We start from the raw sequence: 227,225 nt of genomic DNA on the forward strand, positions 1-227,225 counted from the left end.
GTGGCGCCGATCTGATGTACCTGTCGCTGACGGACTACATCCAGCACAAGAACGCCCCGGGCACCGAGGCCGCCAACGACCTGTACGAGAAGATCGATCATTACGCGGGACGGCTCGCCGAGCTGGGTGCGACGGTCGTTCTCACCGCGGACCACGGCATGAGCGCCAAGACGGACGAGGCCGGCACAGCACGGGTGATCTACGTCGAGGAGGAGACCCGTCGCCTCCTCGGCCTCCCCGCCGATGCCGATGGCGGGGCGGACGGCTTGCGGGTCATCCTGCCGATCACCGACCCGTACACGGTGCACCACGGCGCCCTCGGCTCGTTCGCGAGCATCTATCTGCCGGAGCACGCCGATCGCGCGGCTGTCATCGCGGAGCTCCGGAAGCTGGAGGGGGTCGAGAAGGTTCACGGCCGTGAGGAGGCCGCCGAACGGTACTCCCTGCCGGCCGACCGCATCGGCGACATCGTGGTCCTCGCCGAGGCCGGTACCGCTCTGGGACGCTTCTCCGCCTGGCACGACCTCAGCGGGCTCGACGCCCCGCTGCGGTCGCACGGCGCCCTCGGGGAACTCCAGATCCCCTTCCTGATCAACCGGCCGCTGCCGGAGCCCGAGCCCCTCGACAGTCCCTTCGGTGACCCCGCCCTCATCCACAACTACGACGCCTTCTGGGTGGCCACGACGCTGGTCGGCCAGGAGGGCTCACAGTAAGCCGCCCTGACGTCCGCCGCCCGGCAGCAGCGGTCCCGGCGCCGTCCCCCAGCCGCGCCTCCTCAACCACCTCGGGTGGAAAACGTAGTCTCATCGCAGATCGTGGGAAAGCCATGTCCAACTCGGAAAAGCTCGTGTCCGTGACCGACGGTCCCCAGCCTCTGGCTGAGAAAGAGTACACACGGCTCAAGTGGCGCATGCTGCTGGCAGCCATGTTCTGCTACTTCTTCTTCTACACCGGCCGGCAGACCTTCGGGTTCGCCATCCCCGGCATCGAAGAGGACCTCGGCCTCAGCAAGGCCACGCTCGGCGCGATCAGCGGCATCCTGCTCTGGTCCTACGCGGCCGGGCAGATGATCAACGGCAACCTCGCCGACAAGTGGGGCGGGCGGCGCATGATGGCCGCCGGCGCGATCCTCTCCACCATCCTCAACTGGTTCACCAGTTTCTCGACGGGCGCCAACTCGCTCGCCCTGGGCTGGGGCCTGAACGGATACGCCCAGTCGCTGGGCTGGCCGTCCGGTGGACGCGTGATCTCCAACTGGTGGTCGCACAAGGAGCGCGGCCGCAGCTTCGGTTTCTACACCTTCGCCGCCGGCATGGCCTCCGTGCTCGCCTACGTCACCTCCACGATCGTCGTCGACACCCTCGACCTCGACTGGCAGTGGATCTTCCGCGCGCCCGTCCTGCTCATGCTCGTCGGCGGTGTGACCTTCTATCTCGTCGCCCGGGACAGCCCGGCCCAGGCGGGCGTGAGACCACCCGCCTCCCACGCACAAACCGCCGAGGAAGAGGCCGCTGACCTGGCGGCGGCCGGCGACGGTGAAGGCAGCTGGCAGAGGTACAAGGCCGTGCTGCGCAACCCGAAGATCTGGTCGGCCGGCATCGCCCTCGGCTTCCAGAACTCGGCCCGCTACGGGCTGCTGATCTGGGTGCCGGTCTACTTCCTCGGCGACAACTGGAAGAAGGCCGACACCGGCATCAACCCGCTGTGGATCTCCGTCGCGCTGCCCATCGGCATGGCCGTGGGCGCGCTGGTCAACGGACAGATCTCCGACCGTCTCTTCGGCTGCCGCCGGGACCGCCCCATCATCCTGTTCATGGTGATCGGCGCCGTGATGGCGATGACGATGTACGCCGCGCCGCTCAGCACGACCACCGGCATCGTCGTCCTGTTCCTGACCGGCTTCTTCGTCTACGGCCCCCAGTCCTCCTTCTGGGCCCTCTGCCCGGACATCGCCGGCAAGCGCTTGGCGGGCACGGCGACCGGTGCGGTCAACTGCTTCGCGTACCTCCTCGCCGGTGTGGCCGAGATCCTGATCGGTGCCCTCATGGACAGCACCGGCAACACCGCCCTCGTCTTCCCCATCGTCGCCGGAGCCTGTGCGTGCAGTGCCCTGGTCGCCCTCACCATCCGACGCTAGGCGGAAACCCACATGACTGATCCGAGCACGGCGTCGTCTCCCGACCGGAGCGACGCCACGCTTCCCCTTGCGGCCGTCTGGTCCGGTCCCGACAGCGGCTTCTCGCTCGTCTCCCAGCCCCGGCCGGAGCTGGCACCCGGTGAGGTGCTGGTCCGCGTGGAGCTGGCCACCGTCTGCGGCAGTGACGTCCACACCATCGCGGGCGACCGGCCGACCCCGCTGCCGACGGTCCTCGGGCACGAGGCGGTCGGGGTCGTCGAGGAGGTGGCCGGCACCGTCCGCCTCGTCGATGGACGCCTCGTCGAGCCGGGCCAGCGCGTCACCTGGACGATCGGTACCTCCTGCGGCTCCTGTCGGCGGTGCGTCCGCGGGGTACCCCAGAAGTGCACCGGTGTCCGCAAGTACGGGCACGAGGCCATCAACGACCACTGGCAGCTCAACGGCGGCTTCGCCACCCACTGTCACCTCGTCGAGGGCACCGGGCTGGTAGCCGTGCCCGAAGACGTTCCCGCCGCGGTGGCGGCGCCCGCGAACTGCGCCACAGCCACCGTGGTCTGCGCCGCACGGCGCGCCGGACTGTCCGCCGGTGACTCCGTGGTCGTGATCGGCTGCGGCATGCTCGGCCTCACCGCGGTCGCCTACGCCCGCGAACTCGGCGCGGAACACATCGTCGCCTGCGATCTCGACGAGGGCCGACGGCAATTGGCTCTGGTCTTCGGCGCGACCGCCGTGTGCAGCCCGGCCGAACTGCCCGAGCTCGCCCAGCAGTACGGCGCGGACATCGTCATCGAGCTCTCCGGCAACAGCCGCGCCGTTCAGACCGCGCTGGACATCGTGGGTCTGGACGGCCGCGTCGCCCTGGTGGGCTCGGTCTCTCCCGGCCCGACCGTCAGCTTCGAACCCAACACCTTCGTCCGCAATCTCTCCCACGTCATCGGCAGCCACAACTACACGGTCAACGACCTCGACGAAGCAGTCAGATTCCTGACGCGGACCCCGGCGCAGGGCCTCTTCGCCGACCTGGTGCCGAGCCCGCTGCCGCTGACCGAGATCGACGCGGCCGTCGCCGCCGCCCGCGAGGGCACCGCACCACGCATCGCGGTGCACATGGACTGACCCGCCGCTCCGCGCGCCCCGGGCTCGTGATGCCACGGCCCCTATCACCCGCACCGCACGAATATCACCCGCACCGCACGGACTTCCCTGGCTGCATCGGCCGATTCCCCTACGGAGCTCCTCATGGCAGAGCCGCGCCCTGATCATCTTCTCAATTACATCGACGGCCATTGGGTCCCGTCCTCCACCGGCGCGGTACGCGCCAATCTCAACCCGGCGAACACCGGCGACGTGATCGGCGAGTTCGCCGAGTCCGGCGGCAAGGACGCCACCGCCGCGGTCGACGCCGCGGCGGCCGCGCACGGCGCGTGGGACGCGCTCGGCCCGATCGAACGAGCCAAGGTCCTGACCGCCGCGGCCCGGCTGATCGAGCAGCGCCACGACCAGTTCGCCGAGGCCATCACCCGCGAACAGGGCAAGCGCCTGTCCGAAGGCCAGGGAGAAGTGTCCCGCTCGCTGGCCATCCTGCACTTCACCGCCGGTGAGGCCCGGCGGATCAACGGCATCACCACCCCGGCGGAGGAGCCGCGGACCATCGCGATGACCTTCCGGCGCCCACTCGGCGTCGTCGGCCTGATCACCCCGTGGAACTTCCCGGTGGCCATCCCCATGTGGAAGGTCGCCCCGGCGCTGGTCGCCGGCTGTACCGCCGTACTGAAGCCGTCCCCGCTGACACCATGGACCTCGGCCCTGCTGGTGGAGGCGTTCGCCGACGCGGGCCTGCCGCCGGGTGTGCTCAACCTGGTCCAGGGCGATCGGGAGCCAGGCGAGGCGCTCGTCGGGGACGCGCGGGTGGCGGGGATCTCCTTCACCGGCTCGCTGCCCGTGGGACAGGCGATCAACAAGGCGGGCGCGGGCCGCCTGATGCGCACCCAGCTGGAGCTGGGCGGCAAGAACGCGCTCATCGTCCTGGCCGACGCCGACCTCGACGCGGCCGTCGACGCGATCGTGCACGGCGCCTTCGGGCAGAGCGGCCAGCGCTGCAGCGCGACGAGCCGGGTGATCGTCGACCGAGCCATTCGTGAGTCGCTGCTGGAGCGGCTCGTACCGCGCGTGCGGGCCATGCGGATCGGGCGCGGTGACCAGGACTGGGCCGACATCGGTCCGGTCGTCAACGCCGAGCGGATGCAGGCTTGTCTTGACGCGGTTGAGACGGCCGTCGCCGCCGGTGCCACGGTGGCCTGCGGCGGCCGCGCAGCCGTACTCGACACTCCAGGCCACTTCGTGGAGCCGACCGTACTGACCGATGTGGCATGGGACAGCGAGATCGCCCAGGAGGAGGTCTTCGGCCCCGTTCTGTCGGTGATCGACTGCGACGGCTACGACGACGCCATGCGCATCTCCAACTCGGTGAAGTACGGCATGTCAGGGACGATCTTCACTCAGAACCCGTCCCTGATGTTCCAGGCCCTGCAGGACTTCCAGGCCGGGATGCTGCACGTCAACCGGCCCGGTGTGGGCGCCTACTCCCACCTGCCGCACATGGGGGCCAAGGCCTCCCAGCTGGGCGCGCCCGAATGCTCGCCCGACGTCTGGGACTTCTACACCGACCTCCGATCGGCCTGCATCCGGTACTGAGCACCGGGCGCAGGGCCCGTGAGACGGAAAGGGGCCCCCCGCTCCACATCCACACCCTGGGGTATCCCCTCGTGGCCCCATCCGCGCGCACCGCAGCGTACGCGCGGATGGGGCAAGGCCACGAGGCACGACGGCCATCCCCCGTGTCGCCGCCCATCCCTGCGGCCGCCGCCTTGCCCACGCAGACGTCCCCCGCGCGCGCCGGCGACTTCTTCACCATCGACAGGCTCCGAGCCGGTACGTGCCCCGACCCGCCGGACGGGCCGAGGAACGACGCCGGCAGACAGAAGGGGAACAGCAGCTTGTTCGCGAAAGGCCAGACCGTCGTACGCCGGGGCCTCTACCCGGACGGCAGGATCGCCTACGTCCAGTCCGGCCGGGTCGTCGCCGACAACGACCGAGGGCTCCTGGTGTGGACCGCAGCCGGTTCGACCACCATGCGCCGCGTCGCGCTCGACGGAACACCCACACGCCACTGGCCGAGATACCTGGCGATGAGCGTGCCGACCATGCTCGCCCCAGCCACATGGGAGTCCTACGGCACGCTGATGCTCACCCCGCCCGGCACGCAGCACTCGGTGTGGTGGTCATTCGACAGAGATGGCACCTTCGCTGGTTGGTACGTGAACTTGGAGACAGACGCGGGCAGATGGCCGACCGGAACCGACCACATCGACCACGCCCTGGACCTGCTCATCGACCCCGACCGGCGGACGTGGAGATGGAAAGACGACGACGAGTTCACCGACCTGACAGGACGCCCCGGCTTCTGGGACACCAAACAAGCCGCCGGCATCCGCGCAGAGGGCGGGCGGATGCCCGGCCTCGCCACAGCCGAGCAGTTCCCCTTCGACGGCACATGGTCCGACTTCCGCCCCGAGCCGGCGTGGCAGCCGAGCACGCTCCCTTCGTACTGGGATCAGCCTCCCACCTTCCAGGGGCAGCCGCTCTGACGAACCACCGGGCCCCAGCACGGCGGCCCCGCCCGGCCCACAGTACCCGCGGGTGATCCACACACCGAGATACGGAGCCTCAGCCTCCACCGACGCGGAAAAGCTCGACAGCCTGGCCGGCGAGCCCCGGCAGGGCTGGCGTCGACGAGCCGGGACCGCTGGCCAGCCGAGCGGCGAAAGACATAAGCTGGCTCAGACCAGGCTCACCTCACTGTCCTCGCTACTGCGTACCGAGTTCTGCTCCGTATCCCTGAACTGCTCGACACCACGGAGTACCGAGACAGCCCCAGGACTGTGGGACGCAGCGATGTTCACGGTCGTCAGCAGCCGAATGCCGAGCTGCTGGGTCGCCGAGCTGGAGGACGGCAGGCTGGCATTGGCGCCCTGATTCTCCTGGCGGTTCGCGCAGGCCAGCGCCCGGTCAGGTTTGTGGGTTGCTACGAACGCCCAGGCTCGAACGGCAGGAGGTCCGGCCTCTTCGCGGGCCTTCCGTCGCCCGAGGAGCGTCCCGTCAGCCGCCGGCCTATCCAGGGGCCCAGGTACTGCCGGGCGAACCGCAGGTCACCCTTCCGCCGCGCTGCCCAGCCGGGCGCCACCGCGGGCGGCAGCACCGCCTGCCAGTCGTCCTCGGCCTCCAGTCCCAGTGTCTGCCAGACCGCCTCGGCGACCCGCCGGTGCCCGTCGGCCGTGAGATGGAGCCGGTCCAGGTCCCACATCCGCTGGTCGGCGAGCACCTCGGCCCCGTACAGATCCACCACCAGGGCGCCGTGCCGGGCCGCGAGAACGTCCACGTACGCGAACAGCTCCTCCATACGGGGACGAAAGCGCTCCATCACCGGGCCGTTGCGACCCGGGCTGCGCATCAGGACCAGCTGCCGGCAGGAAGGGGTCAGCTTCTCCACGGCCTCTTCCAGGAGCCCGCGCACCCGCCCCATGTCGCACTTGGGGCGCAGCGTGTCATTGAGCCCGCCGACCAGCGTGACCACATCGGGCTGCATGGCGGCCGCCAGATCCACCTGCTCGTCGACGATCTGCCCGATGAGCTTTCCGCGGACGGCGAGATTGGCGTACCGGAATCCTGGTGTCCGGGCGGCGAGCCGCCCCGCGAGCAGATCCGCCCAGCCGCGGTACGAACCGTCGGGCAGGCGGTCGGACATGCCCTCGGTAAAGGAATCGCCGACCGCGACAAAGCTGGTGTAGTTGGCATTCATCTCCATGGCGGAGCGATCGTACCGCGCGGTAAGGTCCGTCGGTTCCGTACCGGGAGGGGAGCTCTGTGAGTGACGCACTGCTGAACGCCCTGGCCGAGGCGCTGGCCGATCTGGTGACCTCGATCGACACCTGCGACGACGATGTGCTCGACCCCGACACGGCGGTGAAATGGCTGGAGACCACCGCGTATCTCCTCGACCGGCTCGCTCCCTCCGACCGACGGGCGCTCTCGCGGCTGGTGGGCCGGGCGGCCGGGCGGCAGCCCGAGGGAGCCTGGCGAGCCGACCTCCTGCGCCTCCCCGAGGGCTTCGGCCTCGACGACGACCAGCACGAGCTGTACTGCGACACGGTCGAGCAGGTGGTGCGGCGTTTCGTCGAGACCGTACGGGACGTGGACCTCGCCGCGCCCGTGCCCAGCTGTCCCGGCTGGACCCTCGCCGACCTCGTCAGACACCACGGCGTCACGCACCGCTGGACGGAACATCTCGTACGCACACGGGCCTGCGAGCGCGTCCGGTCGCGGGACGTCCCCCTCGCACTCCCGGGAGACCCCGCGGCCTATCCCCAATGGCTGGCCGAGAGCGCCGAGGCCGGCCTGCGGACCCTGCGCGATGTCGACCCCGAGACGCCCATGTGGTCCCACGGAGCCGATCAGCGTGTGCGTTTCTTCCCGCGCCGGCTGCTGTTCGAGGCAGTCGTCCACCTCGCCGACGCCGAGCTCGCGCTCGGCATCGAACCGCGCATCGGTGCGGGCACGGCCGCCGACGGCATCGAGGAGTTCCTGGAGAATCTGCGGCACTACTCCTGGATCGCTGAGCCGGTCGCCGCTCTCGGCGAGGGGTCGGTCCGACTCACGGCGACGGACACCGGGGCGGCCTGGACGATCAGCTTCGGGCACGGCACCTACGCCTGGACGAAGAGCGCGGACGAGGCCGCCGCGGGCGTCGAGGGCACGGCGGGCGACCTGCTGCTGCTCGTGTACGGACGGCACCGGGTGGAGGATGCCCGCTTCCGCGTCGGCGGAGACCGGTCCGTTCTGGACGCCTGGCGGGCGGCGACCGCGCTCTAGCTCGCGTCCGCCCGGTTCCGCCGGTCCGCGACGTTCTGCACGCTCGTCCGCTCCCCAACCCTGGGGGGCGGACGCCCCAATTCGCGGACTCCCGATGGCCGTTGTTCCTCCGCCGGGGCTGTCGGTACGGCGTGTTCCGTAGTATGTCCAGATCATGTTCACTGCAGATTTCTGGAAAGCCACCGCGGAGCGCGCCGTACGCACCTTCGCCCAGTCCCTGGCCGCCGTCCTGATGGCCGGTGCCACCGACCTCTTCGACGTCGACTGGCCCGCCGCTCTCGCCACCGCAGGGCTGGCCACCCTCCTCGCCGTGCTCACCGCGATCGGCGCGGCGAAAGTCGGGCGGCCCGGCCCGGGGCTCACCGAGACCACGGAACGGGCCGCTACCGTCACTGTCACCGAGGCGAGCTAGCCGGTCCGGGCTGATGGGGCCCGGGCTCGTGGGTCCGGGCTGGTGGGACCGGACTAGTCGGGCCTGCCCACCAGCTCCCTCAGTACGTCCTCCATCGTCACGAGCCCTACCGGAATGCCATCCTCGTCGAGCACCGCGGCCAGATGCGTACGGCTGCGCCGCATCGCGGTCAGGACGTCGTCGAGGGGTGTCGCCGCCCGGACCCGTGCGATGGGACGCAGCGCGGTGACCGGGAACGGCTCGTCGCCGGGAGTGGCGTCCAGCGCGTCCTTCACATGGAGGTAGCCGAGAATGCGCCGGCCGGAGTCGATCACCGGGAAGCGTGAGAACCCGGACTCCGCTGTCAGCGCCTCCAACTGCTCGGGCGTCGTCCCGGAGGGCGCGTACACCACGCGCTCGACCGGCACCACCACATCGCGCACCGGCCGCCGCCCCAGTTCCAGGGCGTCCCGCAGCCGTTCGGCCGCACGGTCGTCGAGCAGCCCGGCCTCGCCTGCGTCCCGCACCATCCGGGCCAGCTCGTCGTCCGAGAAGGTCGCCGCCACCTCGTCCTTGGGCTCCACCCGCAGCAGCTTCAGCAGCCCGTTCGCGCAGGCGTTGACCATGAAGATCACCGGCCGCAGCGCCCGTGCCAGGGTGACCAGCGGCGGTCCGAGCAGCAGCGCGGACCTCGCGGGCTCCGCCAGCGAGATGTTCTTCGGCACCATCTCGCCCAGCAGCATGTGCAGATAGGTCGCGACCGACAGCGCGATCACGAACGAGATCGGATGGATCAGGCCGTGCGGCACGCCCACCGCGTCGAACACCGGTTCCAGCAGGTGCGCGATGGCCGGCTCGGCCACGATGCCCAGCACCAGCGTGCAGAGCGTGATGCCGAGCTGAGCGGCCGCCAGCAGTGCCGAGACATGTTCAAGGCCCCACAGGACGCTGCGGGCCCGCCGGTTCCCCGCCTCTGCCTGCGGTTCGATCTGACTGCGGCGCACGGAGATCAGGGCGAACTCCGCGCTGACGAAGAAGGCGTTCACGACCAGGGTCACCAGGCCGATGAGGAGCTGGATCGCGGTCATCGTCCGGCCTCCTCGGCGTCGTCGGCGCAGGGGAGCGGCGCATGCAGCAGCACGCGGGCCGCACGCCTGCCGGAGGCGTCCACGACATCCAGCCGCCAGCCCTCCAGGTCGATCCGGTCTCCCTCGGCCGGTATGCGCCCCAGCCGGGTGGCGGCGAGACCGGCCAGGGTCTCGTACGGCCCTTCGGGCACCCGCAGTCCGATCCGCTCCAGCTGGTCCGTGCGCGCGGCGCCGTCCGCCGACCAGAGAGTGCGTCCGTCCGCGTCCTGGCCCGCGGGCGCCAGGTCCGGGGTCTCGTGCGGATCGTGCTCGTCGCGCACCTCGCCGACGACCTCCTCGACGATGTCCTCCATCGTCACCACGCCGGCCGTGCCCCCGTACTCGTCGATGACGACGGCCATGGTGCCCTTGCCCGCCAGCCGGTCCAGGAGCCGGTCCACGGTCAGGCTCTCGGGCACGAGCAGCGGCTCGCGCAGCAGCTCGGAGACGCGGTGGCGGGGGCGGCGCTCGGCCGGGACGGCCAGCACGTCCTTGATGTGCGCGATCCCGACGACGCTGTCCAGACTGCCCCGGTAGACGGGGAAGCGGGACAGACCGGTGGCGCGCGTGGCGTTGGCGACGTCCTCGGCGGTGGCCTGCACATCGAGCGCGGTGACCTGGACGCGCGGTGTCATGACGTTCTCCGCGGTCAGCTCGGCCAGCTTCAGGGTGCGTACGAACAGCTCGGCGGTGTCCGCCTCCAGTGCGCCCGCCTTCGCCGAGTGGCGGGCCAGGGCGACCAGTTCCTGAGGGCTGCGGGCCGAGGCCAGTTCCTCCGTCGGCTCCATGCCGAGCCGGCGCAGGATGCGGTTGGCCGAGTTGTTGAGATGACTGATGAACGGCCTGAACGTGGCGGTGAAGACCCGCTGCGGGGTGGCCACCACCTTCGCCACGGCCAGCGGCGAGGAGATGGCCCAGTTCTTGGGGACCAGCTCGCCGACGACCATCAGCACCAGCGTGGACAGGGCGGTCCCGAGGACCAGGGCGATCGACGAGGCGGCCGAGGGGGAGAGCCCGAGTGCCTCGACGGGGCCGCGGAGAAGCTTGGCGATCGACGGCTCGGAGAGCATGCCGACGACCAGGTTGGTGACCGTGATGCCGAGCTGGGCGCCGGAGAGCTGGAAGGTGAGACCGCGGACGGCCTTGAGGGCACTGGCCGCTCCGCGCTCACCGCGTTCGACGGCCCGTTCGAGTTCGCCGCGTTCGACCGTGGTGAGGGAGAACTCCGCCGCGACGAAGCCACCGCACATGAGCGAGAGCAGCACCGCCACGGCGAGCAGGAGCACTTCGGTCATCGGGTCACCTCCGTCCCATGATCGTGCAGGGGCTGGAGGAATGCTCGATGTCGACTACTGGGAGGCTCGTCCATGGACGGACGCTCACACCTTTCGTAAGGGAGAGTGAATGATCCACCCATGGTAAAGGGTCGGCAAAGTGTTCTGGGACGCGGTGGCCCGGGCGTAGTCGTCCGGTGCCGTGGGCGCTGGGGAGTGTCCGCACAGTACCGGCGTCCGCCCCGAAGGCGACGCGGACCGGGCGGCACTTCGCCGGCACTCCCTAGGAGAAGGGCTTCACCCAGCGCCGCCAGTGGTCCTCGCGGTGGTACCCGGCCGCGGCCCACGCGCCGTGCGCCCCCTCGTTGGCCTCCAGCACCATGGCGTCTCCTCGCCTGCCTCCCACGGCAAGGAACCGCTGCTCCGCCGCCGCCAGCAGCGCGGCCGAGATTCCCCGCCTGCGGTGCGACGGCAGCACGGCGAGCCGGTACAGCGAGCAGCGCCACCCGTCGTACCCGGCGATCACCGAGCCCACGATCCGGCCTTCCGACTCGGTCGGAATCAGCGCCCGTGGATCCCGCTGGATCAGTCGTGTGACCCCGTCCACGTCGTCCGTGATGCCCGTACCCTCCGCCGCCTGCGCCCAGAAGCCAGTACGGACGCGGCCTCCTCGGGCCCGGCAGTGCGTATCCGCAGGTCGATCATGCTCGGGAGCCAAGCGCGCGAGGACGCGGGCACGCCAGCGGCTTTCACCGTTCGAGACGGGCCGGAGCGTGCCGGACCGGCGACCGGCAGCGGGGACCGGCGGCCGGCAGTGGGGCGCGCAGGCCTGCCGACCGCTCAGGTGCCGGCCCTGCGGCACCGGACCCCGGCCTACTCGTGGGCGATCGCCGCCAGCACATTCATGCGCGAGGCGCGCAGCGCGGGAAGCACGGCCGCCGCGAGTCCCACGATCACCGAGCCGATCACGACCGCGACCATCGTGCCCCAGGGCACCGCGAACGCCTTCAGCCCCTCCAGCGCCAGCACCTGCTGCACGGCCACACCCCACACCATGCCCAGCGCCAGCCCCAGCAGCGCGCCGAAGACCGCGATCACGACGGACTCCAGCCGGATCATGCGCCGCAGCTGGACCCTGGAGAGCCCGATGGCGCGCAGCAGCCCGATCTCGCGGGTCCGCTCCACCACCGACAGTGCGAGGGTGTTGACCACGCCGAGGACGGCGATGACGATCGCGAGCCCCAGCAGCGCGTACACGAGGTAGAGCATCACGGCGATCTGCTGGCGGATCAGTTCCTTGTAGTCGGCCTGATCGCGCACCTGCACCTGCGGATAGGGGTCGAGGGCCGTCTCCAGTGCCTTGCGCAGCTCCTTGGCGTCGCTGCCGCTCGCCGCGTTGACGTACAGCACGGCCTCCTGACCGCCCGGCAGATACCTCTCCACGGTGGAAAGCCCCATGAACAGCCCGCCCCGCATCCCCGGCCCGCCGCTCTGGTCCATCTCCGTGAGCGCGCCGACCGTGAGCCGGGCCTTTCGGCCACCCGCGAACTCGACCGGCAGCACCGAGCCGATGCGCACTTTGTGGTCCTCGGCGTACCCGCGGTTCATCGCGATGCTGTCCGGTGCCAGCGCCGCGGCCGTGTCCCCGCCGGCGTAGGTGATGTGGGCGGCCTCGTCCAGCCGCGGGTCGTATCCGGAAGCCGTCGACTCCACCCGCTTGCCGTCCGGCATGGTCAGCGCGAGCGGGGCGAATCGCTGCCGTACGACGACTCCCGCACTGTCGACGGCCTTCACCTTCTCGGTGATCTCCTTCGGGAACGGCACGAAGTTGGCGTTCTGCACGACGAAGTCGGCGCCCAGCGTCTTGTCGATCCGGTCGTCGAAGGACTTGGTCATCGAGGCGCTGGCGATCGACAGACCGCCCACGAGCGCCAGGCCGACCATCAGCGCGGCCGCGGTCGCGCCCGTACGCCGTGGATTGCGCAGCGCGTTGCGCTGGCTCATCCGGCCGACCGAACCGAACAGCCTGGGGAACGCCCCGCCCAGCACCCGGATCACCGGCCGCACCAGCAGCGGCCCCGCCACCACGGTCGCGATCAGCGTGAGCACCACGCCGAGCCCCAGCAGAGACGCAGCCGACGAGGTCTTCTCGCTCACCACGCACCCCGCGAGCGCCGCGGCCCCCGCCGCGCCCACCACGGCCCCGGCGACGGCCCGGACCTTCAACGGCCGCCCGACGCCCGCGACTTCGGCATCGGACAGGGCCGCCATGGGGGAGACACTCGCGGCCCGCCGGGCGGGCAGATACGCGGCGACGAAGGTGACGCCGAGACCGACCACGTATGCCGACACCGGCGTCGCCACACCCACCACCATCTCGGCGGCGCTCAGATTCATCCCGAGCAGTCCCATCAGCTCGATGAGCCCGGCCGCGAGCCCGATACCCGCCGCGAGTCCGAGCGTCGAGCCGACGAGTCCCAGCAGCAGGGCCTCGGCGAGCACGGAGTCGCGCACCTGGCGGCGGTCCGCACCGAGCGCCCGCAGCAGCCCCAGTTCGCGGGTGCGCTGGGCGATCAGCATCGAGAAGGTGTTGACGATCAGGAAGATCCCGACCAGCACCGCGACACCGGCGAAGCCGAGCATCACGTACTTGATGACATCGAGGAACGGGCCCAGCTGGGCGGCGGCGGACTCGGCCTGCTCGTCGGCCGTCTTCACCTCGTACGTATCACCCAGCTGAGCGACGATCCGCTGTTTGAGGGTCTCGTCGCTCACGCCCTCGGCCGCGTCCACCGACACCGAGGTGGCGGCGTCCGGCCTGCCCAGCAGCTTGGTCCGGGCGGTCGGCGGGTCCAGGAACACCAGCGCGGCGCCGGGATTGGTGGTCGTGAACGTCGCGATGCCGACGATCTTCACCTGGAACGAGCCGGGCTGTGCCTGCACGGTGAGCGTGTCCCCGATGCGCAGGTGCTTCTTGTCGGCGGTGTCCTTGTCCAGCAGCGCCTCGCCGGGGCCGTGCGGCTCGTGCCCGCTGGTGAGCTTCACCGGACTGCGGTCGGAGACCCGCCAGGTGGTCGCGATGGTGGGCGCGCCGGTCGTGGGTCCGACCGCTTCGTTCTTGTCGTCGACGACCGTGAGGTTCTGCACGGCGGCGTCGACGTGGGTGGCCTCGACACCGGGGACCGAGCCGATGCGCCCCGCGAGCGAGGCGGGCACGGTGCGTACGACTCCGGTCGGGACGGCCTCGTCGATGCCCTTCTTCGGCGAGACCGTGACATCGGCCGAGGTGGAGGCGAAGAGCCGGTCGAAGGTGCGGGCGACCGTGTCCGAGAAGATGAGGCTGCCGCTGATGAAGGCCACGGACAGCAGTACGGCGAGCGCCGACAGCATGAGCCGGCCCTTGTGTGCGAAGAAGCTCCGCAGTGTTGCCTTGAGCACCGGGTCCTCAGTTCTCGCTCAGGGTCTCGGAGTCGGAGGTCTCCTGACGACCTCCGGAGAACAGGCGCATACGCTCCAGGACGGCCTCGGCCGTCGGTTCGGGCATGACATCGACGATCTGCCCGTCCGCGAGGAACAGCACCAGATCCGAATGGGCGGCGGCGCCCGGGTCGTGGGTCACCATCACGACGGTCTGCCCCAGCCGGTCGACGGCCTCACGCAGGAAGCCCAGCACCTCCGCGCCCGCCCGCGAGTCGAGGTTGCCGGTCGGCTCGTCCGCGAAGATCAGCTCCGGGCGTGACGCCAGCGCCCGGGCACAGGCCACCCGCTGCTGCTGACCGCCAGAGAGCTGTGACGGGCGGTGCTTCAGCCGGTCGCGCAGCCCGAGCGTGTCGATGACCTGCTCCACCCATGCGCGGTCGGGCTTGCGACCGGCGATGTCCATGGGGAGCGTGATGTTCTCCGCGGCGGTCAGGGTGGGCAGCAGATTGAACGCCTGGAACATGAAGCCGATACGGTCCCTGCGCAGCCGGGTCAGTTCACGGTCCTTCAGACCAGTGATCTCCGTGTCTCCCAGCCACACCTGGCCGGCGGAGACCGTGTCGAGACCGGCGAGACAGTGCATCAGGGTGGACTTGCCCGAGCCGGACGGGCCCATGACCGCGGTGAACCGTCCGCGCAGGATGTCGACATCGACGCAGTCCAGGGCGCGTACGGCGGTCTCACCGGTGCCGTACGCCTTGGTCAGAGCCCGTGCGCGGGCGGCGAGCGGTACGCCCGTGGCCCGGTCGTGAGCAGGTGCAGTGGCAGGTGTGGACAAGGCCGCCTCCCGTGTCGTGGCCGCTCCGGCTCCCCTCCATGAGGTGAGCGTAGATCGGACACGCGCGTGCGGGCATCCCTCGCGGGTCCGGTCCCCGGGTCGGTGTAAGGGGCACTCGAAGCCCTCTTGCCGGTGCTAGCGCCTGCCCGCTAGCTTGTGAGGGTGGCGAAGACCCAGCTGAACGTGAGAGTGGACGAGACGACCGCCGAGGCCGCGCGCCAGCGGGCGACGCAGCGCGGGATGAGCGTCAACCGCTACATCGAGGAACTCGTGAAACAGGACGCGGGCGAAGTGGGACGCACCTTCGTGGAGGCGGCGTCGGACTTCATGAAGAGCTACGAGTCGGTGTTCGCCGAGGAGTTCGGCGAGCTCGGTACGGGCAAGGGCGCGGACACGGACAAGGCCGACGGCACGCGGCCGGACGCCTCGGACGAAGGCAGCCGTTGACCCTTCGGATCGACCTCGCCTGGCTGCTCATGGTCGCCGAGCACAAGACCCCGGGCGACCCGCAGGTCACCGACTGGGGTGCCCTCGTCGCCGCCGTCAGCCGCCATGATGCCGAGATATTCGGCATCCCCGTCTACAGCGACCCGCACACCCGCGCGGCCTGCCTGCTGCAACTGCTGCTGCATGTGCCGGCGCTGGAGCACTCCAACGCCATGTTCGCCTCCGCCGTCGCCTACGGCTATCTCGTCGCCAGCGGGCTCAAGGTGGTCACCTCACCCGAGCAGGTGCGGGATCTGGCACGACTGGTCAAGCACGGCAAGGCGGATGTGCGCGCCATCGCCGACGAACTGCGCCAGTGGAGCCAGTGAGCCCTTGTGTACGGGATCGGCCCTGGTGAACCAGATCGTTGGAGGGCGTCCGTCCGGGTGAAGCTCCGGCCGGGCTGCTCGGCACATGCGGCACCAGCGCATCTCACTCGACTCGTGCGGCAGACGCATGACCCCAGCCGTGGCCGGCTCCGCCGATGCCCGGGTACGGGAAGCACATCGAGCCTGGCAAGCAGGCCGATCGGCCGGCCACCGGGAGGGAACGGGCCGACGCCCTGCTGGCGTTCGCCGGCCGGCCGGACCGGGACGGCCGGGCCGCCACGCGGAAGGCCCTACGGCAGGTCCGTGCCGAACGGCCGCCGGGCCACGCCCAGCACACAGGGGGACGACGGAAGCCTCACACCCCGCTCGGGCACCCGCAGCCTGCGGTACATCCCCAGCTCGAAGCCCGCCGCCTCGATCGCGGCGATCGTGTCCCGTGCCGTGTGACAACCACCGAACATCAGCGGCCAGACCGTGCGGTCCAGAGCGCGCTGGGTCCTCGCCATGCCCTTGTCCTCGGCCAGACCGTGCTCGAAGAACCGCAGCTCACCCCCGGGACGCAGCACCCGCTTGATCTCGCCGAGAGCCCGCGGGAGATCCCGTACCGAACACAGCACCAGTGATGCCACGGCCCCGTCGAAGGCCTCGCTCTTGACGGGCAGCGCCTCCGCCGCGCCGGGTACCACGTCCACCGGGACCTCGCTGCGGCGTGCGGCCTGTGTCGCCAAGTGCCGCAGGCTGCGCTCCGGTTCCAGCGCGACGACCTCGGACACGGCCTGCGGGTAGTACGCGAAGTTCAGACCGTTGCCCGCGCCGATCTCGATCACGCGGCCGGAAAGGCCGTCGAGGAGCTCTCTGCGGTACGCGGCAATACCGGCATTCCTGTCGGCTGCCACGCTGAACCTGGCGTAGAAGCGGGCGAAGACCGGATGGTGGACGGCGTCCCGGGGCACTTTGGTGCTGCGCAGGCGCATGGCGGGCCTCCTCGGGACGGCGGTGCACTCACCGTCATTCTCCCCCTGCCTGCACAAAGCAGAACTCGTTGCCCTCCGGATCTCCCAACACTCCGTTCTAGCGGTTCTGGAGTGTGGCCATGGTGGCATCGGTGCTGGTCAAGGGCGGTAGCGGGAATTCGTTGCTCCCCAAAGAGAGCATGACGACTACCCGTGACCCCCTCGCCGGGACGGTCTACACCGAGACCCTTCGGGGTGTGCGGTGCGTCCGGCTCTCCGTACTCACTGACGAGACCACCAGCCCCGAGCGACAGCGCGAAGCCGATGACATAGCGGCAGGCGCACTCAACATCGCATTCGGCGAGGGTGACGGACTCCGCGAAGCCGTGGACCTTGACGTGTCCGCGAGCAAGATTTCCCCGTTCGACCGTCCCGCGCTCGGCTCATGGCTCGCCCGCCCGGACGAGTTCGACGCGCTGGTCTGGTGGCGCTTCGACCGTGCCATCCGGTCCATGAGCGACATGCACGACCTAGCCAAGTGGGCGAAGCAACACCGAAAGATGCTCGTCTTCGCCGAGGGCATCGGCGGGGGTCGGCTCGTGTTCGACTTCCGCAACCCCATGGACCCCATGAGTGAACTCATGATGATGATGCTCGCCTTTGCCGCTCAGGTGGAATCCCAGAGCACCAGCGACCGAGTTACCGGAGCCATGGCAGCCATGCGGAAGATGCCGCTTCGGTGGGGGGGGGTGGCGGCCAGGGCGATTGCAAAGTCCTTTGATCGGGCGTCGGTGCAGGTCAGTTGAGGCCGAGGAGGGCCAGCGGCCGCTCGTAGGGGCGGAGGGCTGTGGTGCGGAGTCCGGCGGCGATGTTGGTGTGGCCGGCGTCGCGGAGTTGGTTGATGGCGAAGCTGCGGAGGGTGGCCATGTTCTCCGGGCTGTGCCCGGTGCGGATCTTGGAGGCGTCCTCGCGGAAGGCGGTGTCCCTGACGAAGTGGAGCCTGTTTTCGATCACCCAGTGTGCTCTCAAGATCGTTGCGATCCGTTCGGGGGATGCCTGACGGCTGGTCAGGTCAGTGATCACGTAGACGGTCTCGCGGCTCTGCTTGCCGGTCCTGGTGTCGGTGCGGTGGCGGACGACCCTGGCGACCTGGGCGGCGTGGGGGAAGTCGACGCCGAGGTAGGTGACGGTCAGGGCCTGCACGACCCGGGTCTCTTTGCGGCCGTGGCCGGTGGTGCGGTCGTAGAACTTCGCCGTCGCCTCCTGCCAGGGCAGGGTCCGCAGTTGCTCGTAGAGGTTCTTCTGGTTCCGCTTCACGGTGAAGGCGTAGTGCGCCTTCTTGACGTCGACGAGGAAGCGGGCGTGTTCGCGCTGGGTGTGCAGGGCATCGCCGGTCACGGTGACGCCTTGCAGGTCATAGGGGTCCAGGAGAGCGGCGAAGCACGTGATCTCGTTCGTCTTCTCGGGGACCCTGAGCTGGGTGACGGTCATCCCGGTGCCGGTCATCGCGGCGAGCAGGTGCGCGGCCGGGGTGGCGCCGAGGCGCGAGCCGCGGGCGCTCTTGCCGTCGATCGCGAGGGTGGCGGTGCCGGCCGGGTCGTGGCCGAGGAGGTCGGCCAGGCCGCCGGGGCAGGTGTCCTTGATGACCCGGCGGACCGTCGCGCCGCTGGGCGGGATACGCACGGCCAGGGCGGTCGCGGTGCGGGCACCGAGCCTGGCCAGGACGTCCTGCGGGGCCTCGGCCGCCCACTCGCTGATCGCCACGAAACTCCTCGCGCCGGTCACCACGGCGGAGCAGGCGATCAGCAGTACTGCCACGAAGGGGTGACGCTTCCCCCGCCGGCACCGCGGATCGGCCAGTGCCCGCAGCCGTGTCGCCAGCGGGCCGATCGCACGGTGCTGACGGGTGGGCGACTTGACCAGACAGACGGTGGCAGACTGACGGCACATCGAAGCTCCGTTGTGGGACGGCGACTTGGGAAGGTCACCTCCACAACGGAGCTTCGTTGCGTCCGGTCGCGCACCCGACCAGCATCGTCATACCGCCGTGACCTGCACATCCGAGAGATCACCACGACTTTGCAATCGCCCTGGGGTGGCGGCAAGCCCCCGTACGGCTACATGCCCGCCCCCATGCCCAAGGAACACGGCGGCATCGGCTGGACGCTCGTCCCCGACCCAGACGCCGTGCTGATCATTGAGCGCATCGTGCGTGAGCTATTGGAAGGCAAGACCGCTTCCGCCGTGGCAGTCGGGCTCAATGAGGACCAGGTTCCGAGCCCGCGCGATCACTGGGCCATGAAGCAGAACCGTGCCAAGGGCGGGCGGCCCGGCGGGAGCAAGGGTCTCGTTAAGGAAGCGTTCAACTGGAACCCGATGGTTCTGACTCGGATGCTCAAGAACGCGACGTTGCTCGGCTGGAAGATGCACCTGGGCAAGCCCGTCCGGGACGACCAGGGCAGCCCAATCATGCACACCGAAACCCCGATCATGACCCGCGAGGAGTTCGACCGCATCGGCGCACTGCTGGACGCGCGGAGCATCGACAACCGCGTACGAAAGGACACCAACGCGCTTCTACTGTGGGTCATCCACTGCGCACACTGCGGGGGCCGCATGTACCAGTGTAAGCCGACCCGCAACGGGGCAGGCGTGAACGACTTCTACAAGTGCAACAGCCACGCGCGGGGCGACCTGTGCGAGCTGCCCGCCAACATCCGAGCGGACTGGACCGACGAATACGTCACCGCCGAGTTCCTGCGGCTGGTCGGCCCGATCCAGACGAAACACGTCGTCGAGATTCCGGGCTATGACCCCGAGCCCGAACTACGAGCCACTCTTGCCGAGTTCGAGGAGCACCAGAAGCAAGAGGGACGCCAGAAGTCCCGGCACGCGCAGCAGGCATGGCAGGAACGCGCGGACGCTCTCGACAACCGGATAGCCGAGCTGGAGACCCGTGAAAAGGTCGAACCGCAACGCCTCGTGACCCCCACCGGCCTCACGTTCGCGGACGAGTGGGAAGCCGCAGACACAGCGAGCCGGCGAGCCATGCTGATTGAAGCTGGGGTTCGGCTGGACGTACGGCGCGGCACCCGTGGCGGGTGGCGGAAACTGGACACGTCCCGCGTTGCCTTCACCATGACGGGTGAGCTGGACCCCGCCGCGGAAGGCGTGGCCGTAGCCGCTGCGGACACCGAAGCCGAAGCCACCGGAACGGACGTTCCCCCGGTGCCCGGTTCCATGGCACGCCTCGCGGAGACCACGGCCGAACCGGTACACACCCTCGCCGAGCCCGTTACAGATCCCGCCCTCAAGCATCCCGAGCCCGTTGCCGTGCTGGTGCCCGAGCGGATTCCGGTCCGCGGGTGACGCTCGGTTGGGGCGGGATACCCTCGCTGCTAGTCCGCACCAGAATGGAGCGTGCGGGTTAGGCACTGGTGCCCCCCTTGTGGGACGCAGTACGACCGGGGCCGCACAAGCCCCAAGACAGCCCCGGCAGTCCCTCACGGACCGCCGGGGCTCTCTGCGCACGGGCGCTCGTGGCTTCGAAGGGGCGGCGCGACCAGCGGACGGACCCATGACGGTATGACGGTTAGACCTACTTTTTTGAATGCACATAGAAAAATATAGAGAAAACCAAAACGGCATCCGAACCGTCATCCCGTCATGGTCCGGGATGGGAAGTTCAGCGGGGCGGGCTCGGCTTCGCCGCGGGTGCGGGAATTCGTTGCTCCCCATTACACAGTGAGGGAGCAAGTGCGACCCCGAGCGGCCCGAGACCGGGCACCGGGATCTTCCCGCTCTCCACAACACAGTGAGAGCGGGTTACCGCGCACCCCACCAGTCCGGAATCGGCGGTCTGTGTGCCCGACTCTCACACCAGTTCTGCCCGTGCACCACGCACCCGCTTGGGGTGGCCGCAGGGGTCGTGAGGCATAGCGCGGGGAGACTGCACCGCCCATCAGTAACCGGCTCGTCCGCGAGTCGCCGAACGGGGTTGTAAGCCCGTGTGGTCTCCCCACTGTGTCCGGATAGGCCGAGCTGGAGAGGACAATCACACCGCGCGACTGACCCAACGGATGGGGTCGGCACTAGTTCACGACGTGAGGACCTTGTGCGGGCTCGCAGTACGTAAGCCCCTCGCTGTCCACTAGTCGGGTAAGGCTGTATGCCTCCCACTGGAGACCGAGACCGCAGAGTCCGCAGTGACCAGCGAAGCGGCGGTAGCCCGGTGTGGGCTCGGGGGTGCCATCAGGTGTAGTCATCCACCCAATGTAGGGCGCATCACTGACAGGGGGCATCGTGCGCTGCATCGACTGCTCTCGACCGGCGACCCACCGAGGACGCTGCGAGAGCCACCATCAGGACTACGAACAGCGGGCTTCGGTACGTGCCCGGCGTGCCCGCCGCGCGGTGCTGGTCCAGGTGTTCTCGGGGGCCGCTCGGCTCCGTGCCCTGGTCGGTGCCCGTGGTGGTGCCCGCTGTGCCCGGTGCGGGTCCCTCGCCCTCGCGGACGTGGTGGACGTGGACCACGTGCAGCCGATCGCACTCGGGGGCGAGGACACGGACGGCAACGTTCAAGTGCTGTGCCGTCCGTGCCACCAAGGGAAGACAAGCGCAGAGTTCGGAGCCAAGAGTCAACGAGCGCAATGATCGGCCCCTAGGTCTCGCATTTGGTCGTGCCACACCGCGAGCTTTGACTGTGTGTCGCTGAGTTGACTTGACGCGTCGGCGAGCTTGCCGCTCTGGACATTCACCACAGCCGCTCCCAGCGAGTCCATCATGTAGCTTCCGGTGTCAAGGGCCTTTCGGATATCCTCCTTCATCTTTTCCGGTTGATCGATTTCGCGGAGGCTGCCTATGAAGGTCTTGAATGTTGCGGAGGCTGTTTGCGTGGCGGCCACCGCGTTAGCGGCATCAATTTGGGTGGCTTGGCTGGAAGCAAGCTGGCTCGCCCAATAGCTGATCCACTGAGCTGAGCTGATGAGTCCGGCATTTACACCAGTCAACTGCCTTTCGCAGACGCCTGATGCCTTTTGCCTCCACTCGTCCGGCGTGATTCCATCGTCTTCACACGCCTTGGGGATTCCGATGGCAAGAGCGATGATTCCGGCTATCCCGGAAAGTGCCGCAATCCACCATCCAACATGGCCCTTAAGGGTACTGCGCTCACGCGTTTCAGTGGACTCATCGTTCATCACCCACCTCCAAGCCTGGCGGACAACGCAAGCCAATTCTCCTCGTTTCTATAACACTTCGCATGTTGAGTCGATGGTGCGCAAATCAACCATCATGTCCGCGCAATGAGGTGCCCCATGCCCCGAAAACCACGCCCTCCGTGCTCGGTACCCGGGTGCCCCAAGCTGACCGCCCGTGGTGGTCGGTGTGCAGAGCATGAGCGCGAGGCCAACGCGAACCGTGCGTCCCGTGGTGGCGCTGTCTACACCACACGGTGGCAGCGCATCCGTAAGGCGTACCTGTACGCCAACCCGTGGTGTGTGCTGTGCGGTCGAACGGCGAACGTGGCCGACCACTTCCCATTGAGCCGACGTGAGTTGCTTGCCATGGGTGAGGCGAGCCCGGATGCGGCGAAGCATCTGCGCCCGCTGTGCGTCACGTGCCACAACCGCGAGACAGCCCGCAATCAGCCGGGCGGATTCGCTGCCGAAGCGAGATCACGCCGTGAATCAAACGAGCGCCCGCCGGATTGACCAGGGGGCGGCCCCGATCTCCTTCCGGAACTGAGCGTTGGGGAGCGCGGAAACACGCGGCGGTGCAGCGGGCGTTTTTGGAGAGCCTGCAAAGGGGTCGAAACCAGGAAGTGAGAATGCGTGGCTGATAGATACAGGCCAAAATCGGCAGTTCAGCGGGCACGAGAGGGGAACCCTTCAAGGACCGCTATCAAAGAAGGGGTGATCGTGCCCCGCGCGATCCTCGCTGAGCCCGATTGGGCCGAGGTGTTCAAGTCCTCGCCGCTCACCGAAATCGAAGCAGCGAACGCGCGATGCCGGGACGTGGCATCCCAAGAATGGCGGCGCGTGGTACCTGTGCTGGAAGTCGCCGCAGGAATTGGCGAAGTGGACCATGCCACCGTGAAAGACCTGTGCGTGTGCGTGGCCCGCATCGACCAGGCGGAACGCGACCTTTCCGAGCGCGGACTCATGGTGACCGCCGAGCGTGGCACGGTGAAGAACGGCGCGGCCACGATCGCAGGCCAGTACCGCTCACAGCTCGCCCGGTACATCGGAGAACTCGGGCTGTCCCCGTCCGCCCGTGGCCGCCTGACACCGCCGGATGACCGCGGGGACGACTCAGATATCTGGGACTGAACCCCGGACCGCAGTAACTCAAACAATGACCAGAGGAGCACCATGGCCCTTACCCTTGCCGAATCAGCGAAGCTCACACTTGACCAGTTGCAGCGTGGTGTAGTGGAGACGTTTGTTCAGGAGTCTCCCATTCTCGATCGTCTGCCGCTGATCCAAGTTGAAGGGAGCGCATACAAGTACAACGAGGAATCTACCCTGCCCGGCGTCGCGTTCCGTGCCGTAAACGAGGCATATCCGGAGAGCGTGGGTGCACTCAACCAGCGCGTTGAAACGCTTGCCATCCTCGGCGGAGACGCGGACTTGGACAAGTTCATCGTCCAGACACGCGGCAATCTGAATGACCAGCGAGCCGTTCAGACCCACATGAAGATCAAGGCTGCGTCGATTCACTTCTCTGACCAGTTCTTCAATGGCGATGTGATGGTGAACCCGAAGGGCTTCGACGGTCTGCGCAAGCGACTCATGGGAAGCCAGGTGATCGACGCGAAGGGCGTGGGACCCGTCGCCAACGGCTACGACTTCTTCGACACCTTGGACGCCCTGACCGCGCAGGTGCGCGGGATCAGCGGATCGAACGGCGCGCTCTACATGAACGGCGCACTGCGGGCCAAGATTGTGTCCGGGTTCCGCCGTCTGGGTGGGGGTGAACTCCTGGTCAATGAGATAGCCGGGAAGCGCTCCACCATGTGGAACGGGCTCCCGCTGCTGGATGCCGGGCAGAGGCTCGACGGCACGGACGTGCTGCCGCTCACGACGGAGACGAGTGGCAAGGTGACCGGAGATATCTACGCCGTGCGTTTCGGCTCCTCCGAGGCGGATGCCGGAGTGTCCGGTCTGACCAACGGTGGAGTGCAGGCAACCGACTTGGGTGAGGCCCACGACAAGCCCGTCTATCGGACTCGTATCGACTTCTACTGCGGTCTCGCGCTGTTCGGCGGAAGGGCCGCCGCACGGCTGACAGGTGTTGTGAACGGCTGACAGCGCTGACAGTAAAGCCCCGTACTCACTTCCCTTTCCGGGGAGTTGGGTGCGGGGCATTTTCCACTTCTGGCGGTGAGTCAGATAATCTCGCGAGCGGTCCGGCTTGACTGATCAGAGTTGCCCGGCTACGGCGGGGGCATACGCTTGACGTGAGGTGGTGCCAATGTCCACAGGGTTGCCTGACAACATCAGGAAGTTCCGGCGCACGGCCGGACTGAGCCAAGAGGGGCTGGCCGAAGCGGCTGACCTGTCGCTGAGCACCGTACGCAAAGTGGAGCAAGGCGGAGACGTCAGGGTTGAGACCCTGCACACCCTTGCCCGCGCGCTCGGGGTCTCCACATCCGCGCTGTTTGCCACTGAGGCACCCCGGTCCGTGGTGGGTCCCCAAGACGACGCCAACCGGCGTCACTTGGCGGAGCTGCGGCGGGCACTCATGCCGCCCATCGGGCTTGCCGCTCCTCTCGCTGGAGAGCCAGCGGAACCCGGGGGACTGGACGCGACGCGCCAAAAGGTCCGGGATGCGCGGGCGCTGTACGACCAAGACCGCTACTCATCCGTGGCCAAGTTGCTCCCCCCGCTGCTTCGCTCTTCTGAAGCTGCCGTCAACGTCCTTGAGGGGGAAGAGCAACAACAAGCAGTCATGGCGCGCTCTCAAGTGCTGTTGATGACAGGACAGTTCCTCACTCAGGTGAGGCAGTACGACATGGCCTACTACGCGCTGGCCGAAGCGATCCGCCTTGCGCGGGAGAGCGGGCAGACCCTCACGGCTGCCACGGGAGTGGTCGGTATGTGCTGGCTGTTGCTGCGGCAGGACCGATTCGACGAGTGTGAGCAATTGGCGGCGCAGACCGCAGCGGAGATCGAACCCCGGCTGTCTGAGGCAACTACGAACCGTCTGGCCGTGTGGGGGGAGCTGTGGCTTCGGGTCGCAGCGTCCAGCGTGCGGAACAACCGCCCGGACGTAGCCGCTGAGGCCCGACGGATGGCAGCGACGGCAGCAAGCGCCATGGGCCGTGAGGATGCCGGATTCCCTAACCACTGGGGTGGATTCGGTCCGGCAACGGTCGAGATGAAGGCCATCGAAGACCTGTCACTGACCGGAAACGCGCGCGGAGTGCTCCGGCGAGCCGACGAAGGCCCGGTGAGCGCAAGCGGTATGCGCGGTCTCGGTGTGGTCACGCCAAACAACTGGAACCGTCATCGCCTGGACGTGGCCAAGGCTTACGTTGCGACCGGCGAGCACCTGGAAGCCATGGGCGAGCTGATGCAGATTAGGCAGCGCGCGGAGGGCTGGATCACGCACCAACCCATGGCCCAGTACGTCATGACGGACATCCTGAAGACTCGTAAGCGGACGCTGACCGAAGAAATGCGGAGCATGGCGGTACATCTCGGGGTCGCCGGATAGGTACTGCGAAGCGTGGTAGTTCGGCACTCAGCATCGCTCAACTACCGCTCTGCACGCGTGGATTGAAGCTCTGACGGTTCATAGATTCCCTCCACCGGCTACGTGGCAGAGGGGACCGGAGCGATGCAGAGAACGGATAGCGACCGGCAGCGACGGCAGCACCTTGCCGACGTGTCATCGGGGCACCGGCCCCGGTTGCTGCCCTGGACGACGGAGGACGGCAAGCGGTGCTTGCTGAGCACCGACGACGAAGGCGGGTTCATGTCCCGCCTCGCCGACGACTTTGAAGCCGCGCAGCTTGCCATGGGTGAGGACGTTCTCATGCAAGCCCGCAAGGTGCTGGACGACCCCACGGCACCCAATGCGGAAGTGCGGTACTCGGCACTGCGTCTGTCGGAGTGCCTGACTGACGCATTGCGGATCGCTGAATGCCGGGGACTGCGCCTGTCTGCGCCCGATTGCACCGAGGAAGACGACGAGGACGCCGATGGCGAGAGCACCGCTGAGGCGTCGGCATGAGTACGCGTGCAGGGTACCGATTCGTAGACCACACGATCCGCCATGTGCCGGAAGGCGGCGTGATCTATGAGGCGTTCTGTGTCACCTGTGACGAAGAGTCCGGAGTGCAGGAAGTGCAGGAAGCGGCTCAGGACTGGTGTCTACGCCACACCGGCCAGACGTTGCACGACCTCTTCCGCCGTGTCGTGACTGACCATGCCCGCGTAACGCGGGAGGACTAGAGCTCCGGTCCGCTGGACGGCAAGCAACACTCAGCGGCCCGGTACTGCCCCGTCTGTGCGCCATCCCCCGTGCGCATAGGCGGGGCTTCCACGTCTCCCCTAGAAGACCCCGAACTAACGAACACCAAAACGCCCCGACAGACCGCTTAGGACCGGCCCGTCGGGGCTCCGCCGAACAGCTATATAGGAGCTGAACGACTCATGCGCGACTCTATCGCCCACATCCTCGCCCTGGTGCTCTCCGTGGTCCGCCCTCGCCGGCCCGGACGCCACTCCGCGGCATTCCTCGCAGACCAGTCCGCACCGACCCCCGAACCGGTCAACCCCTGGTCCCGTCCGTGGACCGGACCGACCAAAGGGGAAGCCCGAGAGATGCTGCGGCAGCAATCAGAAACGACTCTTGAACTCGGCGTCATCCGTGAGCGGCGACGAGCTGCCGCACTCGCAACGCTCGGCGTGGACTACCCGTACACGTATGACGGTGCCCCTTTCCCCGCTTCCGCGTTCGCCACTGCGGGGGTGTCGGCATGACCAGGGCGGAACTGTTCCCGGTCGTCGCGTTCGGTCACGTGGCGCTCTGTGTCGAGTGCAAGACGGTCACACGGGCCCCGATCCCGGTCCGGTGGATACAGAGCACCAGCGGGCCCGGAACCACGCTCTACGCATGCCCCGACCACGCCGTGAAGGTCGGGGCGGGACCAACCCCCGATGACGTGATCAGCGCACGCTAGACGGCGCGCACGAAACCCAGAGAGCCCCGCTCGGCCACGGGCGGGGCTTTCGCGTGCCCAAGTTGTGCACCTGATGTGTCGCCCACGTGATAGGCATTGACGATCTTGTTGCACCGCCAGGGGAGGGACCGCGTGAAGCGGAAAACGTGGATCATCACGGGAGTTGCAGTGCTCGCGTTCGGCGGGGTGCTGTCACTGTTCGAGGACGAGCCGGACAAGGCAACGGCCGAGCCGAAGTCGAGCGCCACAACGAAAGCCAAGCCCGCAGAAAGGCCGAACCCGAAGCCGTCCAAGCCCACGGGCATCCCCTCGCCCGATGCCGCGCAGACTGCGACGCTGATACGTGCTCTGCGGGCCGTAGATCCCGGGTTAGCAGCCAAGGAAGACCGGGCAGTTGGTCGGGCCCGGAACGTCTGCCTAGACCTCAAGGGCGGCAAGGACACGGCAACTGTCCAGAACAACGCCAAGGCTCGGTTTGAAGGGGGCACCGTGCCGAGCCTGACTGACGACCAGGCCGCAAGCATCGTGACTGCCGTCAAGACGTCGTTCTGCGACTGACAGCCCTGCACAGACAGCAAAGCGCCCCGTTCGGCCACGTGCCGGGCGGGGCTTCTGTGTTCGTTGACCAGCCGATATGCTCAGAACTGGTAGTTAGAAGTGTTGGGGTCGGCGAGAACCTGGAAGCGGCCGTGTTCGTCGGTGACGACCGCTCCCATCCGTACGGCACCCAGCGCCACCGCCTCCTCGACATCGCCCGCGTCGAGATCGAGATGGAGCCGGTTCTTGGCCGCCTTGCCCTCGGGCACGCGCTGGAAAGCCAACCGCACGAAGCCGGGCGGATCGATGTACGACCAGTCGGCGCTGCGGTCGACCAGGTCCCCGCCCAGCAGTTCCGCCCAGAAGCGCACCAGGCGGGCGGGGTCATGGCAGTCGAAGACGATCTCGTCGATCCGGGCTCGCACAGCGCTCAGCCTACGGCGGCGGTGAACGAATCGGCGTCCCAGAAACCTCCGAGCCGGGGCGCGAGCCAACTGCGCGCCTGTGCGCGGAACGCGGCGGGCGCGAGCGAGCCCGCGCCCTGCGGAACGGCACCGAGCAGGGGTGCTCCGGCCGCGTCGGACAGCTCCGCGAGATTGCACCGCGCGGCCAGATCCGGCTCGGCGGGCCAGCTTCCGACCACGACCCCGAGCTGTTCCAACCCCCGTGCGCGCAGGGCCTCTCCGGTCAGTGTGGTCGCATTGAGGGTGCCGAGCCCCGCGGCCACGACCACCAGGACGGGCGCGCCGAGCCGGAGGGCCACATCGGCGAGCGTGCCTCCGTCGTCGTCGAACCGTACGAGAAGCCCGCCGGCTCCCTCGACCAGTACGAGGTCGTGCTCGGCGGCCACTTTCTCCACGGCCTCGGCGATCTGCGACGGGGGCAGGGGCGCCATCCGGGCCCGCCGCGCGGCGGTCGCGGGGGCGAGCGGGTCGGGGAAGCGCGCCAGCTCGACCCCGGTCACGTCCCCGCCGAGGCGGATCACCTCGGCGACATCCCCGTCCTCCCCGGCCGCCATCCCGGTCTGAGCGGGCTTCACGACGGCAACGGACCGCCCCTGTGCCCGGAACGACGCGGCGAGCGCGGCGGTGACCACGGTCTTGCCGATCTCGGTTCCGGTGCCGGAGACGACGATGACGGTCATGGCTCTTCGTAGCCTTTCTCTCCGCGCCCGACACGGACGCAGCATGTACGGATCCGGTGCCTTCAGCCCGCTGCCGCCGCCGCGACGACGGCGCGGCAGATCCGGGCGAGATCCTCGTCACCGGTCACATACGGCGGCATCGTGTAGATGAGGTCGCGGAACGGCCGCAGCCACACCCCTTCGCGCACGGCGGCCGTCGTCGCCGCTGCCATGTCCACGTCGTGGTCCAGCTGGACGACGCCGATGGCGCCCAGCACGCGTACGTCCTTCACGCCCGGCAGTTCCGACGCCGGAGCGAGGCCGTCGCGCAGGCCCGCCTCCAGCCGCTTGACCTCCTGCTGCCAGTCCTGGCCCAGCAGCAGAGAGAGCGAGGCGCAGGCCACCGCCGACGCCAGCGGGTTGCCCATGAAGGTAGGCCCGTGCGCCAGGACCGGGACGTCGCCGAGCGAGATGCCCTCGGCCACCCGCGAACTGCACAGTGTCGCCGCCATCGAGAGATAGCCGCCGGTCAGCGCCTTGCCCAGGCACATCACATCGGGGGAGACGCCCGCGAGATCCGCCGCGAACAGCGCGCCCGTACGCCCGAAGCCGGTCGCGATCTCGTCGAAGACCAGCAGGACCCCGTGCTCGTCGCACGTCTCCCGCAGCACACGCAGATACTCGGGGGAGTGGAACCGCATTCCGCCCGCGCCCTGCACCACCGGCTCCACGATCACCGCGGCCAGCTCGTCGGCGTGACGTGCCACAAGATCGCGCAGACCCGCCGCGTACGACTCCTCGAACCGTGCCGGGGGAGCCTCGGCGAAGATCTGGCGCGGCAGCACCCCCGCCCACAGCTCGTGCATCCCGCCCTCGGGGTCGCAGACCGACATCGGCTGCCAGGTGTCGCCGTGATAGCCGCCGCGCCAGGTCATCAGCCGCCGCTTGGCCGGGCGGCCGACGGAACGCCAGTACTGGAGACACATCTTCACGGCGACCTCGACAGAGACCGAGCCCGAGTCGCAGAGGAAGACATGCCGCAGCGGCTCGGGCGTGATCTCGACGAGTGAGGCGGCCAGCCGGACGGCGGGCTCATGGGTGAGCCCGCCGAACATCACATGGCTCATCCGCCCCAGCTGGGCGTTGACCGCTTCGTTGAGGACCGGGTGGTTGTAGCCGTGGATCGCCGACCACCAGGACGACATACCGTCGACCAGCTCGCGCTGCCCATGGACGGGTTCGGCCAGCCGCAGCCGTACGCCGGAGGCGGACTCGACGATCAGCGGGTCCGTACGGCCCGGCATCGGGCCGTACGGGTGCCACACATGCGCCCGGTCCAGCGCCAGCAGCTCGCCGGGGGTGTACGTGGACTCAGGCATTGGGCGCGAGGTCTGTGCCGGCGCCCCTGCGCCGTACCGCGACCAGGTCCGTGCGCGCCGCCGCCGGCTCCGGCTGGGCAGGCACCTGTGACGCGTCGCCTCCGCACGGTGCGCAGCCGCCGCTCTCCGCGTGCGACCCGCAGCCGCCCGCCGCGTGCGACCCGCAGCCGCCCGAGTCCATCGCGTCGGCCCGGTGTTTCGGCAGCGTCGTCGTGTCCGTGCCCTCCACCTCGAATCCCGCGTCCGCGATCATGTCGAGGTCGGTCTTGCCTGCCTGGCCCTCACTGGTCAGATAGTCGCCGAGGAAGATCGAGTTGGCGAGGTTCAGCGCGAGGGGCTGCATCGAGCGCAGATGCACCTCGCGTCCGCCCGCGATCCGCACCTCGACGTCCGGGCAGACGAACCGCACCATCGCGAGGATGCGCAGGCAGCGCTGCGGAGTGAGGTTCCACTCCTTGGCGAGCGGAGTGCCCTCGAACGGGATCAGGAAGTTGACCGGCACCGAGTCCGGGTCCAGCTCGCGCAGCGAGTAGACGACATCGACCAGGTCCTCGTCGCTCTCGCCCATGCCCGCGATCAGCCCGGAGCAGGCGGACAGGCCCGCGGCCTGCGCCTGGTGCACGGTGTCCACCCGGTCCGCATAGGTGTGGGTGGTCGTAATCTCCCCGTATGTCCCCTCGGACGTATTGAGATTGTGGTTGTACGCGTCCGCTCCGGCGGCACGCAGCCGCTCGGCCTGTCCGCCCGAGAGCAGCCCCAGACAGGCGCACACCTCGACGCCCTCGTTCTGCTCCTTGATCGCCTCGATCGTCCTGGAGACCCGGTCGACGTCACGGTCCGTCGGTCCCCTGCCGCTGGCGACCAGGCAGACCCGCTTGGCGCCGCCCGCCACGCCAGCGGCGGCGGCCTGCGACGCCTCGTCGGGCTTCAGCCAGGTGTACTTGAGGATCTCGGCCTTGGAGCCGAGCCGCTGGGAGCAGTACGAGCAGTCCTCGGGACACAGACCGGACTTCAGGTTGACGAGATAGTTCAGCTTCACCCGCCGCCCGAACCACTGCCGGCGTACCTTGCCGGCCGCGGCCACCACCTCGAGCAGATCGTCGTCTGAGGTCGCCAGGACGGCGAGCGCTTCTTCACGGGTCGGCAGCTCGCGCCGCAGCCCCTTCTCCACCAGCGTGTTCAGCAGGTCCATGGCGCCGATCCTGACGTACGGCACACGCCCTTTCCAAGGAGGAACTGCACAACAGAGCATGTTTGAGGTGTGTGCATGGCCACATCCGCTCCTTGAGCGACCCCGGCTAGGGTCTGTGCGCTGCCTACAAAAGGACCGGACCACCATGCCCCAGGATCCTTTCGACTGGATCGACGACGAGTCGCGCCGCCGCGAGCGGGCGGGTCTCGTGCGTACGCTCCGGCCGCGCACCGCCGATTCCCAGCTGCTGGATCTTGCCAGCAACGACTATCTGGGCCTCACCCGCCGGCCGGAGATCACCGCAGCCGCGGCCGAGGCGGCCCGGCGCTGGGGCGCGGGGGCCACGGGGTCCCGGCTGGTCACCGGAAGCACTGCGCTCCACGCCGAGCTGGAGCGGGAACTGGCCGCGTTCTGCGGGTTCGAGGCAGCCCTGGTCCTGTCCTGCGGCTACGCCGCCAACCTCGCCGCCGTCACGGCGCTCAGTGGTCGCGGCTCACTGATCGTCTCCGACGCGTCCAACCATGCCTCGATCGTCGACGGCTGCCGGCTCTCACGGGCCGAGACCGCGGTCGTTCCGCACGCCGACGTCGACGCCGTGCGCAAGACCTTCGACGCCCACCCGGGCAGGCGCGCCCTCGCCGTCAGCGACTCGGTGTTCTCGGTGGACGGAGACGCGGCACCGCTGGCGAGCCTGGCGGAAGCCTGCCGCGAGCACGGAGCGGCCCTGCTCGTCGACGACGCGCACGGCCTGGGCGTCCTCGGGGAAGGGGGCCGGGGCGCACTGGACGCGGCGGGTATCGCGGGCGGCGAAGGCGTCGTGGCCACGCTGACCCTCTCCAAGTCCCTGGGCAGCCAGGGCGGCGCGGTACTCGGCCCGGCACGGGTGATCGACCATCTCGTCAACACCGCGCGTACGTTCATCTTCGACACCGGGCTGGCCCCGGCCGCCGCCGGAGCGGCCCTGGCGAGTCTGCGGCTGCTGCGCGGCGAACCCGCGCTGGCCACCCGTGCCCGTACGGTCGCAGCGACCCTGCACCGGCGCCTCAGCGACGCCGGTCTGACCGCCGCGCGACCGGACGCGGCCGTCGTCTCGGTGCGCGCGCCCTCGCCGGAGGCGGCCCTCGGCTGGGCCGCCGACTGCCGTGCGGCCGGGCTCGTCGTGGGCTGTTTCCGTCCGCCGTCGGTGCCGGACGGGATCTCGCGGATCAGGCTCACGGCGCGCGCCGACCTCACGGATCAGCAGATCGAGACGGCGATCGCCACGATCATCGAGGCCGCGCCGGCCGGCTGACTCAGCCGACGGAGTCCCTGTGCAGCGCCGTCAGGAACCGCGTCCAGGCATCCGGCGAGAAGCGCAGGGCCTCGCGCGCGATGTTCTTGGAGTCCCGGACGGCGAGTGTCTCGTCGGGCAGGCGCGCTGTCTCGACGCAGTTGTTCATCCCGGTGCTGCGGCTGCTGCGCCGCCACCGTAAGGCTTCGTTCGCGAGGCTTTCGGACATGGGGGGTTCCTCCCTATGCGCCCTCACTGATCCGGGCGATGAGTTCCATGGAGTCCGCCGGTGACAGGGCGCGCGCCTGCATGGTCCGGAAGGCGGCGCCATACACCTCAAGGTCTTCTTTCCGCTCGAGGCAGAGGCTACTCGTCAAGTGGTCTAGAACGACCACATCCAGATCGGAAGTGGTTGGAAAAGAGAAGATAACGAAAGGGCTGGTGAGGCCGACATAGCCGCCGACCGTGAACGGCAGGACCTGAAGCCGTACATGAGGCAGCTGTGCCGTCTCCGTCAGCACCCACAACTGCTCCCGCATCACCTGCCGCCCGCCCACCTCCCGCCGCAGCGCCGCCTCGTCGAGCACGGCGCTCAGCCTCAGCGGCTGCTCGGCCCTCAGGACGGACTGGCGGGCGATCCGCACATCCACCAGGGAGTTGACAGTCGCCGCCGGGAGTTCCTCCAGGGCCGAGCGGGTCACCGCGCGTGCGTAGTCCGGTGTCTGCAGCAGACCGGGCACCACCGAGGTCTCCAGCGTGCGGGCGGTGGACGCCTGCGACTCCAGACTGATGAAGTCCCGGTACTCCCCTGGGAGCAGCCCACGGTACGCGTGCCACCAGCCGTCGCCCCCGCCGTCCGCCGCGTCCGCCAAGGTCTCCAGAAGCGCGCGCAGTTGAGGATCCGCCACCTCGTACGCATCGAGCAGCCGTGTCACATCCGCGGCCCTGACCCCGCTGGCGCCCGTCTCGATCCGGCTCACCTTCGACTGGTGCCAGCCCGCCCGCAGACCGGCTTCCCGGCTGGTGAGGCCGGCGTCGAGGCGGAGCCTGCGCAACTCCTCGCCCAGCTTGCGCCTGCGCACCACGGGACCGTGACGCATTCGGGGCTCCTTTCCCTCCGCGCGCGACCAGTGTGCGAGGGTGCTGCCCAAATACGGTTTCGCGTAGCAGAGTTCACCGCTTTGGGCGACAGATATATGCATATCTTGGTGGATCCCCACCCTGAGAGGCACGATAAGTGGCACTCTGGCGCGAAGCACAATCCGTGGCCGTCCTCGCAATTCCGCTACGAGTCGGAGCGCGGCCCCGGTGGGAAAGGGACAGCGTCGCCATGGCAGACCATCAGGAAGCCTCCGTCACTCTGCCGAGCGATCCCGCCTCGGTCTCCGCGGCCCGCAGATACGTCACAAGCGTCGTCTCCGAATGGGGAATGGCGATCGGGACAGAGGCCATCGACACCGTCCGGCTGATCGTCTCCGAACTCGCCACCAACGCAGTGCAGCACACCTTCGGCCAGTCCCCGACGTTCACCGTCGACCTGAGGCTCGAACGGGAGGAGGAACTGCGCATCGGCGTCACGGACAGTCACCCCCGCTGGCCGCAGCGGCTGCCTGCCGCCGTCCGCCAGGACAACGGCCGAGGGATGGTCATCATCCGCAGCCTGACCGCGGAGTGCGGCGGGCAGCTCTCGGTCACCCCGACACCTGAGGGCGGCAAGACCGTGTGGATCGCCCTGCCGTGGACGGCGCCGGTGCAGAACTGACCGGAAAGCGCGGTGACCCGAGGGGCGGCGGGGCGGTCAGCCACCGGCGCGCCCGAATGCGCCACGCAGCAGAGCCCGCAGGGACTCGGCCGCCGGACCCGACTCCTCACCCCGGTGCGCCACCGAGATCGTCCGTCTGAAGGCCGCCGGTTCCAACTGCCGTACGCCGAGCGGTGTCGCCGCCATCGAGGCCGCCATCTCCGGCACCACCGCCACTCCGAGCCCGGAACTGACCAGCGCGCACACGAGCGCGTAGCCGGGTGACTCGCAGACCACGGCGGGAGTCATCCCGGCCGAGGCCAAGGCGGCCTCGACACCTTTGCGCGACGGATGCGAGGGAGCACTGCTGATCAGAGGCTGCCCTGCGAGATCGGCGACCGGCAGCCGCCCCGAGCCACCCGCGAGCGCATGCCCGGGGGCCGTGACCAGCACCAGCTCCTCCACGAGCAGCGGCTCCAGGAGCACCCCGGGCGGCAGCGGCGCGGGTTCCGCCGGTTCGTACGCATGCGTCAGCGCCAGATCCGCCTCACCGGCCGCCACCGCCACGACCCCGCCCGGCGGTTCGTACTCCGCGACCGCCAGTTCCACGTCCGGGTGCGCCCGGCGAAAGGCGCTCAGCACCGGCGGCAGCAGATGGACGCCCACCGTCGTGAACGTGCCGACACGCAGTCGCCCTCCGGACAGCCCAGCGAGCCGCGCCAGCTCGTGCCGGGCCCGCTCCATCTCGTCGAGCACCCGGCGGGCCCGCGCCGCGAGCAGTTCACCCGCGGCCGTCAGCCGCGCCCCGCGATGATGCCGCACGAGCAGCGTCACTCCCGCCTCGCGCTCCAATTTGGCCAGCTGCTGGGAGCGCGGGCGCGGTGTACCCCAGCCGGGCGGCGGCGCGGGTGATCGAACCGGCCTCCGCGACGGCGACAAGCGCCGCGAGCCGCGTCGGGTCGTACATGACTCCCCTTAAGCATTGCTTTAGGCAGACCCAGAAGATTGCAAGTACACCGTAAAGGCTGAATCGGCCCACGATGGGGCCATGGACGCACAACTGATCGCCTTCCTGGGAGTCGCCGCAGGCATGGTCGCCATGCCGGGCGCGGATTTCACCGTCGTCGTGCGCAATGCGCTCGCCTCGCGGCCGGAGGGTCTGGCCACCGCCGTCGGGGTCGCCGGGGGGCTGCTCGTGCACACAGCCCTGGCGGTCGCGGGACTCGCGGCCGTCCTTGTCGCGGTGCCGGCGCTGTACCGCGCGCTCCAGATCGCGGGCGGCGTCTATGTGCTCTGTCTGGGTGTGCGAGCCGTACGGGCCGCGCTGCGTCCGGCGCCCGTGACGCAGGATCCGCGGGGGGAGGCGGCCGGCGGTGTCGGCCGCGGCCTGCGCCAGGGATTCCTCACCAATGTGCTGAACCCCAAGGCGCCGATCCTCTTCCTCAGCCTGCTCCCGCAGTTCGTGCCGGACGGGGCGTCGGTCCTGCCGCGCACTCTGCTGCTCGCCGCGATCGTCGTCGCGCTGGCCCTGATCTGGTTCCCGGCGGTGGCGCTGCTGGTGGACCGGCTCGGGAACCGGCTGCGTCGGCCGCGCACGACTCGCGCGGTCGAGGGGGTCACGGGCGGGGCGCTGACCGCGCTCGGCGTGACCCTGCTGGCGGCGCCGCTGACGCACTGACGCACCGGGTGCACCACGGGGAGGGCCCGCGCCGACCACCGGTGACGAACGGTGATCGGCGCGTGACCGTCAAGGGCCCGTCAGCGCACCCGGCCGTACCAGACGCGCTTGGTCCAGATCTTCTCCAGCTTCACCCAGGATCCGGTCTTCGGCGAGTGCCAGATCTTGCCTCTGCCGGCGTAGATGCCCACGTGGTAGACGCTGCTGCCGGAGTGGAAGAAGACCAGATCTCCCTGCTGCCGGGAGGACGCCGAGATGTGGCGCGTCTTGTTGTACTGCTGCTGAGCCGTACGCGGGAGCTTCTTGCCCGCCTTCTTGTACGAATACAGCGTCAGCCCCGAGCAGTCGAAACGGGACGGACCCGCCGCGCCGTAGCGGTACGGCGCTCCCTTCTTCGAGGCGGCCACCTTGAGCGCCTTGCCCGCGTGCGTCGTTGCCGCGTGTGCCTCGGAGACGGCGCCGGGCGCCAGCAGCGTGCCGCCGACGGCGGCGAGGGTCAGGGCCGATACGGCTCCTGCCCGGGTCAGCAGAAACGGGACATGAATCTGCGCAGTCATGCGCAACCCTTCGTCAGCCGCCTGTGAAGGGTGACCTGTCGGGTTCGGACGGACGAAGATGCCCGGCCGCGGATGCGGCTTCACCCCGAGGGACGACCGGACTGCCCGGCTGTCCCGTACTGCTTGGGTCCTCCACTCCTGCCGATGCACTTCTGTCGACCAGTCATCCGATGCGGCGGCAGGACTCGGCGTCCGCTCGGACCGCCCCGCCGAGGTGGCGGGGGCTTGTCGTCCCAGGGATCTTGACCCACGGCATGCCGGATTTCCGAACCGAAACGGCGGTTTGTGACCTTTACCACCACTCACCTGTTCGGGTGGACAGGGCCATTTCGGCGACCTGTTCGCGACGCGTAAGGACCCTCGCACCAGCAGTGGAACGGGTTGTTCCGCTCGTTCGGTCGTCGTGGTGCGCAAGTTGTGCGTAGCTGTTGGGTGACCGGCAACTCCACCGAATGAGGGATGGTCATCAGTACACCGATGGCGGTTGACGGAAGGCCGATCGTCCGTCAACTCGGAGCTGCGGGCCGCAGCGTCACCCGATCGGAGCGGCGTTCGCGGTCGAGCAACCTCAGGGAGTTCGGGTGGCAGCGTCGGGCGCTCAGCCGAACCCAGGGAGCGGAGCGAGGCCTTGCGGTTCTTGACCACGTGATCGACCGGGCCGTAGGTCCTGGCGTCCTCGGCGCCGAAGATCGTCTCGCGCTCCAGATCGGCGGCGATCCGCTCCGGAGTCTGACCCGTATGGCGTACGAGCGTGCCGGTCAGCTGCTCCCGCAGCCGCAGCAGCTCCTGTGCGTGGATCTGGGCGAGCACCCGGCCTCGCCCCACCAGGAACCGGTGAGCACGCCGAGCCAGCTGTGGGCCAGGGCGGCCGAGGTGAGGCCGACGAGCGCCGAAGCGCCGATGAGTGTGGTCGCCGCGCGGGCTCCGCGCAGCCCCAGCAGCGTGACCGCGGCTCCCGCCGCGACGCCCGCGAGGGCCCGCGGCAGGATGCTCGACGCCAGCGCGCTGCCGCGCGGATCGCCCGCCGGTGTCGGTACGACGTCCGTCACCTTCACCGCGGTGCCGGCCGGTGCCTGTGCGGTGACCGCCTCCGTGAGCAACTGGGCCACGACCGGGCTGCCGGCCGAAGCGGTCATGAGCCGGGGTCCTTGGTCGCTCACCACGATCGCCCCGTATACGACCCGGTCCTCGATCGCGGTGCCGGCGGCGGCCTCGTCGTAGCGCGGCGCGTGGGGGTGTCGGCGACGGTGCCGCCCGCTGCCTTGCGCGCAATGGCTTCCACGCCACGTCGATGCAGGACATCCTGCGCGAAGCGGGCCTCTCTGCCGGTGCCGTGTACCGCTACTTCCGAAGGAGGAGCTGATCGCGGCCATCGCCGGGGAGGCCTTCGTCGGGATCTGAGCGGCTTTCGACGAAGCCGCCCGGTCCACTCCGCCGCCCATGCCGGACGCCCTCCTCGGCCGTGTCCTGCGCGGCATGCTGGCCGAGCAGGTTCCCGGCGGCGACAAGCAGGCCTTCGCCCGGCTCATCGATCAGGTGTGGACCGAGACGCTGCGCAGCGAGGAGCTCGCCGCCACGCTTGCCGAGGGGTACGCCGGTCGGCGCTCGGCCTGGGCGGAGCTGGTCGAGGCGTACCGCGCGGGCGGCCTGATGGACGCCGACGTACCCGCCGACCATGTGGCCCGCACGCTCATCGCCACCGCCCAGGGGTTCGTCGCGCAGCAGGCGCTCTTCGGTGACACGCAGGCCGAGGCCATCGAGGACGGGCTGGGGGGACTGATGTCCATGGGGCGGGCGAAGATCAGTTAACGCGCCGGAAAAACTCTCCGCCTAACGTTCAGTCCCCCGCCGGGAGAAACCCGTGGTGCGGTGAACGCCGTGCTCACGTGGGTTGACGTCCCGCTGCACCCGGGCGGGTCCGGGTCGGACGACTGTGAGGTGGACGCGTGCAACTCTCCCCGCACGAACAGGAACGACTGCTCATCCATGTGGCGGCGGACGTGGCTCAGAAGCGCCGTGCCCGAGGGGTGAGGCTCAATCATCCCGAGTCCGTCGCCCTGATCACCTCGCACATCCTCGAGGGCGCCAGGGACGGACGCACCGTCGCCGAACTCATGGCGTCGGGCCGCAAGGTCCTCACCCGCGCCGAGGTGATGGACGGCATCCCCGAGATGATCCACGACGTCCAGGTCGAAGCGACCTTCCCGGACGGCACCAAGCTCGTCACCGTCCACGACCCGATCGTCTGAGGGGCAGGCCGCCGATGATCCCCGGAGAGTTCCTCTTCGCCGAGGGCCGTGTGCCCCTCAACGAGGGTCGCGAGATCACCTCGCTCGCCGTCGTCAATGCGGCCGACCGGCCCGTCCAGGTCGGCTCCCACTATCACTTCGCGGAGGCCAACCCCGGCCTGCACTTCGACCGTGCCGCCGCCCGGGGACTGCGGCTGAACATCGCCGCCGGCACCGCCGTGCGCTTCGAGCCCGGCATCCTGATCGACATCGAACTCGTCCCGCTCGCGGGGCGGCGCGTCGTCTCGGGCCTTCGGGGCGAGATCGGGGGCGGTCTCGATGCCTGAGCTCCACCGCGCCGTCTACGCCGACCTGTACGGCCCCACCACCGGTGACCGGATCCGGCTCGCCGACACCGATCTGCTCGTCGAGATCGAGGAGGACCGCTCCGGCGGCCCGGGCCTCGCCGGCGACGAGGCCGTGTTCGGCGGCGGGAAAGTGATCCGTGAGTCGATGGGCCAGGCCCGTACGACACGGGCCGAAGGCGCACCCGACACGGTCATCACCGGCGCCGTCGTCATCGACCACTGGGGCATCGTCAAGGCCGACATCGGCATCCGTGACGGCCGTATCGCCGGCATCGGCAAGGCAGGCAATCCCGACACGATGGACGGCGTGCACCCCGATCTCGTCATCGGCCCCGAGACCGAGATCATCGCGGGCAACGGGAAGATCATGACGGCGGGCGCCATCGACGCCCATGTCCACTTCATCTCGCCGACCCTCATCGACCAGGCCCTCGCGGCCGGCGTCACCACACTCGTCGGCGGCGGAACCGGACCGGCCGAAGGAACCAAGGCCACCACCATCACCCCGGGACCCTGGCACCTTGCCCGGATGTTCGAGGCGATGGACGGCCTCCCGGTCAACATCGGACTGCTCGGCAAGGGCAACACGATGTCCCGCGAGGCCATGCACTCCCAACTGCGCGGCGGAGCGCTCGGGTTCAAGATCCACGAGGACTGGGGGTCGACCCCCGCCGTCATCGACGCCTGTCTGAGCGTCTGTGACGAGACGGGTGCCCAGCTCGCCATCCACACGGACACCCTCAACGAAGCGGGTTTCGTCGGGGACACCCTCGCCGCCATCGCGGGCCGCACCATCCACGCGTATCACACCGAGGGCGCGGGTGGCGGCCACGCGCCGGACATCATCTCCGTGGTCTCCGAGCCGTACGTCCTGCCCAGCTCCACCAATCCGACCCGGCCGCACACCGTCAACACCATCGACGAACACCTCGACATGCTGATGGTCTGCCACCACCTCAACCCTGCCGTGCCCGAGGATCTCGCCTTCGCGGAGTCCCGCATAAGGCCCTCCACCATCGCGGCCGAGGACATCCTGCACGACCTGGGAGCCATCTCGATCATCTCCTCCGACTCCCAGGCGATGGGACGGATCGGCGAGGTGGTCCTTCGTACCTGGCAGACGGCGCATGTGATGAAGCGGCGCCGCGGAGCACTGCCCGGGGACGGCCGCGCCGACAACCACCGCGCCCGTCGCTATGTCGCCAAATACACGATCAACCCCGCCGTCGCGCAAGGGCTCGACGCGCAGATCGGCTCCGTCGAGCCCGGGAAGCTCGCCGACCTGGTCCTGTGGGACCCGGCCTTCTTCGGCGTCAAGCCGCAGCTGGTCATCAAGGGCGGCCAGATCGCCTACGCGCAGATGGGGGACGCCAACGCCTCGATTCCGACCCCGCAGCCGGTGCTGCCGCGCCCGATGTTCGGAGCACTCGGCAGGGCCGCGTCGGTGGGCTCGTTCAACTTCGTCGCCGAGGCCGCGATCGAGGACCGACTGCCCGAACGGCTGTGCCTGAACAAGCAGTTCGTCCCGATCGCCAACACCCGGCGGATCACCAAGGCGGACATGCGCCACAACGACGCCCTGCCCCGCGTCGAGGTCGACCCGGACAGTTTCACGGTCACGATCGACGGGGATGTGGTCGAACCGGCGCCCGCCGCCGAACTGCCCATGGCCCAGCGTTACTTCCTCTTCTGATGAGCTGCCGTGAGTAGAGCTGCCCTGCTGGTCCTCGCCGACGGCCGGTTCCCCGCCGGTGGTCACGCCCACTCCGGCGGCGCCGAACCGGCCGTCAGGGCGGGGCGTATCCGCGACGCCGGGGACCTGTCGGAATTCTGCCGGGGCCGACTGCACACCGCCGGTCTCACCGCGGCGGCGCTCGCCGCCGCGGCCGCCCTCGGTCTCGATCCGCTGGCGCTCGACGAGGCCGCCGACGCCCGCACCCCCTCGCCCGCACTGCGCGCCACCGCCCGCAAGCTCGGTCGGCAGATGATGCGCGCCGCCCGCTCCACCTGGCCCGGCCCGGAGCTCGACGCGCTCGCCGCGGCCCGTCCGCGCGGTGCCCACCAGCCGATCGTCCTCGGGCTCGCCGCCCGCTCCGCCGGTCTGGGACCCGAGGACGCCGCGCACTGTGCCGTGTACGAGTCGGTCAGCGGACCGGCCGCCGCGGCCGTGCGCCTGCTCAGCCTCGACCCCTTCGAGGCCACCGCCGTACTGGCCCGCCTCGCACCCGACATGGACCGCGTCGCGGAGCGGGCCGCCCGCGCCGCCCGTGACGGCATCGACGCCCTGCCCGCCGCGTCCGCGCCGCTGCTCGACATCACCGCGCAGGCGCACGCCGCCTGGCCCGTACGCCTCTTCGCCTCGTAGGACATCAAGGAGCCGCACCATGCATCTCGACCACTCGCACTCCGGACCGGCAGCCGTCAGCGCCGACGCGGCACGCCCCGACGGCATCCGGCGCGCACTCCGTATCGGCCTCGGCGGGCCCGTCGGCTCCGGGAAGACCGCCACCGTCGCCGCGCTCTGCGGCGCCCTGCGCGACCAGCTGTCCATCGCCGTCGTCACCAACGACATCTACACCCGCGAGGACGCCGAGTTCCTGCTGCGCCACGCCGTGCTGCCGCCCGAGCGCATCCAGGCGGTCGAGACGGGCGCCTGCCCGCACACCGCCATCCGTGACGACATCTCCGCCAACCTCGAAGCCGTCGAGGACCTGGAGGACAGCGTCGGCCCGCTCGATCTGATCCTCGTCGAGTCCGGCGGCGACAACCTCACCGCGACCTTCTCCAAGGGCCTCGTCGACGCCCAGATCTTCGTCATCGACGTCGCGGGCGGCGACGACATCCCGCGCAAGGGCGGCCCCGGCGTCACCACCGCCGATCTGCTCGTCGTCAACAAGACCGACCTCGCGCCCCACGTCGGCTCGGACCTCGGCCGGATGGCGCGCGACGCCAAGGAGCAGCGCGGCGAACTGCCCGTGGTCTTCACCTCGTTGAAGGGCACCGACGGAGTGCGCCCGGTCGCCGACTGGGTGCGGGCCCGGCTCGCTGCCTGGACCGCATGAGCGTCCGAGCCACGGCCCGGGTCGTCGCCGCCCGCGACGGCCTGCCGGTGCTGGTGAGCGACGGCCCGCTCGCGCTCCGCCGCACGCGTGCCACCGGCCCGTTCACCCGTGTCACCGTCGTCGGCGCGATGAGCGGGCCGCTCGGCGGCGACCGTCTGGCGATCGAGGCGGAGGCGGAGGCCGGGGCGCGTCTCCATCTGGACTCCGCCGCGGCGACCGTCGCCCTGCCGGGCCGGACCCCCGAACAGGCGCACTACGACGTGCGGTTGACCGCCGGCGACGACGCCGAGCTGCGCTGGCTGCCGGAGCAGCTGATCTCGGCGCAGGGCAGCGACCTGCGGATGCGTACGCGCGTCGAACTGGCCGCGAGCGCACGGCTGGTGCTGCGCGAGGAGCTCATCCTCGGCCGCCACGGGGAACAGCCCGGAACGCTCGCGTCACGGCTCACCGTGCGCCGCGCCGGGCGCCCGCTGCTCGACCAGGAGCTCGGCTACGGACCGGGTGCGCCGGGCGGCTGGGACGGCGGCGCGGTCCTCGGCGGCCACCGGGCCGTCGGTCAACTGCTGGTAGTGGATGCGGCATTGGGCGAAAAACCGGCGTATGTGCGGCTTTTCGGTGAGCGTGCGGTCCTCGCGCCGCTCGCCGGTCCGGCATTCCTGGTCACCGCCGTTGCGTCCGACGCCCGCGAACTGCGGTCCGTGCTCGACGAGGTGCTGCACACCGAAATGCCCCACTGAGCGGCGTACCGCTCAGCGGGACGCTACTGACCGGTTATGGGTTCGGTAAAGAAACACCAGTACGGCCTGTTCCCGGCCACCTCACAGACGAAAGTCTCCCCCGGAGAGCTCGACAACTGAAGGGGGAGTTCTACGTGAGACGCACAGCAGTGCTCGGCTCGGCCGGCACTCTGATCGCGGGCACCCTCATAACGGGCGCGATCGCGGCTCCGGCAGCCAATGCCGATGGCCGCCACAGCGGCTGGTCCGAGGCACGTGGTGTTCAGGTCGCGGCGGAGCGGGCGGCCAAGAAGGGGATCAACTGGACCGACTGTCCGGCCGACTGGGGTTTCGCCAAGCCCATCCAGTGCGGCTGGGTGAGCGTTCCGCTCGACTACTCGCGCCCGAACGGCAAGCAGATCAAGATTGCCGTCGACCGAATAGGCAACACCGGCACCACGGCGGAACGCCAGGGCGCCCTGGTCTACAACCCGGGCGGTCCCGGAGGTTCGGGCATGCGCTTCCCGACCCGGGTCACCAACAAGAACCCGCTCTGGGCCAACACGGCCAAGGCGTACGACTTCGTGGGCTTCGACCCGCGCGGTGTCGGCCACTCGGCGCCGATCTCCTGTGTCGACCCGCAGGAGTTCGTGAAGGCCCCGAAGGCCGACCCCGTGCCCGGCAGCGAGGCCGACAAGCGCGCCCAGCGCAAGCTCGCCGCGGAGTACGCGGACGGGTGCGCCGAGCGCAGCGGCTGGATGCTGCCGCATATGACCACGCCCAACACCGCTCGCGACCTGGACGTCATCCGCGCCGCGCTCGGTGAGAAGAAGCTCAACTACCTGGGTGTCTCCTACGGCACCTACCTCGGCGCGGTCTACGGGACGCTGTTCCCGAAGCACGTCCGTCGGATGATCGTCGACAGTGTGGTCAACCCGGCGACGTCGAACATCTGGTATGAGGCCAACCTCGGCCAGGACGTCGCGTTCCAGATGCGCTGGGACGACTGGAAGGCGTGGGTCGCCAAGAACGACGCCACCTTCCACATCGGCGACACCCCGGCGAAGGTCGAGCAGCAGTGGGTCACGCTGCGCGCCACCGCCAAGAAGAACCCGCTCGGCGGCGTCGTCGGCCCCGCCGAGCTCCTCGGTTTCTTCCAGAGCGCTCCGTACTACGACTCCTCGTGGGTGCCGGTGGCCTCCGCGTGGAGCAAGTACATCGCCGGTGACACGCAGGCACTCGTCGACGCCGCGGCTCCCGATATGTCGGATATCAAGGGCAATATCTCCGCGGAGAACGGCAACGCCGTCTACACGGCCGTCGAATGCGCGGACGCCAAGTGGCCGACCAGCTGGAAGAAGTGGGACCGGGACAACACCCGGCTCCACGAGAAGTACCCCTTCCTCACCTGGTCGAACGCCTGGATGAACCTGCCCTGCGCGACCTGGGGCTCCAAGCAGCACACCCCGCTGGACGTGAAGACCGGCAAGGGTCTGCCGCCCGTCCTGATCGTGCAGTCCACGCGTGACGCGGCCACTCCGTTCGAGGGGGCGGTCGAGCTGCACAAGCGCTTCAAGGGCTCGCGTCTGATCACCGAAAAGGACGCCGGTTCGCACGGTGTGACCGGTCTGGTCAACCCGTGCATCAACTCGCGGGTGGAGGCCTACCTGCTCAGCGGCAAGGTCGACAGCCGCGATGTGACGTGCACCCCGCACGCCACGCCGAAGCCGTAAGGCCCAGTGGTACGGGGGAGGGGCGGCCGGTTCGGCCGCCCCTCCTCTGCTTCGCGGCTCCCCGCTCCTCATGCCCGATGATCCGCTACCGCGCACCACGCTCGTCCAGCAGGGCGATCGGCTTGGCTTGGGTGTCGTGCTGTCCGCTCACTGCGCTCCCCGTCCGTGCCGCGTGAGCCAGGCGTCCTCGTCCGCGTATCCGAAGAGGTCGCCATGGGGACTGTACTGCGCCGCCAGTTTCGGGAACGCGTCCGTCCACGCCCTGTCCTTCAGCTGCCCGGCAAGCCATTCCACGGTCGGGGGCAGGGACTCCTCGTAGGTGGTGACCGCGCGGTAGCCCAGCTCGCGTTCCGCGGCCGACATGTCGTAGACGACCGGATGCTCCGCACCCCAGGGCGTCACGCCCACCAGGCCCGTCGGCGCTCCGCCCTCGATCAGCACGGTCTCGCTCCGCCTGCCCATGATCCGGTCGACGGCCTCGCCGATCTCCGCGACCGTCGGCACGTCGGGATCACCGGCGTTCAGCACACGGGAGCCGGGCTTGCGCGCCGCAAGCCGGATCAGCTCGGCGATGTTGGACACATGCACCGGATGGAAACGGCCGCGGCCACCGTGCGCCAGGACCCGCACCGGGCGGTCGTCCAGCGCGCGCTTCACGAAGTACAGCTCGCGCGGGGTGCGGCAGTGCGGCCCGTGGACCGCGCCAGCGCGCAGCACGGTTGTCGGCAGGCTCGGCCCGACCGCCAGCAGTTCCCGCTCCAGGGCCACCTTGCGCGTGCCGTAGGTCGCCTCGCCCGGTGCGACCGTGCGCTGGGTCTCGGGCATGGGGACCGGATAGCGCGGAAAGCCGTCGGGCTCGTCCTGGGTGTCGAAATTACGGCCCTCGTCGTCCTCGTACACCGCGCCGCTGGAGATCACGACCGCCGAGCCGACGCGGCCCGCGAAGCTCCTCAACTGCCGTGCGTGGCCGCTCCCGAACGCGACCACGTCCACCAGCACGTCGCACCCGTCGCCGAGCGCCGCGGCCAGTTCGCCGTCGTCCTCCCGGTCGGCCCGGACCTCCCGCACCTCCTCGGGCCAGCTCTCGTCCCGGCCACCGCCGCGCGAGAGTGCCCTCACCTCCCAGCCGTCCGCGGCGAGCGCACGCACCGCCGCCCGCCCGATCTGTCCTGTCGCTCCCAGCACAACTGCGTTTCCCGTGGTCATACGTGGCACGTTAGGGCCGCCGCGGGCCCGGACCCAGGTCGGTTCGCCGTGCGCGGATCTGCTCTCAGCGACTGCGCCGCGGGAACTTCTTCGGCTGCTCCAGCTCCGCCTTGACCTCTGCGGCGTAGCGGTCCACGTATTCCTGGCCGGACAGTTCGAGGATCGCGTACATGATCTCGTCGGTGACCGCCCGGATCGCCGCCTTCTCGTTCTCCATTCCCGCGTACCGGGAGAAGTCCAGCGCCTCGCCGAACCGCACGGTCACCCGCTTGATCTTCGGCAGGGTCTGCCCGGGGGGCTGGATCTCGAACGTCCCGACCATGGCGCACGGCACGACCGGTACCTGCGCCCTCAGCGCCATCACGGCGACGCCGACCTTGCCCTTGTAGAGCCTGCCGTCGTGCGAGCGTGTGCCCTCCGGATAGATCCCCAGGAGCTCGCCCTTGCTCAGTACCCCGAGACCCTCGCGGATCGCCGCCTTGCCGGCCTCCTTTCCGGAGCGGTCCACCGGGATCTGCCCGGCGCTGCGGAAGAAGGCCGCGGTCAGCCGGCCTTTCAGGCCCGGTCCGCTGAAGTACTCCGCCTTCGCGAGGAAGGTGATGCGCCGTCTGATGATCGCGGGCATCAGGAAGTGGTCCGAGAACGACAGATGGTTGCCCGCGACGATGGCCGCGCCCTCCGCCGGAATGTGCTCGAGTCCCTCGATCCTGGGCCGGAACAGCAACCGCAGCAGTGGCCCCAGAATGACGTATTTGAGCACGTAGTAGAACAATTTGAGGGTGCTCCTCGCTCGGTCCGGATCGGCTTGAAGCAGCGTTGTGCCAGGTCATCGGCGCCCCAAGGGTGGTCAGTCTAAATGCAGCTCTTACTGGGCGTAAGCGTCCGCGGCCGGACAGAAGGTGACCGGACGCCGACGGCCCCGGCCATGGCGTCGACAACGACGCGGGCACGCCCCTTCCTCTCGGCCGGGGCGGACACGATCTTCCGCAAGCGCGGCGGCGGGTCTGTCCCTGGAGGTCGCGGCAAGGCCATCCGGGTGCCCAGGGCCAAGACGCCGTTCCTGGCTCTCCGGCGACGAACCACGACAGGGAGCCGGTCTTCCCGGGCCGGGGCCCGGCCGTCGGCGCCCGCCCCGAGGGACGGACGCTTGCTCCGGTCGGGCGAAGTGTTGCGGACTCGGCCGTTCGAGTTCAGTCTGGGTGGTGACCCAGAAGCGACACTTGCTCACTCTTCGCACTCGGGGGTCCGTCGTCGAAGAGGTGACCAGGTCGCGGTGAGGAGCCACGGTCATGCATCTCACGGCCGCCTGCCGCTACACCTTGGAAGTGCAGGCATCGACAGAACGGATCCCCCAGATCCGGCGGATTCTCGCAGCACATCTTCGGTACTGGAGTCTCGAGCACCACATCACCCCGGTCTGCCGCGCGGTCGACGAACTCGTCGGCAACGTCGTCCAGCACGTGGAGGGCGACAAGACGTGCGTGGTGGAGCTGCGCTGGACGGGGAGGCATCTGATCGCGTCCGTAGCGGACAAGGATCCCAGGATGCCGCGGGTGACCAGCTCCTGCCCCTCGAAGGGCGGGCTGGCCACCGTCGCCGTCCTCAGCGACAGCTGGGGCACTTGCGCGACCCCCACCGGCAAGGTGGTGTGGTTCAGCAGACGGGTGAAGGAGGTCCAGCGTGTCCTGCGGGCCGCGCAGGCCCCCATGCCGCCCACGCGTGAGTCCAAGCCCCTGCCGACGGACTGTCCACTGCCGGGCGCCGACGGCTCGCCGGTGCCGGAGACGGTCCGCGAGCCCGACCGCGTCCCCGCGGCGGTCGGCTGACGGGAGAGCTGACGGGAGAACCGTACGGGCGCACGCGCCGCCCGTACGGGATTCCCACCGGCGCACCGGTCAGTTGCTGCGTGAGGCGATCACCCCGATCGTCACCAGACCGAGCACCACCCAGCCGAACCAGAGCCAGCCATTGCTTCCGAGTGCTGCCGTGTAGGCCGTCACAACCACCAGGGTCCCGACGGTGAGCACTCCCATCGCCTTCGTGGATCCGGACATGCGCGCCCTCCTCGGACGACCGCGGCCGTCGACCTCATGGTCACCCGCGAGGAGGGCATCGCGCTACCGCCCCGCTACCGTCCGCGAGCCTGCAACGAGGCGAGATAGGCGTTGTACGCCTGGAGATCCTTGTCGCCGTCCCGGTCCGCGGCCCGGTCCAGACGCCTGGCCTGCCGCTGCTCGGATCGGTACCACTGGAAGACCAGCGCGACCAGTACCAGCACCGACGGGATCTCGCTGAACGCCCAGGCGATGCCGCCCGCCGCGTTCTGATCGGTGAGCGCGTCGATGCCGAGCGAGGCAGGCGGATTCCGGTACGCCTCGATCATCGGCTCGGTCGCCATCATCAGCGCGATGCCGAAGAAGGCATGGAACGGCATGCCGGCGAAGAGCTCCAGCATCCGCATCACATAGCCGGGCCGGTGCGGGCCGGGGTCCACGCCCATGATCGGCCAGAAGAAGAGCAGGCCGACGGCGAGGAAGTGCACCATCATCGCCACATGCCCGGTCCCGGACCCCATCAGGAAGTCGAACAGCGGCGAGAAGTAGAGCGCGTACAGGCTGGCGATGAAGAGCGGGATCGTGAACGCAGGGTGTGTGACGATCCGCATGTAGCGGCTGTGCAGCAGAGCCATCAGCAGCTCGCGGGGCCCCTTGCGGCCTCGGCCGGCGACCGGCAGCGCGCGCAGGGCCAGCGTCACGGGCGCACCCAGCAGCAGCACGATGGGCGAGAGCATGCTGATCACCATGTGCTGGACCATGTGCACGCTGAACATGACCATGCCGTAGTCATTGAGCTTGGTGCACATCACCAGCGCCACGCTCAGCACACCGAGCGTGAAGGAGACCGTGCGGCCGACGGGCCAGCTGTCGCCGCGTCCGCGCAGTCGCAGAACCCCCCAGCCGTAGAGGCCGAGGCCCGCCAGGCAACCGATGAGGAAGAACGGGTCCGGTGAGAACTCCAGCCCACGCCCCAGGGTGAACGGCGGCAGATCCATCGTCATGCCGTGCCCGCCGTGATCCATCTGTACTCCTGGAGCGTCCCGATTCGCGCTTGTTGTCCGGACCAGACTAGAACCGCCCCCGGCCGCAGCTGCGGCCGGGGGCGGTTCCAGACGTACATCCCTGCGTCACAGCACGCACTCGGCCTCTGCGTAGCGCTCGGCCGGAACGGTCTTCAGGGTCTCGACGGCCTGGGCGAGGGGCACCATGGTGATGTCCGTGCCGCGCAGTGCCGTCATCATGCCGAACTCACCGCGGTGGGCGGCCTCCACGGCATGCCAGCCGAAGCGGGTGGCGAGCACCCGGTCGTAGGCGGTCGGCGTGCCGCCGCGCTGGACGTGGCCGAGGATCACCGGACGGGCCTCCTTGCCGAGGCGCTGCTCCAGCTCGATCGAGAGCTGACGGGCCACGCCCGCGAAGCGCTCGTGGCCGTATATGTCCTTGCCGCCCTCGTCCCACTCCATGGAACCCTCGCGGGGCTTGGCGCCTTCGGCGACCACGACGATCGCGAACCGCTTGCCCGCCTCGAACCGCTCGCCGACCCGCTTGGTCAGCTCGCCGATGTCGAAGGGACGCTCGGGCACCACGATCGCGTGCGCGCCCGCCGCCATCCCGGAGTGCAGTGCGATCCAGCCGGTGTGCCGGCCCATGACCTCGACGATCAGCACACGCTGGTGCGACTCGGCCGTGGTCTTGAGGCGGTCGAGCGCCTCGGTGGCGACGCCCACCGCGGTGTCGAAACCGAAGGTCACATCGGTGGACGCGATGTCGTTGTCGATCGTCTTCGGCACGCCGACGATCGGCAGTCCGCCCTCGGAGAGAAGGTTGGCGGCCTTGAGGGTGCCCTCACCGCCGATCGGGATGATCGCGTCGAGACCCAGCTCGGCGACATGGCCCCTGGCCCGCTCCACGCCGTCGCGCAGATGCGCCGGCTGGACGCGGGAGGAGCCGAGAATCGTGCCGCCGCGGGCCAGGATGCCGCCCACCGCGTCGAGGTCGAGCTTGCGGTAGTCGCACTCGAGAAGGCCCTTCCACCCGTCGTGGAAGCCGATGACCTCGTCGCCGTGGTCGACGACGGCCCGGTGTACGACGGACCGGATGACGGCGTTCAGACCGGGACAGTCGCCGCCGGAGGTGAGCACACCAATGCGCATAGCCCGAAATACCTTTGCAACGTGGGCAGAGTCCCGGACCACGTCGTCCGGTCGGATCCCCGCCACCCTACCGGCGCTGGGCGACGGGACCGAACCAGGCGTCCGACTGATGGACGTCGGCTTTCTGTCAGCCGGGCTGTCAGCAGCCCCCCGGAGGGTTCCGGGCCCGTCAGGCGGGCTGTGTCGCGGACGCGATGCGCTCGGCGCGCAGCGCCTCGTACCACCGGTCGTCGGTCGGGGGCAGCGCGTTCACATCGAGCGCCAGCTTCAGCAGCAGGTCTGCGATCTGCGGGTTGCGGGCCATCACCGGGCCGTGCATGTAGGTGCCGAAGACGGTCTCGTTGTACGCGCCCTCGGTGCCGTCGCCGGTGCCGTTGCCACGGCCGAGGACCGTGCGGGCGAACGGACGGGCCGTCGGGCCGAGGTGCGTGATGCCCTGGTGGTTCTCGAAGCCGGTCAGCTGCGGCAGGCCCAACTGCGGGTCGATGTCCGCCAGTACGTCGCCCACGCACCGCTCGCCCTCGCCTCGGGTCGAGATCACGTCGATCAGGCCGAGGCCCGGCTCGCGCTCGCCGAGGTCGTTGATGAACTCGTGGCCGAGGATCTGGTAGCCGGCGCAGACCGAGAAGATGATCGCGCCGTTGGACGCGGCCCGGCTGAGGCCGCCGTCGCGGCGCAGCCGCTCGGCCGCGAGCCGCTGCGGCCGGTCCTCGCCACCGCCGATCAGGTAGATGTCCCCGGAGGTGGGGATCGGCTGGTCGCTGCGTACGTCGATACGCATCACGTCGAGGCCGCGCTGCCGGGCCCGGCGCTCGACGACGAGTGCGTTGCCCTGGTCGCCGTACGTGCTGAGCAGGTCCGGGTAGACCCAGACCAGACGCAGGCTGTTGTCGCTCATGCTCATATGTCCTTTTCGGGGTCCGCGGGTCAGTTGCCGACGCGGCGGCGCACGTCCTGGAAAGCGGTGTAGTTGGCGATCAGCTCGATCCGTCCGGGCGGGGCGAGCTGCACCGCCTCGTCGACCGTCTCGCAGACCCGGAAGTCCAGGCCGGCGACTTCGAGCCGGACCGCCAGGTCCAGGCGGCGGTCGCCGATCACGAAGATCGGGTGACCGGCGAGCCGGGTGTAGTCGACGTCCCAGAGCCAGGAGGTGTCCGTGCCGTCGGCGCCCCGGGCGTTGACCGAGAGGATCACCGGGGTCGGCGGCGGGTCGATCAGGGAAAACGTTTCGAGCCATCCCGCCGGGTTCTTCGCCAGCAGCAGACGCAGATCGCGGCCGAGGAAGGAGACGACGTCGTAGCGGCCGGCGACGGCCTGCACGGCGTACATGCGCTCCAGGGCGACCTGCGGCGGAACCCCGAAGCACGCGGCGACCGCGGCGGAGGTGGCGGCGTTCGCCTTGTTGGCGCGGCCGGGCAGCTGAAGGTGGATCGGCCAGGCCGAGCCGTGCGGGTCGAGAACGTGGTCGCCGCTGAGTACCCAGCTCGGCGCGGGGCGGCGGAAGCCGCACTCACCGCAGAACCAGTCGTTGCCGGGGCGCTGCATCACACCGCCGCAGGACGGGCAGGACCAGGCGTCGTCCTTCCACTCCTGGCCGGCGGCCACCCACACGACATTGGGGGACGAGGAGGCGGCCCAGACGATCAGCGGGTCGTCGGCGTTGGCGATGACCATGGCCTTCGTACCGGCAAGGCCCTCGCGCCACTTCTCGGCGAGCATCCGGGTCTCGGCCGCGCGGTCCAGCTGGTCGCGGGAGAGATTGAGCAGCGCGATCGCCTTCGGCGTCACATCGCGGGCGACGCCGGCGAGGTACTTCTCGTCGACCTCGATCACACCGAACTTGGCGTCGGAGCCACCGGCCAGCGCCGAGGTGATGCCCGCGGGCATATTGGCGCCGAGCGCGTTCGAGACCACCGGGCCGCTGGCCCGCAGCGCCTCGGCGATCAGCCTGGTCGTGGTGGTCTTGCCGTTGGTCGCCGACACGAGGACCACGTCCAGGTGCTGCGCCAGCCGCCCCAGCAGATCGGGGTCGAGCTTGAGCGCGACCCGGCCGCCGATCACCGATCCGCTGCCGCGTCCGGCGGCGCGCGACACCGCCGCAGCGGCCTTGCCTGCCGTCACGGCCAGCTTGGCGCGCGGCGTCAGGGGCTCCGAGTTGCCTGACATTGTCCTTGATCCTCCTTGCATCGGTCCGGCCCAGCCTATCGAGGTCCGTCCGCATGCCAGCACGGCGGCACCGTCGGAGAACAGGGAGGTCACCGGGGACCGTACGCTTACGCCCATGCGAAACCGGCCCATCCCCGGCAGTTCTGGACTCGTGAAGGCCATGAGCCTGTTCGGCGATCCGGTGCTGCACGCGCCCTGTGAGAGCGTCACCGACTTCTCGCCCGCGCTCAAGCAGCTCGTCCAGGACATGTTCGCCACGATGTACGCGTCCCGGGGCGTGGGTCTGGCCGCGAACCAGGTGGGCGTCCCGCTGCGGGTGTTCGTCTACGACTGCCCCGACGACGAGGACGTCCGGCACCTTGGACACATCGTCAACCCCCGCCTGGTGGAGGCGGACGGGGTCACGGTCCGCGGACCGGAGGGCTGCCTTTCGCTGCCCGGCATCGAAGCCGGTACCGAGCGCTTCGACCACGCCGTGGTGGAGGGCGTGACGTCGGACGGGGAGCCGGTGCGGGTCGAGGGGACCGGGTTCTTCGCGCGGTGTCTGCAACACGAGTGCGATCACGTGGACGGGCTGGTGTACCCGGACCGGCTCTCGGGCTGGCGCCGGGCGAAGGCGTTGCGGGCGGCGCGCCGTGCGAGGCGGGCGTGACCCGGCGCCCGCGCCGGGGGGCTCCACCCGAGGCCCCCCGCGCCTCCACCGCCCGCGAGGCCCGGGAATCACGCCCCGCAGGCCAACCGCCCGGCCCGGTTCAGAAGCCCGGCCCGCCCGCCCGGTCCGCCGCCGCGGCCAGCCGTCCCCACAGCAGATCCGCCAGGCACCGCACCAACTCCGCGCGCGAGCACGGCCGTTCGCCCAGCCACCAGTCTCCGGCCGCATGCATCATGCCGACGATGCCGTGACCCCAGACCCGAGCCAGCTGCTCGCTGTCCGGCCCCAGGTCGACCCGGTCGTAGATGACCTTCGCCAGCTCCTCGCCGAGGCGCCGCAGCAGCGGCGCCGAGTGGCGGCCGACGTCGAACGTCGCGTCCGTGCCCGCGTCCGAGGGCTGGCCGTCCTCGGAAGGATGCATCAGGAATCGGTAGACCTGCGGCCGTGCCTCGATCGCCGAGAGATAGGTGTCGAGCGTCGCCTCGACCCGCTCACGGCGCTCCGCCGGTGCGTCGACCGCCGCCCGCAGGGAGTTCAGCAGGGCGTCGGTGTGACGTTTGGCGAGCGCCCGGTACAGGCCGCCCTTGTCGCCGAAGTGCCGGTACAGAATGGGCTTGGTGATGCCCGCCTCGGCGGCGATGGCGTTCATGGACGCGTGCGGTCCGTCCCGGAGCACCACCCGGTCGGCCGCTTCGAGCAGTTCCCGGCGACGCTGGTCCGACGACCGCTGTTGTCCCGCCGCCTGCTGTGTGGTCTCCATGGTGTTTCTCCCCGCCCGAGCGATTGCGCGACGCCTGTGATTGCGTGACGCCTGCGCAACGTAACACCATGCCCGCCCGCCCAGGGGATCGGCCAGTGACCGGTTGACACGGTCTACCAACCGGTAACAGACTTTGGTTACCGCAAGTAACATGCAGGAAGTAACCGCAGTGCTGGAGGGCAACATGGCCGAGTTCGCGCTCGAACTCAACGACGACCAGAAGCAGGTCCGTGATTGGCTGAACGGCTTTGCCAAGGACGTGATGCGCCCGGCCGCCGCCGAGTGGGACGAGCGTGAGGAGACTCCCTGGCCCGTCATCCAGGAAGCTGCCAAGGTCGGTATCTACTCCCTCGACTTCTACGCCCAGCAGTTCTTCGACCCGACCGGGCTCGGTATCCCGATGGCGATGGAGGAGCTCTTCTGGGGCGACGCCGGCATCGGACTCTCCATCGTCGGCACGGGACTTGCGGCCGTCGGTGTCCTCGCCAACGGCACCGAGGAGCAGATCGGCACCTGGATCCCGCAGATGTACGGCGACGTGGACGATGTGAAGGTCGCGGCCTTCTGCTCGTCCGAGCCGGACGCGGGCTCCGACGTCGGCGCGATGCGCACGCGCGCCGTCTACGACGAGGCCACGGACGAATGGGTGCTGAACGGCACCAAGACCTGGGCGACCAACGGCGGTATCGCCAACGTCCATGTCGTGGTCGCCGTCGTCGACCCGGAGATCGGCTCCAAGGGCCACGCCTCCTTCATCGTGCCTCCCGCCACCCCTGGCCTCGCGCAGGGCCAGAAGTTCAAGAAGCACGGCATCCGCGCCTCCCACACCGCCGAGGTGGTCCTGGAGGACGTCCGCGTTCCCGGGCACTGCCTGCTCGGCGGCAAGGAGAAGCTCGACGAGCGCCTGGCCAGGGCGCGCGAGCGGGCCAAGGCCGGCGGTGAGCGGGTGAAGAACGCGGCGATGGCCACCTTCGAGGCGTCCCGTCCGGCGGTCGGCGCGATGGCGGTCGGCACCGCGCGCGCCGCGTACGAGGTCGCGCTCGACTACGCCATGACGCGCAGCCAGTTCGGCCGCCCGATCATCGACAACCAGGGCATCGCCTTCCAACTGGCCGACATGCGTACGCAGATCGACGCCGCGCGGCTCCTGGTGTGGCGCGCGTCCTGGATGGCGGCGGCGGGCAGGCCCTTCGAGTCGGCGGAGGGCTCCATGTCCAAGCTGTACGCGAGCGAGGTGGCCAAGAAGGTCACGGCGCAGGCCGTACAGATTCTCGGTGGCAACGGCTTCACCCGGGAGTACCCGGTGGAGCGGATGCACCGGGACGCGGCGATCTACACCATCTTCGAGGGCACCAGCGAGATCCAGCGCCTGGTGATCGCCCGCACGCTCTCCGGCATGCCGATCCGCTAGGGAGTCTCCGACGCCGATCGCCGGGCGGGGCCCAGGGGAGCCCGCCCGGCGATGCGTCGCGTCAGGCGGAGAGCAGCCCCTCGATGGCGGCGACGACCGCGGGGTCCTCGGGCTCGGTGCGCGGGCGGATCCGCGAGACGACCTGGCCGTCCTTGCCGATCAGAAACTTCTCGAAGTTCCACTGGATGTCGCCGGCCTCGCCGTCGGCGTCCGCGACCTTCGTCAGCTCCGCGTACAGCGGGTGGCGGTCCTCGCCGTTCACGTCCGTCTTCTCCAGCATGGGGAAGGTCACGCCGTAGGTGGCGGAGCAGAAGGACTGGATCTCCTCCGCGCTGCCGGGCTCCTGCCCCGCGAACTGGTTGCAGGGCACACCGAGCACACTGAAGCCCTGCTCGCCGTACTGCTTCTGGAGCCGCTCCAGACCGGCGTACTGGGGGGTCAGGCCACACTTGGACGCCACGTTCACCAGGAGGACGGCCGTGCCCTTGTAGTCGGCCAGGGACGTGGGCTCGCCGGCGAGCGTGCGCAGCGGGATGTCGGACAGGGTCATGAAGATCTCCTCGGAGGACGGCAATCGACTCTCATTGTGAACGCAGGGGACGGAAGAGACCTTCCTGCACGACCGAAACCCTGCACGACCGAAACGAGCAGATGGTGACCTCGATCTGCTCCAGGTCGAGCAGGTCGACCAGGCGCTCGGCCTGGTTCGTCATCGGGTTTCTCCCCACACCCTAGAGCTGGCCGACGGACGTCACCCGTACGACGGCCCTGCCCTCCTCGTCGGAGGCCGCGAGATCGACCTCCGCGCTGATACCCCAGTCATGGTCGCCGTTCGGGTCGGCGAAGATCTGCCGCACGCGCCAGAGCCCGTGCGGTGCGTCCTCCTCGATCAGCAGCAGCTTGGGCCCACGGGCGTCGGGTCCGGTGCCCAGCTCCTCGTATTCGTCCCAGTACGCGTCCATCGCCTCGCCCCAGGCGTCCTCGTCCCAGCCGGACTCGCCGTCCAGCCCTCCGAGCTCGGCGACCCTGTCCAGCGCGGCGAGCTCGACGCGGCGGAACATGGCATTGCGGACGAGCACCCGGAAGGCGCGGGCGTTCGCGGTGACCGGCTTGACCTCGTCGGCCTTCTCCTGCGCCTGCTCGGCCGTCTCGATCTCCGGGTTCGCGAGCTGTTCCCATTCGTCCAGCAGACTGGAGTCGACCTGGCGGACCATCTCGCCGAGCCAGGCGATCAGATCCTGGAGATCCTCGGTCTTGAGGTCGTCGGGGATGGTGTGGTCCAGCGCCTTGTACGCGCTCGCGAGATAGCGCAGCACGATGCCCTCGGTGCGGGCGAGCTCGTACCAGGAGGTGAACTCCGTGAAGGTGAGGGCCCGTTCGTACATGTCCCGGATGACGGACTTCGGCGAGACCGGGTGGTCACCGACCCACGGGTGCGACTTCCTGTAGACGTTGTACGCGTGCCAGAGCAGCTCCCCCAGCGGCTTCGGGTACGAGATGTCCTGGAGCCGCTCCATGCGCTCCTCGTACTCCACACCGTCCGCCTTCATCTGCCCGACCGCTTCACCGCGCGCCTTGTTCTGCATGGCGGCGAGGATCTGGCGGGGGTCGTCCAGCGTCGACTCGACGACGGAGACCATGTCCAGGGCGTACGACGGCGACTGCGGGTCGAGGAGGTCGAAGGCGGCCAGCGCGAACGTCGACAGCGGCTGATTCAGCGCGAAGTCCTGCTGGAGGTCGACCGTGAGCCGGATGGTACGGCCCTCGGCGTCGGGGGTGTCCAGCTGCTCCACGACACCGCCGTCCAGCAGCGAGCGGTAGATCGCGATGGCGCGGCGGATGTGCCGCAGCTGCGCCTTGCGTGGCTCGTGGTTGTCCTCCAGCAGACGGCGCATCGCCTCGAAGGCGTTCCCGGGACGGGCGATCACCGAGAGCAGCATGATGTTGGTGACCCGGAAGCGTGAGGTCAAAGGCTCCGGCTCGGAGCCGATCAGCTTCTCGAAGGTGGTGTCCGACCACGCGACGAAGCCCTCGGGGGCCTTCTTCCTGACCACCTTGCGGCGCTTCTTCGGGTCGTCGCCGGCCTTCGCGAGAGCCTTCTCGTTCTCGATGACGTGCTCGGGGGCCTGGGCGACCACGAAGCCGGCGGTGTCGAAACCGGCCCGTCCGGCGCGGCCGGCGATCTGATGGAACTCGCGGGCGCGAAGGGTGCGTACCCGGTTGCCGTCGTACTTGGTGAGCGCGGTGAACAGCACTGTGCGGATGGGGACGTTGACACCGACCCCGAGCGTGTCGGTGCCGCAGATCACCTTCAACAGGCCTGCCTGCGCGAGCTTTTCGACCAGCCTGCGGTACTTGGGCAGCATGCCCGCATGGTGCACGCCGATGCCATGCCGTACGTAGCGGGAGAGGTTCTGCCCGAACTTCGTGGTGAAGCGGAAGTTGCCGATGAGCTCGGCGATCTTGTCCTTCTCTTCGCGCGTGCACATGTTGATGCTCATCAGCGACTGCGCTCGCTCGACCGCCTGGGCCTGGGTGAAGTGCACGATGTAGACCGGCGCCTGCCGGGTTTCGAGCAGCTCGGTCAGGGTCTCGGTGATGGGGGTCGTGACGTACTCGTAGGAGAGTGGGACGGGCCTGGTCGCGGACCGTACGACGGTGGTCTCGCGGCCGGTGCGGCGGGTCAGGTCCTTTTCGAACATGGCGACGTCGCCGAGGGTCGCCGACATCAGGATGAACTGCGCCTGGGGCAGTTCGAGGAGCGGGATCTGCCAGGCCCAGCCGCGGTCCGGCTCCGCGTAGAAGTGGAACTCGTCCATCACGACCTGACCGATGTCCGCGTGCTTGCCGTCGCGCAGGGCGATGGAGGCCAGTACCTCGGCGGTACAGCAGATGACCGGGGCGTCGGCGTTGACGGACGCGTCGCCCGTCAGCATGCCGACGTTCTCCGTGCCGAAGAGCTTGCAGAGGTCGAAGAACTTCTCCGAGACGAGTGCCTTGATCGGCGCCGTGTAGAAGGTGACCTGGTCCCTAGCCAGCGCCGAGAAGTGCGCACCAGCGGCGACCAGGCTCTTTCCGGAGCCGGTGGGGGTCGAAAGGATCACATTCGCCCCGGACACCACCTCGATCAGCGCCTCCTCCTGAGCCGGGTAGAGCGTGATGCCCTGGCTTTCGGCCCATGAGGAGAAGGCTTCGAAGAGGGCATCTGGGTCGGCATCCGGCGGCAGCTGATCGATAAGGGTCACGCCCCCCATCTTGCCTGCCTTCACCCCGGATCAGGGAACCGGAGGGAGACGGCAAGATCATGGGCGATACGCTGCCCTGTCAACTGGGCTTCAGCACAAGAGCAAATGGGGCGGGAACGCACATGATGGGACCGGCGCACTCTCTGTCCGGGGCGGCTGCCTGGCTGGGGGTGGGCGCGGCGACCGCTGCCGCCGGCCACCCGATGCCGTGGCCGGTCCTCGTCGTCGGAGCGCTGATCTGCGCGGGCGCTGCGCTCGCGCCCGACCTCGACCACAAGGCGGCGACGATCTCACGGGCCTTCGGACCCGTTTCACGCGGACTGTGCGAGGTCGTCGACAAACTGTCGTACGCGGTCTACACGGCGACGAAGAAGCAGGGAGACAAACGCAGGACCGGAGGTCACCGCACGCTGACCCACACCTGGCTGTGGGCCGTCATGATCGGCGCGGGCACCTCGGCGCTGGCGATCACCGGCGGACGGTGGGCGGTGCTCGCGATCCTCTTCATCCACTTGGTGCTCGCCGTGGAGGGTCTGCTGTGGCGGGCGGCGCGGGTCTCCAGCGATGTGCTGGTGTGGCTGCTGGGCGCCACCAGCGCATGGATCCTGGCGGGCGTGCTCGACAAGCCGGGCAACGGCGCGGACTGGCTGTTCACCGCGCCGGGCCAGGAGTACCTCTGGCTGGGACTGCCGATCGTGCTGGGCGCTCTGGTGCACGACATCGGTGACGCGCTGACGGTTTCGGGCTGCCCGATCCTGTGGCCGATCCCGCTGGGCCGTAAGCGCTGGTACCCCGTCGGTCCGCCGAAGGCGATGCGGTTCCGGGCCGGGAGCTGGGTGGAGCTGAAGGTGCTGATGCCCGTGTTCATGCTGCTCGGCGGAGTGGGCGGAGCGGCAGCCCTGGGATACATCTAGGACCAATTCCTTCGGCGGGCGCTGGGACAGGTGCGGGGCCTGTCCCTTTCCGGGCGCGCCGGGCCCGCTCCGCCGCGTCGGCGGCCCTCCACCCGGCTTTCCGGTGCCTACCCGTGCCAGGACCGCCACAGGGCCGCGTAGGCGCCGTCCGCCGCCACCAGCGCGTCATGGCCTCCCAGCTCGCTGATCCGGCCGTCCTCCACCACCGCGATCACATCCGCGTCGTGCGCGGTGTGCAGGCGGTGGGCGATGGCCACCACCGTGCGTCCGTCCAGGACCCGCGACAGCGAACGCTCCAGATGGCGGGCCGCCCGCGGGTCCAGCAGCGAGGTCGCCTCGTCGAGGACCAGCGTGTGCGGGTCCGCGAGCACCAGGCGGGCCAGCGCGATCTGCTGGGCCTGGGCCGGGGTCAGGGCAAGGCCGCCGGAGCCGACCTCGGTGTCCAGGCCGTCGTCGAGGGCCCTGGCCCAGGAGTCCGCGTCCACCGCGCACAGCGCCGCCCACAGCTCCCCGTCCGAGGCGGTCGTACGGGCCAGCAGCAGGTTGTCGCGGAGCGAGCCCACGAACACATGGTGCTCCTGGTTGACCAGGGCGACATGCTCGCGCACCCGCTCGGCCGGCATCCGGGACAGCTCGGCGGCGCCGAGCGTGATCTGTCCCGCCCGCGGGGCGTAGATGCCCGCGAGCAGCCGCCCGAGGGTCGACTTGCCCGCGCCGGAGGGGCCGACGAGGGCGAGCCGGGTTCCCGGCGCCACCGCCAGGGACACCCGGTGCAGCACGTCCACGCCGTCCCGGTAGCCGAAGTGGACCTCGTCCGCCCGCACTTCGCGGCCGTCGGGCACGACGCCCGCGTCGCCCGCGTCCGGCTCGATGTCGCGCACGCCGACGAGCCGGGCGATCGACACCTGGGCGACCTGGAGCTCGTCGTACCAGCGCAGGATCAGATTGACCGGGTCGACCAGCATCTGCGCCAGCAGGGCGCCCGTGGTGAGCTGACCGACGCTGATCCAGTCCTGGAGGACGAACGCGCCACCGATCAGCAGCACCGAGCAGAGGATCGTCACATGCGTGACGTTGATGACCGGGAAGAGCACCGACCGCAGATAGAGGGTGTAGCGCTCCCACGCGGTCCACTCCCTGATCCGCTGCTCGGACAGCGCCACCCGGCGACCGCCGAGGCGGTGCGCCTCCACGGTCCGCCCCGCGTCCACGGTCTCGGCCAGCATCGCGGCGACCGCCGCATACCCGGCGGCCTCCGAGCGGTACGCCGAGGACGCCCGCTTGAAGTACCAGCGGCAGCCGGTCACCAGCACGGGCACGGCGACGAGGACGGCGAGCGCCAGCGGCGGCGCGGTCACGGTGAGCGCGCCGATCAGCAGGCCGGCCCAGACGACGCCGATCGCCAGCTGCGGCACGGCCTCGCGCATCGCATTGGCCAGCCGGTCGATGTCGGTGGTGATCCGCGAGAGCAGATCGCCTGTCCCGGCCCGCTCCAGCACGCCCGGCGGCAGCCCGACCGACCGCACCAGGAAGTCCTCGCGCAGATCGGCCAGCATCTCCTCGCCGAGCATCGCTCCGCGCAGCCGCATCAGCCGCACGAACACGGTCTGGACGACGAGCGCGAGCGCGAACAGCGCGGCGGTGCGCTCCAGATGGAGGTCGCCCGCGCCGTCCGCCAGATCCTCCACGAGCCCGCCCAGCAGATAGGGGCCGACCATCGAGGCGATCACGGCGACGGCGTTGACGGAGACCAGCAGGACAAAGGCCGCGCGGTGCCGCCGCAGCAGCTCGCGGACATACGCACGCACGGTCGCCGGGGTGCCGACGGGCAGGGTCGCCGCCGTCTGTGGGGCTGCCGGGTCGTATGCCGGTGGTGCCACGCCGATCATGCCGACTCCTCGATCTCTTCCAGTGCTTCCAGCGACTCGACGGCAGCGATCGTGTCGAGTCGTTCTTCCTCGGTCTCGCGGGTGACGACGGCCCGGTAGCCGTCGGTGCCGTGGAGCAGTTCGCGGTGTGTGCCCACCGCGGCCACCGTGCCGTCGTGGACGAAGACCACCCGGTCCGCCCGGTCCAGCAGGAGCGGTGAGGAGGCGAACACCACGGTCGTGCGACCGGCCCGCAGCCCCTTGACGCTCTCGGCGATCCGCGACTCCGTGTGCGAGTCCACCGCGGACGTCGGCTCGTCCAGGATCAGTACCTCGGGGTCCGTGACCAGCGAACGGGCCAGCGCGAGACGCTGGCGCTGGCCCCCGGAAAGGGAGCGCCCGCGCTCGGTGATCCGGGTCCGCATCGGGTCGCCCTGGCCGTCGTCGTCCGAAGACGCCTGGCCGAGCGCGTCCAGCACGTCGGCGCACTGGGCGGCCGCGAGGGCGTCCTCGGCGGCCACCTTCCCGGAGGCGGGGACGTCGAGCAGCTCCCGCAGGGTGCCGGAGAGCAGCACCGGATCCTTGTCCTGGACGAGGACTGCGGCACGGGCCTCGTCCAGCGCCAGTTCGTCCAGCGGCACCCCGCCGAGCAGGACGGACGGCGCGCCCTCGGCGTCCGCGGCCGGGTGCCCGCCGAGCCGTTCGGCCAGCAGTCCCGCCCCGTCCGGGTCGCCGCACACCACGGCGGTGAACTGGCCCGCGGGCGCGAGGACACCGGTGTCCGGGTCGTACAGATCCCCGCTCGGGCGGCCGTACTCCACGCCCGAGGGCTCCGTCGTGCGCCGCAGGGCGAGCACCCGGGCGGCGCGCTTCGCCGAGGGCCGCGAGAAGGAGTACGCCATGGCGATCTCCTCGAAGTGCCGCAGCGGATACATCAGCAGCGTCACCGCGCTGAAGGCGGTGACCAGTTCACCGACCTCGATCCGGCCGTCCTGGGCGAGGCCCGCTCCGTACCAGACGACCGTGATCAGCAGCAGGCCCGGCAGCAGCACCTGGATCGCCGAGATCAGCGACCACATGCGGGCGCTGCGGACGGCCGCCCTGCGTACCTCCTGCGAGGCCTGGCGGTAGCGGCCGAGGAACAGCTCCTCACCGCCGATGCCGCGCAGGACCCGAAGGCCCGCGACGGTGTCCGAGGCCAGCTCGGTGGCCCTGCCCGCCTTTTCGCGCTGGATGTCGGCGCGCCGGGTCGCCCGCGGGAGCAGCGGCAGCACGGCCAGCGCCAGCACGGGCACACCGATCGCCACCACCACCCCCAACTCCGGTTCGTACAGCGCCAGGCCGACGCAGACGAGCACCACGGTGATCGCCGCGGCGGCGAAGCGGGAGACGGCCTCCACGAACCAGCCGATCTTCTCCACATCGCCGGTGGAGACCGCGACCACCTCGCCGGCCGCGACCCTGCGGGTCAGCGCCGAACCGAGCTCCGCGGTCTTGCGGGCCAAAAGCTGCTGGACACGCGCCGCGGCGGTGATCCAGTTGGTGACGGCCGTGCGGTGCAGCATGGTGTCGCCCAGGGTGATCGCCACACCGCACCCGACGATCAGAGCGCCGGAGAGGGCGAGCGCGCTGCCGGAGCGGTCCACGACCGCCTGCACGGCCCGGCCGACGCCGAGCGGCAGCCCCGCGACTCCGCAGAAGTGGAGCAGTCCCCAGGCCAGCGCCTTGAACTGTCCGCCCAGCTGATTCCGCCCGAGCCAGAACAGGAACCGCGGCCCCGACCTGGCATCTGCCACACCAGGGTCGGGGTACGGAAGATCGCGAATCTGCATGATGTCCCAGTGCTCGAAAGTGGGGCGGAAACCGTGCAAGGTTCGCCTTTTCGAGCGCCGTTCCGCAATGGATTTTCCTGCTCCGGTGCCCACAACCCGCCAAGATCGAGCAGGTCACCCTGGCGCGCATCACCCGTGGCGCGCTTCACTCCTGGCCCATGAGACAACGAAGGATCATGTCCATGCTCACCGGGCTGGTGCTGGCGGCGGGAGCGCTTCTGGGCGCGGAGCCCGCCGCTGCCGGTGCGCAGTCGCGGGCCGCCGGTGCGGAGCCGCCCGCGGAGTTCGGCACCGACTGGCACGACCCGGTCACCGCCGCGCCTCCCGTCGCGCACCCCGGCGCCCGGTCCTGCCGGGTGACCCTGGCCGAGGCCCAGTTCCGCGACTTCACCCCGTACCGGGGGAGTTATACGCCGCCGAAGGACTGCGGACGCAGCTGGAGCAAGGTGGTGCTGCGGCAGGAGGGCAGCGTCAAGGGGCGGCAGTACGACCGGCTCGGCGATCTCACCGTCGGAGGGGTGGAGATCCTGCGCACCTCGACCCCGCAGCCCTCGCCGGACGGCATCGCCTGGTCGGTGGAGAAGGACGTCACGCGCTACAGCGACATCCTGCGCAGCGTCCAGCCGGTCGAGATGCTCATCGGCAACGTGGTCGACGGGACCTACACCGGCGTCTTCGACGTCAAGGTGACGCTCACCTTCTACGCGTCGGGCGGGGCGGCACGACCAGCGGCGACGCCCGACAAGGTGCTGGCCCTGGACGGCAGTTCGCTGACCTGGCCGCGCAACTCCGAGCGGATACTCGCCGAGGTGTACGCGACCGGATCGGGCGGCGGCTGCGAGGAGTACTGGTATCTGACCGTCCCGGACTCCGCCCCCTACTCCTGCAAGGCCACCGGAGGCCCCTACCGGGAGGTGCAGATCGCGGTGGACGGCCGGCTCGCCGGAATCGCCGCGCCGTTCCCGACCGTCTGGACGGGCGGCTGGTCCAACCCCTTCCTCTGGTACGTCATTCCGGGACCGCGCGCCTTCGACATCCAGCCGGTTCAGTACGACCTCACCCCCTTCGCCGCGCTGCTCAACGACGGACGGCCGCACCGGATCGACGTGTCCGTCGTCGGAGTCCCGGCCGGTCGGACGGGCTGGAGCACACCCACCAATGTGCTGGTGTGGCAGGACGCGGGGAGCACGGTGGTGACCGGTGCGCTGACCCGTCACGAGGAGTCCGCACCCGTCAACTCCACGACGCACACGCCCGGTTCACCGCATCGGCTCGACATGAAGGGCGCCCACCGCCTCACCGTCGCCGGGCATCTGAACACCTCGCACGGGCGGGTCGAAACGACGGTGAGCCGCGCTCTCGCGAACAGCTCCGTCCACCGCTGGACCGAGGGCGAGAGCACGGACGCGCTCAAGGGGGCCTGGACCGACGACGAGACCGTGAGAGCCGGACGCCGGGTGACCCTGACACATCGGACGTACACGATGGACGGCGTCACCACGCTCGGCGCGGGCGACCGGCTGCGCACCGTTCTCAGATTGGGGGACAGGGCGGACACCCTTGTGACGCAGGGCGGCAGGCGATCGGCATGGTCCCGTACCGACGACGCGTACAGGGGAGACGCGACCTACACCGCCGATGTGCCACGCGACCAGCGGCATGCGATCGGTACGACGGCGGAGCGCTACCGGGCATACGGCTCCGACGGCTGCTACGACCGCAGCCTGCAGACCGTCCAGGGGACCGTGACCGAGGACCGGCAGCGCTGCTGAGCCGTGTCCGGTCGCGTGCGGGGCCCGGCAGGTTGAGCGCCGGCCCCCGCATGCTCCTCAGCCCGCGGGCCTGACGGAATCCACGCCGGGACGCGACGTGCGCCAATCCCCACGGGTGAAGTCGGGGATCTGCTGCGGAGCGCCCTTCGCCCTGATGGAGGCATGGCTGAGCGGGACGGGCGCCGTCCAGGTGGCCGCGTCGTACACATCGAAGTCCGGCACCAGACCCAGTCGCATGCACTGCATCAGCCGGAAGACCATGATGTAGTCCATTCCGCCGTGGCCGCCCGGCGGATGGGCGTGCTCCTTCCACAGCCAGTGGTCCCAGTCGGCGTACGCGCCGAAGTCGCCCCACTGGTCATCGGTGTGGTCGGGCTCCAGGTAGATCCGCTCGGGATAGTCCTCGAATACGCCCTTCGTGCCGCCGAGGCTGTTGATCCTGCTGTACGGGTGAGGACCCGACACATCGTGCTCCAGCCGCACGACCCGTCCCTTGGCGGTCTGGACCAGGCTGATGGTGCGGTCGCTCTCGATGTACGTCTCCTTCCAGCTCGGGTCGCCGGGCGGCATGTGCGCCGCCCGGTACTGGGCGAGACCCAGCGCGGGCGTGCCGAAGCTGGAGATGCTGACCGCCCGGTCGCCGCGGTTGATGTCCAGGTAGTTGGAGACGGGACCGAAGCCGTGGTTCGGGTAGAGGTCGCCGCGCAGCCGGGTGTGCCACAGCCGCCGCCAGGGGCCCTCGTAGTAGTCGGGGTCGAACATCAGGCCGCGCAGATCGTGGTTGTACGCGCCGGCGGCGTGCAGCAGGTCGCCGAACTTGCCCGCGTGCGCCATGCGCAGCACCCGCATCTCGTTCTTTCCGTAGCAGCAGTTCTCCAGCTGCATGCAGTGCCGGCGGGTGCGCTCCGAGAGATCGACCAGCTTCCACAGCTCGTCCAGTCGCAGAGCGATCGGACACTCCACGCCGACGTGCTTGCCGTTCAGCATGGCTGACTTCGCCATCTCGAAGTGGACGTCCCAGGGGGTTGCCGCGTAGACGAAGTCGATGTCGCCGCGCACGCACAGCTTCTCGTAGTCGTGCTCGCCGTTGGTGTAGAGCGCGGGTGCCGGCTGACCGGCCTTGACCACTTTGGCCGCCGCGCGCTCGGCCTTGGCCCTGACGGGGTCGCAGAGGGCGACGACCCTGACCCCGGGGAGGGCGAGGAAGAGATCGATCATGCTGCCGCCGCGGTTGCCGAGGCCGATGATGGCGACCCGTACGGTGCTGCGCCCTTCGAAGGGCACCCCGATCATCGTGCGGCCCTTGCGGACGGGGGTGGGGGCCGACGGCGGCCCGCTCTCCGCCGCTGTGCCGGTCCCGGCTGCCGCGGCGGCGCCGGTGCCCAGTACGCCGAGACCGAGACCCGCGCCGGCCGCACCGGCCGTGGTCCGCAGGACCGAGCGGCGGGTGGGCGGCCCGTCGCCCTCTTCGGCTTTGTCCGGATCGTGCTGAGCTGCGTCGTTCATGGAGCCTCCAGGAGAGCGGTCCTTGAGCTGACGTGCGCTGCGGATTCATGAACGCCGGTCCTGGGAGGAGCGGTTGGGGCAACCGGTCCGGGGCGACCCGGCCGTGGGCGGCCGGGCCTGCGGCACCCGTCGAGGGCGGTCCGGCTCATGAACCTCGGTAGGGACCTTGGTAGTTGAGGCTGGTGATGCGCAAGAGCGCCGTTTGGACTCTTGGCTCCGGGTCCTTGGACTCTTCTGTACGCCGCTCGGCATGCTGAGGCCGGGTCATGGCCGGGTCATGGCCGGGTCATGGCCGGGTCGTGGCGGGTGACGGCGGGTCATGGCGGGTCATGGCGGGTCATGGCGGGTCACGGCCGGGAGTGAACTGCCGGCCCCGGCACCGACAGCGTCACGACACGTCCCCCGTTCGTTTCAGCAGCGTGGGCCCGGACCGTCGACCAGGGTCGACAGCAGTCCGCCGAGCACCTCGCGCTGGTCGGCGGTCAGCGGGGCCAGAATGTCCTCCGCCGCTGCCCGGCGCGCACCGCGGAGCGCTCTGAGGGTGGCGCGTCCCGTGTCGGTGAGCTCGATCCGGATCACCCTGCGGTTGGTCGGGTCCGGTGCGCGGCGCACGCACCCGCTCGCCTCCAGCCCGTCGACAAGGCTGGTCACCGCGCGGGGGACCACCTCCAGGCGGGCGGCGAGGTCGGCCATGCGCGGGGGCTCGTCGTAGTGCGCGAGGGTGCGCAGAAGGCGGGACTGCGCGGGGGTGATCGCGATGTCCGCCGACTCCAGCTGCCGCTTCTGGCTGCGGTGGAGCCGTCGGCTCAGCCGCAGCAGTTGCTCGGCCAGCAGGCCGTCGGGGTCGGAGTTCATGCCGGGAACAATATCAGGACCCCGTTCATTGTGAGGATAGGTAACAATGAGCTATGCTCTCAAAATCTTTGCTGTGTCACCTTTCATTCCGTCTCGTCACTGTCGAAGGAGCCCATGCGTATCCACGACGAGTCCACCTGGACACCACCGCCACATGACCAGGAACAGGCGCCCGCGCAGGTGCGGCGGATCCTCAGTCTCTTCAGCCCCTACCGCGGACGCCTCGCCGTCGTCGGCCTGCTCGTCGGCGCCGCTTCGCTCGTCGCGGTCGCCTCCCCCTTCATGCTCCGCGAGATCCTCGACACCGCGATCCCGCAGGGCCGCACCGGGCTGCTCACCCTGCTCGCCCTCGGCATGATCCTCACGGCGGTGATGACCAGCGTCTTCGGCGTGCTCCAGACCCTGATCTCCACCACCGTCGGCCAGCGCGTCATGCACGACCTGCGCACCGCGGTCTACGCCCAGTTGCAGCGCATGCCGCTCGCTTTCTTCACCAGGACCCGCACCGGAGAGGTCCAGTCGCGCATCGCCAACGACATCGGCGGGATGCAGGCGACCGTGACGTCCACGGCGACGTCCCTGGTCTCCAACCTCACGGCCGTGGTCGCCACCGTTGTCGCGATGCTCGCCCTGGACTGGCGGCTCACCGCCGTCTCGCTGCTCCTGCTGCCGGTGTTCGTGTGGATCAGCCGCCGCGTCGGACGCGAGCGCAAGAAGATCACCACGCAGCGCCAGAAGCAGATGGCCGCCATGGCCGCCACCGTCACGGAGTCGCTCTCCGTCAGCGGCATCCTGCTCGGCCGCACCATGGGCAGGGCCGACTCGCTCACCACCTCGTTCGCCGAGGAGTCCGAGCGGCTCGTCGACCTCGAAGTGCGCTCCAGCATGGCCGGGAGGTGGCGGATGTCCACCATCGGCATCGTCATGGCCGCCATGCCCGCCCTCATCTACTGGGCCGCCGGACTCGCGCTCCGTTCCGGCGGGCCCGCCATCTCGATCGGCACGCTCGTCGCCTTCGTCTCGCTCCAGCAGGGGCTGTTCCGCCCCGCCGTGAGCCTGCTCTCCACCGGCGTGCAGATGCAGACCTCGCTCGCACTCTTCCAGCGGATCTTCGAGTATCTCGATCTTCCGGTGGACATCACGGAACCGGAGAAGCCGGTCCGGCTGGAGAAGGCCCGCGGTGAAGTGCGGTTCGAGGACGTCGTCTTCGCGTACGACGACAAGCAGACCCGGCCCACCCTCGACGGCATCGACATCACTGTGCCTGCGGGCGGCAGCCTCGCCGTCGTCGGGCCCACCGGCTCCGGAAAGTCCACCCTCAGCTATCTGGTCCCCCGGCTCTACGACGTCACCGGAGGCAGGGTCACGCTCGACGGGGTCGATGTGCGCGATCTCGACTTCGACAGCCTCGCCCGGGCCGTGGGAGTCGTCTCGCAGGAGACGTATCTCTTCCATGCGTCCGTCGCCGAGAACCTGCGTTTCGCCAAGCCGGACGCGACCGACGAGGAGATCGAGGCGGCGGCCCGCGCGGCCCAGATCCACGACCACATCGCCTCCCTGCCGGACGGCTACGACACTCTGGTCGGCGAGCGCGGCTACCGCTTCTCCGGAGGCGAGAAGCAGCGCCTCGCCATCGCCCGGACGATCCTGCGCGACCCGCCCGTCCTCATCCTCGACGAAGCGACCAGCGCCCTCGACACCGGTACGGAGGCGGCGGTGCAGCAGGCGATCGACGCGCTCTCGGCGGGCCGGACCACCATCACCATCGCGCACCGGCTCTCGACGGTCAGGGACGCGGACCAGATCGTGGTCCTCGACGCGGGCCGCACGGCCGAGCGCGGCAGCCACGAGGAACTGCTCGACAGGGACGGCCGCTATGCCGCTCTGGTGCGCAGGGACGCGGAGTTGGAGCCCGTTGCCACTTGACGTACCGCCTCCGCCGCCGGTGCGGCATGATCGCCGCCCATGAGAGCTCTCCTTGGGGTGGAACTGCCCGGGTACCGACAGGACGACCAGGACGTATGGGTCAATGACGACGGCGACGTGCTGTCTCTGCACTTCTTCGGCCTGCCGCCGGACCTGCCCGGCGTCGCTCGACGACGGACCGGCCCTGCGTGCCGCGCTCACCCGCGTCACGGCCCGTGCGGGCGGCGGACTGATCGAAGCCTCGGTGAAGTCGCTCGGCGCGCTTCCCGCGCTGAAGCAGATACTGAAGCTGCCGCTGCCGGGACAGCCCAGCGGCCAGGCATTCATCGGCAGCTTCACCGTGCCGCGCGCCATGTGCAGCACGGTGGTGAAGGTGCAGGCACCCGAGCGGGGCATGACGGGGATGCGCGAGGCCATGGTGATGGCGCAGGTCGGCCACGACAAGTACTTCCGGCCGCACCCGTACGCTCCTGACGTGCAGGGAGGGCTGCCGTTCCACGCAGCCGACCACGCCCAGTGGGACGCGCAGTTCCCGGATCATCCGCTGACGCGGGTGCGGCGCACCCTGGACGCCCTCGCCGCCGCGGTGCAGGTGGTGCCGGAGTTCGCAGCGCTGCCGCCCTTCGCACCGTAGGCGCGCGCCGGGCGGATTCTGCCGGCCCGGCCTCCGCAGGTCCCGTCCGGCAGTCGTGCCGGGGGCCGGGCGTCCGGTGCCGGGAACCGCGCCCGCTCCGGGTTAGCGTGCCCGTATGAGGAACGAACCACGGTCGGCCGGGCCCGGGCGCGGGTTCCGGCCGGCCCGCCGAGGGGTGTGGCTGCTGCTGATCGTCGGGGCGGTCCTCGTCGCGACGGCCGCGGTGCTGCTCCTGCTGCTGCTCAGGCAGGGCCAGAAGGAGCTGGCGACACTGCTCGTCCCGGAGGGCCGGCGGGCCGCGCAGGTCTACACCACCGTCGACAGGGCCCTCGACGAGAAGGCCGGCACCACGGCGAAGGTGGCCCGCACGGCGGGACTGAGGCTCCCGGCCGAGGCCGGGGGCAACCCCGAGGGCTATCTCTTCCCTGCCACCTATCCCATCGACGAGGACGCGACGCCGACGAGCATGCTCGGCTACATGGTCGACACCGCCAACAAGCGGTTGGGCGCCGATCGCATGAGCGACGGGGCTCGTCACAGTGGTGTGACGGTCTATCAGGCGGTGGTCATCGCCAGCATCGTGCAGGCCGAGGCCGACACCCCCGAGGACATGGGGAAGGTCGCCCGGGTCGTCTACAACCGGCTGGCGAAGGGGATGCCGCTGCAGATGGACTCGACCCTGAACTACGCCTTGAACCGCAGCACGCTGGACACCACGGCCGCGGACACCAGGATCGACAGCCCGTACAACAGCTATCGCCGCCGGGGACTGCCGCCGACGCCCATCGGTAACCCCGGGGACCAGGCACTGCACGCGGCGATCACCCCAACGCCCGGCGACTGGCTCTACTTCGTCACCGTGGCACCGGGGGACACCCGCTTCACGGCGAGCTACGAGGAACACCGGCGCAACGTTGAGGAGTTCAACGCACGGCGCCGGGGCGCGAGCGGCGGCGGCTGAGACCTCCCTCAGATCAGCGCCGGTTCGTCGCGCTCCAGCAGCCGTTTGATCTCGCGGACCGCCGCCCGGCCTGCCCGGTTGGCGCCGATCGTCGAGGCCGAAGGCCCGTAGCCGACGAGATGGATCCGCTCGTCCCGCACCGTGCGGGTGCCCTCCACCCGGATGCCGCCGCCCGGCTCGCGCAGCTTCAGCGGGGCGAGATGGTCGATCGCCGCCCGGAAGCCGGTCGCCCAGAGAATCACATCGGCCTCCACCATCCGCCCGTCGTCCCAGGCCACGCCCGTCGGTGTGATCCGGTCGAACATCGGCAGCCGGTCCAGGACTCCTGCCTCGCGGGCACGGCGGACGGCGTCGTTGAGCGGCAGGCCGGTCACCGAGACCACGCTCCGCGGTGGCAGTCCTCGCCGTACCCGCTCCTCCACCAGGGCGACAGCGGCCCGTCCGGCGTCTTCACCGAAGGGCCCCTCACGGAAGACCGGTTCGCGGCGCGTCACCCACCAGGTCTCCGCCCCGACCTCCGCGATCTCCATCAGATGCTGGGTTCCCGAGGCCCCACCGCCGACGACGACCACCCGCTGTCCGGCGAACTCCTCGGGCCCCGGGTAGTTCACCGTGTGCAACTGGCGTCCCCCGAAGGTCTCCTGACCGGGGTAGCGCGGCCAGAACGGACGGTCCCACGTGCCGGTCGCGTTGATCAGCGCCCGCGCCGCCCAGGTCCCCCGAGAGGTCTCGACGAGCAGCCGGCCGTGCTCGCCCTCCCGCACCGCCCGGACGTCGACCGGCCGGTGGACCCGCAGGCCGAAGCGCTTCTCGTACGCGGTGAAGTAGGCGCCGATGACCTCGGACGAGGGGCGTGTCCCGTCCGCGCCGGCCAGCTCCATGCCCGGCAGCGCGTACATGCCGTGCACCTTGCCGTACGTCAGCGAGGGCCAGCGGAACTGCCAGGCGCCGCCCGCCCGTGGGGCATGGTCGAGCACAACGAAGTCGCGGTCCGGCACGAGACCGGAGCGCCGCAGATGGTAGGCGCCGGACAGTCCTGCCTGTCCGGCGCCGATCACGACCACGTCCACGTCACGCACCCCGAAGTTGTTCACCCTTCTACCAACTGTGGAGGGTGTGTGGATCTTCCCGCTCCTCGGGCGGGACGGTGTGCCGCGCTCGGTGGGCGAGCCCGGCAAGATCCACAGGAAGGCCCTAGAGGAAGTTCACGCCCTGGGCCAGCGGCAGGCTGTCGGAGTAGTTCACCGTGTTCGTCGCCCGCCTCATGTACGCCCGCCAGGCGTCCGAGCCCGACTCGCGCCCGCCACCCGTCTCCTTCTCGCCACCGAACGCCCCGCCGATCTCCGCGCCCGAGGTGCCGATATTGACGTTGGCGATCCCGCAGTCGGAGCCGTCCGCGGCCAGGAAACGCTCCGCCTCGCGCTGGTCCCGCGTGAAGATGCTGGAGGACAGCCCCTGAGGGACGCCGTTCTGCAGAGCCACGGCCTCCTCCAGCGTCCGGTACGTGAGTACGTACAGGATCGGCGCGAAAGTCTCCCGGCGCACGACGTCCGTCTGCGCGGGCATCCGTACCACCGCGGGCCGCACATACACCGCATCCGGCGCATGCTCCGCGAGCTGCCGGTCACCGCCGGTGAGGATCTTGCCGCCGTCGGCCTCGGCCGCGGCCAGCGCCTCGGACATCGCCCGGTGCGCCGTGCCGGAGATCAGCGGCCCCACCAGCGTGCTCTCCCGGAACGGGTCGCCCACCGGCAACTGGCCGTACGCATGGACGATCTTCTCCACCAGCAGGTCGGCGACGTCCTCGTGGACGATCAGCCGCCGCAGCGTGGTGCAGCGCTGGCCCGCGGTGCCCGCAGCGGAGAACACGATCCCGCGAACGGAGAGGTCCAGATCGGCCGACGGCGTGACGATCGCCGCGTTGTTGCCTCCCAGTTCGAGCAGACAGCGGCCGAAGCGGGCCGCCACGCGCGGGCCGACCTCACGCCCCATACGGACCGATCCCGTCGCGCTCACCAGCGCGACCCGCCCGTCGTCGACCAGCCGCTCACCCGTCTCCCGCCCTCCGAGCAGCAGGCGGTGCACCCCGGCGGGCGCGCCGGTGTCCTCCGCGGCGCGGGCGAGAAGCGCGTCACAGGCGAGAGCGGCCAGCGGCGTCAGCTCCGAAGGCTTCCAGACCACCGTGTCGCCACAGACCAGGGCGATCGCGGTGTTCCACGCCCAGACCGCGACCGGAAAGTTGAAGGCCGAGATCACGCCCACCACGCCCAGCGGGTGCCAGCTCTCGCAGAGCCGGTGGCCCGGGCGCTCGGAAGCCATGGTCCGTCCATAAAGCTGCCGTGAGAGGCCGACCGCGAACTCACAGATGTCGATCATTTCCTGTACTTCGCCGAGCGCCTCGGAGCGGATCTTCCCGGCTTCGATCGTGACCAGGTCGGCCAGCTGTTCCTTGTGTTCGCTCAGCAGCTCGCCCAGCCGTTTGACCAGCGCTCCGCGCTGCGGCGCGGGAACCGTGCGCCACTGGCGAAACGCCTCGGCGGCGGCGCCGATCGCCGCGTCGGTTTCGTCGGGAGAGGGGGCGGGCAGGGTGAACAGCGTCGCACCGGTCAGCGGCGTACGGGCGACGACATCGCCGCCGTCCGCAGGCAGCCGGGCGCCGCAGCCGAGCAGGCTCTCCCTGGCCCGGGCGCGCAGCGAGTCGTTGTCCGGAAGCGTGGTGCCGTTGCTGGTCACGATGTGTCCTTGGGGAGTCCGAGGGCCCGGCGGGCCTGCTGAAGAGAACGGTCCTGCTGAGCGGCGTAGAGGTCGAAGGGGTCGTGGACCGGGCGTTCGAGGACGCCGGAGAGCCACTGCTGGTCGTAGTGGGCGCCCGCGACGGAGGAGTCCCTGGTGCCCTCGTCGGTGAGGTTCGACTGGAAGATCCCGGCGGCCGACCGGGGAAGGAAGTCCTCGTAGACGATCGGTGCGGCGCTCAGCCAGCCGCCGTCGAGGAGACCCGCGAGGTCCTGCGGCGGTGTACGGCCGTCACGAGGCCGGCCGGTGGCCGGCTCGTAGCGGAAGTACGCCCGCTCCTGGACGGCCAGCTCACGTTCGGTGCGCGGGAAGCGGCTCGGCCACCTCTCGGCCGGCTCGCCGATCAGCTCGTCGTAGAGGGCACGGCCCGCCCGGGTGAGCGCGATACCGCGTGCCTCGACCTCGCCGAAGCGCACTCGCAGCGAGCCCTCGCCCACGCTGCCGTCACTCTCCCGGAAGCGGCGGGGCTCGGCCAGTGCCCTGAACGACGTCTGCCGCAGCAGCACATCCGGGCCGTCCCAGCGCGGTGGCCCCTGAATCCGGTCGATCATCGTGATGCCCAGCTCGCCCATCCGCCGATAGAGCTCGTCGATGTCGAGCACCCGAGGCGTGAGGTGGTTGACATGGGTGCTCGTGACCCCGCCGATGTCGGCCGCGACGGCGGAGACCCGCTCCAGTTCGGCGTACCAGGCACGGTCAACCGGCTCCGGGGACAGCTCGAAAGCGGCCACCGCCAGCGCGAGGAAGCGCTCGGCGTTCTCCTCGCCGAGCCCCCGCTCCCGCTCGGCGCGCTCGGCCAGCCGAAGGAGCTCGGACGGGAAGAGTTCACGCCGGCCCAGGAACGACTCCAGGCGCGCTTCGAGATCCGGGTCGAAGAACCGCCGGTCGGCCGTGGTGAGCATCGAGGTGAAGACCCGGAACGGATTGCGTTCCAGCTCCTCGGCGTCGATCGGCCGGAACGCCGTGGAGACGACCGGCACGGCGCTGGCCGCCGCCTCGCGCAGATCGTAGAAACCGACCGGCTCCATGCCCAGCGCGGCGAAGATCAGGGCGGCCCGGCGCATCTCGCGCGGTGTGCCGACGCGGATGGCGCCGTGCCGCTCTGCCGTGACCCGTGCGATCCCGCCCAGCCGCCCCGTGTCGCCCGTCCTGGCGATCACCTCGTCGTTGACCTGCGCCGAGACCTCCAGCAGCGTGGTGTACGCGGGGACCTCGTTCCCGTACATGCCGGACAGCCGCCGCGCGAACTCGGCCCGCAGGCGCCAGGTGGGGAGCATTGCGTCCTCCTTGCCGTCGGGTGGCGCCGGTCAGATGATGTGGGCCTCGGGGCGGGCGGTGGCCCGCCCCTCGAAGCGGGCGGCGGACAGCGGGCCCACATCGATGAACGGCGTCCGCTCCAGGTACAGATCGCGCACGATCTCGCCGACCGCGGGCGCCTGCAGAAACCCGTGCCCGGAGAAGCCGGTGGCATACAGAAAACCGCTCACATCGCCCGACCGGCCGATCAGGGCATTGCGGTCCGGTGTCATCTCGTACAGCCCCGCCCAGCCGCTCGCGGCCGGGAGACCGGCGAGCGCCGGCGCCCGCCGCCCGGCCGCCTCGCGGAACGGCTCCAGCCACTCCCGGCTGAACTCCCGCCCGAAGCCCGGCTCCTGGCGCGGGTCGGACAGTCCGAGGACCAGTCCGTCCGCGCCGTCGTTGTGGAAGTAGAGCGTGGACGCGAAATCCAGGGTGAAGGGGATCCGCGGCGGGGCCGGGGACATGGGTCCGGTCAGCGCGATCTGCCGGCGCAGCGGGGTGACCGGAAGGGTCACACCCGCCATCGCGCCGACGGCCCGCGACCAGGGGCCCGCGGCGCACACCACCGTCGGGGTTCGCACCGTGCCCGCGGTCGTGCGCACCGCCGTCACCCGGCCGGCCTCGACATCGACGGCTGTGACCGAGCACCGTGTACGCAGGGTCGCGCCGAGCTGCTGCGCGGCACGCAGATAGCCGTGCACCGCAGCCCTCGGCAGCGCATAGCCGTCGTCGGGGGAGTGCGCCGCGGCGAGGACGGAGCGGGGATCCACGTAGGGGCACAGCTCGTGCGCCTCCCGCGGCGTGATGATCCGGCTGCGGACCCCGAGCTCGTTCTGTACGTCCACGGCCTCCTGGAACGTCGCGACCTCGGCCTCACCGGCAAGGAGGAAGAGATAGCCGACACGGTCGACACCGACGTCCGTTCCCGGGCGCGAGGTGAACGCCTGCCAGGCCTCCAGGCTGCGCTGCCCCAGCCGGATGTTGAGCGGATCCGAGAACTGGGCGCGGATCCCGCCGATCGGCTTGCCCGACGAGCCGGACGCCGGTCGGTCGCGCTCCAGGACCAGGACGTTCCCCACTCCGGCCTCGGCCAGATGGAAGGCGACGCTGGCGCCGACAACACCTCCGCCGACGACCACGACGTCCGCCGTCCGGGGCAAGGGAGCGGAATTATTTCGCAGAGCGCTGTGAACCATGCAGGAGCCGTCCCGTCTGCTCGATACAGACATGGTGGACGCCTGTGACTCTTCGCGTCCATTGACGGTTTCAGTAGTCGATCTTTTAGATTTCTTTCATGGAACTCGGTGGTGCGCATCTGCGGGCTCTGGTGGAACTCGCCCGTTGCGGCACGATGACTGCGGCTGCCGCGACGCTCGGATACACGCCGGGCGCCATCTCGCAGCAGATCGCCCAGCTGGAGCGGACGGCCGGCGCGCAGTTGATCAGGCGGGCGGGACGCCGGGTCGAGCTCACGGACGCGGGGCACACCCTGGTCGTCCACGCCGGTCGCATCCTGCGGGCACAGGCCGAGGCGGCGGCCGCCATCGAGCGCACCCGCACGGAGATCGCGGCACGGCTGCGGCTCGGCGTGTTCGGCACGGCCGCTGCCGCGTTCCTGCCACCCGCCCTGCGCTGGCTCTCCCGGCATCACCCGGGTGTACGGGTGGTCAGCCAGGAGGTGGACGTCGACCAGGCCCATGCGGAGGTGTCCGCCGGGCGGGTCGATCTGGCCCTCGGGCTGGACTACCCCGACGCCCCGCTCGCCCGGGACGAGACCTCCGAGCTCGTACGGCTGCACTCCGAACGCTTCTCACTGGCCGTGGCCGCCAGCGACGCCCCGTCGCGGGAGACCTCATGGCGACTGACCGAACTTCGCGAGCGGGACTGGATCCTGCCCGCCGCCCACACGCACTACGGAAGGGCCGTCCGCACGGCCTGCCGCCGGGCCGGTTTCGAGCCGCGCGTCGCCCACGAGGTCACCGACACGGCCACCTCACTGGCCATGGTGGGTGCCGGTCTCGGCGTGGCGCCGCTGACCGGGCTGATGCTGAGGCTGCGCTCGGACGGGATCGTCGCCGTGCCGCTGGACGATCAGGTCGAACGCCATGTGGTGGTGGCCGTGCGCGCCGCCGCGCGGGGGCGCCCGTCGGTGGAGGTGCTGATCGAGGCGCTGCGCCGGGCGGCGACGACGGGGGCGTGATGCCAGGAGCGGGACGTCGGGCAGCGCGCCTGGAGGCCCGGTGGTGGTTCGGCGGGCAGCGCGCCTGGAGGCCAGGAGCGGGACGTCGGGCAGCCTGGAGGCCAGGAGCGGGACGTCGGGCACTCGCCTGGAGGCCCGGTGGTGGTTCGGCGGGTCCCTTCGCAGGGAAGCGGCGAGGATGGGCCCATGCCCGGACCTTTCGCCACCACGACCCTGACCCTCACCACCGGCCTCACCGAGACGGTGACCGATCTGACCCGAGCCTGCGAGGAGTTCCTCGCCGGGGCCGCCGACGGCCGGGACGGACTGCTCAATGTCTTCGTCCCGCATGCGACAGCCGGTATCGCCGTCATCGAGATGGGCGCGGGCAGCGACCACGACCTGCTGTCCGCGCTGCACGCCCTGCTGCCCGCGGACAACCGCTGGCAGCACCGGCACGGCAGCCCCGGCCACGGCAGGGACCATGTGCTGCCCGCGTTCGTTCCGCCGCACGCCACCCTGCCGGTCATCGGCGGCAGCCTGGAACTCGGTACCTGGCAGTCCGTCTGCCTCGTGGACACGAACAAGGACAACCCCGACCGACAGGTCCGGCTGAGCTTCCTCGGCTGAGGCTGATCAGGACGTACCGGCTGCCCGGCAGCGCGGCGGTCAGGCGGTCCCGCGGCCGGGCGCTGCGCGGCGCCGCCGGCCCAGTCGCGGAGGCGCGCGAGCAGGCCGAGAATGAGACGCCGGGCGTCCGCGTCGTCCGCGCGTCGTCCGCACGTCGTCTGCCGGAGGCACCATGGCGCAGCAGTCGGAGAGAGCCGCGAGCGGGGCCATGGCCCCCGCGGCGTTCCGGGCGCTGTACGAGCGGCTGCGCGAGGAGGCCCGGCAGGACCCCGACGACCGGCGCGGTGCGCTGAACCACCTCACCCCACCCCGCGTGGCGGCTGCGGCCCGGGAGGTGCGCAGCGGACGCACCGTGTCGCTGGCCGCGCCCGTGGAGACCTGGCCGGGGCCCGACAACCCCGAGCCCGCCGCCCACCGGCTCACCGGACCGGCGGCGCACGACATCGGAGCGGACGGGCTGCACTTCGCCCTCGACCACTTCTCGATGAATGTGCACGGTGACGCCGACAGCCACCTCGACGCCCTGTGCCATGTCCTCTACGACGGGACGCTCTACAACGGCGTCCCGGCGACCAGCCTGACGCCGGAGGGCGCGGGCTCGCTCTCCGTCGAGATCGTCCGCGACGGCATCGTCGGGAGGGGTGTCCTGCTGGACATCCCCCGGCTTCGGGGCGTGCGCTGGCTCGAACCGGGCGACCATGTGACGGTGGACGACCTCCTCGCTGCGGAAGCCGCGCAGGACGTGCGCGTCGGCGCCGGAGACCTGCTGCTCGTACGGGTCGGCCACCGCCGCCGACGGCAGGAGCTCGGCGCCTGGAACGCGGCACAGGACCGGGCCGGACTTCATCCGACGGCCATGGAGTTCGTCGCCGAGCGGCGCGTGGCGCTGCTGGGAGGCGACGGCAACAACGACACCGCGCCCAGTGCGGTTTCCGACGTGTCCTTCCCCGTCCATGTGCTGGGTGTGCACGCCATGGGGCTGCAGCTGATGGACTACCTGCAGTTCGAGGAGCTGGCCCCGGTGTGTGAGCAGGAGGGCCGCTGGAGCTTCCTGTGTGTGGTGGCTCCCCTGAGGCTCCCGGCGGCCACCGGCTCACCGGTCAACCCGATCGCCGTGCTGTGAGCGTGGAACGGGTCCGGCTTCCGGTCGACGGCTGCCGTGGGTCCGGTTCGCCGGGCCGTGCTGATCCGACCGGGCGAAGATTGTCCGCCGGGCGGCCCAACCCACGCTGGGCGGGAGTGCCCAGCGCGCGTGCCGGTGATTGCGTGGCGAGCAAGTGCCGACATCGAAGGCCCGCATCGTGCCGCTGCCCGTCGCGGGCAAGGGCGCGTCTTGCCGTCCCGGCACGACACCGTGTTCGTCGTACGGGCCGACGGCCGTCTGGAGGCAGGCGGCACAGCGGACGTGGCCTGAGGCAGGCGTCAGGAGCGGGCCGTACGGAGCCAGTCGTAGGCCGCTCGTGCCGTGAACTCGCCCTGGCCGCCCGCGAACAGCAGACCCGCGGTCCGGAACGCCGGGTCGCCGGCCGTACCGAGTACATAGGGAACGGCGATACAGCGCATGCCGGCCGCGTGCGCCGCCGCGGCTCCCGGCGGCGCGTCTTCCAGGACGACGCAGTCCGAGGGGGCGGCGCCCAGCCGGCGAGCGGCCTCGAGGAACACATCGGGTTCCGGCTTGCCGTGGGCGACCTCTTCGGCGGAGACGGCTGTGGTGATGAACGAATCCAGTCCGGTGCCTGCCAGCACGGCATCGATCGCGGCCCGCGAGGAGCCGGAGGCCACCGCCATCGGCATGCCCTGGGACCCCAGCAGCTCCACGAGCACGCGCATCTGGGGAAAGACATCCGTCGAGATGCGCGCCAGCTCCAGGTAGTGCCGGTTCTTCCCGGCGAGCAACTCCTCGAGCGGTGCGGCGATTCCGTACTGGTCACGCAGCACCTCCAGCGTCTCCCGCGTCCCGATGCCGATGAACCGGGTGTGCTGATCCCAGCCGAAGTCCCTCACTCCGTACTCGGCCAGGAGCCTGCGCCCCGCCTCGAAGTAGTTCGGCTCGCTGTCCACGAGTGTGCCGTCGAGATCGAAGATGACCGCAGGAGTGCGTGTTTTGCTCATGCGCTCCAGCATGCCAAGGCGTGGCTCACCGCGAGGCGTCGGCAGCCCGCCCCACCGACTCGACCAGCGGCAGCAGCCGGTGCGGCACCCGCTCGCGCAGGGCCACCTCGGTGCGGGTGCGCACCACGCCCGGGAGCTGGATCAATCGCTGGATCACATCTTCCAGATGGCCGTTGTCACGTGCGGCGACCCGGGTCAGCAGGTCGCCGCCGCCGGTGATCGAGAAGGCCTCGATGATCTCGGGAACGGCCGCGAGGGCATCGCCGACCTCGTCCAGATGCCCCTGGGTGACCTCGATGTGGACGAAGGCGAGCACCGGGTGCCCGAGCGCCGCGAGCGAGAGATACGGCCCCGTGCCGGTGATCACACCCTCCCGTTCCAGCCGGTCGATCCGGGCCTGGAGGGTGCCGCGCGCGATGCCCAGGATGCGGGCGTACGCGCGCACGCTGGTGCGTGGCTGCTCGATCAGCAGCCGCAGGATGCGAGTGTCGAGCGTGTCCACCGCCATGGTCCGTTGGCCTCCTTCTGGCCGGTTTCAGTCCACTATGACTGTACCAATGGCACATCTGAGGCTGGTCGAGTTGAGCCACCGCGCGCGGTGATGCTTTCCTCTCCCCACAGGGCGCTGCGCAGCGTCGGCACGGCGACGGAGCCGGACCGGACCCGCGGCGCCTTTGCCATGTGCGAGAGCCCGCCGAACAGCAAGGGGGCGAGAGGGCCGTCGTGAAGAGCCTGACCGGTGTGAAGCGGATGTTCGTCGCGCCCGATCCCGGGTGTGTACGGCTGCGTGTCTCGACGCGCGCCGTGCTCGGGGTCGCCGCCGCCGTCGCCGCGGCCGAGCTCGCCGGACTGTCCCTCGTCGCCTCCATCACCGGCGGCCTCGCCGCTCTGCTCGCCCTCTTCACCGTCGGCGACCCGACCGTGCGCCGCCAGGCGGTCACCACTGCCCTGCTGCCCGCCGCCGGCTTCCCCGTGCTCGCGCTGGCGACGACGCTGCACGGTCAGCCGCTGCCGCGCGCCGCCGCCTGGCTGGCCGTCGTCTTCTGCGGCGTCTACGCCCGGCGCTGGGGCCCGCGCGGACATGCGCTCGGGATCTTCGCCTTCATGATGTTCTTCGTCACCCAGTTCCTGCACGCGGTCCCGGCCCAGCTCCCCGAGTTGTACGGGGCGGTGGCGCTCGCTGTCACCGCCGCCGCCGCGGTCCGCTTCGCGCTGTGGTGCATCGAACGGCGCACACCGCCCCCCGCGCCGCCCGTGCCGCTCCCGGGCCGAGGGCTCGCCCGCCCCACCACTCGCCAGGCCTTCCAGGCGACCTTCGCCTGCGGCATCGCGCTCGCCGCGGGACAGCTGATCTCGCCCGACCGCTGGTACTGGGCGGTCGGCACCGCCTGGTGGATCTTCGTGAACACCGCATCGCGCGGTGAAACCCTCGTGCGTGGCTTCCGCCGCGTCGTCGGCACCGTCACCGGAATCGCCGCAGGCCTGCTCATCGCCATCCCGATCGCCGGTTCGCCGGTGCCGACCGCCGCCCTCGTGGCCGTCAGCGTCTTCGGCATCTTCTATACGGCCGCCCCCTCCTACAGCTGGATGATGTTCTTCGTGACCGTCATGGCGGGGCTGCTGTACGGGCTTCTCGGCGTCCTGCACCCTGGTCTGCTGCTGCTCCGGTTCCAGGAGACGGCGGTCGGTGCGCTCGGCGCGGCCCTCGGTGTGGCGCTGATCCTGCCTGTCACCACGCACGCGGCGACGGACGCCTGGATCCGGCGGGCCGTGCACTGCGTCCACGGCTGCACCGCAGCCGCGGCGCGGCGGCTGGCCGGGGACGAGCAGGCCGATCCGGCGCCGCTCGCCGCCGAACTGGAGCTGCTGCTCGGCCGTGTGCGTCTCTCTCTCGCCCCGCTCGTCCACCCCCTGAGCCCGCTGCGGGCCCGCAAGGCGCGCGCCCGTCAGGTCATCGCGCTGCTCGACGACTGCGCCCGCGAGATACACGGCCTGACCGCGGTCGCCGCCGACCCGGATGCCTCGCACGACGCCCGCCTGGCCGCCGCCTGTCACCGCGTCGAGGCGGCTGTGCACGCGCTGGTGCCGCCGGCCGTCCGTCAGACGAAGATCCGCGTGGACCTCGTGCCGGCGCCGCAGCACCACCCTGGTGCCGAGGCGGCACTCACGCACCTTCAGGCACTCGAGCGGGCGCTCGCGGCGTTGGATGCGCCCCTTCATACCTCGCCGAGCGCCCCCCTCGTGCCCGCCTGACCTGGGCAGCAGACACAACGCCCGTGATCGAGCAATTTCCCGGGGCACACACAGGGTGGATCACCATGTTCAAAGGGTAACCAGAGCGGCATCCACGTACGTTCCTCCAAGACCCTCGGGGGTGTGCGCCTTGCGAAAGCTGCTCAGATTCATGCGCCGGACCGGCGCACAGCTCGAAAAGCAGGAGGAAGAAGAGGTTCCGGCGCCGGCGCGCTGTCCGGTGAGCCATGGTCATGCCGCGGGCGAGGCCGAGCCTCGCACCGCTCCCTCTGCGCCGGCAACCGCGGGCGAACTGCACCAGGAGGCCGAGGACTTCATCCGCCTCTTCCACCGTGAGGAGTCGCCGGGGGACCCGGAGGCGCGGATCGCCGCCGTACGCGCGGAGATCGAGGAGACCGGCACCTACCGCCACACCCGCGCCGAGCTCGACTACGGCGCGCGCGTCGCCTGGCGCAACAGCAACCGCTGCATAGGCCGCCTCTACTGGCGCTCCCTGCGTGTCCGGGACCGCCGTCACATCGAGGACGCCGACTCCGTGGCCCGCGAGGCGGCCGACCATCTGCGCGAGGCCACCAACGGCGGGCGGATTCGCCCCCTGATCACCGTGTTCGCTCCGGACGCCCCTGACAGGCCCGGCCCCCGGATCTGGAACGAGCAGCTCGTGCGGTACGCGGGCTACGCCCAACGGCACGGGCCCCCCGTCGGCGATCCGCGCAACGCGGGGCTCACCGATTTCGCGCTGCGGCTCGGCTGGCCGGGCGGCCCGGGAACGCCCTTCGACCTCCTGCCCCTGGTCATCGAGGACGCCGACGGCAAGCCCCGCTTCTTCGAACTCCCGCGTGACGCCGTGCTCGAAGTGGAGCTGCGCCACCCCGAGGAGAGCTGGTACGCGAACCTGGGACTGCGCTGGCACGCGGTACCGGCGATCGCGAACATGTGCCTGGAGATCGGCGGCATCTGCTACCCCGCGGCCCCGTTCAACGGCTGGTACATGGGCACCGAGATCGGCGCCCGGAACCTCGCCGACGCCGACCGCTACGACCTGCTGCCGCGTATCGGCGAGCGACTGGGCCTCGACACCGCCGACGACCGCTCGCTCTGGAAGGACCGCGCCCTGGTCGAGCTGAACCGCGCCGTGCTCCACTCCTTCGACCGGGCGGGCGTCACCGTCACCGACCATCACACCGAATCGCGCCGCTTCCTCGCCCACCTGGACCGGGAGGAGAGCCATGGCCGCGGGGTGGGGGCGGACTGGTCCTGGATCGTGCCGCCCATGTCGGGAGCCACGACTCCCGTCTTCCACCGGACGTACGACACCACCCAGTGGCGCCCGGCCTACGTTCATCACCCCGAGGCGCAGGCCCGCGCCCGAGGGGAAGCGGACGAGTAGACAGAGTTGGTCTAGACCGCCTGCTACCGTCGGCCGCGCAGCACACGATCAGAGGGTGGAGAGAGGGGCAACGCTGTGGGCGACATACCCGCCGGGCGGGCATTCATCGGGTCGTTCACCTCGGCCGGGGGCCGCGGCATCATCGCGGCCTCCGTGGACGGGGAGACGGGCGGGCTGACGGAGACAGGAGCGAGCGACGCGGTCGCGGACCCGTCGTACCTCGCTCTCGCCGCAGGGCCCGGCGGCCCGGTCCTGTACGCCGCTTCGGAGAGGGCGGAAGGGGCGGTGGCGGCCTTCGCCGTCGACGGCCCCGCCCCGAGGCCGATCGGTGCCAGGGTCCCGGTCTGCGGCGAAGGGCCGACCCACCTCGCACTCGCCTCGGGCCACCTCGTGACGGCCAACTACGGATCCGGCAGCGTCAGCGTGCTACCGCTCGGGGCGAACGGGGAGCCGGTCGCCGTCAGCGGAGTGCTGCAGCACGAGGGCAGCGGCCCGCACCCGGACCGCCAGCGCGGCCCCCACGCGCACCAGGTGATGGCCGATCCGAGCGGGCGCTGGGTGCTCGCCGTCGATCTCGGCACCGACCGGGTACGGATCTGCGCGCTCGACCCAGGCGTCGGTGAGCTGGCCCTGCACGGTGAGACCCGGCTCCGCCCCGGCACGGGCCCCCGCCACCTCGCCTTCCACCCCGCGGGCAGCCACGCCTATGTGCTCAACGAGCTGGAACCGACCCTGGCCGTCTGCCGCTGGGACGCGGATTCCGGCGTGCTCGAGGCGCTCGGCGAGGCGCCTCTGCTGCCCGACGGCGTGACCGGGCCGGTCTATCCGTCCGAGGTGGTCGTCTCGCACGACGGCCGGTTCCTGTGGGCCGCCAATCGCGGCCACGACAGCATCGCCGTGCTCGCGCTCGACGAGACCCGCGAAAGGGCGGAGCTGGTCACCACGGTGCCGTGCGGCGGGCACTGGCCGCGCGACCTCGCCCTGGACCCGACCGGACGCCGGCTCTACGCGGCCAATGAGCGCTCCGGCGACGTGACCTGGTTCGACATCGACCCGCAGAGCGGAGTGCCGCACAGGGCGGGCTCCCTGGCCGCTCCTGCCGCCTCCTGTGTGGTCTTCGCCTGACGTGTTCCTGGCCTGCTCCTGGCGCGCGTCCTGGTCTGCGCCGGGCCCGCGCCCGGTCTGTGCTTCGATACGCCGAAGGGCCCGCACCCTTCGCGTGGTGGCGTGGTGCGGGCCCTTCGGCGTACGTACGGCAGACCGTCAGTGGGACGGCGCACCCGGCTGCGGGGTGATGCCCAGCGCCTTCGCGTACTGCGCAAGCACCAGCTTGCCGATGGCCGGGTAGGCGCCGAGCGCCTCGGCGGCGGAGCAGCCCGCCTCCTTGGCGGCCGCGTCCAGCAGACCTTCGGGCAGCTCGGGGCCGACGAGGTACGGGGCCAGCGCCAGCTGCACCGAACCGGAGCCGCGCAGCTGGTCGGCGATCACGCCCACCGCGCCCTCCTGGTCGAGCGCGGCGGCCATCACCGGCACCGCGAGGCGCGCGGCCAGGAGCATGCCGGTGATCCCCGCCGCCTGGACGGCCTCCTCGCCGCCGACCGTGGCGAGGATGATGCCGTCGGCCGCGGTGGCGACGGTGAACAGCCGGGCTCGGTCCGCGCGGGCCAGACCGGCCTCCGAGAGCCGGACGTGCAGCGCCTCCGCGAGCAGCGGGTGCGGTCCGAGGACATCGGTCAGCTCGGCGGCTGCGCGGCTGTCCATGACGGCGTGGCGGATCCGGCGCATCAGGGCGTTGTCCGGTCCGGCGAGAAGCGGCACCACGACGGCCGAGGTGCCCTCGGGCGCGGCCACGTCACGGCCGGCGGCCCTGGCGATCTCGTAGCGCTCGGCGCGACGGGCCGCGGTGTGGGCGAGGACGGTCTCGAGCGTGGGGTACTCGGTGTCGTCGCTGTCCAGGTAGCCGATGCCCGCATCGAGGCCGGGGAGCTCGGAGCGAGCGATGCTTATGACCTCTTCGGCCAGGCTGCGTGTGGCGGGCGCGGGAGCGCCGGGTACCGCGAGCACGAGCGCGGGCGCGCCCTCAGGAGCCGCCACGGGTTCCGGGCGGCGGTGCCGTCCGGACTGACGCGGTCGCGGCATTCGTACAGGCAGGCCGGATGCCGGCCCAGTGGGGGAGCTCATGGCGCCGCATGCTACTGGTTTTGTGGGCGCGACTGTTCGGGGAGGGGCCACTCAAGCGTTATCTGTCCATATTTATCCGATGCATGACCTACGCCTCAACTGCCCAGTTCTGTCGGCACGTGCAGCAGCGCCGGATGACGCGGCAGCACCAGCGAATCCGTGGCGAGCGCCGCGGCGAGAAGCAGCGCGCCGGTGAGCGGATCGCCCGTTGCGGACACCGGTTGCGCGTGCGGCAGTTGTATGGCCAGCTCCTCCCTCAAAGGTACGAGAAGAGGCGGCCCCATGTTCAACAGCCCTCCGGTGAGAGCGAACTGGGACGGGCCTGACTCCTCAGACGCGGGCGGGCACACGGCCGCGGCAGCCTCCGCGATGTGCCGGGCCGCAGCCGCGAGGATCTGCACGGACACCGCATCGCCGTCCGCCGCGCACTCGCCGACCTGCGGTGCGAACGAGGCCAGCACCGCCGCCCGGTCGGTGCGCGGGTAGAGCAGCCCCGGCAGCTCCTGCGCGGGGCCCAACGCCGACTCCATCCTGCTCAGCAGCGCCGGGGAGCCACCGCGGCGGCCGTCGTGGGCGCGCAGCGCCGCCTCGAGACCCGCCCGGCCGATCCACGCCCCGCCGCCGCAGTCGCCGAGGAGATGGCCCCAACCGTCGGCCCGGCGCCAGGAGTCCAGATCCGTGCCGGTGGCGATCACGCCGGTGCCGGCGGCGACCACGGCCCCGGGCCGCTGGCCGAGCGCTCCCGCGTAGGCGGTGACCGCGTCCGCGGCCAGCGCCAACCGCCGTACGCCCAGCGACCGCTCCAGCTCGCCGGGCAGCTCCGCCCGCAGCCGGCCACCCAGCGTCGCCATTCCGGCGGCGCCGATCGCGACGGCGGACAGCGTGCCGCCGCCCGCCCGGTCGAGCAGCGTGCGCGCCATCGGCAGCAGTTGGTCCAGCAGATGCCGGGCGTCGATGCCTCCGCTGCCGGTGCGCACCGGCTCGCGCGACGCGAGGCTCTGCGCAGGACCAAGGTCACGGGGGTCCGCGAGCGCCGCCCGCAGCCCGGAGCCGCCCGAGTCGACCCCCAGCACCCAGCCCAAGGTCACGGAAGCCGCCAGTCGACCGGCTGCGCCCCCTGGCGTTCGAGCAGGTCGTTGGCGCGGCTGAAGGGACGGGAGCCGAAGAACCCGCGGTCGGCGGACATGGGGGAGGGGTGCGAGGACTCGATCGCCGGAAGATCTCCGAGGAGCGGCCGCAGATTGCGCGCGTCCCGCCCCCACAGCACGGACACCAGCGGCTTGCCGCGCGCGGCAAGGGCCCGGATGGCCTGCTCGGTCACTTCCTCCCAGCCCTTCCCCCGGTGCGCCGCCGGCTTGCGGGGCGCGGTGGTCAGAGCTCTGTTGAGCAGCAGGACGCCCTGCCGGGTCCACGGCGTGAGGTCGCCGTTGGAGGGCCGGGGATGTCCCAGGTCCGCGTGCATCTCCCGGTAGATGTTGTCCAGGCTGCCGGGCACCGGCCGCACCTCGGGCGCCACCGAGAAGCTCAGCCCCACGGCATGCCCCGGCGTGGGGTACGGATCCTGACCGACGATCAGGACACGTACATCCGCGAAGGGCTGCTGGAAGGCGCGCAGCACATGGGCTCCGGCCGGCAGATAGGTGCGCCCTGCCGCGATCTCGGCGCGCAGGAAGTCGCCCATCGCGGCGATGCGTTCGGCCACCGGCGCGAGGGCTTCCGCCCAGCCCGGCTCCACGATTTCGTTCAACGGTCGTGCCACGGGGCGTCACTCTACTGGTGCACGGGCCTCGTCTCTCCACCCATGGCCGCCGCCCGCACGCAGAGCACATCCGGCAGATGGGAGGCGAGGAGCTGCCAGCTGTCCCCGTCGTCCGCGCTGGCGTACACCTCGCCGTTGCGGTTGCCGAAATACACTCCCGCCGGATCCGCGTCGTCCGTGCACAGCGCGTCCCGCAGCACCGTGCCGAAGTGGTCGCCCTGCGGCAGCCCGGCCGACAGCGCCTCCCAGGTGCCGCCCGCGTCGCTCGTCCGGTAGACGCGGCAGCGGCGTCCGGCGGGCACGCGGTCCGCGTCCGCCGTGATGGGGAAGACATAGGCCGTGTCGGGCCGGTGAGGGTGAGCGGCCACGGCGAAGCCGAAGTCGGAGGGCAGCCCCGCGCCGATGTCGGTCCACTTGGCTCCCGCGTCGTCGCTGCGGTACACACCCCAGTGGTTCTGCAGATAGAGCCGGTCCAGATTGCCCGCATCCTGCGCGATCTTGTGGACGCACTGGCCGAACTCGGGGTTGGGGTCGGGCAGGAAGACCGCCGAGACTCCCTGGTTGGACGGTGCCCAGCTCGCCCCGGCGTCTTGGGAGCGGAACACTCCCGCCGTCGACACCGCGACCGTGACGGCGTCCGGGTCCCGGCGGTCGGTCACGACGGTGTGCACCGCCTCGCCGCCGCCTCCCGGTACCCACTTCGAGCGGGTCGGATGCTCCCACAGCGGACGGACGAGTTCGAAGGTCTCGCCGCCGTCGTCCGAGCGGAACAGCGCGGCCGGCTCCGTGCCCGCGTACACCACGTCGGGGGTGGCGGGACCGGCCGGATGGAGTTGCCAGACCCGTTCCAGCGACGCCCCGGTGTCCTTGGGAAACTTCACGGCCGGCTTGGGCGGCTCGACCCAGGTCGCGCCGAGGTCGTCGGAGTGGAAGACCGACGGGCCCCAGTGCGCACTGTCGCCGCCGACCAGCAGACGGGGAACGGACCGCCGCGTGTCGATCCCGATCGAGTACACGGCCTGCGCGTTGAAGTGCGGGCCGTCGAACTCCCAGGTGCCGCCGTGCCTGCGGCCGATGAAGAGCCCTTTTCGCGTGCCTACGGTGAGAAGTACGTCGGTCATGGCCTTGTGCCTCCAGGACGCCGGTGTCTCGGATGGAAGCCAGTCTGCACCTGCCCACTGACAGTGGCTTCCGGGCGGGTTTCCGCGCAGGTCAGCCCGGCTCTTGCGGGGCTCAGTCGACGACCGAGCCGCCGGTGATGTTCAGGGCCGTCGCGGTCATCGAGCGGGCCATGTCGGAGGCGGCGAAGACCGCCACGCTGCCCACGTCGTCCAGCGAGGCCGCCCGTCCCAGCAACGTGTGCCCGTCGATCTCGCTGGTGACGGCGTCGCGGTAGTCGGCGTTCTCGGGCAGGGTGTCGGGCACCCCGCCCGTCTGGAGCGTCAGGACGCGGATGCCGTGCGGCCCCAGCTCGGCGGCGAGATTCCGGCGCAGCGACTCCATGGCGCCGAACGCCACCTGGAAGCCGCCCAGCCTGTGCTCGCGGGGCGGGTCGCCGTAGCCGCCGAAGGCGAGGATCACCCCGGACTTCTGCCGGATCATGTGCCGCGCGGCGGAGCGTGAGGTCAGGAACATCGCGCGTACGGCGTTGTGGACCGGCCGCTCGAAGTCGGCGAGGGAGATCTCGGTGAGCGGGATCCCCTGGACCTCCCCGAACGAGATCAGGCTGAACGAGATGTCGAGGCTGCCCGCCCGTTCGACCACCGCGTCCGTGAACCGGTCGACCGCCGCCTCGTCCAGGGCGTCGACCTGGTCGGTGTCGGCAAGACCGCCCGCCGCCCGGACGGACTCGGCCGCTTCATCGAGGCTTCCGCGGGTGCGGCCGGCGAGATGGACTCGCGCTCCCGCGCGGGCGAAGGCCCGGGCGACCGCCGAGCCGATGGCGCCGCCGCCTCCGTAGATGACCGCGTTCCTGTTCCTGAGCAGCACGACGAGCCTCCTTGTACGGACGTCTTCAGTGCTGACCGGCCGGGGCGCCCGAACTCATCGGTGCCCTGAGGACGATCCTGGACGATCCTGCCCGAGTGCGGCACGGAACGTCGCAGGGGACAGCGCGTCCGGCGGCGGGCCGGGGATGCGCTGCCCCCCGCGATGGGCGCGGGACGGAGCACGTGACGGAGCGGCCCCGGACGCTCGGACGCAACGGTGGTACAGCTCCGGGACGTGGCGGCGATCCGCCCCTCCGGGCCGACCGCCGTCGCCTCGCTGAGGATGAGCCCCGTACCGCCGGTGGTGGGCGGCGTAGTGCGTGAAGCGCCAGTCGTGCGTCACCCTCGTAGTACGGAGCATGCCAAACCAGGAGAAGTCCCGCCACCTCCACGAGGATCCCGTGGTGCCGCACGAGCTGCCAGCGCGCCTCGTGGCCCGGGATTCCACCGGAGCGGGTGTCGATCGCCACACGCAGCGGATCGGCGCCGGCGAACGCACCCCGGGAAACGTGATCAGGCCCCGGGGCGGGTCCCGGGGCCTGATCCACTGGCAGGAAATACCTCAGGGACGGAGCTCCTGCGTGCAGCATTTCGCCCCGCCGCCCGCCTTGCGGAACTCCGAGAGATCCACGGGAACGGGTTCGTAGCCGAGGGCCGCGACCTTCTCCATGAGGCCCGTCGCCTCCTGCGCCATCACCACATGGCGCCCGTCGGACAGCGAGTTGAGCCCGAAGACGAGAGCATCCTCGCGGGTGCAGACCAGGGCGTCCGGGAAGAGCGCCTTCAGAACCTTCTGGCTGCCCGCCGAGAAGGCCTCCGGATAGTAGGCGATGTTGGTGTCGTCGAGCGCGAAGAGCGCCGTGTCCAGGTGGTAGAAGTGCGCATCGACGAGATGCAGGCTCACCGTCGGCCTGCCGAAGAACTCCTGGGCCTCGTGGTGGGCGGACGGGAGCGTGCGGAACCCGGTGCCGGCGAGGATGAATCCGCCGACCGGGGTGAAGTCGCCCTCCCCTTCGCACGTATGGGACGGAATGTACGTCTCGAAACCGGCGGCCTCGAACCAGGTCCGGTAGTGGCCCGCCTCCGGCTGCCGCTCGGGCGCGTGGAACTGGGCGCCGAACGCCTTGCCGTCGAGTACGAGCGCCGAATTGGCCGCGAAGACCATGTCGGGGAGGTCGGCGACGGGATCCACCGTCTCGACGGTGTGGCCGAGCTCGCGATAGAGGGATACGAGCGTGTCCCACTGCTTGTGTGCCAGCGGGACGTCGACCGGCTCCCTGGAGGTCATCCAGGGATTGATCGAGTACCGGACGTCGAAGTACTCCGGCGAGCAGACGAGATACCGGCGCTTCTTCGCGGTTCGGAGAGACGGCATCCAGGGTCCTTTCAGAGCTGGGGATGCCGTCAACGGTAAGGAGGAGTGACGGACAGCGACAAGACGAATGAGTTGCGTGTGCGCGCAACTCTGTTGCGTTTGTGGGCCCCGGACCCACCACTTGTTACGTCAGGTCCGGGGTGATGCGTCCCGAACCTGCTTCTGGGCTGCCCGGAAGCAGATGATTGAGTACGACGAAGGTGTTGGTGGCCTTCACGAACGGCTCCGAGCGGATCTTTTCGAGGACATCCTCGAAGTGCGCCACATCGAGCGCTCTGATGTGCAGCAGCGCGTCGGCCCGGCCCGTGACGGTGACCGCCGACTGGATCTCGGGGTGATTGCGGACCACCTCCGCCAGCCTCCTCGGCGGAGCGGCGCCCTCGCAGAACACCTCGACGTACGCCTCGGTGTGCCAGCCAAGGGCCGATGGCTTCACCACGGTGGTGAAGCCCGTGATCACTTCCTGCTCCCTCAGCCGGTCCACCCGGCGTTTCACGGCGGGTGCCGACAGACCGATCGACAGGCCGATCTCCCGGAGACTCGCCCGCGCGTCCGCCATCAGCGCCGCGATGATCTTTCGGTCGAGTTCGTCCAGCTCAGCTCCGCGCCGGGACATCAGACAGCTCCTCTCGCAGAGTGCGCCGCGTCACGGGGGAGTGCGGGGAGCACCGTTCGCGGTGATCCTGCCATCCCGGCAACCACCGGCGCCGGTGCGACTCCGGTCTTCCCCGGCGAGGCCGTCGGTATGCCCGGGCCACGTCACGCCGCCCGGATCACCCGGCCCGTTCACCGGCCCGCTCGCCCGCCGCGGTCAACAGCCCCTCCCAGTCAGGGATCTTGACGGACCCTCGGCCGAAGGTCTCGCCCAGGGCCGACTCCGCCGCCTCGATCGCCAGCCAGCCCGGCCACCGGACGGGACGGTGCCCCGACTCGCGCAGTGCGGCCAGCGGATCGGCCACGACCGGGCGCAGTTCCAGGGACCCGGCGTCGTCGAGCAGCGACAGCACCGTCTCCTTGGCGCACGGCCGGTTGGTGCCGATCACCCCGGTCGGACCGCGCTTTATCCATCCCGCCACATACTCCCCGGGCGAGGGGACCCCCTCGCGCAGCACCCGGCCGCCGGCGTGCGGCACGGTGCCATGCCTCTCGTCGAACGGGAGCCCGGGCAGCGGAACACCGCGGTAGCCGACCGCCCGCAGCACCAGCTGCGCCTCGATCTCCTCGTACACCCCGGTGCCCCGGACGCCCCCGTCCCCGTCCGGAACGGTGCGCTCGAACCGTACGCCCGCGACCTTGCCGCCGTCTTCCAGCAGCTCCACCGGGCGCAGGAAGAACCGCAGATGGATCCGGCGCTGCCGGCCCGGAGGCGACTGCGTGGCCCAGCCCCGTACGACCTCGAGATTGCGCCGGTTGACCGCGGGCAGCGCGGAGGCGAGCTCGGGGTGAGCCGCGTACGCCGGGTCCAGCACGAGATCCTCCGCCTCGACGACCACCCCCGCGGAGGGCAGCCCGCCGAGCTCCCGCAGTTCCTTGGTCGTGAACTTCGCCTGCGAGGGTCCGCGCCGCCCCACCATGTGCACGTCGCGCACCTGGCTGAGCGCCAGAGCGCCGAGCGCCGCCTGCGGAACGTCGGTGGGGCGCAGCTCGTCCGCGCCCCGCGCGAGGATGCGGGCCACGTCCACCGCCACGTTGCCGACGCCGATCACCACGGCCGAACGGGCGTCGAGGGCAAAGCCGTTGCCGGCCGCGTCGGGGTGCGCGCTGTACCAGGAGACGAATTCGGTGGCCGAGTGACTGCCCGGCAGATCCTCACCCGCAATGCCGAGCCTGCGGTCCCTCGCGGCCCCGACGCAGTACACGACCGCGTGGTAGAGGTCGAGCAGCCGCTCCGGTCCCAGTCCGCGCGTTCCGACCTCCACATTGCCGATGAAGTCGATCCGGTCGTGCTCCAGCACGTTCCGCAGATTGTTCTGCAGTGACTTGATCTTCTCGTGGTCGGGCGCGACCCCGTAGCGCACGAGTCCGTAGGGGCAGGGGAGCCGGTCCAGTACGTGCACCCGTACATCGGGCACCCGGCTCTGCTGGACGAGATCCTGTGCGGCATAGACCCCGCTGGGTCCCGATCCGACGACTGCGACGCGAAGCACAGCTGCGCTCCTTCCCACAGGGGGACTCCAGCATCGCACCGGCGTGCGGGGCTGGGGAGATGCGCTGACGGGGTGCTCTGAGGCGGGGCGGCGTGCGTGCCGCCACAGATTGCCATGAATTGACTGGTTACGTGCTAATTGTGCAAGAAACTGCGCTTCTTAACGTTAATGATCAGTATGACCTGAGTGGGGTGCTGCCGTATCCGCCCGTCTGGGAGCTGCAGGGCGCCGGCACGGTCACGTCCGAGCCGCCCGGATACGGCGTTCCTCCCTGGTTCAATGTGCGGCTGACCTTCGCCGACGGCACGCGGGTCGATGTGGTCGCCGTCGTCGACGACGGCCGGATCGCCATCGAGGACCTGCGGGCGGACCCGCCACTGCCCCTGGAGGGCTTCGCGGTGCTCGCCGACCGGATCGAGGACCCGCTGGAGGACGCCTGCGGAATCGTCGCTCAGCAGCCGGGGCCGGGCATGGCGGAGCGGGCCGAGCCCCCCGGGCACCGTCGCCGCGCCCGGCCCCCGGTGCCGCGCGGCAGTGCCGGCCGGCGCATCGCGGCCGACGCCTACCGGGCCGCGCAGCGGGAGGGGCGCGACCCGGTGCTCGCCGTGATGAGCGCGACCGGGCGGAACCGCCGCAAGGCGCTCCGGCTCATCGCGGGCGCCCGTGACGAGGGCTATCTCGCGCCGCGCCACAATCGCCGCCGGACCATCGGGGGCGTTCCCGGCGCGGAGCGTTCGTCGGTCACATCGAGCGCATCCGGTTGATCTCGCTGGTCTGCTGCGCGACCACATCGTTCGCCATCTCCTCGATCAGGACGTTGTTGCCGTCCGAGAGGACTTCGGTGGCCATGGTGACCGCTCCCTGGTGGTGAGTGATCATCAGTTTCAGGAAGAGTTCGTCGAACGCCTTGCCCTTCGCGGCGCGCAGCTGCGCCAGTTGGGCGGGAGTGGCCATCCCCGGCATCGAGCCCCCGGCGTGGTGGTGGCCGCCCTTCTCCTTCGCCCCCGCGTTGTTTTTCAGCCACCCCTGCATCGCGCCCATCTCGGGCTTCTGAGCGGCGGTTATCCGCTCCGCCAGCCGCTTGACCTGCGTGGATGCCGCCCGTTCGGGCGCGAGGGAGGTCATGTCCAGCGCCTGGCCGTGGTGCATGATCATCATCTGCGCGTAGGAGAAGTCGGCGGAGTTGGGGGAGTCGTCGGGCGCCGCCTTCGCCGCCTCCTCGGCCGAGAGTGTTCTGGCCGGCTCGCCCGGTCTGCCCGGCGCCACCACCGACGGTCCGCCGTCCCCGTTGGCCTTGGTGGGAGCGTCCGAGCCCGAGTCGCAGGCACCCAGGGCGAGTACGGCGGCAACGACCGTGGACACGACGACCGAGCTGCGCACACGCGCGGTCCTGCGGCGGTTCAACACGGTTGCCTCCTAAGGCACTTGGGGTATTCAGGACTGTCCAGGCACGCTTCCCCGCACCGGTGATCAAAAACTTTCATTACGTCTCTGTTGCCACCTGTTGTGATGTACATGGAAGGGAAGATACTGCCGGGGTCCGCGAACCGTTCACCTGCGAACGGATACAAGGGAGGACCGCAGTGACCCTGTTACACACCACCCGAGTGCGGCGCAGACGTCTGGGCGTGGCGGCAGCCGCGGCCGGACTCCTCGCCACCCTGCTGACGGCCGGACCCGCGGCCGCCACACCGGATCCGGGCGACACACCCACCCAGAAAAAGGTGTCGTCCGGGCAGAGAGCCGAGACGAGATCGGCCATCAGGAGCGGCGAGATACCCGGTGTGGACGAGATCGTCCACAGCGACAACGTCAGACATGTCACCAACATCCCCAAGGACGCGCTCAAGGGAACCAACTCGGACCTGGCATTCCAGGGGCACTACGCCTTCGCCGGCAACTACGACGGGTTCCGGATCTTCGACATCCGCAACCCGAAGGCCCCCAAGACCGTGGCCCAGGTCCTGTGTCCCGGATCGCAGAACGACGTCACCGTCTCCGGCGACCTGCTCTTCCTCTCCACCGACTCCTCGCGCAGCGACAACTCGTGCAACAGCACCTCGCAGCCCGCGACCGAGAAGTCGTCCTGGGAGGGCATGAAGATCTTCGACATCAGCGACAAGCGCAATCCGAAGTACGTCGCGGCCGTGGAGACCGCCTGCGGCTCCCACACGCACACCCTGGTGCCGCAGCGACGCAACGTCTACATCTACGTCTCGTCGTACTCGCCGAGCGAGACCTTCCCGGACTGCCAGCCGCCGCACGACGGAATCTCCGTCATCAAGGTGCCGCGCAAGGCCCCCGAGAAGGCCGCGGTCGTGAACTTCCCCGTTCTCTTCCCGGGAACGGGCCCGGACGGCGGCGGCAACCCCGGATCGCCCACCAACCCGGGCGTCTCCAAGACCACCGGCTGCCACGACATCACGGTGCTTCCCTCCAAGGACCTGGCCGCCGGTGCCTGCATGGGTGACGGCATCCTGTTCGACATCAGCGACCCGGAGCGTCCCAAGGTCATCGATCAGGTCCAGGACAATGTGAACTTCGCGTTCTGGCACTCGGCGACCTTCAACCAGAAGGCCAACAAGGTCGTCTTCACCGACGAGCTCGGTGGCGGCGGCGCCGCCACCTGCAACACCGTGATCGGCCCGAACCGCGGCGCCGACGGCATCTACGACATCGTCGGCAGGGGCGACCACCGCAAGCTGGTCTTCCGCAGCTACTACAAGATCCCCCGGCACCAGGCCGACACCGAGAACTGTGTGGCCCACAACGGCTCGCTGATCCCGGTCAAGGGCCGCGACCTCATGGTCCAGGCGTGGTACCAGGGCGGCGTCTCCGTCTGGGACTTCACCAACTCCGCCCAGCCCACGGAGATCGCCTACTTCGAGCGCGGCCCGCTCAGCGCGGACACGATGCTCACCGGCGGCTCCTGGTCGGCCTACTACTACAACGGCTACATCTACTCCAACGACATCGCCAAGGGCTTCGACGTGCTGAAGCTCGACGACCGGCGGACCGATCCGGCGAAGCGGGTGCGGATGGACGAGCTCAACGTCCAGACCCAGCCCGACTACTTCGACGACTTCGACCGCGACTGAGCCGCTGGCTGGACCGTCGGTCCGGCCGGCGGGCGGACGAGGGTGTCAAGAGGCGTTCCGCCGGGCGGCTCCCCGCCCGGCGGAACGCCGAGCTCCCAGTCCAGGCCGTACCGCTGGAACAGCTCCGCGCGCAACCGCGACAGCGGCATCGGCACACCGGGGAGCAGGATCGCGAAGACCGCCCCCATCAGCAGCGCCCGCAGCAGGGGATAGTCGGCGTCGACGTCGGTCGACCCGTACCGCGCCACGGTCTCTCGCAGCAGGGCAGCGAGCCGCTGCTGTTCCGGGCACTGCCGGAATCCGTCGGCCTGGAGCACCCCCGACATGTGCGTACGCATCAGTACGGGATAGTCGACCGCCAGCCCCAGGATCGCGTCGATGGCGCGCGCCATCCGCTCACGCCCGTCGTCCGTAGGGGGCTCGCGCTCCAGCGCCGCTTCCAGGGTGCGATGCATCAGACGGTGCACGGCCGACTGCAGAAGCTGTCGCTTGCCGGGGAAGTAGTAGGAGACCAGACCGCGCGCCGAGCCCGCTCTGTCGGCGATGTCGCCGAGGGTCGTGGCTTCGTACCCGCGTTCGTCGACCAGCTCCACGGTCGCCTGGAGAAGCCGCTCGCGGGAACGCCGACGAAGCTCTTCATTGACCGATGCGCTCCGCGGGGACATGCTTGACTCCTGCGTTGACTGGCTCTGAGCCAATATACTCAGCGCCTGCCGCTGCGAGGTCTTCAGGGCCTGGTCAGCGTGCTGCCGCCCGAACCGGGCGACGCGGGGGATCGTCCGGTTCGGGCCATTTCGTCATGTCTTCAGTGTGCTCCTCGGCGAAGACTCGCCCCGCTATCTGTCGGATGTCCTGATTCGGTACGGGGTCACTCCAGGAGCCCGAGCACCGGGCGCAGTCCTGCGGGGCGCTCCCCGACCGGCAGATGGTCCACGAAGTGGACGGCGCAGCCCAGATTCACCGCCCCGCCGTCCGCGGCCGGGTCGTCACCCACCATGAGGACATCGGCCGGGTCCTGGCCCAGAGCCTCGCAGGCCGTGCGGAACAGCCGCACGTCCGGCTTCTGCACCCCGTGCTCGAACGAGAGCACATAAGCGTCCACCCAGACGTCCAGCTCGTGCGCGCGGAGGACCGGGCGCAGATCCCAGCCGATGTTGCTGACCACCGCGACGCGGACGCCCCGCTCGCGCAGTGTGCTCAGCACCTCGGCCGCGTCGGGGTACGGCTGCCACGCGGCGGGCGTCATATGGCGGTCGTAGAGGGCGTCGTACAGGCCGGGGTCCGGCAACTCCACCTGGCGGGCGAGACCGGTGTACGCGGCCCGGTGAAGCTCGGCGCTCTTGTCGCGGATCGCCCACCCTCCGGCCAGGTGAGCGGGGAGAAGTTTGGGGAGGTCGCCGCCGGGCAGCGCACCCGCATCCATCAACTCCTGTGCGCACCCGGCCAATTCGGGCTCAGGCAGGCTGATTCCGCGGGCATCCAGCGTCGCGCGGAGCCAGTCCTGCGCCGACTCGATGCGGAAGAGCGTTCCGGAGAAGTCGAAGAGCACACCCTTGATCGCCATGTCCGCGATCCTTCCCGGATCAGTGCTGCCGGGACAAGACCACCCGTTCGTAGAGCGCGATCGACAGGGCTACCCAGCAGGCGCCGATGAGCCAGCCGCCCAGCACGTCGGTGGCCCAGTGCACGCCGAGCCAGAGCCGCGTGAAGCCCACCCCGACGACGCTGACCGCCGCCACGGCGACCACGACGCACCACAGCGGGCCCCTGGCTCCGTACCGTCTGAGCAGCCACAGCAGCAGTCCGCAGCTCACCGTCGCCGTCATCGCATGGCCGGAGGGGAAGGCCGCGTAGTGCGCCGTGTCGACGGGATCCGGCCACTGCGGACGCTCCCGGCCCACGGCTGCTTTCAGCCCCTGTTGCAGCCAGGTGCCCGTCACACTCGTCGCCGCGATCCACAGGGCGAGCAGCCACTGGCGGCGCAGACACAGCCAGATCACCGCGAGGGCCAGGAGAACGCGCATCGTCCAGGGGTCCCACACCCAGTCGGAGAGCACCCGCATCGCGTGCGTGAGGTCCGGCTCGCGCACCGCCCGCCGGTGCAGGCCGTCCGCGACCTTCCGGTCGAAGGAAACGAGCGGTGACCATGAGAGTGCGACCAGCGTCAGCAGCACGGCCGAGAGGGCGGCGCACACAGCCCCTGCGCGAGCAGCCGCGGACGACGCGAAGGGCGCCGGTGGGGTGGGGGGCGGGGTGCGCGGGAGGTGCATGGGGAAGATCCTGGCCCCTGATGGGCCGCCACGGCTAACCGAGCGCGCGAAGCCCGGGTACGAAGGCCACCAGCAGAGGTACCACCGGCACCAGCGCGGCGGCCGCCGTCAGCCCCAGCCTGCGGCCCGCGGTCAGCCGGGGCACCGGAGTCAGGAGACGGTTGACCCGCTGCGGCAGCTGGGCGTCCGGAGTGGGGCAGGGCCCGAACACCCCACGGTCCTCGTTGAGTTCCACCAGCGCCAGGGCGATCGTCAGCCGGCCGAAGCGCCGCGAGGCGACGTCGTCGGCGGCCAGCTCGACCAGCCGGTGCATCTCGTCGCGGAACGCCGCGAACACCGGGATCTGCGGAAAACCTGCCGCGAGCGCGCCGGAACAGTGCAGCAGCCAGTCGTGCCGCGCTCGTGCGTGCCCCTGTTCGTGCGCCAGTACGGCATCGAGCTGGCGGCCCTTCAGACGACGCAACGCGGCCGTGGTGACGACCAGTTGGGGCGCGGTGCCCGGCAGCCACCAGGCGTCGGGGCGCTCGCCCTCCAGCACCACCAGCGGTTCGCTCCCCGGCTCCTCGCCCGGAAGCAGGGGGGAGCGCACAAGAAGGTCCCTGTGCCTGCGCTTGCGCCGCAGCCGCGACCGATGGACCTCCCGGGTGAGCATCGCGCCGGTCCACAGGCCGCAGCCGGCCAGGACCACGGCGAGAACCGCCGACCAGGGTCCGTTCGCGCCGAGGGCGTACGCCTCCATGACACCCTGCGGCGCGGACGCGAAGACCTGACCTCGTACGAGCTGCCAGGCGGAGGCCGCGCTGAACGTCATGGACAGCGCGAAGCACAGCAGCACGGCCGCCACCACGCACTGCCAGACCCACAGCGCCACCACGGGCTCCCGCTCCGGCCAGTCGGCGCGCGACACAAGCCGCGGGGCCAGGACAGCGGCCAGTGCGCCGAGAGCCAGCAGCACGAGGGAGACCAACATGCCCTCAGCCTATGAGCGCGGCGCTACTTGCGGGTATGGGCCGGCGCGCCAAGTGACGCAGGACACGGGTACGGGGCGCGGTCGCGGGAGCGGCGCCTCACAGGGCGAGCAGCATCGCCAGCATGGCGAGCGCCATCGCGATCCGGCAGGCCGGCGCCAGCTCGGTCCGCGCCGCGAGCGAGACGGCCGCCGCGCTCCCCGCCGGGGCCGCCACGGGTGTCAGCCGGAGCCCCGAGCGCAGGACGTACACCGTGTAGTACGCCAGCAGCCCGGCGGTGACCAGTGGGATCCCGGAGGCCGGGTGCCCGGAGCGCGCCGCCTCGGACGCCGGCGCCGCGTGGGACGTCGCCGCCATCGCCGCCGCCATGTAGACCATCGTGAGCGTGCCGACGAGATGGTGCAGATGGCGCGCGCTGTGCCGGGCGGGCACCAGGCCGCGCAGCGCCGCGAGGGCGAAGACAGACGCGTACACCACCCAGGCCGCCCCGGTCTGCTCGACCAGGGCGGTGGGCAGCGCCATCGCCGCCATCCCCAGCCCCATCAGGGCCTCGCCGCCGGCCGCCTCGCGCGCCCCGCCGGAGCAACTGCGCATCCGCACCAGGCAGTACGCGCCCGTCGCCCCGCACAGTGTCACGAGCAGCCAGCCGGACATCGCGGGTCCGTGCACGGAGCACCTCCCCTTTTGACGGTGTCCAGGGGGCGATGCCCGGGCGCGGTGGAGCCCACGCGAGCGCACGGAGGCGCGTGGGGAGCACGGCGCGCGATGCGTGCCCGCCCTCAAGGGCCGGTTCCCGGTGGACTCGCCCGCGCCTTCCGAAGGACGTCCTTCGCGTCAGGGCCGGTGGCGCAGCGGATGGTCGGCGGGCACCTCGACGATCGCGATCCGGTGGCCGTCGGGGTCGACGATCCACATTTCGATCAGCCCCCAGGGCTCGCGCCGGGGCGGCCGGAGCACTTCCACGCCCTGTTCCGACAGTTCTGCGTGGACCGCAGCCGCGTCCTCGACCTGGAGCCACAGCCGCACCGAGGGCGAGGCCGTGGCGTCCGAGCGCCCGGACACTTCGAGAAAGCCGCCGCCGAGGAAGTAGACCGTGCCCCGGTCCGGGCCGGTGCCGAACTCGCGGTAGACCGGCAGGCCGAGGGTCTGCCCGTAGAACCGGCGCGAACGCTCCGGATCGGCGGGACGGAGAAGGATGCGGCTGCTCAGCACATGCACCATGGGCAAACCCTAGGCCGCGAGCGACGGGTTAGTCTCGGGACACCTGTACGTATCCGTGATTTGGAGTGGCACCTCTATGGACACCGCATCCCCCCTGGACTCCGGCGAGCTGACCTTCCGTGACGCGGTCGAGGCCGATGTGTCCGCGCTCGTCCCGCTGATCGACTCCGCGTACCGGGGCGATGTGAGCCAGGGCGGCTGGACGACCGAGGCGCACTTCATAGAAGGGAAGCGCACGGCCCCCGACGCCGTCCTCCAGGTGATCATCAATCCCGTCGGCACGCTGCTCGTTGTGGAGCGCGACGGCGCCCTGATCGCCTGTTGCCAGCTCGAACACCGCGGTGAGGTGGCCTACTTCGGGCTGTTCGCGGTGCGCCCCGAGCTCCAGGGCGGTGGCCTGGGACGCCGGATCATCGCCGAGGCGGAGCGCACCGTTCGCGAGCGTTGGGGTGTGCGGGAGATGCAGATGACGGTCTTGTCGGTCCGGGAGGAGCTGATCGCCTGGTACGAGCGCCGCGGCTACCGCCGTACGGGAAAGCTGAGCCCCTTCCCGTACGGCGACGAGAGCGTCGGTATCCCTCAGCGCGACGATCTCGCCTTCGAGCTCCTGGTGAAGGAGCTCTCCTCGTAGCCCGCCCGGCCCTCGTAGCCCGCCCGGCCCTCGCGCGTCCCGGGCCGTGTCCGCTGGCCCGTGGTTTCAGGCCGTGAAGCGGCCGGTGCGCCGGATTTCGGGAAAGTCGGTTGTCGCGCCGTCGAGTTCGAGGGCGCGCACCAGCCGCAGGTGCTCCTGGGTGTTCACCACCCAGCCGATCACCTGAAGTCCTTCGCCGTGCGCGTGCTCGACGGTCTCCAGGGTCAGCCGGCGAATGTTCAGCGCGAGCGAGGCGGCGCCCACCGCCTTCGCGCGGTCCACGATGTCGGCGCCCCAGCGGTCGGCGATCAGTACGGTCCGTACGCCCGGCACCAGCGTCGAGATCTCGGCGATCGCGTCGTCGTGGAAGGACGACACCTCGACCCGGTGGACGAGGTCGCGGCGGAGCAGCACGTCGCCGAGTGCCCGGGCCGCGGCCGCATCCTTGATCTCCGCCTGGAGGGGGGCGCGCACGGCGTCGAGGACCTCCTCGAAGACCGGCACCCGCTCACCGTCGCCCGCGTCGAGCTCCCGCAGCTCCGCGAGCGTCTTGTCGGCGATCGGGCCGTTTCCGTCGGTCGTGCGGTCCACGTCGGCGTCGTGCATGACGGCGAGGGCGCCGTCCTTGGTGAGATGCAGATCCAGTTCGATGGCGTCCATGCCGGACTGTTCGGCACGGACGAAGGAGCGCAGGGTGTTCTCCGGCTCGACGCCCATGACCCCGCGATGACCGATGGTGAGGAAAGTCAAGATTCTCTCGCTTCCGTCGACGGCGGCTCCCGCGCGGCGCATCCCGGCAGCCGCACGGCAAGCACGCAGCCTAACGGCCCGTCTCGGCGAAGGAAGTGGTCTCGCGCGGGGGAGTGGAGGGGGCCGAACCGAGCCGTGCGGCTCCCGGGACGAAACCCGTGATGAGGGCCGCGGCAAGGACGGCACGGGTACTCACGCGGCACGGCTTCGGTGCGGGAAGGGCGAGCGGACCCGGCCGCCCTGCCGGTGGTGAGCCCGCGACGGTGAACGCGTCACCCGCGCGTGGGCGCGTCCTCCGCGGCTTGACGCGGGGCGGCTGCGGCTGTGCGAAGAGGCGGCGGCAGTGCGACGGGGGGACCCGTGACCGGCTGTCCGGGCGGAGCCGTGTCTCGGCGGGAGACATCGGGCTGGGGCTGCCCGCGGCGGTGACGGACGTCACCCGATCGCCCCGCCGCTGCGCCCGGAGCCCCGCCGATCCGGGCCACGAGGTCCGCCAGGCCTTGAGCGGATAGACGGAAGTCATCGCCCGAACCCCCAGCGACCGCAAAAACTTCGGCGATCATGGGGGTGGGGCAGGATAATTTCCCAAGGACCCACTTGTACGGAAGAACCACGCACATATACGGTGTCTTGACGCGAGGTTCTCCTGTGGAGGAAGTGACATGACGGAAATTCTTGTGCAGGATCCTGCATTCGCAGGGGGCATATTCCAAGCTGCCCGGGTGATCGAGCACCCGGCCTGGCCGAGGCTCAAGAATGCCGTCGAGGAGATCCGGACCTGGCAAGCCACGGACGGCTCCATCGAGCTCGACGCCGAGGGCGCACCTGCCCGCCTCGCCGCCCAGGCCGTTCTCGACCGTGTGATCGACGCCGTGGAGGAGCTCTCCCCACTGGTGCCGCACGACGCCCCTTACCACCGCGCGCTCGTCGCCGATCTGCACAAGTGGGCCGACAGCGCCTTCGCCGTCCCGGACTTCCTGGACTCACTGCTCGCCTTCCAGCCGGCCGCGGGACGCGTCGACGGACTCCAGCACCTGGTGCTGTTCCCCATGTACACCCAGAACGGCAACCCCGACCGCAACCTCGAAGCGGTCGTGCTGCGCATGGTCTGGCCCGAGTGGCTCGCCGAGCTGGAGCGCACGCGCTACGACAACCCCCTCTTCTGCGGCATCACCTTCGAGGACTTCACCGCCGGCTACGACACCAACTCGGCGGTGCTCTTCCCGGAGACGATCGCCGTGCGCGAGGCTCCCGAGCGCTTCACCTGGGGCGGCATCTTCTGCGACCGCGAGGCCGCCCGCTTCCGCGCCGTCACCGACGAGGCCGTGCGAGTCCTCAGTCTCGACCTCCCCGAGGACATCCGCGAGCTGGTCGGCGACCAGAAGCGCTGCGAGCAGGCCTTCGTGCTCTGGGACATGGTCCACGACCGTACGCACAGCCACGGTGACCTGCCGTTCGACCCGTTCATGATCAAGCAGCGCCAGCCGTTCTGGATGTACGGCCTCGAGGAGCTGCGCTGCGACCTCACCGCCTTCAAGGAGGCCGTGAAGCTGGAGGCCGAGGGCAACCGGCACGGACGCGACGTGCAGTACGCGGTGCTGTTCGACCGCATGTTCCGCTTCCCGGTCTCCGGCGACCGCGTCCGCAACTACGACGGCCTCGGCGGTCAGCTGCTCTTCGCGTACCTGCACAAGCACGACGTGGTGCGCTGGACGGACAACCAGCTGAAGATCGACTGGGACCGTGCGCCGCAGGTCACCAACGAGCTGTGCGCCGAGATCGAGAAGCTCTACCGCGACGGCATCGACCGGCCCAAGCTCGTCCACTGGTTCGCGGCCTACGACCTGGTCTCGGCCTACCTCGCCCCGCACCCCGGCTCCCGCTGGGCCAAGGGCCCCGACGCTCTCGATCTGAACCAGCCGCCCCGTAAGCTCGTCGACGATGTGCTTCCCGACGAGTTTCCGCTCAGCATGTTCTATGAGGCGCTCTCCAAGAAGCTCAAGGCCGTGATCGCCTCCACCAAGGGCATCACCGCGGCGGGCGTCGGGCAGGAAGCCGCGTGAGCTCTCGCACTCAGGAGGCGACGACCATGAACGCAAACGGCACCGGTCGGCTGGAGGGCGCCGTGGTCGCCGTCGCCGGAGCGGCGGGCCCGGCGGGCCGCGCCACGCTGCTGCGGCTCGCCGAGGCCGGAGCGACGGTCGTCGCCTCGGACGCGGACGCCGCACGCCTTGCGGAGGCGGTGGACGCCGCCCGCTATGCGCACGGCGGCGCGACCGTCACCGGTGACACGGTCGATCTCCTCGACCTCGGAGCCACCCGGGAGTGGGCGGACAGGACCGAGAAGGAGTTCGGCCGGATCGACGGCCTGGTCCACCTCGTCGGCGGATGGCGCGGAAGCGCCTCCTTCACCGAGACCGACACCGCGCACTGGGACGTCCTCGAGCGGCTGCTGATCCGTACGGTCCAGCACACCTCGCTGGCCTTCCACGACGGGCTGCTGCGCAGCGACCGCGGGCGCTTCCTGCTGATCAGCGCCGCCGGTGCCAGCGCACCGACCGCGGGCAACGCCGCATACGCCGCCTCCAAGGCGGCCGCCGAGGCCTGGACGCTGGCGCTCGCCGACTCCTTCCGCAAGGCGGGGGGCGAAGAGGGCCCGAAGGCCGCTGCTGCGATCCTGGTCGTCAAGGCACTCGTGCACGATGCCATGCGCGCCGAGCGCCCCAACGCGAAGTTCGCGGGCTTCACGGACGTGTCGGAACTGGCCGAGGCCATCGCCGGAGTCTGGGACCGGCCCGCCCGGGAAGTGAATGGACAGCGCCTGTGGCTGACCCCCAAGCCGTGATACCGCAGAAGACCGACGCACGGCGTCACCACGACCCCGCGGTACGGGGCTTCGCCAGCGACAACTACGCCGGCGCGCACCCCGAGGTGCTTGCCGCCCTCGCCCTCGCCAACGGCGGTCACCAGATCGCCTACGGCGAGGACGAGTACACCGAGCACCTCCAGCGCGTCATGCACAGCCACTTCGGCCCCACGGCCGAGGCCTTCCCGGTCTTCAACGGCACCGGCGCCAATGTGACCGCTCTCCAGGCGCTCACGGACCGCTGGGGCGCGGTGATCTGCGCCGAGACCGCGCACATCAATGTCGACGAGGGTGGCGCCCCCGAGCGGATGGGCGGGCTGAAGCTGCTGACCGTGCCGACGCCCGACGGCAAGCTCACGCCGGAGCTCATCGACCGGCAGGCCTGGGGCTGGGAGGACGAGCACCGGGCGATGCCGCAGGTCGTGTCGATCACCCAGAACACCGAGCTGGGCACGGTCTACACCCCCGACGAGATCCGGGCGATCGTCGGCCACGCCCACGAGCGGGGCATGAAGGTCCATCTCGACGGGGCGCGGATAGCCAACGCGGCAGCGTCGCTGGATGTGCCGATGCGTGCCTTCACCAATGCGGTGGGCGTGGACGTCATCTCCTACGGCGGCACGAAGAACGGCATGCTCTTCGGCGAGGCCGTCGTCGTCCTCAATCCGGACGCCGTCAGCCATATGAAGCATCTGCGGAAGCTGTCGATGCAGCTCGCCTCCAAGATGCGCTTCGTATCGGTGCAGTTGGAGGCGCTGCTGGCGCGCGATCTGTGGCTGCGCAACGCCCGGCACTCGAATGCCATGGCCCAGCGACTGGCCGAGGGCGTCCGGGGCGTCGACGGAGTGACGATCCTTCACCCCGTCCAGGCCAACGCGGTCTTCGCGCGCCTGCCGCACGATGTCGGCGCGCGGCTGCAGAAGCGCTTCCGGTTCTACTTCTGGGACGAGGCGGCCGGTGACGTCCGCTGGATGTGTTCATTCGACACCGCCGAGGACGATGTGGACACCTTCGTCCAGGCGCTGAAGGAAGAGATGGCGCGCTAAGGCCTCTCTATCCCACAATTGCGCATAGCTATGCGGTCGACCGGAAAGTGATTGACTTCCGGTCGGCCGCTTCCTAACGTCGACGGGCATGGAGCTGATCCAGCAGGTCCCCCAACTCTCCGCCTATCTCGCAGCTGACGATGCGATCGACCATCGGCACCCGCTGGTGCTCAAGGTGGCAGCCGGCCTTCGAAGCGACAGCGGCGATGCATACGCATACGCCAAGGCGGCCTTCGACTTCGTCCGCGATGCCATCGCGCACTCGGGCGACGCGGGGGATCCGCGCGTCACCTGGCGCGCCTCGGACGTGCTCGGGCAGCGCACCGGCGTCTGCTACGCCAAGGCCCATGCCCTCACGGCGCTACTGCGCGCTGAGGGCATCCCGGCTGCCCTGTGCTATCAGCGACTCGGCGGCGTCGTGCACGGCCTTGCGGCCGTACGGCTCAAGGGGCGCGAGCGATGGGCGCGCCAGGATCCACGCGGCAACAAGGCGGGCGTCGACGCACAGTTCTCGCTCGACGAGGAGCGGCTGGCCTTTTCGGTCCGACCGGAGTCCAGTGAGGTGGACTATCCGGTAGCCTATGCTGCACCACACCCGGTCGTGCTGCACACGCTCCGCACCGCGCCCGACCGCCAGTCGCTCTGGCCGCACCTCCCCACCGAACTGTGAGGCATCCCCGACCATGACGCTCTCGCTCACCGTCTCCGACGAGGTCAGGGCACTCGCGCCCGGCTTCGTCCATCTCGCGGTCGAGGCCCGCGGACTGGTCAACGGGCCCAGCAACGCCGACAGCGCGGCCCTGCTCGACGACGCGGCCGGCCGCCTCACCGAGCGCCTGGGGGCGCGGCCGCCCCACGAGGACGCGCACATGGTGGCCTGGCGTGCCGCGTACTCAGCCTTCGGGGCCAAGCCGTCGCGCACCCGCAACTCCGCCGAGGCGCTCGCCAGGCGCGCCCTCGCGGACGGCGGGCTGCCGCGTATCAACCTGCTCGTCGACGCCTACAACGCGCTCAGCGTGGCCCGTCTGATCCCGGTCGGCGGCGAGGACACCGACCACATCGCGGGCGGGATGCGCCTGGTGCGTGCCGGGGGCGACGAGCCGTTCGTCACCGTCGCGGGCGGCGAGACGAGCGTGGAGCATCCGGAGCCGGGTGAGGTCGTCTGGCGCGACGACGAGGGCGTGACCTGCCGGCGCTGGAACTGGCGTCAGGGTGTACGGACCCGGCTCACCGAGGAGTCCGTGAACGCGCTCTTCCTGCTGGAGGCACTGGCCCCGACGACGACCGGCGAGCTCGAGGCCGCAGCCGCCGAACTCGCCGAGTCGCTGGAGAAACTGAGCCCCGGGGCGCGGATCACCGTCCGTCCGCCCAGGTCGGAGACGTGACGTTTCAGCCCGCCTCGCGGACCTCGGCCGGAGTCGGCGCCGTGCCCCCGAGATGCGCGGGCACCCACCAGGTGTCGCTCGCGTCCTTGGGGCGTACGGGATAGGCGCGCTGCGCCGCCTCCAGCAGTTCCTGCACCCGCTCGCGCAGCCGCCGGGTGATGGCGCCCGCGTACTGGTCGGTGGGCGCCTCGACCGGCGCGCCGACGCGGATCGTCACCGGGATGTGGCTGCGCCGGAAGTTGCGCGGCCTGCCCTTGGTCCAGATCCGCTGGGTGCCCCACAGTGCCATGGGGATCAGCGGCACGCCGGCCTCCTGGGCGAGACGGGCCGCGCCGGACTTGAACGACTTGAGCGTGAACGACTGGGAGATCGTCGCCTCCGGGAACACGCCGACGATCTCGCCGGAACGCAGCGAGTCCAGCGCGTGCGCGTAGGCGTCCTCGCCCTGCTTGCGGTCCACCGGGATGTGCTTCATGCCGCGCATCAGCGGTCCGGAGATCTTGTGCCGGAAGACGGACTCCTTCGCCATGAAGCGCACCAGGCGCTTCTGGGGGAGTGCGGCGAGCCCGGTGAAGATGAAGTCCAGATAACTGATGTGGTTGCTCACGAGCACGGCGCCGCCCGAGCGCGGGATGTTCTCCGAACCCTGAGTGTCGATCTTCAGGTCGAGCGCCTTGAACATGGTTCGAGCGGCGCCGATGACCGGCCGATAGACGAGCTCTGCCATCTGGAGAAGACCCTTCTGTTGTGCCCGGGGAGGGTTCTCCCGGCGGAAGTTACGCAGCCGTAGGTTTTCGGCATTGGGCAGATCGTGCCCCATGTGTGGCGTAAGGACCAGTCCTGGCGCCCCTGGTCGGCGAGATTCTTCTCACGTCCTTCTTGTCACATCATGACCGGACAGGTGTGGCGCGTCGAAACAGCAGATACAGCTCGCACCCCAGGCAGTACCCGAATACGGCGTTGAGGAACGCGGCGGCGAGCGCGCATCCGGTGGCGGCCAGGCCCAGCCACTGCGGTCCCCAGAACCAGCCGACGAGTCCGGCGAGGGAGAAGGCCAGCCCCACGGCCTGGGCGAAGCGCGGGGGCGCGGGGGACTCGAGTTCGGCGGGTGGCCCGAGCCGGGGGCGTACGACGGAGCGGAACAGCCATCCGTACGGGGAGCGCGGCACGCCGAACAGCGCCCCCGCGGCGAAGCAGAGTGCCTGCCAGCCGAGCAGAAGGCCGCTGCCCGTGACGAGTACGGCGGCGAGTACGGCCGTGGTGACGGCGGCCCCGAAACGCGGCCCCCTGATGTCGATGTCCATGACGGACAGCATCGCTCAGCGGATCCGTGGAAGGGGAGCGGGAATCTTTGCGGTCTCATGAACGCTGCACCCGGGGATGACAGGACTTGTGGTGTGCGCGGTGGTGCTCGCGGCGGCGAGCGCCTTCGGTCTGTGGCAGCGGCGCAGCGGCGGGAGGCTGAAGGTGCGAGGCCGGGACGCGGACAGAAGGCTCGGCGCGGACGAGCTGGGTGAGGCGCTGGGGCGGCGGGCGACGCTCGTGCAGTTCTCCAGCGCGTTCTGCCGGCCGTGCCGGGCGACCCGGCAGACGCTGGCCGAGGTCGCCGGCATGGTCGACGGTGTGAGCCATGTCGAGATCGACGCGGAGGAGAAGCTTGCGCTGGTGCGTGAGCTGAACATCCTCAGGACGCCGACCGTACTGGTGCTCGACGCGGGCGGTCGCATCGTCACCCGCGCCTCGGGCCAACCCCGCAAGGCGGATGTGATCGCCGCTCTCGGACGGGCGGTCTGACGGCCAGTGACTCGTGTCGCAGATCGCGGAACGCGCTTGACTGCACCTGCCATGCATCGTCACGCTGGCGCTGTGCCTTCAGAACTCCTTCTCCACGAACGGGCCGATGCCGACCTCGCCCGGAGCGCGAGCGCGCGCTGTCCGGCTCTCTGAGCAGCAGCCACCGCCTCGTTCGTACTCCATGCAGAAGGACAACTCCATGACGGCCTCACCCGAACTCGGCACTCCTCAGCTGGCCTCTCCCGACCTGCTCCGATCCGTTTTCCGGCAGCATGCGGCCGGTGTGGCGGTGATCACTGCCCAGGGTGAGAACCCCGTCGGATTCACCGCCACCTCGCTCAACTCGGTGGCCGCCGAGCCCCCGTTGATCTCCTTCGGAGTCGGTTCCTCGTCGTCCAGCTGGCCCGTCATCGCTCGCGCCGAGCACATCGGCGTCCACATACTCGGCGAGCACCAGCAGGAGTTGGCCGCCACCTTCGCGCGCAGCGGCGCCGACCGGTTCGCGCCGCCCACGTCCTGGCGCGGCGGCCCCGAGGGCGTGCCCGTGCTCGACGGCGTGCTGGCCTGGCTGGTGTGCCGGATCATCGACCGTGTCCCGGCCGGGGACCATCGCATCGTCATCGCGGAGGTCGTGGTCGGCGACCCCGTGGGGGCGGGCCGCCCGCTGCTGTACCACCAGGGGCGCTTCAACGGCCTGAGAGACTGAGAGTTCCCGAGAGCCTTCGGTTACGCAGCGTTGGCAAGGTCACAGTCCAAAGCGCTTGCTTACCGGGAATCCAATGGGTGTACTGACGAGTAATATTTCGTTCGGAGCGTGGCCCGCCCCGACCGGGATCCGCCCCATCAGACTCGTATGCTGCGTGCACAAGGCATGCCCAGTAGAGACGATGCAGTAGGAGAGCCGGCGTGAGCTTGAGGATCGTTGTCTGTGTGAAGTACGTGCCCGACGCCACCGGCGACCGGCACTTCGCCGATGACCTGACTGTCGACCGCGACGACGTCGACGGCCTGCTGTCGGAGCTGGATGAGTACGCGGTCGAGCAGGCGCTGCAGATCGCGGACGATGCGGACGATGCGGAGATCACCGTGCTGACGGTGGGCCCCGAGGACGCCAAGGATGCGCTGCGCAAGGCGCTGTCCATGGGCGCCGACAAGGCCGTCCACGTGGAGGACGACGATCTGCACGGCACCGACGTCATGGGCACCTCGCTGGTGCTCGCCAAGGCCATCGAGAAGACCGGCTACGACCTGGTCATCGCCGGTATGGCCTCCACCGACGGCACCATGGGTGTGCTGCCGGCGATCCTGGCCGAGCGCCTGGGCGTTCCGCAGGTCACCCTGCTGTCCGAGGTCTCCGTCGAGGACGGCGTGGTCAAGGGCCGTCGTGACGGCGACACCGCCTCCGAGCAGCTCGAGGCGTCCCTGCCGGCCGTCGTGTCGGTGACGGACCAGTCGGGCGAGGCCCGCTACCCGTCCTTCAAGGGCATCATGGCCGCCAAGAAGAAGCCGGTGGAGTCGCTGGATCTGGAGGACCTGGAGATCGAGGCCGACGAGGTCGGTCTGGAGGGGTCCTGGACCAAGGTCGACTCGGCCGCGGAGCGTCCGGCCCGCACCGCCGGCACGATCGTCAAGGACGAGGGCGAGGGCGGCAAGCAGCTCGCGGAGTTCCTCGCGAGTCAGAAGTTCATCTGAGCTTCGGCCATCACCCCAACCGCCCCCAGATACTTCGCATTCGCAGGAGATTGAAGTCCCATGGCTGAAGTTCTCGTCTATGTCGACCACGTGGACGGTGCCGTCCGCAAGCCCACCCTGGAGCTGCTGACGCTGGCCCGCCGCATCGGCGAGCCCGTCGCCGTCGCTCTGGGTGCCGGCGCCGAGGCCACCGCGCCCGCGCTCGCCGAGCACGGCGCGGTCAAGGTCCTGACCGCCGACGCCCCCGAGTTCGCCGACTACCTCGTGGTCCCGAAGGTCGACGCGCTGCAGGCCGCGTACGAGGCCGTCTCCCCGGCCGCGGTGCTGGTGCCGTCCTCCGCCGAGGGCAAGGAGATCGCGGCCCGACTCGCGGTCCGTATCGGCTCCGGCATCATCACCGACGCCGTCGACCTCGAGGCCGGCGACGAGGGCCCGGTCGCGACGCAGTCCGCGTTCGCCGCCTCGTACACCACCAAATCCCGCATCACCAAGGGCACCCCGGTCATCACGGTCAAGCCGAACTCGGCCGCGGTCGAGGCGGCCCCCGCCGCGGGCGCCGTCGAGGCCCTTGCCGTCTCCTTCGGTGAGAAGTCCACCGGTACCAAGGTCGTCTCCCGCACCCCGCGCGAGTCGACCGGCCGCCCCGAGCTGACCGAGGCCGCGATCGTGGTCTCCGGTGGCCGTGGCGTCAACGGTGCCGAGAACTTCCACATCATCGAGGCCCTCGCCGACTCCCTCGGTGCGGCGGTGGGCGCCTCCCGCGCCGCGGTCGACGCCGGCTGGTACCCGCACTCCAACCAGGTCGGCCAGACCGGTAAGTCGGTCTCCCCGCAGCTGTACATCGCCTCCGGAATCTCCGGCGCGATCCAGCACCGGGCCGGCATGCAGACCTCGAAGACGATCGTGGCCATCAACAAGGACGCCGAGGCCCCGATCTTCGACCTCGTCGACTACGGCGTGGTCGGTGACCTCTTCGAGGTCGTCCCCCAGCTCACCGAAGAGGTCAACACCCGCAAGGGCTGACCTCCCGCGTCCGAACCGGCCGGGGCCGTGCGGTGCTCGTCACCGTGCGGCCCCGCCGTCGTTCGGGTGACCATTGACGCAGGTCGTCACCGCCCATTAACTTCGCTATACGGATTGTTGATTCCGTGGAGCGGAAAACAGGAGGGTGTGGGATGGGTCAGCAGGAGAAGGTGGCAACGAGCCTCGCCGGAGCGGTCGGCGAGGGCATCAGCGCCTCCCTCGCGCCGGTGGACGCGGAGCTCGCCCGCCGGTACCCGGGAGACCCGGGCACGCGCCAGCCCGTCCACACCGTCTACGTCCCCGGTGACGTCGTCGCCCCCGACACCATCCGCTCCTGGGGGGACGCGGCACTCGCCGCGCTCGACGAGCACGCCCCCGACGCCGACTCCCTCGCCGCAGTCCTCGGCCTGCCGGACGAGCTCGCCGCCCCCGTGTACGACCGCGTGCGGGCCAAGCTGGAGCGTGAGCCGGTCGAGGATCTGCGCATCGACTTCGAGGACGGCTACGGGGGCCGGGGCGACAGGGAGGAGGATGCGCACGCCGCCCGTGCCGCCCGCCTGATCACCGAGGCGTACGCCGACGGCACGGCCGCGCCGTACATGGGCATCCGGATGAAGTGCCTGGAGGCCGCCGTGCGCGACCGGGGCATCCGCACCCTCGATGTCTTCCTCACCGCGCTGACGGACGCCGGCCCGCCGCCCGAGGGACTTGTCCTCACTCTGCCGAAGGTGACGTACCCGGAGCAGGTGCGTGCCTTCGTCCGGCTGCTGGAGGCCTTCGAGCAGACGCGCGGCCTGGACGCGGGCCGGATCGGCTTCGAGATCCAGATCGAGACCAGCCAGTCCATCCTCGCCGCCGACGGCACCGCCGCCGTGGCCCGGATGATCGACGCCGCCGAGGGCCGGGCCACCGGACTGCACTACGGCACCTTCGACTACAGCGCCTGCCTCGGCGTCAGCGCCGCCTACCAGGCCAGCGACCACCCGGCCGCGGACCACGCCAAGGCGGTCATGCAGGTCGCGGCGGCAGGCACCGGCGTACGGGTCTGCGACGGCTCCACCAACGTCCTTCCCGTTGGCACGAGAGAGAAGGTCCACGACGCCTGGCGCCTGCACTACGGCCTCACCCGCCGCGCCCTGGCCCGCGCCTACTACCAGGGCTGGGACATGCACCCGGGCCATCTGCCGACCCGCTACGCCGCCGTGTTCGCCTTCTACCGCGAAGGATTCGAGCAGGCCGCGGCCCGTCTGTCCGCCTACGCCAACCACACCGGCGGAGACGTGATGGACGAGCCCGCCACCGCCAAGGCGCTCAGCGGCTATCTGCTGCGGGGCATCGACTGCGGAGCCCTCGACACCGAAGAGGTGGCCCGCCTCGCGGGCCTCACGCGCGCCGACCTCGACGGCTTCGCCGCACCACGCCGAGGCGACCTCACTGCCACAGCGAAGTAACAGCCGTCCATCGCTGTCGCAGCTGCCCCGCAGTCTTTGGACGACCACAGTCGCCACAGGATCGGGACAGCGGTGACTTCGGGGGAGAACGAGCGGCCGGTCGGCCGCTACCGAGTGATCGAACAGCTGGGCCGCGGCGGAATGGACGTCGTCTGGCGCGCCGTGGGCGACGTGCTCGGCCGTGAGGTCGCGTCAAGGAACTGCGCACCTGCACCGACTCCTCGGGCCCCGAACCGGCCGATCTCCGCGTGCGGATGCAGCGCGAGGCCCGCGCCGCCGCGCGCGTTGAGCGTCGTCTGCGTCAAAGGCGGCGACAACGACCGGCCGGTGCCGGGGCTACCGGTCTGCTGACGGCGGAATCTCGCCCGAGCCGCGCGGGATGAGTACCGTCTCCAGAGCCACCTGGGAAGGCGCGTCGTCCGCGCCGTCGAGACGGCGGAACAGCCGCTCGGCCGCGGTCCGGCCGAGCGCCGCCGCATCCTGCGCTATGACCGTGATGCCCAGCAGATCGGCCAGTTCGATGTCGTCGAAGCCCACCAGCGCGACAGGCGGCTTGTTCTCGGCCAGCACCCGGACCGCCGTGACCGTCACGCGGTTGTTGCCCGCGAAGACGGCCGTGACCGGGTCGGAACCGGCCACCATCTCCGTCACCGCGGACCGCACCCGCTCCGGTGAAGTCGAACCCAGCGACACCCAGGAGTCCTCCACATCGAGCCCGGCGTCCTCCATGGCCGCCCGGTAGCCACGCAGTCGTTCGACGGCCGTGTGGATGCGCGGCTGGTCGCCGATGAAGCCGATACGGCGGTGGCCGTGCGCGATCAGATGGGCCACGCCCGCACGGGCACCTCCGAAGCTGTCGGAGAGCACCACGTCGGCGTCGATCTGTCCGGCCGGGCGGTCCACGAACACGGTCGCGATGCCCGCCTTCATCTCCGGCTCCAGATAGCGGTGGTCGTGGCCGGCGGGGATCACGATCAGGCCGTCGACGCGGCGGGCGCACAGCGCCAGCACCAGTTCCTGCTCACGGTCGGGGTCCTCGGCGCTGGAGCCGTTGATCAGCAGCGCGCCGTGCGCGCGGGCGACCTCCTCGACGGCGCGGCTGAGCGGGCCGTAGAAGGGGTCGGCGAGGTCTTCGAGGACGAGGCCGATGGAGGCGGTACGGCCCTTGCGGAGCACCCGCGCGCTGTCGTTTCGGCGGAAGCCCAGGGACTCGATGGCCTCCTGCACCCGGCGCTCCGTGTCGGGGGTGACGCCCGGTTCGCCGTTGACCACCCGGGAGACGGTCTTGAGGCCGACTCCGGCCCTGGCGGCGACATCTTTCATGGTGGGCCGATTGCCGTAGCGAGGCTCGGGCCCTCGGGGGCGCCCGTGCATTGCCAGGGGATGGTCGGTCTCAGCCACAGTGTGCTGTCCTGTCGTCGAACGGCGTTGCACGGGGTGTGCAAGGGTGTGGCGTCGAGCATAGGCCCTGGACAACGTTGTCAGGGGAATGGAGACTGTTCCTGAATCCGCAGGTCCGACAGCTCCCCAGGGGGATCCGACACCGATGCATACCGACCTCGTCGCCGCGCTCGACATCGGCGGCACCAAGATCGCCGGCGCGTTGGTGGACGGCAACGGCAAAATACTGGTGCGGACCCAACGTCCGACTCCGGCCAAGGAGGACGGCGAGACGGTCATGCGCGCCGTCGAAGCGGTCCTCGCCGAGCTCGCCGCTTCCCCGCTCTGGGCGCGCGCCGGTGCCGTGGGCATCGGCAGCGCCGGCCCCGTGGACGCCTCCGCCGGTACGGTCAGTCCGGTCAATGTCCCCGGCTGGCGGGGATTCCCGCTGGTCGCTCGGGTACGCAGCGCATCGGGCGGTCTGCCCGTCGAGCTGGTCGGCGACGGTGTCGCGATGACAGCGGCCGAGCACTGGCAGGGCGCGGCACGCGGCTACGACAACGCCCTGTGCATGGTGGTCTCGACGGGCGTCGGCGGCGGACTCGTCCTCGGTGGCAAGCTCCACCCTGGGCTCACCGGCAACGCCGGCCACATCGGCCACATCAGCGTGGACCTCGACGGCGACCTCTGCCCCTGCGGAGGGCGCGGCTGTGTCGAGCGCATAGCCAGTGGCCCGAACATCGCCCGCAGGGCGCTGGAGAACGGCTGGCAGCCAGGCCCCGACGGTGACACCTCCGCCGCCGCCGTGGCCCTGGCCGCCAAGGCCGGGCACCCGGTCGCCATCGCCTCCTTCGAGCGCGCCGCTCAGGCTCTCGCCGCCGGGATCGCCGCCACCGCGACGCTCGTGGAGATCGAGACAGCCGTGATCGGCGGGGGAGTGGCGGGCGCGGGCGAGGTGCTCTTCGCGCCGCTGCGCCGTTCGCTGCGCGACTACGCCACACTCTCCTTCGTCCAGCGGCTGACCGTGGCCCCGGCGCTGACGGGCACGGACGCGGGTCTGGTGGGTGCGGCCGCTGCCGCCTCGCTCGGCCGGTACGGCGACGCGGCAGCGGCCGCCGGCGGCCGGTCCTGAGACCGGCCGGGCCGGACGGCAGCCGGTTCTGAGAGGGCGGGGCGCTGCGGTGGACAGCCGGTCCGCCCCTCGGACCGGCGGCTCCCCGCATCGGACGGCTGCCTTCCCGCCCGGACGGGCGGTTCCCGGCATCGGACCGGCGGTTCCCGCCCCCACCGGACCCGCGTCAGCAGCTGATGCGGACCTCGGCCCAGTCGGCCCAGTCGGCCCAGTCGGCGCGGTCGGCGCGCGCGGTCAGAATCGCGGCCGTCGCCGTCGCCGCGGTCGGTGACCGTCGGACGTACGGCCTTCGCAGCCGCTGACGACCGCCGACAGCGGCTGCGCGGACATCGCGTTGGCCAGTACGTCCGTCGAGGCGGCCGGCCTGGCATCCGCCCAGATCTCGAAGGCGACCGCGCCCTTCGCCCCTTCTCGTCGTCCAGGCCGACCTGCGCGCTCGCCGTGGTGCACGCGCCGCCCGCGTAGTACTCCACGGTGCCCTCGGCGTGCACGTCCAGGCCCTCCTCGACGAAGTCGTCGGCTATCCCCTGTCGGCTATCCCCTTGGCCATGGCCTCATGGAAGTGCGCCCGGCAGTGGGCGGTTCCCGTTGTCGAACCCCATGGGCGGGGTCGGTGCGAGCCCCTCGCCAGGCTCTGGCGCCGCTGCGGGAGACCTGGCCGACGCGGTGAGGCCCCGGCGGCGGTGGCCGGGAGCGCCGGGCAGCGCTGTGGCCAGGACTCCGACGACTCCGCATCGCAAGCTACGAGCGGGTAGCGGCGCATTTGACGTTCCGTGGCATTCACGCACTTCGAGGGTGTCCTCATGTACGCGTCAGTCGCGAGCGTTTACGGTAGGCCGTGTTGAAGTCTGTTGGAATCGATGGGGTAACGGTTGTTCGTTTTCTCGCTAGAACTCTTGACGACACCTCTTTCTGGAGGTGAGATCCAATCCTCGCGTTTGGTTATGTTTGGTTTACCTCGAAGGAGGGGACATGGCGCAGTCATCGTTCAACGGTTCTGTTACGCCCGGGAGCGTGGCAGGACATCGGATGTCCCGGCGGAATCTGCTGCGCGGTGCCGCGGCGGGTGCAGGCGCGATCGCGCTGCCCTCGCTGCTCGCCGCGTGCGGCGGTGGCCCCGGCGGGGACGGCAAGACCATCCACCTGGGGTCGAACTCGTCCGACCCGGTGCCGAAGAAGGCATTCGCCGACGCCTTCGCCGCCTACGAGACCCAGTCGAAGGACGGCCGGAAGATCAAGGTCAACACCGTTGACCACAACACCTTCCAGGAGAACATCAACCGCTATCTGCAGGGCAAGCCGGACGATGTCTTCATGTGGTTCGCGGGCTACCGCATGCAGTTCTTCGCCAAAAAGGGCCTGCTCCACGACATCAGCGACAACTGGTCCGGATACCAGGGCTTCTCGGCCGCGCTGAAGGCCCAGTCGACGGGCGAGGACGGCAAGCAGTACCTCACGCCGTACTACTACTACCCGTGGGCCGTCTTCCACCGGAAGAGCGTCTTCCAGCAGCACGGCTACACCGCGCCCAAGACGCTCGACGAGTACATAGCGCTCGCCAAGCAGATGCAGAAGGACAAGCTCGTCCCCATCGCGTTCTGCGACAAGGACGGCTGGCCGGCGATGGGCACCTTCGACTACATCAACATGCGCACCAACGGCTATGAGTTCCACAAGAACCTGATGGCCGGCAAGGAAGCGTGGACCGACAAGCGTGTCAAGGAGGTCTTCGACACCTGGCGCAGCCTCCTTCCCTACTGCCAGCCCGGAGCCAACGGCCGCACCTGGCAGGAGGCCGCCACCAGCCTGCAGAAGAAGGAGGCCGGGATGGCCGTCTTCGGACTTCCGCACCCCGGCGCGCAGTTCCCGAAGGCCGAGCAGTCCGACCTCGACTTCTTCCCCTTCCCGGTCATCAACCCGGAACACGGCCAGGACGCCGTCGAGGCGCCCATCGACGGATTCCTGCTCGCCAAGAAGTCGAAGAACCTCAAGCAGAGCAAGAACCTCGAAAGCGCCAAGGACCTGCTGAAGTGGCTGGCCACCGGCAAGGCGGAGGACATCTACCTCGCCAGCGACCCCAACAACATCGCGGTCAGCGACCAGGCCGACACCGCGAAGTACACCGAACTGCAGAAGAAGGCCGTCGAACTCGTCTCGGGGGCCAAGCAGATCTCCCAGTTCCTCGACCGCGACACACGCCCCGACTTCTCCTCGACCGTCATGATTCCGGCCATCCAGACCTTCATCAACAAGCCGAAGGATGTGGACGGCCTGGTCAACAGCATCGAGAGGCAGAAGAAGTCCATCTTCGCCTCCGAAGGCTGAACCGACACCGGCCGAAAAAGACTTGGAGCCACCAGCCGTGCCGCTGCTGCAATCTCCGGGGGAACGGCCCCCGGGCCCCCGGCCGGAGTCACCCTCCGTCCGGGGCACCTTGAACGACTCTGGGGGGCGATCGGGAGTGAGCGTCTCACCGCGCGCCGCACGACGAGGGCCGCGGCGGTTCACCCGCCGCGACCTCGCCGTACTCGGCGTGCTCCTGGGCATACCGATCCTGCTCGACGTGGTCATCGTCTGGGGGCCGACCCTCGCCTCCGTCGTGCTGTCCTTCACCAGTTGGGACGGCATCGGGGACATCTCCTGGGTCGGCATGAAGAACTACCAGACCCTCTTCACCGACTATCCGCAGTTCTGGCCGGCCGCCCGCCACAACCTGCTCTGGCTGGCCTTCCTCGGGCTGGTCGCCACGCCGTTCGGGCTGCTGCTGGCCGTCCTGATCGACCGGGGTGTGCGGTTCAGCCGCTTCTACCAGTCCACGCTCTACATGCCGGTGGTGCTCTCGCTCGCGGTCGTCGGCTTCATCGCGCAGCTGATCTTCTCCCGCGACCAGGGCGCGCTGAACGCGATCATCGGGGACACCGAGAATCCAACCGACTGGCTCGGCGACCCCGACATCAACCTCTGGATGATTCTGCTGGCCGCCGCCTGGCGGCACACCGGCTACGTGATGATCCTCTACTTGGCCGGGTTGAAGGCCGTCGACCCCTCGCTCAAGGAGGCCGCCTCGATCGACGGGGCGAGCGAGCGGCAGACGTTCTTCCGTGTCGTCTTCCCGACCCTGCGGCCCGTCAACGTCATCGTCGGCGTCATCACGGTCATCGAGGCGCTGCGCGCCTTCGACATCGTCTACGCCGTCAACAAGGGAAGAAACGGACTGGAACTGCTCTCGGTCCTTGTCACCGACAACATCATCGGCGAGGCAAGCCGTATCGGATTCGGCTCCGCCATCGCCGTGGTGCTGCTGCTCGTCTCCATGGGATTCGTCGTGACGTATCTGGTCCAGGAGATCCGTGGGGAGAAGAACCGATGACGATCGACACCGCCCCGGCGCCCGCCGCCGCCCGGCCGCCCGCCAAACGCCTGCTCCGCCCCGGCCGGCTCGGCCTCCACGCCTTCCTGATGACCGTCTCGCTGGCCTTCCTCGCGCCGCTGCTGCTCGCGGTCTACGCCTCGCTCAGGCCGTACGACGAGACCTCGGAGCACGGATACTTCTCCCTGCCGAAGAAGCTCTCCCTCGACTACTACCAACAGGCTTTCAGCGACTCGGAAATGACGAAGTACTTCGTCAACACCCTGATCATCGCCGTCCCCGGGGTGCTGATCACGCTCTTCCTCGCCTCCTTCGTCGCCTTCGCGGTGGCGCGGCTGAACATGCGCGGCTCGATCGTGCTGCTGATGCTGTTCACGGCGGGCAACCTGCTGCCTCAGCAGGTGATCGTCACTCCGCTGTACGTCCTGTTCAACCGCATCCCGCTGCCGTACTGGATGTCCGACTCGATGACGATGTTCGACTCGTACTGGGCCGTCATCTCCGTGCAGGTCGGCTTCCAGATCGGCTTCTGCGTCTTTGTGCTCGCCAACTTCATGCGCGCCCTGCCGCAGGAGATCCTGGAGGCGGCCATTGTGGACGGCGCGAGCGTGTGGACGCAGTACTGGCGCATCACGCTTCCGCTGTGCCGACCAGCCCTGGCGGCGCTGGGCACGCTCCAGTTCACCTGGATGTACAACGACTTCCTCTGGGCGCTCGTCTTCATCTCCGACGGTGACAAGCTCCCGGTCACCTCGGCGCTGAACAATCTGCGCGGCCAGTTCTTCACCGACTACAACCTGCTCGCGGCGGGTTCGGTGATCGTCGCGCTGCCGACGCTGCTGGTGTTCCTGCTGCTTCAGCGGCACTTCATCGCCGGTCTCACACTCGGCTCGACCAAGGGCTGATCCGCTTGCCGCGGCCCCCTCCCGGAAGCGGCCGGGACGGGGGCCGCGGCGCTCTCGTCAGGTGACCGCGTCCGCGGTCTGCTGTGCCACGACGACCAGGAACGCATCCGATTCGAGGTCCATCACGACCTCCGCGGCCAGGCCCTCGTCCCGGCGTGCCCGGGCGAACTCCTCGGCCGGCCAGCTTCCGCGCGGACCCCCGGCGGGAAACCTCTCCAACACCGTACGGCGCATCCCGCACCCCCTTATGTCTCTTCCGTTCCAACGACGCTCCGCGCCCAGGTGTCACGGTCCCGGCGCGGTCGTCCGTCCCTGCGTTGAGACGCGTCCGGTTCCCGCACGGTGGTGGTGAACCGGCAACAGCGCGGACACAGTTGGGTCCGCGTCCGGGTACGCGATCAACAGGCCGGTTCCCGTAACGGGTTTCCGTGGCAGGGTGTTGCGGGCAATCCACTGAGGGCTACGGAAGAGGGGGAACCGTGATCGTCTGGATCAACGGTGCGTTCGGAGCGGGCAAGAGCAGTACCGCGCGCGAACTGATCGATCTGATCCCGAACAGCACGCTGTACGACCCCGAACTGATCGGCGGGCAGCTGCGTCATCTGCTCCCGCAGAAACGACTCGCAGAGGTGAGCGACTACCAGGATCTGCCGATCTGGCGGCGGCTCGTGGTCGACACCGCGGCGGCGCTGCTCGCCGACCTCGGTGGGGTGCTGGTGGCGCCCATGACCCTGCTGCGCCAGGAGTACCGCGACGAGATATTCGGCGGGCTCGCCTCTCGCCGGATTCCCGTACGCCACGTCCTGCTCCGACCGGACGAAACGATCCTGCGCGAGCGGATCGCCAACCGCGAGGAGCCGGACATCCCGGATGCCGACCAGCGCGTCAGGCAATGGGCGTACGACCACATCGAGCCGTATCTCGCCGCGCTCGACTGGATCGGCGGCGACGCGTACGTCATCGACACCAGCCGGATGGACCCCCGGGCGACGGCACGCCGGATAGCCGCGGCGATGGGCGCCGGGGACGCCCGCGTCTGCGAGATCGTGCAGACTCCCGAGCCGACCGCCGAGACACTCGCCGCCGGAGTACTCCTCTTCGACGAGCACGACCGGGTGCTGCTCGTCGACCCCACCTACAAACCGGGCTGGGAGTTCCCGGGCGGGGTCGTCGAGCGGGGCGAGGCGCCCGCGCGCGGCGGAATGCGGGAGGTCGCCGAGGAGCTCGGCATCGAACTCGCCGAGGTGCCCAGCCTGTTGGTGGTCGACTGGGAGCCGCCGCGTCCGCCGGGATACGGCGGGCTGCGGATGCTCTTCGACGGCGGCCGACTGAACAGCGGCGAGGCCGGGCAGGTGCTGCTGCCCGGATCGGAACTGCGCGGCTGGCGGTTCGTCGGCGAGGCGGAGGCGGCCCATCTGCTCCCGCCCACGCGCTACGAGCGGCTCCGCTGGGCGCTGAGGGCGCGCGAGCGCGGGCTGGTACTCAACCTGGAGGCCGGCGTTCCTGTCGGCTGATGCGACAGCCCTGCCTGCGGCCGGCCGGTGGACGTGCGCGTCGTGGTGCGTCCACCGGCCGGATCCGCGGCGGGCTCGGCGGGCCGGTGGGGCACGGTGGGCTCAACCGGGTGCGTGGTGCGGTGCCCCGCGGTGCTCAGGCCTTCTTGGACTCCGCGTAGTTCACGAGGAAGTGCGCTTCGGCGACGGACAGCCGCTCCAGCTCCTGCGGCGAGACCGACTCGTTCACGGCGTGGATCTGCGCCTCCGGCTCGCTCAGCCCGATCAGCAGGATCTCCGCCTCCGGGTAGAGCGACGCCAGCGTGTTGCACAGCGGGATCGATCCGCCCATGCCGGAGGCCTGCATCTCCTCGCCCGGATACGCGACGCGCATCGCCTCGGCCATCGAGGTGTACGCCGGGCTCGTCACATCCGCCTGGAAGGGCTGGCCCTGGCCCACCTGCTCCAGCGAGACCCGGGCGTTCCACGGCGTGTGCTTCTCGATGTGCGCGAACAGCAGCTTGGTGGCCTCGGCCGCGTCCTGGCCCGGCGGCACCCGCAGACTGATCTGCGCACGGGCACTCGCGGGGATGGAGGGGGTCGCGCCGGCCACCGGGTGGCAGTCGATGCCGATGACGGTGACGGCGGGGCGGGCCCAGATGCGGTCGGCGACCGTGCCGCCTCCCGGGAGGTCGACACCGGAGAGGACCTTGGCGTCCCTGCGGAACTCGTCCTCGGGGTACTGCAGTCCTTCCCACTGCGCCCGCGCGGGAAGGCCGTCGATCACCGTCGAGCCGTCCTCGGCGCGCAGCGAGTCCAGTACGCGGATGAGCGCGGCCAGCGCGTCGGGCGCGGCACCGCCGAACTGGCCAGAGTGCAGGTTGCCCGCAAGGGTGTCGATCCGCACGCGGATCATCGTCATGCCGCGCAGCGTCGCGGTCACGGTCGGCAGTCCCACCCGGAAGTTCCCGGTGTCGCCGATCACGACGGCGTCGGCGGTCAGCAGCTCGGGGTGTGCCTCCGCGTACTGCTCGAGACCGCCCGTGCCCTGCTCCTCCGAGCCCTCCACGATCACCTTCACCGAGACCGGGACACCGCCGTTCGCCGTGAGGGCGCGCAGCGCGAGCAGATGCATGAGGAAGCCGCCCTTGCAGTCGGCGGCGCCGCGCCCGTACCAGCGGCCGTCCCGCTCGGTCAGCTCGAAGGGCGGGGTCAGCCACGCGGACTCGTCCAGCTTCGGCTGCACGTCGTAGTGGGCGTACAGAAGAACGGTCGGAGCGTCCGCCGGGCCGGGCAGCAGCCCGTACACCGACTGCGAGCCGTCAGGGGTGTCGAGCAGCGCGACGTCCTGGAAACCCTCGGCGCGCAGCGCGTCGGCCACCCAGTTCGCCGCGGCCGCGCACTCGCTCTTCGGTGCCACGGCCTCGTCCGCCACCGATTCGAAGGCCACCAGCTCGGCCAGCTCCGCCTTGGCGCGGGGCATCAGCGAGGCGATGGTCTCGGCGATCGGATCAGCGGTCATGGGCACGCTCCTTGTGGGTGCGACGTTGTGCGATGTGTGTACGGCGAATGTGTGGTTGATCCTCCCACGGGCAGGAAGTGACTGCGCCGTAGGATGCCGTCGAGACCAGCCACGGTTCGGATCGGGAGCAGAAGCACATCGTGAGCAGCGAGAACGCAGACGCCGTAGGCGAACAGGCCGAGCCGGTGTGGGATGTCGTCGTGGTGGGCGGCGGGCCCGCCGGCGCGTCGGCGGCCTACGCGGCGGCTGTCGCGGGCCGTCAGGTGCTGCTGCTGGAGAAGGCCGAACTTCCGCGCTACAAGACCTGCGGCGGAGGGATCATCGGCCCCTCGCGCGACAGCCTGCCGCCCGGCTTCGAGCTGCCGCTGCGGGACAAGGTGCATGAGGTCACCTTCTCGCTCAACGGCAAGCTGACGCGTACGCGCCGCTCCAAGCGGATGCTCTTCGGTCTCATCAACCGGCCGGAGTTCGACGCCGGTCTCGTCGAGCAGGCGCAGAAGGCGGGGGCGGTGCTGCGTACGGGCGCGGCCGTCTCCCGTGTCGAACAGCACGGACCCGCCGTGCCGGACCGGCGCACGGTCGCCGTGGTGCTCTCGGACGGCGAGACGGTACTGGCCCGTGCGGTCGTCGGCGCGGACGGCAGCGCCAGCCGCATAGGTGCCCATGTCGGGGTGAAGCTCGACCAGGTGGACCTCGGGCTGGAGGCCGAGATCCCGGTGCCGGCGACGGTGGCCGAGGACTGGGCGGGGCGGGTGCTCATCGACTGGGGGCCGATGCCCGGCAGCTACGGCTGGGTGTTTCCCAAGGGGCAGACGCTCACGGTCGGGGTGATCTCGGCCCGGGGTGAGGGCGCGGCGACCAAGCGGTATCTGGAGGACTTCATCGCCAGGCTCGGGCTGGCCGGCTTCGAGCCCGCCATCTCGTCCGGGCATCTGACCCGGTGCCGCAGCGACGACTCGCCGCTGTCGCGGGGGCGGGTGCTCGTGTGTGGTGACGCGGCCGGTCTGCTGGAGCCGTGGACCCGTGAGGGCATCTCCTTCGCGCTGCGGTCCGGACGACTGGCGGGGGAGTGGGCGGTACGGATCTCGGAGGCGGGCGACGCCGTGGAGGCCCGTCGGCAGGCGCTGAACTACGCGTTCGCGATCAAGGCGGGGCTGGGTGTCGAGATGGGCGTCGGCCGGCGGATGCTCGCCGTCTTCGAGCGCCGTCCGGGTCTGCTCCACGCCATGATCACCGGGTTCCGTCCGGCCTGGAAGGCGTTCGCCGACATCACGCGCGGATCGACGTCGCTGGCGGGCCTGGTGCGCACGCACGGCATGGCGAGGCGGGTGTTGGAGGCGCTGGACCGGCGGGCGTAGCGGGGGCGTTGGGGGGGCGGACCAGTCGGTATGGCGGGCGTGGCGGGAGCTGGGGGCTGGACCGGCGGGCGTGGTGGGCTCGGGCCGCCGGCCGCGCTCTCACTTCGTCGCGCTGATCCTGAAGACGGGGTGCTTGGGGGCGATGGCCCGCAGCTCCTCGTCGGAGGAGTCGGGGCCGACACCTCCGAAGAAGAAACCGACCTCGGCCTTCCAGCGCCCCAGGTAGGCGCGGAGAAGGGCGGGCTTGTCGTCGTCGGAGACCTCCTCGGCGGTGAACACCTCGGTCTTCTTGCCCAGATGCAACTCGCCGCCGCCCGCCGCGCGCATGTTGTGGGTCCACTGCACATGGCCGCGAGGGGCAACCAGGTACCGCTGCCCGTCCACCGTCAGCAGATTGACGGGGGTGCGCCGCCATTCGCCGCTCTTGCGGCCGCGGACGGCCAGGACGCGAGAGCCCCAGATGCTGATGCCGCGACGGGTCATCCAGGCGACGGACCGGTTGATGACGTTGACGGTGAACCAGCCGGGCTTCATGACGTGCGTGGACTGCGCGGACATGCCGACTCCTCAAAGTGTGAGCACTGCTCTCTCGCCTGGCATCAGTGTGCACCGGATCAGCGATCCGAAGCAAGAGCACCGCTCTCGTTTTAGTGCGGCGCTCCGAAAAGTGGCACACTGCTCTCATGAGCGCAGTCCCAGGAGCCCGAGCCCGTGCCCGAGCCGAAGTCACCTCGGCCATCAAGGACGAGGCCCGCAAGCAGCTCGCCGCGGAGGGCGCGTCCAAGCTCTCCCTGCGCGCCGTAGCCCGCGAGCTGGGCATGGTCTCCTCCGCCCTCTACCGCTACTTCCCCAGCCGAGACGATCTGCTGACCGCTCTCATCGTCGACGCGTACGACGCCGTCGGCGCCGCCGCGGAGACAGCACTCGCGGCCGTCCCCGACCCGCACGACCATCCCGCCCGCTGGACCGCTCTCTGTTCGGCGGTCCGCGCCTGGGCGCTCGCACATCCCCACGAGTACGTGCTGATCTACGGTTCCCCGGTCCCCGGCTACCGCGCACCCATGGACACGGTCGGACCCGCCTCCCGCGTGGGGCTCGCGCTCGTCTCGATCGTCCGTGACGCCCACCGCGACAGCGGGATCGCGCTCCCGCCGCTCGCCGAGGAACTGCGCCCCGAGGCGCACCGGCTCGGGGCCACGTTCGCGCCCGATCTGCCACCCGCCGTCGTCGTGGCGCTGGTGAGCGTCTGGCCGCAGCTGTTCGGGCTGATCTCCTTCGAGCTCTTCGGCCAGTTCAATCGGTTCGTCGAGGACCGCGACGCCTTGTTCGCGCATGCCGTGGCCCGTCTCGCGCACGAGGTGGGCCTACGGCCGCCTCACGCTCCGGGCACACCGCCCCCCGGTCCCGGCACCGGACCCTGACACGGCACCCGCCCGAACTCGGTCCGCCCGACTCCGGTCCGACCCACTCCGGTCCACCCCCCATCCAAGTCCCCGCGGCGGGCGGGTCTTCGAAGTCAGGCCGCCGACGCCGTACTGCACAGGGAGTACGCGTGATCGCCACGCCGGGCTGACGCGCTGCCGCCCGGGGCCGGTCTAGCGTGGCCGGTATGGATGAGCAGCGCGTCGCCCGCCTCTGCGGTGGTCCCCCCTGGGCGCGGGGCGGACCGCCGCCGATGCGTCACTGGGAGGAACGGCGGCGAGACGCGAAGGTGCCCTGGCCGTCGACCCTCGTGCTCGCCGTGTTCGTGCTCGTGGGGTCGAGCTTCGCCGCTCATGGCCAGCACCGCGAACCACTCGACGCTCTCGCGCGCGTGCTGCTGCTTGCCGGGCCCGCGTTTCTGCTGCTGCGCAACCGATGGCCCGTCGTCGCCGTCTTCGGTGCCGCCGTGACCGTGCTCGCCTACTTCGCCGCGGGCTATCCCTACGGCCCGGTCTTCCTCACCGTCGCGGTCGGCGCCTTCGCGGCCATCACCTCCGGCCACCGCCGCGCCGCCTGGTGGGCCGTGGGCGGTCTCTGGTTGGGACATCTGCTCATTGGCCACTGGCTGTACGTCTATCTGCCACCGCCCGGTGACGAGGCCGCGCCCTGGGGTCAGGAACTGGTCATCGCCGCCTGGGTGGTGGCCATCGTCGCGGCCTCCGAGCTCGTACGCGTACGACGCGAGGTCTGGGCCCGCGAGCGCGAGGAGCGCGCCGCCGCCGAGAAGAGGCGAGCCGACGAGGAGCGGCTGAGAATCGCCCGCGAGCTGCACGACGTACTCGCCCACTCCATCTCGGTCATCAACGTCCAGGCGGGCGTGGGTCTCGCGCTGCTGGACTCCGACCCCGAACAGGCCCGCGCAGCGCTCACCACCATCAAGGCGGCGAGCAAGGAGGCGCTGGGCGAGGTGCGCCAGGTCCTCGACACGCTCCGCACACCCGGCGACGCCCCCCGCACGCCCGCCCCCGGCCTCGGCCGGCTTCCCGAACTGGTCGACCAGGCTTCGAGTACGGGCCTGAGCGTGGAGGTGGAGACGGTGGGGGAGCCGACCGCGCTGCCGCCCGGCACCGACCTCGCCGCCTTCCGGATCGTCCAGGAGGCGCTGACCAACGTCGTACGCCACTCGGGGTCACGCACCGCACGGGTGCGCGTCGCGTACACGCCCGGCCTGCTGGATCTGCGGATCGACGACGACGGCCCGGCCACCGGGTCGGAGGCGGGCGGCAGCGGCAACGGCCTGGCCGGAATGCGGGAGCGGGCCGCCGCACTGGGTGGCACGATCGAGGCGGGTCCCCGGCCGGACGGTGGCTTCCGGGTGCGGGCCGACCTCCCCGTCCAGCCGAAGGAGACGATGTGATCCGCGTACTGCTCGCCGACGACCAACTCCTGGTCAGAGCGGGGTTCCGGGCGCTGCTCGACGCCCAGCCGGACATCGAGGTGGCCGGCGAGGCCGCCGACGGCGAGGAGGCGGCGCGGCTGGTGCGCGAACTGCGCCCCGACGTGGTGCTGATGGACATCCGCATGCCACTGCTCGACGGTCTCGCCGCCACCCGCCGGATCACCGGGGACGAGCGGCTGGGTGAGGTCAAGGTGGTCATGCTGACCACGTTCGAGCTCGATGAGTACGTCTTCGAGGCGATCCGCTCCGGCGCGTCGGGTTTCCTGGTCAAGGACACCGAGCCGGAGGAACTGCTGCGTGCCGTACGGGCGGTGGTCGAGGGGGACGCCCTGCTCTCCCCGGGCGTGACACGCCGTCTGATCGCCGAGTTCGCCGCCCGGTCCAAGGAACCGGCCGACGCCGAGGGCCTCGCCGAGCTCACCGAGCGGGAGCGGGAGGTGATGGCGCTGGTCGGCATCGGCCTGTCCAACGAGGAGATCGCCCGCCGACTGGTGGTCAGCCCGCTCACCGCCAAGACGCATGTGAGCCGCACGATGGTGAAGCTCGGCGCCCGCGACCGGGCCCAACTGGTCGTGATGGCCTACGAGTCCGGTCTGGTGCGCCCCGGCTGGCTCTGCTGATCCCTCAGCCTCCGGGAAGCGCGCACGCAGAGCGCGTGGCCGGAGCCGGACGCGCAGAGGGCGAGTCCGGTCCCCGCGAACGGCGTGGCCACACGTCCCCCGCTCACGTTTTGGGAGTGTCCGCGAGGTCCGAGGTCGTGCCGGCCTCGGCCAGAAGGGTGCGCAGGGCCGGGTAGGTGATGGGGCGGGTGTCACCGGTGCCCAGTTGGTCGAGGAGGACGCGGGAGCGGGAGAGCTCGGCGAGAGCGAAGATGGTGAGGGCCGGCGGGGCGGGAGCGGGGAGGGTCCGCAGGAGGAGGTCTGTCAGGGTGCGGGTGACATGCTCGGTGGTGGCACCGGTGGCGAGGCGGAGATCGGCGTTGACGATGCCCTTGCGCAGGCGCTGCTGGAGATCGAGGGCCCGGGTGAAGCTGTCGTAGGCGGCGGACGGGTCGATGGCACGCTGAGCGGTGCCCAGTTCGTAGAGGACATTGAACGCGTCGGTGTGAAAGCCGTCGCGTTGGAGGAGGGCCGCCGCTTCGCGCAGCGCCTCGGCGGCCTCGGTGGGCTCACCGTCGAGCCACAGCCGCATCCCGGCCGCCGCCTGGGCTCCGGCGCGGCCACCGGGCAGGTTGGACAGGATGATCCTCGGCGGGCGGTCGGCGTCGCGCTGCTCCGGGACGTATCCACGGGTGCAGGCGTCCAGGGCTTCCAGGGAGAGGAAGGTCAAGCGGTACTGAAGGGCCTTGAAAGCGGGCATACCGGCGGCGCGCTGCTCGCGGTTGAGGATGCTGAAGTCCGACCGGCCGATGACGTACTGATGCCGTAACTCACGCATCGTCGCCGCGCGTGCGAGATCGCCGGTCAGGGTGGCGTACTCGGCGGCCAGCAGGAGCAGTGAGCAGCGCACGTACGGCACCAGTCCGGGCTGTTCGAGATGCCGGTCCAGCTCGGCCAGGGCCCGCTCGGGCACCGCCGGCTTGGTTCCCTCGGCGCGGGCTCCGGTGAGTTCGACGCACAGGTTGTTGGCGCTGAGGTTGTGCAGGCCGTGCCGGGTCCACAGCTCACGGACCTTGCGCTGGTCCTTGAGCGCCCGTTCCTGACGGCCGAGGCTCACGTCGAGATGGACGCGGAACCGGATGAGATGAGCCTCCGCCAGATCCAGGGCCCGTCGCTGGGCGGGTGTGGGGGCGGGAAGCGCGCGCGTCGCCTGCGCCAGCAGGTCCGACGCCGCGTTCAGCCAGGACTTGGCCGCCTGCCCAGGACGTCTCTCGGATTTCAGGAAGCGGATCATGCGGGGATGCGGGTTCTTGTCCTGGGCCGCGGTCATGGCCTCGTCGCACAGCGAGTGCACGAGGTGGAGGCGAGGAAACGGCATCCCCCGCACGTCCTCCTCGATCCACAGGTCGACGACCCTGCGCCGATAGGCGGACGTGCCGGAAAAGTACTTGTGCGCCTCGGCCCGGCGGAAGAGCCAGAGCGGCTGTTCCGTACGGAAGAACAGCTCGTTGAGCTGGACGAGGAGTTCGAAGAACACCAGCCAGGCCGCGAACGCCGCGATGCCTGGATCTCCTGAGGAGAGCCCGAGGAGGAACGGAGCCAAGCCCTTCCGGACGAAGTACAGTTCGACGACGTCAACGGGGAGTGTGAAGGCCTTGACCCGGGCCGCCATGGCGCCGTAGCCCGGCAGGTAGTTGTACGCGGCCAGGAACAGAGCGAGCACGATCTCGTACCGTCCCAGCCAGGAATGCTGATGCCAGAAGCCGACGACCGACGGCATGAGCCCGGCGGAGTAGGCGTGCAGCACGAGGACCAGCGTCAGGACAATGCCCCTGCCGTCGAGCCAGCAGAGCTTGCGGGCCCGTTCCAAGGGGCTCAGCACCCGCGCCGACCAGACATCGAGATGGATCATGAGTCCGATCATCAGCGCCGGGCCGATCAGCAGCGCAGGGGAGATGGCCGAGCCGTTCCTGACCGCGTCGACGGCTATGACGATGACGAGCCACTTGAGCCAGGGGTAGACCACGAGCGGCAGACGCAACAGACCCATCGGGTCATCGTGGCGGAATGCCGGGCGAGAGGGGCGAGATATTCCAAAGTTCGGTCAACGAGGCGTGTCCGCGTCTGCGGGAGGCCAGACTGTGCGGGGTGCTGATATCGGCGGGCCAACTGGGCCTCGGGATTGCTGTGCTGGGATACGTCTGTTCAAGGGCGGAGTGGCGCATCCGTCGGCGCGGACGCGGGAGCATGCAGGCGGCGTACGAAGAGCTCGCCGACGTCCCGGCCAGGCGTGACACGCGGCTGATCGCCGCTTCCCTGCTGCACAGCCTCGCAGGGGCCGGCCTCGTGTGGCTCGGCCGCGACCTGCCCCTGCCGGCGTCGGCCGCGCTCGGCCTGGTCATGGGGCTGGCCGGCTGGCCGGAGGCGGCGTGCGGCGCGGCGGTCGCGGCCGTCCTTCTGAACTCCGGCCCGGAGCCGCTGGTCTGGGGCGCCCTGCCGGTGCTGGTGGGCCACGGGATACGCCTGGCGCATCGTCCGCCGGAGCGGTGGCGGTCCCCGGAGGCGGCGCTCGTACGGATCTCGCGGTTCGGCCCGTACATCCGGCCGCCATTGCCGGTCGACCGGTTCTGGGGCTGCGCCATGATGCTGACGGTCGTCGCGCCGGCGGTCGCGGTGACCGGCGGGCACCGCGACGGCTTCGTCCTGGTGGCGTGCGCGGCGGCGGTCGCCACCCAGATGTTCATGCTCGACCAGGCCGTGGGACACGAGCATCGGTGGGGCGTTCTGAGCCACCGGTTGATCATGACCCTCGGCAATGCGGCGGCGGCGCTGGTAGCGGCCGGGCCCGTGGGCGGCTGGTTCGCCTCCCGGTGGTCGCAGACCGCGATTCTCACGGGCTGGCTCGGCGGCGCGCTGATCTGTGGGGCCGTGTGCGTGGTCCGCCGGGTCTGGCCCGGGTCACTGCGGGCGATGACCGTTTACTGGCTGTTCCCGTTCTGGGCGGTGGCGGTGTTCCACCCCACGCCGGGGACGGCTACCGCCCTCCTGCCGCTGTTGCTGGCCGAGACGGGCGTCGTGTGCCTCGTCGACCGCCCGGCGCCGGGACGGATCGCCGACCGTCTCACCGCGTTCACGATCCAGCAGGAGCGGGACCACCGGATGATCTTTCTCGGCGTGTGGCTGTACGACGGGTTCCTGAGTTCGCCCGGCAGGACGGATTTCCGGCTCGTCCGACGGTATCTCGGTATGGCCGTGCACGCGGCGCGCGGTGGCTTCGTAGCGGGCCAGAATTCGATCGTGAACAAGAATCCCGAGCTCAGGGCGCCGCTGACCGGTCTGGCGGCGCTGCGCTGGACCGGGTTGGCCACCGAGGCGCTCGCGCTGGTGGACGAGGAGGTCGCCCCGCGTGTCCCGGTGGACGGCCGGGAACCGCTGGAACGGGCCCGATCGGCGATCGAGGCCGAACTGGTCCTCACGAAGACGCTTGTGCTGACCTTCGCCGAGAAATGGGACGACGCGCTGCGCGGGTGGCGTGAGGCCGCCTTCCGCTACAAGACGCTCGGCCTGCGTGCCGAGGAAGCGGCCTGCCGTGAGGGGGCGGCCGATGTGCTGCACCGCAGGCTCGGGCGCACCGAGGACGCACGGCGAGAACGCGCGCGCATCCCCGCCGATCTGCCGGAGCCCGCGTGGGACTTTCTGGACGGCCGGGTCCGCGACGGCCTTCGCGCCCTCTCAGCCGACCGGCAGCACCAGGCGGACCGGCCCCGCGTCGAGGCCCCGTGACAAGGCGTCGAGACGGGCGGAGGGCACGGCGACGACGAGCGAGTTCTTGGCCGGTGCGTCCAGCACGAGCAGCCCTCTGAAGGTGCCTTTCACGGTTCGGAGGCTGACAGCCTGCCCCCGGCGCACGCGCGCGGTGTCGGCCGGCACCGTCAGAGCAACCCGGCCCGCCAGCGCCCTTCCGAGCCGGGGACCGAGCTCGGAAGGGCGCAGCGGCGTGCCCTTGTCCACGGGTTTCACCGTGTAGCGTCCGCTGAGCCGTCCCGCTCCCGCGCCCTTGAGGTCGGCCGGAGCCAGCACATGGAACGCTGGAAGATCACACGCCGCGCGGATCTCCTCGTCCGTCCCCGATGTCGGCGCCATGCCCGTTGCGGCCACTCCGGCGAGGACGACCGCGCAGGCCAGAAGCGACCGAACCGGTACCGCCCGTCGTACTAGCGCCGCACGCGGCGCGACATGCCCGGCGTCGGGATCCGAACCGGGCGGGGCAGGCGGGCGGGACAGGGGCCTGCCGGAAGCAGGGCCCGGCGACGAGGCGGTGGCCGGATCGCCCGGGGCGGGTACCCAGCCACCCCGGGCGGGCGCCCGTGCGTCCGGGGCGGGTACGGACGCGGACTCAGGGGGTGTCGGGTAGCGCAGGGCCGAGATCCGGTCGCAGTCTGGCGCGCCTCGGTACCAGAGCTTGGCGAGCTGCTCCCATTGGGCGTGCTCCTGGGCAGGGTCGGCCGGCAGGCCCAGCCGCATCGCCTCGATCAGCAGGAACCGGTGTACGTCAAAGGCGGCACGGATGAGCTGGGCGTAGGGCCGGGCGGCCCGGACCGCCCCGCGATAGCCGAGGACCGCGACCAGGGCTCCGCCCCAGACACAGCACGCGGCCCCGGCGCCCGGCAGGACCACAACGGCCAGCGCACCGCCCGCGACAGAGAACGCGGCGCCCAGGAAGCTGACCATCACCCCCGTCTGCAGGGCCGTCGCGGCCTGGGCGAACGACGCGAGGAAAGGGTCCGGCAGTACGGTGTAGAGCCGCGGCCACACGGTCATCGCATTCAGCCCGTAGCGGTCGCCGTGTTCCTCGGCGGCGCGCAGGATGTTGCCGAGCCGGGTCGGCAACGTCCGCCGTGCCGTGCGTGGATAGGTGAGGAACACCTCCGGGTTCTCCGCGCTCCGGGCACGTTGCGCGGCGAGATGACGCGCGAGCAGTGCCGAACGCAGCGGACGCAGCATGCGCAGATCCGGCCAGTGGCCCGCGTAGCAGCGGACCAGTCCGGGGCGCGCGACGGCAAGGAGCTGTCCCGCCAGCACCGTGACCAGCACCAGCCCGAGAACGACGAGGATCCGGGTCTCCCCGCCGAGCCCGTTCCACCAGGTCAGCGTCGCCCCCCAACCCGCCCCCGCCGCGGCGACCGTGGCCAGTGCGGCGAGGAACGCCGTCAACGGGATCCACACCGAGGTGAGCTGCCGCCGGTCGAGAAATGCGGCAGCGCCGTCGATGAGCCCGCCCATCCCTCACCCCATCCGGGAATCGACGAGCAGATGAGACTGATCGCCGGGGCAAGGAACCTCGGCAATCGGGAACTCGTCCACTTCGGCGACGGTTCCGCAGACCTGGCACCTGACCCGGACGAGCCCGACCGGCGCCACGGGTGCCCCGTACAGCTCCCAGTCACCGTCCAGGACCGTGCCGATGGCGTCGCCGTCCTCCTCCAGGGCCCGCAGGAGCTCCTCCTTGACCAGTGAGGCGTCCAGCAGACCGATCAGTCGTTCCTCCTCGACGACCAGCACGGCCGGCAGACCGCCGTTGAGCAGGTCGAGTACGGCGGGCAGCGCGGAGAGTCCGCTGACCGGGGCGTCCGGGCCGATCTCGACCGCGAGCCCGCAGCCGGCGGGGCCCACCACCCAGCGGGGACGTCCCGCGTCGTCGAGCACGACGACCGTGTCGTCCGCGCTGCCGGGGGCCTGCTCCACCGTCGTTGTCCTGTAGTCGGTGGCCATGAGCTCCGCCGCGGTCCTCATGCGTGTCCTTTCCTAGTGCCAGTCACCGATGAGCACGAAAGCGGCCCAGTAGTACGGGTGGGCGTAGACAGGCCGGCCGAGGTTGGGCGGCGCTTGGCTGCGGTGCAGCAACGCCCGCTGCCTGATCGTCAGGGCGTTCCTCCGTGCCGACGGCTCGGTGATCGTCTTGAGGGCCGTGTCGCACGCGGCGGCTGCCCCGGCGAAGTCGGCGGCCATCAGCCGGATCCGGGCCTCGGCGACCAGGAGCCGGGCCGCAGCCGCGCCGCTCACCAGCGGCGCGACCGACGCGAGGTAGGCCAGAACGTCGTCCGCGCTCGTCATGCGGAGCCGGTCCTGGGCCGAGCGGAGTGCGTCGATGGCGTGCTCGCCAGAAGCCAGACGCTCGTAGAAGTGACCGAACAGGATCGTGGTCGCCAGCTCGTCGACTGTCCAGAGGCTGACCAGGACGGCGGGCGCACCCGCGTGCAGCACCGAGCGGACGAGGCCGAGCAGTTCGTCGCCCGGCCGGACCGCGGCGACGCCTGTGCGGCACGCGGCCAGCACGACAAGGGTCCCGGACAGCTTGAGCCTGAGGAAACGTTCGGCGGTGAACAATCCGTCGGCGAGCATCACGCCCGAGCGCATCGGAGCGGTCGCGTCGAACACGCCGTGCGCGCTGACGTGCAGGATGTCGGCCGAGGCGGCTCGGCGGACCAGCGCGCCGCTGACGGCCTCCTTGCCGGTGAGGGTGTCGGTCTTGAACAGGCCGGTGAGCAGCTCGGCCTGGGCGGGACCAACCGTCAGCGCGGGCCCTCCGGGCGGGTCGGCGACGACCAGGGCCCGCCGCCGCGCGTTGCCCCGGTTGTTCCTGCAGTGCTGCAGCACCGAGGCGCTCGGCGCATAGGCGACGGAGTGCCCTGCCAGCCCGGAGCCGACAGCGTGCAGCGGGACGCGGTGCAGTGCGTCGTGGGGGACGAGCCACACTCGGTCGCCCGGGGCCAGCCGGTTGGCGACCGGCTCGACCAGGTCGGCGAGCAGTGGATCGGCCAGCAGTTCCGAGGCCCGCTCCAGAGCCTCGGACCGCCGGGGCGCCGACTCGAGTGTCCCGGTGAGCTCGGCCACAAGAGCGCGTACCTGGGCCAGTGTGTGAGGCACGGTCACCAGCTCGGGTTCCGAATCCTGGGGACCAGCGATCATGATGACGGCCTGGCTGTCCGTCAGGAAGTACTCGGCCAGGAGCATCCTGCCCTGTTCCCGGGCCACGTGCGTCCCTCCCCCTGGGTCGCTCAACTCGACGGCATGCGTGCACCTTTCGGTGGAACGCGCCTGTCCATCATTGCGACTCCCGGCCCGTCATGAGGGCTCTTTTCCGGATCCGTCCCGGTCGGTGCCTTCCGACGGAACCGATCCGGTCGGACACGAGCGCGCGGAGGGGCGGACGACAGGATGAAGGGCCGCCGACACGGCCTTGCCGGTCCGACCGGACAGAACGTCACGGACGGACGTGGGCGGGCGAGGGCGGAACATCGCGGCGCAGAGCACGAGCAGCGTGCCCCACAGGCGCGTCGCCGGGCGTGGGCTCCAGCGCTCCTGCGCGACGGGGACGTTGAGCGGAGAGGTCACGGGGAGGACAGTGTATGCTCATGCATTGAATGCAAGCGCATTTAATTCCGATGCAACAAAGCACTTCTTCTCTGCTAACGTGCGGTCATGGCGGCGAAGAAGTCCGAGCGAGCGCTCGTGGAGGAATGGCGGGACGTCCTCGCGCTGCATGCCCGTACGATCTGCGAGCTCGATCGCGAGCTGCATCAGCACGGGCTCGGCGCCAGCGACTTCGAGGTACTCGACGTGCTCGCCGAGGAGTCGGGCAACGGCGGCGACTGTTCGTTCCGCGTCCAAGAGCTCGCGTCCCGGGTCCATCTCAGCCAGAGCGCGCTGTCGCGTCTGGTGGCCCGTCTCGAGAAGGACGGTCTGGTGACTCGCGGTATGTGCAGCGAGGACCGGCGGGGTGTACGGGTCGCGCTGACGGAAGCGGGCCGCGCCCGGCATGCCGAAGTGCAGCCCCTGCAGCGCGCGGTGCTCTCCCGGATGCTGCCGGGCGCGTCCGCCTGACGCAGCCACCTTCCGGGACCCGATGAACGGCCCTGAGGGCCGTGGCGGGTTGTGAGCGGTCGGCCGGGTTGTGAGAGGCGCCCGGGACGACTCCTGGAACGCCTCGGGACCTGTTCCCGCCCCGCCCGGTGACCGGTTGCTCAAGCGCCTACGACCAGGTGACGGCGGACTGGTCGCGCCACATCGCGGCCAGCTCCCTGTCGCCCGTGACCGTCACGGCGCTCAGCGGCAACCGGTTCCACAGCGTCAGATAGAGCTGCTCGGCCGTGCCGGTCAGCTCGCAGTCCGCGGGCACCTCCGCGATGGGTTCCGTACGCGGCGCATCCGTCGAGATCCACATGGTCCACACGTCGTCCGTGTCGACCGGCTGTACACGCAGCGCACGGGGAGCCTCGGAGCGCAGCCGGCTCCGGGTGCGGCCATGGAAGCCGGTCATCAGTTCCGCGATGCCGTCGGCGGCGAATTCCGCGGCCACCGGACCCGGCTTGCCGCCCAGCGCCGACTCCGCGTCCACGCGGTGGATCGCGGTCTCGTGGGCCTGGCGCCTGGCCCAGAACGCGAGCGGGCTCGGTGCGGGCAGGAAGGTCCAGCATGAGACGTCGGCCGGGGCCTCGGAGAGGGCGGCCACCAGCAGGCCGTGCCCCTCACGGAACCACTCCACCAACTCGTCGCCGTCCAGCGAGGACTCTTCCCCGGCGGGCCGGTACTGCGTGTGCCCCTCGGCGACGAAGCCGGTCGCCCAGCGGTGAACCATGCCGATGTGCCGGAGCAGATCCCGCACCTGCCAGTCCGGGCAGGTCGGGACATGAGCGTCGGGGCCCGCTTCGACGGCGGCCGCGGCCAGCAACCGGCCGTCCCGGACGAGGGATTGGATCAGCTCGGCGGTCTTCATGCCGCCGATTGTGCCACCGGCCTCATGCGCCCTGAGGGTGTGCGGCGTGCGGACGTCCGCGCAGCAGCCGTACGAACAGTCCGAGAGCGAGCGACTGGATCAGCACGGACGCGACCAAGGCGGGGTACAGGAACCACGCGGATCCGGCGACCGCGTCCCCGAAGAGCCGGGCGGCCATCAGAAAACCGAACATCGTCGGCGATGCGAGCAGGAAGAGCCAGACGCCGGCGAGGGAGGCGTCCTCGTGATGGACGAAGACGGTGTCGACGGTGACGTACACCGTCGCCACCGCGACCAGGGCCAGGTACACCTGGGAAGCGCGATTGCCGAAGGCGAGCCGTGCTGTCGCGCCGAGCCGCTGCACATTCATGGAAGTCTCCCGTCGGTGTCGTTGGTCCCATCGTGGGTCCGTGCCGCAGCGTCGGCCTGAGTAGCCGTACTCAGCTTCCCTGGGGGACGGACGCGTTCCGGGCCGAGTACCCCAGCAGCGCCGCACCCACCGCGAGGCCGGCCACCGTCGTCAGCGCCACGGGCAGGGAGAACCAGTCGGTCAGGAAGCCGATCGCGGGCGGCCCGAGCAGCATGCCGCCGTAGCCGAGGGTCGACGCGGCCGCCACCCCGCTCGGTCCGGCGATTGCGCCGGCGCGGGACACCGCCACCGGGAAGATGTTCGCGAGCCCCAGGCCCGTCACGGCGAAGCCGAACAGTGCGATCCAGGCGGTGGGGGCGAGCGAGCCGAGCAGCATGCCCGCCGCGGCCGTCGTGCCGCCCGCGACGAGGGTGCGGGTCTGGCCGAGCCGCTCCAGCAGGGCCGTTCCCGACAGCCGGCCGACCGTCATGGCGAGCGCGAAGAAGGAGTATCCGGCGGCGGCAAGGCCCGGGTGCGCGTTCAGATCCTGTTCCAGGTGGAGCGCTCCCCAGTCCGCCATCGCGCCCTCTCCGTAGGCCGTGCAGAGGGCGATCACGCCGAAGAGGACGACGACGCGGCGCGTACGCCCCGTCAGGCGGCGCGGCGCCGGCTCCTTCGGCGTCTGCCCGGTGACGGGCGCGGGGTGGCGGAGCAGCACCGGGCCCGCGAGAGCCGTGACCAGCAGGCCGATCACGGTGAGACCGAGCAGGTGCGCGGAGGGGGAGAGACTGCCGGCGACCAGTCCGCCGAGGCCGGCGCCGATCATCCCGCCGAGGCTGAACGCCGCGTGGAAGCTGGGCATCACCGGCCGCCGCAGGGCCGCGACGAGATCCACGGCCGCGCTGTTCATCGCGACGTTGACTCCGCCGTACGCCGCTCCGAAGACCAGCAGCACCAGGCCGAGGGCGAGCGCCGAATGCGTGAGCGCGGGCAGCGCGATGCTCAGGGACATCAGCCCGCCTGCGGCCACCGTGACCGGATGGCTGCCGTAGCGGCGGCAGAGCCCGCCGGTGAGGGTCATCGTCACCACCGCGCCCGCGGAGACCCCGAGCAGGGCGAGTCCGAGGTCGCTCGCCGACGATCCGGTCTGCTCCTTGATGGCGGGGATGCGGACCACCCAGCCGGCGAAGAGGAAGCCGTCGAGGGCGAAGAACAGGGTCAGGGCGGTACGGAGGCGGGACAGGGAGGGTGAGGCGGTGTTTCCGCCGGGTCCCCCCGCAGTGGCCGTCCGTGTTTTGTTTAGTAGCGGCACAAAATCAGGATAGGGGTCAGCGGCCGATCCGTACAAGACGGCTGCTCAGCCTTCGGATCATGGGAGACTCGCCTGCATGAACGGCAAGGCGACAACCATCAAGGCGAGGCTGGAGAGGGGCCGCAGTGCGCTCGGCCCCGCGCTGGAACTGGTTCATACGGGCCGTGCGCCCACCCGTGCCGTGCTCACGGCCGAACTCGGCGTCACCCGCGCGACCGCCGGCGCGGTGGCCGCGGAGCTCGAATCGCTCGGGCTGATCCGCGTCGACTCCAGGCCGGGCGCCGCCGCCGGCTCCCAGGGCCGCCCCTCGCACCGCCTCGCCGTCGACGACGCGGGCCCCGTGGTGCTCGCCGCCCAGGTCCACGCCGACGGATTCCGCGCGGCGCTCGTCGGACTCGGCGGCCGGACCGTCGCCACCGCCCCCGGCTGCGTCACCGTCTCCGCCGACCCGGCACAGGTGCTCGGCGAGGTCGTCGAGGCGGGCGCCATCCTGCTGAGGGAGAGCGGCAGACGCTGCGTCGGGGCCGGTCTCGCCGTGCCGTCGGCGGTTGCCGAACCCGAGGGCACCGCCCTCAACCCGCTCCACCTCGCCTGGCCGGCCGGCGCTCCGGTCCGCGACATCTTCGCCGAGCAGGTGCGCCGGGCCGGCATCCAGGGCCCCGCCTTCACCGGCAACGATGTCAACCTCGCGGCCCTCGCCGAGCACCGGCACGGCGCCGGACGGGGCGCCCAGCACCTGCTCTGTGTCGCCACCGGCCACCGTGGTGTGGGCGGGGCGCTGGTCCTCGACGGGCGGCTGCACACCGGCAGTTCGGGCCTCGCCCTCGAAGTCGGCCACCTCACCGTCAACCCCGAGGGACGGCCCTGCCACTGCGGCAGCCGAGGCTGTCTCGACGTCGAGGCCGACCCGCTCGCCTTCCTCACGGCCGCGGGACGCGACCCCGGCCCTGAGGGCTCGCTGCTCCAGCAGTGCCGTGAGCTGCTGCACACGGAGTACGACGACCCGGCCGTACGGAACGCGGGCGAGGAACTCGTCGACCGCCTCGGCCTCGGGCTCGCCGGGCTCGTCAACATCCTCAACCCCGACCGCATCATCCTCGGCGGGCTCCACCGTGAACTGCTCGACGCCGATCCCGAGCGGCTGCGCGCCGTGGTCGCGGACCGCAGTCTGTGGGGCCGCAGCGGGGGCGTCCCGATCCTCCCCTGCACGCTCGACCACAACAGCCTTGTGGGCGCGGCCGAATTGGCGTGGCAGCCGGTTCTCGACGACCCGCTGGCCGCGCTGGGCTGACGGGTACCGGTGGCGCCGGACCGGGGCGGGCCGCGGTCGTAGGGTGGCGGTTGAACAGGAACGCCCGGTGGCCGCTCCTTCGGGCCGTGGGACCGACGTCCGGGTCGGGCCGGCCCGATCCACCCGAAGGGCTCCCAGGCTCGGCGCAGGCGGCGGCCGGTCGCCCGACAGCGGAGATGGGCCATGCGGAACGAGCCGTGGCGGAACGGGGTCGCTCACCGGGACGCGCCGGGCGGCGACGAGGAACGAGTGCCGGAGGCGGGGACGTACGGTCCGGGCCGCGCACCCCGGCCGGATGAGGGTGTGGGCCGCGTCCCCGGTCCGGGCGAGAGCCTGGGCCGCGCTGCGGATGCGGACGCGGGCGTGGACGCCGGCATGGACGGCGAGGAGGGCGGATACGGGGACGAGGGCGGCGGCAGAGGGCGTGACACCCGTCCGGGGGCACGTTGGACGCCTCACGGCCCGGTTCCGGGTAGTCGACGACCTATGACCCACAAGCCCTCCGGTGCCGCTCACGCCGCGCACCGGCTCCAGGATCTGCGCCGCAGGATCGTCGCGTCGCCGCTCGGGCTGGCGTGGAACCGCGGTCGCGAGGTGGAGCTGATGCACCGCGCCATGGGCTTCGCCGCGCTGGGCTTTCTGACCCTTGTGCCGCTGCTGATCGTCGTCGCCGCGGCCGACCCGGCGAGCGGGCAGGGCTTCGCTCGCTGGCTGGGGCAGGCGCTGGGTGTGTCGGAGGCGTCGCAGGACGAGGTCGAGCGGCTGTTCGGCGTGCCGGACAACGCGCTGCAGCGCACGACGGCGTTCGGTCTCGCGGCGCTGACGGTCTTCGGTCTGACCTTCGGTTCGGCCGTCCAGACCGGTTACGAGAAGGTCTGGGACCTGCCGACGGCCCGCTGGCACACCATGTGGCGGCACGTCGTCTGGCTCGCGCTGCTCGTCTTCTCGCTCCTGGCCTTCTTCAGCACACCCCTCCCGGCCGACAGGGTGCTGACCACCCTGCTCGGCATCGTGGGCGACCTGGTCGGCACCATCGCGTTCTTCTGGCTCTCCCAGCGGGTGCTTCTCGGCGGCCGGGTCCGCTGGCGCGCCCTGTTGCCCGGGGCGGTGGCAACAGGTTTCGGCATGCTCGGTCTGCGGGGCTTCTCGCAGCTCGTCTTCTCGCCGCTGATCGCCTCGAACGCGGTCACTTACGGGCCGTTCGGGACGGTGCTGGTCGTCCAGTCCTGGCTCGTCGGCGTCGGCTTCGTGGTCTACGGCGGCGCGCTCGTGGGGCGGCTCTTCCACGAGGAGCGCCTGCGCAGACGGCTGGAACACCGGGACGACAACGAGAGCGCCTAGGTGTTCTGTCCCGGGCGATCTTGCCGGGCTCGCGTGCCCTGGCGCGGGACCCGGGGCGCTTCGATCAGTGGCTCAGGAGTGGCAGGAAGGTGCCTGTACCTACTGGTAGCCACTGAATCCGGGGAGGCCGGGAGCAGCCGGAGAGGCCCTGCCTACTCCCGGGGTGGTATGCGCACTGCCGCTGGCCGTACGACGACTTCGGAGCCGTCCGGCGGGAGTCTCGGAGGCGACGGGGAATCGCGCACCACCATCGCCACCGAGGAGCTGAGCGAAGATGAACACCCTGGCGTATGACGGGCCCGGCCCGTGGATTCTCTTCTTCCCGCTGATCTGGGCGGCCGTCGTCGTCGGCGTCGTCACCGTCCTGCGCCGCACCGGCGTCCTGCGCGGCCGTCGCGGCCCCTGGCAGGGCATGCGCGCGGTCTACGGCGCGAGCTCACCGATCGCCGTGCTCGGCCGGCGGTTCGCCGCGGGAGAGATCGACGAGGAGGAGTACTGGCGCAGGCTGTCCGTGCTGGACGAGCAGTTCGGCCGTACACCCAAGGACGGTGCGGCATGACCGCCACCACGACGACCGTGACCCGCACCGCTGCCCGTGTCGTCGACGCCGTGAAGGTCTACGGCAGGGGCGACACGGAAGTGAGGGCCCTGGACGGGGTGAGCGTCGACTTTCCGGCCGGCCGCTTCACCGCCATCATGGGGCCCTCGGGCTCCGGGAAATCCACCCTGATGCACTGCGCCGCCGGACTCGACACCCTCACCTCCGGTTCCGCCCTGATCGGCGACACCGACCTGAGCGCACTCGACGACCGCATGCTCACCCTGCTGCGGCGCGAGCGCATCGGATTCGTCTTCCAGGCCTTCAACCTCATCCCCACCCTCACCGTCGCCGAGAACATCACCCTTCCGATGGACCTCGCGGGTGAGCAGGCCGACCGCGAGTGGCTCGACGCCCTCGTCGACACCGTCGGGCTGCGCGACCGGCTGCACCACCGGCCGAGTGAGCTCTCGGGCGGTCAGCAGCAGCGCGTCGCCGTGGCCCGCGCGTTCGCGGGCCGGCCCGATGTCGTCTTCGCCGACGAACCCACCGGCAACCTCGACTCCCGCTCGGGCGAAGAGGTGCTGCGGCTGCTCAGCAGCGCCGTACGCCGGACGGACCGCACGGTCGTCATGGTCACCCACGACCCGATCGCCGCCGCGCACGCCGACGAGGTCGTCTTCCTCGCCGACGGCCGGCTCGTCGACCGTATGGACTCCCCGACCGCCGATCGGGTGCTGGACCGCCTCAAGTCCTTCGACGCCAAGGGGGCGACGACATGAGCGGCAGCCGCGCCTCGCTCCGCATCAGCCTCACCTCGCTGCGCGCCCACAGACGCCGGTTCGCGGGCACCTTCATCGCCGTACTCCTCGGCGTGGCCTTCCTCGCGGGCACGCTCGTCATGGGCGACACACTCCGCGGCAGCTTCGACACCCTGTTCGCCGACGCCAACGGCGGAACCGACGCCGTCGTCCGCAGCACCAACGTCGTCACCGTCTCCGGCGAGGGCCGGGGCACGCGGCAACCCGTGCCGACCGACCTGGTGGCGCGGATCGAGAAGACACCGGGAGTCGCCGCCGCGGTGCCCGGCATCCAGGGCGCCGGACAGCTCGTCGGATCGAACGGCAAGCCCGTCGGCGGCCAGGGACCGCCCACCCTCGCCGGCAACTGGATCGACGACCCGCAGCTCAACCCGTACCGGCTCGCCGAAGGACGCGTCCCGTCCAGGAGCGGCGAGGTCGTCGTCAACCGCGGCGCCGCCGACAGGGGCGGGCTGAAGATCGGCGACCGTACCGTGCTGCGCACCCCCGACCCCGTGCAGGTCACCGTCGTGGGCCTGGCCACCTTCGGTGGCGAGGACGGCATGGCCCAGGTCACCTTCACCGGCATGACCCTGGCCGACGCCGAGCAGTACCTCACCCCGAAGCCGGGCGAAGCGGCGTCCATCCAGGTGCGCGCGGGACCCGGCACCAGCCAGCAGGAACTGGTGGACGCGCTGAAGCCGGTGCTCCCCACGGGAGTCGAGGCCATCACCGGACAGGAGTCCACCGAGGAGAACCAGGACATGATCTCCGGTCAGTTCCTGAATCTCTTCACCACCCTGCTGCTCGTCTTCTCCGGCATCGTGCTGCTGGTCGCGACGTTCTCCATCTACAACACCTTCGCCATCGTCATCGCCCAGCGCACCCGCGAGAACGCGCTGCTGCGCGCCCTGGGCGCCTCCCGCCGTCAGGTCGTCGGCTCGGCACTCGTCGAGGCGGCCGTCGTCGCGCTGACCGCGTCCGCCGCGGGACTGCTCGGCGGCGTCGGGATCGCCGTGGGAATGCGGGCCCTCTTCCCCGTCATCGGCTTTCCCTTCCCGGAGGGCAGCCTGGTCATCAGCGGCGTCTCAATGCTGTTGCCGCTCGCCGTCGGTGTGATCGTCGGCCTCGGCTCCGCGCTGATGCCCGCCCTGCGTGCCGGGCGCACCGCTCCGCTGGCCGCGCTGCGCGAGACGGCCGTCGACCAGTCGGCGGCCTCCAGGACGCGCGTGTACCTCGGAGGGGGCCTTGCCCTTGCCGGACTCGCCGTCATCCTGGTCGGCGTCCTCGCGCGTCCGTCCGTCTGGCTCGCCGCGGCGGGAGCGGTGCTGGCTCTGGCGGCGTTCGTGGTGCTCGGCCCGGTCGCCTCCCTGCTCGCCGTAAGGATCCTGGGCAGGCCGCTCGACAGGTTCCGCGGAGTCTCCGGCAGCCTCGCCAAGCGCAACGCCCTGCGCAGCCCCAAGCGCACCGCGGCCACCGCCACCGCACTGATGATCGGCGTCGCCGTCGTCTCCCTGTTCACCGTCTTCGGCGCCTCGCTGAAGGCGACCATGGACCGGACGGTCTCCCGCTCCTTCGCGGGCGACGTCGCGGTCAGCGCCCCCTCGTTCGGAGCGGGCGGCAGCGGACTGAGCCCGAAGCTCGCTCCGGCCGTCGCCGCCCGGCCCGAGGTGGAGACGGCGGTCGGTCTCGGCAAGGGCGTCGCCGAAGTCGACGGCGAGGGACGGCAGCTCACCGTCACCGACCCGGTCGCGCTCGGCAGGTCGTTCGACCTCGGGGCCGTGCGGGGCTCGCTCGACGGGCTCGGTACGAACGGCCTGGCCGTGGCGGAGACCGAGGCCGACAAGAAGGGCTGGAAGCCCGGCTCCACCGCCGAACTGGCCTTCACCGACGGCAAGGAGCAGACCTTCACGGTCCGCGCGGTGTTCGAACAGTCGGAGCTGGCGGGCGACTACGTCATCACCCGTGAAGCCTGGGCCCCGCACCGTGGGCAGGACTCCGACACCCTGATCGCCGTCACCTTCAAGGACGGCGTCTCCACCGCCGATGGCACGGCGGCGGTCGAGAAGACCGCGGCGGCCTACGGCAATCCCGAGGTCCAGACCCGCGACGAGTACGCTCGGAGCGCCGCCGGGGCCATCGACATGATGCTCACCCTCGTGTACGCGCTGCTCGCGCTCGCCGTGCTGATCGCGCTGCTCGGCATCGCCAACACCCTGACCCTGGCCATCCACGAACGCACCAGGGAACTGGGTCTGTTGCGCGCGGTCGGCCAGACGAGGCGACAGCTGCGCAGCATGGTGCGCTACGAATCGGTGCTGGTCGCCGCGTTCGGCACGGCCGGCGGCCTGGCGTTGGGCGGACTGCTGGGCTGGGTACTCGTCAAGGCGTCCGAGGGCGCGGGCGACACCGCCTTCGCGTTCGCCGTACCGCCCGTTCAACTGGCGGTCGTGGCGCTCGTCGGGCTGATCGCCGGAGCGGTCGCGGGCTGGCGGCCCGCTCGCCGCGCCGCACGTCTGGACGTACTGCGTGCCATCGCCACCGAGTAGCGTGGGCCCGCAGCCGCCGCGCCCCGGTGCCCGCGCTCGGTGCTCCGCGCCCGCATCGCCTCATGGGCCGATGCGGCCCCGGCGACGGTACGGCCGCGGCACGCGGGAGCGGTCCGGGTCAGCGGACCCGCCCCGCGCGCACGGCCGACCGCGCGGCGGAGTGTTCGCGCAGGGAGGCATCGGCCGTCGTGGCGTACACCGGATACGGCGGCAGAGCCACCGCCGGCGGAAGAGCGGAGAGCGTGAACCAGACGATCTTGCCGGTCTCGCCCTTGGGGCGTGCGCCCCAACTCTCGCTCACCGCGGCTATCAGAGCGAGCCCACGGCCGGTGGTGTCGGACACGTCGGATTCCCGCACGGTCGGAAGGCGCGGATCATGGTCATGGACCGAGACGGTGAGGCGGTCGAGCAGCAACTCGATCTCGACCGTGCACAGCTTGTCCGGCTCGGCGTGGCGATGAACATTGGTCAGCAACTCGGTGACTCCCAGCGCTGCCTGGTCGATCAGAGGATCGAGATGCCAGTAGCGCAGTTGCGCCGAGATGATTCTGCGGACCTGACCGATCCGCGACGGCAGGGCCTGGAGCTCCACCGTGCAGTGCCTGCTTGGCTGGCTGATCACGGCTGCGACTCCCCGAAATAGGTCCGGAAGAAGACGAAGGATCGGATCCAGCAGTGGCTGGCTGCTGTTTTGTCCGGCGGGCTGGATCGCAGCGTCACCGCCGGTGCACCCTGAGTGATGTGAGACAAGCGTGAACTACTGATGTGAGTCCCGCAACTCGCAGCACTCGGGCGGGCACGCTCAGCTCGTGGCGCCCCCGGCGCCGCGCCGCACCGCTTCCAGGAAGCGCCCGGCCAGTGCCCGGCCCTCCGGTTTGCGGCTGCGCTGTCCCATGGTGAGCCGGTACCTCTTGCCGTTCAGCGTCGCCACCGTGCTCGCGTCGTCGGCGAACCACGGCTTGCCCGCCCTGACCGCGCGCACCGGCGCGCTCTCGATCACCCGGCCGTAGCTGGTGAGCAGCGCCAGCCGGCCGTCCTTGATCAGCACTTGTCCGGCCCTCGTGAGCGAGCGCGGCCACCGCTCGATCCGCACACCTGTGGCGCTGAATTCGGGCTCTGCCATCCCCATAGCCGTACGCCCCCTTCGCGATTTTCCTGTTGGCAGTCTGCACAACTCCGCTCGGGTGCACCAGTGCGTGCGCCGGGAGATGAGCCGCTCCTGGCCTGCAAGGGACTCCTATGGATGACCAAAGCGAACGTTTGTGCAGGTGAGAGGCATATTGTGGCGAGTGGGGACCGGAGTCGACAAGGCGAGGAACGGCGCGCATGAGTACCAGAGAGAAGTCAGTGACAGGTGAGGCAATGGCAACCGTCGATGTGGACCGCAGCGATCCGCAGTACCGGGCGTGGCTGAAGGAAGCCGTACGAAGGGTCCAGGCCGACGCCAACCGCTCCGCCGATACGCATCTGCTGCGTTTCCCGCTGCCCGACGCGTGGGGAATCGACCTGTATCTCAAGGACGAGTCCACCCATCCGACGGGCAGCCTGAAGCACCGCCTCGCGCGGTCGCTCTTCCTCTACGGCCTCTGCAATGGCTGGATCCGGCCGGCCAAACCGGTCATCGAGGCGTCCAGCGGCTCGACCGCGGTCTCCGAGGCGTACTTCGCCAAGCTGATCGGTGTTCCCTTCGTCGCGGTGATGCCCCGCACCACCAGCCCCGAGAAGATCCGGCTCATCGAATTCCACGGCGGCCAGTGCCACTTCGTGGACGACTCGCGGAAGATGTACGAGGAGTCGGCCGCTCTCGCCGAGCGGACCGGCGGCCATTACATGGACCAGTTCACCTACGCGGAACGGGCCACCGACTGGCGTGGCAACAACAACATTGCAGAATCGATTTACCAGCAGCTGCGGTCGGAGCGGTATCCCGATCCCGCGTGGATCGTCGCGACCGCCGGCACCGGCGGCACCTCGGCGACCATCGCGCGCTATGTGCACTACATGCAGCACGACACCCGCATCTGCGTCCCCGACCCGGAGAACTCCTGTTTCTTCGACGGCTGGACCCAGAACGACCCGGGCGCCTTCAGCGAGGGCGGCTCGCGCATCGAGGGCATCGGACGGCCGCGCATGGAGCCGAGCTTCGTGCCCGGGGCCATCGACCGGATGATGAAGGTCCCGGACGCGGCGAGCGTCGCCGCGGTCCGCGCTTTGGAGAAGACCATCGGCCGCAAGGCGGGAGGATCCACCGGCACCGGCCTGTGGAGCGCGCTGAGGATCATCGCCGAGATGGTGGCGAAGGGGCAGAAGGGCAGCGTCGTGACCCTGCTCTGCGACCCGGGCGACCGCTATCTCGACAAGTACTACTCCGACACCTGGCTGGAGGAACAGGGCCTGGACATCGCTCCGTACACCGCAGCGATCGAGCACTTCCTCGCCACGGGAGGATGGCCGCGCTGACCTCCCGGGCACCGGCTCACCGGCACCCGGCTCGGCTGTACGCGGCTCCCGGGCACCGGCTCACCGGCACGCGGCTCGGCTGTACGCGGCTCACGGGCACGCCGCCCGGTGGCTCACTGCTCGGCCCCGCGCCGTGGCGTGGGGCCGGCCAGTCTCCGGTCGAGACGGCGAACCGCGCTCCTGAAGGAGAGGCCCAGGCCCGCCCGCGCCAGCCGCAGGACGACACGCAGCGCCGCCGGGCCACTCACCGCGAAGGTCCACCGCACTCGGGTTCCGGTCGCGGTCGCGGTGAGCCGCCACTCCTCCAACAGGGCTTGCAGAGCAGGGGCGTTGGTCTCGTCGACCCGGTAGGCGTAGCGCTCCTCGGGCTCGGTTGCCACGATGGTCTCCCGGAAGAAGACCCCGCCCTTGAGCCGGACTTCGCGGCCCGCGCCCTCGTGTGTCGGCGTGGCCGAGGAGACGGCGGCGAACCAGGAGGGCCACCCGGCGACATCCTCGGCGAGTGCCTCGTACACGAGCTTCGGCGGGGCGGACATGTCGGTGGAGAAGACCAGACGCAGGGGGGCCGACTCGACGAAGTCGAGTCCCACGGGGCTCAGTCGGCGTGTCATGGGACCGTACCTCCAGCTGAGAGGGGTGGTGCGGTGCCCGCACACCATAGCTGGCCGGCCGTCAGTTGTCCTCAGTGGCCTTCGTCTTCACAGTCGCCTCCGTGAGAAGAGCGTCCAGTGCACGGCCGAACACCAGCCGGCCCACGCGGGCGACCAGCGGATCGAGCAGCCGGGGAACCAGGCGGATCCGTACCTCCTCGTCCCAGACCACCACGGTCCCGCGACCCTCTGGACGTACCTCGATCATTGCCCAGCCCCGGATCACACGGCCGCGCTTCTCCAGCCGGCAGTGTCCCGCCGTGCCCGTGCCCGGCGGGACCCAGCGGACGACCTCCATCGGGTCGTCGAAGCCGATACGACCGAGACCGGAGCGTACGACGAAGCGTGTGCCCACGCCGTTCGACGCCGTGGCCGAAGAGACGGTCGTGAGCGGTACCCGGGCGGCGTGCGCCCGCCAGTCGGTGACCCGCGGCCAGACCTCGTCGGCCGGGAGTGCGACGGCCCGGGTGAGCCGGAACACGCCCACCGGCGTCAGCCGTCCTGCCCGCCGGACGTCTCCGTGCCGCCCGGGCCGGCGGACCCGCCGGACGACTCGGGACCGCCGGCCACCACCAGCCCCGGCAGATGTTCGGCCATCTCCTCGCGGGTCTCGTGCGACAGCCCCGAGTCCGTCACCAGCGTGTCCACCTCGGTGAGCTGGGCGAACGAACTCAGGCCCACCGTTCCCCACTTGGTGTGGTCGGCGACCACGACCACCCTGCGTGCCGCCTGGACGAAACGACGGTTCGTCTCGGCCTCGGCGAGATTCGGTGTGGACAGCCCGGCCGTCACCGAGATGCCGTGCACCCCGATGAAGAGCACATCGAAGTGGAGGGAGCGGATCGCCTGGTCGGCGACCGGGCCGACCAGCGAGTCGGACGGGGTGCGCACGCCGCCGGTGAGGACGACCGTGGCCGTGCCCGTCCGCTGGCCGCCCGCCGAACCGGCGCGCTGAGCTGCGTGGAACACATCTGCGACCCGCACCGAGTTGGTGACCACCGTCAGATCGGGGACGTCGATGAGGTGGTGCGCCAGCGCATAAGTCGTGGTGCCGCCGGAGAGTGCGATGGCGCTCCCGGGCACGGCCATCCGCGCCGCCGCCCGTGCGATGTCCTCCTTGGCGCTCAGCTCCAGGGCCGACTTGGCCTCGAAACCGGGCTCGTGCGTGCTCGCCTCGACCACCGGCACCGCGCCGCCGTGCACTTTCTCGATGACCCCTTGCCGGGCCAGGGCGTCCAGGTCCCTTCGCACGGTCATGTCCGAGACATTCAGCTGGCGGGTGAGCTCATTGACCCGCACCCCGCCGCGCCTGCGGACCTCGTCGAGGATCAGAGCGCGCCGCTGCTCCGCGAGCAGGTTCTGGTTGTCGGTCACTGCCGGGGCCGGTCCCTTCCATGTCGTCGTGCCTGCGAGTAGTACACCGTCTGTGGCCAGGGCTGCTCATCCTCGCACGGCACCCGCCGGGCGGGCTCGGGGAGATTCCGTGAGAGCCGAGCGGAGGGCCGTCGTGATTCGGGACCCTGGTCATGAACCGCCCCCGGCGTCTGCCGCGGCGGATCCTCCCTTCGAGAGAGCGAGTGACCGAAGTGTCCCCTGCCCCTCCGGGCCCGCAGAGCGGAGGGCCGGCACTGGAGCTGCTGGTCCACGGCGTCGGCGGAGCCACCCCGCAGGACATGCTCGGCGACCCCCGTACCGTGCGGATCTCGGGCGACGAGAAGGCCGCCGTGTTCCGCAGGACCGACGACGAGGAGGCGGAACTCCACCCCGAACGCTATGTGGACCGGCCCATCCCCGAGGCGTACTGCTGGTCCAACCTCACCTCAGGCAACGGCGCGCGTGCCCTGTGGCTGCTGCTTCTGCCCTTCATGGTGGTCAACCTCGCGCACTGGATGCGTCCACGCGCCAAGGGCCGCAGAACCACGACACGAATCTACGGGGTGCTGGTGCGGCTCGTCGGCCTCAGCCTCACGGTGCTGCTGACCGCCGCCGCCTGCGAGGTCGCGCTGGACCTGGTCGCCTGGCAGTGCGCGGGCTCGGCCGACTGCACCCGGGAGCGGTCGTGGCTCGGCTTCCTCTCCAGCGCCCAGGGCGGCTGGTGGTCGCAGCCGGGCCGCCGTCTCGCCCTCGCCTCCGTGGTGCCGACAGCTCTCGTGGGCCTGCTCTGGTATCTCTCCAACCGCACCTGGAGTGCCTACGAATCCCAGCGGCCACCCACCGGTGAGGAGGAGACGGAGGAGACGGAGTCCGACGAGGTGCAGGACGAGGACGGGACCGGGGATGAGGACGAGGACGTGATCCGGGCCGGGGAGATGCGGGCCGGGGACGATGACCTCGCCGAGGACGGCGCCCGGGACGGAGCCCGCCTCGGCGCCGCCGTTTCCGAGTTACCCCGGCCTCCTGTCCGGCCGGCCCTCGGCAGGCCCGGCTTCTGGTACGGGCGCAGGCTCGTCGCCCGGCTGCGCGCGGCCCACACCGCCGCCGGCTTACTCACCGTCGCATCCGCGGTCACCGGCGCGGCGGCCCGCCATGACCGCGGAGGCGGCAGCACCCCCCTGGAAATCTCCGGCCGCCTCCTGGAAGCCGCCCTCCTCCTCGGGCTGCTCGCCGTGCTGTGGGTCGTCTTCCGCCGGGGCCGCAGCGAGAAGCGGATCGACGCCCGCCTCGACTGCGCCGCCGTGCGCTGTCTCCCCGGTGCCGCCATCGCGCTGCTTGTCCTGTCGCTGCTGTACGCCTCCTGGTCCCGACCCGGCTGGGTCTCCACCGCCGCCCTTCCCGGCGATGCCACCTTCCGCGTGATCGCCGTCATCCAGAGCGTCCTCGTCGTCGCCCTGGGCCTCGCCGCCTTCGTACTGCACCGCCGGGCGCGCCATGCCCGTTCCGCCATGTACGGAATGGGCGGACCCGCCGTCGCGATGCTCGCCTGCGGGCTCGGAGGGGTGATGACCGGGGGAGTGGCCCAGCGCGTCGCCGACTGGCTGGACGGCCCCGGGACCCCCGGCATGGACGGCGAAGGCTCCATCCCCGGACCCCCGGTGCTGCTCAGCTGGCAGGCCTCGGTCCTTCCCGTACTGCTGCTGGTCCTGCTGGTCCCCGCCGTCCTGCTCGCGTTACGGACCTGGCTCACCGCACGCCGGCTCGCCGGCCCGGTCGAGGCGGACTACGGAGAGGGCCGTCCCGACGAGGTCCGCACGCGGCGCGTAGCGGGCACCCGCGCACGTGCCGCCCTCACCGACGCCGCTCCCTTGATCGTCGGTACCGTCTCCGGGACCACTCTGCTTCTCGGGGCCGGCGCGGTCGCCGGGGCCTGGGCCAGCGGCGAAGTGCCCGGCGAAGCCTTCGGCCACACCCATGGCCTTGTGGAATCCGCCGCGGAGACGGCGCAGTCCCTGGGCTCCTGGATGATCGGCTTCGGCTCGATACTGTTCGTCACCTGGGGCCGCCGGGCCTACCGTGACGCCTCGGCCCGGCGCACCATCGGCATCCTGTGGGACGTCGGAACCTTCTGGCCGCGCGCGGCCCACCCCTTCGCCCCGCCCTGCTACGCGGAGCGCGCCGTCCCGGACCTGACGTGGCGGATGTGCACATGGACCGGACGAACCGGCGGACGGCTTGTCATCTCCGGGCATTCGCAGGGCAGCGTGCTGGCCGCGGCCGCCGCCTGGCAACTGCCGCCCGCCACGCGCCGCCGGGTGGCGCTGCTGACGTACGGATCACCCCTGGAGCGGCTCTACGGACGCTGGTTCCCGGCGTACTTCGGGCCCGTCGCCCTCCGTGAGCTCCGCAGCGAACTGGACTGCTGGCGCAATCTCTGGCGGCACACCGACCCGATCGGCGGTCCTGTGCTCGTCCCCGCCGAGGGCAGGCACCCCGAGGTGGACCACCACGCACTCAAGGACCCGGTGGTCTACGGACGTTCGGATCTGCATCCGCTGCCGGAACCGATCCTCGGGCACTCCGACTACCAGGCCGACCCGGCGTTCGCCGTGGCACGCCGTGAGCTGCTCGACCGGCTCACTCCCGCCGTTCCCCGCCAGTCTCAGGGCAGTTCGGGAAGATCGTCCGGGTAGAGGAGGGTCAGGTCGTCGGTGTTCACGTCGGTGAGCTCGGCGACCCGGCCCGCGTGCCGCTCGACCATCGACTCGAAGGTCTGGCGTGCCGTGCGGCCGTTTCCGAAGGCGGGTCCCTTGGGCAGCGCGGTGAAGTACTTCAGCAGCGCCTCACCCGTGCCGTTGCCCAGGCGGTACTCATGGTCCTCGGCCTGCTGCTCCACGATCCGCAGCAGCTCCTCGGGCACATAGTCGCTGAAGGTGATCGTCCGTGAGAAGCGCGAAGCCACACCGGGGTTGACGGAAAGGAAGCGCTCCATCTCCGCGGTGTACCCGGCGACGATCACCACGACCGCCTCCCGGTGGTCCTCCATCAGCTTCACCAGCGTGTCGATGGCCTCCTTGCCGAAGTCGCGCCCGGAGTCCTCGGGGGACAGGGCGTACGCCTCGTCGATGAAGAGCACACCGCCGCGCGCCCGGTCGAACGCCTCCTGCGTCCGGATCGCCGTGGAGCCGATGTGCTCGCCGACCAGGTCGACGCGGGAGACCTCGACGAGATGACCGCGCTCCAGCACCCCGAGCGAGGCCAGGATCTCGCCGTACAACCGGGCGACGGTCGTCTTGCCGGTGCCGGGGGAGCCGGTGAAGACCAGATGCCGGCGCACCGACGCGGCCTTGAGCCCCGCCTCCTGGCGGCGCCTGCCCACCTCGATCATGTTCGTGAGGGTACGGACCTCACGCTTGACGCTGTCCAGGCCGACGAGCGCGTCCAGTTCGCCGAGGACCGCGAGCGATGTGCGTACGGGATCGGCCGGCGGGGCCTCGGGCTGGGCCTCGGGCGGGCGCCGGTCCGGCAGCCCCGTCAGCAGCCCGGGGGCCTGGGCAGCGGTCACCACGGCCGTGGTCTGCTCCGACGGGGGCCGCACGCCGCTCTCGTCACTGGTGCAGTCCTCGACGGCCGGGCCGTCCGGCTCCGCGAACTCGTACCCCCTGCGCGCACAGCGCTCGGTACGGCAGCGGCTCAGGGTCGTACGGCAGCCGTCCATCACATGGAAGCCGTAGCCGCCGCTGCCCGTCACACGGCAGCCGCGGAAGGTGCCGCGGCCCTCCGCCGAGACATAGAAACCCGCCTCGGCGGGGGAGGTGACGGTGCAGCGCTCGATCACCGGATCCGCGCCCTTGGTGACGATCACGCCGGTCTGCGCCTCGTCGATCGTGCAGCCGTTCAGCGTGCCCCCGCTGCCGTGGTCGCGGAACCAGGCGCCGGTGGACGCCTGAGTGATCCGGCAGTCGTCGAGCTGCGCCGTCGCTCCGTCGCTCACCGACACCGCGGTGTTGCGTACCTGGGAGAGATCGCTGTCCACGACATCGACGCGGGAGCCGCGGTCGAGCACGAACAGGGCGTCCGGGACGTCGTGCACCCGGCAGGAGTCGAGCACGGCGGTCGCGCCGTCGCTGACCCAGACGGCCGGATAGTCGCCCGTACTGTCGTGGATCCTGCACTGGTTGGCGTCCACCCGGGTGCCCGGGTCCCACACCGACAGGCCGTTGCGTCCGAAGCGCCGCACCGTGGAACGGGTGAGGGTGAGCACCGACCGCGAGCGCAGATCGATGGCGTTCTCCGGGATGTCGTGGATCTCGCAGTCTGAGAGAATGAGCACGGCGTCCGTGTCGAGTGTGACGCCGTCCGCCGAGGTGCGGTGCACGGTGCAGTCGGTCAGATGGGCGGACGCGCGTGAGACGACCTGGACGCCGGTGCCCTTGATCTCGTACACCTCGCAGCCGATCGCCTCCAGGCCGGTGCCCTCACCGGTCACCGTCAGGCCCGCACCCGAGGCGTGATGCACACGGCAGCGCTCAAGACGGGGATGCGCGCCCCCGCGTACGGCCACACCGGACTGGCCGGCCGCGACGACCTCGCACTCCTCGAACAGCCCGCCGGCGCCGTCCAGTACGCCGATCCCGATGCCCGCCGGATTGTCGACGGTGCAGCGGCGGACCGTCGGGCGGGCCGCGCCACGCACCTCGAGGCCGGAGGCGGAACGGGTGACGATCCGCAGGTCGATCAGTTCGGGAGTGCCGTCCTCGACCAGCAGCGCCGGCGCCGCCGAGTCCTGTCCCTCCACCTGGAGGTCCTGGACGGTGGCGGAGGCACGGACGGTGAGCGGCACACCGTCGACGGGCGCGATGCGCACCGAACCGGCGGCGCCCTCGGTGCCGCGCAGGGTCACGGCCCGCTGGACCACCAGGTTCTCGCGGTACGTCCCCGGCGCGACGGTGAGGATGTCGCCGTCCGCTGCGGCCTCCAGGGCTGCGGCCAGTGAGGGGTACTCGCCCGTGCGGCGCCGCCATCGCGATGTGCCGGTGTGCGTCACCTGGACCGTGCCCTGTGCCATCGTGCTGCTCTGCCCCCACCTCGTGAATCTGCTCGGCCGCGCCTTTGAAAGGGGACGCCCCCCGAAACCCCCGAGGGGGTTGCACCACCGTAGCGCGCGCGGCGAGCGGGAGTTGACGAGACGTGAACGGTCAGCTGCCGGCTCCGGTGCGGCCCCAGTCGGGGCCGGCCGCGGCCCAGGCCCGGTCCAGCCGTGCGTATCTCAGGCGGACGAGCCGCCAGACGATCAGTCTTCGGGCGCATTCCACCAGTCCCGCGGCACCGAAGGCGGCCCCTGTACCCGCGAGGACGGCGTGCACCCTGACCGTCGCCGGGTCCATCGGGCGGTTCACCATTTGGCCGGAACTGTCGGTCCAGATGGTGAAGATGCTTCCCGGCCGCGCTGTCCGCAGCACGGTGGAGACCGTGCCCGTATGCCGACTGCCGTCCACGGCCCTCCATTTCGCGACGACGGGCCGGCGCTTCTCGTGGGCGGCGGGCGACTCGGAGTCGTACGCCGACGGTTTGGGCTTCCGCGCCTGTCTCACCACCGTCGCGGTGACCGGATGACGCTGCTGGCGCTGGGCGCGGACCGCCTGGCGCAGTGATTCGTCGGTCAGGCTCCCGCTGATCCAGCCGACGGCCGGTGCGGCGGTGACGAGAAGCACGGCGGCGACGAGCGCCAGCCACGCCTCCAGGAGATCTGTCGCACGGCGCAGGGGATTGCGGCGCCAGCGCCACACTCCTGCGGCAGTTCGCACTGTCCTGCACCCCCTTCCGCGTCCGTGACAGCCCGCTACGGAACGGCACAGGCACGGATGGCGCAAGGAGAAGGGAACGCCACCCCAGCCTCCCGCCGCACCGTGACCCCGCCACCTCTCCAACGCGCCTGCTGCCGCGAAGGGTTCCCGTGGGCGCGCACAAAAGCGGGCCGGCTCGATCCGGCGGGCCGGACAGGGCCCCGGACGTGCGCCGACGCCGACAGTCGCTGTCGGCGTCGGTAGGCCGGGACGGCCCTGGGTACATCAGTGTCCACCGACGGTCCCCGGCGATTCCCCACGGCTCGACGCCGTTTCTCACCGGATGCGACCCCCGTCACCTGTGACCGGGTGGACGATCGGTCGGTCAGTATCCCCGCCCCTGGTACGGGCGGTTGTACGGGTCGTCGTAGGGAGCCGGCGCCGGAGCGGGACGCGCGGCAGCCGGCCGCATCGCCTCGTAGCCGGTCGCCATCGGACGCTGAGACTGCTGCGGCTGGACCTGGGGGCCCGGGTAGCCGCGCGGCACCGACGACTGCTGGGGGATGTACGGCGCAGGCGCGTGCTGCAGCGGCATCGGCTGCTGCATCTGCTGCGGGTAACCGTAGGCAGGGGCGGGCGAGGGCGCCGCCGGGAGGGCGGGCAGAGCGGAGGCGAGAGCCGGCAGATAGCTGTTGCCGGTGTCGTACGCGGACGGCACTCGGATCGGGGCGATCTGAGGCGTGCCGCGCTCCGCGACCAGGGAGTCGTAGATCGGCGTGTCGGGGAACGACGGAGCGGAGTAGTAACCGCCGCCGTAGGTGGCGCGGGGGGAGGTCATGGCACATAAGTTAAGCCCACGATGTGCTGGTTGGGGAGCCTGATAAGAAGGTTGTTTCGCGAGACTACGAGGGACCGTCGTTCCCCAATGCGAGCGAACCTGGGGAAATCGGTCGCAGTCACGGGTGCGGATCCTGTAAAGGGCGAGCTGGGAGCGGGTTACCGACGGGTCGGACCGGGCGTCGGAGGCATCCTGGGGATTAGGTTGTCGTCAGATGAACTTTCCGGGCACCCGACTCGCGATGGGGGCGAGCATGTCCATGCTTAAAGGAGCCAACACTCCGGTGTCGGCGCAGCAGGTTCGCGTCGAACTGGGCTGGCGTTCGGCCCCCGGTGTGCCGGACGTCGACGCGTCGGCGCTACTCCTCGCGTCGGGCAAGGTCCGGTCCGACGCCGACTTCGTTTTCTACAACCAGCCCTCGCACGCCTCCGGGGCCGTGCGCTACGAGGGGAAGCAGTCCGCGCAGGACACGGTGACGGACCAGGTGTCCGTCGACCTCGCGCGTGTGGAACCGGCGATCGAGAAGATCGTGCTGGCGGCCTCCGCCGACGGCGGCAGCTTCGGACAGGTGCCCGGGCTGTACATCAGGGTGCTCGACGCGGCCTCCGGCGCGGAGATCGCGCGTTACGACAGCCAGGACGCGACGGTCGAGACCGCGTTCGTCCTGGGCGAGCTCTACCGGCGGCAGGGCGAGTGGAAGTTCCGTGCTGTGGGGCAGGGCTACAGCAGCGGACTCGAAGGCCTGGCGAGCGACTTCGGCATCACGGTCGACGAGCCGCAGCAGGCGGCCCAGGCCGCCCCGGCCGCCGCGCCGGTCATGCCGCCGCCCGCGCCCGCCGTGCACGCGTCCCCTCCCGTACCGCCCGCCGCACCGACGCCGCCCCCGGAGCGGCCCACCGCTCCCGTACGCCTGACCAAGGTGACGCTCACCAAGGACGTCCCGTCCGTCTCCCTCACCAAACAGGGCGGCACGTCCGGCGCGATGCGGGTCAACCTCAGCTGGCAGGTGCGCAAGCAGTTCAAGGGGTGGGGCGCCAAGCTCGGCCGCGCCGTCGCCATGCACGGCGACCTCGACCTCGATCTGTGCGCGCTGTACGAACTGACCGACGGGCGCAAGGGCGTCGTCCAGGCACTCGGCAACGCCTTCGGCGCACTGAACCAGCCCCCGTACATCCACCTCGACGGGGACGACCGCACCGGAGGCACCTCCGGCGAGAACCTCACCATCAATCTGGACCACAAGGACCGGCTGCGCCGGCTCGTCATCTTCGTCACCATCTATGAAGGCGCGCGCAGCTTCGCCGATCTGGACGCGACGGTCACGCTCCAGCCGCAGCACGGCGCCCCGATCGACTTCTCGCTCGGCGAGTGCACCGTGCCCTCGACGGTGTGCGCGCTCGCGCTCATCACCAACACGGGCTCGGATCTGGTCGTCCAGCGAGAGGCCCGCTTCCTGGTCCCCGAGCGCGGGGTGAGTCCTCAGCGGACCATCGACTACGCGTACGGCTGGGGCATGAACTGGACGCCCGGCAGGAAGTAGCGCCTCACCGGTCGGGAGCCGCCTCGGGGCGTGCGTACGTACGCCCCTTCCAGGCGGCTCCCCGGCCGCGGTAGTGCTGTACGGCGGAATCGACCGTCATCAGCAGATAGAGCAGTGCGGTGAACGGCAACAGCGGCGCGAGCCAGAGCGGCTGCCCGTAGTAGCGGAGCATCGGCGCATACGTGCCCGTCATCACCGCCCAGGCAAGGCCCCCGGCCCAGCCCGCGGCGGCGTCCTGTTCCAGCACCCCGGCGAACAGCGCGACGGGCGGCGCGAGGTAGACCAGCGCGAGCCCCAGCACCGTCCCGGCAAGGAGCGCGGGACTGTGCCGCAGCTGGGCGTACGCGCTGCGCGAGATCATCCGCCACAGGTCCGCGAGGCGGGGATACGGCCGCACGCTGTCCACCCGCTCGGCGAGCCCCAGCCAGATCCTGCCGCCCGACCGTTTCACCGCCCGCGCCAGCGACACATCGTCGATCACCGCCTGCCGGATCGACTCCGGTACGCCCGCGCGCTCGGCGGCTTCGGCGCGCAGCAGGACACAGCCGCCCGCGGCGGCAGCCGTCCGGGCCTGCGGGCGATTGACCCGGCGGAAGGGATAGAGCTGCGAGAAGAAGTAGACGAAGGCGGGGACCACGAGCCGCTCCCAGCCGCTCGCCACCCGCAGGCGGGCCATCTGGGAGACCAGGGCCAGGCCGTTCGTACGGGCCGCCGCCACCAACGCGCGCAGACTGTCCGGCTCGTGTGCGATGTCCGCGTCGGTCAGCAGCAGGAACTCGGGCTTGCCGGCCCGTGCCAGCGCGATGCCGTGCCGCAGCGCCCAGAGCTTGCCCGTCCAGCCCGGCTCCGGCTCACCGGGCGGGACCACCCGCAGGGGCAGCCCGCCCAGCTGCTCGCGCAGGGCGCGGGCCACCTCGCCCGTGCCGTCCGTACTGCCGTCGTCGACCAGAATGATCTCCGCGCGGCCGGGATAGTCCTGCGCCAGCAGCGAGGGCAGGCTGACCGGAAGCACCTCGGCCTCGTCCCGCGCGGGCACCACGACGGCAACGTCCGGCCACTGGGCCGGAGCCTCGCTCGGCGGCAGCCGCTGGTCCGTACGCCAGAAGAAGCCCTGTCCGAGCAGCAGCCACCCCCATGCGGCCAGTGATCCCACGGCGGTCCAGGCAACGGCGCTCATCTGCCGCAGTCTGCCCCACCGCGCCGGTGACCCAAGGGCAGTCGACTATGGTGACCGGGTGAAGATCGCGCTCATGGACTCCGGAATCGGCCTCCTCGCGGCGGCCGCCGCGGTGCGCCGGCTGCGGCCGGACGCAGATCTGGTCCTCTCCTCCGACCCCGACGGCATGCCCTGGGGCCCGCGCACCCCGGGCGACGTCACCGAGCGTGCTCTGGCCGTGGCCCGCGCCGCCGCCGCTCATCGCCCCGACGCGCTGATCGTCGCCTGCAACACCGCCTCGGTGCACGCCCTGCCCGCGCTCCGGGCCGAGCTGGAGCCCGCGATCCCCGTCGTCGGTACGGTCCCCGCGATCAAGCCGGCCTCGGCGAGCGGCGGTCCTGTCGCCATCTGGGCCACACCCGCCACGACCGGCAGCCCCTATCAGCGCGGTCTCATCCGGGACTTCGCCGACTCGGTCTCCGTCACCGAGGTCCCCTGCCCCGGGCTCGCGGCCGCCGTGCAGCACGGCGACGAGAGTGCCGTGGCCGCCGCCGTGGCCACGGCGGCGGCGCTCACGCCCACTGATGTAAGGGCCGTCGTCCTGGGCTGCACCCATTACGAGCTCGTCGCCGGGCAGATCCAGGCCGCTGTCGGCGGGATGGTGGCCCTGTACGGCTCGGCCGAGGCGGTCGCAGCGCAGGCGTTGCGCAGGATCGGCGCAGGACCGGCCCCCGACGCCGAGCCGGGCAGCCGCCTCACCGTCCTCCTCAGCGGCCGTGCCTCCGCCTTGCCCGACCAGGCTCTGAGCTACGCCGAAGGACGCCTCCTCCAGGCGGTGATTCCCGCACACTGACGGTGATCGGGGCAGGTCGGAGGGCGGCCCACCCGCTTGTCCGGTCCAGTTGTCCAAGTCCATGCCGGACTGCCGGAAGCTGGGTACTCTGCTAGACATGACGGACCCCAACCGCGCTTCGGGGCATACGCCAGAACCCCATCCAGCGATCTGGACCGGCCGTGCGACCAACCGCGGGCAGTGGCTGTTCGCCGCGGTCGGCGCGGCCTGCATGGCGCTCGGGATCGAGCTGGCCGTCGACACCGACTGGACCTCGGGCATCGTTGCGTGGCTGATGTCCGTGGTCGGCTGTGTCGCGGTGGGGCTGCTGATCCTCTACGGGACCCTCGCGTTCGTCCATGTGGCGGTCAAGGTGGACAGCGACGCCGTGGAGGTGCGCTGCGGCCACATCGGTGTCCCCCGCAGGCGCATTCCGCTCTCCCACGTGGTGGGCGCGGAATTCATCGCCAGGGTCACCCCTCGGCAGTGGGGCGGCTGGGGCTACCGCTGGCGTCCGGAGAAGGGCACGGCGGTGATTGTGCGCCGGGGTGAGGGCCTGATCGTCATGCTGGGTGACGGCAGAACGTTCACGGTGACGGTGGACGACGCCGAATCCGCGGTGCGGGCGATCCGTGACCGGCTTCTCCTCGCGGGGGCGGCCCGGCCCTAGGGTCTTTCGTTTGGACCGGGCCGGATCGGTGCGAGCCGGCAAGATCCAAACGAAAGGCGCCAGCCAGGTGCTGACGCCCAAGGCTCTGTCTTTCGGACCGGGCCGCGGGGCACCCGGCCGACGGGCGCCCCGCACCGCCGGAGGGGTCGATCACCCATTCGTACGAACCCGGCAGGGCCAGTCCACCGGCGTCCGGGACCGTTCAGAACGCGCGGCTGCCCGTCTCGGACTGCGGTGACTCGTGCCGGTCCTCCGCCATCGGGCTCCCGCTCGTCACGCGCGCCATCGCGAGACCTGCCAGCAGCCCCGCGCCCGCAGTCACCGGAGCGAAGCTCAGCGCATTGCCGACGTTCGCCAGCATCGCCAGTGCCGTGAGCGCCGCCCCCGCGCTCAGCACCACCGGTGTCGAGCGGGGCGAGCGCCACAGGCCGTAGAGCATCCAGCTGAACGCCGCCCCCAGCAGCGTCACCCCCACCACCCCCTGCTCGGCCGCCTGCTGGAGCGAGGCCGAGTGCGGCTTGCCGTCCGAGCCAACGGACTGCTGAGCGATCCCGCTCAGCCTGCCGAAGCGGTCGGGGCCCATGCCCCGTACGGGATCCCGCTTGGCGAGCGAGACCGCGTCCTGCCACAGTGCCACACGGTTCTGGGTGAGCTGGCCCTCCAGGGAGACCGTGAGCCCGTCCGGCAGCGCGTCCTCGGCCACGCCCCACGAGAGGGCCACCACCAGCCCTGCGGCGACCGCCAGACCACCGATGGCCAGCGTCCGCCGGTGCATCCGTACCGCCGCGAGCGAGCAGAGCAGTACGCCGAGCGCGCCCGCGAACCCGGCCGCGGAGCCAAGCGCGAGCGCCGTGAGGGCGACGGCGAGGGACAGCAACCGCAGAGCGAACCGGAGCACGGGCGGACGGGCGGCCGATGCGCCGCAGCATGCGGCGCCCGAGGCCAGGACCAGCAGGGCGGCGGACGCTCCGGTGTGGCCGGGCTGGGTGGCGGCTCCGGCAGTCGCACCGGGCACGCCCTGCCCCGAGGCGATCGCCAGCCCGAGCGCGGCGAGCGCCGCGGTGGAGGCCGCGGTGACGGGCAGCAGTGTGCCGCTGATGCGACCGCAGGCGTATCCCGCGGCGACGGCGAACACGGCGAGCAGGACGCCCTCGGGTCTCGCCTCGCGGCCGGCCGCGCTGATCAGCGACCACACGGCGCATCCGCCGAGGACGAGCACGCCGGCGATATCGGTCGCCCGGCCGCGCTCCGGCGCGGTGGACCGGCTGTCCGGTGCAGCCATCCCGTCGACCCCCCGACCTGTGACGGACCTGCCGCGGCAGCCGAACCGGGATCGGTGGCAGGACTGGCGCACACGGTAACGGCAGAGGCAGGGTTTGTGGATGGGTTGCGCAGGAACGTTGCAGCAGGGGTGGGCCGACCGTCGACCGGCAGGACCGGCCGCCCCCGCGAGCGCGGGCAGTGAGTGCGACCGCACATTGCGACCGGTGATCCCGACCGAACATCCCGACCGCACATCCCGGCCGGTGATCCCGACCGGAGTGCCGGGGGCGCCGTCACTCGCCGTAGACTCCGCTGGGTGAGCGCCACTGTCACCACCGTCGACACCTCCCGGCCCGCTACCGCCGTGGGCCGCCCGCTGCCGCGTCGCCTTGCGCGGCCCGGTGCCGCCGCGCTGTCCGGAGTGATGCTCTTTCTGAGCTTCCCGCCGCGGCCCCTGTGGTGGCTGGCCCTGCCCGCCTTCGCCCTGCTCGGCTGGAGCCTGGACGGCCGCCGGCTGCGCCCCGCGTTCGGTCTCGGCTATCTCGCGGGCATCGGCTTTCTGCTCCCGCTGCTCATCTGGACGGGCGAGGAGGTCGGCCCGGTGCCGTGGGTGGCGCTTGCGGCCGTGGAAGCGGTGTTCGTCGCGCTCGCCTGCATGGGCGTCGCCGCGGTCTCGCGGCTGCCGCTGTGGCCGGTGTGGGGCGCGGCCGTCTGGATCGTGGGCGAGGCGGTCCGCGCGCGGATGCCGTTCGGTGGGTTCCCCTGGGGCAAGATCGCGTTCGGACAGGCCGACAGCGTCTTCCTGCCGCTAGCCGCGGTGGGCGGCACGCCCATGCTCAGCTTCGCGGTCGTGCTGTGCGGTTTCGGACTGTACGAAATCGTCCGCCGCGTCCTCGAACGCCGGCGCACCGGCGTAGTGCCGCGCAGCGCCGTGGTAGCCGCGCTCCTCGCCGTGATCGTTCCGGTGGCCGGGGCGGTGGCCGCGCTTCCCCTCGTCGACGACTCCGCCGAGGACGGCACCGCCACGGTCGCCGCGATCCAGGGCAACGTGCCCCGGCTCGGGCTCGACTTCAACTCCCAGCGCCGTGCGGTCCTCGACAATCACGCCCGGCGTACGCAGCAGCTCGCCGACGACGTCAAGGCGGGCAAGGCCGCCCAGCCGGACTTCGTGCTGTGGCCGGAGAACTCCTCGGATCTGGACCCGTACCGCAACCTCGACGCCCGGCAGGTCATCGACGCCGCCGTGAAGGCGATCGGGGTGCCGACCGTCGTCGGCGCGGTGGTCACCCCCGACACCGGCAAGCTCCGCAACACACTGATCGAGTGGGATCCGGCGCGCGGCCCCGTCACCACGTACGACAAACGCCATGTGCAGCCGTTCGGCGAGTACATCCCGATGCGCTCCTTCGTACGCCTCTTCAGCTCGGACGTCGACCGGGTCCGCCGTGACTTCGGCCCCGGCCGCAAGGTCGGCGTGTTCGATCTTGCGGGCACCAAGGTCGGTATGGTCACCTGCTTCGAGGCGGCGTTCGACGACGCCGCGCGTGACACGGTCACCCATGGCGCGCAGCTGATCTCCGTACCCAGTAACAACGCGACGTTCGGGCGCAGTGAGATGACGTATCAGCAGCTGGCGATGTCGCGGGTGCGGGCCGTCGAACACGGGCGCTCCGTTGTCGTCCCCGTCACCAGCGGCGTCAGCGCCGTGATCATGCCGGACGGGAAGATCGTCCAGCGTACACAGATGTTCACTCCTGACGCGCTGGTCGCCAAGGTGCCGCTGCGTTCCTCGCTCACCCCGGCCACCCGGCTCGGGACGTGGCCGGAGGGGATTCTGGTGCTGGTCGCGGCGGGTGGCGTGGGCTGGGCCGTCGCCCGCGCGGTGCGGGGAGGGCGGCTGCGCAGGGCGGAGCGGGGCTCGACCGACGCCGGTTAGGGTCGAGGACATGGCAACCCCTGACTTCATCCGAGAAATCCGGGCCACCGCGGGCCATCAGCTGCTCCTGCTGCCGGGTGTCAGCGCCGTCGTCTTCGACGACCAGGGGCGGGTGCTGCTCGGCAGACGTGCCGACACCGGCAAGTGGTCGATCATCGGCGGGATTCCGGAGCCGGGGGAGCAGCCGGCGGAGGCTGCCGTGCGCGAGGTGCACGAGGAGACGGCCGTGCGCTGTGTCCCGGACCGGGTGGTGCTGGTCCAGGGGCTGCGGGAGCCCGTCACCTACCCCAACGGCGACCGGTGCCAGTACATGGACATTACCTTCCGCTGCCGGGCGGTGGGTGGTGAGGCGTGTGTCAACGACGACGAGTCGCTGGAAGTCGGGTGGTTCGCCGTGGACGCACTGCCGGAACTCAAGGAATTCGCCCACTTCCGGATCAAGCAGGCGCTGACCGAGGGACCGGCATGGTTCCAGCCCACGAGTCGGCAGTGACGTATGGGTGCTGACCACATCGGTCGGAGCGTGATCACTGCTTCGAAGGGCTGGCAGGGGCCGTCGATCCCGATGTCCTCGATCTGATGTCCGCACCGGCCGCCGCCGAAGCGGCGGCGGCCGGTGCGGACATCCTCGTCAACAATGCCGGACTGCAACTGGTGCGGCCCATCGAACAGTTCCCGCCGGATGTCTTCCACGCCGTGCTCACCGTGATGCTGGAGGCACCGTTCCGCCTCATCAGGGGCGCGCTGCCGCACATGTACGCCCAGGGGTGGGGGCGCATCGTCGATATCACAGGCCTGGCGCGACCACCCGTACGGCAGGTAATCCCGTGTCCGGGAAGGGGGCGGGCCCGCGGACTTCTCGGCGCCCCGGAGGGGCTGACGACGGCCGTGGGCAGGACGCCGCCGGAACGGGACGTCGAATCGTGCCGGGAGGAGCCGCGTGCCCGCGCCGGGGAGGAGGCGGAAGAGGAGGCGGAACGGGGGCCAGGCGGGAGCGCGACCCGGTGCGGCCCGTCCGCCGCAAGACGACGACTGACGGCGATCACCGCATGAATGTGGATATTCCTCTGCTCGCGCTCTTGCAAATCGACATTCATTTCGGCAGGATCTGCCGAGTCCACGACGGTCAGCCGGACATTTGGCTGCCAGTGGGCCCATGGGTCGCTGAAACCACACACCCCTGACCTCTTCGTCAGCCCTGGCGGGCGTGCCGTCCCCTGGGCGAGCACAGCCGGCTGCGCCGTTGTGTTTCTTCTTGAAAGGCACGTCCGTTGAGCACTAGATCCGGCACCGGAGGCGGCCTGCGGGCGGATGCCCTCAGCACGTACGACATGGTGGTCGTGGCCATCGCGGGGTGTGGTCCGGCCTACACGGTCGCCGGCACGATTCCGGCGCTGATCGCCGTCGTCGGCGTGGCCAGCCCCGCAGCTCTGCTCTACTGCGCGATACCCGTGATCGGGATCGCCCTCGCCTTCCGGCAGCTCGGCCGTGTCGACCCCAACGCGGGAGCGACCTACAGCTGGGTCGCCCGGTCACTGCACCCCTTCCTCGGCTTCCTGTGCGGCTGGGCGCTCGTGGTCGCCTGCACCGTCTTCATGGCATCCAGCACCGTGCCCGCCGGCAACGCCACCTTGTCGCTCGTCGCGCCGAGCCTGGTGGGCGATCCCGTCCTCGCCGCGATCGTCGGCTCGGGCTGGTTCCTGCTGATGGCCGCAGTCGTGGGCTACGGAGCCCGGATCGGCGCCCGCGCCCTGGCCGTCATCACCGCGGTGCAGCTGTTCCTGCTGGTCGGCTTCGCGGTGTCCGCGCTGCTCGCCGACGGGAGCGGCTCGGAGTTCTCCATGTCCTGGTTCGGCTTCAGCCACTTCGACGGACAGGAGTCCTTCGTCACCGGCGCGCTGATCGCCACCTTCGCGTACTGGGGCTGGGACGTGACCAGCAACCTGGGTGAGGAGACCCGGCGCGGTTCGCGCGGTTCCGGCTTCGGCGGGGTCATCGGCGTGGTGCTGGCGTTCCTGCTGTTCGCACTGATCGCCGTCGCGATCAATGTCCTCATGACGCCCGCCGCCGTGGCGAGCACGACGGACGGCATTCTCATCGAACTCGGCCAGCGGGTCTGGCCCGGCGTGGGCGGCACCCTGCTGGTGCTCGCCCTGTTGCTGTCCACGGTCGCCATGCTGGAGACGGCCCTTCTCCAGGGCAGCCGGACCCTGTTCGCGATGGGGCGGGACCGGACGCTTCTGCCCGCCTTCGGCCGTATCCATGCCAAGAGGCACACACCGTGGGTGGCCACCGCCACCATCGCGGTCGCCTCGGGCACGCTCGCGATCGTCGAGGCCGTACGGCTGGAGCCCGGCGAGTCGCTGCTCTCGGACGCGGTCAGCGGCGTGGGTCTGCACGTCACCTTCTACTACTGCCTCGCCGGACTCGGCGCCGTCGTGGTGCACCGCAGGATGCTGCGCAACTCCGTGTCCAACTTCCTTCTGATGGGACTCTGGCCGCTGGCCGGTGCGCTGTTCATGCTCTGGATCATGATCGAGTCGGTGGCATCGCTGAGCACCGCGGCACTGGTCATCGGGTTCGGAACGCTCGCCCTGGGGCTCGTGCCGATGCTCACCGCATGGATCCGGCAGCGTCCCTACTTCGAGCCGGGGCGCCTGGACGCCCACCACGCGCGCCTCGTCGACGACTCCTACGGGGGCGCGGACTCCGACGAGAGCCACGCCGTCCATCTCACCCGGAACCAGGACGAACTCCTCACCGACTTCTGACCTCCAGCCCCGCCTTCTGATCAAAGGACGCCTCCATGGCCATGGCCTGGACACGAAGACGCACCACCGCACCGCGGTACGACCAGACCTTCGGCGACAAAGCGCTCTCCGCGGCCTGCGAGGACATGGTCATGGGCCGCTGGGAAGGCGCGCACGAACTGCTGGCGACCGGCACCCACCGCGACTGGGACCGGCGCAGCCACCGCATCCGGCTGCTCGCCCACACGGCTGCCGACAAGCGGGTCGCGGAGGCCTGGCAGACCGCCCAGCCCAGAAGCGCGGACGCCCTCGTGCTCCGCGCGGACACCGAGGTGATGCGCCTCTTCGCGGCCGCCCGCACGGGAACCATGCCGGGCCGGGACGCCCTGGACCGGGCGGCCCACATCTGTCTCAACGCGGCCGACTCCTACCCTCAGGACCCTCACCCGTGGGTCTCGCTGATCACCCTGGGGAGGCTGTACGAGCGCGGGGCCCAGGCCATGAACCAGTGGTGGTCGGAGCTGCTGGCCCGCGACCCGTACCACCGCGAGGCGCACCATCAGGCGCTGCGCTACATGTCGGCGCGCTGGCACGGCTCGCACGGCCAGGCCTACGCCTTCGCCCGCGACTGCGCGGTCTACGCGCCGGCGGGCTCCCCCCTGCTGGTCATGCCCCAGGTCGCCCGAGCGGAGGAGTTCCGTCACCGCACCGAGACCGAAGGGACCAGCCCGCACGCGATGGTCGGCTACTGGGCGGGGGAGCGCTGGGACCTCATGGAGACGATGGAGCGCTGGATAGCGGTCCGCTCTCCCGTCGAGGCGGCGCAGGACGTCGCCGACCTCAACCACCTCGCCCACGCACTCGCCCAGGCCGGACTCCTCGTCGAGGCCGCGACCGTCTTCGAGCTGCTGCAAGGACGGGCCACCAGGGCGCCCTGGTCGTACACCGGCGACGCGGAACAGGAGTACGTGCGCTGGCGCGATCGGTCGTCCCGCGCGGCGGAGCAATCGGACCACCGGAAAGGCTGACCGTTGATGCGTACCGGCTCTGTCGAAGAGCGCGGCCTGCTGGAGCAGGCGGTGCGGGCTGCGGTGAGCGGTGCGCGTTTCACCCCGTTCACCGACGGTCCCGTCGGTGCCGTCGACCGTCGCAGAGGGGCGGCGCACAGCGCGGGAGCGGTGTTCCGGTCCATGCTCGGGCAGGACTTCGACCTGGGACAGCCCGGTGCCCGCGACCGGGTGGGGACGGAGTCGTCCCCGTACGGACAGAGCCTCGGCGTGCGCTATCTCCGTTCCGAACCCGGGGACCTGGTGCGCGCGGCCGCGCGCGCGATGGCGGGCTGGCGCGCCGCGGGACCGCGGCGCCGGGCGGGTCTCGCGGTGGAGATCCTCTGCCGACTGAACGACCGCAGCTACGAGATCGCGCACGCGCTGCACCACACGACGGGCCAGGCCTACACCACGGCACACCGGGCCGGTGGTCCGCAGGCGCAGGACCGCGGACTGGAGGCCGTGGCCCGGGCGCTGGCCGCCTCGGCGCGCCCACCGGCCGGCCCGTACGGTGAGGGGCACCCGGAAAGGGCCGGCCGGCCGTGGGTGGACGTACCGGACCTCGACGGCTCCCGCACCGTCGTCCCCCGCGGTGTGTCGCTGCTCATCGGCTGCCCGGACTTCCCCACCTGGAACGGCTATCCGGGCCTCTTCGCCAGCCTGGTGACCGGCAACCCGGTGATCGTCAAGCCCCATCCGCGGGCGGTTCTGCCCCTCGCCCTGACCGTCCAGGTCGCCCGGGACGTCCTGCGGAACGCGGGATACGACCCCAACGTGGTGACCCTGGCCGCGGAGAAGCCCGGCGAGCAGCTGGCGTCCCGGCTCGCGACCGACCCCGACATCCGTGTCATCGACTTCACCGGCTCGGTCAGGTTCGGGGACTGGCTGCGCCGCAACGCCCGCCAGGCCACCGTCCACGTCACCCCCGTCGGGGCCAACACGGTGCTGGTGGACTCCACCGACAACTACCGCAGAATGCTGCGCGAGCTCGCGCTCTCCCTGTCGCTGTGCAGCGGACAGAGTTCCACCGCGCCGCAGAACATCCTCGTGCCCTCCGGTGGAATCGCCACCGACGAGGGCCACAAACCCATAGGCCGGTTCAGCGTCGACCTGGGCCGCGCCGTGAAGCGGCTGCTGGCCGAACCGCGGCGCGCGGCGGGGATTCTGGGCGCGCTCGGCAGCGACCGCGTCCGCAACTCGCTTGCGTACGCGGCCGGACGCGGTGTGGTGGTCCATGCCTCCGCGCCCGTGGTGCATCCGGACCATCCGGCGGCCGACATCCGCACTCCGCTGATCATCCGGCTGGAGGCGCACGACGAGCAGGTGTACGCCCGCGAATGGGCCGGTCCCGTCTCCTTCGTGATCGCCACCGAATCGACGTCCCACAGCCTCGATGTCTTCCGCCGTACCGCGGGCCGGCACGGAGGCCAGTACGCCACGGTCCACTCGACGGACCCGCTGGTGCTGGGGGCCGTCGAGACCGCGGCGCTGGACGCCGGGGTGCATCTGTCGGAGAACCTCGCCGGAAACGTCTTCATGGACCAGTCGGCGGTGTTCGGCGACTTCTGCGACGCGCAAGTGCCGCCGGGCGCGCACGCGGACCTCGCCGACCCCTCGTTCATCACCGGCCGGTTCCGCGTCGTCCAGGCCAGGCGCCCGGCCGCGCGCATCCAGGGCATCAGCGCGGCCGAGGCCTGACCCGGAACCCGGGGCCTGTCACCGGTCGGCGGGCACCGTCCGGGCCGCGAACTCCACGAGGTCGGCGACCACGCGCTCGGGCTGCTCCCAGTGGACGGCATGGCCCACGCCCTCGTAGGTGAGCAGGCGCGCGCCGTGGATGGCGTCGAGGATGATCTGCTGGTCGCTGCGAGGAAGGAAGTCGTCCTGGTCGCCCCAGATCACCAGGGTCGGCACGAGGATGCCCGCGAGGGTCGCGGTGAGATCCGGTTCGAGGAGTCCCTGCAGTGTCTGCTGCCAGACGTGGGCGGGGAGTTTGAGCGCCTCGTCGATCATGGTCTCGATGAAGCCCCTGGCCACCGGGCGGTTCACCATGGCGGACATGAAGTCCTCGACGAACGCGCGGGGGACCGGATCGGTCAGGCCGTCGATCGTGCCCTGCATCCCCGTCAGGGCGGGCTTGTCCGCGAGCGTGGCGGGGACGCCGAGCAGGATCAGTCCCGAGACGCGGTCGGGGTGGCTGCCGGCGACCATGCGGGCGGCCACACCGCCGCTGGAGGCGGCGACGAGGACGGCGCGGCCGACGTCGGCCGCGTCGAGGAACTCCACCAGGTCGGCGGCGAAGTCCTCGGGGCGGTAGCCGTCGGGCGGACGGTCGGCGTCGCCGTGGCCGCGCTGGGTGGGCGCGTAGCCGTGCAAGGACGCGGGCAGGCGTCTCAGCAGCGGTTCGAAGGACCACCACGAGTCGGCGATGCCGTGGACGAAGACAACCGGTGTCCCGCGGGGGTAGCCCGCCTCCGCGTAAGGGAGCGTGAGCCCCTTCCGCAGAGGCGCGGCCTTGACGGAGATGGTGGTCATGGCGGCCTTTCTCGCCCTGCTCGGTGGTCCCCCGAGCGGTATCGGGGGATCCGAGCGGCGGCCCTACTCGGCAATCTCTGTCCGTTCCCACCATTCGTACACGGTCAGCCGTCCCTCCGGGCTGTCCTGATGCCGCGACGTGACTTTGAAGTGCTCGAACCCGCCGCGGTGCGGAATCTTCAGCTCTTGTCCGGGAGGGGTGATCGGGACGATCCGCTCCCGCAGATCGTCCGGACCTCCCTCGAGGACCGCCTTGTTTGTCATAGCCCAAGTCTTGCCACCCGAGCGACCGCGCGCACCTCGGGTCGCCAATGGAGTGCACGGCGGGCGGTGGGCACGGCGTGCCGCTGCCCGTCAGCTCCAGCTGTCGTGGCCGGGGTTGCCGCCTTCGCAGAGGGTGGTGAGGCGGTCGGTGTAGTGGATCCAGCCTTCCTTGTGGGCGGCACAGGCCTGGGGAGTGGGCAGGCCGCTGTGGACGAGACGGAGCAGAGTGCCGCCGGCATCGGGTTCGAGGGTGATTTCGACCGTGGTCGAGCCGGGCGGGACTGCCAGTTCGCTGTCCAGCCAGCCCCAGGTGAAGACGAGGCGTTTGGGCGGGTCGATCTCGACGAAGCGGCCCTCGGCGACGTTCTCGCCGGTGATCGTGGTGCGGTAGGCGCCGCCGGGAGTGAAGTCGAAGGTGCCGTCCTGGCCCATCCAGGACAGCCACTTGTCCCGGTCGGTGAAGAACGAGAAGATCGTTTCCGGACGGGCGGCGATGCGCCGCTCCAGCGTGACCGGGTCGGTGTTCACGGGCTCGTCCCTTCGCTGCGCTCGGCGCGTTCGGCCGCCTCCGCGAGCTCGGCGAGGGCGTCGAGGCGGGTGGCCCACATCGACTGCAGATAGTCGGCGAGCGGCCCCATGCCCTCGCGGTCGGCGCGGTAGAAACGTTTCCTGCCGTCCTGGCGCAGCGTAACGAGGCCGGAGTCCCTGAGCACCTTGAGGTGCTGGGAGACCGCGCCGAACGTGACGTCGAACCGCTCGGCGATCTCGCCCGCGGACAGCTCGGCGTCCCAGACCAGCCGCAGGATCTCGCGCCGTCTGGGTTCGGCGACCGCCCGTACCGCATCCATACGGAACATTTTAGCGTCCGCTTCAGCTTGCCGTCGCGCCGCAATCATTTTAGGCTGTACTAAATCAATACGAGGGGCCGATCCGAGGAGAGAGCTCATGACCACGCAGCTGAACACCCTGCCCGCCGCCATCCAGGAATGCGCCGAAGCGGTGGTGGCGACGGCGTCGGGCATCCGTCCCGAGCAGCTCGGCGACCGCACGCCGTGCGAGAAGTACACCGTCGCGGAGCTTCTCGACCATCTCGGCACGACCCTGTCCTCCTCCGCCCGCGCCGCACGCAAGGAGGCCCAGCCCGGCGAGGCACCGGCCCCCGGTATGTCGCCGCGGGCCGTCGCCGATTCCGCTAACAGCGCCGCGGCGGCCTGGGGGCTGCCCGGTGCGTACGAAGGCACCACCGTGTTCGGCCCCGGGGAGATGCCGGCCGGCTTCGCGGCCACGATCACCCTGGAGGAACTGGCCCTGCACGGCTGGGACCTGGCCCGTGCCACCGGCAGCCCGTTCACCATCGGCGAGGACGCCGCTCAGGCCGCGCTCGGCGCGGTGCAGCAGATCGCCGATCAGGCCCGGGCTGCCGGGAGCTTCGGGCCGCCCGTGCCCGTGGCCGCGGATGCGACGGTCTTCGACCGGGCACTGGCCGCCAGTGGACGGAACCCCGGCTGGGCTCGCTGACCTCCGGCCGGCGGCCCGCGGTGGCCTCACCGCGCCGCAGGCTCACACTCCGGTCCGGGCTCCCGTACGGCACAGGCCGCTGCGGGAGCCCGGACCGTTCCGCGCCGGACCAGGGGCAACCGCCGCCGAAGCACGATAGGAAGGGGCACAACCGCGTGGTGGGCGCGGGATGCGACAGGGCACGAGGGGCGGGAGCCGATGGACGCGGACAGCGGGCGGGGGCGCGTGCTGGTGGTGGACGACGACCCGGCGATCCGGCGGTCGCTGGAGCGGGGCCTGCGGCTGGCCGGCTTCGCCGTGGCCCTGGCCGACGGGGGACGGCCCGCGCTGGCGCATGTACGGCAGCGGGCGACCGATGTCGTCGTGCTGGACATCTCCATGCCGGATCTCGACGGAATCCAGGTGTGCCGCACACTGCGCGACGCCGACAACGACGTACCCGTGCTGATGCTCTCGGCGCTGGACGAGACCGCGGACCGGATCGCCGGACTCCAGGCCGGCGGCGACGACTATCTCGTCAAACCCTTCGCACTGCAGGAGTTGGTCCTGCGCCTGGAGGCTCTGCTGCGCAGGCGGCCGCCCACAGCCACCGACGTGGTGCGCATCGGCCCGCTCGTACTGGATCCGGCGGCCCGCGAGGCCCAGTTGGACGGCGAGCCGCTGTCGTTGACCCGGCGCGAGTTCGAACTGCTGGAGGTCCTCGCGCGCAACGCGGGGATCGTCCTCAGCAGGGACCAGCTCCTGGACCGCGTCTGGGGTTACGACTTCGAGGTGCGCACCGACGCCGTCGACACCTTCGTCAGCTATCTGCGGCGCAAGCTGGAGAGCGGCGGCCGTCCACGGCTGATTCACACGGTCCGCGGATTCGGCTTCGTGCTCCGCTGCCCCGACAGGGGACCGAGCCGATGAAACTCTCGACCCGCGTTGCGCTCGCCGTGGGCGTCACCGTGCCCCTGCTGGTCCTCGCGGCCGGGTGGCTGCTGCTCCAGTTCGTCGCGCGCGATCTGCACGCACAGCAGGACGCACATCTGCGCGAACGCGCCACGCAGGTGGCGGCGGATGCCCGGCGCCTGCTGCGGGTCACCGCGGCCGACCGTCCCGCCGCGGTCGAGCAGGCGCGCGAACGGCAGTTGTACACCTCGGCCCTCGATGTCGGCATCCGGCTCAGCGGGCCCGAGGGTACGGTCGCGGGCGGCCCCCAGCCCAGCGCGTCCGTACGCCTCCCCCCGCGCGCACCCAAGCCGGTGACCATCAGGGAGGGGAAGGACGGCTGGCGGGTGATGGCGGTGCGCGTACGGGGATCGAAGCCGGGAGTCGACGGCACGTTGTGGCTGTTCTCGCCGGACGCGGCCGGCCAGGGCCAACTGGCCCTCGTGCGCAGACGCGTGATCACCGTCGCCCTGCTGGCGGCTCCCGTGGCGGGCGCGCTGGGCCTGGCCGTCGCCTCCGGGGCCGCCCGTCCGCTGCGCCGGCTCCAGAAGCGCACCAGCGGACTCGACCCGAGGGCCGACGCGGCACGGCTCGACCACACGCCGACCGGAGTCACCGAGGTCGACGACCTGGCCCTGACCCTGCAGACCGTGCTGGCCCGCTACGACGAGCAGGCCGCCAGAACCGCAGGAGCCCTGGACACGGCACGGTCCTTCGCCGCCGCCGCCGCGCATGAACTGCGTACCCCGCTGATGAGCATGCGGACGAACCTGGACATCCTCACCGAGCACCCCGGCCTCGGAACGTCGGACCGTACCGAGGTCCTGAACGATCTGCACAGCGAACACACCCGGATGCTGGGCCTGTTGGTGATGCTGCGGGAGCTCGGCCGGGGCGATCTGGTGGAGGCGGACGCCTTCGGCCCGGTGGACCTGGCGGAGGTGATCGACGCCGCGGTCGCCGACGCCGGACGCAGGCATCCCACGGCTCGGATCGAGGTCACGGCGATGCCGCGGCCGGGTGTGTACGGATGGGAGCCGGGGCTGCGAACGCTCGTCGACAATCTGCTGGCCAACGCGCTGATCCACGGCTGTGGCCAGGACGGACGCGCCCGCATCGAGGTCGGACTGCGCCTGGGCGGAACCGCTGGGGAGCCGGTCGCCGTACTGACCGTCGACGACCGGGGGCCCGGCATCCCGCCCGCGGAGCGCGATGCGGTCTTCCACCGCTTCCGGCGTGGTCCCGGGAGTCCCGGCTCGGGGCTCGGCCTCACTCTGGTGGCCCAGCAGACAGCCCTGCACCGAGGTCGCGTCCTGATACAGGACCGGCCGGCAGGCGAGGGCACCCGGTTCGAGGTGCGCCTGCCCGTCCAGGGCGGGACCGCGCCCTCCTTGCCGGCCGACCGGGACTGGCTGATCGCGGCCGCCCGTCGGCCACAAGGTTTCCACAAGGTAGGCCTCTAGCTTCTGGCCGTGCGCGGGCTCATGAGCCCCGCCCGACCCAGGAGGTAGACCGTGAAGACGACCGCCAGGACTGCAGGACTCGCGCTGACCGCCGTGGCTGCCGTGCTCGCCGCGACAGGCGCTGCCGTGGCAGACGCCGGGGCGGCCGGCACCGGGACACCGTCGCCCGGTGCGGCGCCGACCGACGACGGCGCGAAAGGGCTGTGCAAGAGGGTGACGAAGATCGAGAAGCGACTGGAGCGGGCCCTGGGGCGACTTGGCGGCGACGCGACGGAGCGCGGGTCCATCAGCAGGCTGGAGAAGCGAGTCGAGAACGCGATGAAGGCCGGTCACACCGAGATCGCGACCTTCCTGAACGACAAGCTCACCTTCCGCCGTTCGCTGGTTCCCACCCTGGAGAAGCGGCAGAAGGATCTCGTCGCGGTCAAGTCCTGGTGCGCGGCGAACGGCAATGGGGACCAGAAGTGAGGGCGCTTCGCCGCACCGCCCCTGCCGCCGTGACCGCGCTCTTCGTCCTTACATCCCTGGGTGTTCTCACGGGGTGCGGTCAAGGCGACGGCGGGAGCGGCACGGGGTCCGGTGCACCGGCGGCGACCGGTGGCCCGTCCGGGGTCGAGGAGCTGCGCTCACTCGTCGACGAAGCCGAGTCGGCGGCGGCCGCCGCGGAGTCCGCGGCGGCCGAGGACAGGTGAGAGGCCGAGGACATATGAGAGAGGTGTCCCAGAGACGTTGACGGATCTCCGGGACACCCGGCTCCCGGCCGGCTCAGCGCAACAGGGCGCCGGTCACTTCACGTTGACCGCGCTCCAGGCGGCGGCGACCGTCTTGGCCTCCGTGCCGTCGGCGCCGTACAGGTCGCCGGCCGCCTTCACGGTCGCCTCCCGGGCGGCCTTGTAGTCGGTCGTCGAGGTCATGTACGCGGTGAGGGCCTTGTACCAGATCTTGTAGGCCTTCTCCCGGCCGATCCCCGTGACGGTCGAGCCGTCCGACGTCGGCGAGTCGTACTCGACGCCGTTGATCGTCTTCTTGCCGCTGCCCTCGGACAGCAGGTAGAAGAAGTGGTTGGCGATGCCGGAGGAGTAGTGGACGTCCACGTTCCCGGCGTCGGCCTTCCAGGCGTCCAGGGACTGCCCGTCCTTGCTGGGCTTGTCCATGTAGCGCAGCGGCGTGCCGTCGCCGTTGATGTCGATCTCTTCGCCGATGAGGTAGTCGCCCACGTCCTTCTTGTTGTCGGCGAAGAACTCCACCGAGGTGCCGAAGATGTCACTGGTCGCCTCGTTGAGCCCGCCGGACTCTCCGCTGTACTCCAGCTTGGCCGTGCGGGAGGTCAGGCCGTGGCTCATCTCATGGCCGGCGACGTCGATCTCGGTGAGGGACTTCTTGTCGCCCTCGCCGTCGCCGTAGGTCATGCAGAAGCAACTGTCGTCCCAGAAGGCGTTGACGTACGAGCTGCCGTAGTGGACCCGGGAGTACGCGGCCTTTCCGTCGCCGGCTATGCCGTCGCGGCCGAGCTCGGTCTTGTAGAAGTCCCAGGTCATGGCGGCGCCGTAGGCGGCGTCGACACCGGCGGTCTGCCGGTCGTCGTTGTTCCCGCTGCCCCACTTGTCGTCGTCGTCCGTGAGCACCTTGCCCGTGCCGCTCTCGCCCTGGTTGAGGTCGTACGTCTTGTGGCCGCCGCGGTCGCCGTCGTTGAGCTCGAAGACGGAACCGTTCTTGGCGGTGGTGAGGGGGACGTCGCCGCTGTACTGGCTGGTGCCCGTGCCGGTCTCGACGGCCTCGTGCTGGTACAGCCTCTTGCCGGTGGCGGCGTCGGTGACGATGTGCAGCCGGCTGGGCGTACCGTCTTTCTGTACACCGGTCCTGACCGTCTCGAAGGCGAGGACGGGCTTGCCGTGGCCCGCCCAGATCACCTTGCGGGCGCCGGCCGCCGCCTTGCGTGCCGTGTCGGTCGTCGCCACCGATATCCGTGCGTCGTTCGCCTTGTCGACGCCCTTGAGCGTGCCGTTGCCGGCGGTGTGCGTGACGAGGTCGCCGCCGAGGACGGGAAGCCCCGCGTAGGTGCGCTCGTAGCGGGTGTGCACGGTGCCGTCGGCGTCCTTGAGGACGTCACGGACGACCAGCTTCTCCTTCGTGCCGAGGCCGAGGCTTCCGGCGGCCGAAGGGGCGTCCGCCTGCGCCGACTTGATGGCCGAGGCACGCGCAGTCGCAGCCGTCGGGACGGGGGTGGGGTCGCCTTTCCGGTGGGGTGCGGTGCTCGCGGAAGCGGACTGTACGCCGACGACGACCATGGCGGCAGCGGCCACGAGGGCAGCGGCGCGCCGGGTGTTCCCGTGGGGGGTCATGCAGTCTCCATCGTTCGTCCTGTGGGGAGTGAACGCCGTCGAGCGTGCCACCGAATGAACGAAGTTGACGGAGTACCAACAATTACCTCACAAGTTCTTGACCAGTTCTTGTCCGATTGGGAGTCTTTGTTGTCCGCTATTCGGTGGACTTCGGTGACTTGTACAACGGTCCCCAATCGAGGCGGAGTTGAGGGAGTGGGGTCGAGGCCCCGCCGGTGCGCCGCATGGAGATCCCGTTCCGATACCGCCCCGGCTCCCGGGCCGCTGCCGGGCGGCGGGAGCCGGGGCGGTCGGCCGGGGCCGGTCTGTCGGCGGTCGCCCCAGGAGCGCGAAGACGTGGTCCGCGGACCCGGTGGCGGCTGCCCGCGGAAACCGCCGCCTGAAGACCTCAAAGCCTGAGGCGGACCACGTTCACGGGGCAGTGCCATCGACAACGGCCTTTGGAAAAAGCGGAGTTGAGGCTCACAACATCGGCTTGGACGGCGTCGGCTTGGACGGCGTCGGCTCGGACGGCGTCGGCGCGGTTTTCGGCGCGGTCGCGGACGCCGTCGTGGATGCCGTTGCCTTCCACAGGCGCCGGCAGGAGAGCAGTGTGGCAGTGATCAGGAGGCCGTTGCGCAGGACCATCAGTGTGTTGCCGAGGGCCGAGCCGTACATGACCTCCAGGTAGTAGGTCGGAAAGGCGAGCGCTGTCACGACGGACGCGGCCAGCAGCACACAGGCGACCGGCCGCTGGGTGGTGTGCCGGGAGGTGAGACAGACCGCGGCCAGACCGATCAGCCAGACCAGGTACTGCGGACTGATCACCCTGCTCGTGACGGTGAACAGCAGCACGGCGGCGAGTGCCGCGTCGAACGGCGTCGCCGCGGTCCACCGCGATGCTCTGCCGCGCCAGAGCATCAGCCAGCCGAAGGCGGTGGCCGTGAGCAGCATGGACACCTGGGCGACGATCGCCACATGCATTCCGCTGAACTCCAGCGCCCCGTAACGGGATTCGATCCAGATCGGCATACCGGACGCCCGCATCAGCGACAGCGCGGTGCCGCCCAGCGACTCGATCTGTACGCCCCTCGCGCCCTGTTGCTGCAGGAATCCGAGGCTGTTGCGAAAGCCCAGGGCGAGTACGGCGAGCAGTGCCGCCGCAGCCGCCGCGGCGGACAGCCATGCCTGCCGACTGGTGCGCCCGCGCTCCGCGCCCACCAGGGTGAGCAGCGGCCAGACCTTGATCAGGGCGCCGAACGCGGCGAACATCCCGCCGAGGCGGGGGCGGCGCCCGGCGCTGAGCAGGGCCAGCACGGCGAGGGCCGTGACCTCGATGTCGAACCGGCCGTGCGGCACATTCAGGAGCAGCGGCAGCCCGGCCGTCCACATCCACGCGCCGGCCAGGCTCCGGCCCCGGCGGGCCAGTGCGAGCGTGACGACCGCGTCGGCGAGCAGTGTGAGGACGAGAAACGCCTGGAAGTAGCCGAGGAACGGCAGTACCGCGGGGAACAGGAACACCAGGCCCGCGCCCGGCGGGTACTGCCAGGTGACGTCGTTCACGGGGAACGTACCGCCGGTGAGCTGCTCGTACCAGCGCGGGTAGAGGAAGTGCACCTCGTTCGAGACGTTGCTGACGCCGATGCTGTCGTGGATCAGCAGATACAGCATGCCAAGACGGGTGAGGGTCCAGAACGCGTACAGCGCCACGATCGATTTCCTGGTCGTCCAGGCGTCGACATGGCGGCTCGCGAGGGCCAGGGCGGCGCGGGCTGCCGCGCCGGGGGCCGCGGGGCCGCCTGAGGGAGAGTCGGGCCGGTGGGTGGCGTCTGTCTCCGGGCCGCCCGGTGCGGCGGTGCTGCCCAGAAGGCCGGTCTTCTGCTGCGTCATAGACCGGAAATTTATTCCCTTTTGTCCCCATCTTCCGGCAGTGAACCGCTCGCACTTGCGCCGCGCACCCCACCGTCCGTCCCCGGCCTCGGCCGGGTCGGAGAGCCGGGAACTCCGGCGGGATCCCGAGCGTCGGAGCGACCGCCCCCCACACGGCGGCCTGAACCCCGTCGAGGTCGACCTTGGGATCCTCGTCGTTCGGTGCGTCGGGGAGACCCGGCCCGGGGCCTGGTCGAGCACGGAGTCAGGCATCCGTGCGTCCGTGACCCCGCGCCCTGAAGCAGTGTCCGTCCCCGCCGCGTTGGGGGGAGGTCATGGACCTCGTCGACCCCGCCACCGGACAGGCGACATCGCAGCGCCCCGAGCTCGGGTGCCCCGGACGCGGAAGCGTCGTGCGCGGCGGCAGCCGCAGCGTACGAGAGCTGGTCCGGCCGGCCGGACTGCTCGACTACACGCAGGTCAAGCACGTCATGCTGTGACCGGCACGTGTAGCGCGCCGTACTGCGACCGGGGTCACGGCCGCCCGAAAAGCCGCTCCAGGACGACGGCGACCCCGTCGTCCTCGTTCGAGGCAGTGTGCCGCGGCACGGCGGCCAGCACGGCAGGGTGGGCGTTGGCCATGGCGTAGCCGGCGCCCGCCCACTGCAGGACCGTCAGATCGTTGGGCATGTCACCGAAGGCGACGACGTCCGACGCGTCGATTCCGCGGGCGGCGCACAGGGCCGCCAACGTGCCCGACTTGCTCACGCCCGCCGCGCTGATCTCCAGCAGTCCCGTCCCGCCCGAGTGGGTGTACTGGGCCAGACCGGCCGCGGACGCCTCGGCGGCGGCCAGCAGGACGTCCGCGTCGAGCTGCCCCGACCAGGCGAGCAGCTTGGTGACGGTCACATCGGTCAGCCACAGGTCCGGCAGAGACGGCACCGGCACCTCGTATTCGTCGCTCGCGGGGAAGCGCAGCCCGAACCTCGGCTCGTACAGGACCTGGTGGCCGGTCTCCAGGGCGAAGCCGACCCCGGGGGCGGCGTCCGACAGCGCGGTGGCCACCTGGCGCGCGGCGGGCAGCGGCAGGGGGCGTGACTCGACGACCGTACGCGAGGTGATGTCGTAGACCAACGCGCCGTTGCTGCACACGGCCGTCCCGACCAGTCCGGTCGTGGCGGCGATCATGTCGACGAACCGCGGCGGCCGGGCGGTGACGAAGACAACTTCCGTGCCCGCGTCGACCGCGGTCCGAAGGGCTCGGACAGTGCGGTCCGAGAGGATTCCGCCGCGGCGCAGAAGGGTACCGTCGAGATCGGTGGCGATCAGCCGGGGGCGTTGCATCGCCCGATATTACTGAACCGACCGGTGCGGGGCGGTCAGCGGTCACCGGTTGGCGTACGGGCGACGCCGCTCTTGTCACATCGTCTGCCGTCCTGGCGTGGAGGGCGGCACTGTGTCGCTGCCCCGGCCCACCCGGCATGGCCTACCGTCGCCGTCATGACGACGTTTCACAGTTTTGCCGTGCACGTTCCCGACGCCGACCTGGAGCCGGACCCGCTCGACCCGGCCCAGATCCTGCGGGGCACCCCCGAGGTGTCCGGGAAGGTGCTCTGGGAGTCGCGGGACGGCAGGAACAGCAGGGGGATCTGGCAGATCACGCCGGGAGTGGTGACCGATACCGAGGCCGACGAGTTCTTCGTCGTGGTGAGCGGCAGGGCCACGATCGCTGTCGAGGGCGGTCCCACCTTCGACGTCGGGCCCGGCGACGCCTGCGTGCTGCGCGAGGGCGACCGGACCACCTGGACCGTGCACGAGACGCTCCGCAAGGCGTACCAGATCACCAGCGCGTAGCGAGTGACCCCTGGTCAGTTGCTCAGCGACCGGTCGCGGTCCGAGCGGCGCCGGGCACGCGCCAGCAGTGCGTGGATCCGGCCTCCCGCCTGATCGGCGCTGTCGAGGGGCGAGGCGAACGGAAGCCGGACGTCATGATGGCCGCGTGCCCGTTCGAGGCGGAGCGTGATTCCGAAGCGGTCGACGGCCAGCGGCACGACCCGTGCCGCGTCCCGGACCTGCCGGGGGTCCACGAGCCCGGACAGCAGTGTCACCACGTCGTCGTGATCGTCCACCAGATGAGTGAGCATGTTCGCCTCGCAGTGGGACAGAGGATCCTCCTGCGCCGCGATCAGCTCGTCCAGCCCGGCCGAGACCCGGCCGTCGGCCGTCTCCAGGACCGCGCCCGAGAAGCCGAAGCACCTGTCTCCCTCGTCCGTGTCGTCCGCGGCCAGCCATCCGGTGACGCTGAGACGGGCGCGCACACGGTCGCGGACGGCCGTCGGGGCGATGTCGGTGAACTCCAGCGTGGCGGCCGCGAAGCCCCAGGGCGCGGACTCTTGCTCGCGGTCCGGCTCGGCGTCGGGGCGTGCCGAGGGGGACGTGCAGATGTGAATCCTTCCCCAGGGCTGTGCTCCGGTCGCCCGGGAGACTTCGGAGCGCCCCTCCGCGGTGACCACGGTCATCGAGTGGGCCGCCGCCAGAATCGTACGAATCCGTTCGGCGCCGGTCGGCTCGGTGCGGGGAGGGTCGGAGAAGGCCATGGGGGTCTCCACAGGTCGAAGGGGCGCTGGCACTGCCGGTCCACCGGCCGGGACCGGAGAGACTTAGGTTAGGCTAACCTAAGATCAATCGGGAGGGGTGGGGGTGGATGAGTGACCGGCGGGCGGACCCCGGGAACCGGCTGGACGAATGGGCCGACCGTGTGGTCGCGGGTCTCGACGCGCACGAAGAGGTCGACCGCGCCCTGTTCGGCGAACCCGGTGGCGGGGGTGGTCCAGTGGCCGGTACGTAGTCTGGCCTTGCCTAAGTTCTCGTGCTCCGACTCAGCGGGCAGGCCGCGGCCCGGCGGCGGAATCCAGCAGCTCAAGGAACCGCCGGCCGAAGAGGTACGCGTCGCCCGGCCAGCGGGCCGAGACATAGTGGCGGTCGCCGACGACGAAGGCGGGGGTGTCGTCGGTTGCCGTGCCGCGCGCGGCGAGCACCCTGGGCCCGCGTTCGAACTGTGCGCCTGGAGCGTCGAGTGCGGCCCTGACCTCGTCCTCCACATAGGCGGGATAGGTGCGGTAGTAGCGGCCGAGCCGCCATGCCGTGGAGAGGTAGGCCGCGCGCTCCATGTACTTCGGCAGGCAGGTCGTGCGCCGGTCCGCCAGGACGCTGCGGTCCCCGCCGGCAGCACGGGTCCGCGCGAGCACCAGCACGCCGTGACAGATGGCACCGACCGGGCGGTCCAGAGCCCAGAACCGGGCGACCTGATCCCGCAGGCTCTGCGAGCCGAGGTACTGCCGCATTCCCGGCGCGTGTCCGCCGGGCAGGATCAGCCCGTCGAAGTCCCCGGGGTCCACCTCCCCCCATGCCACCGTCGCCCGGAATTCGGGGGACCGGGTCAGCTCCTCGTAGAAGCGCCTGGGCTCCGGCGCCGCGCCGAGCCGCCCGAAGACCACTCCGGTCAGCAGCCGGGGGTCGGCGGCCGGGCGTGTCCCAGCCCACTCGGTCGCGAAGACCGCCTGGTGTCCGGCGTCCGTGAGCATCCGCCAGGGCACGGCCACCTCGGTGACGTCGAAATCGCGGTCCGGGACCGGTATGAGTACGCGCACACGGACATCATGGGCCCCCGGGGCAGGCCGTGGCAGCCCCCTCCCCTCCCGAGCCGCCCCGCGGTTCTTGGAATGTTTTGGGCCCCATGAAATGTTGGCCTATACATCGAGCTGGAGGTTCGACCGACCCCACCGCCGCACGTGGGCCGACGGGCCCGCCCCCCATCAGCGAGGCACCGTGACCGAGAACCGCCCCACATCCGAGCAGCCGGCCGACATCGTGGCCCGGCTGCGTGCCACCTTCCGCTCCGGCCGTACCAAGCCCGTCGACTGGCGTACGGCACAGCTGCGGCGGCTGCGGGACATGCTCACCGAGCAGGGCCAGGAGCTGGCCGCCGCCCTCCACACGGACCTCGGCAAGAGCGCCACGGAAGCCTTCCGCACCGAGACCGACTTCACCGTCCGCGAGATCGATCACACCCTGGAGCACCTCGACGGATGGCTGCGCCCGCAGCCGGCTCCGGTCCCGGCGCACATCGGTGAGGCCGCGGCCTGGACGCAGTACGACCCGCTGGGTGTCGTCCTGGTCATCGCCCCCTGGAACTATCCGGCGCAGCTGCTGCTCACGCCGATGATCGGTGCGCTCGCCGCGGGCAACGCGGTGGTCGCCAAGCCCAGCGAGCTCGCCCCGGCCACCTCCGCCGTGCTCGGCCGACTGCTGACCCGGTACCTCGACACCGACGCCGTGGCCGTGGTCGAGGGCGGGATCCCGGAGACGACGGCGCTCCTGGCCGAGCGTTTCGACCACATCTTCTACACCGGCAACGGCGCCGTGGGCCGCATCGTCATGACGGCCGCGGCCCGGCACCTCACGCCCGTCACCCTCGAACTGGGCGGCAAGTCGCCGGTGTTCATCGACCGGGACGCCGACCTGCCCACGGTGGCCGCGCGGCTCGCCCGCGGCAAGTTCCTCAACGCGGGGCAGACCTGTGTGGCGCCCGACTACGTCCTCACCGACCCCGAGACGGCCCGCGCCCTGGAGCCCGCGCTCGTCCAGGCCGTCGAGACGCTGTACGGCTCCGAGCCGGCGATGTCCCCGGAGTACGGGCGGATCGTCGACGAGCGCCACTTCGACCGGCTGAGCGGCCTGCTCGAATCCGGCCGTGTCGTCACCGGCGGCGAGCGTGACCGCGCCACGAAGTACATCGCGCCGACCGTCCTCGCGGACGTCGACCCGAAGGCGCCGGTCATGCGGGAGGAGATCTTCGGCCCGGTTCTGCCCATCATCACCGTCGCGGACCTCGACGAGGCCATCGCCTTCATCAACGACCGCGACAAGCCCCTGGCGCTGTACGCCTTCACGGAGTCGGACGCCACCCGTCGGCGCCTGGCCGCGGAGACCTCTTCGGGCGGACTCGGCTTCGGTCTGCCGCTGGCCCATCTCACCGTCTCCGACCTGCCCTTCGGCGGCGTCGGCGAGAGCGGCATGGGCAACTACCACGGCCGGTACTCCATCGAGACGTTCAGCCACCGCAAGGCGGTGCTCGACAAGCCCCTGGCATGAACACCTTGCGGTTCAGCGGTTCAGCGGATCGTGGTCCGTCCGTGGCCGGTTCGGGATCGCGTCGAGGACCGGCTGGTGGTGGTCGAAGGCGATCGTGGTGACCTTGCCTCCTCGTCCTCCCGCAGGGGCAACCGGCTTGGTTCACGCGGGGGCCGGCTCGATGTTCTGGTTCGCGTGGAACAGGTTGTTCGGGTCATAGGTGCGCTTGATCGCGGCGAGTCTGTCGTAGTGGTCGCGGTAGGTGGCCATCACCCGCTCCTGGCCCTCGCCCGCGCCGATGAAGTTCACATACACACCGCCCATGGAGTACGGGTGCAGCTCCTCCCAATAGTCCACCGCCCACTGCTTGATGGTCCCGGCGTTGTCCGGGTCGGGGTCGATGCCACCGATGACGCCCGACCAGACGGCGTCGCGGAACCCCCAGGCGGTCTCGTCCCGGCCGACCCTGCCGGCCGCGCCGTCGACCGGGTAGAGGTGCATGGTCGACAGGTCGGTGGGGAGGTTCTCGCCGTACTTGAGATGGACGTCGATGGCCTCGTCGGTGATCCGGTCGAAGAAGTCCCCGCGCCAGTACCACTGGAGTCCGGTCGGGATGAGCTCGTCGAACATGGTCTGGAGGGCGGGGTAGGGCATCGGAGCGGTGAAGTGGAAGGTGGGCGCACCCGGTTCGTTCACGGGCGCGAGGGCCTCGTCGAGGGCGGCCGGGTCACCGGTCCAGCACCACACGACACCGCACATCTTGTGACCGTGGATCTCTTCGGGGAAGGGCGGGCCCGGCGGCACGGCCAGCAGGGCGAAGAAGCCGCTCAGGTCCTCGGGCGCCTGCGGCAGGAACTCGCGGTACCAGCGCAGGACTTCGCGGGTCTGGTCGACCGGCCACACGCTGACCGCGACGCCGACGGTGTGCACCGGGTGCAGCGCGAACGAGAACGAGGTGACGATGCCGAAGTTCCCGCCGCCGCCGCGCAGGGCCCAGAACAGGTCGGGGTGTTCGCTCTCGCTCGCGGTCACGAAGCTGCCGTCGGCGAGTACGACGTCGGCGGACAGCAGGTTGTCCGCCGTCAGCCCGTACTTGCGGGTGAGGTGGCCGTGGCCTCCGCCGAGGGTGAGCCCTCCGACGCCCGTGGTCGACATGATTCCGGCCGGGGTGGCAAGACCGAAGGCGTGGGTGGCGTGGTCCAGGTCGCCGAGTTGGCTGCCGCCGCCGACCTGGGCCGTCCTGCCCGCCGGGTCCACGCGCGTCCAGCGCATCGGCGACAGGTCGAGGGTCACACCGCCATCGACCAGGCAGAGGCCGGCACCGCTGTGTCCGCCGCCCCTGACGGCGAGTTCGAGGCCGTGGTCGCGGACGAAGTCGACCGCGTTCATCACGTCGGCCACGTCCGTGCATCTGACGAAGGCGGCCGGACGGCGGTCGATCATTGCGTTGTAGATTCTGCAGGCCTCGGGGTAGTCCGGGTCCTGGGGTCCGGTGACCGGGCCGCGCAACGCTGCCCGCATGCCGTCCAAGATGGTGGCGTCCATGGCGATCTCCCTGACGAGGCGCAGACTCTCCGCCCGGCCTCCCGGCCGTAGCGGCTGCCGTGCCCTTCGCCCCGCCGCCGCGAATTCCCCCGCCGACGGAGTCCTGGCCCAGGCACCCTCATGGGCCGCGAGCGCAATCGGGCGCCGCGGGGCTGACAAGACCAGCGTCCCGCCGGGCGGCGTGCGGCGCAATTCCACTGCCATCCCAGGGTCGTCGGGAGGCCGGTGCCCTGCCGCTCGGTTCAGGCGACCCTGGACATCGGATCAGACGGCCCTAGACATGGGAGCGCCTGCGCTGGAGGTCGCTGCCCGCCTGCAGCGCCTCGGAGATCAGACGTACCCCTCGGGCGAGACGGTTGAGCTGCTCCAGTTCGACGGCGTACATCCTGATGGTGTTCTCGATGATCGACTCGGCCACGCCGAGCGTGGGCAGTTCCGCCCGGCAGGTCTGCAGCGCGGTGCGGACGGCGCGTATCTCGTGCTGGACCTGGAGCTGTGCATGGCGTGCGAGGAGGATGGGGTGGCGGGTCAGCGGCGAGTAGCCGGCGTAACGGGCCGGCAGGAGGTCTCGCAGCCAACGGGCCGCCGTACGCTCCCAGTCGTGGCTGCCGGCCGACTTCACCTGGCACGGCCAGTCCACGTTGATCGGGGAGTAGGTCTGGGACATCGTCGTCCCTTTCGATGTCATGCGCATGGGCACTGATCAAGGGGCTTTCCGGCGGTCCCGGCCCAGGGGTTGACCGGGACCGCCGAGAGTGGGCGGTCCGAGGGGAAGCGGAACGCCCGGTGGGGACACCTTGTGGCGGCGCGAGGAGGAGGCGCCGCCGCTTCGGCGTCCGGCTATGTGGCCCGCGCGGGCTTGTCGCGGCCGATGACCCGGATCGACGGATTCGCGTTGACCGGCCGCGGTCGTTGCCTGCGAACTGTGCCGCGGGCGACGGGACGATGCATGGATTGCATGGTGCGGGATGCCGCTTTCCTTGGGGGCATGGCCTGATCGGTGACTCCGGGAACCGGGGTCACCGGAGCAGTAAATATATATACCATCGAGTAAGCAAGGGTATGAAAAAATTCATGCATCACTCGTCCTGAAAGTCCCTCGTCTTCGAGCGCTGCCCGATCCGGTGCGAACGAGCGTCCCGCTCACTCCTCCAGGAAGAAATTGTGCTGGTCAGCGACCTGCTCGTAGCCTTCGAGCCGGACCTGAGTGCGCTGCGGATCGGCGTCGGCCATGGCCTGGAGGATCGCGGCGGAAAGAACGCCTGGCGCCGCGTACGAGTCGAAGACCAGGCGCGACCCGGTGCCCGCGATCAGCGCGACATCGGCCTCGTCCACCAGCGGCCCGAGGGCCAGATCGGTGATCAGCGCGACCTTCAGCCCGATGCTGCGCGCGGTGCGCATCGCCGCGAGGGTCTCTTTGGCGTGCCTGGGCATCGCGAACGCCAGGACCCATGTCCCGCCCGCCTCCCGGGACTGGAGCAGCGCGTCGTAGGCGACGCTGCCCCCACGTGTCACCGTGCGCACATCCGGATGGATCCGCCGCGCCGCGTACGCGACGTACTCCGCCAGGGACACCGAGATCCGCAGGCCCAGAACGGTCAGTGGCACCGACCGGGCCAGCTCGCGGCCGACGTCGAGCACCTGGTCGGTGTCGGCGAGCAGCCGCCGCAGGTTCTCCAGATTCTCGATCTCGGCGTCGACGGCCGCCTGAAGCTCGTTGCGGCGGATTTCCTCACGGGTGTCCGGTGACCCGGCGACCGCGCTGAGGGCGATGGGCTGAAGCGCCTCCCGCAGCGCCGGGAACCCGCTGAAGCCCAGCGAGGACGCGAAGCGGGTGACCGACGGCTGGCTGACCCCCACACGCTCCGCGAGTTCGGTGATCGACAGGAACGCGGCCTCGGTGAGGTGGTCGACGAGGTACTGCGCGATGCGCCGCTGCGCTGGGGACAGCCGGTGGCCGCCGAACAGTGCGAGAACCCTGTCCGTTGGGGCAGCCTCTGTCTCGGGAGGCTGGCTCCCCGGCGTGATAGCAGACGCCTGCGCGCGTGCCTGCTGCCCAGATGACACCGGTGTCACTCCTTCTCGTCCCACTTTCGCTCAACATAGCTCACTCACCGTGGCCGCAAGCGGTGGAGAAGGAGAACGGGCAGCAGTCGGCTGTGCCATGAGTGGATCAACGCGCGTCGACCGTCGCCGTCGCGGTGTTCCAGCCGGAGATCCGCAGCCGGGGTGCGGAACCGTGCAGGTCGGCCGTGCGGTACCTGGCCGTCAGCGTCGCCGATTCGCCGGGCCAGAGGCTGACCTGGTTGTCGGACCAGCGGACCGGCAGAACGGGCACGCCCGCCGCATCGACCACATGAACGTCGGTGAGCAGCGCAGGGGTCCGGCCGCCGCCCGTGTTGCGGATCGTGACCGTGGTCGTGGATGTCCCCTCACCGTCGGCCGTGGTGCTCGCCGTCGCGGACACGGACGTCTTCGCCATGGAGCTCAGCCCCGTGAGGTCGCCGTACGCCGTGGTGGGAGTGTGGTACCAGTCGGTGTTCGCCCAGTCGAGCACATCGGCCTTGGTGGAGAGCCAATAGACGTTGCGGCTGACCTCCTTGCCTGCGGCGTCGGTGAGCACGAGCCTGGCGAGGTATGCGGGGGAGAGACCGGCGACCGACGCGGGCAGTGTCAGGGCCGTGGTCCTGGCCCCGTCGCCGCCCACATCCAGTCCCTGCACCGTCCTGTCGTACTTCCGGGTGCCGTCGGTGTTGAACAGGCTCACGCGTGCGGTGAGGCCCGACGCGGGAGCGTGCCGGCTGTTCACGAGGACCACGGAGCGGCTGTCGTACGAATACTGCACATGCAGTGGCTCATTGGCCTTCTTGGCTCCGAAGTAGGCGCCGCCCTGGTCCAGAAAGCGGTCCAGCAGCTGCCAGTGCAGCGAGGTCCATCCGCTGTTGAACATCCAGTACACGACACCGGTGGCCGGCTTGGAGGCATCCGTCGCGTTGCGCGCGTACGACTCGAACTGGGCCCGGACATTCTCGTACTGGGCCAGTTGGGCCTTGCGTACATAGTCGGCGAGGCTCGTGGGCGCGCCGTACCGTCCGGCCAGCGCGTCGTCGTAGATCTTCAGTGAGCTGAAGGTGCTGGACGGGGAGCGGTGGTACTGCTTGGCCGACGGGTTGCGCCACAGAGTGTCGAGTTCTGCGGGGGACATCATGCGGCGCAGGGTGTCGAGGGTCGGGATGTCCGGGCCGGCGCTGGTCTCGGAGTTGAACCCCGTGGCGCCGCCCTCACGCTTGGCGTACCAGTAGGCGGGCGGGACCCAGTCGTAGGGGCCGGTCATCTTCATGCCCGAACTGCCCAGGACCGGCGAGGACTTGGAGGACGCCGCGGCGACCACCGGAGTGGACCAGTCGGCGTCCCGCAGCGCGTCGAGATAGTTCTTCTCGATTCTCGCGTCGGGGGCGAAGTCGCTGCCGATCAGGAAGGAGATCACGCTGGGGTGGCCGCGCAGCCGTGCCGCCTCCGCGGCCATCGACGCCTTCGCGACGGGGTAGTCGGCGTCGGTCCATTTGTCCCCGGCCTCACTGCCGTTGTTGTTGCCCTCCCACTTGTCGCAGCACTCCCAGCCCGGCAGCGTGAGCACGCCGTGGCGGTCGGCGAGGTCGAAGAACTCGTCCGGCTCGATGTGCCCTTCGAGCCGGAGGGTGTTCAGCCCCAGATCGAGCGCGTACTTGAGCCGGTCCTCGACATAGCGGCGGTCCCAGCGCAGGAACTCGTCGGGGGACCAGCCGCCGCCCTTGATGAGCAACGGACGGCCGTTCACGCTGTACCGGCGTGTGCCGTCGCTGTTCAGCGGCGCCTTCACATCCCGGATGCCGAAGCTCTCGTGCGCGGTGTCGGAGACGGCGCCCGCGGCCGAGACGGTCAGATCGAGGTCGTACAGAGGCTGTTCGCCCATCGACGCCGGCCACCAGACGCGCGGTGACCGCAGGCGCAGTTGGGGGTGGGCGGCCGGGGTGAAGACGACCGTCCTCGACTCGTGTGCGGGCAGGGTGACGTCCTGGCTGAACGGTGTGCCGCCGAGCGTGCCGGACACGGTCGCGGTGACCTCGCTCGCCGAGTCGTTGCGCGCCTTTGCCTTGACGGTCACCTCGGCGGAGGCCAGCGACGGCAGCGCGAGTGTGGTGACCGCATGCGCGTCGCGCAGCGCCACGGGTCCGCCGCGTCGGACCAGCACATCCCGCACGATGCCCATGTTCTGATCGGGCGGTGGCTGAAGCCAGTCGAGCCAGCCCATGGTGAGGTTCTTCAAGGGAGCGTTGGGCTCGATCCGGAAGGCGACGGTGTTGACCCCGGGCCGTACCAGGGCCGTGATGTCGAGCTCGTGGTGGGTGTACGCGCCGGTCACATCGCTCCTGGCCGCGATCCGGCTGCCGTTGACGTAGACGTCGGCGGCGGAGATCACTCCGCTGAAGTCGAGGTAGGTGCGCTGTGCGGTGTCGGCGACGCTGAAGTCCGAGCGGTACCACCAGGGGACGGCGAAGTCGGCGGCCGGAATCTTCTTGAGATTGGTGGAGTAGAACGGATCCGGGTACGTGCCGTTCGCGAGGAGCGCCGCGATCACCGTCGACCGGGGCCCTGCCGGATACCAGCCGTTCGCCGGGTAGCCGGGGCTGGAGACGGCTGCCGGGGAGTCGGAGACCTTGGCCGTGGACTGGATGGCGTATCCGTTCAGTGGCGTCGTGCTCCCCGGGGCGACGGCCACCTCGGTCACGGCGGGGCCGCGCGCCGTGCGTGCGACGGGGGTCGCTGCCGTGGTGCTCGTATGGAGTGCGAGCAGCAGGCCGAGGACGGCGGCCGCAGCGGTCAGGCGCCGGGGCGGGGCGGGGCGATGGACCACGGTGATCTCCCGGATCTGTGCGGGGCGTCGGCGCGCGGCGCTGCGGCGCGGTCACGTGAGGGGTCTTTGCCAAGTCGGCCCCGACGCTAGGGATCTGAGTGGGGCACGCCAAGAAACGCGGTGCTCGCGGTGCTCGCGGTGCTCGCGGTGCTCGCGGTGCTCGCCGTGCCGGGACGGCGCAATCCGGCCGGTGCTGCGGTGTGGCCGGAGAGGTGCCACCGGGCCCGCGGCGAGGGGCGGTCTCGGTCGTCCCGCTGCCTCCGCCGAGGATCCGGTGGTCCTCGCCCGCGTGGCGGACGGATGCTGCCGCTGGAGCCTGTCTCAGCCGGCCAGCCCGGTCACCGGCGCCGCCAGGTCGGTGAGCTGGTGCAGTTCGTTCAGCCGGTCGAGGCCCTGGGGGATCCCGTTGAGCTGCCCCGAGACCGACGGCATGCCGCTCTTGTGCTCGGCGGGGACGGCCATCGAAGTGAGCTCGTCGAGCTGGTTCGAGGCGGAGATCATGTTGGCGGGGGCGACGTCGGCGCTCGCGGCCGGGGCTGCAAGCGCGGTCGCGCCGGTGGCGAGGGCGATGGCGGCGAGAACGCGATGTGTTTTGGTCATGTCCTAGCAACGGCCGAAGCCGCGGGCGGACACGGCCGCGTGCCCCCGCTCACCCGCAGGCCGCAATCCTGCCCGACAGCGCTCCGCGGCGGGTGCGCGCAGCCCCGCGCGCACAGCCTTTCGACGGGCGTCGAAATGCCCGGTGCTGCCCGCGGAATCTGATGACTGCGCACGGCCCGGTCCCGGATCAGGGGCGCCCCCTCGTGGCCGCCCGTCCCGCCGTACGCGCATCGGCGTGTACGCGCTCCGTCCGTCGAGAGGGCCGCGATGACCGGCCATGCCCTGCCCCGCCGCGCGCTGCGACTCGCAACCGCCACCGCCTTGGCCGCCACCGCGGTACTCGCCGGACCGGTGTCCCGGGCCGCCCACGCCGGTGGCGGCGAGGGGGGTTCCGAGGCCCGGTGCGCCGCTACGACGGCTCGGCGCTGGTGCTGTACGCGCTGCGCGAGAAGGTGGGCGACGCAGCCTTCCGGAAGGTCGAGCGGGCCTGGGTGAGCGACTACCAGGGGGGCCGCCGGCACCGAGGACTTCATCGCGCTGGCCTCCAGGACCGCCCGGCAGGACCTGGACCCCTTCCTCACGCCGTGGCTGTACGGGGGCCGGACACCGCCGATGCCCAACCACCCGGACTGGACGGTCGCACCGGTGCCGGAGTGAGGGCCCGGCGGCGCCCGTCGCTCGCGGCGCCGGCTCGGCCGGAGGATTGGCTCGACGGTGAGTCGGCCGGGCCCGACGTCGAGAGGCGATGGCGGGGTTGCGGGGTTGCGGGACAGCCCTTTGGTTAGGACAGGTTCTGACCTGAATGGGGGATAGCGTCACCGTCGTGCCGGCAATAGCGCCCTGGGAGGCTGCCCGATGGAATCGATCAACGGTGTCGAGGTCCTTGCTTTCGCCGATGCGGCGCAATGGGAGTCCTGGCTGGACGAGCACTACGTGGTGGAATCCGGAGTGTGGCTGAAACTCGCCAAGAAGAATTCCGGTATTGCGTCCGTGACAGCCGCGGAAGTCATCGATGTCGCACTCTGTTACGGCTGGATCGATGGTCAGCGCCGGTCCTGCGACGAGACGTACTTCCTCCAGAAGATCACTCCGCGCCGCCCGCGGAGCCTGTGGTCGCAGGTGAACATCCGCAAGGTGGAAGCGCTGACCGAGGCCGGACGCATGCGGGAGCCGGGAGCCCGCGCGGTCCGCGAAGCCAAGGCCGACGGCCGGTGGAGCGCGGCCTACGCCTCACAGAGGAATGCCGCCGTTCCGCCGGATCTCATGGTGGCGCTGACGGACAATGAGCAGGCGAAAGCCTTTTTCGAGCAGCTGAACAAGACCGAGAAATATGCTGTGATCCATCGCCTCCTGACGGCGAAGACTCCTGACACGAGGGCTTCGCGGCTCCGGCGGATGATGGCCTCGCTGGAGGCAGGCAGGCGGATCCGATAGCCCGTGAAGGGGACGGATTCGTGAGTCTGTCCGGCGTCCGGCAGTTTGTCTGGGACGATGCCGGCACACCGCAGCCCGGGCTCAAACGATCACTGGAGGAACCATGGCCGGTCAGTTCGAGGCAACGGTCGAGGTCGGCCGTCCCATCGAGGAGGTCTTCGAGTTTCTCGCCGACGGCAGGAACGATCCCAAGTTCAGCCCCCGGGTGCTCGAGATCGTGAAGACGCCCGACGGGCCGACGACCAAGGGCACCGTCTTCAAGAGCACGGTCAAGGACGCCGGAATGACGACCAAGAGGGAGTTCCGGATCGCCGAGATCGTCGTCCCGACCAAGATCCGCTGGAATGAGACGTCCAACAACATCGTGACCGCCACCGAGGGCGGTTACGACCTCGAGTCCACGCCCGAGGGCACGACCCGGGTGCGTATCTACAACCACCTCGAAGGCCACGGCGTCGGCAAGCTGCTCGTGGGCCTCGCGCTGAGCGCGGCACGCAAGGACGCCGACGCGTTCGGACAGCGGATCAAGGCGGCAGTGGAGGCATCCTGAGTCCCGGCAGGCACAGCCGCCTCAGGGGCCGTGCCACGCTGGGACAGGCTGCGTGAGGGTGCCCGGCCGGTGAGGCGGCCGGGCCGGGCCAGATCGGGACAGGCAGCAGTACGGCCATGCAGGAGCATTCTGGATGAGCCTCTGCGCCCGCTGCCCATCGCGATGATTCACGTGCAAGGAGATGCGGTGCACGGTCGCCGGGGAGCATGCTGACTGTGTGACCTGGTACCGCGCGGCCGGGCGCGCCGCGCTGAACGAGAGCGAGGCGACCGCCGGAAGTCCGAACGGCGCCGACCGGGCCCCGGACGAACTCGCTCTGGTGCTCGCACAGGCCGCCGTAGGGGCGATCGAAGCTGTCGGCGGGTATGCGGGCGGCGTCTATCTGCGCTCCGAGACACCGGGGCTGCTACGGCTGGCGGTGCTCGCCGGACTGCCCAGCCGGCTGTTCCGGCCGTGGTGGCGCATGCATGTGAACCGCCCGTTTCCGATCGCCGAGGCATACCGTTCGGGCCAGGCGGTCCACCTCGCCGACGCCGAAGAGGCCATGCGGAGGTATCCGCAGCTCATGGCGGGTCTTCCGTTCCCCTTCAGCTCCCTGTACGTGCCGGTCGGCAGCGGCCGTGAGAAGTTCGGCGTTCTGGCGGTGCTGCGCCCGGCCACCCCCGGTTATGCGGTCTCGAACGCCGACCGCCTGCGGATGCACAATGCCGCGAAACGGCTCGGCACGGTCCTGACCGACCTGGACGTGAAAGGGGCGCGCGTCACGTGGGAGGGCGAACCGGTGTCCGTCCAGCTGCCCGCGACCACCACACCGCCCGTGCGCGTCGGACACTTCGCCTGGGACCTGGCCAGCGGAGTCCTCACCGCCGACGACGAACTCTGCTTGATCCTCGGCACCGACCCGGCGGACTTCGCGGGCACCATCGAGGCGCTGGCCGCCAGGATCGCGCCGGAGGACATGTACGGACTGTGGACCGTTGCCCATCAGGCGGCGGAGTCCGGGCGCCCGGCGGCGCGCCGCATGCGCCTGCGTGGCCCCGACGGCCGTGCGCACCTGCTGGAGATCTCGGCCCGCGCGCAGACGCCCGACGAAGGCTCCGCGAGCCGGCTGACCGGCTTCCTCGTGGATCTCGGCACCGGCCCGATCGTCGCCGAAGCGACCGACCGGCTCCCTCGGGGCATCTTCTCCCTCGACAGGCTCGGGCGGATCACCTACGTCAACCAGGGCGCGGAGACTCTGCTGGGCATGCCGCGCTCCGATCTCGCCGGGCGCACGCTGTGGGAGGCGGTGCCGTGGTTCGGGCACGCCGCCTACGACGACCACTACCGGGCCGCGATGCTCTCCCGTGACCCCGTCCACTTCGTGGCCCGCCGCGAGGACGAGGACTGGCTCTCGGTCTCGCTCTACCCCGGGCACGACGGGGTGACCGCCACGCTCGCCGCCGCCGACGAGGCCGCCCGCCGGCCGGGGCCCCAGATTCTGTCCGGCGCCGGGCTCGGCTCGCCCGCCGACCGGGCCTCCGCGCTGTACCGTCCGGTCGCCCTGGCCATCGCGCTGACCGAGGCCGTCACGGCACGCCAGGTGTCCGCCGTCGTCACCGAGGAACTGCTGCCGGCTTTCGGCGGCCGTCAGCTGGCGATCTATCTGCTGAACGAGCGCCATCTCTACCTGGCCTGGGAGACCGGTTTCCCGCAGGGCTTCCTCGACCGCTTCGACGGCGTCGCGCTCGACGCACGGCTGCCCGGAGTCGAGACGCTCACCAGCGGCCGCCCCATGTTCTTCGAGTCCATGGAGCGTCTGGCGGAGGCCTACCCCGGCATCCCCATGGACGCCAACGTGGGCGCCCGGGCCTTCCTGCCGCTGATCGCCTCCGGGCGCCCGGTCGGCTCCTGCATCCTCGGCTTCGACCATCAGCGCGGCTTCAGTGCCGAGGAGCGCACGGTGCTGACCGCCCTCGCCGGGCTCATCGCCCAGGCACTCCAGCGGGCCCAGCGCTACGACACCGAGTCGAGGCTGGCCCGCGGGCTGCAGTCCGCCCTGCTCCCGCACCGGCTGCCCGTGCTGGAGAACGTCGACACGGTGGGCCGGTACCTGCCCGGCACCCAGGGCATGGATGTCGGCGGAGACTGGTACGACGTCACCGAGACCGGGAGGGGGCTGGCCCTCGTCATCGGGGACGTACAGGGGCACGGGGTTTCCGCCGCCGCCACCATGGGCCAGCTGCGCAGCGCCGTCCGCGCCTTCGCACTCAGCGGGCACGACCCCCAGGAGGTGGTGAGCGGCACCAACCGGCTGCTCATCGATCTCGATCCCGGACAGTTCGCCAGCTGCTGCTATGTCGTCATCGACCCGGAGTCCGGCTCGGCGCAGGCCGTACGGGCGGGGCATCCCCAGCCGCTGCTGCGGCACGCGGACGGCCGCACCGAGGTCCTGGATCTCCCCGGCGGAGTCGTCCTCGGCGTCGACCCCGACGCCGAATATCCGGTGACGGACCTGTGGCTCGAACCGGGGGCCGTTCTGGCCCTGTTCACCGACGGCCTGGTCGAGCAGCCGGGCATCGACATCGACCTCGGCATCGAGCGGTTGCGCAGTTCCCTCTCCGAGGTCGGCCCCTCCTCACTGGCAGAGACGGCGGACCGTCTCATCCGCGAGGCGCGGCATGCCACCGACCGTCCCGACGACATCGCGCTACTGCTCGCCGCGCGCTGGGCGGACAGCGAGAGGGGGGAGCAGCCATGACCGACTCCAAGGCACCGGACGACCACGGGCTGCGCGGACCTCTCGATGTCACCAAGGCCGCCACGGCCGTGCTCGACGCCCTGGGCAGCGTCGTGGGCTGGAGCCCGGGAGCGCAGGAACTGCTGGGACATCGCCCCGGGGACGTGCTCGGCCGGCCCATCGACGCGCTGCTGGTGGATCCGACGGCGGAGCGCCCGGTCGTCGAGGACCCGGCTGCCGCTCCCCACGACCGCCGGACGCTCCGTATGCGCCACCGGGACGGCCACAGTGTGCGTGTGTCCACCGCCGTCCTGCCGCTCACGCACACCGACAGCGGTCCCGCCCGCCTCCTGGCGCTCGCCGACGCGGAGGAGATCGAGCAGTGGGAGGCCCGTCAGTCCATGCTCCGGGGCCTTGCCACGCAGTCGCCCGTCGGCCTGGCCATCTACGACACGAATCTGCGGGTCGTGTGGACGAACAGCGCCCTCGACGAGGAGATGGGTCCCACCCAGTACGAAGGTCTCGGCCCGGACGAGATGGTGACCCATGGGGAGGTCCTGACCGCGCCGTATCCGAAGACGCTGGAAGAGACGATGCGACGGGTGCTGACCACGGGCGAGCCCGTCACCGAGCTCCACTACCGCGGCAGGCCGCCGGTGGACCCGGAGCACGACCATGTCTGGTCGTGTTCGTACTACCGGCTGGAGGACCCGAGGGGCACCGTGCTGGGGGTCTGCGAGGAGACGGTCGACATCACCGACCGCTATCTCGCGCAGCAACGGCTTGATCTTCTGGTACGAGCGGGCGGGCATCTGGGCACGACACTGGACATGGCCCGGACGGCGCGCGAAATCTCCGCCGTCGCGGTCCCTCAGTTCGCCGACCAGGTCACCGTCGATCTGCTGGCGGACGTCCTCGACGGAGAACAGCCCGCGGAGGGCGACGGGAGCCAGGGCCGACTCGTCCGCGTGTGGGAGGGGCCGGGCCCGCAGCCGGACGAGCAGGCGCAAGAAGGGCCCGCCCAGGGGGAGCCGATCGAGTACGCCCCGGACTCGCTCCAGGCGCGCAGCTTCACCGAAGGCGGGCCCGTGCTCGAACGCTCGGCGGGCGAAGGCACAGGTGACGAACGGCCGCCCCCGCCGTCACGGCTCGCGGTGCCGCTGCGGGCCGAGGGCAACACGCTGGGAGTCGTCACCTTCGCGCGGGAGCGCGACTCCGAGCCGTTCGGCGAAGGTGAGCTGTCGGTGGCCGGCCAGCTCGCCGCCCGGGCCGCGGTCAGTATCGACAACGCCCGCCGGTACACCCGGGAGCACGCCGCCGCCCTCATGCTCCAGCGCAGTCTGCTGCCCCAGAAACTGCCCCGGCTGACCGGTGTCGAGCTCGCCCACCGCTATCTGCCCGCGGACAGCATGGTCGGCGTCGGCGGCGACTGGTTCGACGCCATCGCCCTTTCGGGCGCACGGGTCGGACTGGTCGTGGGCGACGTGGTCGGCCACGGTCTGCGCGCAGCCGCCACGATGGGCCGGTTGCGTACGAGCGTGCGGGTACTCGCCCGGCTCGACCTCGCGCCCGACGACCTTCTCGCCCGCCTGGACGACGTGATCCACCACGGCGTCGGCGAGCAGGAGGCGGCGCGCATCGAGGGCGACGAACTGCTCGACGACGAAGCCATGGGCGTGACATGCCTGTACGCCGTGTACGACCCCGTGTCCGGGGTGTGCCGCATGGCCAGCGCCGGCCATCTGCCCCCGGCGGTGGTCGATCCCGCGGAAGGCTCGGTCACCTTCCCCGACCTGCGCGCAGGACCTCCGCTCGGCCTGGGCAACCTGCCGTTCGAGAGCGTGGAAATGACACTGCCGGCCGGCAGCCTGCTCGCCCTGTTCACCGACGGCCTCGTGCGGGGACGCGGACGGGACCTCGACACCGGTCTCAACGACCTGAGCGCCACGCTCTCCGAGCACCGGCGTCCGCTGGACGAGCTCTGCGACGGGGCCGTCGCCAAGCTGCTGCCCAGCTCCGTGGAAGACGACGCCGCGCTCCTCCTGGTCCGCACACGCACACTCGGCGGCGAGCAGGTCGCCGCATGGGACCTGGCACCGGATCCGGAAGAGGTCTCCCGGGCCCGTGCCCTGGCCACGGCGCAGGTCCGCGCCTGGGAACTGGACACCGAGCTGCTGATCACCACCGAACTGGTGGTCAGCGAGCTCGTCACCAACGCCATCCGGTACGCCTCCGGGCCGATCCAGCTGCGGCTCATCCGCGATCAGACACTCATCTGCGAGGTCTCCGACACCGGTCACACCTCACCGCATCTTCGGCACGCGGGCATGGACGACGAAGGCGGCCGGGGCCTGTTCCTGATCGCGCAGCTGACCCAGCGCTGGGGTACGCGCCACTCGTTCTCCGGCAAGACGATCTGGGCCGAGCAGGCAATGGTTCACCCGCCCCGGACGTGACAGGGCGCGGGCCGAGGCCGTCAGCCGCTCTCCACGCACAGCACGGGAACGCGCTGGACCAGGTTGTTGGCGAACCCGCCGCGGTTCCACGGCTGGTCCAGCGGCTGTGTGTGCCCCTGTGCGTCGGTGGCCCGCACGCTCAGCACATGACTGCCCGCCGTCGCGGTCCACGACGTCTGCCAGTGCCGCCACGCCCAGTCGTGTCCGCCGGACGGGTCAAGGGCCGCCCGCGTCCAGGAGTCGCCCCCGTCGGTGCTCACCTCCACGGCCGTCACCGGCGCGCGACCGGACCAGGCCCGGCCCTCCAGACGTATCTCACCGGGGCGTACGACCCGGGCCCGGGACATGAAGTCGGGAAACCCGGGCGGGATCATCAGCGCCCGCGGGGCGATCCGCTCGACGGGCTCGCCCGCCTCGTCGCGCGACTGCCGCAGCCGGTAGGCCACCGCCTGCTGGAACCCGGTGAACGGCGTGTCGGTGAGCGTGATGTCGCGCAGCCACTTCACCTGCGCCATGCCGTACCAGCCGGGGACGACCAGCCGGAGCGGGAAGCCGTGCTGCGGAGGCAGCGGCAGGCCGTTCATCTCGTACGCGACGATCACCTCGGGGTCGTCGCCCAGAGCCACCGGCAGCGGCAGGCTCCGCCGGTAGTCCTGTTCCACGCCCCGCTCGACCCCGTGGTCGGCGCCGGTGAAGACGGCTTCGACGGCTTCGGCCGTCACCTGGGCCTCGGCGAGCAGCACGCGCAGCGGCACCCCGGTCCACTCCGCGGTCCCGACCGCCTCGACCAGCCACGGCTGGCTCACCGGGCGAGGCACCAGCCGCGCCCGTCCGTTGCCCGCGCACTCCATGGTCACGCGCCGGGTGACGGAAGGCAGCGAATGGAGCCCGGCCAGGTCCAGCGTCAGTGCGTTGCGGACCCGGCCGCCCACGGTGAGCCGCCAGCCGTCGGCCTCGGCGGCGGGGATGTCGTAGTGGACCAGGACGTAGTGGAGTCCCGCGGGCGTGAGGTCATAGCGCAGCGCCTCCAGCGGAAGCCCGTGATTGCGGGTCGCGAGGGCCAGTTCGTCGAGGCCGATGTCCTCGCCGGGCTCCGCGACACGGCCCGGTGAGCTGATGTCACCGATCGTTGCGTCCATCCCCCCATGGTGCTCTCCGGACCGGTCTCGGGCACCTGATGCGCGGCCCGGGACACATCTGTCACAGGTGCTTGTGCGCAGCCTGTTGACTGGGATGCCCCGGCGAGCGTTATATCAGGGATAAAGGGCAGATAAAGGCTTTCTGGACAGGAGGCAGCCCACCATGACCACCCATCCGAGGATTGAAGAACACCCCGATCTGGCCGAGATGCGCTCCCGGTTCGAACGGGCGACCAGCACCCCCCGTGCCCAGGCGATCGAGACACTGGCCCTTCTGGCGGGCCTGTACCTCGCCGCATCGCCGTGGATCGTCGGGTTCAACGGCCTTACCACTCTGGCCGTCTGCAATCTGATCACCGGCGCCGCCTACTGCCTGTGCATGGGAGGGTTCGGCTCGGCCTATGAGCGGACCCACGCCATGGCCTGGTGCGCCATAGCCATCGGAGCATGGACGATCGTGTCTCCGTGGGTCGTGGCAGGCAACGTCGACACCACCCGCAGCGTGGTCAGCAATGTCATCGTCGGCGCAGTGGCCCTGCTGCTCGGCCTGGCCATGGCCGCCATGGACGACCGGCGCCCCAGCCGTATGAGGGCGGCAGGCCCGGGGCCGTCGATCGATCCGATGCGCTGAGGCGCACAGCCGGAACGGAAGGACCCGTGGGGTGCGGATTCCGCACCCCACGGTGCTGTCCCCGCCGCCTCCCCGTGGGTCCGCACGCCGGGGACGGGCGGTCAGGTGCGCAGTTCCTCCGCCGCGTCGGCCACCCGCGCGATGAGCCGCAGCAGCGTCTCCTGCTCGCCCTCGTCGAGCGGTGAGAGGAAGACCCGGTTCATCCGCGCGGTGCGCGTGACCAGCTTGCGGTGCAGGCGTACGCCCTCGTCCGTCAGCTCCAGGACATTGCGACGGCCGTCCAGCGGATCGCGCACCCGCGCCAGCAGCCCGCGCCTGGCGAGCCGGGCGACGACATCGGCGATGGTGGAGCGGTCGAGACGGACCTGCTCGCCGACCGAGCGCTGATCGATGCCCGGCTTCTCGGCCAGGGCGTTGAGCACCGCGAACTGGGGCGAGGTGGTCTCCTCCGAGACCATGGCCCCCCACAGCAGGGAGTGCGCCTGCTGAAGCCTGCGGGCGAGGTGCCCGGGGTGGGTGCTCAGATCGACCGCGGCCATGCGGGGCCCCTTCACTGGTATGTGCACTGACCTATTGACGCCCATGCAGCTGCATGGAAGTGTACGGGCTCATTCAGCGATTAGTCAGTACACTGAGCATTCTCATCACCTGCACCACGGAGTGACGATGGCCGACATCCGCAGTCTGCGCGACGCCGTTGCGGACCTCATCGACGACGGGGACACCGTCGCGATGGAGGGCTTCACCCGCTTGATCCCGTACGCGGCGGCGCACGAGGTCATCCGCCAGGGAACCACCGACCTCACCCTCGTCCGGAGGACACCCGACGTCATCTACGACCAGCTCATCGGGCGGGGACTGGTGAAGCTCGTCTTTTCCTGGGGCGGCAACCCCGGCGTCGGTTCTCTGCACCGCTTCCGCGACGCCGTCGAGAACAACTGGCCGCGCCCCCTCGAACTGGACGAGCACAGCCACGCAGGCATGGCCAACCGCTATGCCGCGGGCGCCTCGCGGCTGCCTTTCGCCGTGCTGCGCGGCTACCGGGGCTCCGGCCTCACCACACGTACGGACACGGTCTGCCGCTCTCCGTCGAACAGGTGCGGGCCGCGACCGGATGGGAACTGAAGACCGCCGACACCGTCCGGGCCACCGAGCCGCCCACCGCCGCCGAACTGGCCTTGCTGCGCGCCCTCAAGGCCGCCGGAAAGGATTCCTGATGCCGGGACCCACGTCATCGACCACACCGACCCAGGCCGACATCGATGTCGAACTGGCCCGAAAACAACGGGAGTACGACCAGTGCCTCGCCGACGGCGGGACGCCCGCCGTCCATCCGCAGCGCGACTACGCCCCCTACCGCAGCAGCGTCCTGCGCCACCCCAAGCAGCCCCTTGTCGCCGTGAAGGGCGACCCGGAGACCGTGGAGCTGCACACACCCGTCTTCGGCGCCACCGATGTCACCGAGACCGACAGCGACCTCACCCGGCAGCACCGGGGCGAGCCGCTCGGCGAACGGATCACCGTCTCCGGCAGGCTGCTCGACAGCCGCGGACTCCCGGTGCGCGGCCAGCTCATCGAGCTGTGGCAGGCCAACGCCTCCGGCCGCTACGCGCATCTGCGCGATCAGCACCCGGCTCCGCTCGACCCCAACTTCACCGGTGTCGGGCGGGTGCTGACCGGCACCGACGGTGCGTACAGCTTCACCACGATCAAGCCGGGCGCCTACCCGTGGCGCAACCACGAGAACGCGTGGCGGCCCGCCCACATCCACTTCTCACTCTTCGGGACGGCCTTCACCCAGCGGCTCGTCACCCAGATGTACTTCCCCGGCGACCCGCTCTTCCCCTACGACCCGATCCTGCAGTCCGTCACCGACGCCAAGGCCCGTGAGCGGCTCGTCGCGCGGTACGACCACCGCCTGTCCCGGCCCGAATGGTCCCTCGGCTACCACTGGGACATCGTTCTCGACGGGCCGTCCGCCACCTGGATCGAGGAAGGCCGCCGATGAGCCCGCTTCCCACCCCCTCCCACACCGTGGGGCCGTTCTTCGGGTACGCGCTTGCCTTCCCCGGCGGCGGCGACATCGTCCCCTCGGGACACCCCGAGAGCATCACCCTCCACGGCCAGGTGTACGACGGGGCCGGCGCGCCGGTCCCCGACGCCATCGTCGAGTTCTGGCAGACCGACTCCGAAGGCTCACCCGCCCGCCCGCCCGGATCGATGCGCCGCGACCCGGTGACCGGCGGCTTCCTCGGCCGCAACGGCGTGGACTTCACCGGCTTCGGGCGCGTGCCGACCGACGCCGACGGGCACTTCACCGTCCGTACGCTCCCACCGGGCGGACCAGCGCCCGCCCCGTACATCAGCGTCTGCGTCTTCGCGCGCGGCCTGACCCACCATCTGTTCACGCGGGCCTACTTCCCCGGGGCCGAGGACCGGCTGCTCAGCTCGCTGGCCCCCGAGCGGCGCGCCACACTGATGGCGACGGCGGAGGGACACCACACCTTCCGCTTCGACATACGCCTCCAGGGCGAGGAAGAGACGGTCTTCCTTGACTTCGACTGACGCGGCGGACGCGGACGACGTCGGCCTGCTCTCGCCGGGACGAGCAGGCTCGCCGGCCGGGTCCGCGACCGGCGACCGCGCCTTCCTCCAGGCGATGCTCGACGCGGAGGCGGCACTGACACGTGCCTCGGGCGCCCCCGGGGACGTGTCGGCGGCCGTCGCGGCGGTGGCACGGGCCGAGCTGTACGACGCCCGCGATCTGGCGCTGCGGGCCCGCTCCGGAGGGAACCCCGTCATCCCTCTGGTCGCGGATCTCACTGCGGCCGTGGCCAGGGCTCATCCGCGGGCCGCGGGGTATGTCCACCGGGGGGCCACCAGCCAGGACATCCTGGACACGGCACAGATGCTCGTCGCGCGCCGTACGGTGGCGATCGTCCTGGGCGACCTGGGCCGGACCGCCGCGGCGCTCGCCGCGCTGGCGGCGCAACACCGCACGACACCCATGGCCGGACGCACCCTGACCCAGCACGCCGTCCCGACCACCTTCGGCCTGAAGGCGGCCGGCTGGCGCTCGCTCGCCCTGGACGCACACGACCGGCTCAGCGCGCTGTGCCTGCCCGCCCAACTGGGCGGTGCGGCAGGGACACTGGCGGCGTTCGGAGCCCACGGAGAGGCCCGCCCCCTCGATCTCGTCGGCGCCTTCGCGCGTGAACTGGGGCTCGCCGAACCGCTGCTGCCGTGGCACAGTCTGCGGACCCCCGTCGCGGATCTCGCCTCCGCGCTCACCCTGACCTGCGGGGCGCTCGGGAAGCTCGCGGCCGATGTGCTCGTGCTCTCCCGTACGGAGATCGCGGAGGTCGCCGAAGGCAGCGGCGGCGGCTCCTCCGCGATGCCGCACAAGGCCAACCCGGTACGGGCCACACTGATCGCCGCGGCGGCACGCCAGGCACCTTCACTCGCCGCCGTGCTGCTGGGGTCGCTCGCCGCGGAGGACGAGCGGCCCGCCGGGGCCTGGCACGCCGAGTGGCGGCCCCTGTGCGAACTGCTGCGGCTGACCGGCGGCGCGGCCCGTGACGCGGCCGAACTCGCCGAAGGGCTCAGGGTGTTCCCCTACCGGATGAGGTACCAGCTGGAGAGGACGGACGGGCGGATCGTCAGCGAACGGATCGCCGCCGCGCTCGCCCCTCTCGTCGGTGACGTCCGCGCGAAAGCGCTTCTCACCGAGGCGTCCCGGCGCGCGGCAGCCGAGGACATCGCCCTCGCGGAGGCCCTCGCGGACGAGCCGGAGATCGCGGCACTGCTGCCCAGGGCACAACTGGCCGATCTCGCCGACCCCACCCGCTACCTGGGCTCCGCCCCCGAACTCACCGACCGCGCCCTGCGACGCCGGGCGGCACACCATCCGCCGGCGCACCCCTCGGTCAAGGACACGCCATGACGTCGACCCGTCCCCTGCTCCACCACCGCACGGACGGCTCGGGGCCGCCCCTGATCCTCGGTCCGTCCCTCGGCACATCGCTCGCGGTGTGGGACCCCCAGGTGCCCGCGCTCTCCGTGCGGCACCGGGTGATCCGTTACGACCTGCCGGGCCACGGCGGCTCCGACGCGGCGCTCCTGCCGCACGACGGGACGGCGTCCGTGGGCGCGCTGGCCGACTCCGTGCTCGCACTGGCGGACCACCTCGGGCTGCGCACCTTCGCCTACGCGGGCATCTCGCTCGGCGGCGCGGTCGGCCTCCATCTGGCCGTCAACCACCCCGACCGGCTCGACGCCCTCGCGCTCGTCTGCTCCTCGGCCGTCTTCGACGACAGAGCGGCCTGGGAGGCGCGCGCCTCGCTGGTGCGGGCCGAGGGCGCCGAGGCGATGGTCGCGAGCCGCCCGGGAGTCTGGTACTCGGCGGCCTTCGCCAAGGCCTCACCGCTGGCCGCCGTACTCGTCGAGGATCTGCGGGCCACCGACCGGGCAGGCTACGCCGCCTGCTGCGACGCGCTCGCCGCCTACGACCTGCGGGGCGAACTGCACAGGGTCACGGTCCCCACGCTGGTAGTGGCCGGCCGCGACGACCCGGCGACACCACCCGCCCACGCACGCGCGATCGTCGACGCGATCGACGGTTCGACCCTGCTCGAAGTGGCGGGAGCGGCCCATCTGGCGGGCGTGGAGCGGCCGGAGGCCGTCACCGACTCCCTTGCCGCGCATCTCGCACCGGCACGGTCCGCCGGTGACGCCTTCCGCCGTTCGGCGGGCACCGCGGTCCGGCGGGCCGTGCTCGGTGACGCCCATGTGGACCGGGCGGTGTCCCGTACGACCGGATTCACCGCTCGTTTCCAGGACTTCATCACCCGCTACGCATGGGGGGAGATCTGGACGGACGAGACGCTGGACCGCCGCACGCGCAGCTGTGTCACCCTCACGGCGCTGGTCGCCCACGGCCATGACGCCGAACTGGCCCTGCATGTGCGCGCCGCGCTGACCAACGGTCTGACACCCGAGGAGATCGGTGCGGTACTCCTCCAGAGTGCCGTCTACTGCGGGGTGCCCGCGGCGAACTCCGCGTTCGCCGTGGCACAACGCGTCCTCGACGAGATCGCCGACGACCCGGGCGTCCGGCCGGTGCCTTTGGGGGACGCGGGCGTCAGCCCAGCGCCCTGAGCAGTTCGACCGCCAGAGGGGTGGCGGAGGAGGGGTTCTGGCCGGTGGTGAGGTTGCGGTCGCCGACCACGTGCGGCGCCCACGGCTCGCCCTCCTGGAAGTCCGCGCCGTTCTCGACGAGACGGTCCTGGAGCAGCCACTTCGCCTTGTCCGCGAGGCCGCCCTGGATCTCCTCGGCATTGGTGAAGCCGGTCAGCCGGTAGCCGGTGAACGGCCAGCTGCCGTCATCGCGCCGGGCGGCGAGCAGCGCGGCCGGGGCGTGGCACACCACACCGAGCGGCTTGCCGGAGTCGAGGGCCGCGGTCAGCAGGGCGCCGGAGACGGGGTCGACCGCCAGGTCCTCCATCGGACCGTGCCCGCCGGGGCAGAAGACCGCCGCGTAGTCGGAGAGGTTCACCTCGTCCAGCTTGAGCGGGTGCTCCAGCACGGACATCTCGGCAAGGGCCGCCTTCACGGCCTCGGCTCCGTCGGGGCCGCCGTTCACCTCGGGCGCCAGGCTCGCCAGGTCGACCGTGGGCATGACACCGCCAGGGGTCGCGACGGCGACCTCGTGGCCCGCCGCGGTGAAGGTGCGGTACGGAGCCACGGCCTCCTCCGCCCAGAAACCGCTGGGGTGCCGGGTGCCGTCCGCGAGGGTCCAGTGGTCCACGCCGGTCATTACGAACAGGATCTTCGCCATCTCACATCTCTCCGCTGGGCGTCACTCACGCTGATGATCCGAACGTAATTCCCCGCGCCATTGGTATCCAATAGGCTCACCATCATGAGCCATAGAGATTCCAATGGATCGGCGGGAACGCGGGAGGCGTCGGGCCACGGCCCGCTCGATCTGACCCTGCTGCGGACCTTCCTCGCCGTGCACCGGGCGGGCTCATTCACCGGCGCCGCCCGTCTCCTCGGGCTGTCCCAGCCCACGGTGACCACCCAGATCCGTTCCCTGGAACGCCGGTTGGGCCGTGAACTCTTCGGCCGGATGCCCCGCGGAGTCACCCCGACACCGGTCGCCGACGGCCTCGCCGCCCGGATCGCGGCTCCGCTGGACGCGCTGGCCGCCGTCGCCGACCGCGGCCACCTCGACGAGAGCGTCCCCGCCGATCCGGTCCACCTCGCGGGCCCGGCCGAGCTACTCTGCGTACGCGCGCTGCCGGCCCTCGCACCCCTGATCGAGCAGGGTGTACGGATCAGAGCCACGACCGGCCTCACCGACGAGTTGCTGGAGGGCCTGCGCTCGGGCCACTACGACCTGGTGATCTCCACCCACCGCCCCCGGGGCCGCACGCTGACCGCCGTGCCGCTGATGGACGAGGAGTTCGTGCTGGTCGCATCCCCGCTCTGGGCGGAACGCGTCGGCGCGTCGCGCGTCACGGACGAGGGGGCCGCGGCCCTGCGCGGAGTGCCCCTGGTCACCTACGCGGAGGATCTGCCCATCGCCCGCCGATACTGGCGCCATGTCTTCGGCACCCGGCTGAACGAGCAGGCCGCACTCACCGTCCCCGATCTGCGCGGAGTGCTCTCGGCCGTCGCCGCGGGCGCCGGAATGGGCGTGCTGCCCCGCTACCTCTGCCAGGGGGAACTGGCGGCCGGGACCGTGGTGGCGCTGCTCAGCCCCGAGGATCCGCCCATCAACACCGGCTATCTCCTCCAGCGCCCCGGGGCCACCGACAACCCCCACCTCACGCTCGTGCGCGACCGTCTGCTGCGGGAGGCACGCGGCTGGTGACCGGTCCCACAAAATGGGGCCGCTCCACGGCCCTGGCCGATGGTGTACGAAGGGACCATGGTGGCAGGGGTCCCGGCCGCGCCCCGGTCCGGCCGGTGGTCCCCGCACGCTTCGGACGACCGGCCAGATCCGACGACAGCAAGGAGTACGACGCGTGTCCCCTCTCTTCCCCGCGCTCGCCGCGGGGTCGCCGCTGCCCGCACTCCGCTTCGGCGACCGGTCCCTGACCCACGCCGAACTGGCCGCGGCGGCAGGCTCGCTGGCCACCCGGCTCGCCGGTGTGCACAGGGTGGCGGTGTGGGCGACACCCACGCTGGAGACGGCAGTGGGTGTGGTGGCCGCACTCCTTGCGGGCGTGCCCGCCGTACCCCTCAATCCGAGGACCGGCGAACGCGAACTGGCGCACATCCTCGCCGACAGCGCGCCGTCACTGGTGCTGGCCGAGCCGGGCGCGGAACTGCCGCCGGCGCTCACCGGCCTGCCCCGTACGGACATCATGACCACCGGTCCCGGCGCCGCGGTGCCGCCCGAGCCGTCCGCCGACGCGCCCGCCCTGATCGTGTACACCTCCGGAACCACCGGCCCGCCCAAGGGTGCCGTCCTGCCGCGCCGCGCCATCACCTCGACGCTGGACGCGCTGGAGGACGCCTGGCAGTGGACCGCCGACGACGTCCTGGTGCACGCACTGCCGCTGTTCCATGTGCACGGGCTGATCCTCGGCATCCTCGGGCCGCTGCGCCGCGGCGGCGAGGTACGCCACCTCGGGCGGTTCGCCACACAGGGCGTCGCGCGCGAACTGGAGTCGGGGGCCACCATGCTCTTCGGCGTACCGACGATGTACCACCGGATCGCCGAGGCACTGCCCGGCGATCCCCGGCTCGCGAAGGCCCTGGCAGGAGCCCGGCTGCTGGTCTCCGGCTCCGCAGCGCTGCCCGTCCACGACCACGAGCGGATCGCCGCGGCGACCGGCCGCCGGGTGATCGAGCGCTACGGAATGACGGAGACGCTCATGAACACCTCCGTACGCGCCGACGGTGAGCCGCGCCCCGGTACGGTCGGCGTGCCCCTGAAGGGAGTCGAGCTGCGGCTGGCCGACGAGAGCGACGGCATCGGCGAGATCCAGGTGCGCGGTCCGAACCTCTTCACCGAGTATCTGAACCGGCCCGACGCGACCGAGGCCGCCTTCGACGACGGCTGGTTCCGGACCGGGGACATGGCGAGCCTTGAGGCGGACGGCTACGTCCGGATCGTCGGCCGCAAGGCCACCGACCTCATCAAGAGCGGCGGCTACAAGATCGGTGCCGGTGAGATCGAGAATGCCCTGCTCGACCATCCGGCCGTCAGAGAGGCAGCCGTGACGGGCGAGCCCGACGCGGATCTCGGTGAGCGGATCGTCGCGTGGATCGTGCCGGCGGATCCGTCCGAACCGCCCACGCCCGAGGAACTGTCCGCGCATGTCGCCGCCCAGCTCGCCCCGCACAAGCGCCCGCGCGAGGTGCGCTTCCTCGACGCACTTCCGCGCAACGACATGGGCAAGATCATGAAGCGGGCGCTGCATGGCTGAGCGGCTCACGGCCCGTGAAGCCGTCGCGCGGGTCGCCTCCGGCTTCACCGAACTGCCTGTTCCCGACGGGACGTACGAGCCCGGCGGACCCATCGCCTGGCAGGGGTACGACGAGCAGCGCGCCCGCGCCGAGACGCGCACCGGTGAGCAGGAGTCGGTCGTCTGCGGCACCGGCATCGTGGGTTCCACCGAAGTGCTGCTGATCTCCTTCGAGTTCGGCTTTCTGGGCGGATCGCTGGGGGAGCGGACCGGGGACCGGCTGGAGGCGGCGTACACCCGTGCCCGCGAGCGACGGCTGCCTGTCGTGTCGCTGATCGCCACCGGCGGCAGCCGTATGCAGGAGGGAATGAGGGCCCTGGTCCAACTCCAGCGTGTGGCACGGCAGTCCGTACTGAACAGGCAGGCGGGCCTGCCGCAGATCGCCGTCCTGCGGGACCCTTCGACGGGTGGCGGCTGGGCGACTTTGGGAGCGGGAGCCGATGTGGTGCTCGCACTCCCCGGCGCCCAGATCGGCTTCGCGGGCTCGCGAGTACGCCCGGCGGACGCCGACCCGCTGGCGTACACGGCTGAGGGGCAGCTGGCCGCGGGACACGTGGACGCCGTCGTCCGGCCCGAGAAGCTGCGCGAGACGCTCGGACGCCTGCTGACGCTGCTCACCTGCGCGTCCGACGCTCCGGCCGAACCGCCCCACGCCCTGGGCAGCGGTCGGCTGCCCGCCACCGGGTGGGACGCGGTCCGACAGGCCCGCTCGCCCGGCCGCCCCCGGGCCGCCGCCTATCTCGACGCGTACTTCGAGACGCGCGAGAACATCAGCGGGGACCGGTGCGGTGGTGTCGATCCCGGAATGCTGTGCGGCTTCGGGCTGCGCGAGGGGCGGACCATCGCCTACGCGGCGCAGTGCGGCACGGCGACCCTCCCGGCCGGCTACCGCACGGCGGCCCGGCTGATCCGCCTCGCCGACCGGCTGGCCGTCCCCGTGCTCACCCTGATCGACACGCCGGGTGCCGCCAACGACGCGGAGGCGGAACGCATGGGTGCGGGGCCCGCCATCGCCGAGGTCTTCGCCGCCGTGGCCGCCGCCCGGGTGCCGGTCACGAGTCTGCTGATCGGCGAGGGCGGTTCCGGCGGCGCGCTCGCGCTCGCCGCTCCCGGCAACACCTGGGCCACACCGGACAGCTACTTCTCCGTCATCGCTCCCGAGCTTGCCACGGCGATCCTCAAACGTGCGCCGGAACAGATCCGCGCGACCACCGAGCAGCTGCGCCTGAGTCCCGGGCACCTGGTGGACCTGGGCATCGCCCGTGGCATCGTGCCCACGGCCGCAGGCACCCCTTAGGCCGGCCCCGCCGCCCTGTCGGTCCTGCCGCCGGCCGGCGCCGTGCTCTCGCGTTCGATGAGCGCGGGGAGCGGCACCGTCACGGATCTGGCCGCGCCGCCGTCGAGTAGCGCGGTCAGTTCCTGCGCGGCGATCCTCCCGAAGGCGACCGTGTCCCGGGAGAGCGCGGTCAGCCACGGGTGGACCATGCGGCACAGCACGGAGTCCTCCCACGAGACGATCGAGATGTCGCCGGGGACGGACAGACCGAGGCCCGCCGTGGCGGTGGCTCCCGCCGCCGCCATCACATCGTTGTCGTAGATGAGCGCGGTGGGCGCGCCCTCGCCCCGCAGCACCCGGCGGGTGACCGCGGCGCCCTCCGTGTCGGAGTAGTCGGTCGTCACCGAGCGCACCTCGCCCAGCCCGCGCCGCTCGGCCTCGGCGCGCAGAGAGCGGATGCGCCGGTCAGTGTGGGCGAGCGTGGACAGACCGGCGATATGGACGATCCGCCGGTGCCCCAGCTCGTGCAGCCGCCCGACGATCGCCGCCATCGCCCCGGTGTCGTCGGCGCGCACCTGAGAGAGGTTGGGATGCGCGTCGGGCAGTCCGCCGATCACCACGCCGGGCAGGCCCAGCTCGTCGAGGAGTTCGGGCCGGGGATCGTCGATGCGGGGGTCGACCACGAGGACGCCGTCGACCCGGTGCTCGGCCCACCAGCGGCGGTACACGGCGCACTCGGCCGTCACGTCCTCCACCACCTGGAAGAGCAGACCCAGCTGACGCTCCGCCAGGATCTCCTGGATGCCGGAGATCAGCTGGAGGAAGAACGAGTCCACGCCGAGGGTGGCCGCGGGCCGGGCCAGCACCAGGCCGACGGTGGCCGCGCCCTCGCCGGACAGCGCACGGGCGGCCGTGCTCGGCCGCCATCCCAGCTGCTCCGCGACCCGGCGGACCCGGTCGCGGGTGAGCTCCGAGACGCCGGGGCGGTCGTTGAGGGCGAAGGACACGGCACTCTCCGACACCCCCGCGCGCCGGGCGATGTCCTTCATCGTCGGACGCCGCGCTGGGGCCTTCCTGGCCGGTAACACGTCCTCGTCGGACGGTGTGTCCGCTGCCACCATGCCTCCTTCCACCGGATGTGCCCCGCGCTACTAATGCGCTTGAGCCACTGCACTCTAAAGCGCATTAGTCGATCACCGCAAGTGTTTGCTCGCACCACTCTGACCTCGACTAATGCTCGGTGGATTCCATTAGTTGGGTCGAATGCCTTGACTTCACCGAAGGTTCACTTGCAAGGTCTGCACCGTTGCTACGAGCAAAGGAGCCGTTCACCGTGCGCATTCCCCGCAGGGCACTCGCCGCCGCCGTCGTCCTCGCCACCGCCTTGCCGCTCAGTGCCTGCGGCTCCCCTTCCGGCGCCGGCTCGTCCGACGCCTCGGGAAAGGTCGAAGGCGAGATCACCTTCCAGACCTGGAACCTCCAGGCGAACTTCAAGGACTACTTCAATGGACTGATCGCACAGTTCGAGAAGAGCCACCCAGGCACCGAGGTCAAGTGGGTCGACCGCCCGGCCGAGGGCTACGCCGACAAGATCAGTGCCGACGCCGCGGGCGGCACCCTGCCCGACGTCGTCAATGTCTCCCCTGACCTGGTGGCCCCGCTCGCGAAGGCGGGACTCGCCCTCGATCTCGACAAGGCGGCGCCGGAGTACAAGAAGGACTATCTGGAGGGGGCCTGGGCCAGCCATCGGATACCGGGCATGGAAGGGACGTACGCCTTCCCCTGGTACCTCAACACCGGCCCGCTCTTCTACAACAAGCGGCTCTTCCAGGAGGCCGGCCTCGACGCGGCGAAGCCCCCGAAGACCTACGACGAGGTCTTCGCCTCCGGTCTGACGATGGCGGACAAGAGCAAGGGGAAGATCGCGACCCTGGCCAATGTCCCCACCATCGAGGACTTCGGCCGCTACGGCGTGGAGCTGATGAACAAGCAGGGCACCGGCTTCGCCTTCAACGACGCCAAGGGCGTCGAACTCCTCACCCACTACAAGGAGTTGTACGACGCGAAGGCGCTCGACCCGCAGGCGCTCACCGCGACCCCCGAGTCCTCCGGCAAGAAGTTCCTCACCGAGGCCGTCGCCATGAACCCGGGCAGCGCCCTGGACCTCGGGAACTTCAAGAAGCAGGCGCCGAGCCTGTACAAGAACATCGGCATCACCGACCAGATCAGCAGCACCGGCCACGCCAACATGTATGTGATGGGCGTCATGGTGAACTCCCGGACCAAGCAGAAGCCCGCCGCCGTCGCCTTCGCCCACTTCGTGACCGACGCGACCCGGCAGATGGAGTTCGCCAGGAAGGTCGCCATCTTCCCGAGCACCGCGGGCTCGCTCGACGACCCGTACTTCACGAAGGAGGACGGCACCGACGAGACCCGGGTGCGGATCGCGGCGGCCAAGTCGCTGAAGACGGCGGTCAACTACACCCCGGTCCTCTTCAGCGAGCAGATGAAGACCGCGCTGCGCAATGAGGTGGCCAAGGCGCTCCAGGGCAAGGAGAGCCCCAAGGAAGCGCTTGACAACGCTGTCAAGGCCTGCGACCGACTGCTGCAGCAGAGCTGAGTCGTGACCTTGATGAAGGCCCCCACCATCTCGCCGGACCTGACCCCGGCGGGGCCCGCCGTCCGGAGCCCCGGCTCCGGCGGCCGGTCCGCCCGCCGGATCAGGCGCCATCTGCCGTCCAGCCCGTGGCTGTTCGCCGCGCCCGGACTGCTGATCGTCGGCGCGTTCAGTCTGTATCCGTTCCTCAGCACCCTGGTCAACGCCTTCACCGACCGGCGGACCCTGGTCCCCGGCCAGTACGTGGGCCTCGCCAACTTCGAGGAGCTGATCCATGACGAGATGTTCTGGACCGGCCTGCGCAACAGCACCCTGTACGTACTCGGCGTCGTACCCGCCCTGGTGATCCTGCCGCTGCTGCTGGCGATGCTCGTCCAGCGGCAGATCCCCGGTATCACGTTCTTCCGCTCGGCCTTCTACACCCCGGTCGTCGCCTCCATCGTCGTCGTCGGACTGATCTGGGTGTGGATGCTGGACGACCGCGGGCTGATCAACGCCCTGCTGGAGGCGGTGGGCGTCGGCAGGATCGGCTTCCTCAGCGACCAGTGGCTACTGCTGGGCAGCGCCATGGCGGTGACGGTCTGGAAGGGCCTCGGCTATTACATGATCATTTACCTGGCCGCGCTGGCCAATGTCCCGCGCGAACTTCACGAGGCCGCCGCCGTCGACGGAGCCGGACCCGTACGCCGCTTCCTCACCGTCACCGTTCCCGCGGTCCGCTCCACCATGGTCCTCGTCGGGGCTCTCTCCTCTGTCGCCGCCTTCAAGGTGTTCTCCGAGGTCTACCTGATGGCCGGCCCCAGCGGCGGGCCCGCGGGCGAGGACACCACGCTCGTCATGCTCGTCCAGCGCGTCGGCACCGGACTCACCGGACGGGTCGGCTACGCCTCCGCCATCTCCGTGGTCGTCTTCGTCGTCACCGTCGCGCTGATGCTGCTGGTGCTGCGCGCCGACCGCAAGGAGGACGCGTGAAGAGCGCCACCACGACACGGGTGACGATCACCGACGGGGACGGCCGGCGCGTCCCCGGCCCGCAGCTCGTCCTGCGGTACGTGCTGCTGCTCGGTGTGCTCGCCCTGACCGTCGGGCCCTTCCTGTGGCAGCTGTCCACCTCGCTCAAGGGGCCGACCGAGGACATCTTCAGCTCACCGCCGAGATTCCTGCCCGGCCATCCCACCCTCGACAACTACTCGCGTGTCGCCGACACCGTCCCGGTCTGGGACTACGCCCTGAACTCCCTCAAGGTCGCCTCCGCCAACGTGCTGACCAACTGCGTCGGCGCCTCGCTGGCGGGATACGCGCTCGCCCGGCTGCGCTACCGCGGACGCCGGGCCGCGACCCTGGCGTTCATCCTCGCCATGCTCGTTCCCGTCGAGGGCATCATCATCGCCCAGTTCACCACCATGCGGGACCTCGGTCTCAACAACACCCTGGTTGCTGTGCTGCTGCCCGGCTGCATCGGCGCGATGAACGTGCTGCTGATGCGCAACGCCTTCCTCAACCTCCCCTACGAAGTGGAGGAGGCGGCCTTCGTCGACGGGGCCAACGCCTGGCAGCGCTTCCTGCGCATCGCTCTCCCCTCCGTCAGAGGCACCCTCGCCGTGGTCGCGATCTTCGCGTTCATGGGCGCCTGGGACGACTTCCTGTGGCCCCTGATCGTCCTCAGCGACCCGGAGAACTTCACCCTGACCATCGGACTGAACTACCTGCACGGCACCTTCGCCAACGACGAACGCCTCGTCGCCGCGGGCACCGTCATCGCCGTGCTCCCGCTCATCGTGCTCTTCGCCTGCCTCCAGCGCTTCTTCTTCCGCGGCGTCGGCGAAGGCGCAGTCAAGGGCTGACCCCGGCCACCGCAGCACCCAGACACGAGGACACCCCTTCCGTATGAGCCCCTCCGCGCTGCGCTTCGGCGCCAACTACACGCCCAGCCAGGGCTGGTTCCACCACTGGCTGGACTTCGACCTCGACTCCGTGCGCGCCGACCTGGACTCCATCGCCGGCCTCGGCCTGGACCACATCCGGGTCTTCCCGCTCTGGCCGCTCTTCCAGCCCAACCGCACTCTCATCCGCCCACGCGCCGTCGACCAGCTCGTGCAACTCGCCGACGCGGCGGCCGAGCGCGGACTCGACGTCAATGTCGACGGACTGCAGGGACACCTGTCGAGCTTCGACTTCCTGCCCGCCTGGACCCGGACCTGGCACCGGCGCAACCTCTTCACCGACCCCGAGGTGGTCCAGGGACAGGCGGAGTATCTGCGGACGCTCGCGGCAGCTCTCGCCGACCGGCCGAACTTCATCGGCATGACCATCGGCAACGAGATCAACCAGTTCGCCAGCGGACCGCACCCCGACCCGGACCGCATCACACCCGGCCAGGCGGGCAGTTGGCTCAGGACACTGCTCGACGCGTGCGAGGAGGGCGCTCCCGGCAGGCTCCACCTCCACGCCGAGTACGACGCCGCCTGGTACCAGGACGACCAGCCCTTCACTCCTGCGCACTCGGCGCGGATCGGTGCGATGACCGCCGTGCACTCGTGGGTCTTCAACGGCACGGCCCAGAAACACGGGCGTACCGGCGTGGCGACCGAGCACCACGCCGCGTATCTGATCGAACTCTCCAAGGCATGGGCGCTCGACCCGCACCGGCCGGTCTGGCTGCAAGAGGTCGGCGCGCCCGCGCCGCTCGTCCCGGCCGAGCACGCCGCGGCCTTCACCGAGGCGACCGTGGCCAACGCGCTGGACTGCGAGGACGTCTGGGGGGTCACCTGGTGGTGCTCCCACGACGTGTCCCGCTCCCTGGCGGACTTCCCCGAACTCGAGTACAGCCTCGGCCTGTTGACCAACGACCGCCGGATCAAACCGGCAGGCCGCGCCATCGAGGGCATCGTCGGGCGGTGGCGTGGGAAGGAACACCGGCCGAAGCCCCGGACCACCGCCCTCGTCGTCGACCCCGGCGACGACGACACGGCTCCGGCACGCTCGGCGTGCGCACCCGGCGGCGCCTTCTTCGAGGCGTTCGCCCGGCTCACTGCCGAAGGAGCCCGCCCCACCGCAGTCCTGGCGAGTCTCAGCGAGGACAAGGAGCACCTCGCCGCCCGTGGCATCACCGAGGTGATCACCCCGGACGAGGCCCTCGCATGAGCGGCCCGGCCGGCACCGCCGTAGGAAGCCCGGCACCGCCCCCGCACCGCGAGCGGCGCACCGCCGCGGAGCGTAGGGCGAGCAGATCCATACCGCCCACCTCACCGCACCTTGGCCAGCTCAGCACCGCCCACCTCACCGCACCCTGGCCAGCTCAGCACCGCCCACCTCACCGCACCCTGACCAGCTCAGCACCATGAACAGCGCAGCACCGTAAGCCGTCCACGAACGATACGGAGCACACCCATGAACCCCTACCTCAGCAGGCGCACCCTCCTGATGGCATCGGCGGCGGCGGCCCTGGCCCCCGCCCTGCCCGCGGTGACGGCATCCGCCGTCACCAAGGCCGCCGGCGGCGCGCCGTACGCCTCCTACTGGTACCCCGACTCGTTCCCCTCGGGCACCCCCGGCGAGGGCATCACCTGGCGCAGCCTGAAGAGCTGGCGCGCCGAGGACGACGCGGACCTGGCGTTCAACGCCTCTGCCGTGCCCCTCGCCAAGCGGTTCACCCCGACCCCGGTCAACACCACGGCCCGCAGCGGGCAGGCCCGCATCCAGTCCCTTGTCTCCTTCGGGCCCACGGCAAGCAATCCGTCCCAGGGCTCGGCCACCGCCGACTACTACGCCCTCACCCACTGGTCCTACCTCGACGAGCTGGTCTTCTGGGGCGGCTCGTCGGGAGAGGGCCTCATCCTCGCGCCCAACGCCCCGATCGTGGACGCCGCGCACCGCCACGGAGTGCCCGTTCTCGGCAATGTCTTCCTGCCGCCGGTCGCCTACGGCGGCGATCTGCGCTGGACCCGTGACCTGGTCCAGAAGGACTCCTTCGGCAGATTCCCGCTCGCCGAGCGGATGGTGGCCCTCGCCACGGCGTACGGATTCGACGGCTGGTTCATCAACGCCGAGACCGGAGGCGGCGACAGTGCCCTCGCCGCCGACATGCTCGGCTTCGTGAAGGAGCTGAGCAGCCTCGGCACCCCGAAGGGTCTGCGCGTCTGCTGGTACGACTCGATGACCGTGAACGGCTCGGTGAGCTGGCAGGGCGCGCTCAACGACCACAACAAGCCGTTCTTCCAGGCCGCCGACTCGATGTTCATCGACTTCCGCTGGTCCAGGTCCTCGCTGGCCGCCTCCGGGCGGAACGCCCAGCAGCTCGGACGCAGCCGCTACGACCTGTGGGCCGGCGTCGACGTCGAGGCGAACGGCTGGAACAAATCGGTCGACTGGGACGCCATCATCCCCGAGCACGCGGCCGACATCGTCTCGCTGGGCTTCTACCGGCCCGAGTGGACCCGCAACCACCTGCCCGCGGGGCGCACACCCGCGCAGTTCCACGCGGCCGACGACCGCTTCTGGAGCGGACAGTCGCTCGACCCGTCGAAGCCCACACCCAAGGACGCCTGGCGCGCCCCCGCAACGGCCGTCGCCGACCGCTCGACCGTGGACACCGTACCCTTCGCCACCGTGTTCAACACGGGCCACGGAGTGCGCTGGTACGAGCGCGGCACGGTGACCTCGGACGCGCCGTGGAACCACCTCGGCGTCCAGGACCGCCTCCCCTCCCGCCAGTGGGTCGTGCGTACGACAGGACAGCGGCCCTCGGTCGGCTACGACTTCGCCGACGCCTGGCACGGCGGCAGCAGTCTCCTCGTCGACGGCACCCTCACCGCACCCACCACGGTGGACCTGTACGCGACCCGGCTCCCGCTCACCGCCGACACGGTCGTCGAGCTCACCCACCGCGTCGCCGCAGGCCAGGTCACGGTCGAGCTGGCCGTCGCCGTGGCCGAGCCGTCGGGGCCGGGCCGGCCCCACCCGTACACCTACATCCCGGTCGGGACCGCCGGCCCGGGCGGCTGGACGACCACGCGCGTGCCGCTGACCGGTCTGTCCGGGACCGTCCGGGCGCTGGGTGTCCGGCTCACCGCGACCGACGGGGCCGTGACCTGGCGGCTCGGCGGGCTCGCCGTCCGCGGTAAGGCCGCGCAGTGCCCCGCCGCACCCTCCCGGCTGAGCATCGACGCCGTCGGCGGCGACCTCCGGTTCAGCTGGCGGGGCGCCCCCGGGGCGGTCCGCCACTACGCCCTGCACCGCGTCCTGCCCGACGGGACGCGGCGCTTCCTCGGAGCGACCTGTCAGCGAGCCTTCTTCGTTCCCGCCCTGGCGCCCGAGCAGGGCGAGCGGTCGGCGAGGTTCGAAGTGCGTGCGATCGGGGAGCTCTACACCGCATCGACACCCGCGACCGCAGTCCATCCCTGGTAACCAACCACCACCGAAACCCTCGGAGCAGCCCTCCATGCATGACGACCGCAGCCTTGTCGAAGGCCGCCTCAATCGCGTACTCGACGAGCGCATCCGACCGGCCGTGTATCCCGAGTCCGTACCCCTGCACGTGGCCGTCTGGAACGCGCCGGGCGAACCTGTCCCCGTGGCCGAAGGGCTCACCGCGCCGCCCGTGCCGATCGCGGTCGGTGACATGTGGGGCGCTCCCTGGGGGACCAGCTGGTTCACGGTCACCGCGACCGTGCCGACCGAGTGGGCCGGGAAGACGGTGGAGGCCGTCCTCGACCTCGGCTTCGACGAGAAGATGCCCGGCTTCCAGTGCGAAGGACTCGTCTACCGCAGCGACGGCACACCGGTGAAGGGGCTCAACCCGCGCAACCAGTGGGTCCGCATCGGGGCGCCCGTCGAGGGCGGCGAGGAGGTGCGCCTGCACATCGAGGCCGCCTCCAACCCGGTGATCCTGGACTACCACCCCTTCCTGCCGACACAGCTCGGCGACAGGGAGACCGCCGGCACCGAGGCGCAGTACCGGCTGACCCGGATGGATCTCGCCGTCTTCGACGAAACCGTCTGGCAGCTCGTGGCCGACCTGGAGGTGCTGGGCGAACTGATGGCGGAACTGCCCGTGGAGGGCGCCCGCCGCTGGGACATCCTGCGGGCCGTCAGCCGTGCTCTCGACGCGATCGACCTCCAGGACGTGGGCGGCACGGCCGCCGCGGCCCGTTCCTGCCTCGAAGACGTGCTCGCCGTGTCCGCCGAGCCCTCGGCCCACCGGATCAGCGCCGTCGGTCACGCCCACATCGACTCCGCCTGGCTGTGGCCGCTGCGCGAGACGGTGCGCAAGGTCGCCCGTACGACGTCGAACATGACGGCCCTGCTGGAGGACGAGCCGGACTTCATCTACACCATGTCGCAGGCGCAGCAGTTCGCCTGGATCAAGGAGCACCGTCCCGAGGTCTACGACAAGGTCAAGAAGGCCGTGGCACAGGGGCGCTTCGTGCCCGCCGGCGGTATGTGGGTGGAGTCCGACACCAATATGCCGGGCTCGGAGGCGATGGCCCGGCAGTTCGTTCACGGCAAGCGGTTCTTCCTCGACGAGTTCGGCATCGAGAACGACGAGGCATGGCTGCCTGACACCTTCGGCTTCGCCGCGGGCCTGCCGCAGATCATCAAGGCCGCTGGTTCCAAGTGGCTGCTCACCCAGAAGATCTCCTGGAGCCAGACCAACAAGTTCCCGCACCACACCTTCCAGTGGGAGGGCATCGACGGCACCCGGATCTTCACGCACTTCCCGCCCGTGGACACCTACAACTGCTCGATGCAGGGCAGCGAGATCGCCCACGCGGCGAAGAACTTCAAGGACAAGGGTGTCGCCAAGCACTCGCTCGCGCCCACGGGCTGGGGCGACGGAGGTGGTGGCACCACCCGCGAAATGGTCGCCAAGGCGGCGAGGATGCGCAGCCTCGAAGGCTCGGCGACCGTCCGCTGGGAGAAGCCGGCCGACTTCTTCGCCAAGGCCGAGGCAGAGTACCCGAACGCTCCCGTCTGGGTGGGCGAGCTCTACCTCGAACTGCACCGGGCGACTCTCACCAGCCAGGCGAAGACGAAGCAGGGCAACCGCAGAAGCGAATCGCTGCTGCGCGAGGCCGAACTGTGGGCGGCGACCGCTGCCGTGCGGGCCGGATTCCCCTATCCCTACGAGGAGTTGGACCGGATCTGGAAGACGGTGCTGCTGCACCAGTTCCACGACATCCTTCCCGGTTCCTCGATCGCCTGGGTGCACCGCGAGGCGGAGAAGACCTACGCGGCCGTGGCCGGCGAGCTGAACGCCGTCATCGATGCCGCGCAGCGCGCACTCGCCGGCGAGCGAACGGCCGGTGCCCAGCTCGTCTTCAACGGGGCACCGCATGAACGCCACGGCGTCCCGGCCGGCGGTGCCGCGGTCGCCACCGGCGGCGGCCTGGCCCGTCTCTCGCCGCGCGAGGGCGGCGGCTTCGTCCTCGACAACGGTCTTCTCCAGGTCGGGATCGACGGGCGCGGCCTGGTGGTTTCCGCGTACGACATCGCCGCGGAGCGTGAGACGGTCGCCCCCGGCCAGGCGGCCAACCTGCTCCAGATCCACCCCGACTTCCCGAACATGTGGGACGCCTGGGACGTCGACGCGTTCTACCGCAACACCGTCACCGATCTGACCGAGGCCGACGAGGTCACCGCCGTCCCCGGCGAGGGCGTGGCCTCGGTCCGTGTCGTCCGCAGCTTCGGCGGCTCCCGCGTCTCCCAACTGCTGAGCCTGTCCGCCGGGGTCAAGCGGCTCGACATCGACACCGAGGTCGACTGGCACGAGACCGAGAAGTTCCTCAAGGCGTCCTTCCCGTTGGACATCCACGCGGAGCGGTACGCCTCGGAGACCCAGTTCGGCCATTTCCACCGGGCCACCCACACCAACACGAGCTGGGAGGCAGCCAAGTTCGAGGCCTGCAACCACCGCTTCGTCCACATCGAGGAGCCCGGCTGGGGCGTCGCCCTCGTCAACGACTCGACGTACGGGCACGATGTCACCCGTACCGTGCGCGCGTCCGACGCCGGGACGACGACCACGCTGCGGGTCTCCCTGCTGAGGGCACCCCGCTTCCCCGACCCCGAGACCGACCAGGGTGTGCACCGCTTCCGTCATGCGCTCGTCCCGGGCGCCGCGATCGGCGACGCCGTCCGTGAAGGCTTCGGCATCAACCTACCCGAGCGGCGGGTGAGCGGCGGCGGCGAGGTGGCGCCGCTGGTGAGAGTCGACAACGACGCGGTCGTCATCAGCGCCGTGAAGCTTGCCGACGACGCCGGCGGCGATGTCGTCGTACGGCTCTACGAGTCCCTCGGCGGGCGCGCGCGGGCCCTGGTGACCCCCGGCTTCGAGGTGACCGGGGCGGTGGCCACCGACCTGCTGGAGCGGCCACTGGCCGACAGGCCCGAGCTCCAAGTGGCGGGGGGAGCGGTGGCGTTGACGCTGCGCCCCTTCGAGCTGATCACCCTGCGGTTGGCGCGCTCCCGCGCGTGAGCCCGGACCTGCTGCTCCTTCCCCCGCGTGGGGGCAGCAGGTCCCTTCGGCAGCCGGTCCAGGCGGGCTGACACCTTCGGCATGCGTTCGCCCTTCCGGTGGGCGAGGATGGGGCGGGGAGCCGCGCGAGACCTCCGTCGTGCCCGTGCCGGGTACGCCGCCGCTCTGTGCTGCCAAGCCGGCCTCGATCCGTGCACCGAGGCCAAGGTCGGCAGCGAACCGGACACAGGCCGACCGAGAGGACCGGATCCATGGGCATCGTCACCACAGCCGACGGCACCGACATCTTCTACAAGGACTGGGGGAGCGGACAGCCCGTCGTCTTCAGCCACGGCTGGCCGCTGAACGCCGACGCCTGGGACAGGCAGCTGCGGCTGCTCGCCGAGAACGGCTTCCGCACGATCGCCCACGACCGTCGTGGCCACGGACGCTCGGCCCAGCCCTGGCAGGGCAACGACATGGACACCTATGCCGACGATCTGGCGCAGCTGATCGAGTCGCTCGGGCTGCGCGACGCCATCCTGGTCGGGCATTCGACGGGCGGCGGGGAAGTGGCCCGCTTCATCGGCCGGCACGGCACGGCGCGCGTCTCCAAGGCGGTACTGCTCGGGGCCGTGACCCCGCTGATGCTCAAGACCGACGCCAACCCGGAGGGGCTGCCGATCGATGTCTTCGACGGTATCCGCACGGGCGTGGAGAGCAACCGCTCGCAGTTCTACCAGGACCTGAGCGAGAGCTTCTACGGAGCCAACCGGCCCGGCTCCACCGTCCCGCAGGGCACCCGGGACGCGTTCTGGCTGCAGAGCATGCAGGTCGGGCTGAAGGCCGCGTACGACTGCATCCGGCAGTTCTCGGAGACCGACTTCACCGAGGACCTGAAGCGCATCGACGTTCCCACCTTCATCGCGCACGGCGACGACGACCAGATCGTGCCGATCGTCGCCGCCGCCCACAAGTCGGTGGAGCTGGTCAAGGACGCCCGGCTCAAGGTCTACCCGGGCGCTCCGCACGGCCTGACCGGCGACTACGAGCAGGCGTTCACCGCCGATCTGCTCGCCTTCGTCCGGAGTTGACCGCCGAGGGCCGAGCGGGGCTACAGCGGCAGCGCGCAGACGGCGACCGGTGAGCTGAACGGGCGTCCGGCCGAGGTGAGTTCACCGCTCGCCGGATCGACGTGGAAGACCGTGACGGTGCCGGAGCGCTGGTTCGCGGCGAAGAGGAGATCCTGGCCGGGGGAGAGGGCGATGTGCCGCGGGAAGTCACCGCCGACCGGCACGGTGTCCAACAGCCTCAGCCGGGATCCGCCGGCCTCGATCGCATAGCGGGTGAGGCTGTTGTGGCCCCGGTTGGCGAGGAAGGCGAACCGGCCGTCTCCGGTGACGGCCAGCTGGGCGGGGTAGTTCGTCCCTGGGCCCGTGCCGGTCGGCTGGGGCGTGCCCGGAGTCAGCCGTCCCGTGGCGGGGTCGTAGCCGCAGACCACGACGGTGTTGTCCACCTCGTTGGCGAGGTAGGCGTGGCGGCCCGAGGGGTGGAAGGTCAGATGCCGGGGTCCGGCCCCCGGCCGGAGGGCCGCGTACGAGAGTCGGGCGAGCGTTCCCCGCGAGGTGTCGAGCCGGTAGGTGTAGACGGTGTCGGTCCCCAGGTCGACGGCGAGCAGGTGGCCGCCGTCCGGGCTGGTGATGATCTGGTGGGCGTGGGGGCCCCGCTGTCCTGGGCCCGGCGGTGGCGTGGAGTGGGTGACGAGGTCCGTGCGCGCGCCGAGCGCGCCGGTGGTGTCGACGGGGTGCACGGCCACACTGCCGGAGCCGTAGTTGGCGCTGAACAGCCAGCGCCCGCTGGGGTGCACGGACAGATGGCACGGCCCCGCGCCGCCGGTGCCGCGGGTGCCCAGGACCCGGTGGTGGCCGTCGGGCGAGAGCCTGACGGCCACCACCCCGCCGGTCTGCTGTTCGTTCACCGCGTAGAGCGTGCGGCCCGTCGGGTGAAGGGCCAGGAACGAGGGGTCGCCGACACCGGAGACGGTTCCGGTGGCGGTGATGCGCCCGGTGGTGGGGTCGTACGAGGCGAGTCCGATCCCGCTGCCGCCGCCGGGCGCCGAGGTGTACGTGCCGAGGAACAGCGGGCGTGCGCCGCGGGGGCGGGCGGCGCGGGGGCGGGCGGCGGTGGGTGCGGTCGCGGAAACGGGAGCGGGGTCCGCACCGCACGCTGCCGCACCCACCGCCGTGACGCTCACGGCCGCTTGGGCGAGGGCGCCGAGGAACCGGCGACGGCTGGTGCCGCTCGCCGGTTCCTGCTCGCTCCGCCCTGGCCTGCTGCTCATGCGGTGCACCTCGTGTGGGGGCCGGTGGCTTCGTACGTGGGGGACACCCTGCCGTGTGCCGACGCCAATCACAAGAGGTGCAACTTGCGTTGCACTATATGCAACGCCTCTGTGGGGTCATGTCAGGGTGATGGCGTACACCTCGACACGTGCGTCGTCCGGCAGTGTCACCGAGCGCACCGTCTTCGCGCGGTCGAGCGGCGCCGTGTCGCCGAACAGCCGCACCGGCGGCCCGTCGACGCCCTGTCCGGCCTTGATCCGGTGCGGCATGTCGAGGACGACCGTGCTGCCCGCCGGTGTCGCCCCTGCCCAGTCGCCGATCGTGACCGGCACATCCGCGCTGCTGCCGTCGGTGTAGCGCACGGTCAGACTGGTGGAGACCGGACCGTTGTGCGATGCGGCCACCAGATGGAGCGAGGAGCGGGTCCCGGCGGGGAGGAGCAGCGCCTGTCCGCGTGCCTCCACGAAGTCGGCCGCGGTGCCCGACGCGTCGGGCGCGTTGTAGTTCACGCCCATCCAGGTGACCGGTCCGGGTGCCGGGAGCAGACCGGCGTCGTAACTCCATCCCTGGCCGTCGAAATCGCCCTGGTCCGGCCGTTCCTTCGTCGCCGTGCCGTCGTGATTGAGGGCGCCCCGCAGATCGACCGCGCACTGCTCGGTGCCTGCGCCCGCACACGCCGGTGCGGTTCGCACCTCGACGGTGCCGGTACGGACCACCGGCTCCATCCCCTTCGCCGCGACCGTGACGCGTACCGGATAGGAGCCGACCGCCGTGCCCGCCGGCACCGTGACCGCGAGCGGGACCGTCGTCTGCACCGGCAGCCGCCGGGATTTCACCGTCAGGCGCCCAGGCGTCTTCGCCGCCCACCCCGCAGGGGTCTGCGCGGTCAGGGCGACACGAACATCGCCCGGAGACTGGGCCAGCACATCCAGCGTCAGATGCGCGGTCTGTGCGCTGTCGCTCGCCGGCACGGCGTCCGACGCGGTGCGCAGGGAGGCGTCGAGGTGCCGACGCGGATCGGCTCCGGCAGACGCACCCACGGACGGGGGCTCGGCGTTGCGGCCCGTGCCCCAGTCCGACGGCCGCGTACCGAGCCGGTGGGTGAGCCGTCCGCCGTGCGCGACCGCGTCCCAGTCCAGCCATGTGGTGCGCACGTCCCTGCCGTTCAGGGCCACGCTCCGCACATAGCGACGCTCGTCGCTCGCCCCCGGCGCCGTGATCTCCAGCGTGCCGCCCTGCCTGCGCCCGTACGCTCCGATCCTCACCGTCGCCGACTCGAACTGCGGGCTGGAAAGCGCCAGGAAGTCGCCCCCGCTCATGGTCGGATACAGACCGAGCGAGGTGAAGACGTACCAGGCCGACATCGTGCCCAGATCGTCGTTGCCGGTCATCCCGTCGGGGCCGTCGGTGAAGAGCGTCATCGCCGCCCGGGTGACGTCCGCGGTCTTCGCGGGCGCGCCCGCCCACAGATACAGGTACGGGGCGTGCAGATCGGGCTCGTTGTTGGGGTTGTAGGTGGGCTTGCCGTAGTAGTCGTAGGGCTGGGAGATCCAGTCGTTGCGGGCGGTACCGGCCGGGTCGGTGAGCAGCTTGTCATGGACGAAGAAGGCGTCGAGGCGCTTCTCCGCCGCCTTCCTGCCGCCCATGAGCGAGACCAACCCGGCCGGGTCCTGAGGTACCAGCCACTCGTACTGGTACGAGCCGCCCTCGTGGAACTGGTGGCCCGCCGCGACCGGCTCGTATGGCGTGACCCAGGTCCCCTGCGTCGTGCGCGGGCGGAAGTGGCCGGTCGAAGCGTCCCACAGGTTGCGGTACCACCCGCCGCGGGCGGCGAACGTCCGGGCGTCCTCGCGGTGGCCGAGCCCGCGGGCCATCAGCGCGAGCGAGGCGTCGGCGGCCGCGTACTCCAGGGTGGCCGACGCAGGATGGGTGCAGTCGTTGTCGCCGCCCTTGTCGGCGCAGTCCGTGCCGAGGCCGAGACCCGAGGGAAGGTATCCGCGGTCGCGGTAGAAGTCCACGCCCGAGCGGCCGTTGTACGGGGACGAGGCGGGCGGGGTGCTGGTGGCGTTCTTCCGCAGCAGCGCGTACGCCTCCTCCTCATGGCCGGCGAGCAGTCCCTTCGACCAGGCCTCGACGAGGAACGGAGTCACCGGATCGCCGGTCATGATGTTGGTCTCGCTGTTGGCGAGCGCCCATCGGGGCAGCCAGCCGCCGTCCTTGCCGATCGCGACGACGGACAGCGCGACATCGCGTGCGACGCGTGGCTGAAGGAGCTCCAGGAGCTGGTTCTGCGGCCGGTAGGTGTCCCACAGGGAGAGGTTCTGGTACGGCGTATAGCCCTTGGCCGTATGGGACTTCCGGTCGAAGCCGGTGTAGCTGCCGTCCACGTCGCCTGCGAGGTTCGGGTGCAGCTGCGCATGGTAGAGCGCGGTGTAGAAGGCGCGCTGCCGCTCTTTCGGACCGCCGCCGACCCGGATCGAGCCGAGCTGATCCCGCCAGGTGCGGTGCAGCGCCGCCCGGGTGGCGTCGAAGTCGTACGAGTCCTGCGTCTCGGCGGTGAGGTTCTTCCGCGCGCCCTCGGGACCGGTGTACGACAGGCCGACCTTCATCACGACGTCCCGGTCGGCGCCGGGGTCGAAGGTGACCCAGGCGCCGTTGCCGCCCTCGCCGGCGGCGTCGCGGCCACCCGGCGTCCGCGTCGAACCGCGCCAGGTGCCGGTGGACGCGAAGGGCCGGTCGAAGGTGGCCGTGAAGTAGACCGTGTGGTCGTCCTTGCCCGCGCAGAAGTTGCCCGCGCGCACCCGGCCCTCGACCGTGCGGTCGCCGACGACATGTACCTCGGAGTCGTGCACCTTCTGGTTGGCCCTGCCGGTGTTGAACAGGACGTTGGCGGGCTTGGCCGAGGGAAAGGTGTACCGCTGCCACCCGGTGCGCGCCGTCGCCGTGAGCTCGGCGTCGATGTCGTACGACGTCAATTTCACTCGGTAGTAGCCGGGTTCGGCCCGCTCGTCGTCGTGGGTGTACGCCGAGCGGTAGGTATCGGGGTCGACGCTGGTGACCGCGCCGCTGGTCGGCATGACAGGGAGCTCGCCCGCGACGCCGCAGCCCACGCCGGAGAGATGGGTCTGGCTGAAGCCGTGGATCTTGTTCTGCTGATAGTCGTAGCCGCCCTGGCCGCCGGTGTCGGGGCTGACCTGGACCATGCCGAAGGGGGCGCTCGCGCCGGGGAAGGTGTTGCCGAAGTTCTGGGTGCCCACGAAGGGGTTGACCAGGGTGGTCGGATCGGCGGCCGGCGCGGGGGCGGCGGAGGCGGTGGCGGCGGGGCCGCTGAGTGCGCCGGCCAGCAGTGCGACGACCGCGAGGCGGGTGGTGGCTCTTCGAATCCGGCCGGCTGACCGTTCCATGGGCGATCACCTTTCTGACAACGTTGTCTGTTCGGTTCCGCGCAACATGTCATGGCCTCGCAAAGCTGTCAACGACCCTCGCCCGTCCCCCCGCTGGTCAGCGCGGCCGGACCGTCACGCTCGGGATGGCCTCGCTCAGGAGCGCGCCGTGGTGTCCGCGGACCGTGACCGGTGTGCGGTGGGTGCCCGGCGCCGCATCGGCATCCGTGCGGATCTCCAGGGGGAGTTCGACCCGGGCACCGCGGTGGAGGGTGACCTCCCGCCGCGCCGGGGCGGGCGTGATGCCCTTGGCGCACGTCTACCGAACGAGACCGGCGGCTGTACTCGTGTCTGGCTCACACGCGTACAGCCGCCGACGGGGTGTGCCCTGTGGGGCGCTCGCTTGTCAGCGCTCCTGGAGCTTGAGATCGCGTTGATCGGTGCCCAGGACGCGGGGGAACGGGATCAGTCCGCCCGAGAAGTCGAGCTGGAGCAGGGTCGCCTCGCCGCGTGCGGCGGCGGCGACGAACTCGGCGTCGGTCTGGCCGCTGTTGCGCCAGGTGTGGTTCCGGCCGTCACAGGTGGCCAGGGTTCCGCCGACGTCGGCTCTCGCGTCGCCCTGCGTCACCTTGGAGCCGATGAAGACCGGCCCCGGGCGGCTCGTGGAGCAGCGGTAGGTGCCGGAGAGCGTGATGGTGCCGTCCTCCGTGACCTGTCCGGTTGAATTGATCGTGACGGAGTCGGGGCCGGACTGGGCCGCCGCGCCGGCGGGGGACAGACCCGTGGCCAGGGCGGCGGCGACGCAGGCGGCGACGAGGAACGAGGTGCGCTGTGCAGTGATCATGACGCTCCCAACGAGCGTCCCCGGGAGAGGTGTCGGAACCGTTCACGGACGGCGGAGGGCGGGGACGGAGCATTCGGCGCGTTCGGTCCGCCCGTGCCGTCGCGAGCTGTGGGTGCCGGGATTCGCCCGGGGTTCTCCGTGATTCGCCCGGAGTTCTCCGGAAATCGCATATGCCAAACACATGTACGCGGGAGGGGGTGCGGAAATGCGGCGGCATGGATGGTGCAATCCTGAATGACTTGGGGGGTGGACCTTACGGACAGCTGTTTTCGCTACGAGTTGATGGTGAGTAGGGTGTGCTCGCTGCCGGTGGATCTACGGCCGGGATCCGGCTGAATTCAGCCTGGCCGGAATGCGCGCATGAGTGGTGTCGACTGTGGGAACAGGGAGGGGTCCGTGGCTGCTGGCTCGTTCGAGGGGCAGTACGTGTGGCATCCGGCTGCCGACGACCGCCAGTTGGCGCAGGCCTGTATGGATGTGAAGGCGGGCCGGTACCTCGGTGCGCGCGAAGCCCTCTTGGACGCGCGCGACGATTTCGACGTGAGGGCACACCGCTCGCTCGTGCTGGCGTCTGAGGCGGCGGATTCCGACCTCGCCGAGCGCTGGCTGGACGAGGAGCCCGGTCCCGAGGCGGCACTTCTGTGGGCCCGCGTGGCGATGCTGCGTGCGCTGCGGATGGCCGATGCCCACGACCGGCGCGCGGGGACGCTGGTGGGCATAGCGAAGGCGGCGTGCGACCGGGCGGCGCAGATGCTGCCCCATGACCCGACGCCCTGGGTGGCCCAACTGGCCCTGTCCCGCCTCAAACGGCCCCGGGACCCGGCGCCGCACGGGCTGCTGACCGCTCCTCCCGGCCCGTGGAAGCTGTTCGACCACATCCTTCGGCTCGACCCCTGGCACCGTGAGGCGCACCACCGGTTTCTGGCCTTCTTCTTCACCCGCCACGGCGGGACCGCGAGTGCGCGGTGGGACGTCGCGTCGTTCCTGAGCCACCGGGCCCCCGTGTCGTCGCCGATCAGGCTGCTCCCGCTGGTCGCACTCGTCGAGGACTA

General features: G+C 70.6%; 207 protein-coding genes, 12 pseudogenes and 1 riboswitch (2 of these 220 only partly in view). Of the genes and pseudogenes, 116 read left to right on the forward strand and 103 right to left on the reverse strand.

Features of this window, described 5'->3' with window-relative positions:
- From phnA to OG293_RS31605, 5 genes are all read left to right on the forward strand, one after another.
- Nucleotides 1-713, forward strand: the 3' portion of a protein-coding gene (gene phnA / locus OG293_RS31585) for a phosphonoacetate hydrolase (protein WP_406002162.1). Its footprint begins 631 nt before the window's first position; only the last 713 of its 1,344 coding nucleotides appear in the window; its start codon lies off the left edge, out of view; the stop codon is at nt 711-713.
- A gap of 113 nt (nt 714-826) precedes the next feature.
- Nucleotides 827-2,137, forward strand: a complete 1,311-nt coding sequence (locus tag OG293_RS31590; RefSeq protein ID WP_406002163.1) for an MFS transporter — start codon at nt 827-829, stop codon at nt 2,135-2,137.
- A 12-nt stretch (nt 2,138-2,149) separates the two neighbouring features.
- Complete coding sequence (locus OG293_RS31595) at nt 2,150-3,253, forward strand: zinc-binding dehydrogenase (protein ID WP_406002164.1); 1,104 nt, start codon at nt 2,150-2,152, stop codon at nt 3,251-3,253.
- A gap of 123 nt (nt 3,254-3,376) precedes the next feature.
- The gene (locus tag OG293_RS31600) at nt 3,377-4,831 is read left to right on the forward strand and encodes an aldehyde dehydrogenase family protein (RefSeq protein ID WP_406002165.1); all 1,455 of its coding nucleotides are present in this window, start codon (nt 3,377-3,379) and stop codon (nt 4,829-4,831) included.
- 173 nt (nt 4,832-5,004) lie between these two features.
- Nucleotides 5,005-5,784: a DUF402 domain-containing protein gene (locus OG293_RS31605; protein ID WP_406002166.1), complete on the forward strand. Its 780-nt coding sequence runs from the start codon at nt 5,005-5,007 to the stop codon at nt 5,782-5,784.
- Nucleotides 5,785-6,221: 437 nt separating this feature from the next.
- On the opposite strand, the gene OG293_RS31610 is transcribed toward OG293_RS31605, so the two are convergent.
- On the reverse strand, nt 6,222-7,001 hold the full coding sequence (locus tag OG293_RS31610; protein ID WP_406002167.1) for an SGNH/GDSL hydrolase family protein: 780 nt from the start codon (nt 6,999-7,001) through the stop codon (nt 6,222-6,224).
- 59 nt (nt 7,002-7,060) lie between these two features.
- Between OG293_RS31610 and OG293_RS31615 the strand changes: the two genes are divergently transcribed.
- Both OG293_RS31615 and OG293_RS31620 read left to right on the forward strand, forming a co-directional pair.
- Nucleotides 7,061-8,065, forward strand: a complete 1,005-nt coding sequence (locus OG293_RS31615; protein ID WP_406002168.1) for a maleylpyruvate isomerase family mycothiol-dependent enzyme — start codon at nt 7,061-7,063, stop codon at nt 8,063-8,065.
- A gap of 154 nt (nt 8,066-8,219) precedes the next feature.
- Complete coding sequence (locus OG293_RS31620; protein ID WP_406002169.1) at nt 8,220-8,477, forward strand: holin; 258 nt, start codon at nt 8,220-8,222, stop codon at nt 8,475-8,477.
- A gap of 53 nt (nt 8,478-8,530) precedes the next feature.
- Here OG293_RS31620 and OG293_RS31625 read toward each other — a convergent pair whose 3' ends face one another.
- The 5 genes and pseudogenes from OG293_RS31625 to OG293_RS31645 all read right to left on the reverse strand — a co-directional run bounded on the left by OG293_RS31625 (nt 8,531) and on the right by OG293_RS31645 (nt 15,115).
- Nucleotides 8,531-9,544: a hemolysin family protein gene (locus OG293_RS31625; RefSeq protein ID WP_406002170.1), complete on the reverse strand. Its 1,014-nt coding sequence runs from the start codon at nt 9,542-9,544 to the stop codon at nt 8,531-8,533.
- Nucleotides 9,541-10,878: a hemolysin family protein gene (locus tag OG293_RS31630; protein ID WP_406002171.1), complete on the reverse strand. Its 1,338-nt coding sequence runs from the start codon at nt 10,876-10,878 to the stop codon at nt 9,541-9,543. Before OG293_RS31630 ends, OG293_RS31625 begins: the two co-directional genes overlap by 4 nt.
- A 262-nt stretch (nt 10,879-11,140) precedes the next feature.
- Nucleotides 11,141-11,562 (reverse strand): annotated as a pseudogene (locus OG293_RS31635) (GNAT family N-acetyltransferase).
- Nucleotides 11,563-11,730: 168 nt separating this feature from the next.
- A complete protein-coding gene (locus OG293_RS31640; RefSeq protein ID WP_406002172.1) occupies nt 11,731-14,295 on the reverse strand; it encodes an ABC transporter permease in 2,565 nt (854 codons plus the stop codon).
- Nucleotides 14,296-14,302: 7 nt separating this feature from the next.
- A complete protein-coding gene (locus OG293_RS31645; protein ID WP_406002173.1) occupies nt 14,303-15,115 on the reverse strand; it encodes an ABC transporter ATP-binding protein in 813 nt (270 codons plus the stop codon).
- 162 nt (nt 15,116-15,277) lie between these two features.
- Between OG293_RS31645 and OG293_RS31650 the strand changes: the two genes are divergently transcribed.
- Both OG293_RS31650 and OG293_RS31655 read left to right on the forward strand, forming a co-directional pair.
- Nucleotides 15,278-15,562, forward strand: coding sequence for an antitoxin (locus OG293_RS31650; protein WP_406002174.1), 285 nt, complete (start codon nt 15,278-15,280; stop codon nt 15,560-15,562).
- Nucleotides 15,559-15,930, forward strand: coding sequence for a fic family toxin-antitoxin system, toxin component (locus OG293_RS31655; protein WP_406002175.1), 372 nt, complete (start codon nt 15,559-15,561; stop codon nt 15,928-15,930). Before OG293_RS31650 ends, OG293_RS31655 begins: the two co-directional genes overlap by 4 nt.
- 290 nt (nt 15,931-16,220) lie before the next feature.
- Here OG293_RS31655 and OG293_RS31660 read toward each other — a convergent pair whose 3' ends face one another.
- Nucleotides 16,221-16,904 (reverse strand): class I SAM-dependent methyltransferase, encoded by a 684-nt coding sequence (locus OG293_RS31660; RefSeq protein WP_406002176.1) that lies wholly within the window; start codon nt 16,902-16,904, stop codon nt 16,221-16,223.
- A gap of 179 nt (nt 16,905-17,083) precedes the next feature.
- Here OG293_RS31660 and OG293_RS31665 point away from each other — a divergent pair.
- Nucleotides 17,084-17,632: pseudogene (locus OG293_RS31665) on the forward strand (recombinase family protein); the annotation flags it as partial.
- Nucleotides 17,633-17,681: 49 nt separating this feature from the next.
- Here the strand turns inward: OG293_RS31665 and OG293_RS31670 are convergent.
- Nucleotides 17,682-18,833, reverse strand: a complete 1,152-nt coding sequence (locus OG293_RS31670; RefSeq protein ID WP_331752099.1) for an ISAs1 family transposase — start codon at nt 18,831-18,833, stop codon at nt 17,682-17,684.
- Nucleotides 18,834-19,016: 183 nt separating this feature from the next.
- On the opposite strand from OG293_RS31670, the gene OG293_RS31675 reads away from it, so the two are divergent.
- Nucleotides 19,017-20,252, forward strand: coding sequence for a recombinase family protein (locus OG293_RS31675; protein WP_406002177.1), 1,236 nt, complete (start codon nt 19,017-19,019; stop codon nt 20,250-20,252).
- A gap of 915 nt (nt 20,253-21,167) precedes the next feature.
- On the opposite strand, the gene OG293_RS31680 is transcribed toward OG293_RS31675, so the two are convergent.
- Nucleotides 21,168-21,464, reverse strand: coding sequence for a hypothetical protein (locus OG293_RS31680; protein WP_406003866.1), 297 nt, complete (start codon nt 21,462-21,464; stop codon nt 21,168-21,170).
- On the opposite strand from OG293_RS31680, the gene OG293_RS31685 reads away from it, so the two are divergent.
- Nucleotides 21,417-21,536 (forward strand): HNH endonuclease, encoded by a 120-nt coding sequence (locus OG293_RS31685; protein ID WP_406003776.1) that lies wholly within the window; start codon nt 21,417-21,419, stop codon nt 21,534-21,536. The genes OG293_RS31680 and OG293_RS31685 overlap by 48 nt on opposite strands.
- Here OG293_RS31685 and OG293_RS31690 read toward each other — a convergent pair.
- Complete coding sequence (locus tag OG293_RS31690) at nt 21,521-22,081, reverse strand: hypothetical protein (protein WP_406002178.1); 561 nt, start codon at nt 22,079-22,081, stop codon at nt 21,521-21,523. The two genes, OG293_RS31685 and OG293_RS31690, sit on opposite strands and share 16 nt — an antisense overlap.
- A 714-nt stretch (nt 22,082-22,795) precedes the next feature.
- On the opposite strand from OG293_RS31690, the gene OG293_RS31695 reads away from it, so the two are divergent.
- From OG293_RS31695 to OG293_RS31730, 8 genes are all read left to right on the forward strand, one after another.
- Entirely contained in the window at nt 22,796-23,212 is a 417-nt protein-coding gene (locus OG293_RS31695; RefSeq protein WP_406002179.1) for a phage terminase small subunit P27 family, read from the forward strand.
- Nucleotides 23,213-23,254: 42 nt separating this feature from the next.
- A complete protein-coding gene (locus OG293_RS31700; protein ID WP_406002180.1) occupies nt 23,255-24,190 on the forward strand; it encodes a major capsid protein in 936 nt (311 codons plus the stop codon).
- A gap of 166 nt (nt 24,191-24,356) precedes the next feature.
- Nucleotides 24,357-25,601: a helix-turn-helix domain-containing protein gene (locus OG293_RS31705; RefSeq protein WP_406002181.1), complete on the forward strand. Its 1,245-nt coding sequence runs from the start codon at nt 24,357-24,359 to the stop codon at nt 25,599-25,601.
- 231 nt (nt 25,602-25,832) lie between these two features.
- On the forward strand, nt 25,833-26,120 hold the full coding sequence (locus tag OG293_RS31710; protein WP_406002182.1) for a hypothetical protein: 288 nt from the start codon (nt 25,833-25,835) through the stop codon (nt 26,118-26,120).
- Nucleotides 26,117-26,341, forward strand: coding sequence for a hypothetical protein (locus OG293_RS31715; RefSeq protein WP_406002183.1), 225 nt, complete (start codon nt 26,117-26,119; stop codon nt 26,339-26,341). Before OG293_RS31710 ends, OG293_RS31715 begins: the two co-directional genes overlap by 4 nt.
- Before the next feature lie 201 nt (nt 26,342-26,542).
- Complete coding sequence (locus OG293_RS31720) at nt 26,543-26,872, forward strand: hypothetical protein (RefSeq protein ID WP_406002184.1); 330 nt, start codon at nt 26,543-26,545, stop codon at nt 26,870-26,872.
- Complete coding sequence (locus tag OG293_RS31725; protein ID WP_406002185.1) at nt 26,869-27,072, forward strand: hypothetical protein; 204 nt, start codon at nt 26,869-26,871, stop codon at nt 27,070-27,072. Before OG293_RS31720 ends, OG293_RS31725 begins: the two co-directional genes overlap by 4 nt.
- A 132-nt stretch (nt 27,073-27,204) precedes the next feature.
- On the forward strand, nt 27,205-27,630 hold the full coding sequence (locus OG293_RS31730; RefSeq protein WP_406002186.1) for a DUF732 domain-containing protein: 426 nt from the start codon (nt 27,205-27,207) through the stop codon (nt 27,628-27,630).
- Between the two features lie 80 nt (nt 27,631-27,710).
- On the opposite strand, the gene OG293_RS31735 is transcribed toward OG293_RS31730, so the two are convergent.
- The 4 genes from OG293_RS31735 to bioB form a co-directional block, all read right to left on the reverse strand.
- Nucleotides 27,711-28,034: a VOC family protein gene (locus tag OG293_RS31735; RefSeq protein ID WP_406002187.1), complete on the reverse strand. Its 324-nt coding sequence runs from the start codon at nt 28,032-28,034 to the stop codon at nt 27,711-27,713.
- A gap of 5 nt (nt 28,035-28,039) precedes the next feature.
- The gene (bioD, locus tag OG293_RS31740) at nt 28,040-28,753 is read right to left on the reverse strand and encodes a dethiobiotin synthase (protein ID WP_406002188.1); all 714 of its coding nucleotides are present in this window, start codon (nt 28,751-28,753) and stop codon (nt 28,040-28,042) included.
- A 62-nt stretch (nt 28,754-28,815) separates the two neighbouring features.
- Nucleotides 28,816-30,111 carry an adenosylmethionine--8-amino-7-oxononanoate transaminase gene (locus OG293_RS31745; RefSeq protein ID WP_406002189.1) on the reverse strand — a complete coding sequence of 432 codons (1,296 nt, stop codon included), beginning with the start codon at nt 30,109-30,111 and terminating at the stop codon, nt 28,816-28,818.
- A complete protein-coding gene (bioB, locus tag OG293_RS31750; RefSeq protein ID WP_406002190.1) occupies nt 30,104-31,303 on the reverse strand; it encodes a biotin synthase BioB in 1,200 nt (399 codons plus the stop codon). The genes OG293_RS31745 and bioB overlap by 8 nt, the downstream gene beginning before the upstream one ends.
- Before the next feature lie 145 nt (nt 31,304-31,448).
- On the opposite strand from bioB, the gene OG293_RS31755 reads away from it, so the two are divergent.
- Nucleotides 31,449-32,594 carry an 8-amino-7-oxononanoate synthase gene (locus tag OG293_RS31755; protein ID WP_406002191.1) on the forward strand — a complete coding sequence of 382 codons (1,146 nt, stop codon included), beginning with the start codon at nt 31,449-31,451 and terminating at the stop codon, nt 32,592-32,594.
- Between the two features lies 1 nt (nt 32,595).
- Here OG293_RS31755 and OG293_RS31760 read toward each other — a convergent pair whose 3' ends face one another.
- On the reverse strand, nt 32,596-32,802 hold the full coding sequence (locus OG293_RS31760; RefSeq protein WP_406002192.1) for a DUF397 domain-containing protein: 207 nt from the start codon (nt 32,800-32,802) through the stop codon (nt 32,596-32,598).
- A gap of 13 nt (nt 32,803-32,815) precedes the next feature.
- Entirely contained in the window at nt 32,816-33,673 is an 858-nt protein-coding gene (locus OG293_RS31765) for a helix-turn-helix domain-containing protein (RefSeq protein ID WP_406002193.1), read from the reverse strand.
- A 230-nt stretch (nt 33,674-33,903) separates the two neighbouring features.
- Here OG293_RS31765 and OG293_RS31770 point away from each other — a divergent pair, with 230 nt between their 5' ends.
- Nucleotides 33,904-34,335, forward strand: a complete 432-nt coding sequence (locus OG293_RS31770; protein WP_406002194.1) for an ATP-binding protein — start codon at nt 33,904-33,906, stop codon at nt 34,333-34,335.
- Between the two features lie 36 nt (nt 34,336-34,371).
- Here OG293_RS31770 and OG293_RS31775 read toward each other — a convergent pair.
- Nucleotides 34,372-35,281 (reverse strand): annotated as a pseudogene (locus OG293_RS31775) (LysR family transcriptional regulator).
- Between the two features lie 81 nt (nt 35,282-35,362).
- Between OG293_RS31775 and OG293_RS31780 the strand changes: the two are divergent.
- A complete protein-coding gene (locus OG293_RS31780) occupies nt 35,363-35,992 on the forward strand; it encodes a LysE family translocator (RefSeq protein WP_406002195.1) in 630 nt (209 codons plus the stop codon).
- 80 nt (nt 35,993-36,072) lie between these two features.
- On the opposite strand, the gene OG293_RS31785 is transcribed toward OG293_RS31780, so the two are convergent.
- From OG293_RS31785 to OG293_RS31795, 3 genes and pseudogenes are all read right to left on the reverse strand, one after another.
- Nucleotides 36,073-36,549 carry a C40 family peptidase gene (locus tag OG293_RS31785; protein WP_406002196.1) on the reverse strand — a complete coding sequence of 159 codons (477 nt, stop codon included), beginning with the start codon at nt 36,547-36,549 and terminating at the stop codon, nt 36,073-36,075.
- Nucleotides 36,550-36,552: 3 nt separating this feature from the next.
- Nucleotides 36,553-36,737, reverse strand: a riboswitch (cyclic di-AMP (ydaO/yuaA leader).
- 505 nt (nt 36,738-37,242) lie between these two features.
- A pseudogene (locus OG293_RS31790) lies at nt 37,243-37,374 on the reverse strand (ATP-dependent Clp protease proteolytic subunit); the annotation flags it as partial.
- Nucleotides 37,359-37,766: pseudogene (locus OG293_RS31795) on the reverse strand (ABC transporter permease); the annotation flags it as partial. The pseudogenes OG293_RS31795 and OG293_RS31790, both read right to left, overlap by 16 nt.
- On the opposite strand from OG293_RS31795, the pseudogene OG293_RS31800 reads away from it, so the two are divergent.
- The 8 genes and pseudogenes from OG293_RS31800 (at nt 37,724) to OG293_RS31835 (ending at nt 44,656) form a co-directional block, all read left to right on the forward strand.
- Nucleotides 37,724-38,358: pseudogene (locus OG293_RS31800) on the forward strand (TetR/AcrR family transcriptional regulator). The pseudogenes OG293_RS31795 and OG293_RS31800 overlap by 43 nt on opposite strands.
- Before the next feature lie 137 nt (nt 38,359-38,495).
- On the forward strand, nt 38,496-38,798 hold the full coding sequence (locus OG293_RS31805; RefSeq protein ID WP_406002197.1) for an urease subunit gamma: 303 nt from the start codon (nt 38,496-38,498) through the stop codon (nt 38,796-38,798).
- 14 nt (nt 38,799-38,812) lie between these two features.
- Nucleotides 38,813-39,124 carry an urease subunit beta gene (locus tag OG293_RS31810; RefSeq protein ID WP_406002198.1) on the forward strand — a complete coding sequence of 104 codons (312 nt, stop codon included), beginning with the start codon at nt 38,813-38,815 and terminating at the stop codon, nt 39,122-39,124.
- Nucleotides 39,117-40,838: an urease subunit alpha gene (locus tag OG293_RS31815; protein WP_406002199.1), complete on the forward strand. Its 1,722-nt coding sequence runs from the start codon at nt 39,117-39,119 to the stop codon at nt 40,836-40,838. The genes OG293_RS31810 and OG293_RS31815 overlap by 8 nt, the downstream gene beginning before the upstream one ends.
- Nucleotides 40,839-40,847: 9 nt before the next feature.
- Nucleotides 40,848-41,510, forward strand: a complete 663-nt coding sequence (locus OG293_RS31820) for an urease accessory protein UreF (protein WP_406002200.1) — start codon at nt 40,848-40,850, stop codon at nt 41,508-41,510.
- Nucleotides 41,511-41,529: 19 nt separating this feature from the next.
- On the forward strand, nt 41,530-42,207 hold the full coding sequence (gene ureG, locus OG293_RS31825; protein WP_406002201.1) for an urease accessory protein UreG: 678 nt from the start codon (nt 41,530-41,532) through the stop codon (nt 42,205-42,207).
- On the forward strand, nt 42,204-42,944 hold the full coding sequence (locus tag OG293_RS31830) for an urease accessory protein UreD (protein WP_406002202.1): 741 nt from the start codon (nt 42,204-42,206) through the stop codon (nt 42,942-42,944). Before ureG ends, OG293_RS31830 begins: the two co-directional genes overlap by 4 nt.
- Nucleotides 42,945-43,078: 134 nt before the next feature.
- Complete coding sequence (locus OG293_RS31835) at nt 43,079-44,656, forward strand: alpha/beta hydrolase (RefSeq protein ID WP_406002203.1); 1,578 nt, start codon at nt 43,079-43,081, stop codon at nt 44,654-44,656.
- Nucleotides 44,657-44,803: 147 nt separating this feature from the next.
- On the opposite strand, the gene OG293_RS31840 is transcribed toward OG293_RS31835, so the two are convergent.
- Both OG293_RS31840 and OG293_RS31845 read right to left on the reverse strand, forming a co-directional pair.
- Nucleotides 44,804-45,862 carry an NAD-dependent epimerase/dehydratase family protein gene (locus OG293_RS31840; RefSeq protein WP_406002204.1) on the reverse strand — a complete coding sequence of 353 codons (1,059 nt, stop codon included), beginning with the start codon at nt 45,860-45,862 and terminating at the stop codon, nt 44,804-44,806.
- Nucleotides 45,863-45,926: 64 nt separating this feature from the next.
- Nucleotides 45,927-46,634 (reverse strand): lysophospholipid acyltransferase family protein, encoded by a 708-nt coding sequence (locus OG293_RS31845; protein ID WP_406002205.1) that lies wholly within the window; start codon nt 46,632-46,634, stop codon nt 45,927-45,929.
- A 517-nt stretch (nt 46,635-47,151) separates the two neighbouring features.
- Here OG293_RS31845 and OG293_RS31850 point away from each other — a divergent pair.
- A complete protein-coding gene (locus tag OG293_RS31850) occupies nt 47,152-47,688 on the forward strand; it encodes an ATP-binding protein (protein WP_406002206.1) in 537 nt (178 codons plus the stop codon).
- A 69-nt stretch (nt 47,689-47,757) separates the two neighbouring features.
- Here OG293_RS31850 and OG293_RS31855 read toward each other — a convergent pair whose 3' ends face one another.
- The 5 genes from OG293_RS31855 to OG293_RS31875 all read right to left on the reverse strand — a co-directional run bounded on the left by OG293_RS31855 (nt 47,758) and on the right by OG293_RS31875 (nt 52,238).
- Nucleotides 47,758-47,916 (reverse strand): hypothetical protein, encoded by a 159-nt coding sequence (locus OG293_RS31855; protein WP_406002207.1) that lies wholly within the window; start codon nt 47,914-47,916, stop codon nt 47,758-47,760.
- Nucleotides 47,917-47,990: 74 nt separating this feature from the next.
- On the reverse strand, nt 47,991-48,941 hold the full coding sequence (locus tag OG293_RS31860) for a cytochrome c oxidase assembly protein (protein ID WP_406002208.1): 951 nt from the start codon (nt 48,939-48,941) through the stop codon (nt 47,991-47,993).
- 105 nt (nt 48,942-49,046) lie between these two features.
- Nucleotides 49,047-50,072: a 6-phosphofructokinase gene (locus tag OG293_RS31865; protein WP_406002209.1), complete on the reverse strand. Its 1,026-nt coding sequence runs from the start codon at nt 50,070-50,072 to the stop codon at nt 49,047-49,049.
- A gap of 169 nt (nt 50,073-50,241) precedes the next feature.
- The gene (locus OG293_RS31870; protein WP_406002210.1) at nt 50,242-50,970 is read right to left on the reverse strand and encodes a type 1 glutamine amidotransferase; all 729 of its coding nucleotides are present in this window, start codon (nt 50,968-50,970) and stop codon (nt 50,242-50,244) included.
- 29 nt (nt 50,971-50,999) lie between these two features.
- Nucleotides 51,000-52,238: a MurT ligase domain-containing protein gene (locus OG293_RS31875; protein ID WP_406002211.1), complete on the reverse strand. Its 1,239-nt coding sequence runs from the start codon at nt 52,236-52,238 to the stop codon at nt 51,000-51,002.
- Nucleotides 52,239-52,353: 115 nt separating this feature from the next.
- On the opposite strand from OG293_RS31875, the gene def reads away from it, so the two are divergent.
- Nucleotides 52,354-52,890 (forward strand): peptide deformylase, encoded by a 537-nt coding sequence (gene def / locus OG293_RS31880; RefSeq protein WP_406002212.1) that lies wholly within the window; start codon nt 52,354-52,356, stop codon nt 52,888-52,890.
- A 100-nt stretch (nt 52,891-52,990) separates the two neighbouring features.
- On the opposite strand, the gene OG293_RS31885 is transcribed toward def, so the two are convergent.
- Nucleotides 52,991-53,650 (reverse strand): TetR family transcriptional regulator, encoded by a 660-nt coding sequence (locus tag OG293_RS31885; protein ID WP_406002213.1) that lies wholly within the window; start codon nt 53,648-53,650, stop codon nt 52,991-52,993.
- A gap of 184 nt (nt 53,651-53,834) precedes the next feature.
- Here OG293_RS31885 and OG293_RS31890 point away from each other — a divergent pair, with 184 nt between their 5' ends.
- Nucleotides 53,835-55,061: an acyl-CoA dehydrogenase family protein gene (locus OG293_RS31890; RefSeq protein WP_406003777.1), complete on the forward strand. Its 1,227-nt coding sequence runs from the start codon at nt 53,835-53,837 to the stop codon at nt 55,059-55,061.
- Between the two features lie 61 nt (nt 55,062-55,122).
- Here OG293_RS31890 and OG293_RS31895 read toward each other — a convergent pair whose 3' ends face one another.
- The 3 genes and pseudogenes from OG293_RS31895 to OG293_RS31905 form a co-directional block, all read right to left on the reverse strand.
- The gene (locus tag OG293_RS31895; protein WP_406002214.1) at nt 55,123-55,611 is read right to left on the reverse strand and encodes a glutathione peroxidase; all 489 of its coding nucleotides are present in this window, start codon (nt 55,609-55,611) and stop codon (nt 55,123-55,125) included.
- 70 nt (nt 55,612-55,681) lie between these two features.
- Nucleotides 55,682-55,774, reverse strand: a pseudogene (locus OG293_RS31900) (acyl-CoA thioesterase II); the annotation flags it as partial.
- Between the two features lie 18 nt (nt 55,775-55,792).
- Entirely contained in the window at nt 55,793-58,306 is a 2,514-nt protein-coding gene (locus OG293_RS31905; protein WP_406002215.1) for a DEAD/DEAH box helicase, read from the reverse strand.
- A 122-nt stretch (nt 58,307-58,428) separates the two neighbouring features.
- Between OG293_RS31905 and OG293_RS31910 the strand changes: the two genes are divergently transcribed.
- Nucleotides 58,429-59,220 carry a metal-dependent hydrolase gene (locus tag OG293_RS31910; protein ID WP_406002216.1) on the forward strand — a complete coding sequence of 264 codons (792 nt, stop codon included), beginning with the start codon at nt 58,429-58,431 and terminating at the stop codon, nt 59,218-59,220.
- A 107-nt stretch (nt 59,221-59,327) separates the two neighbouring features.
- On the opposite strand, the gene OG293_RS31915 is transcribed toward OG293_RS31910, so the two are convergent.
- Together OG293_RS31915 and OG293_RS31920 are read right to left on the reverse strand one after the other, a co-directional pair.
- The gene (locus tag OG293_RS31915; protein ID WP_406002217.1) at nt 59,328-61,109 is read right to left on the reverse strand and encodes an ABC transporter ATP-binding protein; all 1,782 of its coding nucleotides are present in this window, start codon (nt 61,107-61,109) and stop codon (nt 59,328-59,330) included.
- The gene (locus OG293_RS31920) at nt 61,106-62,920 is read right to left on the reverse strand and encodes an ABC transporter transmembrane domain-containing protein (RefSeq protein WP_406002218.1); all 1,815 of its coding nucleotides are present in this window, start codon (nt 62,918-62,920) and stop codon (nt 61,106-61,108) included. Before OG293_RS31920 ends, OG293_RS31915 begins: the two co-directional genes overlap by 4 nt.
- Before the next feature lie 158 nt (nt 62,921-63,078).
- Between OG293_RS31920 and OG293_RS31925 the strand changes: the two genes are divergently transcribed.
- Complete coding sequence (locus OG293_RS31925) at nt 63,079-64,692, forward strand: peptide-N4-asparagine amidase (RefSeq protein WP_406002219.1); 1,614 nt, start codon at nt 63,079-63,081, stop codon at nt 64,690-64,692.
- Between the two features lie 57 nt (nt 64,693-64,749).
- Here OG293_RS31925 and OG293_RS31930 read toward each other — a convergent pair whose 3' ends face one another.
- Entirely contained in the window at nt 64,750-66,198 is a 1,449-nt protein-coding gene (locus tag OG293_RS31930) for a Gfo/Idh/MocA family protein (protein ID WP_406002220.1), read from the reverse strand.
- A gap of 411 nt (nt 66,199-66,609) precedes the next feature.
- Nucleotides 66,610-67,053: a MarR family winged helix-turn-helix transcriptional regulator gene (locus tag OG293_RS31935; RefSeq protein WP_406002221.1), complete on the reverse strand. Its 444-nt coding sequence runs from the start codon at nt 67,051-67,053 to the stop codon at nt 66,610-66,612.
- A gap of 114 nt (nt 67,054-67,167) precedes the next feature.
- Here OG293_RS31935 and OG293_RS31940 point away from each other — a divergent pair, with 114 nt between their 5' ends.
- The 3 genes and pseudogenes from OG293_RS31940 (at nt 67,168) to mltG (ending at nt 70,574) form a co-directional block, all read left to right on the forward strand.
- A complete protein-coding gene (locus OG293_RS31940) occupies nt 67,168-68,979 on the forward strand; it encodes an ABC transporter ATP-binding protein (RefSeq protein ID WP_406002222.1) in 1,812 nt (603 codons plus the stop codon).
- Nucleotides 68,980-69,018: 39 nt separating this feature from the next.
- A pseudogene (locus OG293_RS31945) lies at nt 69,019-69,613 on the forward strand (hypothetical protein).
- 115 nt (nt 69,614-69,728) lie between these two features.
- Nucleotides 69,729-70,574, forward strand: coding sequence for an endolytic transglycosylase MltG (mltG, locus tag OG293_RS31950; RefSeq protein WP_406002223.1), 846 nt, complete (start codon nt 69,729-69,731; stop codon nt 70,572-70,574).
- Nucleotides 70,575-70,582: 8 nt separating this feature from the next.
- Here the strand turns inward: mltG and OG293_RS31955 are convergent, their stop codons facing one another.
- The 4 genes from OG293_RS31955 to OG293_RS31970 all read right to left on the reverse strand — a co-directional run bounded on the left by OG293_RS31955 (nt 70,583) and on the right by OG293_RS31970 (nt 75,862).
- Nucleotides 70,583-71,668, reverse strand: coding sequence for an NAD(P)-binding domain-containing protein (locus tag OG293_RS31955; RefSeq protein WP_406002224.1), 1,086 nt, complete (start codon nt 71,666-71,668; stop codon nt 70,583-70,585).
- A 100-nt stretch (nt 71,669-71,768) separates the two neighbouring features.
- Entirely contained in the window at nt 71,769-73,310 is a 1,542-nt protein-coding gene (locus OG293_RS31960; protein WP_406003778.1) for an aldehyde dehydrogenase family protein, read from the reverse strand.
- Entirely contained in the window at nt 73,304-74,644 is a 1,341-nt protein-coding gene (locus tag OG293_RS31965) for a 2-oxoadipate dioxygenase/decarboxylase family protein (RefSeq protein ID WP_406002225.1), read from the reverse strand. Before OG293_RS31965 ends, OG293_RS31960 begins: the two co-directional genes overlap by 7 nt.
- 30 nt (nt 74,645-74,674) lie before the next feature.
- On the reverse strand, nt 74,675-75,862 hold the full coding sequence (locus OG293_RS31970) for an NAD(P)/FAD-dependent oxidoreductase (protein ID WP_406002226.1): 1,188 nt from the start codon (nt 75,860-75,862) through the stop codon (nt 74,675-74,677).
- Nucleotides 75,863-75,960: 98 nt separating this feature from the next.
- Between OG293_RS31970 and OG293_RS31975 the strand changes: the two genes are divergently transcribed.
- The 3 genes from OG293_RS31975 (at nt 75,961) to OG293_RS31985 (ending at nt 78,598) form a co-directional block, all read left to right on the forward strand.
- Nucleotides 75,961-76,866, forward strand: coding sequence for a LysR family transcriptional regulator (locus OG293_RS31975; RefSeq protein WP_406002227.1), 906 nt, complete (start codon nt 75,961-75,963; stop codon nt 76,864-76,866).
- Between the two features lie 186 nt (nt 76,867-77,052).
- On the forward strand, nt 77,053-77,475 hold the full coding sequence (locus OG293_RS31980; RefSeq protein ID WP_406002228.1) for a YjbQ family protein: 423 nt from the start codon (nt 77,053-77,055) through the stop codon (nt 77,473-77,475).
- Between the two features lie 208 nt (nt 77,476-77,683).
- Nucleotides 77,684-78,598 carry a cyclase family protein gene (locus tag OG293_RS31985; protein WP_406003779.1) on the forward strand — a complete coding sequence of 305 codons (915 nt, stop codon included), beginning with the start codon at nt 77,684-77,686 and terminating at the stop codon, nt 78,596-78,598.
- A 299-nt stretch (nt 78,599-78,897) separates the two neighbouring features.
- On the opposite strand, the gene OG293_RS31990 is transcribed toward OG293_RS31985, so the two are convergent.
- Entirely contained in the window at nt 78,898-79,587 is a 690-nt protein-coding gene (locus OG293_RS31990; protein ID WP_406002229.1) for an HAD family hydrolase, read from the reverse strand.
- A 25-nt stretch (nt 79,588-79,612) separates the two neighbouring features.
- On the reverse strand, nt 79,613-80,095 hold the full coding sequence (locus OG293_RS31995) for an Lrp/AsnC family transcriptional regulator (RefSeq protein ID WP_406002230.1): 483 nt from the start codon (nt 80,093-80,095) through the stop codon (nt 79,613-79,615).
- Nucleotides 80,096-80,337: 242 nt separating this feature from the next.
- Between OG293_RS31995 and OG293_RS32000 the strand changes: the two genes are divergently transcribed.
- The 3 genes from OG293_RS32000 (at nt 80,338) to OG293_RS32010 (ending at nt 84,355) form a co-directional block, all read left to right on the forward strand.
- On the forward strand, nt 80,338-81,840 hold the full coding sequence (locus tag OG293_RS32000; protein WP_406003780.1) for an FUSC family protein: 1,503 nt from the start codon (nt 80,338-80,340) through the stop codon (nt 81,838-81,840).
- 151 nt (nt 81,841-81,991) lie between these two features.
- Nucleotides 81,992-83,230, forward strand: a complete 1,239-nt coding sequence (locus OG293_RS32005; protein ID WP_406003781.1) for a nitric oxide synthase oxygenase — start codon at nt 81,992-81,994, stop codon at nt 83,228-83,230.
- Nucleotides 83,231-83,305: 75 nt separating this feature from the next.
- Entirely contained in the window at nt 83,306-84,355 is a 1,050-nt protein-coding gene (locus tag OG293_RS32010) for a lactonase family protein (RefSeq protein ID WP_406002231.1), read from the forward strand.
- Between the two features lie 138 nt (nt 84,356-84,493).
- On the opposite strand, the gene OG293_RS32015 is transcribed toward OG293_RS32010, so the two are convergent.
- The 8 genes from OG293_RS32015 to OG293_RS32050 form a co-directional block, all read right to left on the reverse strand.
- On the reverse strand, nt 84,494-85,411 hold the full coding sequence (locus OG293_RS32015; RefSeq protein ID WP_406002232.1) for a sirohydrochlorin chelatase: 918 nt from the start codon (nt 85,409-85,411) through the stop codon (nt 84,494-84,496).
- Nucleotides 85,412-85,506: 95 nt separating this feature from the next.
- Entirely contained in the window at nt 85,507-86,499 is a 993-nt protein-coding gene (locus tag OG293_RS32020; protein WP_406002233.1) for an N-acetylglucosamine kinase, read from the reverse strand.
- On the reverse strand, nt 86,496-87,158 hold the full coding sequence (locus tag OG293_RS32025; protein WP_406003782.1) for a uracil-DNA glycosylase: 663 nt from the start codon (nt 87,156-87,158) through the stop codon (nt 86,496-86,498). Before OG293_RS32025 ends, OG293_RS32020 begins: the two co-directional genes overlap by 4 nt.
- A gap of 23 nt (nt 87,159-87,181) precedes the next feature.
- On the reverse strand, nt 87,182-88,291 hold the full coding sequence (locus tag OG293_RS32030; protein ID WP_406002234.1) for a WD40/YVTN/BNR-like repeat-containing protein: 1,110 nt from the start codon (nt 88,289-88,291) through the stop codon (nt 87,182-87,184).
- A 112-nt stretch (nt 88,292-88,403) separates the two neighbouring features.
- A complete protein-coding gene (locus tag OG293_RS32035) occupies nt 88,404-89,159 on the reverse strand; it encodes an SDR family NAD(P)-dependent oxidoreductase (protein ID WP_406002235.1) in 756 nt (251 codons plus the stop codon).
- Nucleotides 89,160-89,720: 561 nt separating this feature from the next.
- Nucleotides 89,721-90,533: a dimethylargininase gene (gene ddaH / locus OG293_RS32040; protein WP_406002236.1), complete on the reverse strand. Its 813-nt coding sequence runs from the start codon at nt 90,531-90,533 to the stop codon at nt 89,721-89,723.
- A 124-nt stretch (nt 90,534-90,657) separates the two neighbouring features.
- Nucleotides 90,658-91,149: an Lrp/AsnC family transcriptional regulator gene (locus tag OG293_RS32045; RefSeq protein WP_406002237.1), complete on the reverse strand. Its 492-nt coding sequence runs from the start codon at nt 91,147-91,149 to the stop codon at nt 90,658-90,660.
- Nucleotides 91,150-91,306: 157 nt separating this feature from the next.
- Nucleotides 91,307-92,680 (reverse strand): FAD-dependent oxidoreductase, encoded by a 1,374-nt coding sequence (locus OG293_RS32050; RefSeq protein ID WP_406002238.1) that lies wholly within the window; start codon nt 92,678-92,680, stop codon nt 91,307-91,309.
- A gap of 191 nt (nt 92,681-92,871) precedes the next feature.
- On the opposite strand from OG293_RS32050, the gene OG293_RS32055 reads away from it, so the two are divergent.
- Nucleotides 92,872-93,444: a DUF6214 family protein gene (locus tag OG293_RS32055; RefSeq protein WP_406002239.1), complete on the forward strand. Its 573-nt coding sequence runs from the start codon at nt 92,872-92,874 to the stop codon at nt 93,442-93,444.
- Here OG293_RS32055 and OG293_RS32060 read toward each other — a convergent pair.
- A complete protein-coding gene (locus OG293_RS32060) occupies nt 93,422-94,087 on the reverse strand; it encodes a DUF305 domain-containing protein (RefSeq protein ID WP_406002240.1) in 666 nt (221 codons plus the stop codon). The genes OG293_RS32055 and OG293_RS32060 overlap by 23 nt on opposite strands.
- 176 nt (nt 94,088-94,263) lie before the next feature.
- Between OG293_RS32060 and OG293_RS32065 the strand changes: the two genes are divergently transcribed.
- Nucleotides 94,264-95,778 (forward strand): LVIVD repeat-containing protein, encoded by a 1,515-nt coding sequence (locus OG293_RS32065; protein WP_406002241.1) that lies wholly within the window; start codon nt 94,264-94,266, stop codon nt 95,776-95,778.
- On the opposite strand, the gene OG293_RS32070 is transcribed toward OG293_RS32065, so the two are convergent.
- The 6 genes from OG293_RS32070 to OG293_RS32095 form a co-directional block, all read right to left on the reverse strand.
- Complete coding sequence (locus tag OG293_RS32070; RefSeq protein ID WP_406002242.1) at nt 95,751-96,443, reverse strand: TetR/AcrR family transcriptional regulator; 693 nt, start codon at nt 96,441-96,443, stop codon at nt 95,751-95,753. The genes OG293_RS32065 and OG293_RS32070 overlap by 28 nt on opposite strands.
- Nucleotides 96,444-96,646: 203 nt before the next feature.
- Nucleotides 96,647-97,342: an HAD family hydrolase gene (locus OG293_RS32075; RefSeq protein ID WP_406002243.1), complete on the reverse strand. Its 696-nt coding sequence runs from the start codon at nt 97,340-97,342 to the stop codon at nt 96,647-96,649.
- A 19-nt stretch (nt 97,343-97,361) separates the two neighbouring features.
- Entirely contained in the window at nt 97,362-98,048 is a 687-nt protein-coding gene (locus tag OG293_RS32080) for a phosphatase PAP2 family protein (RefSeq protein ID WP_406002244.1), read from the reverse strand.
- A gap of 34 nt (nt 98,049-98,082) precedes the next feature.
- Nucleotides 98,083-99,018 (reverse strand): M56 family metallopeptidase, encoded by a 936-nt coding sequence (locus OG293_RS32085; protein ID WP_406002245.1) that lies wholly within the window; start codon nt 99,016-99,018, stop codon nt 98,083-98,085.
- Nucleotides 99,019-99,115: 97 nt separating this feature from the next.
- Nucleotides 99,116-99,685 carry a DUF5134 domain-containing protein gene (locus OG293_RS32090; RefSeq protein WP_406002246.1) on the reverse strand — a complete coding sequence of 190 codons (570 nt, stop codon included), beginning with the start codon at nt 99,683-99,685 and terminating at the stop codon, nt 99,116-99,118.
- A gap of 165 nt (nt 99,686-99,850) precedes the next feature.
- Nucleotides 99,851-100,237: a VOC family protein gene (locus OG293_RS32095; protein ID WP_406002247.1), complete on the reverse strand. Its 387-nt coding sequence runs from the start codon at nt 100,235-100,237 to the stop codon at nt 99,851-99,853.
- A gap of 76 nt (nt 100,238-100,313) precedes the next feature.
- On the opposite strand from OG293_RS32095, the gene OG293_RS32100 reads away from it, so the two are divergent.
- Entirely contained in the window at nt 100,314-100,868 is a 555-nt protein-coding gene (locus tag OG293_RS32100) for a GNAT family N-acetyltransferase (protein WP_406002248.1), read from the forward strand.
- 66 nt (nt 100,869-100,934) lie between these two features.
- On the opposite strand, the gene OG293_RS32105 is transcribed toward OG293_RS32100, so the two are convergent.
- The gene (locus OG293_RS32105; RefSeq protein ID WP_406002249.1) at nt 100,935-101,618 is read right to left on the reverse strand and encodes a glycerophosphodiester phosphodiesterase; all 684 of its coding nucleotides are present in this window, start codon (nt 101,616-101,618) and stop codon (nt 100,935-100,937) included.
- Nucleotides 101,619-102,280: 662 nt separating this feature from the next.
- On the opposite strand from OG293_RS32105, the gene OG293_RS32110 reads away from it, so the two are divergent.
- The 5 genes from OG293_RS32110 (at nt 102,281) to OG293_RS32130 (ending at nt 106,915) form a co-directional block, all read left to right on the forward strand.
- Nucleotides 102,281-103,681, forward strand: coding sequence for a DUF6421 family protein (locus OG293_RS32110; protein ID WP_406002250.1), 1,401 nt, complete (start codon nt 102,281-102,283; stop codon nt 103,679-103,681).
- A 26-nt stretch (nt 103,682-103,707) separates the two neighbouring features.
- On the forward strand, nt 103,708-104,463 hold the full coding sequence (locus tag OG293_RS32115) for an SDR family NAD(P)-dependent oxidoreductase (RefSeq protein WP_406003783.1): 756 nt from the start codon (nt 103,708-103,710) through the stop codon (nt 104,461-104,463).
- Nucleotides 104,460-105,530 carry a threonine aldolase family protein gene (locus OG293_RS32120; protein ID WP_406003784.1) on the forward strand — a complete coding sequence of 357 codons (1,071 nt, stop codon included), beginning with the start codon at nt 104,460-104,462 and terminating at the stop codon, nt 105,528-105,530. The genes OG293_RS32115 and OG293_RS32120 overlap by 4 nt, the downstream gene beginning before the upstream one ends.
- A gap of 88 nt (nt 105,531-105,618) precedes the next feature.
- A complete protein-coding gene (locus tag OG293_RS32125; protein ID WP_406002251.1) occupies nt 105,619-106,200 on the forward strand; it encodes a transglutaminase family protein in 582 nt (193 codons plus the stop codon).
- Nucleotides 106,201-106,213: 13 nt separating this feature from the next.
- A complete protein-coding gene (locus OG293_RS32130) occupies nt 106,214-106,915 on the forward strand; it encodes a B3/4 domain-containing protein (protein WP_406002252.1) in 702 nt (233 codons plus the stop codon).
- A gap of 4 nt (nt 106,916-106,919) precedes the next feature.
- Here the strand turns inward: OG293_RS32130 and OG293_RS32135 are convergent, their stop codons facing one another.
- Nucleotides 106,920-107,642, reverse strand: a complete 723-nt coding sequence (locus OG293_RS32135; RefSeq protein WP_406002253.1) for a lysophospholipid acyltransferase family protein — start codon at nt 107,640-107,642, stop codon at nt 106,920-106,922.
- Between the two features lie 160 nt (nt 107,643-107,802).
- Entirely contained in the window at nt 107,803-108,219 is a 417-nt protein-coding gene (locus OG293_RS32140) for a DUF4395 domain-containing protein (RefSeq protein WP_406002254.1), read from the reverse strand.
- Between the two features lie 76 nt (nt 108,220-108,295).
- Between OG293_RS32140 and OG293_RS32145 the strand changes: the two genes are divergently transcribed.
- A complete protein-coding gene (locus OG293_RS32145; protein ID WP_406002255.1) occupies nt 108,296-108,709 on the forward strand; it encodes a TlpA family protein disulfide reductase in 414 nt (137 codons plus the stop codon).
- A 78-nt stretch (nt 108,710-108,787) separates the two neighbouring features.
- Here OG293_RS32145 and OG293_RS32150 read toward each other — a convergent pair whose 3' ends face one another.
- Nucleotides 108,788-108,910 (reverse strand): hypothetical protein, encoded by a 123-nt coding sequence (locus tag OG293_RS32150; protein WP_406002256.1) that lies wholly within the window; start codon nt 108,908-108,910, stop codon nt 108,788-108,790.
- Here OG293_RS32150 and OG293_RS32155 point away from each other — a divergent pair.
- From OG293_RS32155 to OG293_RS32170, 4 genes are all read left to right on the forward strand, one after another.
- The gene (locus tag OG293_RS32155; RefSeq protein ID WP_406002257.1) at nt 108,909-109,415 is read left to right on the forward strand and encodes a flavin reductase family protein; all 507 of its coding nucleotides are present in this window, start codon (nt 108,909-108,911) and stop codon (nt 109,413-109,415) included. The two genes, OG293_RS32150 and OG293_RS32155, sit on opposite strands and share 2 nt — an antisense overlap.
- A 200-nt stretch (nt 109,416-109,615) precedes the next feature.
- On the forward strand, nt 109,616-110,401 hold the full coding sequence (locus OG293_RS32160; protein WP_406002258.1) for an electron transfer flavoprotein subunit beta/FixA family protein: 786 nt from the start codon (nt 109,616-109,618) through the stop codon (nt 110,399-110,401).
- 60 nt (nt 110,402-110,461) lie between these two features.
- Nucleotides 110,462-111,424, forward strand: a complete 963-nt coding sequence (locus OG293_RS32165) for an electron transfer flavoprotein subunit alpha/FixB family protein (RefSeq protein ID WP_406002259.1) — start codon at nt 110,462-110,464, stop codon at nt 111,422-111,424.
- Nucleotides 111,425-111,576: 152 nt separating this feature from the next.
- Nucleotides 111,577-112,875 carry a DUF6986 family protein gene (locus OG293_RS32170; RefSeq protein ID WP_406002260.1) on the forward strand — a complete coding sequence of 433 codons (1,299 nt, stop codon included), beginning with the start codon at nt 111,577-111,579 and terminating at the stop codon, nt 112,873-112,875.
- Nucleotides 112,876-113,211: 336 nt separating this feature from the next.
- On the opposite strand, the gene OG293_RS32175 is transcribed toward OG293_RS32170, so the two are convergent.
- Nucleotides 113,212-114,249 (reverse strand): LacI family DNA-binding transcriptional regulator, encoded by a 1,038-nt coding sequence (locus OG293_RS32175; RefSeq protein WP_406003785.1) that lies wholly within the window; start codon nt 114,247-114,249, stop codon nt 113,212-113,214.
- Between the two features lie 172 nt (nt 114,250-114,421).
- Here OG293_RS32175 and OG293_RS32180 point away from each other — a divergent pair, with 172 nt between their 5' ends.
- Entirely contained in the window at nt 114,422-115,387 is a 966-nt protein-coding gene (locus OG293_RS32180) for an ROK family protein (RefSeq protein ID WP_406002261.1), read from the forward strand.
- A 227-nt stretch (nt 115,388-115,614) separates the two neighbouring features.
- Here OG293_RS32180 and OG293_RS32185 read toward each other — a convergent pair.
- A pseudogene (locus OG293_RS32185) lies at nt 115,615-115,890 on the reverse strand (NPCBM/NEW2 domain-containing protein); the annotation flags it as partial.
- A 526-nt stretch (nt 115,891-116,416) separates the two neighbouring features.
- Here OG293_RS32185 and OG293_RS32190 point away from each other — a divergent pair.
- From OG293_RS32190 to OG293_RS32200, 3 genes are all read left to right on the forward strand, one after another.
- Nucleotides 116,417-117,712, forward strand: coding sequence for an ABC transporter substrate-binding protein (locus OG293_RS32190; protein ID WP_406003786.1), 1,296 nt, complete (start codon nt 116,417-116,419; stop codon nt 117,710-117,712).
- Between the two features lie 136 nt (nt 117,713-117,848).
- Complete coding sequence (locus OG293_RS32195) at nt 117,849-118,757, forward strand: carbohydrate ABC transporter permease (protein ID WP_406002262.1); 909 nt, start codon at nt 117,849-117,851, stop codon at nt 118,755-118,757.
- Nucleotides 118,754-119,662 (forward strand): carbohydrate ABC transporter permease, encoded by a 909-nt coding sequence (locus OG293_RS32200; protein ID WP_406002263.1) that lies wholly within the window; start codon nt 118,754-118,756, stop codon nt 119,660-119,662. Before OG293_RS32195 ends, OG293_RS32200 begins: the two co-directional genes overlap by 4 nt.
- A gap of 57 nt (nt 119,663-119,719) precedes the next feature.
- Here OG293_RS32200 and OG293_RS32205 read toward each other — a convergent pair whose 3' ends face one another.
- Nucleotides 119,720-119,896 carry a hypothetical protein gene (locus tag OG293_RS32205; protein WP_406002264.1) on the reverse strand — a complete coding sequence of 59 codons (177 nt, stop codon included), beginning with the start codon at nt 119,894-119,896 and terminating at the stop codon, nt 119,720-119,722.
- Nucleotides 119,897-120,141: 245 nt separating this feature from the next.
- Between OG293_RS32205 and OG293_RS32210 the strand changes: the two genes are divergently transcribed.
- Entirely contained in the window at nt 120,142-121,176 is a 1,035-nt protein-coding gene (locus tag OG293_RS32210; protein WP_406002265.1) for an NUDIX domain-containing protein, read from the forward strand.
- A gap of 136 nt (nt 121,177-121,312) precedes the next feature.
- On the opposite strand, the gene OG293_RS32215 is transcribed toward OG293_RS32210, so the two are convergent.
- The gene (locus OG293_RS32215; protein WP_406002266.1) at nt 121,313-122,677 is read right to left on the reverse strand and encodes a dipeptidase; all 1,365 of its coding nucleotides are present in this window, start codon (nt 122,675-122,677) and stop codon (nt 121,313-121,315) included.
- A gap of 140 nt (nt 122,678-122,817) precedes the next feature.
- Between OG293_RS32215 and OG293_RS32220 the strand changes: the two genes are divergently transcribed.
- Nucleotides 122,818-124,035 (forward strand): geranylgeranyl reductase family protein, encoded by a 1,218-nt coding sequence (locus tag OG293_RS32220; protein ID WP_406002267.1) that lies wholly within the window; start codon nt 122,818-122,820, stop codon nt 124,033-124,035.
- A gap of 99 nt (nt 124,036-124,134) precedes the next feature.
- Here OG293_RS32220 and OG293_RS32225 read toward each other — a convergent pair whose 3' ends face one another.
- On the reverse strand, nt 124,135-124,593 hold the full coding sequence (locus tag OG293_RS32225; protein ID WP_406002268.1) for a nitroreductase family deazaflavin-dependent oxidoreductase: 459 nt from the start codon (nt 124,591-124,593) through the stop codon (nt 124,135-124,137).
- Between the two features lie 125 nt (nt 124,594-124,718).
- On the opposite strand from OG293_RS32225, the gene OG293_RS32230 reads away from it, so the two are divergent.
- The 3 genes from OG293_RS32230 to OG293_RS32240 all read left to right on the forward strand — a co-directional run bounded on the left by OG293_RS32230 (nt 124,719) and on the right by OG293_RS32240 (nt 127,536).
- Complete coding sequence (locus OG293_RS32230) at nt 124,719-125,456, forward strand: TetR/AcrR family transcriptional regulator (protein WP_406002269.1); 738 nt, start codon at nt 124,719-124,721, stop codon at nt 125,454-125,456.
- A gap of 188 nt (nt 125,457-125,644) precedes the next feature.
- Nucleotides 125,645-126,874: a sensor histidine kinase gene (locus OG293_RS32235; protein ID WP_406002270.1), complete on the forward strand. Its 1,230-nt coding sequence runs from the start codon at nt 125,645-125,647 to the stop codon at nt 126,872-126,874.
- Entirely contained in the window at nt 126,871-127,536 is a 666-nt protein-coding gene (locus tag OG293_RS32240; protein WP_406002271.1) for a response regulator, read from the forward strand. Before OG293_RS32235 ends, OG293_RS32240 begins: the two co-directional genes overlap by 4 nt.
- 103 nt (nt 127,537-127,639) lie before the next feature.
- On the opposite strand, the gene OG293_RS32245 is transcribed toward OG293_RS32240, so the two are convergent.
- On the reverse strand, nt 127,640-129,565 hold the full coding sequence (locus OG293_RS32245) for a hypothetical protein (RefSeq protein ID WP_406002272.1): 1,926 nt from the start codon (nt 129,563-129,565) through the stop codon (nt 127,640-127,642).
- A gap of 98 nt (nt 129,566-129,663) precedes the next feature.
- On the opposite strand from OG293_RS32245, the gene OG293_RS32250 reads away from it, so the two are divergent.
- Entirely contained in the window at nt 129,664-131,298 is a 1,635-nt protein-coding gene (locus OG293_RS32250; RefSeq protein WP_406002273.1) for a hypothetical protein, read from the forward strand.
- Here the strand turns inward: OG293_RS32250 and OG293_RS32255 are convergent.
- Genes OG293_RS32255 through OG293_RS32265 form a run of 3 tightly spaced genes read right to left on the reverse strand, consistent with a single transcriptional unit; the run spans nt 131,248 to nt 134,550 of the window.
- On the reverse strand, nt 131,248-132,798 hold the full coding sequence (locus OG293_RS32255; RefSeq protein ID WP_406002274.1) for a hypothetical protein: 1,551 nt from the start codon (nt 132,796-132,798) through the stop codon (nt 131,248-131,250). The two genes, OG293_RS32250 and OG293_RS32255, sit on opposite strands and share 51 nt — an antisense overlap.
- A 3-nt stretch (nt 132,799-132,801) precedes the next feature.
- A complete protein-coding gene (locus OG293_RS32260) occupies nt 132,802-133,308 on the reverse strand; it encodes a hypothetical protein (protein WP_406002275.1) in 507 nt (168 codons plus the stop codon).
- A 12-nt stretch (nt 133,309-133,320) separates the two neighbouring features.
- Nucleotides 133,321-134,550: a CHAT domain-containing protein gene (locus OG293_RS32265; protein ID WP_406002276.1), complete on the reverse strand. Its 1,230-nt coding sequence runs from the start codon at nt 134,548-134,550 to the stop codon at nt 133,321-133,323.
- Nucleotides 134,551-134,997: 447 nt separating this feature from the next.
- Between OG293_RS32265 and OG293_RS32270 the strand changes: the two genes are divergently transcribed.
- Nucleotides 134,998-135,399, forward strand: a complete 402-nt coding sequence (locus OG293_RS32270; RefSeq protein ID WP_406002277.1) for a MarR family winged helix-turn-helix transcriptional regulator — start codon at nt 134,998-135,000, stop codon at nt 135,397-135,399.
- Between the two features lie 148 nt (nt 135,400-135,547).
- On the opposite strand, the gene OG293_RS32275 is transcribed toward OG293_RS32270, so the two are convergent.
- The 3 genes from OG293_RS32275 to OG293_RS32285 form a co-directional block, all read right to left on the reverse strand.
- Nucleotides 135,548-136,291 (reverse strand): maleylpyruvate isomerase family mycothiol-dependent enzyme, encoded by a 744-nt coding sequence (locus OG293_RS32275; RefSeq protein ID WP_406002278.1) that lies wholly within the window; start codon nt 136,289-136,291, stop codon nt 135,548-135,550.
- Nucleotides 136,292-136,313: 22 nt separating this feature from the next.
- Entirely contained in the window at nt 136,314-136,661 is a 348-nt protein-coding gene (locus tag OG293_RS32280) for an SCO4225 family membrane protein (RefSeq protein WP_406002279.1), read from the reverse strand.
- Nucleotides 136,662-136,731: 70 nt separating this feature from the next.
- The gene (locus OG293_RS32285; protein WP_406002280.1) at nt 136,732-137,952 is read right to left on the reverse strand and encodes an MFS transporter; all 1,221 of its coding nucleotides are present in this window, start codon (nt 137,950-137,952) and stop codon (nt 136,732-136,734) included.
- Nucleotides 137,953-138,028: 76 nt separating this feature from the next.
- Here OG293_RS32285 and OG293_RS32290 point away from each other — a divergent pair, with 76 nt between their 5' ends.
- The 5 genes from OG293_RS32290 (at nt 138,029) to OG293_RS32310 (ending at nt 144,471) form a co-directional block, all read left to right on the forward strand.
- The gene (locus OG293_RS32290; RefSeq protein WP_406002281.1) at nt 138,029-139,243 is read left to right on the forward strand and encodes an ROK family protein; all 1,215 of its coding nucleotides are present in this window, start codon (nt 138,029-138,031) and stop codon (nt 139,241-139,243) included.
- A 486-nt stretch (nt 139,244-139,729) separates the two neighbouring features.
- Nucleotides 139,730-140,584 (forward strand): YhjD/YihY/BrkB family envelope integrity protein, encoded by an 855-nt coding sequence (locus tag OG293_RS32295; protein ID WP_406002282.1) that lies wholly within the window; start codon nt 139,730-139,732, stop codon nt 140,582-140,584.
- Between the two features lie 274 nt (nt 140,585-140,858).
- On the forward strand, nt 140,859-141,143 hold the full coding sequence (locus OG293_RS32300; protein ID WP_406002283.1) for an SHOCT domain-containing protein: 285 nt from the start codon (nt 140,859-140,861) through the stop codon (nt 141,141-141,143).
- Nucleotides 141,140-141,904, forward strand: coding sequence for an ABC transporter ATP-binding protein (locus OG293_RS32305; RefSeq protein WP_406002284.1), 765 nt, complete (start codon nt 141,140-141,142; stop codon nt 141,902-141,904). The genes OG293_RS32300 and OG293_RS32305 overlap by 4 nt, the downstream gene beginning before the upstream one ends.
- Nucleotides 141,901-144,471: an ABC transporter permease gene (locus OG293_RS32310; protein ID WP_406002285.1), complete on the forward strand. Its 2,571-nt coding sequence runs from the start codon at nt 141,901-141,903 to the stop codon at nt 144,469-144,471. Before OG293_RS32305 ends, OG293_RS32310 begins: the two co-directional genes overlap by 4 nt.
- 118 nt (nt 144,472-144,589) lie before the next feature.
- Here the strand turns inward: OG293_RS32310 and OG293_RS32315 are convergent, their stop codons facing one another.
- On the reverse strand, nt 144,590-145,093 hold the full coding sequence (locus OG293_RS32315; RefSeq protein ID WP_406002286.1) for an ATP-binding protein: 504 nt from the start codon (nt 145,091-145,093) through the stop codon (nt 144,590-144,592).
- 180 nt (nt 145,094-145,273) lie between these two features.
- Nucleotides 145,274-145,600 (reverse strand): hypothetical protein, encoded by a 327-nt coding sequence (locus tag OG293_RS32320; protein ID WP_406002287.1) that lies wholly within the window; start codon nt 145,598-145,600, stop codon nt 145,274-145,276.
- Nucleotides 145,601-145,797: 197 nt separating this feature from the next.
- Between OG293_RS32320 and OG293_RS32325 the strand changes: the two genes are divergently transcribed.
- A complete protein-coding gene (locus OG293_RS32325) occupies nt 145,798-146,931 on the forward strand; it encodes a PLP-dependent cysteine synthase family protein (RefSeq protein WP_406002288.1) in 1,134 nt (377 codons plus the stop codon).
- 113 nt (nt 146,932-147,044) lie between these two features.
- On the opposite strand, the gene OG293_RS32330 is transcribed toward OG293_RS32325, so the two are convergent.
- From OG293_RS32330 to OG293_RS32340, 3 genes are all read right to left on the reverse strand, one after another.
- The gene (locus OG293_RS32330; RefSeq protein ID WP_406002289.1) at nt 147,045-147,542 is read right to left on the reverse strand and encodes an SRPBCC family protein; all 498 of its coding nucleotides are present in this window, start codon (nt 147,540-147,542) and stop codon (nt 147,045-147,047) included.
- Nucleotides 147,543-147,603: 61 nt separating this feature from the next.
- On the reverse strand, nt 147,604-148,068 hold the full coding sequence (locus OG293_RS32335; protein WP_406002290.1) for an SRPBCC family protein: 465 nt from the start codon (nt 148,066-148,068) through the stop codon (nt 147,604-147,606).
- A 5-nt stretch (nt 148,069-148,073) separates the two neighbouring features.
- Complete coding sequence (locus tag OG293_RS32340; protein WP_406002291.1) at nt 148,074-148,955, reverse strand: DeoR/GlpR family DNA-binding transcription regulator; 882 nt, start codon at nt 148,953-148,955, stop codon at nt 148,074-148,076.
- A gap of 212 nt (nt 148,956-149,167) precedes the next feature.
- Between OG293_RS32340 and OG293_RS32345 the strand changes: the two genes are divergently transcribed.
- Nucleotides 149,168-151,648, forward strand: coding sequence for a hypothetical protein (locus OG293_RS32345; RefSeq protein ID WP_406003787.1), 2,481 nt, complete (start codon nt 149,168-149,170; stop codon nt 151,646-151,648).
- Here the strand turns inward: OG293_RS32345 and OG293_RS32350 are convergent.
- The 3 genes from OG293_RS32350 to OG293_RS32360 all read right to left on the reverse strand — a co-directional run bounded on the left by OG293_RS32350 (nt 151,618) and on the right by OG293_RS32360 (nt 155,579).
- Complete coding sequence (locus tag OG293_RS32350) at nt 151,618-154,023, reverse strand: right-handed parallel beta-helix repeat-containing protein (RefSeq protein WP_406002292.1); 2,406 nt, start codon at nt 154,021-154,023, stop codon at nt 151,618-151,620. The genes OG293_RS32345 and OG293_RS32350 overlap by 31 nt on opposite strands.
- Before the next feature lie 130 nt (nt 154,024-154,153).
- The gene (locus tag OG293_RS32355) at nt 154,154-154,762 is read right to left on the reverse strand and encodes a hypothetical protein (RefSeq protein ID WP_406002293.1); all 609 of its coding nucleotides are present in this window, start codon (nt 154,760-154,762) and stop codon (nt 154,154-154,156) included.
- Between the two features lie 364 nt (nt 154,763-155,126).
- Nucleotides 155,127-155,579, reverse strand: coding sequence for a DUF6643 family protein (locus OG293_RS32360; RefSeq protein ID WP_406002294.1), 453 nt, complete (start codon nt 155,577-155,579; stop codon nt 155,127-155,129).
- Nucleotides 155,580-155,832: 253 nt separating this feature from the next.
- Here OG293_RS32360 and OG293_RS32365 point away from each other — a divergent pair, with 253 nt between their 5' ends.
- Entirely contained in the window at nt 155,833-157,119 is a 1,287-nt protein-coding gene (locus tag OG293_RS32365) for a TerD family protein (RefSeq protein WP_406002295.1), read from the forward strand.
- Between the two features lie 4 nt (nt 157,120-157,123).
- On the opposite strand, the gene OG293_RS32370 is transcribed toward OG293_RS32365, so the two are convergent.
- Nucleotides 157,124-158,296, reverse strand: coding sequence for a glycosyltransferase (locus tag OG293_RS32370; RefSeq protein ID WP_406002296.1), 1,173 nt, complete (start codon nt 158,294-158,296; stop codon nt 157,124-157,126).
- 58 nt (nt 158,297-158,354) lie between these two features.
- Between OG293_RS32370 and OG293_RS32375 the strand changes: the two genes are divergently transcribed.
- Complete coding sequence (locus OG293_RS32375; protein WP_406002297.1) at nt 158,355-159,128, forward strand: glutamate racemase; 774 nt, start codon at nt 158,355-158,357, stop codon at nt 159,126-159,128.
- Between the two features lie 97 nt (nt 159,129-159,225).
- A complete protein-coding gene (locus OG293_RS32380) occupies nt 159,226-159,777 on the forward strand; it encodes a hypothetical protein (RefSeq protein WP_406002298.1) in 552 nt (183 codons plus the stop codon).
- 202 nt (nt 159,778-159,979) lie between these two features.
- Here OG293_RS32380 and OG293_RS32385 read toward each other — a convergent pair whose 3' ends face one another.
- Nucleotides 159,980-161,059, reverse strand: coding sequence for an O-antigen ligase family protein (locus tag OG293_RS32385; RefSeq protein ID WP_406002299.1), 1,080 nt, complete (start codon nt 161,057-161,059; stop codon nt 159,980-159,982).
- Between the two features lie 297 nt (nt 161,060-161,356).
- Here OG293_RS32385 and lnt point away from each other — a divergent pair, with 297 nt between their 5' ends.
- The 6 genes and pseudogenes from lnt to paaN all read left to right on the forward strand — a co-directional run bounded on the left by lnt (nt 161,357) and on the right by paaN (nt 168,473).
- Nucleotides 161,357-162,976, forward strand: a complete 1,620-nt coding sequence (lnt, locus tag OG293_RS32390; protein ID WP_406002300.1) for an apolipoprotein N-acyltransferase — start codon at nt 161,357-161,359, stop codon at nt 162,974-162,976.
- Nucleotides 162,977-162,986: 10 nt separating this feature from the next.
- Nucleotides 162,987-163,469 carry an NUDIX hydrolase gene (locus tag OG293_RS32395; protein WP_406002301.1) on the forward strand — a complete coding sequence of 161 codons (483 nt, stop codon included), beginning with the start codon at nt 162,987-162,989 and terminating at the stop codon, nt 163,467-163,469.
- A gap of 47 nt (nt 163,470-163,516) precedes the next feature.
- Nucleotides 163,517-163,879, forward strand: a pseudogene (locus OG293_RS32400) (SDR family NAD(P)-dependent oxidoreductase); the annotation flags it as partial.
- 428 nt (nt 163,880-164,307) lie between these two features.
- Nucleotides 164,308-165,747 carry an APC family permease gene (locus OG293_RS32405; protein WP_406003788.1) on the forward strand — a complete coding sequence of 480 codons (1,440 nt, stop codon included), beginning with the start codon at nt 164,308-164,310 and terminating at the stop codon, nt 165,745-165,747.
- Nucleotides 165,748-165,782: 35 nt separating this feature from the next.
- The gene (locus tag OG293_RS32410) at nt 165,783-166,754 is read left to right on the forward strand and encodes a hypothetical protein (protein ID WP_406002302.1); all 972 of its coding nucleotides are present in this window, start codon (nt 165,783-165,785) and stop codon (nt 166,752-166,754) included.
- A gap of 6 nt (nt 166,755-166,760) precedes the next feature.
- Nucleotides 166,761-168,473, forward strand: coding sequence for a phenylacetic acid degradation protein PaaN (paaN, locus tag OG293_RS32415; RefSeq protein WP_406002303.1), 1,713 nt, complete (start codon nt 166,761-166,763; stop codon nt 168,471-168,473).
- An 18-nt stretch (nt 168,474-168,491) separates the two neighbouring features.
- On the opposite strand, the gene OG293_RS32420 is transcribed toward paaN, so the two are convergent.
- The 4 genes from OG293_RS32420 to OG293_RS32435 form a co-directional block, all read right to left on the reverse strand.
- The gene (locus OG293_RS32420; protein WP_406002304.1) at nt 168,492-169,310 is read right to left on the reverse strand and encodes an alpha/beta fold hydrolase; all 819 of its coding nucleotides are present in this window, start codon (nt 169,308-169,310) and stop codon (nt 168,492-168,494) included.
- Nucleotides 169,311-169,373: 63 nt separating this feature from the next.
- A complete protein-coding gene (locus OG293_RS32425; RefSeq protein WP_406002305.1) occupies nt 169,374-169,574 on the reverse strand; it encodes a DUF5988 family protein in 201 nt (66 codons plus the stop codon).
- Between the two features lie 90 nt (nt 169,575-169,664).
- Nucleotides 169,665-170,102: an SRPBCC domain-containing protein gene (locus OG293_RS32430; protein WP_406002306.1), complete on the reverse strand. Its 438-nt coding sequence runs from the start codon at nt 170,100-170,102 to the stop codon at nt 169,665-169,667.
- Entirely contained in the window at nt 170,099-170,422 is a 324-nt protein-coding gene (locus OG293_RS32435; protein WP_406002307.1) for an ArsR/SmtB family transcription factor, read from the reverse strand. The genes OG293_RS32430 and OG293_RS32435 overlap by 4 nt, the downstream gene beginning before the upstream one ends.
- 97 nt (nt 170,423-170,519) lie before the next feature.
- Between OG293_RS32435 and OG293_RS32440 the strand changes: the two genes are divergently transcribed.
- From OG293_RS32440 to OG293_RS32460, 5 genes are all read left to right on the forward strand, one after another.
- Complete coding sequence (locus tag OG293_RS32440) at nt 170,520-171,092, forward strand: TIGR03086 family metal-binding protein (protein WP_406002308.1); 573 nt, start codon at nt 170,520-170,522, stop codon at nt 171,090-171,092.
- Nucleotides 171,093-171,290: 198 nt separating this feature from the next.
- Nucleotides 171,291-172,001 carry a response regulator transcription factor gene (locus OG293_RS32445; protein WP_406002309.1) on the forward strand — a complete coding sequence of 237 codons (711 nt, stop codon included), beginning with the start codon at nt 171,291-171,293 and terminating at the stop codon, nt 171,999-172,001.
- A complete protein-coding gene (locus tag OG293_RS32450; RefSeq protein ID WP_406002310.1) occupies nt 171,998-173,485 on the forward strand; it encodes a sensor histidine kinase in 1,488 nt (495 codons plus the stop codon). The genes OG293_RS32445 and OG293_RS32450 overlap by 4 nt, the downstream gene beginning before the upstream one ends.
- Nucleotides 173,486-173,536: 51 nt before the next feature.
- Nucleotides 173,537-173,953, forward strand: coding sequence for a hypothetical protein (locus OG293_RS32455; RefSeq protein ID WP_406002311.1), 417 nt, complete (start codon nt 173,537-173,539; stop codon nt 173,951-173,953).
- Entirely contained in the window at nt 173,950-174,177 is a 228-nt protein-coding gene (locus OG293_RS32460; RefSeq protein WP_406002312.1) for a hypothetical protein, read from the forward strand. The genes OG293_RS32455 and OG293_RS32460 overlap by 4 nt, the downstream gene beginning before the upstream one ends.
- A gap of 93 nt (nt 174,178-174,270) precedes the next feature.
- Here OG293_RS32460 and OG293_RS32465 read toward each other — a convergent pair whose 3' ends face one another.
- A complete protein-coding gene (locus OG293_RS32465) occupies nt 174,271-175,827 on the reverse strand; it encodes a M4 family metallopeptidase (protein WP_406002313.1) in 1,557 nt (518 codons plus the stop codon).
- A 462-nt stretch (nt 175,828-176,289) separates the two neighbouring features.
- A complete protein-coding gene (locus OG293_RS32470; RefSeq protein WP_406003789.1) occupies nt 176,290-177,477 on the reverse strand; it encodes a glycosyltransferase 87 family protein in 1,188 nt (395 codons plus the stop codon).
- A gap of 533 nt (nt 177,478-178,010) precedes the next feature.
- Between OG293_RS32470 and OG293_RS32475 the strand changes: the two genes are divergently transcribed.
- Nucleotides 178,011-178,175 carry a hypothetical protein gene (locus tag OG293_RS32475; protein WP_406002314.1) on the forward strand — a complete coding sequence of 55 codons (165 nt, stop codon included), beginning with the start codon at nt 178,011-178,013 and terminating at the stop codon, nt 178,173-178,175.
- A 34-nt stretch (nt 178,176-178,209) separates the two neighbouring features.
- Here OG293_RS32475 and OG293_RS32480 read toward each other — a convergent pair whose 3' ends face one another.
- Nucleotides 178,210-179,019 (reverse strand): HAD family hydrolase, encoded by an 810-nt coding sequence (locus tag OG293_RS32480; RefSeq protein ID WP_406002315.1) that lies wholly within the window; start codon nt 179,017-179,019, stop codon nt 178,210-178,212.
- Between the two features lie 156 nt (nt 179,020-179,175).
- Between OG293_RS32480 and OG293_RS32485 the strand changes: the two genes are divergently transcribed.
- On the forward strand, nt 179,176-179,529 hold the full coding sequence (locus OG293_RS32485) for a cupin domain-containing protein (RefSeq protein WP_406002316.1): 354 nt from the start codon (nt 179,176-179,178) through the stop codon (nt 179,527-179,529).
- A gap of 14 nt (nt 179,530-179,543) precedes the next feature.
- On the opposite strand, the gene OG293_RS32490 is transcribed toward OG293_RS32485, so the two are convergent.
- Nucleotides 179,544-180,272 carry a DUF2470 domain-containing protein gene (locus tag OG293_RS32490; RefSeq protein ID WP_406002317.1) on the reverse strand — a complete coding sequence of 243 codons (729 nt, stop codon included), beginning with the start codon at nt 180,270-180,272 and terminating at the stop codon, nt 179,544-179,546.
- A gap of 107 nt (nt 180,273-180,379) precedes the next feature.
- Here OG293_RS32490 and OG293_RS32495 point away from each other — a divergent pair, with 107 nt between their 5' ends.
- On the forward strand, nt 180,380-180,523 hold the full coding sequence (locus tag OG293_RS32495) for a hypothetical protein (protein ID WP_406002318.1): 144 nt from the start codon (nt 180,380-180,382) through the stop codon (nt 180,521-180,523).
- Between the two features lie 31 nt (nt 180,524-180,554).
- On the opposite strand, the gene OG293_RS32500 is transcribed toward OG293_RS32495, so the two are convergent.
- Nucleotides 180,555-181,325 carry a type 1 glutamine amidotransferase domain-containing protein gene (locus tag OG293_RS32500; protein ID WP_406002319.1) on the reverse strand — a complete coding sequence of 257 codons (771 nt, stop codon included), beginning with the start codon at nt 181,323-181,325 and terminating at the stop codon, nt 180,555-180,557.
- Between the two features lie 178 nt (nt 181,326-181,503).
- On the opposite strand from OG293_RS32500, the gene OG293_RS32505 reads away from it, so the two are divergent.
- On the forward strand, nt 181,504-182,829 hold the full coding sequence (locus OG293_RS32505; protein ID WP_406002320.1) for an aldehyde dehydrogenase family protein: 1,326 nt from the start codon (nt 181,504-181,506) through the stop codon (nt 182,827-182,829).
- Nucleotides 182,830-182,970: 141 nt separating this feature from the next.
- Here the strand turns inward: OG293_RS32505 and OG293_RS32510 are convergent, their stop codons facing one another.
- From OG293_RS32510 to OG293_RS32530, 5 genes are all read right to left on the reverse strand, one after another.
- The gene (locus OG293_RS32510; RefSeq protein ID WP_406002321.1) at nt 182,971-184,353 is read right to left on the reverse strand and encodes an FAD-binding oxidoreductase; all 1,383 of its coding nucleotides are present in this window, start codon (nt 184,351-184,353) and stop codon (nt 182,971-182,973) included.
- Nucleotides 184,354-184,627: 274 nt separating this feature from the next.
- Nucleotides 184,628-185,020, reverse strand: a complete 393-nt coding sequence (locus OG293_RS32515; RefSeq protein ID WP_406002322.1) for a hypothetical protein — start codon at nt 185,018-185,020, stop codon at nt 184,628-184,630.
- 476 nt (nt 185,021-185,496) lie between these two features.
- Nucleotides 185,497-186,420, reverse strand: coding sequence for a MurR/RpiR family transcriptional regulator (locus tag OG293_RS32520; RefSeq protein ID WP_406002323.1), 924 nt, complete (start codon nt 186,418-186,420; stop codon nt 185,497-185,499).
- Between the two features lie 106 nt (nt 186,421-186,526).
- A complete protein-coding gene (locus tag OG293_RS32525; RefSeq protein WP_406002324.1) occupies nt 186,527-189,247 on the reverse strand; it encodes a glycosyl hydrolase 2 galactose-binding domain-containing protein in 2,721 nt (906 codons plus the stop codon).
- Nucleotides 189,248-189,568: 321 nt separating this feature from the next.
- Nucleotides 189,569-189,847: a hypothetical protein gene (locus OG293_RS32530; protein ID WP_406002325.1), complete on the reverse strand. Its 279-nt coding sequence runs from the start codon at nt 189,845-189,847 to the stop codon at nt 189,569-189,571.
- Between the two features lie 855 nt (nt 189,848-190,702).
- Between OG293_RS32530 and OG293_RS32535 the strand changes: the two genes are divergently transcribed.
- The 4 genes from OG293_RS32535 to OG293_RS32550 all read left to right on the forward strand — a co-directional run bounded on the left by OG293_RS32535 (nt 190,703) and on the right by OG293_RS32550 (nt 197,006).
- Nucleotides 190,703-191,281: a YdeI family protein gene (locus OG293_RS32535; protein WP_406002326.1), complete on the forward strand. Its 579-nt coding sequence runs from the start codon at nt 190,703-190,705 to the stop codon at nt 191,279-191,281.
- A 103-nt stretch (nt 191,282-191,384) separates the two neighbouring features.
- Nucleotides 191,385-191,831 carry an SRPBCC family protein gene (locus OG293_RS32540; RefSeq protein WP_406002327.1) on the forward strand — a complete coding sequence of 149 codons (447 nt, stop codon included), beginning with the start codon at nt 191,385-191,387 and terminating at the stop codon, nt 191,829-191,831.
- Nucleotides 191,832-192,012: 181 nt separating this feature from the next.
- Entirely contained in the window at nt 192,013-194,571 is a 2,559-nt protein-coding gene (locus OG293_RS32545) for a SpoIIE family protein phosphatase (RefSeq protein ID WP_406002328.1), read from the forward strand.
- Entirely contained in the window at nt 194,568-197,006 is a 2,439-nt protein-coding gene (locus tag OG293_RS32550) for a SpoIIE family protein phosphatase (RefSeq protein ID WP_406002329.1), read from the forward strand. Before OG293_RS32545 ends, OG293_RS32550 begins: the two co-directional genes overlap by 4 nt.
- A 20-nt stretch (nt 197,007-197,026) precedes the next feature.
- Here the strand turns inward: OG293_RS32550 and OG293_RS32555 are convergent, their stop codons facing one another.
- Nucleotides 197,027-198,145, reverse strand: a complete 1,119-nt coding sequence (locus OG293_RS32555) for a sulfite oxidase (protein WP_406002330.1) — start codon at nt 198,143-198,145, stop codon at nt 197,027-197,029.
- Between the two features lie 163 nt (nt 198,146-198,308).
- On the opposite strand from OG293_RS32555, the gene OG293_RS32560 reads away from it, so the two are divergent.
- A complete protein-coding gene (locus OG293_RS32560) occupies nt 198,309-198,776 on the forward strand; it encodes an SPW repeat protein (RefSeq protein WP_406002331.1) in 468 nt (155 codons plus the stop codon).
- 101 nt (nt 198,777-198,877) lie between these two features.
- Here OG293_RS32560 and OG293_RS32565 read toward each other — a convergent pair whose 3' ends face one another.
- A complete protein-coding gene (locus OG293_RS32565) occupies nt 198,878-199,315 on the reverse strand; it encodes a MarR family winged helix-turn-helix transcriptional regulator (protein ID WP_406002332.1) in 438 nt (145 codons plus the stop codon).
- Nucleotides 199,316-199,442: 127 nt separating this feature from the next.
- Here OG293_RS32565 and OG293_RS32570 point away from each other — a divergent pair.
- The 6 genes and pseudogenes from OG293_RS32570 to pcaD all read left to right on the forward strand — a co-directional run.
- Nucleotides 199,443-199,853: pseudogene (locus tag OG293_RS32570) on the forward strand (CoA transferase subunit A); the annotation flags it as partial.
- A gap of 5 nt (nt 199,854-199,858) precedes the next feature.
- Nucleotides 199,859-199,993, forward strand: a pseudogene (locus OG293_RS32575) (CoA-transferase subunit beta); the annotation flags it as partial.
- The gene (pcaH, locus tag OG293_RS32580; protein WP_406002333.1) at nt 199,993-200,784 is read left to right on the forward strand and encodes a protocatechuate 3,4-dioxygenase subunit beta; all 792 of its coding nucleotides are present in this window, start codon (nt 199,993-199,995) and stop codon (nt 200,782-200,784) included. The pseudogene OG293_RS32575 and the gene pcaH, both read left to right, overlap by 1 nt.
- A complete protein-coding gene (gene pcaG / locus OG293_RS32585) occupies nt 200,781-201,341 on the forward strand; it encodes a protocatechuate 3,4-dioxygenase subunit alpha (protein WP_406002334.1) in 561 nt (186 codons plus the stop codon). Before pcaH ends, pcaG begins: the two co-directional genes overlap by 4 nt.
- Nucleotides 201,328-202,719 carry a 3-carboxy-cis,cis-muconate cycloisomerase gene (gene pcaB / locus OG293_RS32590; RefSeq protein WP_406002335.1) on the forward strand — a complete coding sequence of 464 codons (1,392 nt, stop codon included), beginning with the start codon at nt 201,328-201,330 and terminating at the stop codon, nt 202,717-202,719. Before pcaG ends, pcaB begins: the two co-directional genes overlap by 14 nt.
- Nucleotides 202,716-203,933 (forward strand): 3-oxoadipate enol-lactonase, encoded by a 1,218-nt coding sequence (pcaD, locus tag OG293_RS32595; protein ID WP_406002336.1) that lies wholly within the window; start codon nt 202,716-202,718, stop codon nt 203,931-203,933. Before pcaB ends, pcaD begins: the two co-directional genes overlap by 4 nt.
- On the opposite strand, the gene OG293_RS32600 is transcribed toward pcaD, so the two are convergent.
- On the reverse strand, nt 203,917-204,612 hold the full coding sequence (locus OG293_RS32600; RefSeq protein ID WP_406002337.1) for a type 1 glutamine amidotransferase domain-containing protein: 696 nt from the start codon (nt 204,610-204,612) through the stop codon (nt 203,917-203,919). The two genes, pcaD and OG293_RS32600, sit on opposite strands and share 17 nt — an antisense overlap.
- A gap of 84 nt (nt 204,613-204,696) precedes the next feature.
- Between OG293_RS32600 and OG293_RS32605 the strand changes: the two genes are divergently transcribed.
- The 3 genes from OG293_RS32605 to OG293_RS32615 all read left to right on the forward strand — a co-directional run bounded on the left by OG293_RS32605 (nt 204,697) and on the right by OG293_RS32615 (nt 208,553).
- Nucleotides 204,697-205,653 carry a LysR family transcriptional regulator gene (locus tag OG293_RS32605; RefSeq protein ID WP_406002338.1) on the forward strand — a complete coding sequence of 319 codons (957 nt, stop codon included), beginning with the start codon at nt 204,697-204,699 and terminating at the stop codon, nt 205,651-205,653.
- 154 nt (nt 205,654-205,807) lie between these two features.
- A complete protein-coding gene (locus OG293_RS32610; RefSeq protein ID WP_406002339.1) occupies nt 205,808-207,217 on the forward strand; it encodes an acyl-CoA synthetase in 1,410 nt (469 codons plus the stop codon).
- A complete protein-coding gene (locus tag OG293_RS32615) occupies nt 207,210-208,553 on the forward strand; it encodes a carboxyl transferase domain-containing protein (RefSeq protein WP_406002340.1) in 1,344 nt (447 codons plus the stop codon). The genes OG293_RS32610 and OG293_RS32615 overlap by 8 nt, the downstream gene beginning before the upstream one ends.
- Here the strand turns inward: OG293_RS32615 and OG293_RS32620 are convergent.
- A complete protein-coding gene (locus OG293_RS32620) occupies nt 208,550-209,653 on the reverse strand; it encodes a LacI family DNA-binding transcriptional regulator (protein ID WP_406002341.1) in 1,104 nt (367 codons plus the stop codon). The genes OG293_RS32615 and OG293_RS32620 overlap by 4 nt on opposite strands.
- Before the next feature lie 212 nt (nt 209,654-209,865).
- On the opposite strand from OG293_RS32620, the gene OG293_RS32625 reads away from it, so the two are divergent.
- The 7 genes from OG293_RS32625 to OG293_RS32655 all read left to right on the forward strand — a co-directional run bounded on the left by OG293_RS32625 (nt 209,866) and on the right by OG293_RS32655 (nt 220,698).
- Nucleotides 209,866-211,152, forward strand: coding sequence for an ABC transporter substrate-binding protein (locus OG293_RS32625; RefSeq protein ID WP_406002342.1), 1,287 nt, complete (start codon nt 209,866-209,868; stop codon nt 211,150-211,152).
- Between the two features lie 12 nt (nt 211,153-211,164).
- Entirely contained in the window at nt 211,165-212,121 is a 957-nt protein-coding gene (locus OG293_RS32630; RefSeq protein ID WP_406003790.1) for a carbohydrate ABC transporter permease, read from the forward strand.
- Entirely contained in the window at nt 212,118-212,993 is an 876-nt protein-coding gene (locus OG293_RS32635) for a carbohydrate ABC transporter permease (RefSeq protein WP_406002343.1), read from the forward strand. The genes OG293_RS32630 and OG293_RS32635 overlap by 4 nt, the downstream gene beginning before the upstream one ends.
- 43 nt (nt 212,994-213,036) lie before the next feature.
- On the forward strand, nt 213,037-214,293 hold the full coding sequence (locus OG293_RS32640) for a glycosyl hydrolase (protein ID WP_406002344.1): 1,257 nt from the start codon (nt 213,037-213,039) through the stop codon (nt 214,291-214,293).
- 246 nt (nt 214,294-214,539) lie between these two features.
- Nucleotides 214,540-216,555: an endo-beta-N-acetylglucosaminidase gene (locus OG293_RS32645; protein WP_406002345.1), complete on the forward strand. Its 2,016-nt coding sequence runs from the start codon at nt 214,540-214,542 to the stop codon at nt 216,553-216,555.
- Between the two features lie 34 nt (nt 216,556-216,589).
- Complete coding sequence (locus OG293_RS32650; protein WP_406002346.1) at nt 216,590-219,625, forward strand: alpha-mannosidase; 3,036 nt, start codon at nt 216,590-216,592, stop codon at nt 219,623-219,625.
- A gap of 251 nt (nt 219,626-219,876) precedes the next feature.
- Nucleotides 219,877-220,698, forward strand: coding sequence for an alpha/beta fold hydrolase (locus OG293_RS32655; protein WP_406002347.1), 822 nt, complete (start codon nt 219,877-219,879; stop codon nt 220,696-220,698).
- 20 nt (nt 220,699-220,718) lie between these two features.
- Here OG293_RS32655 and OG293_RS32660 read toward each other — a convergent pair whose 3' ends face one another.
- From OG293_RS32660 to OG293_RS32670, 3 genes are all read right to left on the reverse strand, one after another.
- Complete coding sequence (locus OG293_RS32660) at nt 220,719-221,945, reverse strand: lactonase family protein (protein ID WP_406002348.1); 1,227 nt, start codon at nt 221,943-221,945, stop codon at nt 220,719-220,721.
- Nucleotides 221,946-222,062: 117 nt separating this feature from the next.
- The gene (locus OG293_RS32665; protein ID WP_406002349.1) at nt 222,063-225,350 is read right to left on the reverse strand and encodes a GH92 family glycosyl hydrolase; all 3,288 of its coding nucleotides are present in this window, start codon (nt 225,348-225,350) and stop codon (nt 222,063-222,065) included.
- A gap of 385 nt (nt 225,351-225,735) precedes the next feature.
- Entirely contained in the window at nt 225,736-226,173 is a 438-nt protein-coding gene (locus OG293_RS32670) for a DUF6299 family protein (protein ID WP_406002350.1), read from the reverse strand.
- A gap of 396 nt (nt 226,174-226,569) precedes the next feature.
- Here OG293_RS32670 and OG293_RS32675 point away from each other — a divergent pair, with 396 nt between their 5' ends.
- Nucleotides 226,570-227,225, forward strand: the 5' portion of a protein-coding gene (locus OG293_RS32675; RefSeq protein WP_406002351.1) for a hypothetical protein. Its footprint extends 301 nt past the window's final position; 656 of the gene's 957 nt are visible here — the first part of the coding sequence; its start codon is at nt 226,570-226,572; its stop codon lies off the right edge, out of view.

This window comes from Streptomyces sp. NBC_00829 (assembly GCF_045161795.1).
GTDB lineage: Bacteria > Actinomycetota > Actinomycetes > Streptomycetales > Streptomycetaceae > Streptomyces.

Coding starts and splice junctions, on each gene's coding strand:
- OG293_RS31590 (WP_406002163.1), top strand. CDS start 827: ATGTCCAACTCGGAAAAGCTCGTGTCCGTGACCGACGGTCCCCAGCCT.
- OG293_RS31595 (WP_406002164.1), top strand. CDS start 2,150: ATGACTGATCCGAGCACGGCGTCGTCTCCCGACCGGAGCGACGCCACG.
- OG293_RS31600 (WP_406002165.1), top strand. CDS start 3,377: ATGGCAGAGCCGCGCCCTGATCATCTTCTCAATTACATCGACGGCCAT.
- OG293_RS31610 (WP_406002167.1), bottom strand. CDS start 7,001: ATGGAGATGAATGCCAACTACACCAGCTTTGTCGCGGTCGGCGATTCC.
- OG293_RS31620 (WP_406002169.1), top strand. CDS start 8,220: ATGTTCACTGCAGATTTCTGGAAAGCCACCGCGGAGCGCGCCGTACGC.
- OG293_RS31625 (WP_406002170.1), bottom strand. CDS start 9,544: ATGACCGCGATCCAGCTCCTCATCGGCCTGGTGACCCTGGTCGTGAAC.
- OG293_RS31630 (WP_406002171.1), bottom strand. CDS start 10,878: ATGACCGAAGTGCTCCTGCTCGCCGTGGCGGTGCTGCTCTCGCTCATG.
- OG293_RS31660 (WP_406002176.1), bottom strand. CDS start 16,904: ATGCGCCTGCGCAGCACCAAAGTGCCCCGGGACGCCGTCCACCATCCG.
- OG293_RS31670 (WP_331752099.1), bottom strand. CDS start 18,833: ATGTGCCGTCAGTCTGCCACCGTCTGTCTGGTCAAGTCGCCCACCCGT.
- OG293_RS31675 (WP_406002177.1), top strand. CDS start 19,017: ATGCCCAAGGAACACGGCGGCATCGGCTGGACGCTCGTCCCCGACCCA.
- OG293_RS31690 (WP_406002178.1), bottom strand. CDS start 22,081: ATGAACGATGAGTCCACTGAAACGCGTGAGCGCAGTACCCTTAAGGGC.
- OG293_RS31700 (WP_406002180.1), top strand. CDS start 23,255: ATGGCCCTTACCCTTGCCGAATCAGCGAAGCTCACACTTGACCAGTTG.
- OG293_RS31705 (WP_406002181.1), top strand. CDS start 24,357: ATGTCCACAGGGTTGCCTGACAACATCAGGAAGTTCCGGCGCACGGCC.
- OG293_RS31715 (WP_406002183.1), top strand. CDS start 26,117: ATGAGTACGCGTGCAGGGTACCGATTCGTAGACCACACGATCCGCCAT.
- OG293_RS31720 (WP_406002184.1), top strand. CDS start 26,543: ATGCGCGACTCTATCGCCCACATCCTCGCCCTGGTGCTCTCCGTGGTC.
- OG293_RS31725 (WP_406002185.1), top strand. CDS start 26,869: ATGACCAGGGCGGAACTGTTCCCGGTCGTCGCGTTCGGTCACGTGGCG.
- bioD (WP_406002188.1), bottom strand. CDS start 28,753: ATGACCGTCATCGTCGTCTCCGGCACCGGAACCGAGATCGGCAAGACC.
- OG293_RS31745 (WP_406002189.1), bottom strand. CDS start 30,111: ATGCCTGAGTCCACGTACACCCCCGGCGAGCTGCTGGCGCTGGACCGG.
- bioB (WP_406002190.1), bottom strand. CDS start 31,303: ATGGACCTGCTGAACACGCTGGTGGAGAAGGGGCTGCGGCGCGAGCTG.
- OG293_RS31755 (WP_406002191.1), top strand. CDS start 31,449: ATGCCCCAGGATCCTTTCGACTGGATCGACGACGAGTCGCGCCGCCGC.
- OG293_RS31760 (WP_406002192.1), bottom strand. CDS start 32,802: ATGTCCGAAAGCCTCGCGAACGAAGCCTTACGGTGGCGGCGCAGCAGC.
- OG293_RS31765 (WP_406002193.1), bottom strand. CDS start 33,673: ATGCGTCACGGTCCCGTGGTGCGCAGGCGCAAGCTGGGCGAGGAGTTG.
- OG293_RS31770 (WP_406002194.1), top strand. CDS start 33,904: ATGGCAGACCATCAGGAAGCCTCCGTCACTCTGCCGAGCGATCCCGCC.
- OG293_RS31780 (WP_406002195.1), top strand. CDS start 35,363: ATGGACGCACAACTGATCGCCTTCCTGGGAGTCGCCGCAGGCATGGTC.
- OG293_RS31785 (WP_406002196.1), bottom strand. CDS start 36,549: ATGACTGCGCAGATTCATGTCCCGTTTCTGCTGACCCGGGCAGGAGCC.
- OG293_RS31810 (WP_406002198.1), top strand. CDS start 38,813: ATGATCCCCGGAGAGTTCCTCTTCGCCGAGGGCCGTGTGCCCCTCAAC.
- OG293_RS31815 (WP_406002199.1), top strand. CDS start 39,117: ATGCCTGAGCTCCACCGCGCCGTCTACGCCGACCTGTACGGCCCCACC.
- ureG (WP_406002201.1), top strand. CDS start 41,530: ATGCATCTCGACCACTCGCACTCCGGACCGGCAGCCGTCAGCGCCGAC.
- OG293_RS31830 (WP_406002202.1), top strand. CDS start 42,204: ATGAGCGTCCGAGCCACGGCCCGGGTCGTCGCCGCCCGCGACGGCCTG.
- OG293_RS31840 (WP_406002204.1), bottom strand. CDS start 45,862: ATGACCACGGGAAACGCAGTTGTGCTGGGAGCGACAGGACAGATCGGG.
- OG293_RS31850 (WP_406002206.1), top strand. CDS start 47,152: ATGCATCTCACGGCCGCCTGCCGCTACACCTTGGAAGTGCAGGCATCG.
- OG293_RS31855 (WP_406002207.1), bottom strand. CDS start 47,916: ATGTCCGGATCCACGAAGGCGATGGGAGTGCTCACCGTCGGGACCCTG.
- OG293_RS31860 (WP_406002208.1), bottom strand. CDS start 48,941: ATGGATCACGGCGGGCACGGCATGACGATGGATCTGCCGCCGTTCACC.
- OG293_RS31865 (WP_406002209.1), bottom strand. CDS start 50,072: ATGCGCATTGGTGTGCTCACCTCCGGCGGCGACTGTCCCGGTCTGAAC.
- OG293_RS31870 (WP_406002210.1), bottom strand. CDS start 50,970: ATGAGCGACAACAGCCTGCGTCTGGTCTGGGTCTACCCGGACCTGCTC.
- OG293_RS31875 (WP_406002211.1), bottom strand. CDS start 52,238: ATGTCAGGCAACTCGGAGCCCCTGACGCCGCGCGCCAAGCTGGCCGTG.
- def (WP_406002212.1), top strand. CDS start 52,354: ATGCGAAACCGGCCCATCCCCGGCAGTTCTGGACTCGTGAAGGCCATG.
- OG293_RS31885 (WP_406002213.1), bottom strand. CDS start 53,650: ATGGAGACCACACAGCAGGCGGCGGGACAACAGCGGTCGTCGGACCAG.
- OG293_RS31890 (WP_406003777.1), top strand. CDS start 53,835: ATGGCCGAGTTCGCGCTCGAACTCAACGACGACCAGAAGCAGGTCCGT.
- OG293_RS31895 (WP_406002214.1), bottom strand. CDS start 55,611: ATGACCCTGTCCGACATCCCGCTGCGCACGCTCGCCGGCGAGCCCACG.
- OG293_RS31910 (WP_406002216.1), top strand. CDS start 58,429: ATGATGGGACCGGCGCACTCTCTGTCCGGGGCGGCTGCCTGGCTGGGG.
- OG293_RS31915 (WP_406002217.1), bottom strand. CDS start 61,109: ATGATCGGCGTGGCACCACCGGCATACGACCCGGCAGCCCCACAGACG.
- OG293_RS31920 (WP_406002218.1), bottom strand. CDS start 62,920: ATGCAGATTCGCGATCTTCCGTACCCCGACCCTGGTGTGGCAGATGCC.
- OG293_RS31925 (WP_406002219.1), top strand. CDS start 63,079: ATGAGACAACGAAGGATCATGTCCATGCTCACCGGGCTGGTGCTGGCG.
- OG293_RS31930 (WP_406002220.1), bottom strand. CDS start 66,198: ATGAACGACGCAGCTCAGCACGATCCGGACAAAGCCGAAGAGGGCGAC.
- OG293_RS31935 (WP_406002221.1), bottom strand. CDS start 67,053: ATGAACTCCGACCCCGACGGCCTGCTGGCCGAGCAACTGCTGCGGCTG.
- OG293_RS31940 (WP_406002222.1), top strand. CDS start 67,168: ATGCGTATCCACGACGAGTCCACCTGGACACCACCGCCACATGACCAG.
- mltG (WP_406002223.1), top strand. CDS start 69,729: ATGAGGAACGAACCACGGTCGGCCGGGCCCGGGCGCGGGTTCCGGCCG.
- OG293_RS31965 (WP_406002225.1), bottom strand. CDS start 74,644: ATGCTCCCCACCTGGCGCCTGCGGGCCGAGTTCGCGCGGCGGCTGTCC.
- OG293_RS31970 (WP_406002226.1), bottom strand. CDS start 75,862: ATGGTTCACAGCGCTCTGCGAAATAATTCCGCTCCCTTGCCCCGGACG.
- OG293_RS31975 (WP_406002227.1), top strand. CDS start 75,961: ATGGAACTCGGTGGTGCGCATCTGCGGGCTCTGGTGGAACTCGCCCGT.
- OG293_RS31980 (WP_406002228.1), top strand. CDS start 77,053: ATGCCCGGACCTTTCGCCACCACGACCCTGACCCTCACCACCGGCCTC.
- OG293_RS31985 (WP_406003779.1), top strand. CDS start 77,684: ATGGCCCCCGCGGCGTTCCGGGCGCTGTACGAGCGGCTGCGCGAGGAG.
- OG293_RS31990 (WP_406002229.1), bottom strand. CDS start 79,587: ATGAGCAAAACACGCACTCCTGCGGTCATCTTCGATCTCGACGGCACA.
- OG293_RS31995 (WP_406002230.1), bottom strand. CDS start 80,095: ATGGCGGTGGACACGCTCGACACTCGCATCCTGCGGCTGCTGATCGAG.
- OG293_RS32000 (WP_406003780.1), top strand. CDS start 80,338: ATGTTCGTCGCGCCCGATCCCGGGTGTGTACGGCTGCGTGTCTCGACG.
- OG293_RS32005 (WP_406003781.1), top strand. CDS start 81,992: ATGCGCCGGACCGGCGCACAGCTCGAAAAGCAGGAGGAAGAAGAGGTT.
- OG293_RS32015 (WP_406002232.1), bottom strand. CDS start 85,411: ATGAGCTCCCCCACTGGGCCGGCATCCGGCCTGCCTGTACGAATGCCG.
- OG293_RS32030 (WP_406002234.1), bottom strand. CDS start 88,291: ATGACCGACGTACTTCTCACCGTAGGCACGCGAAAAGGGCTCTTCATC.
- ddaH (WP_406002236.1), bottom strand. CDS start 90,533: ATGCCGTCTCTCCGAACCGCGAAGAAGCGCCGGTATCTCGTCTGCTCG.
- OG293_RS32045 (WP_406002237.1), bottom strand. CDS start 91,149: ATGTCCCGGCGCGGAGCTGAGCTGGACGAACTCGACCGAAAGATCATC.
- OG293_RS32070 (WP_406002242.1), bottom strand. CDS start 96,443: ATGTCCCCGCGGAGCGCATCGGTCAATGAAGAGCTTCGTCGGCGTTCC.
- OG293_RS32075 (WP_406002243.1), bottom strand. CDS start 97,342: ATGGCGATCAAGGGTGTGCTCTTCGACTTCTCCGGAACGCTCTTCCGC.
- OG293_RS32080 (WP_406002244.1), bottom strand. CDS start 98,048: ATGCACCTCCCGCGCACCCCGCCCCCCACCCCACCGGCGCCCTTCGCG.
- OG293_RS32085 (WP_406002245.1), bottom strand. CDS start 99,018: ATGTTGGTCTCCCTCGTGCTGCTGGCTCTCGGCGCACTGGCCGCTGTC.
- OG293_RS32095 (WP_406002247.1), bottom strand. CDS start 100,237: ATGGTGCATGTGCTGAGCAGCCGCATCCTTCTCCGTCCCGCCGATCCG.
- OG293_RS32100 (WP_406002248.1), top strand. CDS start 100,314: ATGGACACCGCATCCCCCCTGGACTCCGGCGAGCTGACCTTCCGTGAC.
- OG293_RS32110 (WP_406002250.1), top strand. CDS start 102,281: ATGACGGAAATTCTTGTGCAGGATCCTGCATTCGCAGGGGGCATATTC.
- OG293_RS32115 (WP_406003783.1), top strand. CDS start 103,708: ATGAACGCAAACGGCACCGGTCGGCTGGAGGGCGCCGTGGTCGCCGTC.
- OG293_RS32125 (WP_406002251.1), top strand. CDS start 105,619: ATGGAGCTGATCCAGCAGGTCCCCCAACTCTCCGCCTATCTCGCAGCT.
- OG293_RS32130 (WP_406002252.1), top strand. CDS start 106,214: ATGACGCTCTCGCTCACCGTCTCCGACGAGGTCAGGGCACTCGCGCCC.
- OG293_RS32135 (WP_406002253.1), bottom strand. CDS start 107,642: ATGGCAGAGCTCGTCTATCGGCCGGTCATCGGCGCCGCTCGAACCATG.
- OG293_RS32140 (WP_406002254.1), bottom strand. CDS start 108,219: ATGGACATCGACATCAGGGGGCCGCGTTTCGGGGCCGCCGTCACCACG.
- OG293_RS32145 (WP_406002255.1), top strand. CDS start 108,296: ATGACAGGACTTGTGGTGTGCGCGGTGGTGCTCGCGGCGGCGAGCGCC.
- OG293_RS32155 (WP_406002257.1), top strand. CDS start 108,909: ATGACGGCCTCACCCGAACTCGGCACTCCTCAGCTGGCCTCTCCCGAC.
- OG293_RS32150 (WP_406002256.1), bottom strand. CDS start 108,910: ATGGAGTTGTCCTTCTGCATGGAGTACGAACGAGGCGGTGGCTGCTGC.
- OG293_RS32165 (WP_406002259.1), top strand. CDS start 110,462: ATGGCTGAAGTTCTCGTCTATGTCGACCACGTGGACGGTGCCGTCCGC.
- OG293_RS32170 (WP_406002260.1), top strand. CDS start 111,577: ATGGGTCAGCAGGAGAAGGTGGCAACGAGCCTCGCCGGAGCGGTCGGC.
- OG293_RS32175 (WP_406003785.1), bottom strand. CDS start 114,249: ATGCACGGGCGCCCCCGAGGGCCCGAGCCTCGCTACGGCAATCGGCCC.
- OG293_RS32180 (WP_406002261.1), top strand. CDS start 114,422: ATGCATACCGACCTCGTCGCCGCGCTCGACATCGGCGGCACCAAGATC.
- OG293_RS32190 (WP_406003786.1), top strand. CDS start 116,417: ATGTCCCGGCGGAATCTGCTGCGCGGTGCCGCGGCGGGTGCAGGCGCG.
- OG293_RS32200 (WP_406002263.1), top strand. CDS start 118,754: ATGACGATCGACACCGCCCCGGCGCCCGCCGCCGCCCGGCCGCCCGCC.
- OG293_RS32205 (WP_406002264.1), bottom strand. CDS start 119,896: ATGCGCCGTACGGTGTTGGAGAGGTTTCCCGCCGGGGGTCCGCGCGGA.
- OG293_RS32215 (WP_406002266.1), bottom strand. CDS start 122,677: ATGACCGCTGATCCGATCGCCGAGACCATCGCCTCGCTGATGCCCCGC.
- OG293_RS32225 (WP_406002268.1), bottom strand. CDS start 124,593: ATGTCCGCGCAGTCCACGCACGTCATGAAGCCCGGCTGGTTCACCGTC.
- OG293_RS32230 (WP_406002269.1), top strand. CDS start 124,719: ATGAGCGCAGTCCCAGGAGCCCGAGCCCGTGCCCGAGCCGAAGTCACC.
- OG293_RS32235 (WP_406002270.1), top strand. CDS start 125,645: ATGGATGAGCAGCGCGTCGCCCGCCTCTGCGGTGGTCCCCCCTGGGCG.
- OG293_RS32245 (WP_406002272.1), bottom strand. CDS start 129,565: ATGGGTCTGTTGCGTCTGCCGCTCGTGGTCTACCCCTGGCTCAAGTGG.
- OG293_RS32255 (WP_406002274.1), bottom strand. CDS start 132,798: ATGGGCGGGCTCATCGACGGCGCTGCCGCATTTCTCGACCGGCGGCAG.
- OG293_RS32260 (WP_406002275.1), bottom strand. CDS start 133,308: ATGAGGACCGCGGCGGAGCTCATGGCCACCGACTACAGGACAACGACG.
- OG293_RS32270 (WP_406002277.1), top strand. CDS start 134,998: ATGGCGGCGAAGAAGTCCGAGCGAGCGCTCGTGGAGGAATGGCGGGAC.
- OG293_RS32275 (WP_406002278.1), bottom strand. CDS start 136,291: ATGAAGACCGCCGAGCTGATCCAATCCCTCGTCCGGGACGGCCGGTTG.
- OG293_RS32280 (WP_406002279.1), bottom strand. CDS start 136,661: ATGAATGTGCAGCGGCTCGGCGCGACAGCACGGCTCGCCTTCGGCAAT.
- OG293_RS32290 (WP_406002281.1), top strand. CDS start 138,029: ATGAACGGCAAGGCGACAACCATCAAGGCGAGGCTGGAGAGGGGCCGC.
- OG293_RS32295 (WP_406002282.1), top strand. CDS start 139,730: ATGACCCACAAGCCCTCCGGTGCCGCTCACGCCGCGCACCGGCTCCAG.
- OG293_RS32300 (WP_406002283.1), top strand. CDS start 140,859: ATGAACACCCTGGCGTATGACGGGCCCGGCCCGTGGATTCTCTTCTTC.
- OG293_RS32305 (WP_406002284.1), top strand. CDS start 141,140: ATGACCGCCACCACGACGACCGTGACCCGCACCGCTGCCCGTGTCGTC.
- OG293_RS32310 (WP_406002285.1), top strand. CDS start 141,901: ATGAGCGGCAGCCGCGCCTCGCTCCGCATCAGCCTCACCTCGCTGCGC.
- OG293_RS32320 (WP_406002287.1), bottom strand. CDS start 145,600: ATGGGGATGGCAGAGCCCGAATTCAGCGCCACAGGTGTGCGGATCGAG.
- OG293_RS32325 (WP_406002288.1), top strand. CDS start 145,798: ATGAGTACCAGAGAGAAGTCAGTGACAGGTGAGGCAATGGCAACCGTC.
- OG293_RS32330 (WP_406002289.1), bottom strand. CDS start 147,542: ATGACACGCCGACTGAGCCCCGTGGGACTCGACTTCGTCGAGTCGGCC.
- OG293_RS32350 (WP_406002292.1), bottom strand. CDS start 154,023: ATGGCACAGGGCACGGTCCAGGTGACGCACACCGGCACATCGCGATGG.
- OG293_RS32360 (WP_406002294.1), bottom strand. CDS start 155,579: ATGACCTCCCCCCGCGCCACCTACGGCGGCGGTTACTACTCCGCTCCG.
- OG293_RS32365 (WP_406002295.1), top strand. CDS start 155,833: ATGTCCATGCTTAAAGGAGCCAACACTCCGGTGTCGGCGCAGCAGGTT.
- OG293_RS32370 (WP_406002296.1), bottom strand. CDS start 158,296: ATGAGCGCCGTTGCCTGGACCGCCGTGGGATCACTGGCCGCATGGGGG.
- OG293_RS32380 (WP_406002298.1), top strand. CDS start 159,226: ATGACGGACCCCAACCGCGCTTCGGGGCATACGCCAGAACCCCATCCA.
- OG293_RS32385 (WP_406002299.1), bottom strand. CDS start 161,059: ATGGCTGCACCGGACAGCCGGTCCACCGCGCCGGAGCGCGGCCGGGCG.
- OG293_RS32395 (WP_406002301.1), top strand. CDS start 162,987: ATGGCAACCCCTGACTTCATCCGAGAAATCCGGGCCACCGCGGGCCAT.
- OG293_RS32405 (WP_406003788.1), top strand. CDS start 164,308: ATGGTGGTCGTGGCCATCGCGGGGTGTGGTCCGGCCTACACGGTCGCC.
- OG293_RS32410 (WP_406002302.1), top strand. CDS start 165,783: ATGGCCATGGCCTGGACACGAAGACGCACCACCGCACCGCGGTACGAC.
- paaN (WP_406002303.1), top strand. CDS start 166,761: ATGCGTACCGGCTCTGTCGAAGAGCGCGGCCTGCTGGAGCAGGCGGTG.
- OG293_RS32420 (WP_406002304.1), bottom strand. CDS start 169,310: ATGACCACCATCTCCGTCAAGGCCGCGCCTCTGCGGAAGGGGCTCACG.
- OG293_RS32425 (WP_406002305.1), bottom strand. CDS start 169,574: ATGACAAACAAGGCGGTCCTCGAGGGAGGTCCGGACGATCTGCGGGAG.
- OG293_RS32435 (WP_406002307.1), bottom strand. CDS start 170,422: ATGGATGCGGTACGGGCGGTCGCCGAACCCAGACGGCGCGAGATCCTG.
- OG293_RS32440 (WP_406002308.1), top strand. CDS start 170,520: ATGACCACGCAGCTGAACACCCTGCCCGCCGCCATCCAGGAATGCGCC.
- OG293_RS32445 (WP_406002309.1), top strand. CDS start 171,291: ATGGACGCGGACAGCGGGCGGGGGCGCGTGCTGGTGGTGGACGACGAC.
- OG293_RS32450 (WP_406002310.1), top strand. CDS start 171,998: ATGAAACTCTCGACCCGCGTTGCGCTCGCCGTGGGCGTCACCGTGCCC.
- OG293_RS32465 (WP_406002313.1), bottom strand. CDS start 175,827: ATGACCCCCCACGGGAACACCCGGCGCGCCGCTGCCCTCGTGGCCGCT.
- OG293_RS32470 (WP_406003789.1), bottom strand. CDS start 177,477: ATGCTGTATCTGCTGATCCACGACAGCATCGGCGTCAGCAACGTCTCG.
- OG293_RS32475 (WP_406002314.1), top strand. CDS start 178,011: ATGGACCTCGTCGACCCCGCCACCGGACAGGCGACATCGCAGCGCCCC.
- OG293_RS32480 (WP_406002315.1), bottom strand. CDS start 179,019: ATGCAACGCCCCCGGCTGATCGCCACCGATCTCGACGGTACCCTTCTG.
- OG293_RS32485 (WP_406002316.1), top strand. CDS start 179,176: ATGACGACGTTTCACAGTTTTGCCGTGCACGTTCCCGACGCCGACCTG.
- OG293_RS32490 (WP_406002317.1), bottom strand. CDS start 180,272: ATGGCCTTCTCCGACCCTCCCCGCACCGAGCCGACCGGCGCCGAACGG.
- OG293_RS32495 (WP_406002318.1), top strand. CDS start 180,380: ATGAGTGACCGGCGGGCGGACCCCGGGAACCGGCTGGACGAATGGGCC.
- OG293_RS32510 (WP_406002321.1), bottom strand. CDS start 184,353: ATGGACGCCACCATCTTGGACGGCATGCGGGCAGCGTTGCGCGGCCCG.
- OG293_RS32515 (WP_406002322.1), bottom strand. CDS start 185,020: ATGTCCCAGACCTACTCCCCGATCAACGTGGACTGGCCGTGCCAGGTG.
- OG293_RS32530 (WP_406002325.1), bottom strand. CDS start 189,847: ATGACCAAAACACATCGCGTTCTCGCCGCCATCGCCCTCGCCACCGGC.
- OG293_RS32535 (WP_406002326.1), top strand. CDS start 190,703: ATGGAATCGATCAACGGTGTCGAGGTCCTTGCTTTCGCCGATGCGGCG.
- OG293_RS32540 (WP_406002327.1), top strand. CDS start 191,385: ATGGCCGGTCAGTTCGAGGCAACGGTCGAGGTCGGCCGTCCCATCGAG.
- OG293_RS32545 (WP_406002328.1), top strand. CDS start 192,013: ATGCGGTGCACGGTCGCCGGGGAGCATGCTGACTGTGTGACCTGGTAC.
- OG293_RS32550 (WP_406002329.1), top strand. CDS start 194,568: ATGACCGACTCCAAGGCACCGGACGACCACGGGCTGCGCGGACCTCTC.
- OG293_RS32555 (WP_406002330.1), bottom strand. CDS start 198,145: ATGGACGCAACGATCGGTGACATCAGCTCACCGGGCCGTGTCGCGGAG.
- OG293_RS32560 (WP_406002331.1), top strand. CDS start 198,309: ATGACCACCCATCCGAGGATTGAAGAACACCCCGATCTGGCCGAGATG.
- OG293_RS32565 (WP_406002332.1), bottom strand. CDS start 199,315: ATGGCCGCGGTCGATCTGAGCACCCACCCCGGGCACCTCGCCCGCAGG.
- pcaH (WP_406002333.1), top strand. CDS start 199,993: ATGCCGGGACCCACGTCATCGACCACACCGACCCAGGCCGACATCGAT.
- pcaG (WP_406002334.1), top strand. CDS start 200,781: ATGAGCCCGCTTCCCACCCCCTCCCACACCGTGGGGCCGTTCTTCGGG.
- pcaD (WP_406002336.1), top strand. CDS start 202,716: ATGACGTCGACCCGTCCCCTGCTCCACCACCGCACGGACGGCTCGGGG.
- OG293_RS32600 (WP_406002337.1), bottom strand. CDS start 204,612: ATGGCGAAGATCCTGTTCGTAATGACCGGCGTGGACCACTGGACCCTC.
- OG293_RS32605 (WP_406002338.1), top strand. CDS start 204,697: ATGAGCCATAGAGATTCCAATGGATCGGCGGGAACGCGGGAGGCGTCG.
- OG293_RS32615 (WP_406002340.1), top strand. CDS start 207,210: ATGGCTGAGCGGCTCACGGCCCGTGAAGCCGTCGCGCGGGTCGCCTCC.
- OG293_RS32620 (WP_406002341.1), bottom strand. CDS start 209,653: ATGGTGGCAGCGGACACACCGTCCGACGAGGACGTGTTACCGGCCAGG.
- OG293_RS32630 (WP_406003790.1), top strand. CDS start 211,165: ATGAAGGCCCCCACCATCTCGCCGGACCTGACCCCGGCGGGGCCCGCC.
- OG293_RS32640 (WP_406002344.1), top strand. CDS start 213,037: ATGAGCCCCTCCGCGCTGCGCTTCGGCGCCAACTACACGCCCAGCCAG.
- OG293_RS32645 (WP_406002345.1), top strand. CDS start 214,540: ATGAACCCCTACCTCAGCAGGCGCACCCTCCTGATGGCATCGGCGGCG.
- OG293_RS32650 (WP_406002346.1), top strand. CDS start 216,590: ATGCATGACGACCGCAGCCTTGTCGAAGGCCGCCTCAATCGCGTACTC.
- OG293_RS32655 (WP_406002347.1), top strand. CDS start 219,877: ATGGGCATCGTCACCACAGCCGACGGCACCGACATCTTCTACAAGGAC.
- OG293_RS32660 (WP_406002348.1), bottom strand. CDS start 221,945: ATGAGCAGCAGGCCAGGGCGGAGCGAGCAGGAACCGGCGAGCGGCACC.
- OG293_RS32665 (WP_406002349.1), bottom strand. CDS start 225,350: ATGGAACGGTCAGCCGGCCGGATTCGAAGAGCCACCACCCGCCTCGCG.
- OG293_RS32670 (WP_406002350.1), bottom strand. CDS start 226,173: ATGATCACTGCACAGCGCACCTCGTTCCTCGTCGCCGCCTGCGTCGCC.